Annotated in this window: 183 protein-coding genes and 5 pseudogenes; 70 read left to right on the top strand and 118 right to left on the bottom strand. The window is 55.0% G+C overall.

Annotated elements, in window-relative coordinates; all coding sequences use genetic code 11:
• Positions 1 to 360 precede the first annotated feature (360 nt).
• The 17 genes from ltrA (at position 361) to L9059_RS02175 (ending at position 23,089) form a co-directional block, all read left to right on the top strand.
• Positions 361 to 1,782, top strand: a complete 1,422-nt coding sequence (gene ltrA / locus L9059_RS02255; RefSeq protein ID WP_247286804.1) for a group II intron reverse transcriptase/maturase — start codon at positions 361 to 363, stop codon at positions 1,780 to 1,782.
• A gap of 383 nt (positions 1,783 to 2,165) precedes the next feature.
• Entirely contained in the window at positions 2,166 to 3,365 is a 1,200-nt protein-coding gene (locus tag L9059_RS02250) for a CaiB/BaiF CoA transferase family protein (RefSeq protein WP_247286802.1), read from the top strand.
• A 3-nt stretch (positions 3,366 to 3,368) separates the two neighbouring features.
• Positions 3,369 to 4,292 (top strand): hydroxymethylglutaryl-CoA lyase, encoded by a 924-nt coding sequence (locus tag L9059_RS02245; protein ID WP_247286800.1) that lies wholly within the window; start codon positions 3,369 to 3,371, stop codon positions 4,290 to 4,292.
• The gene (locus L9059_RS02240; RefSeq protein ID WP_247286799.1) at positions 4,285 to 5,268 is read left to right on the top strand and encodes a beta propeller repeat protein; all 984 of its coding nucleotides are present in this window, start codon (positions 4,285 to 4,287) and stop codon (positions 5,266 to 5,268) included. Before L9059_RS02245 ends, L9059_RS02240 begins: the two co-directional genes overlap by 8 nt.
• Positions 5,265 to 7,664 (top strand): efflux RND transporter permease subunit, encoded by a 2,400-nt coding sequence (locus tag L9059_RS02235; protein ID WP_247286797.1) that lies wholly within the window; start codon positions 5,265 to 5,267, stop codon positions 7,662 to 7,664. The genes L9059_RS02240 and L9059_RS02235 overlap by 4 nt, the downstream gene beginning before the upstream one ends.
• Entirely contained in the window at positions 7,615 to 9,357 is a 1,743-nt protein-coding gene (locus tag L9059_RS02230) for a DUF1302 family protein (RefSeq protein WP_345894246.1), read from the top strand. Before L9059_RS02235 ends, L9059_RS02230 begins: the two co-directional genes overlap by 50 nt.
• A gap of 17 nt (positions 9,358 to 9,374) precedes the next feature.
• Positions 9,375 to 10,631, top strand: coding sequence for a DUF1329 domain-containing protein (locus L9059_RS02225; RefSeq protein ID WP_247286794.1), 1,257 nt, complete (start codon positions 9,375 to 9,377; stop codon positions 10,629 to 10,631).
• A gap of 71 nt (positions 10,632 to 10,702) precedes the next feature.
• The gene (locus L9059_RS02220; protein ID WP_247286792.1) at positions 10,703 to 12,769 is read left to right on the top strand and encodes a hydantoinase/oxoprolinase family protein; all 2,067 of its coding nucleotides are present in this window, start codon (positions 10,703 to 10,705) and stop codon (positions 12,767 to 12,769) included.
• Between the two features lie 5 nt (positions 12,770 to 12,774).
• Positions 12,775 to 14,628: a hydantoinase B/oxoprolinase family protein gene (locus L9059_RS02215; RefSeq protein ID WP_247286789.1), complete on the top strand. Its 1,854-nt coding sequence runs from the start codon at positions 12,775 to 12,777 to the stop codon at positions 14,626 to 14,628.
• Between the two features lie 9 nt (positions 14,629 to 14,637).
• Positions 14,638 to 15,228 (top strand): isochorismatase family protein, encoded by a 591-nt coding sequence (locus L9059_RS02210; protein WP_247286787.1) that lies wholly within the window; start codon positions 14,638 to 14,640, stop codon positions 15,226 to 15,228.
• Positions 15,212 to 15,592 (top strand): hypothetical protein, encoded by a 381-nt coding sequence (locus L9059_RS02205; protein ID WP_247286785.1) that lies wholly within the window; start codon positions 15,212 to 15,214, stop codon positions 15,590 to 15,592. Before L9059_RS02210 ends, L9059_RS02205 begins: the two co-directional genes overlap by 17 nt.
• A 39-nt stretch (positions 15,593 to 15,631) precedes the next feature.
• Positions 15,632 to 17,047, top strand: coding sequence for a 3-isopropylmalate dehydratase large subunit (gene leuC / locus L9059_RS02200; RefSeq protein ID WP_247286777.1), 1,416 nt, complete (start codon positions 15,632 to 15,634; stop codon positions 17,045 to 17,047).
• A gap of 2 nt (positions 17,048 to 17,049) precedes the next feature.
• On the top strand, positions 17,050 to 17,688 hold the full coding sequence (leuD, locus tag L9059_RS02195; protein WP_247286776.1) for a 3-isopropylmalate dehydratase small subunit: 639 nt from the start codon (positions 17,050 to 17,052) through the stop codon (positions 17,686 to 17,688).
• 49 nt (positions 17,689 to 17,737) lie between these two features.
• The gene (locus tag L9059_RS02190; RefSeq protein WP_247286775.1) at positions 17,738 to 19,600 is read left to right on the top strand and encodes a sigma 54-interacting transcriptional regulator; all 1,863 of its coding nucleotides are present in this window, start codon (positions 17,738 to 17,740) and stop codon (positions 19,598 to 19,600) included.
• Entirely contained in the window at positions 19,597 to 20,616 is a 1,020-nt protein-coding gene (locus tag L9059_RS02185) for a zinc-dependent alcohol dehydrogenase family protein (RefSeq protein ID WP_247286774.1), read from the top strand. Before L9059_RS02190 ends, L9059_RS02185 begins: the two co-directional genes overlap by 4 nt.
• A gap of 221 nt (positions 20,617 to 20,837) precedes the next feature.
• Positions 20,838 to 21,263 (top strand): RidA family protein, encoded by a 426-nt coding sequence (locus L9059_RS02180; RefSeq protein ID WP_247286773.1) that lies wholly within the window; start codon positions 20,838 to 20,840, stop codon positions 21,261 to 21,263.
• Positions 21,264 to 21,316: 53 nt separating this feature from the next.
• Positions 21,317 to 23,089 carry an acyl-CoA dehydrogenase C-terminal domain-containing protein gene (locus tag L9059_RS02175; RefSeq protein WP_247286772.1) on the top strand — a complete coding sequence of 591 codons (1,773 nt, stop codon included), beginning with the start codon at positions 21,317 to 21,319 and terminating at the stop codon, positions 23,087 to 23,089.
• A gap of 819 nt (positions 23,090 to 23,908) precedes the next feature.
• Here the strand turns inward: L9059_RS02175 and L9059_RS02170 are convergent.
• The 7 genes and pseudogenes from L9059_RS02170 to L9059_RS02140 form a co-directional block, all read right to left on the bottom strand.
• On the bottom strand, positions 23,909 to 24,904 hold the full coding sequence (locus L9059_RS02170) for a GGDEF domain-containing protein (protein ID WP_247286771.1): 996 nt from the start codon (positions 24,902 to 24,904) through the stop codon (positions 23,909 to 23,911).
• A complete protein-coding gene (locus tag L9059_RS02165) occupies positions 24,891 to 25,721 on the bottom strand; it encodes an alpha/beta fold hydrolase (protein ID WP_247286770.1) in 831 nt (276 codons plus the stop codon). Before L9059_RS02165 ends, L9059_RS02170 begins: the two co-directional genes overlap by 14 nt.
• A 191-nt stretch (positions 25,722 to 25,912) precedes the next feature.
• Entirely contained in the window at positions 25,913 to 26,749 is an 837-nt protein-coding gene (locus tag L9059_RS02160; protein ID WP_247286839.1) for a putative bifunctional diguanylate cyclase/phosphodiesterase, read from the bottom strand.
• A gap of 30 nt (positions 26,750 to 26,779) precedes the next feature.
• Positions 26,780 to 27,070: pseudogene (locus L9059_RS02155) on the bottom strand (hypothetical protein); the annotation flags it as partial.
• The gene (locus tag L9059_RS02150) at positions 27,030 to 27,635 is read right to left on the bottom strand and encodes a hypothetical protein (protein WP_247286841.1); all 606 of its coding nucleotides are present in this window, start codon (positions 27,633 to 27,635) and stop codon (positions 27,030 to 27,032) included. The pseudogene L9059_RS02155 and the gene L9059_RS02150, both read right to left, overlap by 41 nt.
• Positions 27,636 to 27,841: 206 nt before the next feature.
• On the bottom strand, positions 27,842 to 28,153 hold the full coding sequence (locus L9059_RS02145; protein WP_247286768.1) for a hypothetical protein: 312 nt from the start codon (positions 28,151 to 28,153) through the stop codon (positions 27,842 to 27,844).
• 32 nt (positions 28,154 to 28,185) lie between these two features.
• Entirely contained in the window at positions 28,186 to 28,935 is a 750-nt protein-coding gene (locus L9059_RS02140) for a hypothetical protein (RefSeq protein ID WP_247286766.1), read from the bottom strand.
• Between the two features lie 342 nt (positions 28,936 to 29,277).
• On the opposite strand from L9059_RS02140, the gene L9059_RS02135 reads away from it, so the two are divergent.
• The 3 genes from L9059_RS02135 (at position 29,278) to L9059_RS02125 (ending at position 30,213) form a co-directional block, all read left to right on the top strand.
• A complete protein-coding gene (locus tag L9059_RS02135; protein ID WP_247286755.1) occupies positions 29,278 to 29,472 on the top strand; it encodes a hypothetical protein in 195 nt (64 codons plus the stop codon).
• Positions 29,473 to 29,723: 251 nt separating this feature from the next.
• Positions 29,724 to 29,969, top strand: a complete 246-nt coding sequence (locus tag L9059_RS02130; RefSeq protein ID WP_247286746.1) for a hypothetical protein — start codon at positions 29,724 to 29,726, stop codon at positions 29,967 to 29,969.
• 16 nt (positions 29,970 to 29,985) lie between these two features.
• Complete coding sequence (locus tag L9059_RS02125; protein ID WP_247286744.1) at positions 29,986 to 30,213, top strand: hypothetical protein; 228 nt, start codon at positions 29,986 to 29,988, stop codon at positions 30,211 to 30,213.
• Between the two features lie 190 nt (positions 30,214 to 30,403).
• Here L9059_RS02125 and L9059_RS02120 read toward each other — a convergent pair whose 3' ends face one another.
• The 5 genes from L9059_RS02120 to L9059_RS02105 all read right to left on the bottom strand — a co-directional run bounded on the left by L9059_RS02120 (position 30,404) and on the right by L9059_RS02105 (position 33,129).
• On the bottom strand, positions 30,404 to 30,640 hold the full coding sequence (locus tag L9059_RS02120; RefSeq protein WP_247286741.1) for a hypothetical protein: 237 nt from the start codon (positions 30,638 to 30,640) through the stop codon (positions 30,404 to 30,406).
• Positions 30,637 to 30,759 (bottom strand): hypothetical protein, encoded by a 123-nt coding sequence (locus L9059_RS30610; protein ID WP_282615289.1) that lies wholly within the window; start codon positions 30,757 to 30,759, stop codon positions 30,637 to 30,639. The genes L9059_RS02120 and L9059_RS30610 overlap by 4 nt, the downstream gene beginning before the upstream one ends.
• Before the next feature lie 276 nt (positions 30,760 to 31,035).
• A complete protein-coding gene (locus L9059_RS02115; RefSeq protein WP_247286732.1) occupies positions 31,036 to 31,353 on the bottom strand; it encodes a DUF5983 family protein in 318 nt (105 codons plus the stop codon).
• 391 nt (positions 31,354 to 31,744) lie between these two features.
• Positions 31,745 to 31,966 (bottom strand): YgdI/YgdR family lipoprotein, encoded by a 222-nt coding sequence (locus tag L9059_RS02110; protein ID WP_247286730.1) that lies wholly within the window; start codon positions 31,964 to 31,966, stop codon positions 31,745 to 31,747.
• A gap of 122 nt (positions 31,967 to 32,088) precedes the next feature.
• Positions 32,089 to 33,129, bottom strand: a complete 1,041-nt coding sequence (locus L9059_RS02105; protein WP_247286728.1) for a hypothetical protein — start codon at positions 33,127 to 33,129, stop codon at positions 32,089 to 32,091.
• Positions 33,130 to 33,320: 191 nt separating this feature from the next.
• On the opposite strand from L9059_RS02105, the gene L9059_RS02100 reads away from it, so the two are divergent.
• Positions 33,321 to 34,004, top strand: coding sequence for a GNAT family N-acetyltransferase (locus L9059_RS02100; protein WP_247286726.1), 684 nt, complete (start codon positions 33,321 to 33,323; stop codon positions 34,002 to 34,004).
• A gap of 148 nt (positions 34,005 to 34,152) precedes the next feature.
• On the opposite strand, the gene L9059_RS02095 is transcribed toward L9059_RS02100, so the two are convergent.
• Complete coding sequence (locus L9059_RS02095; RefSeq protein ID WP_247286723.1) at positions 34,153 to 34,587, bottom strand: hypothetical protein; 435 nt, start codon at positions 34,585 to 34,587, stop codon at positions 34,153 to 34,155.
• 590 nt (positions 34,588 to 35,177) lie between these two features.
• On the bottom strand, positions 35,178 to 36,479 hold the full coding sequence (locus L9059_RS02090) for a phospholipase D-like domain-containing protein (protein ID WP_247286721.1): 1,302 nt from the start codon (positions 36,477 to 36,479) through the stop codon (positions 35,178 to 35,180).
• Between the two features lie 269 nt (positions 36,480 to 36,748).
• Between L9059_RS02090 and L9059_RS02085 the strand changes: the two genes are divergently transcribed.
• Both L9059_RS02085 and L9059_RS02080 read left to right on the top strand, forming a co-directional pair.
• On the top strand, positions 36,749 to 37,258 hold the full coding sequence (locus tag L9059_RS02085; RefSeq protein ID WP_247286710.1) for a hypothetical protein: 510 nt from the start codon (positions 36,749 to 36,751) through the stop codon (positions 37,256 to 37,258).
• A gap of 87 nt (positions 37,259 to 37,345) precedes the next feature.
• Positions 37,346 to 37,618, top strand: coding sequence for a hypothetical protein (locus tag L9059_RS02080; protein WP_247286709.1), 273 nt, complete (start codon positions 37,346 to 37,348; stop codon positions 37,616 to 37,618).
• A 196-nt stretch (positions 37,619 to 37,814) separates the two neighbouring features.
• Here L9059_RS02080 and L9059_RS02075 read toward each other — a convergent pair whose 3' ends face one another.
• The gene (locus L9059_RS02075) at positions 37,815 to 39,110 is read right to left on the bottom strand and encodes a hypothetical protein (RefSeq protein WP_247286707.1); all 1,296 of its coding nucleotides are present in this window, start codon (positions 39,108 to 39,110) and stop codon (positions 37,815 to 37,817) included.
• A gap of 316 nt (positions 39,111 to 39,426) precedes the next feature.
• Here L9059_RS02075 and L9059_RS02070 point away from each other — a divergent pair, with 316 nt between their 5' ends.
• The 3 genes from L9059_RS02070 (at position 39,427) to L9059_RS02060 (ending at position 40,991) form a co-directional block, all read left to right on the top strand.
• Positions 39,427 to 39,747, top strand: coding sequence for a hypothetical protein (locus tag L9059_RS02070; protein ID WP_247286705.1), 321 nt, complete (start codon positions 39,427 to 39,429; stop codon positions 39,745 to 39,747).
• Positions 39,748 to 39,910: 163 nt separating this feature from the next.
• Positions 39,911 to 40,408, top strand: a complete 498-nt coding sequence (locus L9059_RS02065) for a hypothetical protein (RefSeq protein ID WP_247286703.1) — start codon at positions 39,911 to 39,913, stop codon at positions 40,406 to 40,408.
• 286 nt (positions 40,409 to 40,694) lie between these two features.
• Positions 40,695 to 40,991, top strand: a complete 297-nt coding sequence (locus L9059_RS02060; RefSeq protein ID WP_247286701.1) for a hypothetical protein — start codon at positions 40,695 to 40,697, stop codon at positions 40,989 to 40,991.
• Between the two features lie 297 nt (positions 40,992 to 41,288).
• On the opposite strand, the gene L9059_RS02055 is transcribed toward L9059_RS02060, so the two are convergent.
• The 8 genes from L9059_RS02055 to L9059_RS02020 all read right to left on the bottom strand — a co-directional run bounded on the left by L9059_RS02055 (position 41,289) and on the right by L9059_RS02020 (position 46,099).
• Complete coding sequence (locus L9059_RS02055) at positions 41,289 to 41,933, bottom strand: SOS response-associated peptidase (RefSeq protein ID WP_247286699.1); 645 nt, start codon at positions 41,931 to 41,933, stop codon at positions 41,289 to 41,291.
• Between the two features lie 597 nt (positions 41,934 to 42,530).
• Complete coding sequence (locus L9059_RS02050) at positions 42,531 to 42,803, bottom strand: hypothetical protein (RefSeq protein WP_247286697.1); 273 nt, start codon at positions 42,801 to 42,803, stop codon at positions 42,531 to 42,533.
• A gap of 131 nt (positions 42,804 to 42,934) precedes the next feature.
• Positions 42,935 to 43,237 (bottom strand): hypothetical protein, encoded by a 303-nt coding sequence (locus L9059_RS02045; RefSeq protein WP_247286696.1) that lies wholly within the window; start codon positions 43,235 to 43,237, stop codon positions 42,935 to 42,937.
• A gap of 165 nt (positions 43,238 to 43,402) precedes the next feature.
• The gene (locus L9059_RS02040; protein ID WP_247286687.1) at positions 43,403 to 43,777 is read right to left on the bottom strand and encodes a hypothetical protein; all 375 of its coding nucleotides are present in this window, start codon (positions 43,775 to 43,777) and stop codon (positions 43,403 to 43,405) included.
• Between the two features lie 440 nt (positions 43,778 to 44,217).
• Positions 44,218 to 44,499 (bottom strand): hypothetical protein, encoded by a 282-nt coding sequence (locus L9059_RS02035; RefSeq protein WP_247286685.1) that lies wholly within the window; start codon positions 44,497 to 44,499, stop codon positions 44,218 to 44,220.
• Between the two features lie 14 nt (positions 44,500 to 44,513).
• Positions 44,514 to 44,702: a hypothetical protein gene (locus L9059_RS02030; RefSeq protein ID WP_247286683.1), complete on the bottom strand. Its 189-nt coding sequence runs from the start codon at positions 44,700 to 44,702 to the stop codon at positions 44,514 to 44,516.
• A gap of 62 nt (positions 44,703 to 44,764) precedes the next feature.
• Complete coding sequence (locus tag L9059_RS02025) at positions 44,765 to 45,265, bottom strand: hypothetical protein (RefSeq protein WP_247286681.1); 501 nt, start codon at positions 45,263 to 45,265, stop codon at positions 44,765 to 44,767.
• Between the two features lie 318 nt (positions 45,266 to 45,583).
• Positions 45,584 to 46,099 (bottom strand): hypothetical protein, encoded by a 516-nt coding sequence (locus tag L9059_RS02020; RefSeq protein WP_247286679.1) that lies wholly within the window; start codon positions 46,097 to 46,099, stop codon positions 45,584 to 45,586.
• A 210-nt stretch (positions 46,100 to 46,309) separates the two neighbouring features.
• Here L9059_RS02020 and L9059_RS02015 point away from each other — a divergent pair, with 210 nt between their 5' ends.
• Positions 46,310 to 46,648, top strand: a complete 339-nt coding sequence (locus L9059_RS02015; RefSeq protein ID WP_247286677.1) for a hypothetical protein — start codon at positions 46,310 to 46,312, stop codon at positions 46,646 to 46,648.
• Between the two features lie 50 nt (positions 46,649 to 46,698).
• Here L9059_RS02015 and L9059_RS02010 read toward each other — a convergent pair whose 3' ends face one another.
• From L9059_RS02010 to L9059_RS01990, 5 genes are all read right to left on the bottom strand, one after another.
• Positions 46,699 to 46,914 carry a hypothetical protein gene (locus tag L9059_RS02010; RefSeq protein ID WP_247286675.1) on the bottom strand — a complete coding sequence of 72 codons (216 nt, stop codon included), beginning with the start codon at positions 46,912 to 46,914 and terminating at the stop codon, positions 46,699 to 46,701.
• A gap of 68 nt (positions 46,915 to 46,982) precedes the next feature.
• The gene (locus L9059_RS02005) at positions 46,983 to 47,279 is read right to left on the bottom strand and encodes a hypothetical protein (RefSeq protein ID WP_247286673.1); all 297 of its coding nucleotides are present in this window, start codon (positions 47,277 to 47,279) and stop codon (positions 46,983 to 46,985) included.
• 323 nt (positions 47,280 to 47,602) lie between these two features.
• Entirely contained in the window at positions 47,603 to 48,100 is a 498-nt protein-coding gene (locus tag L9059_RS02000; protein ID WP_247286671.1) for a hypothetical protein, read from the bottom strand.
• Positions 48,101 to 48,180: 80 nt separating this feature from the next.
• Positions 48,181 to 48,996, bottom strand: coding sequence for a hypothetical protein (locus tag L9059_RS01995; protein ID WP_247286669.1), 816 nt, complete (start codon positions 48,994 to 48,996; stop codon positions 48,181 to 48,183).
• A gap of 93 nt (positions 48,997 to 49,089) precedes the next feature.
• Positions 49,090 to 49,440, bottom strand: coding sequence for a hypothetical protein (locus L9059_RS01990; RefSeq protein WP_247286668.1), 351 nt, complete (start codon positions 49,438 to 49,440; stop codon positions 49,090 to 49,092).
• A gap of 364 nt (positions 49,441 to 49,804) precedes the next feature.
• Here L9059_RS01990 and L9059_RS01985 point away from each other — a divergent pair, with 364 nt between their 5' ends.
• Positions 49,805 to 50,575, top strand: a complete 771-nt coding sequence (locus L9059_RS01985; RefSeq protein ID WP_247286666.1) for a hypothetical protein — start codon at positions 49,805 to 49,807, stop codon at positions 50,573 to 50,575.
• Positions 50,559 to 50,699, top strand: coding sequence for a hypothetical protein (locus L9059_RS01980; RefSeq protein ID WP_247286664.1), 141 nt, complete (start codon positions 50,559 to 50,561; stop codon positions 50,697 to 50,699). The genes L9059_RS01985 and L9059_RS01980 overlap by 17 nt, the downstream gene beginning before the upstream one ends.
• A 486-nt stretch (positions 50,700 to 51,185) precedes the next feature.
• Here the strand turns inward: L9059_RS01980 and L9059_RS01975 are convergent, their stop codons facing one another.
• Positions 51,186 to 51,458: a hypothetical protein gene (locus L9059_RS01975; RefSeq protein WP_247286662.1), complete on the bottom strand. Its 273-nt coding sequence runs from the start codon at positions 51,456 to 51,458 to the stop codon at positions 51,186 to 51,188.
• 99 nt (positions 51,459 to 51,557) lie between these two features.
• The gene (locus L9059_RS01970; RefSeq protein ID WP_247286661.1) at positions 51,558 to 51,881 is read right to left on the bottom strand and encodes a hypothetical protein; all 324 of its coding nucleotides are present in this window, start codon (positions 51,879 to 51,881) and stop codon (positions 51,558 to 51,560) included.
• A 1,118-nt stretch (positions 51,882 to 52,999) separates the two neighbouring features.
• Between L9059_RS01970 and L9059_RS01965 the strand changes: the two genes are divergently transcribed.
• Positions 53,000 to 53,209, top strand: a complete 210-nt coding sequence (locus L9059_RS01965) for a hypothetical protein (protein ID WP_247286658.1) — start codon at positions 53,000 to 53,002, stop codon at positions 53,207 to 53,209.
• A 468-nt stretch (positions 53,210 to 53,677) separates the two neighbouring features.
• Here L9059_RS01965 and L9059_RS01960 read toward each other — a convergent pair whose 3' ends face one another.
• The 3 genes from L9059_RS01960 to L9059_RS01950 all read right to left on the bottom strand — a co-directional run bounded on the left by L9059_RS01960 (position 53,678) and on the right by L9059_RS01950 (position 56,715).
• Positions 53,678 to 54,619: a Bug family tripartite tricarboxylate transporter substrate binding protein gene (locus tag L9059_RS01960; RefSeq protein ID WP_247286648.1), complete on the bottom strand. Its 942-nt coding sequence runs from the start codon at positions 54,617 to 54,619 to the stop codon at positions 53,678 to 53,680.
• A gap of 84 nt (positions 54,620 to 54,703) precedes the next feature.
• Positions 54,704 to 56,230 (bottom strand): tripartite tricarboxylate transporter permease, encoded by a 1,527-nt coding sequence (locus L9059_RS01955; RefSeq protein ID WP_247286646.1) that lies wholly within the window; start codon positions 56,228 to 56,230, stop codon positions 54,704 to 54,706.
• A 14-nt stretch (positions 56,231 to 56,244) separates the two neighbouring features.
• Entirely contained in the window at positions 56,245 to 56,715 is a 471-nt protein-coding gene (locus tag L9059_RS01950; RefSeq protein ID WP_247286645.1) for a tripartite tricarboxylate transporter TctB family protein, read from the bottom strand.
• Positions 56,716 to 57,395: 680 nt separating this feature from the next.
• Between L9059_RS01950 and L9059_RS01945 the strand changes: the two genes are divergently transcribed.
• The 3 genes from L9059_RS01945 (at position 57,396) to rarD (ending at position 60,520) form a co-directional block, all read left to right on the top strand.
• On the top strand, positions 57,396 to 57,743 hold the full coding sequence (locus L9059_RS01945; RefSeq protein WP_247286643.1) for a RidA family protein: 348 nt from the start codon (positions 57,396 to 57,398) through the stop codon (positions 57,741 to 57,743).
• Between the two features lie 37 nt (positions 57,744 to 57,780).
• Positions 57,781 to 59,022, top strand: coding sequence for an NAD(P)/FAD-dependent oxidoreductase (locus tag L9059_RS01940; protein ID WP_247286632.1), 1,242 nt, complete (start codon positions 57,781 to 57,783; stop codon positions 59,020 to 59,022).
• A 550-nt stretch (positions 59,023 to 59,572) separates the two neighbouring features.
• A complete protein-coding gene (rarD, locus tag L9059_RS01935) occupies positions 59,573 to 60,520 on the top strand; it encodes an EamA family transporter RarD (protein ID WP_247286622.1) in 948 nt (315 codons plus the stop codon).
• Between the two features lie 41 nt (positions 60,521 to 60,561).
• Here the strand turns inward: rarD and L9059_RS01930 are convergent, their stop codons facing one another.
• Positions 60,562 to 61,494 (bottom strand): LysR family transcriptional regulator, encoded by a 933-nt coding sequence (locus L9059_RS01930; RefSeq protein WP_247286620.1) that lies wholly within the window; start codon positions 61,492 to 61,494, stop codon positions 60,562 to 60,564.
• A gap of 176 nt (positions 61,495 to 61,670) precedes the next feature.
• On the opposite strand from L9059_RS01930, the pseudogene L9059_RS01925 reads away from it, so the two are divergent.
• Positions 61,671 to 62,037: pseudogene (locus L9059_RS01925) on the top strand (DUF4113 domain-containing protein); the annotation flags it as partial.
• A 133-nt stretch (positions 62,038 to 62,170) separates the two neighbouring features.
• On the opposite strand, the gene L9059_RS01920 reads toward L9059_RS01925, so the two are convergent.
• The 3 genes from L9059_RS01920 to L9059_RS01910 form a co-directional block, all read right to left on the bottom strand.
• Positions 62,171 to 62,680, bottom strand: coding sequence for a DUF2513 domain-containing protein (locus L9059_RS01920; RefSeq protein ID WP_247286618.1), 510 nt, complete (start codon positions 62,678 to 62,680; stop codon positions 62,171 to 62,173).
• Between the two features lie 283 nt (positions 62,681 to 62,963).
• Positions 62,964 to 64,592, bottom strand: coding sequence for a BCCT family transporter (locus L9059_RS01915; protein ID WP_247286616.1), 1,629 nt, complete (start codon positions 64,590 to 64,592; stop codon positions 62,964 to 62,966).
• Between the two features lie 55 nt (positions 64,593 to 64,647).
• On the bottom strand, positions 64,648 to 66,294 hold the full coding sequence (locus tag L9059_RS01910; RefSeq protein ID WP_247286614.1) for an amidohydrolase: 1,647 nt from the start codon (positions 66,292 to 66,294) through the stop codon (positions 64,648 to 64,650).
• A gap of 907 nt (positions 66,295 to 67,201) precedes the next feature.
• Here L9059_RS01910 and L9059_RS01905 point away from each other — a divergent pair.
• The gene (locus L9059_RS01905) at positions 67,202 to 68,128 is read left to right on the top strand and encodes a LysR family transcriptional regulator (protein ID WP_247286613.1); all 927 of its coding nucleotides are present in this window, start codon (positions 67,202 to 67,204) and stop codon (positions 68,126 to 68,128) included.
• A gap of 399 nt (positions 68,129 to 68,527) precedes the next feature.
• Here L9059_RS01905 and L9059_RS01900 read toward each other — a convergent pair whose 3' ends face one another.
• The 5 genes from L9059_RS01900 to L9059_RS01880 form a co-directional block, all read right to left on the bottom strand.
• Positions 68,528 to 69,412, bottom strand: a complete 885-nt coding sequence (locus L9059_RS01900) for a hypothetical protein (protein WP_247286610.1) — start codon at positions 69,410 to 69,412, stop codon at positions 68,528 to 68,530.
• Positions 69,413 to 69,634: 222 nt separating this feature from the next.
• Positions 69,635 to 72,250, bottom strand: a complete 2,616-nt coding sequence (locus L9059_RS01895) for an AAA family ATPase (protein WP_247286608.1) — start codon at positions 72,248 to 72,250, stop codon at positions 69,635 to 69,637.
• A gap of 1,671 nt (positions 72,251 to 73,921) precedes the next feature.
• Positions 73,922 to 74,287: a YajD family HNH nuclease gene (locus L9059_RS01890; protein ID WP_247286606.1), complete on the bottom strand. Its 366-nt coding sequence runs from the start codon at positions 74,285 to 74,287 to the stop codon at positions 73,922 to 73,924.
• A 70-nt stretch (positions 74,288 to 74,357) separates the two neighbouring features.
• On the bottom strand, positions 74,358 to 75,092 hold the full coding sequence (locus L9059_RS01885) for a phosphoadenosine phosphosulfate reductase domain-containing protein (protein ID WP_247286595.1): 735 nt from the start codon (positions 75,090 to 75,092) through the stop codon (positions 74,358 to 74,360).
• A gap of 11 nt (positions 75,093 to 75,103) precedes the next feature.
• Positions 75,104 to 75,805 (bottom strand): hypothetical protein, encoded by a 702-nt coding sequence (locus L9059_RS01880; RefSeq protein ID WP_247286593.1) that lies wholly within the window; start codon positions 75,803 to 75,805, stop codon positions 75,104 to 75,106.
• 420 nt (positions 75,806 to 76,225) lie between these two features.
• Between L9059_RS01880 and L9059_RS01875 the strand changes: the two genes are divergently transcribed.
• From L9059_RS01875 to L9059_RS01865, 3 genes are all read left to right on the top strand, one after another.
• Entirely contained in the window at positions 76,226 to 76,576 is a 351-nt protein-coding gene (locus tag L9059_RS01875) for a hypothetical protein (RefSeq protein ID WP_247286591.1), read from the top strand.
• A 228-nt stretch (positions 76,577 to 76,804) separates the two neighbouring features.
• Entirely contained in the window at positions 76,805 to 77,275 is a 471-nt protein-coding gene (locus tag L9059_RS01870) for a hypothetical protein (protein WP_247286565.1), read from the top strand.
• 150 nt (positions 77,276 to 77,425) lie between these two features.
• A complete protein-coding gene (locus L9059_RS01865) occupies positions 77,426 to 78,112 on the top strand; it encodes a hypothetical protein (RefSeq protein ID WP_247286563.1) in 687 nt (228 codons plus the stop codon).
• A 104-nt stretch (positions 78,113 to 78,216) separates the two neighbouring features.
• Here L9059_RS01865 and L9059_RS01860 read toward each other — a convergent pair whose 3' ends face one another.
• The 13 genes from L9059_RS01860 to L9059_RS01800 all read right to left on the bottom strand — a co-directional run bounded on the left by L9059_RS01860 (position 78,217) and on the right by L9059_RS01800 (position 88,255).
• Positions 78,217 to 79,044 (bottom strand): hypothetical protein, encoded by an 828-nt coding sequence (locus tag L9059_RS01860; RefSeq protein WP_247286561.1) that lies wholly within the window; start codon positions 79,042 to 79,044, stop codon positions 78,217 to 78,219.
• Positions 79,045 to 79,248: 204 nt separating this feature from the next.
• A complete protein-coding gene (locus L9059_RS01855; RefSeq protein WP_247286550.1) occupies positions 79,249 to 80,172 on the bottom strand; it encodes a class I SAM-dependent methyltransferase in 924 nt (307 codons plus the stop codon).
• Positions 80,173 to 80,503: 331 nt separating this feature from the next.
• Positions 80,504 to 81,187, bottom strand: coding sequence for a DUF4262 domain-containing protein (locus L9059_RS01850; protein ID WP_247286549.1), 684 nt, complete (start codon positions 81,185 to 81,187; stop codon positions 80,504 to 80,506).
• A 23-nt stretch (positions 81,188 to 81,210) separates the two neighbouring features.
• Positions 81,211 to 81,486 carry a hypothetical protein gene (locus L9059_RS01845; protein ID WP_247286547.1) on the bottom strand — a complete coding sequence of 92 codons (276 nt, stop codon included), beginning with the start codon at positions 81,484 to 81,486 and terminating at the stop codon, positions 81,211 to 81,213.
• 82 nt (positions 81,487 to 81,568) lie between these two features.
• On the bottom strand, positions 81,569 to 81,994 hold the full coding sequence (locus L9059_RS01840; protein WP_247286545.1) for a hypothetical protein: 426 nt from the start codon (positions 81,992 to 81,994) through the stop codon (positions 81,569 to 81,571).
• Between the two features lie 153 nt (positions 81,995 to 82,147).
• Positions 82,148 to 82,414 carry a hypothetical protein gene (locus L9059_RS01835; protein ID WP_247286543.1) on the bottom strand — a complete coding sequence of 89 codons (267 nt, stop codon included), beginning with the start codon at positions 82,412 to 82,414 and terminating at the stop codon, positions 82,148 to 82,150.
• A gap of 17 nt (positions 82,415 to 82,431) precedes the next feature.
• Complete coding sequence (locus tag L9059_RS01830) at positions 82,432 to 82,677, bottom strand: hypothetical protein (protein WP_247286540.1); 246 nt, start codon at positions 82,675 to 82,677, stop codon at positions 82,432 to 82,434.
• Positions 82,678 to 83,004: 327 nt separating this feature from the next.
• Entirely contained in the window at positions 83,005 to 84,279 is a 1,275-nt protein-coding gene (locus L9059_RS01825) for an HNH endonuclease (RefSeq protein WP_247286529.1), read from the bottom strand.
• 159 nt (positions 84,280 to 84,438) lie between these two features.
• Positions 84,439 to 85,179 carry a hypothetical protein gene (locus L9059_RS01820; protein ID WP_247286527.1) on the bottom strand — a complete coding sequence of 247 codons (741 nt, stop codon included), beginning with the start codon at positions 85,177 to 85,179 and terminating at the stop codon, positions 84,439 to 84,441.
• A 69-nt stretch (positions 85,180 to 85,248) separates the two neighbouring features.
• Positions 85,249 to 85,911, bottom strand: coding sequence for an RES family NAD+ phosphorylase (locus L9059_RS01815; RefSeq protein WP_247286525.1), 663 nt, complete (start codon positions 85,909 to 85,911; stop codon positions 85,249 to 85,251).
• On the bottom strand, positions 85,904 to 86,575 hold the full coding sequence (locus L9059_RS01810) for an MbcA/ParS/Xre antitoxin family protein (protein WP_247286514.1): 672 nt from the start codon (positions 86,573 to 86,575) through the stop codon (positions 85,904 to 85,906). The genes L9059_RS01815 and L9059_RS01810 overlap by 8 nt, the downstream gene beginning before the upstream one ends.
• A gap of 407 nt (positions 86,576 to 86,982) precedes the next feature.
• Positions 86,983 to 87,528, bottom strand: coding sequence for a hypothetical protein (locus L9059_RS01805; protein ID WP_247286512.1), 546 nt, complete (start codon positions 87,526 to 87,528; stop codon positions 86,983 to 86,985).
• 130 nt (positions 87,529 to 87,658) lie between these two features.
• Entirely contained in the window at positions 87,659 to 88,255 is a 597-nt protein-coding gene (locus L9059_RS01800; RefSeq protein WP_247286511.1) for a hypothetical protein, read from the bottom strand.
• A 232-nt stretch (positions 88,256 to 88,487) separates the two neighbouring features.
• Here L9059_RS01800 and L9059_RS01795 point away from each other — a divergent pair, with 232 nt between their 5' ends.
• On the top strand, positions 88,488 to 88,922 hold the full coding sequence (locus L9059_RS01795; RefSeq protein WP_247286509.1) for a hypothetical protein: 435 nt from the start codon (positions 88,488 to 88,490) through the stop codon (positions 88,920 to 88,922).
• 381 nt (positions 88,923 to 89,303) lie between these two features.
• A complete protein-coding gene (locus tag L9059_RS01790; protein ID WP_247286507.1) occupies positions 89,304 to 89,738 on the top strand; it encodes a hypothetical protein in 435 nt (144 codons plus the stop codon).
• 219 nt (positions 89,739 to 89,957) lie between these two features.
• Here L9059_RS01790 and L9059_RS01785 read toward each other — a convergent pair whose 3' ends face one another.
• The 9 genes from L9059_RS01785 to L9059_RS01745 all read right to left on the bottom strand — a co-directional run bounded on the left by L9059_RS01785 (position 89,958) and on the right by L9059_RS01745 (position 100,682).
• A complete protein-coding gene (locus L9059_RS01785) occupies positions 89,958 to 90,926 on the bottom strand; it encodes an IS5 family transposase (protein ID WP_247286505.1) in 969 nt (322 codons plus the stop codon).
• Positions 90,927 to 91,858: 932 nt separating this feature from the next.
• A complete protein-coding gene (locus L9059_RS01780; RefSeq protein WP_247286495.1) occupies positions 91,859 to 92,560 on the bottom strand; it encodes a hypothetical protein in 702 nt (233 codons plus the stop codon).
• Positions 92,561 to 92,901: 341 nt separating this feature from the next.
• Entirely contained in the window at positions 92,902 to 93,957 is a 1,056-nt protein-coding gene (locus L9059_RS01775) for a hypothetical protein (protein WP_247286488.1), read from the bottom strand.
• Positions 93,958 to 94,160: 203 nt separating this feature from the next.
• Positions 94,161 to 94,631, bottom strand: a complete 471-nt coding sequence (locus L9059_RS01770) for a phage protein NinX family protein (protein WP_247286486.1) — start codon at positions 94,629 to 94,631, stop codon at positions 94,161 to 94,163.
• A complete protein-coding gene (locus L9059_RS01765) occupies positions 94,628 to 95,218 on the bottom strand; it encodes a hypothetical protein (protein ID WP_247286484.1) in 591 nt (196 codons plus the stop codon). Before L9059_RS01765 ends, L9059_RS01770 begins: the two co-directional genes overlap by 4 nt.
• A gap of 198 nt (positions 95,219 to 95,416) precedes the next feature.
• Complete coding sequence (locus tag L9059_RS01760) at positions 95,417 to 97,543, bottom strand: hypothetical protein (RefSeq protein WP_247286482.1); 2,127 nt, start codon at positions 97,541 to 97,543, stop codon at positions 95,417 to 95,419.
• Positions 97,544 to 97,855: 312 nt separating this feature from the next.
• Positions 97,856 to 98,398, bottom strand: a complete 543-nt coding sequence (locus L9059_RS01755) for a hypothetical protein (protein ID WP_247286480.1) — start codon at positions 98,396 to 98,398, stop codon at positions 97,856 to 97,858.
• 280 nt (positions 98,399 to 98,678) lie between these two features.
• Positions 98,679 to 99,212 carry a hypothetical protein gene (locus L9059_RS01750; protein WP_247286478.1) on the bottom strand — a complete coding sequence of 178 codons (534 nt, stop codon included), beginning with the start codon at positions 99,210 to 99,212 and terminating at the stop codon, positions 98,679 to 98,681.
• Between the two features lie 327 nt (positions 99,213 to 99,539).
• Positions 99,540 to 100,682, bottom strand: a complete 1,143-nt coding sequence (locus L9059_RS01745; RefSeq protein ID WP_247286476.1) for a hypothetical protein — start codon at positions 100,680 to 100,682, stop codon at positions 99,540 to 99,542.
• Positions 100,683 to 100,902: 220 nt separating this feature from the next.
• Here L9059_RS01745 and L9059_RS01740 point away from each other — a divergent pair, with 220 nt between their 5' ends.
• Entirely contained in the window at positions 100,903 to 102,459 is a 1,557-nt protein-coding gene (locus L9059_RS01740; RefSeq protein ID WP_247286468.1) for a GGDEF domain-containing protein, read from the top strand.
• 64 nt (positions 102,460 to 102,523) lie between these two features.
• Here the strand turns inward: L9059_RS01740 and L9059_RS01735 are convergent, their stop codons facing one another.
• From L9059_RS01735 to L9059_RS01720, 4 genes are all read right to left on the bottom strand, one after another.
• Positions 102,524 to 103,762, bottom strand: coding sequence for a hypothetical protein (locus L9059_RS01735; protein ID WP_247286467.1), 1,239 nt, complete (start codon positions 103,760 to 103,762; stop codon positions 102,524 to 102,526).
• Between the two features lie 12 nt (positions 103,763 to 103,774).
• Positions 103,775 to 104,464, bottom strand: coding sequence for a hypothetical protein (locus L9059_RS01730; protein WP_247286465.1), 690 nt, complete (start codon positions 104,462 to 104,464; stop codon positions 103,775 to 103,777).
• Positions 104,465 to 104,779: 315 nt separating this feature from the next.
• Complete coding sequence (locus tag L9059_RS01725; protein ID WP_247286463.1) at positions 104,780 to 105,916, bottom strand: toprim domain-containing protein; 1,137 nt, start codon at positions 105,914 to 105,916, stop codon at positions 104,780 to 104,782.
• Positions 105,917 to 106,161: 245 nt separating this feature from the next.
• Positions 106,162 to 106,893, bottom strand: a complete 732-nt coding sequence (locus tag L9059_RS01720; RefSeq protein WP_247286462.1) for a hypothetical protein — start codon at positions 106,891 to 106,893, stop codon at positions 106,162 to 106,164.
• A gap of 464 nt (positions 106,894 to 107,357) precedes the next feature.
• Here L9059_RS01720 and L9059_RS01715 point away from each other — a divergent pair, with 464 nt between their 5' ends.
• The 4 genes from L9059_RS01715 to L9059_RS01700 all read left to right on the top strand — a co-directional run bounded on the left by L9059_RS01715 (position 107,358) and on the right by L9059_RS01700 (position 112,880).
• The gene (locus L9059_RS01715; RefSeq protein ID WP_247286460.1) at positions 107,358 to 107,693 is read left to right on the top strand and encodes a hypothetical protein; all 336 of its coding nucleotides are present in this window, start codon (positions 107,358 to 107,360) and stop codon (positions 107,691 to 107,693) included.
• Between the two features lie 2,490 nt (positions 107,694 to 110,183).
• Positions 110,184 to 111,197 carry a hypothetical protein gene (locus L9059_RS01710; protein ID WP_247286458.1) on the top strand — a complete coding sequence of 338 codons (1,014 nt, stop codon included), beginning with the start codon at positions 110,184 to 110,186 and terminating at the stop codon, positions 111,195 to 111,197.
• A gap of 23 nt (positions 111,198 to 111,220) precedes the next feature.
• Positions 111,221 to 112,291 (top strand): ParM/StbA family protein, encoded by a 1,071-nt coding sequence (locus tag L9059_RS01705; protein WP_247286457.1) that lies wholly within the window; start codon positions 111,221 to 111,223, stop codon positions 112,289 to 112,291.
• A complete protein-coding gene (locus L9059_RS01700; protein ID WP_247286455.1) occupies positions 112,284 to 112,880 on the top strand; it encodes a hypothetical protein in 597 nt (198 codons plus the stop codon). The genes L9059_RS01705 and L9059_RS01700 overlap by 8 nt, the downstream gene beginning before the upstream one ends.
• 262 nt (positions 112,881 to 113,142) lie before the next feature.
• On the opposite strand, the gene L9059_RS01695 is transcribed toward L9059_RS01700, so the two are convergent.
• The 29 genes from L9059_RS01695 to L9059_RS01560 all read right to left on the bottom strand — a co-directional run bounded on the left by L9059_RS01695 (position 113,143) and on the right by L9059_RS01560 (position 141,404).
• On the bottom strand, positions 113,143 to 113,556 hold the full coding sequence (locus L9059_RS01695; RefSeq protein WP_247286453.1) for a hypothetical protein: 414 nt from the start codon (positions 113,554 to 113,556) through the stop codon (positions 113,143 to 113,145).
• A 71-nt stretch (positions 113,557 to 113,627) separates the two neighbouring features.
• Positions 113,628 to 114,176 (bottom strand): hypothetical protein, encoded by a 549-nt coding sequence (locus tag L9059_RS01690; RefSeq protein ID WP_247286452.1) that lies wholly within the window; start codon positions 114,174 to 114,176, stop codon positions 113,628 to 113,630.
• Positions 114,173 to 115,129: a hypothetical protein gene (locus L9059_RS01685; protein WP_247286450.1), complete on the bottom strand. Its 957-nt coding sequence runs from the start codon at positions 115,127 to 115,129 to the stop codon at positions 114,173 to 114,175. The genes L9059_RS01690 and L9059_RS01685 overlap by 4 nt, the downstream gene beginning before the upstream one ends.
• A 178-nt stretch (positions 115,130 to 115,307) precedes the next feature.
• Entirely contained in the window at positions 115,308 to 117,380 is a 2,073-nt protein-coding gene (locus L9059_RS01680; RefSeq protein ID WP_247286447.1) for a hypothetical protein, read from the bottom strand.
• The gene (locus L9059_RS01675) at positions 117,380 to 118,771 is read right to left on the bottom strand and encodes a hypothetical protein (protein WP_247286438.1); all 1,392 of its coding nucleotides are present in this window, start codon (positions 118,769 to 118,771) and stop codon (positions 117,380 to 117,382) included. The genes L9059_RS01680 and L9059_RS01675 overlap by 1 nt, the downstream gene beginning before the upstream one ends.
• A complete protein-coding gene (traF, locus tag L9059_RS01670; RefSeq protein WP_247286437.1) occupies positions 118,768 to 119,649 on the bottom strand; it encodes a conjugal transfer protein TraF in 882 nt (293 codons plus the stop codon). Before traF ends, L9059_RS01675 begins: the two co-directional genes overlap by 4 nt.
• A 7-nt stretch (positions 119,650 to 119,656) precedes the next feature.
• On the bottom strand, positions 119,657 to 120,355 hold the full coding sequence (locus tag L9059_RS01665; RefSeq protein WP_247286435.1) for a sel1 repeat family protein: 699 nt from the start codon (positions 120,353 to 120,355) through the stop codon (positions 119,657 to 119,659).
• 67 nt (positions 120,356 to 120,422) lie between these two features.
• Positions 120,423 to 121,112 (bottom strand): lysozyme family protein, encoded by a 690-nt coding sequence (locus tag L9059_RS01660; RefSeq protein ID WP_247286433.1) that lies wholly within the window; start codon positions 121,110 to 121,112, stop codon positions 120,423 to 120,425.
• On the bottom strand, positions 121,109 to 121,768 hold the full coding sequence (locus L9059_RS01655) for a hypothetical protein (RefSeq protein WP_247286431.1): 660 nt from the start codon (positions 121,766 to 121,768) through the stop codon (positions 121,109 to 121,111). The genes L9059_RS01660 and L9059_RS01655 overlap by 4 nt, the downstream gene beginning before the upstream one ends.
• A complete protein-coding gene (locus tag L9059_RS01650; RefSeq protein WP_247286430.1) occupies positions 121,749 to 123,056 on the bottom strand; it encodes a hypothetical protein in 1,308 nt (435 codons plus the stop codon). The genes L9059_RS01655 and L9059_RS01650 overlap by 20 nt, the downstream gene beginning before the upstream one ends.
• 362 nt (positions 123,057 to 123,418) lie before the next feature.
• A complete protein-coding gene (locus L9059_RS01645) occupies positions 123,419 to 126,298 on the bottom strand; it encodes a VirB4 family type IV secretion system protein (RefSeq protein WP_247286428.1) in 2,880 nt (959 codons plus the stop codon).
• Complete coding sequence (locus tag L9059_RS01640) at positions 126,291 to 126,767, bottom strand: hypothetical protein (RefSeq protein WP_247286426.1); 477 nt, start codon at positions 126,765 to 126,767, stop codon at positions 126,291 to 126,293. Before L9059_RS01640 ends, L9059_RS01645 begins: the two co-directional genes overlap by 8 nt.
• Positions 126,755 to 127,078, bottom strand: coding sequence for a TraV family lipoprotein (locus L9059_RS01635; protein WP_247286424.1), 324 nt, complete (start codon positions 127,076 to 127,078; stop codon positions 126,755 to 126,757). Before L9059_RS01635 ends, L9059_RS01640 begins: the two co-directional genes overlap by 13 nt.
• A 12-nt stretch (positions 127,079 to 127,090) precedes the next feature.
• A complete protein-coding gene (locus L9059_RS01630) occupies positions 127,091 to 128,650 on the bottom strand; it encodes a conjugal transfer protein TraB (protein ID WP_247286414.1) in 1,560 nt (519 codons plus the stop codon).
• The gene (locus L9059_RS01625; RefSeq protein ID WP_247286412.1) at positions 128,647 to 129,441 is read right to left on the bottom strand and encodes a hypothetical protein; all 795 of its coding nucleotides are present in this window, start codon (positions 129,439 to 129,441) and stop codon (positions 128,647 to 128,649) included. The genes L9059_RS01630 and L9059_RS01625 overlap by 4 nt, the downstream gene beginning before the upstream one ends.
• Positions 129,438 to 130,070 carry a hypothetical protein gene (locus L9059_RS01620; RefSeq protein ID WP_247286410.1) on the bottom strand — a complete coding sequence of 211 codons (633 nt, stop codon included), beginning with the start codon at positions 130,068 to 130,070 and terminating at the stop codon, positions 129,438 to 129,440. Before L9059_RS01620 ends, L9059_RS01625 begins: the two co-directional genes overlap by 4 nt.
• 2 nt (positions 130,071 to 130,072) lie before the next feature.
• Positions 130,073 to 130,456 carry a hypothetical protein gene (locus tag L9059_RS01615; RefSeq protein WP_247286408.1) on the bottom strand — a complete coding sequence of 128 codons (384 nt, stop codon included), beginning with the start codon at positions 130,454 to 130,456 and terminating at the stop codon, positions 130,073 to 130,075.
• A gap of 13 nt (positions 130,457 to 130,469) precedes the next feature.
• The gene (locus tag L9059_RS01610; RefSeq protein ID WP_247286406.1) at positions 130,470 to 130,850 is read right to left on the bottom strand and encodes a hypothetical protein; all 381 of its coding nucleotides are present in this window, start codon (positions 130,848 to 130,850) and stop codon (positions 130,470 to 130,472) included.
• A gap of 4 nt (positions 130,851 to 130,854) precedes the next feature.
• The gene (locus L9059_RS01605) at positions 130,855 to 131,205 is read right to left on the bottom strand and encodes a hypothetical protein (RefSeq protein WP_247286397.1); all 351 of its coding nucleotides are present in this window, start codon (positions 131,203 to 131,205) and stop codon (positions 130,855 to 130,857) included.
• Between the two features lie 89 nt (positions 131,206 to 131,294).
• Entirely contained in the window at positions 131,295 to 131,636 is a 342-nt protein-coding gene (locus L9059_RS01600; RefSeq protein ID WP_247286395.1) for a hypothetical protein, read from the bottom strand.
• Positions 131,637 to 131,676: 40 nt separating this feature from the next.
• Positions 131,677 to 133,479 (bottom strand): type IV secretory system conjugative DNA transfer family protein, encoded by a 1,803-nt coding sequence (locus L9059_RS01595; RefSeq protein ID WP_247286393.1) that lies wholly within the window; start codon positions 133,477 to 133,479, stop codon positions 131,677 to 131,679.
• Positions 133,454 to 135,670: an exodeoxyribonuclease gene (locus L9059_RS01590; protein WP_247286383.1), complete on the bottom strand. Its 2,217-nt coding sequence runs from the start codon at positions 135,668 to 135,670 to the stop codon at positions 133,454 to 133,456. Before L9059_RS01590 ends, L9059_RS01595 begins: the two co-directional genes overlap by 26 nt.
• Entirely contained in the window at positions 135,667 to 136,161 is a 495-nt protein-coding gene (locus L9059_RS01585; RefSeq protein WP_247286381.1) for a hypothetical protein, read from the bottom strand. Before L9059_RS01585 ends, L9059_RS01590 begins: the two co-directional genes overlap by 4 nt.
• A 134-nt stretch (positions 136,162 to 136,295) precedes the next feature.
• Positions 136,296 to 136,625, bottom strand: coding sequence for a hypothetical protein (locus L9059_RS01580; RefSeq protein ID WP_247286379.1), 330 nt, complete (start codon positions 136,623 to 136,625; stop codon positions 136,296 to 136,298).
• A gap of 11 nt (positions 136,626 to 136,636) precedes the next feature.
• Positions 136,637 to 137,014, bottom strand: a complete 378-nt coding sequence (locus L9059_RS01575; protein WP_247286377.1) for a hypothetical protein — start codon at positions 137,012 to 137,014, stop codon at positions 136,637 to 136,639.
• A 785-nt stretch (positions 137,015 to 137,799) separates the two neighbouring features.
• A complete protein-coding gene (locus tag L9059_RS30805; protein ID WP_428480238.1) occupies positions 137,800 to 138,432 on the bottom strand; it encodes a DUF6012 family protein in 633 nt (210 codons plus the stop codon).
• 246 nt (positions 138,433 to 138,678) lie between these two features.
• Entirely contained in the window at positions 138,679 to 139,515 is an 837-nt protein-coding gene (locus L9059_RS01570; protein WP_247286366.1) for a restriction endonuclease, read from the bottom strand.
• Between the two features lie 472 nt (positions 139,516 to 139,987).
• On the bottom strand, positions 139,988 to 140,359 hold the full coding sequence (locus L9059_RS01565) for a hypothetical protein (protein ID WP_247286364.1): 372 nt from the start codon (positions 140,357 to 140,359) through the stop codon (positions 139,988 to 139,990).
• Between the two features lie 109 nt (positions 140,360 to 140,468).
• Positions 140,469 to 141,404, bottom strand: coding sequence for a hypothetical protein (locus L9059_RS01560; RefSeq protein WP_247286362.1), 936 nt, complete (start codon positions 141,402 to 141,404; stop codon positions 140,469 to 140,471).
• A gap of 100 nt (positions 141,405 to 141,504) precedes the next feature.
• Here L9059_RS01560 and L9059_RS01555 point away from each other — a divergent pair, with 100 nt between their 5' ends.
• Complete coding sequence (locus L9059_RS01555) at positions 141,505 to 142,593, top strand: helix-turn-helix transcriptional regulator (protein WP_247286361.1); 1,089 nt, start codon at positions 141,505 to 141,507, stop codon at positions 142,591 to 142,593.
• A 20-nt stretch (positions 142,594 to 142,613) separates the two neighbouring features.
• Here L9059_RS01555 and L9059_RS01550 read toward each other — a convergent pair whose 3' ends face one another.
• Both L9059_RS01550 and L9059_RS01545 read right to left on the bottom strand, forming a co-directional pair.
• Positions 142,614 to 145,724, bottom strand: a complete 3,111-nt coding sequence (locus L9059_RS01550) for an error-prone DNA polymerase (protein ID WP_247286837.1) — start codon at positions 145,722 to 145,724, stop codon at positions 142,614 to 142,616.
• 717 nt (positions 145,725 to 146,441) lie between these two features.
• Positions 146,442 to 146,981: a hypothetical protein gene (locus L9059_RS01545; RefSeq protein ID WP_247286359.1), complete on the bottom strand. Its 540-nt coding sequence runs from the start codon at positions 146,979 to 146,981 to the stop codon at positions 146,442 to 146,444.
• 1,335 nt (positions 146,982 to 148,316) lie between these two features.
• Between L9059_RS01545 and L9059_RS01540 the strand changes: the two genes are divergently transcribed.
• The 8 genes from L9059_RS01540 to L9059_RS01505 all read left to right on the top strand — a co-directional run bounded on the left by L9059_RS01540 (position 148,317) and on the right by L9059_RS01505 (position 156,788).
• Positions 148,317 to 149,210 carry an amidohydrolase family protein gene (locus L9059_RS01540; protein WP_247286357.1) on the top strand — a complete coding sequence of 298 codons (894 nt, stop codon included), beginning with the start codon at positions 148,317 to 148,319 and terminating at the stop codon, positions 149,208 to 149,210.
• Positions 149,211 to 149,245: 35 nt separating this feature from the next.
• Positions 149,246 to 150,220 (top strand): alpha/beta hydrolase family protein, encoded by a 975-nt coding sequence (locus tag L9059_RS01535; RefSeq protein WP_247286355.1) that lies wholly within the window; start codon positions 149,246 to 149,248, stop codon positions 150,218 to 150,220.
• 249 nt (positions 150,221 to 150,469) lie between these two features.
• A complete protein-coding gene (locus tag L9059_RS01530; protein WP_247286353.1) occupies positions 150,470 to 151,465 on the top strand; it encodes a GlxA family transcriptional regulator in 996 nt (331 codons plus the stop codon).
• A 344-nt stretch (positions 151,466 to 151,809) separates the two neighbouring features.
• Positions 151,810 to 152,499 carry an ABC transporter permease gene (locus tag L9059_RS01525; RefSeq protein ID WP_247286351.1) on the top strand — a complete coding sequence of 230 codons (690 nt, stop codon included), beginning with the start codon at positions 151,810 to 151,812 and terminating at the stop codon, positions 152,497 to 152,499.
• The gene (locus L9059_RS01520; RefSeq protein WP_247286349.1) at positions 152,496 to 153,494 is read left to right on the top strand and encodes an ABC transporter ATP-binding protein; all 999 of its coding nucleotides are present in this window, start codon (positions 152,496 to 152,498) and stop codon (positions 153,492 to 153,494) included. The genes L9059_RS01525 and L9059_RS01520 overlap by 4 nt, the downstream gene beginning before the upstream one ends.
• A 2-nt stretch (positions 153,495 to 153,496) precedes the next feature.
• On the top strand, positions 153,497 to 154,165 hold the full coding sequence (locus L9059_RS01515; protein ID WP_247286340.1) for an ABC transporter permease: 669 nt from the start codon (positions 153,497 to 153,499) through the stop codon (positions 154,163 to 154,165).
• Entirely contained in the window at positions 154,162 to 155,100 is a 939-nt protein-coding gene (locus tag L9059_RS01510; protein ID WP_247286338.1) for a glycine betaine ABC transporter substrate-binding protein, read from the top strand. The genes L9059_RS01515 and L9059_RS01510 overlap by 4 nt, the downstream gene beginning before the upstream one ends.
• Before the next feature lie 143 nt (positions 155,101 to 155,243).
• Entirely contained in the window at positions 155,244 to 156,788 is a 1,545-nt protein-coding gene (locus L9059_RS01505; protein WP_247286336.1) for an amidase family protein, read from the top strand.
• Positions 156,789 to 156,805: 17 nt separating this feature from the next.
• On the opposite strand, the gene L9059_RS01500 is transcribed toward L9059_RS01505, so the two are convergent.
• Positions 156,806 to 157,690: a LysR substrate-binding domain-containing protein gene (locus L9059_RS01500; protein ID WP_247286333.1), complete on the bottom strand. Its 885-nt coding sequence runs from the start codon at positions 157,688 to 157,690 to the stop codon at positions 156,806 to 156,808.
• A 159-nt stretch (positions 157,691 to 157,849) separates the two neighbouring features.
• Between L9059_RS01500 and ydiJ the strand changes: the two genes are divergently transcribed.
• Together ydiJ and L9059_RS01490 are read left to right on the top strand one after the other, a co-directional pair.
• Complete coding sequence (gene ydiJ / locus L9059_RS01495) at positions 157,850 to 160,891, top strand: D-2-hydroxyglutarate dehydrogenase YdiJ (protein WP_247286323.1); 3,042 nt, start codon at positions 157,850 to 157,852, stop codon at positions 160,889 to 160,891.
• A 583-nt stretch (positions 160,892 to 161,474) separates the two neighbouring features.
• On the top strand, positions 161,475 to 162,275 hold the full coding sequence (locus L9059_RS01490; RefSeq protein ID WP_247286321.1) for a GntR family transcriptional regulator: 801 nt from the start codon (positions 161,475 to 161,477) through the stop codon (positions 162,273 to 162,275).
• Positions 162,276 to 162,338: 63 nt separating this feature from the next.
• Here the strand turns inward: L9059_RS01490 and L9059_RS01485 are convergent, their stop codons facing one another.
• The 3 genes from L9059_RS01485 to L9059_RS01475 all read right to left on the bottom strand — a co-directional run bounded on the left by L9059_RS01485 (position 162,339) and on the right by L9059_RS01475 (position 164,260).
• Positions 162,339 to 163,070: a hypothetical protein gene (locus tag L9059_RS01485; protein ID WP_247286320.1), complete on the bottom strand. Its 732-nt coding sequence runs from the start codon at positions 163,068 to 163,070 to the stop codon at positions 162,339 to 162,341.
• Positions 163,071 to 163,397: 327 nt separating this feature from the next.
• Positions 163,398 to 163,976 carry a LysR substrate-binding domain-containing protein gene (locus L9059_RS01480; protein ID WP_247286318.1) on the bottom strand — a complete coding sequence of 193 codons (579 nt, stop codon included), beginning with the start codon at positions 163,974 to 163,976 and terminating at the stop codon, positions 163,398 to 163,400.
• The gene (locus L9059_RS01475; RefSeq protein ID WP_247286309.1) at positions 163,973 to 164,260 is read right to left on the bottom strand and encodes a LysR family transcriptional regulator; all 288 of its coding nucleotides are present in this window, start codon (positions 164,258 to 164,260) and stop codon (positions 163,973 to 163,975) included. The genes L9059_RS01480 and L9059_RS01475 overlap by 4 nt, the downstream gene beginning before the upstream one ends.
• Before the next feature lie 154 nt (positions 164,261 to 164,414).
• Here L9059_RS01475 and L9059_RS01470 point away from each other — a divergent pair, with 154 nt between their 5' ends.
• Entirely contained in the window at positions 164,415 to 165,305 is an 891-nt protein-coding gene (locus tag L9059_RS01470) for a HalD/BesD family halogenase (RefSeq protein WP_247286307.1), read from the top strand.
• 263 nt (positions 165,306 to 165,568) lie between these two features.
• On the opposite strand, the gene L9059_RS01465 is transcribed toward L9059_RS01470, so the two are convergent.
• Together L9059_RS01465 and L9059_RS01460 are read right to left on the bottom strand one after the other, a co-directional pair.
• Complete coding sequence (locus L9059_RS01465; RefSeq protein WP_247286305.1) at positions 165,569 to 166,498, bottom strand: 2-hydroxyacid dehydrogenase; 930 nt, start codon at positions 166,496 to 166,498, stop codon at positions 165,569 to 165,571.
• Between the two features lie 29 nt (positions 166,499 to 166,527).
• The gene (locus L9059_RS01460) at positions 166,528 to 167,613 is read right to left on the bottom strand and encodes a mandelate racemase/muconate lactonizing enzyme family protein (protein ID WP_247286303.1); all 1,086 of its coding nucleotides are present in this window, start codon (positions 167,611 to 167,613) and stop codon (positions 166,528 to 166,530) included.
• Between the two features lie 240 nt (positions 167,614 to 167,853).
• Between L9059_RS01460 and L9059_RS01455 the strand changes: the two genes are divergently transcribed.
• From L9059_RS01455 to L9059_RS01435, 6 genes and pseudogenes are all read left to right on the top strand, one after another.
• On the top strand, positions 167,854 to 169,071 hold the full coding sequence (locus L9059_RS01455) for a mandelate racemase/muconate lactonizing enzyme family protein (RefSeq protein WP_247286301.1): 1,218 nt from the start codon (positions 167,854 to 167,856) through the stop codon (positions 169,069 to 169,071).
• 16 nt (positions 169,072 to 169,087) lie between these two features.
• A complete protein-coding gene (locus tag L9059_RS01450; protein WP_247286299.1) occupies positions 169,088 to 170,089 on the top strand; it encodes an ABC transporter substrate-binding protein in 1,002 nt (333 codons plus the stop codon).
• A 308-nt stretch (positions 170,090 to 170,397) separates the two neighbouring features.
• Positions 170,398 to 171,009, top strand: a pseudogene (locus L9059_RS01445) (ABC transporter permease); the annotation flags it as partial.
• A gap of 12 nt (positions 171,010 to 171,021) precedes the next feature.
• Positions 171,022 to 172,077 (top strand): quaternary amine ABC transporter ATP-binding protein, encoded by a 1,056-nt coding sequence (locus L9059_RS01440; RefSeq protein ID WP_282615287.1) that lies wholly within the window; start codon positions 171,022 to 171,024, stop codon positions 172,075 to 172,077.
• A 449-nt stretch (positions 172,078 to 172,526) separates the two neighbouring features.
• Positions 172,527 to 172,715 (top strand): annotated as a pseudogene (locus L9059_RS30800) (hypothetical protein); the annotation flags it as partial.
• Between the two features lie 28 nt (positions 172,716 to 172,743).
• Entirely contained in the window at positions 172,744 to 173,232 is a 489-nt protein-coding gene (locus L9059_RS01435; protein WP_282615286.1) for a glycine betaine ABC transporter substrate-binding protein, read from the top strand.
• Positions 173,233 to 173,607: 375 nt separating this feature from the next.
• Here L9059_RS01435 and L9059_RS01430 read toward each other — a convergent pair whose 3' ends face one another.
• The 9 genes and pseudogenes from L9059_RS01430 to L9059_RS01395 all read right to left on the bottom strand — a co-directional run bounded on the left by L9059_RS01430 (position 173,608) and on the right by L9059_RS01395 (position 182,131).
• Positions 173,608 to 174,882, bottom strand: a complete 1,275-nt coding sequence (locus L9059_RS01430) for an MFS transporter (RefSeq protein ID WP_247286296.1) — start codon at positions 174,880 to 174,882, stop codon at positions 173,608 to 173,610.
• 107 nt (positions 174,883 to 174,989) lie between these two features.
• A complete protein-coding gene (locus L9059_RS01425) occupies positions 174,990 to 175,874 on the bottom strand; it encodes an NAD(P)-dependent oxidoreductase (protein ID WP_247286285.1) in 885 nt (294 codons plus the stop codon).
• Between the two features lie 18 nt (positions 175,875 to 175,892).
• Positions 175,893 to 176,048: pseudogene (locus L9059_RS30605) on the bottom strand (SDR family NAD(P)-dependent oxidoreductase); the annotation flags it as partial.
• A 40-nt stretch (positions 176,049 to 176,088) separates the two neighbouring features.
• A complete protein-coding gene (locus L9059_RS30600) occupies positions 176,089 to 176,232 on the bottom strand; it encodes a hypothetical protein (RefSeq protein WP_282615285.1) in 144 nt (47 codons plus the stop codon).
• Positions 176,225 to 176,431 carry a Rossmann-fold NAD(P)-binding domain-containing protein gene (locus L9059_RS01415; protein WP_247286283.1) on the bottom strand — a complete coding sequence of 69 codons (207 nt, stop codon included), beginning with the start codon at positions 176,429 to 176,431 and terminating at the stop codon, positions 176,225 to 176,227. Before L9059_RS01415 ends, L9059_RS30600 begins: the two co-directional genes overlap by 8 nt.
• A 30-nt stretch (positions 176,432 to 176,461) precedes the next feature.
• Positions 176,462 to 177,217 carry a class II aldolase/adducin family protein gene (locus L9059_RS01410; RefSeq protein WP_247286281.1) on the bottom strand — a complete coding sequence of 252 codons (756 nt, stop codon included), beginning with the start codon at positions 177,215 to 177,217 and terminating at the stop codon, positions 176,462 to 176,464.
• Between the two features lie 576 nt (positions 177,218 to 177,793).
• Positions 177,794 to 179,146, bottom strand: a complete 1,353-nt coding sequence (locus L9059_RS01405; protein ID WP_247286270.1) for a transposase — start codon at positions 179,144 to 179,146, stop codon at positions 177,794 to 177,796.
• Positions 179,139 to 181,172, bottom strand: coding sequence for a transposase (locus L9059_RS01400; protein ID WP_247286268.1), 2,034 nt, complete (start codon positions 181,170 to 181,172; stop codon positions 179,139 to 179,141). Before L9059_RS01400 ends, L9059_RS01405 begins: the two co-directional genes overlap by 8 nt.
• On the bottom strand, positions 181,169 to 182,131 hold the full coding sequence (locus L9059_RS01395) for a PDDEXK family nuclease (RefSeq protein ID WP_247286266.1): 963 nt from the start codon (positions 182,129 to 182,131) through the stop codon (positions 181,169 to 181,171). Before L9059_RS01395 ends, L9059_RS01400 begins: the two co-directional genes overlap by 4 nt.
• Before the next feature lie 681 nt (positions 182,132 to 182,812).
• On the opposite strand from L9059_RS01395, the gene L9059_RS01390 reads away from it, so the two are divergent.
• The gene (locus tag L9059_RS01390; RefSeq protein ID WP_075947005.1) at positions 182,813 to 184,456 is read left to right on the top strand and encodes a TnsD family Tn7-like transposition protein; all 1,644 of its coding nucleotides are present in this window, start codon (positions 182,813 to 182,815) and stop codon (positions 184,454 to 184,456) included.
• A 228-nt stretch (positions 184,457 to 184,684) separates the two neighbouring features.
• Here the strand turns inward: L9059_RS01390 and istB are convergent, their stop codons facing one another.
• Positions 184,685 to 185,488, bottom strand: a complete 804-nt coding sequence (istB, locus tag L9059_RS01385) for an IS21-like element helper ATPase IstB (protein WP_010466203.1) — start codon at positions 185,486 to 185,488, stop codon at positions 184,685 to 184,687.
• Positions 185,481 to 186,980, bottom strand: coding sequence for an IS21-like element ISPpu27 family transposase (gene istA, locus L9059_RS01380; RefSeq protein WP_247286264.1), 1,500 nt, complete (start codon positions 186,978 to 186,980; stop codon positions 185,481 to 185,483). The genes istB and istA overlap by 8 nt, the downstream gene beginning before the upstream one ends.
• Before the next feature lie 499 nt (positions 186,981 to 187,479).
• Here istA and L9059_RS01375 point away from each other — a divergent pair, with 499 nt between their 5' ends.
• Complete coding sequence (locus tag L9059_RS01375) at positions 187,480 to 187,872, top strand: hypothetical protein (RefSeq protein WP_247286263.1); 393 nt, start codon at positions 187,480 to 187,482, stop codon at positions 187,870 to 187,872.
• 184 nt (positions 187,873 to 188,056) lie between these two features.
• Here L9059_RS01375 and L9059_RS01370 read toward each other — a convergent pair whose 3' ends face one another.
• Positions 188,057 to 189,163 (bottom strand): TniQ family protein, encoded by a 1,107-nt coding sequence (locus L9059_RS01370; RefSeq protein WP_247286261.1) that lies wholly within the window; start codon positions 189,161 to 189,163, stop codon positions 188,057 to 188,059.
• A 481-nt stretch (positions 189,164 to 189,644) separates the two neighbouring features.
• Here L9059_RS01370 and L9059_RS01365 point away from each other — a divergent pair, with 481 nt between their 5' ends.
• From L9059_RS01365 to L9059_RS01345, 5 genes are all read left to right on the top strand, one after another.
• A complete protein-coding gene (locus tag L9059_RS01365) occupies positions 189,645 to 190,544 on the top strand; it encodes a TnsA endonuclease N-terminal domain-containing protein (protein ID WP_247286258.1) in 900 nt (299 codons plus the stop codon).
• A complete protein-coding gene (locus tag L9059_RS01360; protein ID WP_247286247.1) occupies positions 190,537 to 192,153 on the top strand; it encodes a transposase in 1,617 nt (538 codons plus the stop codon). Before L9059_RS01365 ends, L9059_RS01360 begins: the two co-directional genes overlap by 8 nt.
• Before the next feature lie 180 nt (positions 192,154 to 192,333).
• The gene (locus L9059_RS01355) at positions 192,334 to 192,705 is read left to right on the top strand and encodes a hypothetical protein (RefSeq protein WP_247286240.1); all 372 of its coding nucleotides are present in this window, start codon (positions 192,334 to 192,336) and stop codon (positions 192,703 to 192,705) included.
• Positions 192,702 to 194,147, top strand: coding sequence for an ATP-binding protein (locus L9059_RS01350; RefSeq protein WP_247286237.1), 1,446 nt, complete (start codon positions 192,702 to 192,704; stop codon positions 194,145 to 194,147). The genes L9059_RS01355 and L9059_RS01350 overlap by 4 nt, the downstream gene beginning before the upstream one ends.
• Before the next feature lie 24 nt (positions 194,148 to 194,171).
• The gene (locus L9059_RS01345) at positions 194,172 to 195,644 is read left to right on the top strand and encodes a TnsD family Tn7-like transposition protein (protein WP_247286235.1); all 1,473 of its coding nucleotides are present in this window, start codon (positions 194,172 to 194,174) and stop codon (positions 195,642 to 195,644) included.
• Position 195,645: 1 nt separating this feature from the next.
• Here the strand turns inward: L9059_RS01345 and L9059_RS01340 are convergent, their stop codons facing one another.
• Positions 195,646 to 196,527, bottom strand: coding sequence for a DUF2321 domain-containing protein (locus L9059_RS01340; RefSeq protein WP_247286232.1), 882 nt, complete (start codon positions 196,525 to 196,527; stop codon positions 195,646 to 195,648).
• Between the last annotated feature and the right edge of the window lie 441 nt (positions 196,528 to 196,968).

The following is a 196,968-nucleotide window of genomic DNA, read 5'->3' as shown; positions in this document are numbered from 1 at the left end:
TTGGAGGTGAAAGTCCTCTACACACCCGGCAAGGGGAAGTGTTAGCCAGAGGCAAGGGTGTCGCGGGTGACCGCGAATCTGAAGGAAGCCCGAGGCAAAATGCTGGCCTGACGAACAGGAAGCGGATGAGGCGGTGCAGCGGGGTAAGGTAGCCAAAATTGCCAAAGCCCAATACTTGCACGGAACGCTACGACGTAGATCCGACAGGCATAAGCAGGAAGGTCGCGCGAATTACCCTGGGAGATCTGTGCGCTTGCCGGTGTGCTACCGAGCGTCGTGAGACGACGGAATGAGCGCGCAGAAGTCAGCCGAAGCCGTAGTAAGTGGCGGTTAACCGCGTCACCAAGGGCCGAACAGGTTATGCCGCCAGTAGGCGTCAGAGTCTCGTTGAATACCGAAATGCAGAAATTTCTCCCAGAGAAGACTGTTACTCCGAGTCCCGGACAGAATCCGAGGATGACGGCTGGCAGCGCACAGGTATCAGCGGCGTCTGTGACGTGGACGAACGCGGAGCCGGACACGCTGATGGAGCGGGTGCTTGCACCCGCCAACCTCAAGCGTGCGTATCAACGCGTGGTCAGCAACAAGGGCGCACCGGGTGCCGATGGCATGACGGTCGACGAGTTGGCGGATTACGTGAAACAGTATTGGCCGATCCTCAAGACTCGGTTGCTGGCCGGCGAGTATCACCCGCAAGGTGTACGCGCCGTCGACATCCCCAAACCCAAAGGCGGAACACGGCAACTGGGTATTCCCTGCGTCGTGGATCGCCTGATCCAGCAGGCTCTGCTGCAACAGCTCACGCCGATCTTCGACCCACTGTTCTCGGATTACAGCTACGGTTTTCGTCCGGGCAGAAGCGCTCACCAAGCCATCGAAACAGCCCGTGCCCACGTGGCAGCGGGTCATCGCTGGTGCGTGGAACTTGATCTGGAGATGTTCTTTGATCGGGTCAACCACGATGTATTGATGGCGTACATCGAGCGTCAAATCGAAGACAAGCGGGTGCTCACGCTGATCCGTCGCTATCTCGAAGCGGGAACGATGTCAGGTGGACTCGTCAGCCGACGGCAGGAAGGGACGCCGCAAGGCGGCCCCCTCTCGCCGTTGCTGTCGAACATCCTGCTCAACGAACTCGACCGCGAGCTGGAACGGCGGGGGCATCGCTTCGTGCGTTATGCCGATGATGCGAACATCTATGTGCGCAGTCGTCGCGCTGGCGAACGGGTGATGGCTGGTGTTAAACGTTTCCTGAGCCGGCGCCTGAAACTGACGTTGAACCGGGAAAAGAGCCGCGTGGCACGGCCTTGGGTCTGTGATTACTTGGGCTATGGGATGAGCTTGCATCGCCAGCCGAGGTTAAGAGTGGCGACGATGAGCCTGAGTCGCTTACGCGACCGACTCAGAGATCTGCTGCGTGGAGCGCGGGGTCGAAAGTTGTCGGATGTCATCGAGCAACTAAACCCTGTACTGCGCGGTTGGGCTGGCTACTTCAAGCTCAGTCAGAGCAAGCGCCCCCTTGAGGAGCTGGACGGCTGGGTGCGCCACACACTTCGCTGCATGCTCTGGCGCCAATGGAAGCAGCCCTCAACCAGGGCGCGTAACCTGATGCGTCTGGGGATCGACGAAGGACGCGCTCGTAGATCGGCGTCCAATGGGCAGGGCCCTTGGTGGAACTCGGGAGCGTCACATATGAATCAGGCGTTGCCGAAGAAGCTGTGGGATCGACTCGGTTTGGTCTCGATACTGGATACGATAAACCGGCTTAGCCGTGTAACCTGAACCGCCGTATACGGAACCGTACGTACGGTGGTGTGAGAGGACGGCGGATGTAAATCCGCCTCCTACTCGATCCTGCACACCTCGTTGTGCAGGGCAATAAAACGCGGGCGGTGACGCGCGACGATTTGACGCTAGGCGCACGCAGCGACGTGTTTGATCCGACTTATGCCATGCCAAGAGCGGCATAACGCTGAACTGCCATTTGTGCAGAATGGAATAGTTTTTTCAGGTTGCAATTAAATACTTTTTATAGGGCGCTTAGTTACGTCACTAATATTAGATAAAATCATATAAATCAATCACTTGTATTTTTTTTAAAGAGTTGGCAAGGCCCTTGCTATCTCTCTTGTGCGGGTAATTCTAATAAGTACAAGAGAGTGATCATGAGCAAACCTCTAGAGGGGATTCGCATCCTCGATCTGACCCATATGCTGTCCGGACCTTACGCCGGAATGATCCTGGCTGATCTTGGCGCGGAAACAATCAAGGTTGAGCCATTGACTGGCGAAGGGACCCGAGCCTTGTTAGCCAAGGATCCTCGGCATTCGTTCAAGGGCATGGGGGCTTATTTTCTTACCCTTAACCGCAATAAGCAAAGCGTCTGCATCGACCTGAAAACCGAGCAAGGTCTCGCTGTTTTCCACGACCTGGTTCGCAAAGCCGATGTGGTGCTGGATAACTTCAGTGCGGGCGTTCCGCAGAAGCTGAAAATCGACTACCCCCATCTCAAACTAATCAATCCCAAGATCATTACCTGTTCGGTGTCCGGCTTCGGCCAGGACGGCCCCAACTATATGCGCCCAGCATTTGATCAGGTGGTGCAGGGCATTGGTGGGGGTATGTCCATCACCGGCGATAACGCTGATACCCCGACCCGCGCCGGCATCCCGATTGGGGATTTGGGTGGCGGCATGTTCGCTGTGATGGGGATCCTTGCCGCGCTGCAAGCACGCCACAGCAAAGGGCATGGTCAACACGTCGACATCAGCATGCTCGACTGCCAGATCAGCATGCTTAATTACATGGCCACCATGTATTTCCTCAGCGGCGTAAATCCTGAGCCGCTGGGCAACAGCCACTTTGTGCATGTACCGTACAACACCTACCGCACCTCTGACGGTTTCATCATCGTGGCGGTGATCTTCGACAGCTTCTGGGACAACCTGATTAGCTTGTTCGATGTCGAGGCACTGAAAGACCCTAAATACAAAACCCAACCGGGTCGTTTGGCTGACAAGAAGCTGATTGACGACATCCTGAGTGAGTTGTTCGCCACGAACAACACCGCGTATTGGGTTGAGCAGTTGTCTTCGATGCGGGTGCCATGTGCCCCGGTCAACCGCTTCAGCGATGCACTGTCGGACCCGCAAGTGCGTCACCGCAAAATGGTCGTGGATATCCCTCATCCCGAAGGTGGCTCGATTGAGGCACCCGGCAACCCGATCAAACTTTCCGCAGACAGCGAAGAGAGCTTCAGTGCGCCACCTCTGTTGGGTGAGCACACCGAAGCCGTACTTAAGCGTGTGCTGGGTTACGGCCCAGGGCGCATTGCCGAGCTGAAGAATCAACGGATTGTGGGGTGAGCCATGAACGACTTTGTCACCGTTAATGAAGTAGGCCCGCGTGACGGGCTGCAAAGCCAAGGCAAAATCCTCAGCATTGAAGAACGCTTGTTGATGATCAATGCCCTGCTGGCCAGTGGTATTCGCAGCATTGAAGTGGGCAGTTTCGTCTCGCCCAAAGCCGTGCCGCAAATGGCCGGCACTGGCGAGCTGTTCGGTCAGTTACCGATGACTGAGGTGGTGGCTTACTCGGCACTGGTGCCGAACATGCGCGGTTACGAACTGGCCCTGGCGGCCGGGGCAAAATCGATTGCGGTGGTGCTCTCGGCCACCGAAACCATGAATCAGCGCAACATCAATATGAGTCTTGAGCAGTCCACTGCGGTGTGCGCCGAGTTGCTGCAACGAGCGCGTGAAGATGGCATCGAAGGTCGTGCCTATGTGGCCGTGGCGTTCGAATGTCCCTTTGAAGGGCTAACCCCAGCGCGGGTTGTTGAGTCCTTGACCCTACGCATGCTGGAAGCCGGTGCGCGCAAGGTGATCGTCGCCGATACCATTGGTGCGGCTAACCCAAAAAGTGTGCGCGATGTGCTCGGCAGCCTGATCGGACTGGATTCCGCGAGCATGCTCTCTTGCCATTTCCATGACACCCGCGGCATGGCGTTGGCCAACGTGCTGGCCGCGTTAGAGCTGGGGGTGCGCGAGTTCGACAGCTCCATCGGCGGCTTGGGTGGTTGCCCGTTCTCGCCGGGTGCGACCGGTAATCTGGCCACCGAAGATTTAGTCCTGATGCTCCACAGCATGGGCCTGCGCAGCGGCATTGAGCCACTGGCGCTGGTGGTTACCGTGCAGCGGATACAGGCCTTGGCCGGTGTGCCGTTGGGCGGGCATGCGTTCCGCTGGTTGCAGCGCCAAGCCAGCAAGCCGCAGGAGGCCGTCCATGTTTAGCCGCCTGCTGGAATGGGTCTTTCGTCTGGCGCCGTGGATTGTGATCGGCGGCCTGGCGTTTGCCGCTGTATTTATCAAGCCCTCGGTTAATCCGGTACCGCTGGATCAACCGTTGCTTGAGCACCGCGATGCCTTCTTTGATGGCGCGGCACTCGGCGAGCGCCTGTGGATTGTTGGCCAAAACGGTGCCTTGCTCTCCAGTAAGGATGCCGGCGGCCATTGGCTGCGTGAAGAATTACCCGGCCGCCGCAACCTGCAATCGATTGCCGTCTCTGATAAGGGCCGGCAGGTGGTGGTAGGCAACGAAGGTCGTGTGTGGACACGGCAAGATGCTGAGCCTTGGCAGAGTCAGCAGCTGTTGGTCTCGGACTTGGCGGGCAAGCTGAGCAGCGTGAGCTTTATCAATGGCTACTTCTGGGCTGTGGGTGAAATGGGCGCGCTGTTTCGTAGCGATGCCGACGCGGCTAAGTGGCAAGCCATGGGCTCTGGCGACGATGTGAACTTCAACAGTATCCGTGCTGGCGTTGACGGCGACCTGTGGATCACAGCGGAGTTCGGTCGCCTGCTGCGCAGCCGTGATGACGGGCGCACCTGGACCACCCAAGAGTTGGGCAGTGAAAGCCTGCGCGCCTTGGTGTTCGACGGGCGCACTGGCGTCGCTGTGGGCAACCAAGGCCAAGCCTTTATCACTCAGGACGGCGGCGACAGCTGGAAAACGTTGCCCTCATTCACCCGTGAGCATTTGTTCGACATCAGCGTGCACAACGGCCAGTGGATCACCACAGGCGACCGTGGCGCCTTGTTCCATACCCAAGACCCCACGGGTACTTGGCGTAGTTGGGCTCCGCAAGGGCTCGACAAGAGCTATCACAGCCGTCTGCTCGACACCGCTGATGGTGTGGTGCTGATCGGCCATCAACTCGGCTTGCTGCGCCAGGACGACCTGCAAATCTGGCCTCGGGAGCAACAACAATGAATGTCGCAAAGAATTTTGTTGCGCGCCTTTCACTGTGGGCGATCCGTAATCGCTTGCTGGTGTGCATGGTGGTTGGCCTGATCACCCTGGGCTTTGCTATCAGTCTGACCAATCTGGATATCCGCACCCGCTTCAGTGACATGGTTCCCCATGACCATCCGTATGTGAAGGTGCATCAGAAATACCAAGACAGCTTTGCCGCCAGTAATCGCGTGACCATTTTGGTCAAGGCTAAAGAGGGCGACATTTTCCGTGATGACGTGCTTGGTGAAGTGCGCCGGATCACCTACGACCTGCAACAGGTCGAAGGTGTTAACCCGATGCAGATCACCTCGCTGGCATCGAAGAAGCTCAAGCGGATTAACGCCTCCAGTGAAGGCATTGAAACCCGTCCGTTGATGTGGCCGAACCTGCCGCAAAACCCGCAAGAAATGCTGGAGTTGCGTAAGGCTGTGCTGAATAACCCGCTGGTTTACGGCCTGTACGTTGACCGTGAGTTAGGCTCAGCGCTGATCCAGGTCGACTTCTACGACCACCTGGTGGACTACGCGAAGATCTTCCCGCAGATCGAGGCCATCCTCGAAGCCTCGCCGGTTAAAGATGTCGTGAGCCTGCACCTGGTGGGCGAGCCGATTCTGTATGGCTGGGTGGCGCATTACCTCGGTGAAACCGTGGGTATTGCCCTGTTGTCGCTGGTCGCCATGTTGATTCTGCTGTTCGTGTTCACTCGCACTTGGCGCGGTACGTTGTTGCCGCTGATTGCAGGCAGTGTTTCGGCTATCTGGGCGCTGGGGTTAGGTAGCTTGCTGGGCTACAACTTCGATCCGCTGGTGATTGTGGTGGCGTTCATCATCACCGCCCGAGCGTTTTCTCACTCGGTGCAGTTGATAACTCGCTTCGATGACTTGGCGGTGGGTGAGTCCATCGAGCCGAGCAAGGCCGCTGAGCAAACCATGCGTGAGCTGTTCCGTCCGAGCATGCTGGGGCTGTACGCCGACGCTGGGGCGATTCTATGTGTCATTCTCACGCCGATTCCGCTAATGCACAAAGTGGCAATCATTGGTGCAATCTGGGTGATGACCATTGCTGTGTCGGCGGTCCTGCTGACGCCTGCGTTGCTGTCCTACGTGAAACGCCCCGAAGGCTATGTGCATCCGGTTAACCTCGACGGTTTCATGCAGTTCTTCCTCAATGGCGCGAAGTCGTTGGTACTTAGTCGTGCGCGCTACTGGGTCGCACCGATCACCTTGGTGCTGATGTGCGGCTTTATGTTCGAGGCCACCAAGATCAACGTCGGTGATGCCAGTGATGGTTCGCCAATCCTCTGGCAAGACTCGTCTTTTAACCTCGACAGCGAACTGATCAACCGCCTGTATCCCGGCTCCGAGCAAATGTTTGTTGTGCTCGAAGGTAAAGAGCTGGATGCGATGAAAACGCCTGAGGTGCTCGACTGGATGCTGCGCTTCTCGCGCTACATGGAACGCCAGCCAGAAGTCGGCGGCACCGTGTCGCTGGCCGACATCGTTATCGACATTCGCCGCAACCTCTATGAAGGCAATCCTCGCTACGGCGAGCTGGGTGCCAGCCGCATGGAGAACGGTGAGCTGATCAGCTTCTACATGCAGGGCGCTGACCCGGATGACCTGACTCAGTTCTCCGATGTGCTGTTCCGTAATGCTGCGGTAACGCTGTTCTTCCGCGATCACAAGGGTGACACGCTGCGCAAGGCCACCCATTACGCCAACGAGTTCATTCGCGATAACCCGCTGCAAAGCGCGGACGTGAAGCTGGTAGGTGGCGTACTCGGCATCATCGCGGCGGTCAACGAGATCCTGCTCGGTGATCAGATCGAAGCCACGGCGCTGGCGTTACTGGTGGTGATTCTGTGCTGCTTGGTGGTGTACCGCTCTTCAGTCAGTGGGGTATTTTTCATCATCCCGGTGGTGATCTCCAACGTGGTGACCTTTGCCTTTATGGCTTGGCACGACATCGGTATGAGCATCAGCACCTTGCCGGTGGTGGCGCTAGGGATCGGCTTGGGGGTGGATTATGCCTTCTACATCGTCGATTCGATGAAGGAATACCTGGAGAAGTACCCCGCTGCCGAGCCTATTGATGCGGTGCTGCAATCGCTCGATTCCGCCGGACGTGGCGTACTGCTAACGGCCTTCACCCTGGCTGCTGGGGTGCTGCTCTGGTCGTTCTCTTCCCTTCGTTTTCAAGCGGAGATGGGCATGCTGATTGGCCTCTGGCTGATGGTCTCGGCACTGACCTCACTCTTCGTCATGCCTTCGCTTGTGCTGGTGTTCAAGCCGAAATTTATCTTTGAACACCGCCCAACGAAAGATGCCCAGAGTTGTGGGTGTAACCACCAACCTGAACACATCAGGAACTAAAAAAATGAGCGCAAAAAATAATAATAGAAGCGTGTGGTCTGGGAAAACGCCGCTCGCTTGCGCCGTCATGCTGGCGGGTCTAGGCATGCAAGCGAATGCCCAAGCAGATGAGGATTTTTTTTCTGATTGGGAGGCAAGCGGTTATGTTCGCGAGCACTTGTCATGGAACCTGGAAAACCCTTACGTGATGGATACCAATGACCCTAATGGGCTGGTTGGTGCCAAACGCAAGGGCAACTATCGCTACGGCCTGTCGATGGCGCGTACCACTCTTAAACTTAACCTGTTCAAGAATTTTGGAACTTCGCAGTTCAATATCTCTGGGCGCGTAGCTCGCGAGGTTGAAACCAACTATCTGAAAGACTTGCAAGAGTCGATGGATGGTAACGCTGCGTCGGACCTCTTCAGTAATCGCAGCAAATCGTCGGTCAACCTGATGGATGACGTCTACAACACCGAAGAAATTCGCGAGTTGTGGTGGCAGACCGAGGTGACTCCAACCACCACGCTGAAACTGGGCAAGCAGCAAGTGGTCTGGGGTGAGACCGACTTCTTCCAGTCAATGGATGTGGTGCATGGCTACGACATGCGCATTCGTTCGTTCCTGGAGCCGGAAAACGAAGATGTGCGTAAGCCGCTGTGGATGGTCAACGTCATGGAGCGCTTCGACAGTGTCGATGGCACTATGCAAATGTTGTTCATCCCTGGCGCAATGAACCGCGCAAGCGATCGCGGCAACAGCTATGACTTGGATGGCGGTCGTTGGGCAAATAACCCGAACAAAGGTATTACCTTTGAATCGGCGCCCTTCGGCGCAGATGTACCTTATAACTACGACCATAAGTCAGCTGACATGGATGACGCGTCGTACGGTTTGCGCTGGAAAGGCATGCAAGGGGAGTGGGAGTACTCGTTGGGCTGGTTCCATGGTCCGTCGCTTAACCCCGTTATTAACTCCAACCCGAACAACCCCTTGGGTGTCGGTGACTCGGTAACCGGGCGCACGTACGTCGGTCCTTACAAAGGCCAGTACCGCTCGGATCCGAGCTCTACCGTAGGCGAGCTGATCTTCCCGTTTGTTGATGTGTTCGGCGTGACGGCCAATCGTTACGTCTCGTCGTTGGATGCGGTGTTCTCCACCGAGATTTCCTACATTCCGGATTCGACCTACAACATCGGGGTTAAGTCAGGTGAGGAGGGTGGCTGTTCGTTCTTCCCAGGCTTCTGCGGGATTATCGAAAAAGACGTGTTGAAGTCCATGGTCCGCTTGGACAAACAACTTGCCCTGCAGAACTACCTGGGCACCAGTCGCCCATCGTTCTTCTCGGCGCAGTTGTTTAACACCTGGATCACCAACTACGAGCGTGACGATGAGGTGGTCAACAGCGCAGGCTTTAGTGGCCGCACCAAAGAGTTTTCAACCATCGCCACCGCCATCCTGGCAACCAACTACGACAACGATCGTATCAATCCGAGCTTGGCACTCGGTACCGACCTGACCTACGGCGGCAGCTTCGTAGTGCCAAGCGTTGAGTTTGCCTATGGTAACAATTGGCGCGTGCGGGTTGAAGCTGACTTGTTCTTCAACGATGAGCGGCAGAAGCGGGCTCTTACCGGTTTCAACAACACCAACCTGTTTGGTTACTTCGACGGCAACGATCAGCTTGCTATCCGTACGACCTACCAGTTCTGATGCAGGAGATAAAAATAATGACATTCCTCAAAAATCACCTTGTCACATCACTGGCCCTGACCTTGTCGGTCACGCTGGCGGCCCAGGCCGCAGAGTTGAAGCCGGGTACGCGGATCGATGCCAAAAGTCTGTCTCAGCAAATGGGCGATACCTTTGAAGGTCACACCATCAAGGATTTGCTGACAGACCGCATGCAGATCCTGATCAAGGACGAAGGCCTGGCCATCATCCTTAAAGCCTCTACGCCGATCGTGTTAGGCCGTGATTACATGGCCGCAACTAAAGCCAACGAAGGCAAAGCGGTATACAACCATGACACCCGTCAGGTTGAGGGTTGGATTGCAGGTATTCCGTTTCCTAACGTCAGCCAGGACGATCCAGACGCTGCTGAAAAGCTGATGTGGAACCACCACTACGCTCAGCCGACCAAAAACCTGCAGGACTATCCACAGTTTGGCTACCTGTTCCTCAACGATAAAGTCGGTCTGGAGCGTCGTCAGGAGTGGGCGTTTAAGCGTTATTACATGAAGGGCCGTTTGGGCACCGATAAAGCCGTCGAAGGCGATGGCACTATCCTCACCAAAACCCTGTTGTACGCAAACTTTCCCAACGATATCCGTGGTCTGGGACTGTTTACCCTGCGTTACGACTCGCCAAAATTGGAAGACTCTTGGGCTTACGTGAAGTCGGTACGGCGTACTCGTCGTCTGTCTGGCGGCACCTGGATGGACCCGATTGGTGGTACTGACCAGCTCAGTGATGACATCGAAATCTTCAACGCCCACCCAACCTGGTACCCGAACTACAAACTGCTGGGTAAGCGCTGGGTACTCGCTGTGGCTAACACCGAAGGCGAAACCTGGAACCAAAAGGCTACCGGCAATGCTGAGTTTCCGGTTATCGACTTAGACAACGCACCGCACTGGAACCCCAAAGCCAATTGGGAACCTCGTGAAGTCTGGGTGATCGAGGCCACCACGCCACCTGAACACCCGTACAGCAAGAAGGTCATGTACATGGACACCCAGTTCCCGCGCTTCTATCAGGCTGAAGCCTATGACCGCAAAGGCCAGTTCTGGAAGTGGATGAACTACAACCTTAAAAGCATTAAGACCGAAGATGGTGATGTCGGGATCGTTTCAGCGGCGGGCTTCACCATCGACTACCAGCGCCGTCATGGCACGGTGTTTGTTCTAGGAGGGCCACGTCTGAATACCGCCGGTATTACGGCAGATGATGTAAACCTGCGCGAACTCGAAAAAGCCGCGCGCTAGGCTGAATAAACCGGGGTGCTCGCACCCCGGCCCAGATGCACAACAACACTAAGAAAGTGCTTGGAGGCAACATGAGTTTTCGTTTAGGTGCTGATGTGGGCGGTACGTTTACCGACCTGCTCCTGATTAACGACGTGACGGGTGACAGCTATACCGCCAAGGTGCCTTCCACCCCGCACAACCCCTCGATTGCCGTACTCAATGGCATTGAGAAAATCTGTCATACGTCGGGCGTTGATCCGTCCGAAATCCGTTCGGTAATGCACGGCACCACGGTGGCCACCAACGCCATCCTGACCCGTCGCGGCGCCAAGGTTGGCTTGGTCACCACCAAGGGCTACAAGCAGGTGCTGCACATTGCCCGTTCATTTGTGCCAGGCGGCCTGGGCGGCTGGGTGAGTTTCAATAAGGGCGAGTTGCTGGCCCCGCTGGAGATGACGGTTGAAGCCGATGAGCGCATGGATACCAATGGCGCCGTGGTGCGTGAACTGGACCGCGAAGCGATTCGTGGCGAGCTGATCAAGCTTAAAAACGCCGGCATTGAAGCCCTTACCATCAGCTTGATTAACGCCTACGCTAGTGGCGCACACGAACAGGCCATCCACGAGATTGCCCGCGAAGTGATGCCAGAAATCCCCGTGTCACTGTCTTCCGAAGTCGTCCCTGAGATGCAGGAATACGAGCGCACCGAAACCACCGTGGTGAACAGCTATGTGCGCCCACAAGTGGCTAACTATTTGGAACACCTGCAGGGTGAGCTGAGCAAGCGTCTGCATCCGGATGTGCAGTTGTCCATCTTGCGCTCCGACGGTGGCCTGGCCACCAGCCAATCGGCGGCCAGCACGCCGGTTAACCTATTGCTGTCTGGCCCGGCGGGTGGTGTAGCCGGGGCTATTTGGTTCTGCTCGCGTGGTGGCTTCAGCAAGGTACTGACCTTCGACGTAGGCGGTACGTCCACCGACGTGGCCTTGATCGATAACAACCAAGCGCGCATTCGCCGCGAAACCCGTGTGGGTGATGTGGCGGTACGTGCGCCGTCGGTTGACGTGCGCACCATCGGCGCTGGTGGCGGCTCCATGGCCTCGGTGCCGGAGCTGACCAAAGCCCTGCGTGTTGGTCCAGAAAGCGCTGGTGCGGTGCCGGGCCCTGCGGCCTATAACAAAGGCGGCACCGTGGCCACCGTAACCGATGCCAACGTGGTGCTCGGTTACCTGCCGGCCGAACAGAAGCTCGGTGGCGATTTCCAGGTGCGTAAAGACCTGGCAACTATTGCCGTCCAAGCCACAGCTGATGCCATGGGCGTGTCGTTGTTCGAAGCCGCTGAAGGCATCGTGCGCATCGCCAACGAACACATGTTCGGTGCGCTGCGCTTAATTAGCGTGGAGCAGGGTTACGACCCGCGCGACTTCGCCTTGTGCGGTTTTGGTGGTGCCGGTCCGTTGCATGCCAACGCCCTGGGTATCTTGATGAATGCGTGGCCGGTGATCATTCCGCCAGGCCCAGGTGTGTTGTGCGCCTACGGCGATGCCACCACCCGTATTAAAGATGAAGCCTCGCGTTCGCTTGTACGTCGCCTCAGCGACATGAGCGTGGAAGAAGTTGGGCAGATCCTGCAGCAGTTGGGTGACAGTGTGCGTAGCTCGCTGGCCTCGCAGAACATCCCGGCCGAGGTGCAGCAACTGACCTGGCAGGCTGATGTGCGTTATCAGGGCCAAGCCCTGCTGCTGAGCCTGGATATCGATCCAGAGCTGTTGGCCAAAGACGGCATGCGAGCTATCACTGCAGCGTTCGACGCCGAGCATGAGCAGCTGTTCACCTTTGCTCTGAACGAGGCCCATGAGCTGGTCAACCTGCGGGCCATCGCCCGTGCACCGCGCCCGGAAATTACCGAGCGTGCCTTCGAAGGTGCTGGTAGCAGTCTTGGCGAAGCGCAAGTGGGCGAGACCTCAGTGCATTACGCCGGTCAGAACTACCGCGCGGCGCTGTATGCGCGCGGCAAGCTGAGCCCAGGTTTGGTTGTGCCCGGCCCGGCCATTGTTATGGAAATGGACTCCACCACCCTCGTCCTTCCAGGTTACGAAGCGGCAGTAGACCGCGTCGGCAACTTGTTGATCCGCCCGCTGGGCCATCAGGAGTAAGCGTTATGGTTGCGCGAATCAAACAAGAAAATAGCAATCCATTCCAGCGGCTAGACGTCGATGGCATCACCATCGACATCGTAGAAAACGCCCTGGGTAACGCCCGTAATGAAATGGACGCTGTGCTCTTTCGCACCGCCATGAGTCCGGGTATCCGCGAGCAGGGCGATGCCTTCCCGATGATCGCCACCAGCGATGGCAAGATGATCGTTGGCCAGTTCGGCTCGTTCATCAGCGGCTTTCTGCGCAACTACGAGGGTGAGATCGAAGAGGGTGATGTGTTCCTCACCAACGACCCTTACCTGTGCGAAGGCGCCGTCAGCCACCTGCCGGACTGGCTGGTGCTAATGCCGATTTTCAAAGACGGCCGAGTGATTAACTACGCCGCAATGTTCGGTCACATGTCTGATGTGGGTGGCAAGGTGCCGGGCAGTTTGCCGACCAACGCCAGCTCCATTTGGGAAGAGGGCATCCGCATTCCGCCGGTGAAGTTGTATCGCCGTGGCGAAATGAACAGCGACATGCTCGACGTGATTTTGCACAACGTACGCATGCCGCGCTGGAACCGCTCCGACCTCAACGCCATCGTTGCCGCATGCCGCACGGCGAGCAAGCGCTGTATCGAACTGGCCGAACGCTTTGGCGATGATGTGTTCTTCAGCGCCCAGCAAGAAATGCTTGATCGCACTCACCGCGCGATGAAAGAAGTGATTGTCCGCGTGGTGCCTGAGCATCGCCAAGAGTTTGAAGATTACATCTGCGACGACGGCGCCGGTCTTGGCCCTTATACCTTGCGTTGCGCGCTGTGGCGTGAGGGCGACAAGGCCATCTTCGACTTCGAAGGCACCGACCCGCAGGCGCCTTCCTCGGTTAACTTTTACCTCAACGAGGAGATGTTCAAAATCTTCTTTGGCGCGTTGACCATCAGCCTGTTCGACCCGGCAATCTTGCTCAACGACGGTTTCTACGACCTGGTTGAAGTGCGTATTCCGCAGGGCTCGATTCTCAAGCCGAACTTCCCCGCGGCGCTGTCGTGCCGTACCCATTTGCTTGGGCGGATTTTCGACATGATGGGAGGTCTATTGGGCCAGGGCACACCGCAGGCGATGAACGCTGCCGGCTTCTCTGACTCACCGCACTTTATGTACTCAGGCTACGACCAGCAGGGCGAGTGGTTCCAGCTGTTCCAGATTGGCTTCGGTGGCATCCCCGGCCGACCAGCCGGCGATGGCCCGGATGGTCACTCGCTGTGGCCAGGCTTCACTAATGTGCCTAACGAGTTCGTGGAAGCATACTTTCCGCTGCGTATCGAAGCCTACGAAACTCTCACCGACTCCGGTGGCGCGGGTTTACATCGCGGTGGTAACGGCCTGCGTGTGGCTTACCGCCTGCTGGTGGATGGCGAAGTGTCGATCCACGATGACCGCTGGTTGACCTACCCATGGGGCGTTAACGGTGGTGCGCCGGGTGAGCGCAGCCGTAAAGAGCTGATCCGCGCCGATGGCAGCCGGCAAATGCTGCCGGCCAAGTGCGACAACGTTCAAGTTAAAGCCGGCGACCTGGTGCTATTCGACACCTGGGGTGGTGGTGGTTGGGGTGATCCGCTGCTGCGTGATACCGCGCATATCCTTAGCGATATTCGCAAAGGTCTGGTCAGCGAAGACGGTGCGCGCCGTTATGGCGTAGTGATTAACAACGGTGAGTTGGACCAGCACGCAACATTGGCCTTGCGCGAAAAAATGGCCAGCGAGCGCGGTGAAATTCAGCTGTTCGACCGCGGCGGTACGTTGGAAGAGCTCAAGGCCCGTTGTCTGGCTGAAACCGGCTTGCCAGCACCTACTACACCGTCCTGGACCTGAGGAGCTGCTATGTCTCTGGATTCTCGCACCCTGTCCCCGGCCCAGCGCTATGCGCTGGTGCTGGTTGACCTCTCCGTGGGGTTTACCGACCCCCTGAAAAGCCCCCTGGCCAGTGAGTGCATTGGGGTGGTTGAGGCCAATCGTAAGCTTCTAGCGGCGTTTCGCAGCCGCGGTTTGCCGGTAATTTTCACCACTGTAGCCTACGACAAGCCTTCGCAGGCACGGGTTTTTCGCGAAAAAATCCCGGCGCTGAACGTGCTGGTTGCGGGCTCTGAGCTGACTGAAATCGACTCGCGCGTAGCGCCCATGGACGGCGAGCCGGTGTTGGTGAAGTTCTGGGCCAGTGGTTTTTTCGGTACCGATCTGGCGCAGCGTCTGCGTGGCATGGGCGCTGATGGGGTGATGATCACCGGCCTGACCACCAGTGGGTGTGTGCGCGCCACGGTGCTCGATGCCTTGCAAAACGAGTTTCGCGTGATCGTACCGGAGCAGGCGGTGGGTGATCGTGATGCGCAAGCGCATCGTGCCAACCTGCGAGATCTGCAGATTAAATACGCCGATGTGCGTGATCTGGATGATTGCCTTGCGCTGCTGGGTTAGTGCGTTGTTGCTGCTTGCCGTCGCCGGTTGTTCGGCGACGGCACCCAGTAACCACCCGGCGCCAATCACACGGGTAATCAGTGGTGAGCGTTGTGACGTGTTCGTCGAGGCCTGGGTCGGTCATTTTCAGGCCAACGTAGCCAAACTCGACGGTCAGCAAACGGCGTCTCTCAGTCACGAACTCAAGCAAGCCCGTCAGGCGTTGAGCGCTTCCGGGCAGGATGAAGCGTCCTGTCAGTTACCGTTGTGCATCATTCAACCTAAAGAGGGTGGTCGTCTGGATAGCTACTGTGGCTATCGTGTGGCCGACCCTTCCGGCGACGAATTGTACCGCTGGGTGCCCTGGGTACCAGGCAGGCGTTAACAAAATCAAAATCATAAGCTAATTGCCGAGGTAATCACCGTGGGAGCACAAACGCTCTACGACAAGCTCTGGGATATTCACCGGGTTGAGGAGTTGCCCGATGGATCGACATTGCTTTATATCGACCGCCACCTGTTGCATGAAGTGACCTCGCCGCAGGCGTTTTCTAATCTGCGTTTGGCTCAGCGCAAGCCTTGGCGCGTTGACACCAGCCTGGCGACCCCTGATCACAACGTGCCGACCCTCAGCCGTGAGCAAGGCATTAACGGTATTACTGACCATATCGCCCGGCAGCAGATTGCCGTGCTGGAAAGCAACAGCCGCGAGTTCAATATTCCGCTGTTTGCGCTCGACGACATCCGCCAAGGTATCGTTCATGTGGTTGGCCCCGAACAGGGGTTGACCCTGCCAGGTATGACCTTGGTCTGCGGTGACTCGCACACTGCTACCCATGGCGCGTTCGCGGCTCTGGCTCATGGCATTGGCAGCAGCGAAGTCGAGCATGTGCTGGCTACGCAAACGCTGCGTAGCCGCAAGTTGAAGAACTTCCGCATTCGCGTTGAAGGTCGTCTGGTTCTGGGGGTGAGCGCCAAAGACGTCGCCCTTTACATCATCGGGACGATTGGCTCCGCGGGTGGCAGTGGCCATGCGCTCGAGTTTTGTGGCCCCACCATCGATGCGATGTCGATGGAGGCGCGCATGACGCTGTGCAACATGAGCATCGAGGCCGGCGCGCGTGTTGGTTTGATTGGCTATGACAGCGTTACCGAACAGTACGTGCGCGGTCGTCCATTAGCGCCGAATGCAGCGCAATGGGATGCTGCTGTCGACTACTGGCGTACCACTTTACATTCGGATGCTGATGCGCAGTTTGATCAAGAGTTAGTGATTCAGGCTGAAGACATCGCGCCACAAGTGACCTGGGGTACCTCGCCGGAAATGGTCATGCCGATCAATGGCCGGTTACCGACGCTGGGCATGGCCCGTGATGCCTTGCAACGCCAGGACTGGGAACGTGCGCTGGCCTATATGGACCTGCAGCCCGGCCAAGCCTTGGCAGGTTTGCCGCTGGACCGTATCTTTATTGGCTCGTGCACCAATGCCCGTATCGAAGATTTACGCGCTGCTGCGGAAGTGCTGCGTGGCCGGCGTGTGCACGACCGTATTAGTCAGGCGCTAGTGGTGCCAGGTTCCGGATTGGTGCGCATGCAGGCCGAACGAGAAGGGCTTGATCGCATCTTCAAAGATGCCGGTTTTGAATGGCGCTCCCCTGGTTGCTCGATGTGCTTGGGTATGAATGCCGACCGACTTAGCCCGGGCGAGCGCTGCGCCGCGACCTCTAACCGTAACTTTGAAGGGCGACAGGGCAAAGGTGGGCGCACCCATTTGGTATCTCCGGCCATGGCCGCCGCTGCTGCGGTAGCGGGTGAATTAACCGACCTTAGGAGCCTGTGACTATGCAGCCGCTGATTATCCACCGGGGCACAATTATTCCGCTAAATCGTGCCAACATCGACACCGATATCCTGTTGCCTAAGCAGTATTTGAAGAGCCTTGAGTCCACTGGCTTTAGCAATTTCTTGTTTGACGACGAGCGGTACCTTGATCCGGGCGAAATTGACACGCCCATCGCTACACGCCGTGAAAACCCTGCGTTCATTCTCAATCAGCCGGTTTATCGGGAAGGCAGCGTGGTGCTCGCGCAAGCTAACTTCGGTTGTGGCTCCAGTCGTGAACATGCGGTATGGGCGCTGCGCGATTTCGGCGTATGTGTGGTGATCGCTCCGAGCTTCGGGGATATCTTCCGCAATAACTGCTTCAACAACGGCGTATTGCCGCTGCAGATAGAGCAATCTTTAGTGGACGCCTTGTTCGAGCAGGCTGAGGCCCAGCCCGGCTTACAGGCCGAAGTGGATGTGGCGCAGCGGTTGCTTTCGGTAGGTTCAGGGGTATGGTGTTTTGACCTTGATGATGGGCGCTGCCAGCGCCTGCTCAAGGGGCTTGATGAGGTAGGAGAAAGCCTGCAATACGCAGCGAAAATAAACGCGTACGAAGAAAGCCGTCGGCTTACTGAGCCTTGGTTGTTTCGTAGCTGAGCTTTGCTCCCAGCCTGAACATAATAAAAATAAGTGGGGTTAATAAACCGTGGAATTCGCCAACGCGGAGCTCGAACGAGTCCGGATCTGCCTGATCGGCAACTCGAAATTAAGCCAAGTGGTACACAGCCTGATCCCTGAGTTCGAGGCGCTAGCTCACATCACCATTATTGATAACGTTTTCAATGATGCGGTCAAAGCCGCGCGTGATTTGATTGAGCGTCAGCAGGTTGATATTTTTATCAGCGCTGGCGCTAACGCCTTTTACTTACAAGACACTTTGCCGATACCGGTACTGGCCCTCAAGGTGGAGCAGGCTGACCTAATCCAGGCCGTCATCACGGCGCGACGTATTTCATCAAAAATTCTTTTACTGAACTACGAACGACAGGAAGTTAACGTCGAATTAATGAGTCTGTTCGACGGTGTTGAACTGACTCGCCACACCTACAGCACTGCGGAGCACGCCAAAGAAATTTTCCACAGATTGCGCAACGAAGGCTTTGGTGTGGTGATCGGCACCAGCTATGCCTGTGATCTAGCTGATCATGCGGGGTTACAGTCGGTATTGCTGTATTCGCGTGAGTCGTGCCGTAACTTGATACGCAAGGCCATCCGCCATGCGGGTCAACACAAACGTGATATGCAACAGAGCGCCATCAGTCAGTTTCTTTTGGAGCAAAGCCAGCAACCGCAGTTATTGACCAACCGCAGTGGTCGGTTGGTGGCATGGAACACGGCGGCTGCAGCGCTTATTCCCAGCATTGCGCGTCGGCGGCGGTTAGATGGTCTGCTTGATAACAAAATAATCGAAGCTCAGGTGCTGCATGCTGAAGGGTTGCTACTGGGCGAGCGTCTGTGCAGCCTGAACAAACAGCCTTTTGAACTCCAGGGCGAGTTGGTCGGCTTTCTTTACAGCTTTCAGCTCAGCCCGGTGGCGGTGCCTCAGGATGACGGTCGGCGTTTGGTATTCCAGTCCAGCCGCATGGCCGAAGTACAAAATCAGTTGATCGTTTATGGTGCCACGCCTGGTACGGTGCTTGTTCGCGGCGAAACAGGCACTGGTAAGGAACTGGCCGCACGCCAGGTGCATGTTTCCAGCGCGAACGCCCAAGGGCCGTTTGTGGCGATTAACTGCGCTGCTATCCCGGCAGAGCTGTTTGAGTCGGAGCTGTTCGGTTACGCCGACGGTGCCTTTACCAGCGCCAAAAGCGGCGGTAAATCCGGTCTGTTAGAAAGCGCTAACAATGGCACCTTCTTCATGGACGAAATCAATTCCCTGCCGCTTCCCCAGCAAGCAAAACTACTGCGTGTGCTGCAAGAGCGCGAGGTCAGCCCAGTGGGCGCACGCCGCTCGATTCCGTTGAATATTAAGTTTGTCGCGGCCTGTAACGTCGATCTGATGGAAGAAGTGCATGCCGGTCGTTTCCGCGAAGACCTCTACTACCGCATCAGCACCTTTGCCGTGCATATCCCGCCCCTGCGTGAGCGGGTTGAAGATATTCCGTTGTTGGTCAGTTACCTAATGCGCCGAGAAAGCCAGCGCTATGGCCTAGACGTTGAACCCGATGCCTTGATCAAAGGCGTGGGGACTGCATTCCGTCGTTACCACTGGCCTGGCAACGTACGACAGTTGGAAAACGTGGTAGAGCGTTTGATTGTTTCGCAGCGACTCTACGGCAGCTGTGAAGCGCTGCTGGAAGCCCTGCCACGAGTTATTCCAGAGCTTTACGCGCCGCCCAACGAAAGTGAGGGCGTTGGCCATTTGCATCACGTTGAGCAGGAAGAAATCGTCAAGGCGCTGCAATTATTTGGTGGTAACAAAAGTATGGCGGCCGAATACCTGGGTATCAGTCAGACCACGCTTTGGCGCCGTCTTAAACGCTTACGGAACAATGAGGTTCAGTCATGAAAGCCTGGCAAACCACCCCCCCCTTTGGTCTCGATGCACTCCGTTTGATCGAGCTGCCGCGACCGATCCCTGGCCCTCATCAAGTGTTGATAAACATGAAGGCGGTGGCGCTCAATTATCGTGACCTGGAAATGGCCAATGGCACCTACCAAGGTCAAGCGCAGCACGCCTTTATATTGGCTTCTGACGGCGCAGGCGAGGTGGTTGAAGTAGGCGCTGATGTTACTGGCTTTGCACCAGGCGATCGGGTAATCGGCTGCTTTTGGCAAGGTTGGGAGGCTGGCCGTTTGGGCGATAATCTTAGTGCATTGCCGTTGGGTGGGCCGCTCGACGGTATGCTCAGCGAGTACGTGGTGTTGGATGAGCGCGGTGTAGTGGCTTGCCCGGTACATCTGTCGTGGGAAGAGGCTGCCACACTACCCTGCGCAGCACTTACCGCTTGGCAGGCACTGGTGACAGAAGGCCAAGTAAAGGCCGGAGACTGGGTGTTGGTTCAGGGCTCGGGCGGGGTTTCGCTGTTTGCTTTGCAGTTTGCCCTGCTGCACGGCGCGCGTGTGATAGCGACCTCTAGCCAAGACGACAAGTTGCAGCGTTTGGCCGAGTTGGGTGCCACCGGATCGATCAATTACCGGCTCACGCCTAACTGGCACGAGCAGGTGATGGCGATTACCGCCGGCTACGGTGTCGACCATGTACTCGAAGTAGGCGGGCCAGGCAGCTTCGTGCAATCGCTGCAGTCTCTGCATTCAAGTGGGCAGGTCAATGCGATTGGCTACCTAGGCGGTCAACAGGGGGAGATCAACCCGTTGTTGATCTTGCAGCGTAATGCGCGCGTGCGCGGCATTGCAGTTGGCCCGAGGCAATCGTTTGAAGCCATGAACCGAGCCATCAGTGCCAGCACCATGCGTCCGTTGATTGACAGTGTGCATGATTGGCTGGATTTGCCCAAAGCGTTGGCTCATCTGCAATCAGGAAAGCATTTTGGCAAGGTGGCTTTACACATCAGCCCCGCCTGACTTTTATCCCATCCCTCCATTGCTCTCGAACATTAGTGCGTTTTGTATGACAGCTAAAAGCAGTTCAATGTATTTGCGCACACGTAAGTGCACTGCCCAATGTTGGTCCGCTCTGCGCAGCACGCAGCAGGTAGTTGTCAGCGATGTTTGCCGTTAGGAATAGGCGGCTTATCAGTGTTGACGAAACCTAAGTCAGATTCATGGTCTAGCAGGAGAAAGCTATGCAGCCTCGAATTGCAGGAATGCAGCGTGTGTATACCGAACCAGATCCATTTGAACCCTTCGCTATTTCCCAGGCGGTTGCAGTGGGTGGCTGGTTGTTTGTGTCTGGGCAGGCTGCTTTGGATCAAGAGGGGGCCGTAGTCGGGCAGGGCGATTTCCGGCAGCAGGCCGAGTGTGCTTTTGCCAGCCTTGAGCGGGTGCTCAAGGCTGGAGGATCAGGGCTGGAGGATGTCGTTAAGGTCACGCTGTTTCTAACTGACATGCGCCACTTGCCTGAAGTAGTGGAGCTGCGCCGTCGATTTTTTCGGCCGCCTTATCCGGCGGATAGCATTGTTGAGGTTAACGCGTTGGCTTTACCCGACTTGATGTTTGAAATCGAGGCCATTGCAGTAATTGGTGCTGGAGCTGGTAAATCAACTAGCTAAGGCCACCCCATACCACCCACTCGCCTGATGCGAGAAAATAATGAGCCGTATTTATGCCTGAATACAACGCCCCGCTGCGCGACCTGCGCTTCGTCCTCCATGAAGTGTTCGACGCCCCGAGCCTATGGGCTCGCCTGCCGGTACTGGCTGAAACCGTCGACGCCGATACTGCCGATGCCATTCTGGAAGAAGCCGCCAAGGTGACTGGCGGCCTGATCGCACCGCTCAACCGCAGCGGCGATGAAGAAGGCGCGCAATGGATTGCAGGCGATGTACGCACCCCGGCAGGCTTCAAAGAAGCCTATGCCACCTACATTGAAGGCGGCTGGGTCGGCCTGTCTGGCAACCCAACCTACGGCGGCATGGGCATGCCCAAGATGCTCGCCGTGGCATTTGAAGAGATGCTCTACGCCGCCGGCTCCAGCTTCGCTCTGTATTCGGCGCTGAGTTCCGGCGCGTGCCTGGCCATCGACGCGCACGCCAGCGAAGAGCTGAAAAATACCTACCTGCCGCCGATGTACGAAGGCCGCTGGGCCGGCTCAATGTGCCTGACCGAAGCCCATGCCGGCACCGACCTGGGCATCATCCGCACCAAGGCTGAACCGAAAGCCGACGGCAGCTACCAGATCAGCGGCAGCAAGATATTTATCACCGGCGGCGAGCAGGACCTCACCGAAAACATCATCCACCTGGTGCTGGCCAAACTGCCCGACGCCCCGGCGGGCGCACGCGGTATCTCACTGTTTCTGGTACCCAAGGTGCTGGTCAATGCCGACGGCAGCCTGGCCGCGCGCAACGCCTTGAGCTGCGGCTCGATCGAACACAAGATGGGCATCAAGGCCTCGGCCACCTGCGTGATGAACTTCGACGGCGCCACCGGTTACCTGATCGGCGAGCCGAACAAAGGCCTGGCGGCGATGTTCACCATGATGAACTACGAACGCCTGTCTATCGGTATCCAAGGCATTGGCTGCGCCGAAGCCTCCTACCAGGCGGCCCGCGACTACGCCCGCGAGCGCCTGCAAAGCCGCGCCGCCACTGGCCCAGAAGCCCAGGACAAAGCCGCCGACCCGATCATCGTGCACGCTGATGTGCGGCGCATGCTGCTGACCATGAAAGCCCTCACCGAAGGCGGCCGCGCGTTTGCCTGCTATGTCGGCCAGCAGCTCGACCTGAGCAAATTCAGCGACGACAACAGCGAACGCCAAACAGCCGAAACCCTGGTGGCCTTGCTCACGCCAGTGGCCAAGGCGTTCTTTACCGACACGGGATTGGACAGCTGCATCCATGGCCAACAGGTGTTCGGCGGCCACGGTTACATCCGCGAATGGGGCCAGGAGCAACTGGTGCGCGACGTGCGTATCGCACAGATCTACGAAGGCACCAACGGCATTCAGGCCCTCGACCTACTCGGGCGCAAGATCATCGGCAATGGCCGCGTCGCGCTGCGCCAGTTCACCCTGGAGATTCGCCGCTTCACCGAGCAGCCCGACGCGCCGTATGCCGCCGCTCTGCTGGATGCCGTTGAGCGCCTGGAACGCACCAGCAGCTGGCTGCAGGAACGTGCCGCGGGCAACCCACACGAAACCGGCGCAGCGTCGATGGAGTACCTGCACCTGTTCGGCTACACCGCCTACGCCTGGATGTGGGCGCGCATGGCCGCCGTGGCCCAGGCCAAGTGCAGCGAAGACGAAGTGTTTTACAGCGCCAAGCTGGCCACCGCCGAATTCTTCTTCGCCCGCCTGCTGCCGCGCATCCTGACCCTGGAAGCCAGCATTCGCGCAGGCAGCGACGCATTGTACGGCCTGCGCGCCGAGCAATTCTGACGCCAACCCGCCGCAGCCTGGCGGGAACTGCGAACACTGGTTGAGCGTTTGCGCGGCGTCCATTAAGGACGTTGCGTTTTTTATTTGAGTCGAGTCGTCAGTGATGCGGTACCACAAGCGAATCAACTCAAAGGTGCGCACCAGCAGTTTGCATAAAATCGTGCCATTAATCGCATTGCCGGTTGCTCTAGCTTGCCCGCTGTGTGCATTGAACTATGAGACCTCCCAGTTCGTGACTGGAGTGCCCTGGCGGCGGTTGTTCTGAATCACAAGGGATGGCCCGAGTATCTAACAAACTACTTATGGCAAGTCTTAGGTTGTCGAGCTCCGGACAGTGGTATTAATCCAATATACTGGCCGCCAAGATATTAGTGTTCTGGTCGATGCCAACGCTTTCCATATGCTGATCTCTCCGTTGGTTGCGTGAAGCACAGAAGATACCAATCTGGGTGTCCAGCATAACTGGCATTTAAGGCGTTACAATTAATTTATGCGTCGATCCGAGCGCGCAACTGAAACGTTTAACTGAGCTGTGCGATCACCTACACAAGCTGGCAGGCAGTGCTGATATCTTTGGCTCCAGTGAATTGAGGGTATGTTCGAGGTCGAGGACCTGGAAGTCTTCATTTTCCTTGGGTACGGTGAACGGCTGGTGAATACTCGAGTTTTTAAGAAAGGCGAAAAAGGGACTGTCCTGGGCAAGACACCGAGGATGCGCGTGCTTTCGTTTAAGAAGTCGAGGTCGAAGATGCCTTATACGTCCACATGTAGCGATTGCGGTATGGCGCTTAGTACCCGAAACCTCTTTCCAGGCTCGTCTTAGGCAGGTTGACTGTGTAGCCCTAATAAATCGTCAAAACAAACCGTGCGGTTGCGGCCCCGAGATTTAGCTTCGTACACGGCAGTGTCTGCTTCGATGAGCAAGCGTTCCAAGTATCTGTTGGTGCCTTGGTTCTGAAGTGTTAGGGTGCTTAGGCCGATGCTCACAGTAATCAGCTGGTCACTCACTTGAGCTTGCGCAATCTGGTCATGTAGCCTTTGAGCAGTAAGCTCTGCCCCCCGACGATCAGAGTAAGGCAGCCAAACTACAAACTCTTCACCGCCATAACGGACAACCGAGTCTTGTGCCCGCGCGCTCTTTTGGAGCTGAGACGAGACATGGCCTAACACGCGATCCCCCTCTGCATGCCCCAATCGATCATTCACCTGCTTGAAAAAGTCGATATCAATCAACAATAAGCTTCCAACATCTTGGTCGCTTGCCGTTTTTATCCAGCGGTCAACTTGTAGCAAAAGTGCACGGCGATTGCCGAGCCCTGTTAAATGGTCGGTATGACTCAAGTGAGCTAAGTGGTCTGCTTCAGTTTTTACCTCAGCCGTATATGCGGCGAGTTGATCATAAGCACGCACAAGCTCACGGTTGACCTCGGCCAGCTGGGACGCAGTATTCTGAGCCTGTTGGCGAGCTTGAAGTAGTTCGGACTCAAAACGTTGGCGTTCCTTGGCTACGAAGAATAGCCATATCACAACGCGCTTTCCTCTGACCTCGCTCACCCGAGCATTAGCCATAACTGGTATGCGCTGACCGTCTGCACTCAAAAGCTGCATGTAGAGTTCACTGAACTCACTATTTTTAAATAACAACGGCCATGCGTGTGTTTGAAGGAAAATGCAGCTCGCTGGCGGGAAATACCGATCCATTGTGCCGCTCTCGCTTGGCCCCACGAGATTTCTGAAATCGAGATTGGTATGCAGTACGAGGCCACTGCAATCTGTCACCAAAACAGGGCAAGGCAATCGTTCAAGGTAGAACACGACTGTTTCTTCCTGATAGGTATTTGCGCATGCTGTCCGCGACTAAGTCTGGATGGCTCATATGAGCACAGGGTCCGGAGACTTCAAGTATTTCCAAGGTGCTGCCGGTTAAATGCTGATGTAGATAGTCACCCACGGGTAGCGGTGCCAAGGCATCATTTTGGTGCTGTAAGATCAGGCAAGGCGTTGTGCAGTGCTGTAGCTGATCACGTATATCCGAAAAGAACGTGACCTCGGCGAACAGTCGCGCCATGACTGGATCGGTGGAGCAGAAGCTGTTTGAAAGTTTCGTTGCCAGCGGCTGGGTCCGCGTTGTACCGGCCACGACGGGCGCAAAGTACTGAGCCCAGCCAAGATAGTTTTGATCCATAAGCTCAAGCAGGCCTTCTGGATCCGCTCTTTCGAAGCCACCCATATAGTCTGGAGGAGCATTGAGAAAGCAGGGTGAGGGCCCGACCAGAATCATTTGGGAAAAGAGTTCTGGACGCTTTATGGACGCAAGGATTCCGATACTGCAACTGACCGAATGCCCAACAAAGATGATCTCACGCTTGAGAGACAGCGCTTCGCAAACATCAATTACATCTTGTACGTAACCTTGTAGCGAGTTGTAGCGGCACGGATCGAATGCATGAGCATCAGACTGACCGCTGCCAACGTAGTCGAATAGAACTTGTCGATGGCTTGCAGTAAATTCGGGGGTTAGGTGCCCCCACATTTCCTGATTGCAGCCAAACCCATGTGCATAAAGCAGGACAGGCGCCGCTTGATTCTCATGTGGTTTTTGCTGGACATGGTTACGCTGAATGGCGTCCATTTGGGTGAAGCCTCTTCCCTTAAATGCCACAGATGACGCCGTCTTAACGCACGCCAGGCTGAATTTTGGCGTCATTTTAACGTATTGCTTGGCATTTGAAGTCAGATTGCTATCACTGATAGAAAATGAATCCGCAGAGATTTTCCTGCGACTAAATATAGCCCGTTTTCTTAGCTACTTCTGCTTAATTATTATCTAGCGGCCGTAGCCTCGAAGGCCTCTGCTGCAACCGGTTTGCCAAAAAAATACCCTTGAAAGTGCTTGCAGCCACTATCACTTAGGGCGTCACGCTGAGCCTGGCTCTCTACTCCCTCGGCAATCACTTCAAGATCTAGGCTGAGCGCCATGGCTAGGATGGCGTGAACAATGGCTAGACTGCTTGTGTTTTGGGGTAAGTCACGCACAAATGACTGGTCGATCTTCAACTGATCAAGTGGTAGCTGTTGTAGGTAAGCCATTGACGAGTATCCGGTACCGAAATCGTCGATTGAAAAACGAATACCCATCTTGCGAAGTGACTGCATGCGTATCACTGCCTTGTTCTTGTCAGTGAGCAATAGGGATTCGGTTATTTCGAGCTTGAGAAGCTGCGGATTGGCTTGGGTTTCATCCAGTAGATGCCTGATCAGATCGATAAAGTCATCCCTGTAGAGCAGTCGGGCGCTGATGTTAACTGACAGGCTCAAAGCAGCGCTCTGCGGTTGCTCTGCCCAGCGGACAAGTAGTTCACAGCCCTGGCGCAGGGTTGCAAGATCCATCAGCTCAATAAGATCACTGCGTTCGACAACCTCTATGAATACGCCAGGCCCCAGCAAGCCACGCTGGGGATGCTGCCAGCGCACCAGGGCGTCAGCACCTTCTAGTTGCCCATGCATACCAGCCTGTGGCTGTAGATAAATGACAAACTCGCCAGAGGCCAAGCCACGGCGAATATCCTCTTCTAGATGCAGGCGTAAACTCACCACTGCCTGCATCTGTGGATCGTAGAAACTCAGAGCGTTCTTACCCAATGCCTTTGAGTTGTACATGGATAAATCCGCATGCTGCATAAGCTCATCTACCGTGTGATGAGCGTCATTGAACATCACAACGCCCAAGCTCGCACTGTTATGGAAATAATGCTCGCTGACCAAGTAGGGCTGACGCAACGCCTGCAACAAGTTGATGGCAATATGCTCAACCTGAGTGCCTGCTTCCTCAGCATCAGACTCCAGCTCGGAATGGTATGGACATGAGCATCTCCTGTGGAAGTGCTCATACCTTAGGACTCCGTTTCCAGTGCCAGAAGCGGGCGCGGCACATTCACTCTTACTCTGCTGGACTAGTTCCAGTCGGTTCAAAGCGGACATGAGGAGTTCGAGTGCGTGGAACTGAAATTAGGCGATCAGTGGTAAGGCCTGTCCACCGCTGGGCGAACGTTTTGCTGAGCCAAACCTTTACGTAAACCTGGCGTTCCTCAACAGTCAAATGGGGCTGTTCCCCTGGAGCGACGCTGTAGGTGCGTACGCATAGTCTGTTGTCTCTGGATACAGTCGCAACCCGGAGCTTCATTTTGGGTTGAAAGGCAGAGATCTTGTAGGCGAATGCCTGGTCGCCATGAACGTCATCGAGCAGCAATGACTGGATCTGGTTTGCAGCGTCTTTCGTCGCTTGGGTTTTTCGAAGGGCTGAGCGAACAGTCGACAGCGACCGCGCGAGGAGAACTGTGGAGAAGGCGATCGCCGCCCAAATCGAGGAACTTTGAAAATCTGGATGAAGGTTGACGGCTGTCGCGGTTGCAGTGCCGAGCATTAGCGCAAGGTGGAGGCGAGCTCGACGCCTGGCGTTCCGGGATTCAAATCTCCAGTCCAGACCTGAAACGATGTCCAACCCTTTGGCCAGCTCGATGCTTGTGAGTATGTCGGTCTTGCTCATTTATACGCTGGGTAGCTAAGCCCCCAGCCAATCCTTTTGGCCATGTTCTGATTAGATATAGCGAAAAGGTTGGCCTGGCGCTACCGCAAATTGAAGCTCGGTATCCCCTGGGTGCCCGGAAGGGGCATCAGGGGTAATGGATAGCCGCGAGGGATATGGGCGTGTGCCGCTCGTCAGGCGATACCTTCGATTAAAGCCGGCCACGTTTAGTGGGCAACCTGAAGCATCTCCAGTGCTTCGCGATTTGGGTGCCAGCCGGCGAGCTTGCAGGCTTGATCGAAAATGGCGATGTCTCCGGATTGCCGGAACCCGGCAGTGATGGTGCGGATCTGCTGGGCACGTTCTTCCATACCGCTGACGGTCTTGGCGATTGAGTTGCCGGAGATTTCAGAAACCGGCGAGTTGCGCAGCGTATCTGCAGACTCAACCATGTGAATAGCCAGTTCATCCATGCACGCCGCGATGGCGGCCAGGTTGGAGTGGACGGCTTTGGAGCTGATGTTTGGTGCCTGAATCATGGTCATTCCCTTCTGATCGTTGTTTCGAATGGTTAGTTGGTGGCAGCACGGGATGTGTTTGTGCAGTTCTGTGCCGTGTGTCTCGCCGCTTTAAGTTGGTCGGCGCAGCGAATGACCTCTTCGACCTGGGCGAGCTTGAGCGCGATGAGCCCTGTCCCGCGCAAGATATTGAGTCCGGACGCCAGGGACATTGCCTCGCCATAACTCAGCGTGCTGGTGACCGGTGTGAAGTCGCCATTGCCACTGAACTCAACAGCGACATCAAACGGGTCACGGTCCAGAACGGAGACGTCGAGGCGAGATGCTTGGGCCATTGCACTCTGTTCTTCGGAGATGAAGTCCAGTGGGGTCGCGCTATCGAGTCCACTAGCGGCGCTCGGGTAGACCGGGACACCGCTGTGCCAGTCGTTGAATCGCATTTGCATCATGTAGGTGGGCCACTCTCTGGCTGTCAGCTGCTTTGGCATTTTGGGGTGCTCGGCCTTGAAACGCTCAAACAAGGCCTTGTCCACCATCGAGCACATCAGATTGACCGCCCGGTTACAGACCAAGTGGTCTTGCATGTCATGCGTATGATCCAGCGTGGTACCGACATAGGCTTTCTCCAGCGCGGCCACAGGCAACAGCTGGCGAAGCAGTTCCATTGCATATTCGAGATAGAGAGGGTGGCGCGCCGGCTTGAATGCATCCCCCTGTATCTCTGCGGCGATGAAAGGCGCGCGAATGTCGCCGAGGTTGTTAACGATCTGCTCTGCGGTGAGTTTGTTGTGTTGCTGTTTCATAGACCTGCTCCTGGCTTAGTTCGGTTGCAACCAAGATTCAGGGAGCTTGGGCCGTGCCGGAAGCTGTTTAGTCAAATTTCCGGGGTTCGGTGATTCACACGCGCAATGGGCCATACCGGGTCTGCAGATGCCTCCATCACAGGGCCCGCATTGAAACCCGTGCACGGGACTCGGCACCTGCCAAGGGGTGCTGAATACCGATGTAAAGGGGGCGGCAATTGCTAAAGAGGCCAACCCAGTCTGCGCCAGGTTGAAAGTTATCGAATTCGGCTTCTGGCACGCTTTGACCGCCATGAAAATGTAGTCACATTCGAAACAACACTGGGTAAGAGGCTTAAGAATATGACATTCAACGTTGATGTGTTCCGTCGCGAGTTTCGCGACCTGCTGGAGCGCCATAACGTTTCGGTAGGGGTAAATCTAGAGGGGGATACTCATGGACTTGATCAGACGTTTGTCGTCATTGAATCCAACGGGAACGGCAAAGAGCACGAGTTGGGGCCTGGGCGCTACGTGGATCAACATGACCTGAAGTAACCGGCTATAGAAACACGCGAGCCCCCGACACCAATCGGGGGCTTTTGCATTACCTCATCCGGATGGCTCCGGTAGCGCCTGACAAAAAATACTGGAACTCCTGGTGGTGGCACGCGCCAGGTGGGTTGAAAATTTTAATCAGATTCCAGACATCTACGGGGGCGATGACCCCACCACTGAATTGATTGAAGGTAGACATCATGCCAACTTGCACACTAATGACACTCTCGTCCGGGGTAACAGTTCCACTGATGCAGTACAACTCTGTGCTGCGCGCCGAAGGGTTCCACATCAGCTTTAACGACCATGACACTGCCCCGTCCCTGTATGGGGATGTAACAACCGCTTTGGTCTTTGGCCAAATGCAGGCCTTCTACATCCTCAATGGCGACCATCGGCCTGGCTACGCTAGTTTGCTAGACCAAGGATTTGACGCTTGTCTCGAGTATTTCAAAGCGAACATCGCCTCCATCAACAAACGCAGCGATCGCCCCTGACCGGTGAGGTGACCCTATGAGCCAGAACGCAACTGAAAAGAACCAGCTCGACAATATAAAAGTCGAGTTGCACCGCATTACGGCCCAGCGCGATCTACTCACGCTGGCGCTGGAGTCACTGCTGGAGCACGAAGGAACCGTGGACTCTACAGGCATTGGCGATTTTCCATCAGAGGCGCTGCGTATTGCTCGCAATCAGGCCATCGCCGCCGTCGCAGAAGTGAAAGCAAGCATTTCGAAGTAAAGCGCGAGGCCGGTCCTAACGTCATTGCCTTCTAACCAATGAACTCCGGGTGATGTCCGGCCAGCGCCCTGTCGTAGATGCTGTATCACTCCAAATCGTCTGATCAGCGAATGCCGGCCGGCACGGGAGTTGTTTCTCGGACTGTGCTCTGATCCTCGTCGGTAATGGCTCTGGTTTCGCGGATCAGCAATCAAAAATGAAGACGCTGTTTGAGGTCGTTGTATTGGTCTGTGGTCAGCTTGTAGTTGGCGACGGCTTCGTTCACCAGCGTTCTTGCCGCGGCCAGGTGCCGGGGTGACCCTGACGTGACGAACCGCTCCACAAGCTGCTCAAGCTCCCCGCGCGTTCTGAACGTGAGCCCGTTCGATTCCCATGGGAACGCCCGGCTGGAACTGTTTTCGCCCGTAGCGCGCTCCTGGACCGTCACTCGAATGCTTCCTTGGCGTCGGCTAGGACGACCGCGGCGCGGATGGCTTCTTGTGCCGGCCGACGTTCGGCCCGCATCTCTTCGCAACTGTCCCGTAGGGGCATGTATCTGGCAGTCATTGCGGTTCCCTTTGATTCCCGAAAGTTGAGTTTTTACGCTGGCCAATCAGGTTACCCGCGCTGGCCAGTTTTGTTCTGAGTATCCTAACGGCACCGGTCTGGTTCACCCACCCAAAGTCGCCGTTAGAAATTCAGGGCGCTGCGCATTGGGCAGAGGATCGAGATCGCAGGGCGGGTGCCGGGGAGCACGTTGATTCGACCATCCCGATCCTCGAATAGCCCATGTTCGGTCAGCGGAAGTAGGGCGCGTTGGGACGCCCTAAGTTTAGCGCTGCCCTACCAGTCGTAGGATGGTAGGCCTTCAGCGACGTCGGCGTCCTGATCCAGACGCACCCAGTCGGTACGCATGCTCCGCACACCGTTCGTGCTGCGCAGATTCTGTGCACGCAGCCAATTGCGGATGTCGATCAGGCACTGAGGAATGGTGACGGTTTCAGACGAGCGCGCCTCCAGCTCGTCCAGGTGCAAGAAGAAACCGTGCTCCCACGATGCGCCCGGGCACCATGGGTTGTTGTTCCCTTCGTTAGTCAGACGTTCGGCGACTTCCTGTGTAACGTGGGCAGTGCTGATCACGGGTAAGCAAATGATTTCCACGGGGTCTTCCTAGATGATTGCTGGTCAGTGGAGGAATATTCCACGGGCAAATCATCCCTCGACCTTGCGCGTGCCAGCAGCCCTCGAGGGGCGGCTTGTCGGTGCTTCCTTTTTCCGCCTTCTAGAGCCGGGACATCAGTCCCAATGTCCGGTATTCAATTCGTGTCGGGGCGGTACGGCATGGAGGAGCGCCCCACGAGGAGAGCGTCCTTGCCCGTTTCAGGCTAATGAGCGCAGGTTGAATCGTGGAATCTCGCAGGAACTAACGATCTTAAGAGCTACGGCGAGGGCCCCATAGACATGCGGGCCTGTAACGAGAAAGCCCGCACAAGGCGGGCTTTCATCAGAAGCGCAGAGGTCGTCTGTGCGCCCCCCAGGCTGTACTGGCGCGTTATAGCGCTTTGACGGTCAGGACCTGATCTTTGTTGATCCGTGTTTCTTTGCCGTCCAATTGCTCGAACTCATAGAACCCTGATTTTTCGTCGTACTGCGGAGAGTCGACCGCCTGGATCTCGCGTCCGTCGTTCAGGGTGATCACCGAAGGCGAGGAGCAACCGGCGAGGGTGGCAAGGCCGGCTGCCAGGATAAGTGCAGTTAGAGTTCGCTGATTCATCTTGAGTCTCAGATAGGGTGGCGTCTGTTGTTGGAGCAATGGCATTTTCTAGATCATCGCTGCCGTCTGATGGAGCCTGTAACAGGCTCGATTTACCGGAAGGCGAATGGTCTAAAAGACGGTTACATGACTGGAGTCGCGATCGGCGCTTGGGCTGCCGCAGCTCGCGCTGCATGTTTGACCTCGGCCTCTTTGTACAGCCGGTTCAGCTCGGCTTTCCCCTTGTCGAGGAGGGCCAGGTGCAGCGGCTCTACTTTCCGCACCACGTACTGGTGCAAACCGACTAGGACGGCAAATAGAACGCCGATGGTTGTCACGTAAGCCGGGGGTGTTGCATTCATTTTCCACAGTACGCTGAAAGCAATAGGCATTAGGAGGAGGTAGATAATACCGCCGCCGTACGTCATCAGTGCTTCAACGCGGTGGCTACCTGGAACTACGGCTTTGGTCCAGATGCCGGCATTGCCCGCCATTTTTAAGTGCCCCGACCAAACGAGCGGGGACACAAGAGCGAACACTGGGAAAACAACCCACCCGAGTAGGATCAATCCGATCGCGATCACAGCGGACAAGATAATACTTTTTGTCAATGGCGTGACCAGATAAGTGTTGTTGGTCGAGAAGTTGATATCGAGGAAACTTCGGCCCTTATAGCTCATTGTCCCAACAATGTGTCCCGGCCGTGCTTTCAAGGTGCCGCTGCCTGAATAGTTGACATCAACATCGTTGGTCAGATCGTGGACCCAGGTGTTGTGAGTCACTACCACTTCGTGGGAGGTCTGGGTATCAAGTTGCCCGAAAGCATTCCGGGTTAGGCGGGTGTCGGAGAAGACGGCGCTGGAGGTTTGTGTGTCCAGAACGCGGCCAACCAGGAGATACATATCCGACATATCGTCACGACCAAACAGACCTGATTTCGGCCTGAGTTGACCCTTACTTTTGAAATACAGATACGAACCGCCACCCATCACAGCGGCGGCGACTGCAAGCGTCAGTGTGTAGCCAAGCACCGCGTTTAGGAGATTTTCAACCAGACTTCCATACGGCTCATAGTTCCACGCAAGCACCAGAAGCGCGCCAGTCCCCGCAAAGCCGAGGGGGGACCGACGCTTATACGCCTGGTAGGCTGCCACAGCGCACAAGATAAAGATGATAAAGCTCACTTGAAATCCTCAATGGAGTTTGGTTTTCGACAAGGTCAACCCTGACCTCGCGCCTAAGATAACGATCAAACGAGAATTCGGCCAACCAAAATGACAGCTTCGAAGGCTGACTAGCTGGTTCTGGGTTGGTTGTTATACTGGTTGCAATCAATTTCTGGTTGTTGCCCGTCATTTCCAAGCTAAGGAAGCCAATGCCAATCGTCCTCTTTCACGATTCGTCCCCATCCGGCGATATCACTGGTCAGGTCCTGCAATTGGTTGTGAGTTACCTCACCGACTTGAGCATGCTTGCGGTGCCCGCTAGCAATCCGCTGTATCGAGTTTATGAATGGGCCTTGCCGTGCGAGGTTGATTTGTACATCCAGCGTATTGGCCGGCAACCTGATGCCCCCGTTGAGTTGATCGTGGCGTTCGCCGAGGACAATCCTGCTGAGGTAGTTGGATTTTTGCTGTACCTGCCCGTTAAATCCCACCCAGAAGCCTGTGGCATTAACTACATGGCGGTGAAGAAGTCGCACCGACGCCGTGGTATTGGGCGGGAAATGATGGAGAGGGCGATCGCGCGGTATCCCCACGTGGAGCTGACCTGCTCCGTCGCGAAAGTGCCGTACTACGAGAAGATGGGCTTTCAAGTGCTGGACAGTCATCACTGCCAAATAGTGATGAATACTCGGTGTGAGAGTACGCCAGGCATGATGGGAATTTGCGACGTCGAAGCCATCTACCGTTCTCCGCAAGTGCAGCAAATCCAATCGCAGCTACTCCAGCGGTGGGGGCTGAAGGAGATTCAGAATGCCCAGAAGCAGCTCGAGCGGCACGCGGAGCAAATGACCCAGAAGGCAATGGCGTTTGCCCAGGGACGGTTGGCAAAATGAATCGCCTTCGGGCCGCAACCCAACATGCCGCTTCGTTCAACAGACCCATCTGCTATGTCGCAGCAGTCGAGCAAGTGCGGCCGCTTGTTCTGCCGTAGACAGCGTTCGGAGGTCCGCAACTGTCTACGGTGTAACGCTTGCGCGGGTTTTATTTCCCGTCCCAAATCCAGTCCGCAACGCTTGGTTGCTCGGGTCTGAAATTATGGTCTATGTTCGCCGCGACCTTATCAGGGGCCATCATGGGGGAGAACTCCGGGCTAGCCAGCCAGTTCCTGAGCCATGTACCGAACTGATCGAACTCATGCTCGCCTATCCCATCCCAGTCTTCGGGACGGAAGAGATTGCAGTCCGTGGAAAGCGGGTCAAGGTCAGGCGACTCGAATAGGTACAACTCACCGTTGAGTTCGCCCATGACAAGAGACGTGTCGCTGTCGAGCTTTGCAACGGTGCCTGGAGGCTTGATGCGCATAATTTCCGCTGCCTTGTACCAGTCCACTACTAGGGCCTGAAAGCAGGCTTCCTCCGCTTTGTCATAGCTCGAGTAGGAGAGAGGTGGCTGATGGTGCTCTAGGGTTACTGGCATATTTTTTCCTTCGGTTTTCAGGGTCCGCTTCGGGGCGAGCAAACCATTGATTGCGTCGGTATAGGATCAACGCAGGATCCCCGTGCCAGAACCCCCATTCTTCGGGCGGTGCCTAAGGCGGACGACCGCTAAAAACAAACAATAAGGATGGCAGGCGGCTCGCCCCACCTAGCCTGGAATTCGACCCACGCTCAGAACCAGGTCTGCGAACAAAGACCTAGACCCGCGCTGAGGAACGGAAATGGCTTCAACCCGCAAGAAAACGAAGAAGGACCAATTCGTCGACGACATGATCCGGCTCCGCGGGATTGAGTTCGCACAGGTGGGGATGAACGTGGAGGTCGACGGGGAGATGGGCACCATTGTTAGGGTGAACGCCGGCGCCAACCTAGACGTTAGATTCGCAAATCAATCGCATAAGTACCGGGCCAAGGCCCGTAATTACATCCGACGTGGAAGATCATGTATTTCAACCCGGAAGGGAACGTGATCGCCCAGTACGGAGAAGTTGAATGTGTGTTTCGCCCAGAAGCCGCTTCGGCATAGGAGGGGGTATTGAGAGCTGGCCGACGGGCCAGCTCTACTGCGTATCAGGGTTGAGTAGTCAGGATCAAAATCGGGTTCTTCCCCTTGAATGCTACGCCCATGTTGACCGTCGTGAGGTGCGGACCTACAAAGTCTTGAGCATCCCCTCCGTAGGTTTTACGGTGCCCAGGGGCGTCGTTGTTACTAGCGATGTGTTTGGAGATCGCTAGCTTAAATTTTCTCGGATTCTCCCTAAGCCATTTCAGAACTGCCTTTGTTTCTTTGGGTGGGGCGCGAACTTCATCCACAGCGCTGCGGCTGGGAGGAATTGCTGCTTTGACCTCCGGATTTGCTAACAAATATCTCATTGGAACTGTGCAAACGAGTTCATCGTCGATCAACAGAATCGCTACTAGATTCGTTCCGGGCGGTGCCTTCTCTCCCAACTCTCCCTGAGCCCAAAGTTCGACCTCAACCTTAGGAAGGCCTGGAATGATTCTGCCAAGGGTTATGTGCTGGGCAATCCTGGTTATCTGAGTTTTGGCGAGTCTTGCCCAGCCAAACTCCCGCTCATTCAGGATGCATAAGTATCTCTTCCTCGGATAGAGCTGCTCGATCGAACCGTCCTTGCGGGGCCAGTGCAGGAGGTCCTGGGCGGTGAATCGCAGGAAGGGGGTTCTATCGTCGTAGCAAGAAATCACGCCTTGGTGAACTGCGGTAGACGCGCTGGCTTTCCTGACCTTCTTCCGGATTTCTATCCAGTTCGATTCGTCCGCTCGCTGCCGCTCAGTCTGTCCAGCTTCGACCTCAGGCTCGCCAAGCAATGCATCTTCAGCGTCAGCTGCGTCTTGCTCTTTCTGGGCTTGGCCATTGAACTCTTCATAGGCCTCCCGTACGGCCTCGATACGCTTTTCCATCTGTTTGATGCGTTCACCGGTGATGAGTCTTGGCTTACCTTTAGCGATCCAAGATTCAACCTTGCTCCGCACCATGTCGCAGGTGATCTCGCGGCTAGTGCCGTCGAAGCAAACGTTCAATTCCAGATTTCCCCCGGCCCCGCGGTCGGTTAGATTCTGGCTGCCCAGAGTTACGAAGCTGTCTTCATCCATTACCACCTTCGCATGCAGCGTTTTCAGCTCGTAGACCTGGTGCTTAGCCTTCACCAGCGAGGTGAGGAATTTGATATCAGACGCACCTGATACGAAGTCCCGGACCTGGAATAGGGTATAGATCCTCGCGTCTTTGTCTTTCAGCAAAGGGAGCGTGTCGTTTGGGGTGATGTAGGGCGATAACACGGTGATCTGAGTCGTCGCACCCTCAAATTGGGATTGCCACGTCTTGGTGAGATTTTGTCTGATGCGGATCATGCGCCGTCCTTGGACTGCTGGTGGATTAGGGAACCGTCTGGCTCTCCGGTACCAGCCAGTATATCGACAGGGTTCAAGTTAGGCGGGCGGTAAGGTCATTAAACTGATGCTGGTGGCACGCGAACCTCCCAATGAAAATCCGGTGGCACTGAAACAGCCCCTAAACCAGATACTAGGCGTCAGATCCCTAGGCAAGCTGGGGGGTGGGACTGTGCTGAACAACGTGACCATATGGCGGTCATGCCCGACAATTTTAGAAGTGAGGCGGTATGAAGAAGGCAGATATTGGTGTGGGGCGCTTTTACACCGATGGCAAGAACGGCTTGCGCCAGGTGATCGCGGAGGGGGCTCAGTACAAACTCTATGACGCCGTCGCGGACTGTGACTGCCTGCGTTACAGATCTATCACGAGCAGCGGCGGGGTGGCCCCGGGCAATGAATCCAATAGCACCCGGGTGGCTTTCGCAGCCTGGGCGAAGAGCGAAGTTGCCGCAGATCAAACATCTCGCTGGCTGCTCACCCAACAGGCACGCTCCATTGAAAGAAAACTGACAGCGAGCCAGCGCGGATTCCTCAGCCTTTTTGACGATGACTTGAGCACGACCTCATCGGTTTCGTGCGAGCGGCAGGAATTCCGCCTGGCGAAGGTGTGCCGGGACAAGGGCCTTATCGCTGCCTTGCCTGAGGGGCTGTCGAGTGGAGTCGATAATTTCGATGTTGAGTTCAGCGAACTCGGCATCGCTGTCATCCAGCAGGTTCACGCGATCCGAGTAAAGTAATTGGCGCTACACGGTCCGCTTGCTCAAGAAGGTCCGAGTTTTTCTGAGAAATGAAAGGGTTTCAATCCCGAGAATTGGAGGTGAGATGTGACTTTGCTCAAAGCCGCCGGCGCCGTTAAGGCCGCTGCTGATACGCAGACGTGTCTGAACGACGAACTGCGTGCAAGCATGCGCACTGTGGCGCGCGCTGCGCATACGTTGGCGACAGACGAGGCCTATCGCGCTGAGACAGCCGGGCTAAAGGATCTGATCCACCATATGTGGATTCATTCCGGTTACGCAGACTGTGGCTCCGCCAAAATGAGCACAGAACAGCGTCTGCTTTACCGCGCCGTGGTCGAAGAGATGTGTGCTGAGTAGGCCTTGTGACGTGAGTAAGTGGGCTCTGTTCAGTCGGACGGCCCCCGGTAATCATGGCTCCGCTAGAAGTCTCTGATATTCGAGAATTAAAACTGTCGCGGTAAAGCGTCGTGTTCCGAAAAGCTTCGATACAGCGGACATTTGAAGTGCAAGGGGCAGCATTATTCACCAAACCGCGCAGCGAATAATTGCCCACTTATGGGTAATTTGGCCATTCAGGGTCTTCTACAAGAATACAGTCAACAAGTTTAGGGATCAGTCCGGAGAGTGAAGCCGACATCGGGAGTTCGACCAACTCCATTAACGCGATCATCGCTTCTTTCTGTATCTCGCAGACGCCAATATATGCACTGATCTTTTCTAGCCATTCATTTGAAACGCGAATGGTGGCTCGTTGTAAACAGTAGAGAGTGGTGACGCTGTTGTCCTGCGCCGTTATGAGGAAACGATATTGTTTAGAAGTCACCTCCCGCGAGGTCAATTCCGAGAAAGCAACTAGATCGCTGCCATCGTCTGTTACGATGTTAAGCGCGGCTACGAACTGCTCTATAGTAGTCGGGAACAATACATTTCCTTTCTTCATTGACTGGTGAATCGCACGGGCCATGTCGCCACTGATGTGGTCATCACCTTCAAGAAAATCCCGCAAGCCAAATTCAGGCAGTCGATCTTCAAAGGCCTCTGTTCGACCAAAAGGTAGGCACTTCAAAGCCTCGCGTAGGTTGTAGAGTGAGCCGAGGTATCGCTCTTCGTACCTTCGCTGCTCTGAACGCTCTGTGATGATTCTCTCGTACTCCCTGTCCTCCTCGGATATAGTAAATTCCTGACCGTAGGCAAGCAGATTAGTTGCTTGTTGGATCTCGCACCAACTGTGCCCATCCGTAAGTCCTTTTATTGAAGTAAAGACGGCTCCTACGTAGGGTTCTAGATCCACTAATAAACGCTTCCTGTTCGATTCACTAATGGCGAACCCCGGTTGGGCGGCGTCCTTCTTAATTCTCATTTCCTGAGTTATTCTCTCGCGCCGATTTATGACTTCAATAATTTCCTCGCCAGAAAAACTATCATCAACAGATCCTTCTGTTACTTCAAAACAATAAGTAGCAGCGTTCTCCTCGAACGCTGATGGAAGCGCGCGCGATAGGGCAACTATTTTCGTTTTCGGCGACAGAGTGCGCACTCTCCTGCGTAATTGTTTGCCCTGCGATGCGTATAGACCCGGCTGAACCCACAGAAGGTTTGGCGCCCCACCGAGACCGCCTATTCCCCAAGCCGTGGCGAGGAAGTTGTCTATCCGTGCCTTGGCGGGCAGTTTGTACTGATACAGCTCAAAATCAGTCGTACGCCTGAGCAACCCTAGAACGAGAAGCGGGAGCAGGCCACGGCTCTGAGACTCATCCAGTGAGAGCCCGCCCCAGAAAACGTTGATTCTTCCGGCGTTATCCAGGAAAGTCGTCGCGGACTGGGTAATGATCAAGTCGTCTTCAATCATCCCTCAACCCTCATGAGTGCATTAGTACTCATCGAATATAGTGCATGCGGGTGGATTAAGAACGCTGCAAAGACAGATGGTGGCCCATGCTGGTCGAGATGCGTTCTTGGCAAACGCGTGTCCAACGCTGTTACCCAGCCCCTCGCGGTTGAAGTACTCACTTCCGGCTTGGCAGCCAGCGCCACAGGTTCTATTCCGTTGCGTCAGTTTTAATTCTCTAAACCACAGTGGAAAAGGACAAAAAAACCTTTGACGGTTCCATTAAACGGAACTAGTATTGCGCTATCGAAGCCAATAGTAGCGGGCAGAAGCCATCATGATTAATAACAACGACCGAATCAAAGACTCGGAAGACGTAGGTGTTTTGTTTCATGCCTTGATTCGTTTTGTGGAAGCTAACGAGGAGCGTTTGGATATGTCCGTCGCGGCTATTGGCTACGGCAATCTGTTGGAACTGGCCGATACCGCCGCAGAGGTTATTGCCCTGCGTCATGTCGAAGAAGGCGATGCGTGGGATAACGTCCGCTGGTTCGAGCGTTTGGAACGCCTTGATGATGATAGCCTTGCTGCTGCGCTTTTGGAGCCGGATGTTGATGTCGAAACCGTCGTACAGGTTTGGCTAGATTCGCTGCATTGATACGGCGGCGGATCAGTTCGCTGACAGTGTCAAAAAATCGTCTTAGTCATGCCTTGGCCCTCGGTAGGCAAACGGATAACCCACGCTTACCAGAGGCAGCCTGCTGCGAACACCATCACTGAAAAAGACGTCATTTAGCTTCCCAGAAGCAAGGACTACGAGCATGGCTCAAGCGGGCAGACTCACCGGAAATGCGGACGCTCAACGAGTTGAAATCGCCGAGTTGCTGGCGGGCATACACCCGAAGAACTCAACCGCGTTTTCAGCAAACCTGCACAGATGGCTGAAGTCCCACGGCCGTTCTGGCGATATCGTCTACCAACTCAGGGACGGAACCAAGCTTGCTCGGGTATATGGGGCGGGTGCACTCTTCATTGGTCAACCCTACAGCGATTATGAGGGCGACACGGATTTTTCTGGGGCTCTCCTCATGCAGGTGTTGTGCATGGGCCCTCGCGTCATCAGAGCTTGCTTCGCGGGGGATGCGCCGGCCCTGATTGAGGTCGATGGTTTCTGGGACAGCTACGGTCGTATTGGGCGCTGCGCTATTGATCCCCTTCACAGTGTTACATTTCGCGACCATGAGCAGCGCTTCCACAATGTCGATGGACAGCTGGCATGCAAGTGGTGCTCCGCGCCGGTAGCGGAACTGGTCGCCTGAACTTGTGGAAAACTTGATTGCTCCTTTCCGGGCGCAGGCCCATTAAGCAGGAACCTTTGCAACTGCGAAGGGTGGCGACAGTTGGCGTCACCGTCCCTTGTGGGTTTACCTGCAGGTCGCGCTGCAAAGGGCCGTGAAGTAGTATCTGCTGCTGCTCACCCAAACCACCGTTACCAACCTGTAGGACGCCCCACCCATGCCGACAATACCGAGTAGTTCCCCTAACAGCCTGTGGGCCCAAACTGTGAGCTCCAGGACGGCATGTTTCTGGTTGGTGCTGGCGACGATGGCCACAACCCTGACGAGCTCTCTGGCAGACAGTCTTGTAATGGGCCTCGTCTCCACTGTGCTTTTGCTGATCGCTGTCTTCACGCCCTGGCGCTTTAAAATTCACGGCGACACGCCATGGGAGCTACTGCTGTTGTCGAAGCAGTTCCAGCCTGGTCTGTTCGCTCTGACGTTGCTTGCCGTTTTCGCATCGCTGGGAAGCGATAATGAGGCTTTGAGTGCAGTTTCATCCATGCTGCTCGTTTGCTCAGCAATGCTGCCGATCCGCAGAAAAATCGCCGCAGTGGTGGGCTGAGTCAACGGCAGGGTGACCCAACGGCGCCGCTCTCCTATTCCTGCCAAATCCCCTACCTGGAAATGGAAGAGCGCAAGCCGCCGAGGCTTGCGCTAGTAATCAATAATCTCCCCGAACCTTAGGCTTGTGCCCTTGCTTACAGGCGACTCCCTGGCTGTTCAAGCGTTAAACAGCCATACCTCAGCCGTGTTGTCGCTCTCCATCCCGACTTGTTCCTTCAACTCTTCGAACAGCCCGTTGCTGAAAGCCCAGGTTTGGGATGCATGGGATGCGCAGTCTCCAGCATCTGCGATTCGTCTATGAAGGCCGAGGTTCGGCTTTGAGTTTGTCGGCAGGATAGAGCCTGCAAAACTCCATGCTCTGTTCGGGTGTTGCGTGAAGCCAGTCCTTAATCAAACCGTTAGGCAGAATGACAACAGACCGCTTTTCGTCGTCAACTTTATGTAGGTTTTCGAATAATGGGTGTCCACCCGCCGCCACGGTGAGCATTGTGAAACTGGAGACCAGCTCACCCTCGGGCGATCGCCACTCATCGTAGAGCCCGGCGACGGCCATGACGCCGTTGTCGGTGCGAGTTATGCGGGTTGGTACTGCCTTTCCGCTCCGCCAGTCGGGCTCGAATAACGCGGCAGCTGGAATTATGCAATGGCGCGCTTTCTTCCAGGCATCCCTGAATGAGGGTTTGCTGTGAACGGTCTCCGAACGCGCGTTAAATGTGCGGCGACCCAGGTTCCGATCCTTTGCCCAGAAGGGTAGAAGGCCGAATTGACCGACCAGGGCCTCAAACTCAGGTTCGCCTTCCTCTGCGGACTCTACATCACGCAAGCGAATGAAGGGCCCGGAGTAGGTGGGCCACAGATCCTCATTGTAGGGGCGGTCGGGTGTCACACCGAATCCCGCGAGCAGGCGTTCGTGTGTTGGTGCCTCGTAATGGGAGCACATGGTCTGCCTCTTTTGGGATGTTCCGTAAGAAGAATAGACCGCAGACGACGTGATATGTCGCAATGCTGTGATAGGCAAGCCAGGAAGCGGCTGTTGACTACCGATAGAGGGTACGTCGGGCGCGTACCGGGTGAGCGGAGGGAGGTCCGGGAATTGACGATCAATGAAATCGGGGGTTAAATCTTCTGCAGGCCGCCCGGTGAGGCCGGCCTCTAGGTCCTGCCTTGTTACCTTTGGGTAATCTCGGACGGGGTAGCCAGAAAGCCTCTGCAGCCTCCCTGAATATCAAAGCCCGCGTCTAGACGCGGGCTTTTTCATTTTCTGTTCAAGGTTCTGCAGTTGATCTTCGGGTGATGCCGGCAATCATCAATCGTAAGGGCACCCGATTTACACCCAAGTCGCTGAGCCGCGCTATGTCCTCTCGTTTGAAGAACGCAGACCCTGAATGCACGATCCGCTTCGTCTTAGCCAGGAGCTGTAAGGCCCTGGGCCGCGAGAGCGTTGGCTGTGGGCGTCTAGGGAGTATCTTCGACGCGAGGCGCGTCTTAATTGAGTGCGTCGACTGCGGAGGGTGCTAGGCCCGGCCGACGCAGCCAATCACTCTGCCATACGTTCCTGGGCGGCGACCATGTAGGCTTGTATGCGGAAGTTGTTGGCAATTTTGCTCGCTGCGCAACTCAACAGACCAGTACCGATGAACACCCCCAGTGAGGTCCAGACGTCGGTACCAAACCACCGGGAAAAGATGGATGCTATCTCAAGACCGTTAAGGCTGAACGTGAGGAGTGCCATCAGGCAGGCCAGGCTCAGCAGCAAGGCGATAAGATCGAAAATGACGGCAGTCACTCTGCCGACTTTGCTTGAAAACATGGGTGCTCCTAAAAGATCAGTATTACCGGCCACCCCTGGCTCGGGGCTGGGCGTCGAAGGTAGAGCTATACATTCCCGGCAAGCTACATAACCCGTCATGCTTGGCGGGCAGAGGTAGCGGTCGGGGCGTGTCAGTTTGGTACCAGGTCCGCGCGCAGCTTCGCCAGTATCTGTTCTTCCTCTGTGGTCGATTTCTGCGTTCGGCGCCGATACTGGATCTTGAGCTCATAAAGCTCAATCAGGCCTGCGTGGGTACACACATAGTATTCCCCGGTTCCATCGCTTACAGCTTTTTCCAAATGCCCGGCTTCGACCAATTCCTCGACGATGCCAGCCAAGTCGCTAAAACACGCCGCCTCCTTTGGAGAGACATGCAGCTTTTTCGGCTGACTGGCGAACCACAATACTTTTTCCGTCGTGTACAACTTTGCCATATAGCATTCCTTGGCGTGTTGGAACTAGGCGGTTGGCGGTTAGGGGCAGGATCTGCGCACCTTTAGGCACCAGTTTTACTGCCGGCGAGCAGGTTCTGCCTTTGCTGTACTGGAAGCCAACCCGCGTGACGCCCCGGGTGGCGACTCCCGCAGTGCGTAGACCGCTCAAGCCTCGGCAGGGAATCGGATATGCAGGCGGCGGGCATAGCTGCCATCGACCTCTGCGTCAACCATGGCCGCGTGCTTAGCCAACCGAGCGTTCACCTCTTCGGTGCTCATTTCGCTGGTCAGGTCGAGCCAAGTGGTATTCAAAATATTGCGGCCCTCGCTTTGGTAATTGCCTACAACCTGAAACTTTCCAAAGTGCGGTTCCAGAGATGCAGTGGCGGTCTTGGTGCCCACCGCCGTCTCGTAGTCTTTCACCGCGACCAAGCAGCTGATTTCCTGATCGCGCTGGGAGGCGACCGTCCAACCCGCCGCCGCAAACGCATCGGCGAGCTTCTTTTTGGTGGCGGCGTATTCTGGAGTGAAGATGGTCATAGTGGGATTCCTGTCACTGGCGATTCGTTTCGATGTGACCATTCTCACCCTCCTAGTGCGTGCCAGAAGCCATCTTCAAACGAATCTACAAGCCCGATGTGTGGCCGCTGAACTGGCGGCCATTACCCAGGTTTGACGCTAAAGCATATGCGGGGCGGTTAGTTCTAACGCGGGATGTAGTTTCGAGTGCAAGAGCAGTTCCTCTCGTAGAATTCGACTGCTTCGGCATCTGGCATGCTTGTCCGGCAGGGCTGCAAGACTTTGGTCACGTTGATACAGGCGCAGCCCTCCTCAAAGTAGCTGCGATTCCATTTCAGGCGATCTGCCTCGTTCAGTTCATTGGGTTGCATGGCTGGGCCTCATCGGTCAGGTCAGTGGATTAGACCTCCGGTGTAGAAGCGAGGCAAGTGAGAACCTATGGTCGGAATTCAATTGCCCCATCACTGCACCAGGTGCACCGCCCAGGTCGGAAGATCATCGACGGCTATTAGCCCAAACGTCGCCGGACCATCGAATAGCTCGGCGTTGGCGTTAATCAGTGAGTCCTCCAGATCGGCGAACTCTTCGCGGGTTGCGGCGGTGTACACGTCCGCAGCGCGGTCGCGCTGTACGGTCGCCGCAACGAGTTGTTGCTGGTCTACGTCGAGAACGATCTGCGTCATCCGATCGCTACGGTCGTCGATGAAGCGGTGGGCCCACTCACCAGTGAGGAATTTCGGCACTGAATGTTCTCCAATCATTTTGGGTGGTAGGGCGTTTTGGCGTTGGGGGGCAGCCCGCGAGCGCGCCGGTATTGATCAGCCATGGTCTTGAGCCGGATTTCAGAGAGTGCAGCGAACGCAATCTCATAGCGGGGATTGGCCAGGCCGCCTTGTGCGTAAGCGTCCCTGACGGCCTGCTGTTGCAATGTCTCTGCGCTGTCCATCGGTTTAATTCCAGGCCTGTGCAATTAGGGGAGGGCAGGATGTGTTCCCGCCGGGCAGGAAGTCAGGCCTGTGTGCGCTGCCAGAGCGCTTCAGGTTTCATTTGAGGTACAACGTAGGTATCCGGGAAGTCGAGCGGGCGCGTGGGGATAGCGACATCAAGCCAGACCGCACCTGCCAGCCAATCGGCGAATACTTCTACGTCCTGCCCGCTGCACTCCTGAAGAATCTTGAGCATTCCGCCAAGTGTGGTTGCTTGAGCCCAGGTTCCGTCCTCGCTGGTGTCGAGATCGTAGGATTGATCAAATTGATCCTCGTCGCCCATGACCTTGGCCATATGGTCCCGGTAGTGCCAGGCCATGATCCCTTCACGCCAACCTTTGCGCAGTGTCAGAGCATCCTCCAGCCGGTTGGTGATGGTGTAGCAGTTCGGTGCGTTATGATCTGAGCCATCGGAGAAGGACCAGAAAAGAGCGCCTAAGATTGGGTGGGTGGCGCTGACCACCACGACCGGTTGCACACACTCGGAGACGAGGGTTGGCGCTGGGTGATTGGTGCGGTGCATGAGTTGGGCTCCTCGTTTGAGTTGATGAGCACATACTGCTTGCCGGTCGCTCGTGCCAGAAGCGTCAGCCGAGCAAACATTCCCCCGGGAATAATGTCCGTTCGCCTGACATCGCCGGTGGCCAGGTTCGCCAAATCCGCAAGGGTGCTCAACTCGTAGCTAGATGGATAATTCACCGGGACCCGTCTGCTGCTGCGCGGCCAGCACCGGTTTCCGAATGAGGCTTTGTATGGCGACCTTGGCGTCCTTTGCGGACTAGATGCCTGGGGGCCGGGAGAGCCTAGCTACACCGTCCGAAAAGTCCGCTGTTCCATGAACTCAAAGCCCGGCCAAACTCTTGCTTAAGTCAGGCTCGGGGCTGCTCAGTTCACCAGGACGCACCCACCGCTGGACACTGATCGCCTGAAACTGCCGGATCCCTACCGCACCGCGGACATTCCTGGCGATAGACCCTGGTCGGGTGAGCAGAATTTCCACAGCTTCCCTGGTAGCCTCGTACATCGCGAAGGCGTTGTAGTCGACATCGAGCAGCACCAGTAGGACGGTATCAAAGGGCTGCTTTAGGTCGATGGACCCTAACCGCCCGGTGCGCTTGCGTTGGTCTGGGAGATACCGGCCCTTGATCTGGATCCGGACAGTGGAGCCATCTTTGGTCTCGGTGGCATCGAATCCCGCCTGCCGCGCCAACTCGAGCTCCAGACCTAGGATTCGAGCTGCTTCGTACTCGGCCACCTCGCCGGTAATGCCCAGGGGTTTGCCTGTTAGACGGTGGTAGCGCCTGGCCAGAAGTTTCGCGTCGCGCAGGATCTCAAAGACCTCATCCGTGTCGCTCATGCATTGACCTCATATGAGATTGGAGGAGGGTAGGTTAGATATCGCCTGCCTAGCGCTGGGGATGCCGGCGCGCATCGCCAGGGCGCCTTGCAGGAGCTGCAGAGCGTGCATCCAGCATTATCCTGCCATAGAAAGGGACGCTTCTGGTCACCAACGCCATAGTGCCGCTATCCTGTCGCGCTACCCTATCAGTCGATGAAGGACCGCCGCGTGCCTAGCAGCCTGTTCAAATACCTCGCCCAGATTGACGCAGTACTGCTGGACGCTGGCGAGGCCCCTGTTCCCGCGAAGGATCGAATAGCCGTCAAGCTCGCTGAAGCGGTGAACCCAGCCGGCGGGCAGGGTTTCGACTGGCTGTTTCAAGAGGCCGCGACCACCGCCAAATACATCCACCGTGAGGAGCAGGCGAGCTTTACGTGCTTCATTTTTCGAGACCGGAGTGTGTTGGTCCTCCTGCAGAGCGGCCATCTCTACGCTGCCGGAAATGGCAGTCCAGAGAGTCTCTCAAAGATTCTCGCGTGGCTGGGCAGCCACCAAATTGTTGGCTGATCAATACCGCGTTAGCACTGGGCCCTTTCGAGCTGGCCAGGCCTTCGCCCTCAATCCTGCACTGAACCCATTGCGGCGGTGAAATCTCGCTGGTTGGCCGCCCAGGCGGTCAATTTGTCGAACTCGTAAAACATCAACGCGACCCGGCTACCGAAGCTCTCGCGACCGATCACGAATACGCCTTCGTCATCGTCACCTGAACGTTCAAACCAAAAGTGCTGTTCCGCCCATTTCACCTGATCTGTCGTCATACCGTTCGCTGTCATTGCGCTATCCGTTATTCCCAAAGGTCTGTGCGCCAGGTCGGAGCATCTTCCCGGCCGATTCATTTGCATCAGAACCAGGAGGTAAACTTCCTCCAAAGACTTTTTTCCTTCTTCTGTCGGATATGGGTCTTGGCGTACAGCTCACCGCGGTATGTCTTGCAGGTGCCTTTGAGCATCTTCCCGCTGGCAGTCTTCACGCTGACTCGATCACCAAGCCTGCGGTCTTCGCATGCAGCGAATGCTGCGCCAGAAGGCGCTGGGCCCCGATCGCGTGCAGCTTGGGCAGCAAAGGCGCCGGTACTCGTTGTCGCGATGGCCGCTAAGGCCAGGGTGATAAATGCTTGTTTGGCGGTCAGCCTTTTCATCTTGAGCTCTCGGCGACGATCTAGGTGGGCCTGGTGCTATTGCGCCCGCCCCTGAAGCCTGACTTCTGTGACTAAGCCGCGCAACTCAAAACATAGGCTCTAAATCCGGTGTGCGAAGGTGATGGCCTCAGTTCCAAAGTCATGGTTTCATTGGCTTCGCCGCCTGCGGGTGCAAGCTTGCGGTGGTGCCGTGCCGGATCTGCAGTGCGGGGGGGCTGAGGCGGGGGAGCAAATGGTCGGATGGGCCGAGCATCCCGGCTTGATGATAAGTCGAACGCGTGGAATCAAAGAACGAGCGGCATCCGCCGCCCGTTACTGCGGACTTAGGTCCGGGTGACGGTGACTTTCACCTGGGCGTTATGTGGCTTCGTCGAGCTGTTAACTTCAATCACCACGTCGTCACCAAGATCCACTGCAGAAGGATTGCCTGTTAGATCAACCAGCGTGTCAGTGAGCATATCCATGCTTCTTTTGCCTTGGTCTAAATGGGTGTAACCGGTGAACTCACGGTAGTAGCCTTTCACCATCACCAGAATCATGCCATTGGATAGGATGCGGGGAGTGATAGTGCCGTTAAAGCCCATTGGCACCTGTTTGTTATTCACGCGCACGTTCGGTTCGGCTTTGAAGTTGATGACATTATCTTTGACGCCATCCCCTGTGAAAGTGATGGTTTCGCCATTTTCGATCTCGCGGGTGTTCTGGACAACGACTTTGCCGTCGACCGTCACAGCGGTCACCACCTTGAGACGCTCCTCCGCCTGGGCAACGCCAGAAGTAAGAAGGGTCAGAGCCAGGGCGAGCAGGTAAGTCTTTTTCATGAGGATTCCGTAGTTGGGTAATGAAGAGGGGGGCCGCTTCTGCCACCCTCTTTGCTAATCGGTTCGCTTTGCAGATTTCTTTACTGTTTCACAGAAAGATTTTCCGTCATGGTGTTTTCCGGCGTCACCTCCCAGGGTTTCAACGGGTGTTTGTGTCGCGTTCTGAAAGGTAGCGGCCATTTCAGGAAATTCAGCAGCAGGCGACTTAACCAGGCCTTTCCGCTGATCCACCTGTCGATATCCTTCAGCTCAGCGAGGTTCTTCACCCCCTCCAGTCGCTCGTCCCCGAGTGCGTTTTCGAATGCTTGCCACGTCCGCAGCCGGTTTTGGTATCGGTCTGGGACGGTGAGACAGCCAACATTCACCGCGCCGAAGTGTCCGTCGACGACGTCAAGCCCCCTTTCCGAGGTGAAGGTGGTCCAGAGTGAAAAGCCAAACGCTGTATAGAACCTGTTGCGCTGCAGGCGCTCGCCCTCCGTAGTTGCGTCAACTCGTGAAAGGTCACCTGGCTCGATTGAGTAAGTCGGAATTTTCTTGCTGTGCAGCCATTTGATAACCGTGGCCATCAAGCTTGGACCGAGACCAATGCCTCGACGCCCCATGATCAATTGCCCACCCGGACCGAATTTCACCGTCTGAGTGACATGGCAGACGGTTACCGAAACTTGGTTGTGACAGATGTGAAAGTCAGCATTAAGAGCGTGCGCGTGCGTTGCTCGGGCGCGGAAGAATTCGTACTGCTCAGCCGGGCCATCGTCCAGCGCAGTATGGACATGCTCGGTGAGCACTGGAATCACAACTCGACCTACCCCGTTGTGGTGTTCGAACACGTTCAGGTGCTCGGCCTGGCAAAGTTGTTCTAACCGACGTGAGGCTTGCTTGAGAGTCAGTGTCACGCAGTGTTTCCTTAGCTCTGGAGGCGAGATTTTGTGCTGGTGTTTTGGCGAGTCTACATTCACTCGACTTGGTAGCCGATCAACAGGCACGGTTTAACAGATGGGCAATGACGGTGACTGACAGTGTTCAGCTTCCATCTCGGCCTTGAAGCCTTCAGCTTTGGCTTTGGTTACAAAGTGGTAGAGAACCGCGTCTTCACAGGGGTCGGATTGAGTGTCCTCAACTACCCAAGGCTTTTTGCGGCTCTCACTTTTGCGCAAGGTGAAGCGCTTTGGCTGCGCCATGTCCTTGTCGCCGGTGCCGACTACGCCGACTTCGCCATATTGTGAAGGTGATTTGCCGGCGTCCTGCTGCAACACCACTGAGCAGGCATTGCCTCGTGAGCCGCCGGCCGCCACATGGGAAGAGCTCAGTTGATCTTTGCTGCTGGTAAGTTGGGCCATGTTCGTGCTCCGCTTCGTGAGTAATGGGAGCGGATTCTGAGGCCGGTAATGGAAGTGCCAGAACCCCCAACGTGGATTGCGCGAAATCCGCTCAACAGGCGGTGCCTCCAACCTCTTGAGTATGGTTCCGTCGCCGAACCGTCGCCGCCCTACAAGCGTCACCGGGCCGTGAGTTGGGTTTGCACCCAGCACTCTCAGTCACTTGAAAAACGACGATAGGGTTTGAACTGGAGGTGGGTAGAACCCGGGTTATGCTGTCGATCGACTAGCAACGCGCACTATTGATAGCCCACCTCCAGCAGATGTTCTGAGTAGTGTTGCGGTGACGTAACGGCCCGGAGGCCAAAGAACAGGGAACGCACCGTTGAAATCCAGCCCCAGATTTTGGACGACCGTCGAAGAGAAGCAGCTCAGGTTGCTCTATCCGAATACCCCTATGGCAGAGCTCACCACACTATTGAATCGACCCGTGGGTGCGATCGCGGGCAAGGCCAAGACCCTTGGCTTGAAGCGCACCGAAGCGTTTCGCGCTGGAGAGCACGGTGGCCGGCTGCGTCCTGGTAATTCCCGCGGCGTTTCAACACGCTTTCAGAGCGGATGGAAAGAGAACTCCCCGGGCGAGAGGCGAATATCCAAGCGCGGATCTAAGCACAAGCTCCTCACAGAGATGGGCGCAAAATGGCTCCGCCAGAACGGGTTCGACGTAATTGCCACTGAGCACAGTTGTGAACAAAACCTCGAGCAACCAGGCGTTGTCGCCTTTCGTAGCAATTGCTCAGCTCTTATTGAAGTCATAGCCAATCGCGATTCCCTTGCCGATTGTAAAGATCACAGGGGAGGGATAGGGGTGTACCGCTTCTACCTCTGTCCGGAGGGGGTACTTACGCCCGATGACCTTCCACCGAGATGGGGTCTCCTTTATGCAAGGGGCCGGTCCGTTGTGGAGATAGTGAAGCCGCGTGGCAACCTCTGGCCGGGCCTTGGGCCGCATTCCCCTGATGCTGAGGTCACTTGTGTTGAGTGGCGTGCCTACCAGCACGTTCCTGATGATATTGCCGAGCGTGCGGCTCTGTTTTCCATCGCCTGCCGGCTGTCCGCCCCCACAAAGAAGGTCAGAAATGAACAAGCGCAATGAACACGTGATGACCTGGTTGGCCCATCTGAGGCTGGAGGGTATCTGTCCGGACTGTGCCACAGAGCGCCGCGCAGAGATCATGGCCACGCTGTTTCGCTACGCCTTTGGCACCGGCAGCGTCTGATCAAATAAGTCTCCCCGTTGAGACGCGATGCCCAGGTTGTCGTTGAGTTGAATCTGCAGCCGGGGACCGTGCCGTGGCTGGGGGGTGGAAACCTGGTTTGGTCATCCGCCCCACCCGGCAGGAAATCCGGCTTGCCCTTAGCTGAAAATCACTCTCCGTTCATCCTCCGAGCTAGCAAGCGGCGTCGACACGTTGGTTCCCCAGATCTCGAGCATTCATCCTCGTCGCTGCAGGCGACCGAATATTGAGCCTGGTATCCAGAACAACCGATCCCTGATGCCAGCCCGTCAGTCGCCGGCGTGAGCCTGACGCGACGATTGATCAGTGGGCAGAGAGTATTGTGGGAATTATTCATTAAGGGCTTCTCGTTTTGTGGTTTAGCCCTCAGCTTGGCGTCACGACACTGTCGAGCGGGGTGCGAATCAAGCACTTAGCAAGGAAAAAGTCCGCTCATTGGCGGACTTTGGAGGGGGCGAGCCGCAACGGCTAGTCGTTGGGTTGTCGTATGGGAGCGGCGGCCAGAAACTGGTGTCCTTTTGCAGACACCGCGAAGTGTGGAACCAGCGCAGGACCGTGAGGAACATTCTTCCTCTCCACCAACTCAAGTTTCTCCAGTTTCCGCATATCGACCAGCTTTCCCCAGAACTCACCCTCCATCTCAATGCCGCACATGGTTGGGTAAACATCCTTGCCTTGCTCTGCCAGTCGTTTCAGGCGACTGATGTCCGAAGGCTTCAAGCTATCAAGCGCTGTGTCCATGGTGTTGATGTCCTTGCTGAGGGATTGGCAGGGGGCGCTGGGGCGCCCGGTCGACTTAGCGCAGTCGAACATGCCATTAACCGCGGTTGCTGTTGCGGCCTACTTTTCGCAGTCGAAAACGATGGCGCTGATAGTCACGTGGGCGACGACTTCGCCCAGTGCGTCGATGCGCGAGAACGTCTTGTAATGCCGATCGACCTGCAGGCGATCACCGTCATCCAGCCCAAGCGACCAGTCTCCGCCATGGAGTTCACCGAAGCCGTAGTACTCGGGACTTTCTGCGAAGCGTCCGCACTCCGATACGGTTGGGTTCTGGATGTTGTCACCTTCAAATTCGAAACGAAGGGCAGCGACGTTGAAGTCGCAGAGGTTTGCAGGATCCAGTGCAACAAATTCAGGGCTGGTGACGGCCTTAAAGGTCACGGCTGCTCTTTCTTTGCTCCAGTCCCCGGTAGCGGCCACCAAAGAGTTTGGGTCCAACTCCATCGTGGCGCCAAGATCGACTTTACCTGCCCTCATCGGAGCAATTAGTAGTGTGCCTCCCCGCTGCACCGCGACGTGATCGGGGTTAATCCTCAGGGCCGTTCCACGGTACTCCTTAAGGAGGGCGGCGAAGGCAGCGCAGAGCGTACTGAGGTTCGGCTGTTGTCCTGAGATCATCATGGTCACCAATGGGCTGAGAGTTGATGATCAAATTCTGAGCGCCTGTGGCGCGTGCCGGAACCGACAGCCCACCAGCCCAGTGCTTCTTCGCATCAAGAGAATCGGTCCGGTTGGCCCGGGCTGTTGGCACCCCAGTGTCCGGGCGTAGAGAAGGGGGGAGGAATCTGGGGCCCGAGCTTAATTTCATCTCACTTGACCACCTAATTGCATCGCCACTGACCAGTCGTTTGCATCCGACTTGACCAGTCATTTGCATTCGCGCTGACCAGCTGTTTGCAGTTGATGGGTGTCAGCGGGTGCCACTCAGGGGGAGCGCGTCAGCCAAGCACTGAAGGACTGCAACCGGCCAAAAGCTGCCAGTGACAAAAGGCTGCTTTCGACCCGTAGCTGCCAGTCGCGTACTATCCGAGCGTCACACTGCCTACTTCGTCGTGCGCAGCTGAAATTACGCGGTTTGGCTCGGAGAAAAGGAGATCCTGAGGGCGCTTACCTCCAAGCCACCCGTTAGGAGAGATAAACCAAAATGAAATGCCCCAACCATCTTTCAAGGGACAGAGAATAGACAACACATCTCGAAGCTCAGGAGTTGGACTGGCTCCGCCTTGCAATGGGAACGCATAAACTGGAAAGGACCTGAAGCCATCGTGATCGATCGAAAAAATTCGGTGGTCGGCCTGCCACTCCTTAAGCGCGGTACTGAGGAGCTCAACGTGGACACCCAGATGGTTAGCCAAATCTTGAACCAGTAGGAAGTCGCCGCTCGTCAGAATATGAGCTCTGCCGAGTGAAAGCATTTCTCGTTCTCTTTCTTCGCTAGTTCGACGCTTCTTATCTGATCGTGTAAGCGCCGCCTCTGAAGATGAACACCGCGCTAGCTTATGGTCCAGCGCTGGTTTAAGGCGGTTGGTACCGCCCGCGACCCGCCCCATTATTTCGTGCTGTGCTATGAATTGCGATGGAGCATCGAGGAATCTGCTGGCTGCTTTCTTAGATCTGCATGTGATCATATGCTGAGCTTTGACCACCACCTCATGCTGTTGCTGATGATCGGTTTCGTTAAAGCGCTGGCCAAGGAGCCTCGCGACTGAGATTGCTTCGGGGCAAACCGGCCTGCCTCTTCGGAGGCAGGCCGTTGGCCAGTGTGGCAGGCGAATCGCTTTGCCTGGATCGACCAAAAGGGGAAGTTGAAGATGGCACCGCAAACGGACGATATGCAGAGTTTTGTCACAGAACTAAGGAAAGTTGTGCATGCGGCGGCGAATGAAACCGAACTGCTTTCGCACGTCGGACCTTTGGTCCAGCGCATGGTCCAGCAGCGTAGCTGGAAGGGCCGATATGTACGATGCCGATCCGGAACTGGGCTTTGGCACGACGCGGCTACGCTGGCCATCGACACACCAGGTTGCAGGCACTCCTGAACAATCTGTGCTTTAAAGGATTTGGGATAAGAGGTTCTTTGGCGCATAGCAATCCTGATGATAAGGGCGATAGTGCCCACGTATTTTTAAGTGGACAACATCGCCCTTATTACTGGGATCAGGTAGGTGGGGGGGGCGTTACTTCCTGGCCTTGTCAGCCTCGTCTTTCATCAAGCTGTACGTCCCTTTCATATCGGCAATCCAGTCCGGGCCATGGCGGAAATCCACGACGGTACCCATGTTATTGAATGCCTCGAGCACCTTGGGATCCTGCATGACCTTGGCGCTTGCCTCAACGAGCTTCTCGACGACCTCATCCGGCACACCCTTGGGGGCGAAGATAGCCGACCAAGCCTCGAAGTTGCCTTTGATGCCGTAGTCAGCAAAGGTCGGAACGCCGGGGAAAGTATCCATCTTCTGATTCATTACCAATACCCGCGCCCGATCGGCCTTTACATGCGGAGAAAATGCCGGAGGGAAGGCGATGGCGGAGTCGATGTGTCCACCCACAACGGAAACCATGGATTCAGCAGTACTCTGCCCATGCACGTATTTGGGCGCGTAGCCGGCCTGAGTGGCAATTATGTTCCCCAGTACGGTGCCCGAGGAGGACGCTCCCCAAGAACCCATGGTCAGGGTTTTGCTCTGCGCGCCGGCAACGAACTCATCGAAGGTCTTGTAAGGACTGTCCTTCGCAACCACGATGCCCAGCGGTGCAGAGGTGATCTTCAACACAGGAGTAAAGCTCTCGAGGTTATATGGAGTCTTGCTGAAGTTCGGTGTTACGAACATATTGCTCAGACCCGCGTTGATCAGCGTGTAGCCGTCACTTTTGGCCTTCGCTACGAACATCGTGCCGATGATGCCGTTGCCGCCGGTCTTGTTGATGACCACGAACGGAACACCCAACTCTTTCTCCATTGCATCAGCCCAGATCCGAGTGGTCAGGTCGGAGTCGCCACCTGCATCCCAGGGAACGATGACGTTGATAGGCTTCTCTGGGTACGCAGCAAGCACTGAGCCGGAAGCTACAGTCAGGGCTGCGGCAAGCGTTGCCAGGGTCTTCTTGAAGCTCTTCATGGGTTATTTACCTAGGTTTGTTTTTGTCATTGTCTTGCGCTAGTTTGGTTTTACTCAGCGCCCACGTGGTGCGGTAGGTTGTGCTCATATGTCAGCTGCTTTGCGTTGTAACTGCGCTGAGTTTTTTGCTGTTTTTCTTTTCATACGCATGCTCGAGAACACGAAGAACGCGGACAGTGCCATGAATACCCAGGAGATCGGTGAAGCGAAGAGCAGGCGGTATTCGCTGCCCACGATGGACAGCGCCTGATCCAGGTTCTGCTCCATGAACGGAGTCAGGATGAAGCCCATGATGAATACCGCCGGGTTCAATCCGATCATCCGCATCCCATAGCCCATGATCGTAAAGGCGATCAGCAGCAGAATGTCGTTCATGTTCTGAGCGGCAGTGTAGGCACCGAAGAAGGCGAACACAGTGACGCACGGGAAGATGTAGTACCGCGGCAACGAGGCGACCTTTATAAAGAATTTAAAGCCTGAGCGCGCGATACCCAGCAGGAACAGGTCTGTTACCAGGAAACCAGCGAAAATCGCGTAGATGATCTCGGTGCTTTCGAAGAAAATCATCGGCCCGGGCGTCAGACCATGAATCAGAAAGGCCCCCATCAGCAGCGCGGCCACATCGTCGCCAGGAATGCTCAGGGTCAGCATCGGAATCAGGCTGGAGCCACATACCGCGTTGTTTGCCGACTCCGCTGCCGCAATTCCTTCAATCGAGCCGTTGCCGAACTCTTCGGGCTTCTTGGAGGTGCGCTTGGCCTCGCCGTAGGCGATAAATGACGCGGCACTGGAGCCCAAGCCCGGCAGAGCGCCGATGAAGGTACCAATAGCGGAGGACTTGAGGATTGTGCCGAGTACGCTGCGGTACTCCTTGAAGCTGATGCGGTTGTCAGCCCGATTCGGGGAATTGGTGATCTTCAGCGCACTGTGCGGCACCTTGCGCTGGCGGATAGCGTTGATCACCTCCGGCATGACCAAAATACCGATCAGCATCGGCGTGAAAGTGAAGCCACCCATCAACTCCGGAATATCGAAGGTGAAGCGCGATGCACCGGTGATGGAGGACATACCCACCATCGCGAACAGCATGCCTAGGCAGCAGGACAACAGTCCGCGCGAGATGGACTCGCCGGCCATGGAGCCGATGACGGTGAAGGCGAACAGCAGCAGGAAGACCTTCTCGATTGGGCCCGCTTGCAAGGCGATCGTGGAGAAGGGCGCGGCGACCAGGATCAATACCAGGGTGGCGAGCATCTCGCCGGTTACCGAGGCGTACAGCGACATATCCAGCGCTTTGCCGGCCTTGCCGGCCCTAGTCAGTGCATGCCCGTCCTTCGCAGTCAGGAACGACGACGCCGCTCCGGGGGTATTGAGCAGCACAGCGGAAATCGATCCGCCGTAGATCCCTGCCTTGTAAACCGCCAACAGAATGATGATGCCGGTGATCGGGTCAAGGTAGAACGTCATCGGCAGCATGATGGCGATGGCCATGATGCAGGAAATACCGGGGATGGCGCCGAAGATGATACCGATGACTACACCGGCAATGATGCCCATGATCGGGGCGACGGCAAAGACCGAGGAGAAACCGCCAAGAATATGCTCAAGCATTTAATTATCTCCTCTTACATCGACCAAATCGGCAGATAGACCCGAAGAAACTCTCTGGATCCGTAATAGATGGCCACTGTCGTAATCACCGACACGGCAATGATGGGCACCCATTTGCGACCGCCCAGCAGCGAGGCGACGGCGATCATGACAAGCGGAGTCGCCACCAGGAAGCCGACATACGGAACAGTGAGCCAATAGGCAATGAATATGCCAACGTATATAAATATGCCGGAGAAGCCGTCGGCAGATATCAGCTCAACATCATCAGTCCTAGCACCTTTGGTTAACTTCAGAATAGCCTGAAGAGCAATGGTCGCGGAGAAGACAATCATCAGACCCGCAACGATACGGGGCAGGAACATCGAACCAAGATCGCTGTCTGCTCCCCCCTCTACCAAGTGGTCGTTGGTCAGGATGACTATCGACATGATGATTAAGAGTGTCGACAAGGCTATATCTATTTTTCTTCTGTCTATTGTCATTCCTAGGTACCTTTTATGTTTATTTTGCTGACCTTGGCTCGATTGCGAGGCCGCTGTAAGCACGGCTATCCGCAGTCGTGCAACAACTGGAACGCAGGTCTCTTGGGTGGCCTTCCCACAGGAGTTTAATCCTCCTGAACATAGATGCAATTCGAAAAAATGTTTGAAATCATAAATTAATCTTATGATCTGTGACGGAGAGCTCCGCGGATCAATGTAGGCGTGCGACACATAAAAACATAAGTAAATCTTATGATTTATTAACAATTTGGAATTTGCAATTATATTTATTGATATAAATAATGGACATCTCGCGGTGTGTTGTCTTGGACGACCGAGATTGACCGATTAGAAACAATAGGAGAGCTTGGATCTATGTGAAAGCTGTGATCGTAGCTGTGCATTCTTGGTTTCTACGGCAACGCGTAACTCGTATCCCCCCAATTCTCCTTTGTCTTAAATTCGAAAACTCTAGAAGAGTCTTCATCTTAATTAGTAGCACGGCAGCAGTCCGGATAGTAAAGAAGTTGCTCGTTAACTTGGCCTACTTAAAGGTTACGGTCATTGCTAGATGAGCTGTATTCGGGGTGTACAAAGAGACATACAGATAATCGGGAAATGAGTGCTCTGCAGTTGCTGCAGGCCATAGCACTCAACAGTGGATTACAGGAGAACAAAAGATGATCCAACGCCAATATTCCAACCAGCGAATGAGTCAACTGGTGAGTTTCGGCAATCTGGTCTGGACCGCAGGCCAAGTAGCGAAAGACCCTTCGCAAGATGTAGCCGGCCAGACCTGTCAGATTCTGGCTCAGATTGATGCGTTGCTCGCCGATACTGGCGTCCACAAAAGCAACCTGATCAGCGCCAATATCTGGCTATCGGACATCCGCCAGTTCGCCCAGATGAATGAAGTGTGGGATGCCTGGGTTGACCGCGAGAATGCGCCGGTTCGAGCCTGTGTGGAATCCCGTTTGGCACGACCTGAACTGTTGGTTGAAATCCAGATAATCGCAGCCAAAGCCTAAGATTTTCGAGGCGTGGTGACTTAACTAGGTAGAGAGTATGCCGAATTCACATATTGGAGTATTGGGGGCTGGTGTTGTAGGTCTCGCTACCGCGCTCAGCCTGCAGAAGGCGGGTTACAAGGTAACCCTGATCGACAAGGAGGCGCCGGGTATGGGCGCATCGTTTGGCAATGCCGGTCTATTCGCCGATTATGCCCGTGTACCGTTCACCAAATTTTCGATAATGCGCAAGCTGCCGGAGATGCTGCTTGACAAGACAAGTCCTTTATCCGTGAAGGGTAACTACCTCCCAAGCCTGATGCCTTATGGCTGGGAGTTCTTCAAGGCCTGCTTCCGCGACAGGTACGAATACGGCAAAGCTGCACTGAAGTCGCTTCAGAATATCAGTCCCCAGGCGGATCAGGAGCTCTTGTCACTGACCCAGACCCAGGATCTCGTCAGGTCCAAAGGTTGTCTGGGGCTCTTCGCCACGGAGGAAGGATTCGCTAGTGCGCGCAATGGCGATCTGCAGGAGCGTCGGGAACAAGGCACCAACCTTGAGCTTCTGAACCCCAGACAGATACGTGACTTAGAGCCGGACTTGGCGGACTTCTATGCCGGCGGGGTGTTCTATCCCGACACCCGCTTCACGGTCAGCCCGGTAGAACTGAGCCGTCGTTATGCACGGCATTTTACCGAGCACGGCGGGGTAATCCTTTGTGACAAGGTGCAGACCTTACTATCAGGCGCCCGCGAAGTGAAGGTGCGTCTGAGCGACAGCACGCTCAAGTTTGATCAGGTAGTGGTTTGCACCGGCGTCTTTTCCAAGGAGATCCTGCAGTTGCTAGGCGTGAGAATTCCCCTAGTCAGTGAGCGCGGTTACCACCTGATGCTGAATATAGGAACAAAATCACTAACTCGCCCGGTAGGCTGGCTGGATAAGGCGATCTTCCTTACGCCCATGGCAGGAGGTGTGCGCCTGGCGGGCAGCGCGGAATTTGCCTTCGCGGATGCCCCGCTCAATCAGGCGCATGCCAACACCATGCTGACCCATGCAACGACGATGCTCGGTCGCGCCCCGCAGATCCAGTCGACCTGGGTGGGCAGCCGCCCATCGACACCAGACTCGCTGCCAGTGATAGGTAAACTGCTTCGACACCCGCGGGTAAAGGTCGCGTTTGGCCATGGGCATCTGGGACTCACCTTCGCCGCTCTGACCGGGAAGCTGATCACAGAGTGTGTGCAGGACAAGGCAACTTCGGTCGACCTGCAGCCGTTCTCTGCTACCCGTTTCGATTGAGGGACGGACATATAATGCTCAAAGATAGCTGCAACTACTACAGGTTGGCCTTGGGGGAACTCTCTAGCGCGCTACTTGGGGATTCCACGCGCACTTGGACCACAGTCCTCTCCAGCCTGTTCCAGATGCCGCTAGTTTCCCATTTACTTAGGCGGGCGCAGTACATCGTCTTCAGTGACGCACTGATCGCGACCCGTCTCAACGACGTCGGTATCGCTGACGAGCCGGTGTAATTTCCAGCATGCAGCGCAGAAGCAGTTCGCCGAGGTGATCCTGCGAGGCGAATGCCACGATCTGGATATAGCACTGTTCAAAGACGAACTGCGGTCCGTGCCCTAGGAACTGCTGGCTGACTGCTGGCTGGAATCCGCAGGCGGGTGCAATCACTCTGGAGTGCACCGGCCCTTTCGCACTTTGTCCCTGAAGTTGCAGCAAAAATTCGGTCTGCCCATCTTCTATCTCAGCAGCCTTGCCTGAATGGTGGATGCGGCGGTCGACCGGAAGGTCGCCTGAACACCCATAATTTGAAACTACTCATCCGGATCGACACATGAATCTATCTCACCTGCTCAAGGGAGGCCTCTTCTTGACCACACTGGCCTATGTGATTTGGGGCCTGACGCCGCTGTTTTACCAGCACCTGAGAGATGTCGAAGCGATGGAAATTTTCTCCATCCGGGTACTTTTTTCTGTCCCGCTCATGGTTTTATTGCTGTTGCTGAGCGGCACACCGGTGCGTATTTTCAAGGTGCTGACACAACCAAGGACGTTCTTCTGGCTATTCCTTTCCACAGCCTGTATTTCCACAAGCTGGTACCTCAACACCTGGGGCTCCATCAACGGTCAAGTGCTGATGGTTAGCCTGGCGTACTTCCTTACCCCGCTGATTAGCATCCTGATCGGGGTACTTTATCTGCGTGAGCGACTCACGCTGCTGCAGTGGGTCGCACTGGTCTTCTGCGCTTCAGGTTTTCTCTATGCGTGCACCAGCCTGGATAGTTTTCCCTGGCTGGCCATCGGGATCGCCGTGGCTTTCGGCAGTTACGGGGTGATCAAAAAACAGGTGAGGATCGACCCGCTCAACGGTTTGTCAGCCGAGACGCTACTGATGGTGCCGTTTGCGCTGTTCTACTTGAACGGGTACATGACGGAGCAGTCGGCCTGGGCAGCGAAAGAGGGCGGCACACATATCCTGCTGGGATTGACCGCGCCGATCGTATTGCTGCCCCTTGGGTTGTTCACCGTTGGCGTGGCGCGCCTGCAGAACCTCTCGACCATCGCGGTCCTGCAGTACATCGAGCCCACGCTGTACTTCCTGCTGGCGGTCTTCGTGTTCGGTGAAGCGATCGACATGAATCGCATGACCACCTTCATGCTGGTCTGGATCGGTTTCATCGCCTTCTCCATCGATGCACTGCGCCGCGTGAAGCAGACCAGGCGCTCAGCCAGCCCCCCCCCTGAGCCTGCGGCGGGCGGAGCAAGGCGAACCGGAAGCTGAGCGTCCCGCAGATGCCTGCGGGCTACTCCTCTGTGCGAATCCTAGGTGCCCCAGTTCAGAAATACTTCGGGTTGTTTGATGACGTTCTCAATCCTGTCGCGCAGGAGATTGGCAAACTCCAGGATGATCATGGAGGGAGGGATGTCCGCCGGGAACACCATCCCGACCCGCAGGTACAGCGACGGCTCAAAACGTCGGAACACCACTTTGCCCTGTTGTGCGTAGGAGGTGTAGCTGTTGGCCGAGACTGCGTCGACGATGCAAACCCCGAGTCCCCGCTCGACGAACTTGAGCGCTGGGAGAAAGAAGCGGCACTGCAGGCGCACGTTCATGCGATGTCCGCTCGCCTCGAATAGCTTCATGAGGTCGTGGAAAACCATGTGATCCGGATGGAGGGTGATCATAGGTGCCGAGTCGAGTAACTCCGGGGTGATAACCTCCTGCTGCGCCAGCGGATGCTCCGCCGGCAGGGCGCAGACGCAGGGCAGTTCGAACATCAGGTTACGCCCCGTTTTCGACTGGTGCGTGGAAATCTCCGCTAGGCCCAAGTCGTATTGGTTGGAGGCAACCCACTCGATAACCGCATCGGACGTACGCGTCTGCAGGGAGGCCTGGACCTTCGGGTGTTCCTCCAAGAAGTCCGCCAGGATATCGGGCACGAAGAAAATCGACGGCCCCGGCATGCAGCCGATCCGCAGGAAGCCGTATTGCTTGTTCTGAATATCCTGAACGGTCTGGCTCAAGTCCTGGATACGAGAAAAGATCGCCTCCACCTCCGTGTACAGGTAGCGTGCTTCTGGGGTCGGGTAGAGGCGTTTCTTGCGCCGCTCAAACAGCTCGAAGCCGATATCCTTCTCCAGCGAGTTGATCATCATGCTCACCGCCGGTTGGGTACGAAACAGCTGGGTGGCAGCCTGCGAAACCGAGCCGGTCAGTATGACCGCTCGGAAGACTTCCATCTGCTTTAGATTCATAGCCTTACTCTTTTTATAAATTGTAGTGATGCAGGCTACCAAAATCAGGTCGATCATTTATGTATTGCGCAGTATAACGCATCAGGGCGTCATGCTTGATCGGTCCCGTACGGGCTCCCGGCTGAGCCTGGGATGGCGTAGGGCAAGTACTTTGTATAGAAATGACAAGGCGGCGGCAGTATGCGAATAGTGTCATCGTTGATCTTCCCTACCCTACCGACGATGTTCGGATGCTTACCAAGGCAGCGACCGAAGCCGTTGAACGGGTGTATCGGGCAAGGCTACCGGTATAGCAAAGCCGAAGTGATGCTGCTGAATCTATGTCAGCCAGGTGAATTCACTGATGATCTTTTCGCAAGCACCCAGCTAACCGACTCGACAAATGTTATGTCCGTACTCGATGAAATAAACAATCGCTGGGGTCGCGGTACGCTCAGGGTGGCAAGTGTTCCATCAAGTCCAGAGTGGGCCATGCGCCGCGAGCTGATGAGCCAGAGCTACACGACTAAACTCGATGAGTTGTGGCGTATCAGTTGCTCGTAGCACCTCCGCCCTTCGGTTAACACTTTTCGACAGGCAAACATCCAACCAACCAGGCTTGTGCGTTTAGATCCTATGCCATCGCGTGTCCGATTGCGGGTCATGCGCCGTGATCGAGGACGACTGCATTAGCCCGTCATGGCAGCTCAATCCCTAGCTTCTCCTTAAGCACTTCTTTGCCATAGGCCTTCTCTTGCTCAAGCAGAATGCCTAGGCCAGCTACACCAGCCTTTTCGGCCCCTGCTTTAGTCCGCCGCCAGACCTCACCGTCGCGGACGGTGTCGAGAAACTCGTGGCCTTTGTAGGTCAGGCGCTTGGGAAGCCACTCAAGACCATCATCCGAACTGAGATCCTCTCCCACGATAAACCCTGCTTCGTGCAGCAGCATCACATGATAGGAGACATCCAATGGCTCCCGTCCCTTCAGATGGAGAGGTGTCCATCCCAACGGATCCTGTTGGCTGTCCTCGACAGCAACAGGATCTCGCGCACCAGGTGTTTGTCGAGCTTCATCCAAGTGCATCCTTTTTATAGGTGATAAAGGACTGTTGCCGCTGACCGAAAACTGACCCATCCTGCCGATTGAAAAATGCCCCAGCTGATTTGTTATCAGCAGTTGTGGAATAGCGTAGCTGCGTAATTGCATGGACTTGACCATCCTTTTGCACTCGACTTGACCAGTCGCATGCATCGAATTTGACCAGCGCACGGGTACGCCTTGACCGGCAGAAAGCGACCCATTGCCGACGGTCAGGAGCGGGCAACGAATCTAGCGTCTTTTCTTACCCAAGAGACCTTACGGCACATAGCTTGCGAGCACTTTAAGGCTCATGCGATCAAGCAACATTCCTGTACCGCATTGGCCTCCGAAGGGAAATATAGTAAGGGACTGCATAAGCAGTCCCTATTTGCAGAGTTAGTGCAGGTCATCACTCCGTTGTTTTATACGCAATTCCCTCTAAGGCAACGAAATCATCTGTTTTATCTTCGGGCTGGCTCTCCTTATGTATCACTTCGTTAACTTCCTTCGAATGTTCTTTAGCGTACTCAAATTTCAACGAACGCAGCAGTGACCAAACCATAAAGCCGATACCGATGGCGAAGGGGCTCCCCGCCACGATGGAAGCCGTCTGCACCGCTTTCAACCCGCCGCTCAGCAACAGTACGATGGCTAGTAATCCGGTAAATAGTCCCCAGGTCATTTTCATGCCAAGGGTGGGTTCATAGACGCCTTTAGACATCTGCATCGCGACGAAGAAGCAGGCAGAGTCGGCAGAGGTTATGAGAAATATCACCATACTGCAGAACACCACCAGGCTGAGGAAGCCACTCATCGGGAAGCTTTCCAGCAACACGTAGATACCCGCACCAACGTTGGCCTGTACCGCGTCAAAGATCTTCACTTCGCCCGCTGCTTCTATGCCGATGGCAGATCCGCCTATCACCGAGAACCACAGCATGGAGCAGACAGTGGGAACTAGGACCGCAAATATAATGAATTCACGTAGGGTACGACCACGAGAAATTCGTGCGACAAAACCACCAACAAAGGGGGACCAAGAGATAACAATCAGCCAGTAGAAAATCGTCCACCAGTTGATCCAATCCGTCTTTTGCAGCGGATCGGCCCAGAAAGTCATTGGCAATAAGTTACCAAGGTAATTGCCAATGCCGGTGACAAAATAGCGCATCAGGGTATTGGTTTCGCCCGTCACCAGGATAAAGACACAGAAGGCGATAACGACGACAACATTCAGGGTACTCAGGAAGGCCACCCCGCGCTTCAGGCCGGATACTGCCGACAGGGTGTACGCCACCGCCAGGAGGGCAATGATGATGATCTTGCCGACATTCCCGGTCTCAATGCCGAAGATGTGGCCGACACCATAGTCGATGGAGATGACGCCCAAGCCCAACACGGTGGCGATACCGCCGATCGTGGCAACCGCACCTACCAAGTCCAGCAGACGCGCCCAGATACTATTTTCAGTGCGCTCACCCAACAGTCCATAGAGGGCAATGCCGATATTCATCGGTTTTCCGTAACGGAAAGCTGGAAATGCGATGCTCAGGCCGACAATGCAGTACCCCATCCAAGTGTGCAGACCCCAGTGTAGGTACGTGATCTGAAGCGCTACTGGAATGGCTTCCGGTGTAGCAGGTTTCGCCATATAGGGTGTCTGCATGTAGTGGTACAACGGCTCGGCCACGCCCCATAGCAAGAAGCCGACACCTATACCGCAGCTGAACAGCATGGCTACCCAAGTAAAGGTGGAGAACTCCGGCGTATCCTGAGCCTTGCCCAGTTTCAGGTTGCCATAGCGACTAAAGCCGATCCACAGGCCGACTCCCACGTAGACTGCCAGGGCTAGAACGTAAGCCCAGCCAAACTGGCTACTCAGATAGCCCTGTGCATCACTGGCGTAAGTTTTCAGGGTTTCTGGACTGATCACACCCAGCGCCACAATCAGCAACGTGATGATCGCTGTGGACCAAAACAATGGTTTGTCGTAGTCCCCGAGAAACCCATATCTTTGGGATTGCATTGAGTTATTCATAACAAATCTCCTACTTGTATTTATTTTAAGAGCTTTTTGATTGACCAATGAATAACTACTTCTGGTAAACGATCTCCCCATCGGAAACAGTCATTAGCACCTTCTGATTGGCAATTTCATCCAGGGGCACAGATAGGAAATCCGCATCGATAATAACCAGATCCGCCAGTTTCCCAACCTCGATAGAACCTTTTCGATTTTCGTGATAGACGGAATAGGCGGCGTTCCAGGTATAGGCGCGGATCGCTTCCAGCACGCTGACGCGCTGCTCTTGACCCATATCGTAGCCAGTTAAACTCAGTCGGTTGACCGCCGCGCTGATGGCATCGAATGGTTTGTAGGATTGTACGAATGCATCGGTACTGATTACCGCTGGTATACCTTCGTCTAGCATGTCACGTAGCGGACAGAAACGTTTGGCACGGCGTTCGCCGTAAATTTCGACCAGATCGTCACCGGACTCTTCGATCTGTCCGGGCTGAGTAACTGGAATCACACCGAGGCGCTTGATCCGTGCGACCTGTTCCCGAGAGGGGCCGTGACAATGTTCGATACGATGACGGGTATCAGAGCGCGGAAACCGGCGATGGGCTTCTTCGATGGCATCCAGCACGATATCCATGGCCATATCTCCCTGGGTGTGGACACCGAATTGCATGCCACGACTGTGGGTATCGATCAGGGCTTCTTTAAATGCATCAATATCCCGCCAGTAGGTGTATCCACGACCAGCACTCTTATTACATTTGCAGCCATGATCTCCCTGCGGTTCCTCGGCGTAGAACAATGCAGTTCCGCCTATTAGGGCGCCATCGCAATAATATTTCATCGGTCCAATGGACAGCAGGTCATTCCCAATATGATCGGTAATACCCAGTTCGTTGATCGCATTTTGATGATTAGATAGATACATGCAGGTGGTCTTGATTGTGAGTTTTCCCTGCTTGCGGGCCTCCATATAACCGGGCATTTCTCTGGTGGTCACCTGAGGGTCTACCACAGAAGTAATACCCACTTTTAGATAAGCCTTGCAGGCACGATCAATATCACCCACCAACTCTTCCAGCGGCAGGTCATAACCGATATCCGGCCCGTGGTGACCGACATTTACACTGGTGGGAGTCACGAGTTGTTGTGCGCTGTCATAAGCATACCCAGTAATACGCCCCTGATCATCGCGGACAAACATGCCACCATCAGGGTCTGGCGTATTGTCATCCACACCGGCAAGCCTCAGCGCGACGCTGTTTACCAATACGTTATGACCGCTGACATGCACGATGCACACCGGGTTATCGGGAGAGATATCATCTAAGTCCCAGCGAGTGGGAATTCTTCCATCGCCGTACTTCTCGTAGTTCATGCCCCAGCCGCGAACCCACTTACCGGGCACACAATTTTCAACGGCATGGCTAACGGCGTCGCGTAACGCAGCAATTGAAGAGACGGCAGGGTAACCGAAATCGACGGTGGCAAAGGCAGCCCCCTGGTGAGTAAGGTGATTATGGGCGTCGATAAAACCGGGCATCAAAGTCCGCCCCTTTAGGTCGATCACCACAAACCTGTCGTCGGCCAGCGTCATTATTTCGTCGGTAGTGCCAACAGCTTTAATATGCTGTCCTTCTACCAGAACCGCCTCACAAATACGGTCATCTATATCTACGGTGATAATCTGACCATTAATAAATGCGTAATTTGCCATATGAGTCTCTCTTTATTGACAATCATGCCAGCCAAATACGTTCTCGCACTAAATTTCCGCACGAATATTTACACTCTAGTAAATAGCCAGCCCTCATGAATTGATTACATCTTCTTAGACAGGCATGCCTAGTCACCCCGGAGCTAGCAGATTAAGAAAGGCATAGACTGGGTAAAATCACAAATTACAGAATATTACTTTAGGAATCACCGAAGTAACCTAAGCTATTGAAAAATCTCTTTAACCGCCTCACGAAAACACAAGCTAAAATTGCCATAAAGATAAGGAATTCGTGCACAGCCTGTCGTTCAGGTATTGCCAAAAATATTGCTACCGATGCCGAATGGCACTGCTAAGATGGGTTTTTACAATAGTAGAGTATACGCGGCGTGGACCTGATGGATGCCGAACCCAAGCGACCGCAGTCAATATGACGAGGCACCGTTTCTCACCCAGCATGATTTCATGCTTGAATCCAAAGAGTAACTTCATTTTCACTATGCATGAGGGTTCGACTACCACAGTGATGCCCAGGATTTCTTCAACCTATTGATTATCGGAGCCACAGATCCTGTTTCACCTTGTCGACCGTCACCTACCTCATAGGTGGATCTCGTGAAGCAATATTTCAACAGCCTTCAGGGAAAATTGAGCCACTCGTCCTGCCATCCTATTCGCCGCAGCTAAACCTAATTAATAGGCCTGGAGCCAGCGGTCTGTTAGAAGCAAAAGACGAAACTAAAATATTGGCAACGAGGCCATTGCGACGCAACCAAAAACAGCGGAAACTAGTAACGTTTTCCTTCCGACAATTAGAGCACTAGAAAATTAATAAACCGATCACTTTGAGAATCTCGACGGCACACACCGGATATCTGTTAAAAACTTAAACGACGAGGCTATAAAAATGCCTTTACATAGCAAACATGATTACTCCATTAGCAAAGCCAGCAATACGGACATTCGACTCCTAAGCGTATTTATTGCGGTCGTCGAGAGCGGAGGCCTTACACAGGCGCAAGAGCCGTTGAACATCGCACTATCGAGTATCAGCACCTATATACAGGATTTGGAAACGCGACTTGGACTAAAATTATGTAACCGTGGACGGGGTGGATTTTCCCTGACCGAAAACGGTCGAGAGGTCTATCGCGAGGCTCAGCAACTATTTTCTGCAGTGCAACAATTTAACGCTAATGTTGCCACTCTGAAAGGGCGACTAGCGGGGGAACTCCAAATAGGCATACTGGATAACTCCACAATGTCCCCCAAGACCCGAGTGCCGGAAGTAATCCACCGCTTTTCCGAGCAACATCCTGATGTGCATATTAGCATCAAGGTGCTATCCTCCGATGAGATTGAAGAAGAACTGATAAGTGGCAGCCTTCACTTGGGTATAGGATTGTTTCCCGATACTAAGCAAGCTCTACGTGCACTGGTGAGTTTCCCGGTGACCATAGACCTCTACTGCGGCAGTCAGAGCCCTCTTTTTAAAAAAGAAGTAATCACTGCTGATGATCTGCAAAGCACTGCTTATGCCAAAGGTTGTTATTCGCCTGATATCAAGAGCAAATTGTTTCACCAGTTGCCGGCACCGACCGCTTCCTCCCACCTTTCTGAAGGCCTGGCATTTCTGATTATGTCCGGACGTTACATTGGCTATCTACCGCGACGCTACTCAGCTAACTGGGTCAACAACGATGAAATGCGAGCCCTTCCAGAGGAGCAGTTTAGTCATGAACTGGAGCTATCACTGATGGTGCGACGTGGCGAAGCGGTAGGGCCGATGATGCGGGCTTTTCTAGAAAGTTTTTCTGCATTCACTGATAAATAAAAAATCCACCTCTTCTGCGTATGTCACCACATGCTGTGATAACGCTTTGCGGGTTTAGTGGAAAACACTACTTGTCCTCACATCTATCGCTATCTCGGCGGTGAGTGGGTAATCCCCCTGAAATCAGTAGTGCCCAGAAGTAGAGCTTAGCCGCGAGGGACAATTTCCATTTTTTGGGGCGACTCCTCCCGGTGAATCGCCCTTGGTTTTGTAGGCGCCCAAGGACAGCTTTTGGCCGGTTTCAGCCCTTCGCGACTGGCAGAAACCGGCCAAAAGCCGCCAGTCGAAAAACGTGCTCTGAAAGGCGCGGTGGTGGTACGCAGCAACGCCGTTTCCAGACACGTCTACCAGGGACGATCTCCTAGTGTAGAACGAGGGTGCTCACCAGAAGCCTTCAGATCAACGATATGTAAGCCACGAAGGCAATGTGCTTAGGTTGATCACCGTCGGCGCCCGCGGTACGTCCTCCGCTTTTGCAAACAAGCGCCGGCCGGTATCACCGGGAATATCGATAATTAAATTGAAATTGACACGACCTGGGAGAATTTTCTCCGCCCTTCTCAGAACGCCATCTATATCTAAAATCATGTCCTCTCCTTCGGGCCTCAGCTTCATCAAAATGTTGACGCATTGCCCTACTATCCCTACATCAAACAAAGGAAGGTTGGTATGCGGTTGTAATATGTCCAGTTGATACTTCAGGTTTTGCTCATCCCGAAGAGAAAGACCACCCTCCCCAAAACCGCGCGCGACGATGATGGCAATTTTTGCCATTGCTATTTGGCATGCACGCGATAGCGGAAGGATTGCGTTGCCGTGCCTATCAACACCATTGAACTCGCCAGATGACTGATCAACTGACGCGGTACGGTGAGTTAGGCAATGACGATGCTCGACTGTGGCAGCGTATACCGAGCAAATACAACGCCATATGCCTCTCGACCGAGTCAAGCCCTCAAAGCGCACCTCTCCATTGAGAGCTTTTTGCTTCTTCTCACTGATCTGCCAAGAGCTACGAGGGGTTAATTTGTTCAAGCAAAGCTCTATCGACAGATCGAGAATTTTCCAAGCAGTACCGAATAGCATCGGAGCTAAATCATCCTTCAGCGTTGCCACCGAACTGGCTCCCACATGATCGGTGATACCTATCGATATCACAGCGCCGTCACAATCTCGGAGATCTAGCTCTTCAGAATAGCCTTGATCGAAAATCGGGCAAACTTTCTCAAGGACGTACAACTCGAACGCCGTTGCATCTATGAAATCACAGTTGCTCAATAACATTTTTCACCAACTCGCATAACGCTCGATCCTCCAACCCTCAAAAGGGAGAGATTTATTTTTCCTATTTTTCTTTCGATTTTTGGAGAATAAATCCGCCCCCCTTTTTATTAAGGGTCGCAATCGACCCCGAGCATCCGGTCGGCGCAACTCCCTTCGTACTCGTACCATTGGCTGAGACCTACTAGGAGCGGATTTTCAACCACCGATCCTTTGCATACTGGCTTAGCCTCTGCGCCTACGTATGCCTTGGAACAAGGTGTTAACCGCCTCGATATCTCGCAGCAGCTCGTCAGGTTGCGTAACAGCACGCTGCTGGCCGGCCGCATGTGAATGCGCACGCACATTGCGGCAGCACTTGTCATGCAAACGCTGCACTTCGCGGAATTCAACTTCCTGCACGACCATCACGCCATCAAGCCGACCGACCGAGACACCGTCGCGGAACCGCACTACGGTTCCGTTGAGTATTGTGTCCTCGATTCCAACTTCTATCGTAACGCGAAGGTCATCGTACGCATTGCGGACCGCAATCCGCTCGTCATCCCCAGGGGGGTTGTTGAACATAGCTGCAATACGCTGCTGGTCGGCACGATGTAGTCCAATGCGTTCATTATGCCTTCGCATGTCATAAGGCAGTCCGGTATCAATGTAGCCAGGACCTTCTGCGCGATAGCTGATCGACCTCACCTCAGGGACCAACTGGGCATCTTGGCTCAGAGCAATCAACTCCCCGAAGAACACCGCATCGTGTGTGAACACAATTGCTTGCCGGTTGGCGGACTCCTCAACGATCCTCCGCGCGACAGCGGTTCGATGATTGTGGTCAAGGCTCGAAACCGGATCGTCGAATACGATTCCTGAGTTGGACCCTGACTGATGGAGTTCCGCGAAGAAATAGGCGAGAGCACACATGCGCTGCTCCGCCTCGCTCAGAACAAGATGCGGATCTAGCCGGCATTCGTGAAGTTGGACTCCGAGGCGAACTGAGCCTGCGTCACCGGTGGAACTAACCCCCGCCCTAATGTGGTAGAGATCAAGCCCACCAAGTTCATCGTTCATCCGCCCAGCCAACGCCTCACTGACGTAAGTCTTCGAGAGCTGACCTGCAAGCACGCTAATCGAGCGCGTATTACCGATGTCATCAAGACAGTTCTGGAGCTTTGCCCTGTGGGCAAGATTCTCGATAACCTGGGCGATACCTTCGATATGCTCGGAAAGTAGCCGCCGTGCGTCCAACTCTATTAGGCGAAGCCGCTTGGCCGTTAGGGCTTCTGCATCGAGGTTCTCGCGCATTCCGGCCGCTTCGGCGCGAAGGCTCTCCGCAATTTGGCGGAGCGACGCAGTCGGGTTTGCGCCGCGATACGCTGGCCGGTCCAGCCACTCCGCGTTGGCAACGCCAGTTCTGAGCCACCGAAGTCGAGCAATCAGGTCTTCTTGGAAGATCCGGATCTCATCAGGCAGCGTTGCTATGCGGCCACGCAAGCTTTCCAACATGACAGGGGGGACGATGAAGGTGACAATCGCCAAGCCGGCATCGCGTACGGTCTGCTGCCAGGCATTGCGCGCAACTTGTGCGGCTTCGGCCGCCTTGTCCCGAATATAGCGATCAAAGCGCTGCAAGCGATCCTGCGCCGCAGGAGTCAGCTCCTGCTGGCAAAGCACGCATACTGCACCCTCGTCTGTCACCGGGAAGGCTTGTTCCGGATATGCAGTAGTGGTCGAGTACTCGCGTGCGGCTTTGAATAGGAACGACCACGGACCCTGCCCCGTTCCGGGCAGCAACGGCGTGGCATCTTCCGTCTGTAGCAGGGCAGACGCGGCGCGCTCGGCCGCCTCAGCTTCAACCAATAGCCTATGCAATACCTGCACGGCATCGATCGCATCATCAGACACGACGCCGGCGGTGGTGGCGATGCTGTTGCACAACTCATCAATCCTCGTCGCGGCATTGTCGAGGTTCATCGCCTTGGCGCTAGGGTCCGCCTCGCTAATCTCCTGAGGAAGGCGAACGTGTTCTGCTTGCTCATCCTGAGTGAACATGGCCAAGACACGCGCGCGTGTCAGATCTGTGGCCGGTCCGATCGGATGCACTGCTTGGCCGGCTTCCGTATTACCAGGGATGACATTGAACGGCGCTACATCTGTGGCGAGACCTGCGATTTCTGCCTGAAGCCCTGGGCGTAGGGCCTGATTAAGACCATTGGCCAGTTGCTGGAGGTAGGTTAGGGCGGACGGTTGAAAAGCGGCTGCCTCTTTCGACTGGAGGTAATGGCGCGCGCAGTCGCCGTCGAACACCGAGATGCCTCTGAGCTCAGTCCGGGGGACATCACCGCGTCGACCGCTCCAGATAGCCTGCTCGGGAGCGCCGTCTAACTCAAAGTCGATAGTGGCGCTCGGTGTGAGCTGCTGGAAGTTCGGGGCATAGGCGTTCGCGTAGACGGTGCCCGGGCTTCTAGCTCGGCACGCCTGCTTCAACACGCGCGCATAGCCCGACTTACCGGTGCCGTTGCCACCGTATACGACGGTGAGCCCTCGCGATTGGAATTCCAGAGCTTGGTCGCTCGGAATTTTCCCAACATTAGTCATCGTGTGTAGGGACGTAAGAACAACAGCGCTGTCCCGGCTCGCCTCGGCGGGAAAATGGTCCGCGGCGAACCCGATCGGCTGCGGCGTAGGCTCTATTGCACTTTGGAGTCCGTGATGCCGCTTGGCGAGATCGAGAATTTCTATAAGGTCCGCTTCGCTCCAGCTTCCCTGAATACACAGACGCCTCAAGGCGTCCTGCCTCCAGAGTGGCAACCTATCCGCCCATGCCAGCACTTCCTCGTAAATAGCCATCTCGACACTCCATATCGGCAAGGGGATACGCACAGGAGCATCATTATGCCATCAGTCGAAGGATGCCACGTGGCGATCTCACTATCGTTGCGGCTAGCTCAGGATTTAGCTCCGTGATTTTTCATACCAATCAAATTTGGCGAAGCTTCCAGAGTATTGATTACCCTCCAACGACTACTTTTGGCCGTTTTCTGCCTGTCGAGACCGGTTGAATCCACAACCCTTAGCTGTCGTTCGGAGAAGGCAGGTTACGAATAAAAACAGGCAATATAGATCATTGGCCGTCTTGTTTTTTCAATTCGAACAGTCGAGCTTACCTTCTGATCAGTTCGGTGTTCGAAGGACCAGAAATTGAACCAGTACGATCACCCAATAAAGGAAGGTACTGGCACCCAAAAACATCAAGATTCGCGCGATGTTGATTTTCAGGGGGGAAGTATATCGAAACCAAGAAAGCCTAACGTTCTGAGCGGTACATTCTGCACACCGGACCACAAGGAGGGCCGGTAAGTCTGCGTTGATGCACATTATCTCTATAACAATTTCCTCCTTGGGGGATAGGTTATCGAAAATCAAAATGTGGCGAGAGTCCTGGTCCGTTTTATGCTCGTAATGTCGGACAGGCCAGATGTTTATGTATTGGGGCTTCCAGTTGAACACTAACTCAATTTTGTTAGCGGTCTCTCTACCAGAATTAATTACCCTGATTGACGCAGTGCATACACGCTGGGTTGTACTAAGAATCTGGCCGTCGGGATCCTTAAGAGGCTCTTGGACTAAAAAATGGAATGAGTGAGGACTAGTCCACACCAGCTTTGCCTTCGCCTTGAGTCCCGAATTGAGAAGCCAAGTTAGCAATGGCACGATAAGCGAAACGATTTCCTTACCATAAGCACTTAGAAAATTCATTTTTCCCCCTAATCGAATCAATAATCCTATACCAATTATATTCCAGTGAGACTGAGGCTTGGTTCGCTTAAGCCATCATTTGATCTGAGCAACATTTCGTGAAATTAAGTATCCAGCCACAGGCAGACATTTGAAGTAGAGAAAAACGATTTACCGTCCGTGATGCGGCGTAGTGGCGTGGTTCTTTAACCCTCTTGAATTCCAAGTGCCATAAGTAGTTTCCTTGGAGAGGCCACCACCTGCGTCCCAAATCGCTTGGGGATCAGCGGCTGCACGACACTGCACATGTATCTGTCAGCTCTGAAATATGAGACGTAAGGAACGTAGAGAGCATGAATTATATCCACGAAATCGCTAGCTTTAATGACCCGTGGGCTTTCTGTAAAAGAGTTCTGAAGCGAGTTGTAAAGGGTGTTGATGCAAACGTGAACTCCAGGGCAAAAATCTTCGATATCCTGCGCGTTATTGGTTTCTAGATGAATTTTAGATTGGTGTGCTGCTTGGTTGCGATGGCTTACCATGTATGGCTGAAGCTAGAGGTGAGGATTAAGTATAGTTGGAAATTAAATTCTTGCTGAGTTTCTCGATTAGGAGAAGGCAATGGTGCCGTAATTAGGTATTGTTATTCGATTAGGGAGAGCGCGACATGCGTCGTCGGTTTCGCTAATAGCTCCTGTATCTTTGGAAAAGAAGGCCTCGCATTATTGGGTGATTAAATATTCATCGAGGCCTATTTTCTGCTGTTGTTTAAGTGTTTCTGAGTCACTTCTTCATAAGTTCAGCCAGTGCTGCGAATGGGTTATGTGTTGCGGTTGAGGACTTTGGTGAACTCAAAGATGATTCGGAAAAATACTGCTGATCAGTGTAACGTGAATGTTCATTATCATGGCAGAACAAGCAGAGAAGTTCCCAGTTCGATCCATCTTGAGGGTTGTTGTCGTGGTTGTGGTCGCGGTGGTGCACCGTCAGCTCGCTCAGGCGTTTGCCGGAGAACTCGCGGGCGCAGCGGCCGCACACGTGAGGATACATTTTCAGGGCCTTGTCACGGTAGCCCATTTCCTTGTCGCGCTTTGCATCAGCGAGAATACGATCCAGTTTAGAGGTATTGGGATTAGCTTGACTGGTCATCTGAGTGTCCGGGGGGCTTAACTGAAGGAAAAATTCTTGTTAGGACGTTGTCTGGTCGATGAGGCAGAGCTCACATAGCATGAAAAGATGGTATGCATCGTTGACGCCCTTTACTGGTCATTGTCGGATACCGTGTTCCTAACAGATTCAGGCAACTTAATCTGTCATTCCCCAACGCGTAGGCGTAGTGGGGCTCTTGACCGGCAGCCTCAATAGCTGCGAAAACCTCAGTGGTGCGCATGTCATGAATCGGCAACCACTCGTACCACGTCGACACCGAGTTGCTGATGCCCATACGACTGAAGACAGCGCGCTTTGCTCGCCCCGGCGACTCTTGAGCGCGCAATCCAAGACAGTTGACGATGGTTTTGAAGCCATTGGCCTTGGCGTAACGCCTGATTTCACGCTGAATCGGGCCTCGTTTCAAGTCACTGGTGCATTGACGTGTAGAAGCGGAGGGCCAACTCGGAACTTCGGGACGACTCTCAAACCGGCGCTCCACCATTTCCAGAAAGGTCTTTGCAGCTTTGGCGACGATGAATGGCAACCCGGCAGCGGAAGCTTGATCGCGGGCCAACTCCATCGCTCCAGGCCACTCCATCGGACCGAGTGAGGCATGGACAACGACCAACTGGCTGATTGGCACTCGTTCAAGAATACGAATCAACTGTATTTGCGAATCTTTCCCGCCTGAGTGGTTTGCTACGAATAGCGCCCCGCCTGCAATGAGTTGATCAAGTTCAGATTCCCAAGAGGCGCGGGAATCGACCTCATCGCTGAAAATCATGCGCTGCTGATAGTCCATTTTCTGCAACCTCACTTATGGGTAGGGGCCAGTTCCTGCTGGGCGGCGAGTTGCCCCCAGAAGGTGCTCACAGCTTCAGGTTCGACTGTGACCTCACGGTGCTCGCCGGCAAACTCAGCAGCGTGACCCTGGTATGGGCTGCTGATCACCAAGCCACTGTTTTCTTGGTTCAGGTGCGCAAACGAGCTGTCCATCACCAGCACACTCGCGCTGCGGTCGGCGCAGGCGAACTGCAACAGTCCACCCTCTAAGCCAATCACCACTCGAGCTGGCGCCAGTAGGGCCTGTAGCGCCCGGCAGGTTGCGTCGGCTGCTTCCCGGTGATCGCTGGTCGCCAGCTGGTAGGGCTCGTTTGGGAAACCCTCGTCATAGGCAACGACGCGCCAAGATTCACCGGCGAACTTGCCCGAGCTGATCTCGCACGTCGGGTCGCCGCCGGCGTCGGCTGCCAGGTAGATATCGCCATCGCAGTGGTCTACCAGTGCGTGCTCAACGCCGTTGGCATCTACGGTGGTGATCAGCGAAAGGCTAGGGTGATCGTCCAGACCGATCTCGTTCCAGACAGGTTCAAGAACCGCGTCGACCTGGCGTGGGTCGAGGGGGAGGTGGACCTTGTCGTGGCCGAACAGAACCTGGATGCAGCGCTGTACCTCGAAACGGATGAAGTTCATTTTCGATGGTTGGGTTTGATCGCTTTGCGAGGGGAGGTTCATTGGTATGGCTCCGGGCCGTGATTTGAGGAGCACATCATTGCCGAGTCGGCCCCGTGCCAGAACCAGCTGCAACGGGCTAGAGTTGGTGCGGGCTGCAGAGTGCCGCCCGCGGTAATAGTTCGCTTACTGATGAAGCGAAGAATTGGCACCGATCATGAATAGGCGCATATGGCGAGTCATCTTGTTCTCGAGTGAAGCAGGGAAGGGGTCTTGAGTTGCAGCGTTCCAGATAGCGCCCCTCGCTTGGTTTTCGAAGGTAGCCGTATAAAAACCCGCTGGGGAGGTGAGGAAAGGTGGCTGAAGAACCGTCCCTGGTATTCCTCACGGGGTCTTACGATAAACACAAAAATAAACAGAAATTGATCGACGGAGACTCGCGCCGGCCTTACAGTTCCGTTTATCGGTACTCGTGGAGTGTGTATGTCAGAGGTTCAATTGAATGATAACGGCGTCCCCCAGTATCCCAAGGGGCACGCTGGCCGGCTGCTGGTGACTCTGGCAGCTATCGACCGCCTGGAGCGAGCAACAGCATCCAGCGTGGCGGCGCTGACCGGGCTCAGCAAGGGAAAAATCGATGATTACGTTCAGGCGTTAAACAACGAGTTTGGCACCGTGATTATCAAGGAAGGTCCCGAATTTCGTATCGAGTCCTGGGGGGATATTCTGAAGCAAGCCGGTGTGAAAAAGGTTTTGACAGTTCCGATTAACGGAACTACGATCACGCTTGCCGAATCGCTAGTTCGGTCCCATATGCGGAAGCAAGCCGAATGAACCACTATCAGCAACTGATCGCAGACGAAATTCTCAGTGCTCAAGCGCAGAAAAAATACTGTCAGACCAAGCTGGCTGGGGGTGGGCTCCAAATGTGGGAATCAAAGGAGTACAGCGCTTTGGTCGCGCAATACGCGAGACGCTTCGTCAACTCAACAATCGACTGCCATTGGCAAGTTAAAAACTGCACCAACCTCAAATTATCATGGATAGATGGAGATTCAATCGATGCCAACTCAACACCGAACATCGAAGTCGAAAAGCGTCGTGGGCACCTTTGTTTTAGTCGCGGTCATTGGGCTCGCCATTGCTGCCCTGGCAGACTGGTTTCTGGTCCTTTTCAATCTTGGTCTTGAGCTCAGTGGCCTTACAAAAAACGCGCTGCTGTATTACCTCGCCTGCCTGGTGATGTCGATTGGGCTTATGACGATGTCCCAGGCCGTGCGGAGGGTGGGCGTTTTTCTGGCTCTGTATCCGTTTGGGATCATACTGATTTTTCTGATCGGCTTTGAGAGCCTAGTCGCCGACCCTGCGCCTGCCGGTAGCGATCTTGCGAAGGCTGGTGATCAGCTTGCGCTGTTTAATGTTGCATTGGTTCAGGGGTTTATCTGGCTGACGCCGGTTGTAGTGACTGGCTACTACTTCCTCAAAGCCTATCGTGAGGCTCAGGCCAAAGTCTCCCCCCACAAACCAAGCTAAAAGTGTGGCGGACGCCGCATCTGAATTTCGTACTGGCGTTTTGACTTGCTAGGTATCCGAACGTAGGCATCATAGTTTCAGCCCACTAGCTGTGTGGGTTGGAACAGTTTCCTGCCCGGCCATCTCCTACAAGTTAGAGGTTCGACCACGATGAATTCACCGCAGGGGCGTGAGCTCACTGAAGAAACGACGGCCCTCCCAGATCCGCACACGTCGGTGGGTGGTCAGCTGCAGCCACTGGCGTGGTATGACTCGACTTGCAGTGGAAACGTCCGATGGCGCTTAGGTGCGGGCCAGGTAGGCGTTGCTGAGGGCGAAGGGCTCATCCCGCTCTCCCACCACCAGCAGAGCCGAGTGGCTGATGCAGCAAGGATTGCTGAGCTTGAGGCCGAGCGTAGCGCGATCTACGAGGCTTTCGGGATTGGTGAGCAGTCCAGGGTGCTTCCGACGCTTACGAACAACCTGAGCAACCTCAGGCACTTCTCTGAGTTGTTGCAGGCGATAGAGCGCGAGTTCTTCATGGTGCCCGGTGAACCAAATGATGAGCGCGGGGACGCTGGCCTTGAGCCGGATGATCAGTGCCTGGTAAACCGCTGGGGCTCAACCCGGGGGGAGTACATTGATCAGTTCCGCGCCGCCCTGGCGCCAATTGCTGCCAAGGAATTGAGCCAGAGCGCAGGCAAGCATGGCGCCTACCTGGTCGTTGACCCGATGGACAATCATCACATCTGCTACAGCACCACCGATTTTGACCAAGCCCAGCAATGGACGGTCGATGGGCTGCAGCTTTATTCCCCGTTTGGTCCGGCAGCTCTCAGGCGTTCCGGTAACCCGTAGAGCCCTGTGCTATCCCCGGGCCGAATAGGCCGGGGACGCTAGATTCCATACCCACCCCTAGGTCTTTCCCCTAACCTCAGCCGGGCCGATCACCCCCGCAATACCTACGACGGGTTGCGATCGGGGTACGAGCCAGGTAGGGGTCCAAACGCAGGCTTTGACTGCTGCTTTTTCCTGATTCGATCTATCACCTCGGGCTGATTAATTCGGTCGAGCTCGATCTCGCCCGCCTGGTGCATGTCCATACCGTGCGCGAGGCATAGCGCCGCTAGAGTGACCATTACGCCCCCGACTTCCTGCACTCGCTCCTCCAAGGCGCGGCCGAATACGTAATCAACGAGCTCGTGTGCTTCCCCGGCGCTCGCGCCGCAGGCCTGCACTAGCTCGAGCGCCTCTTCTAGAAACCGAGCGTTGCGCTCTTGTTCATCACTCGCGATATCGGCGCCGAAGCACTCCAGCATCCATGGTGCTACCCGGATTTGGAATGCTGGTCGTTGCGGAGCTGGCCACGCGTATAGCGGCCCCTGGTGTTTAAGCCATGCCTGCACCTCGCCTCCAGACCACATTTTTCGGAGCATGGTCGGAAACACCAGGTTGGCCACCCCCTCATCTCGGAACCGAGTTGCTGATGGCTCCGCGTACAGCGAAACCTCCGTACCTGGCGCCAGACGGTCGTAGTAGTGGGCGAAGTCCGGACTGAAGGCCACCAGAGGTTCCTGACCTTCACCGCTTCGATAAACGACCGTCAACTTCACGGATGGCTTCGCCACCTGAATAGCCTTGAGGGCAGCCAGCGCGGCGTCACGCTCAAGTTCCAGCCGGGCACAGGCGGCGTTCATCATGCCCTTCAAAGCCTCGGAACCCTCGCGCTCGGCGATCAGGCGCCTTTCCAGCTGCTCCACTCTCTGTTCGATTTCTGCAGGTGAGTACATGCCTTGCTCCATTGGTAAAAGGTGAGGCTTGCGGTCTGGTGGGTTGGCGATTGCGCCAGAACCAGCGAACCGGTGATGAGGACAGGCTGACGCGGGATGGTGGATGGGCCAGTCAAAACCGGCATTGGGAATTGGCTTAGGGCCGGGCAACCCGCTGCGGGGCATCCTTCACTGGGATGCGCCAGCAGAGATTGCTCGAGTTGCCTACGCCGCGTCGAAGAGGCTGAGTTGAAGTACCTGAACGGTCGGCTTAGCGACGGTCCTTTTTATCGCGGGGGCCTTCCTGGCCTCAGTTTGTACATGAACTGCGGCTGGCTTTTGAATCACTGTAGGGATGTGAACTTTGGCGGGTGTGGGGATTTCCGCCGGCGCCGGGATTGTGGACTGTACCTGCACAGCCGACTCGGCAACCTCAGAATAGTCACACACGACAACCTCACACACAGGACTGACTCCATGCCATTCATCCTTGTAGAGTGCCGTGTCGATGCCACAGTTATTGCCCATCACGATGCCAGTTTGGGAAACAAACTTTTCACACTCCCTGTCCATCTCCGCCCGGTAGCCTCTAACCCCCGAGTAGCGGAATGGCGCTGAGGACTGGGGAATAATAAACGCGCCGTTGTCAGCGATCTGGCTTGCCAGTTCGATCAGCTTGTATTCAAAGCGTGCGCCGGTGTAGGCACCTTTGAACGAAGAGCCCGTTTTGATCGCGCCAAACGGCGGGTTGGAGATCGCCCAGTCGAAATGGCCGATTTCGTCGATCGCGAACACATCGCCCACGATCCACTCAGCGTCTGGCATTACACGCATCCCGACGGCAGCATACTCAGGGTTCTGTTCCACACAGACGATGCGCTGCGCGCTCTCGCGGCAGGCAAACGCGAGGCGGCCGATCCCAGCGCAAAGATCAATCATCGACTTGCAGCGCCCAACCTCTATTGAAAAATCTCGAGCCAGGCCTTCGGGAGTGAAGAACGCGCCGGCCAAACCGTTCAAATTTGTAGCGGCTTCGTGGAAGTTTTCCAGGATGTAGAAGCGATCATCGAGCGTGAGGTGCTTGTCACTGTGAACGAGATCAAGTGCACGCTTGTGCCGATTCGCTGCATCTTTCGAAATCTTGGCCATCTGGTTTCCTCACCCACCTCACGGCAGGGTTTCAATAGGGCGTTGTAAATTGATCTGATGTGGAGATTTTGAGATCGGCAGACGCGTGCCACCATCTGCTCCTTGAAAAAATCTCTAGGTGAGGAGAGGCGCTATTGCGTGTGGGGAGGGGGGAGGAGTGAGGAAACCAATGTCATTCCCAAGGTTCGGGCGCGGCCATCGAAGGTAGCCGCCAGACCTCAAGGGACAGCACGTCCTAGGTTACAGGGCACGCTCGGTTGGGTTCCGGACGAAGGCCCTGAAACACCTGGAGGCCGAGAGGTGACGTAATCACCTCAGATTCGCGAGTGTTCTAGTCCAGTGGGCGCGGGAGCCTCGGTTGTGGCCAAGTTTTGCTGTAACCCTGTTCGCCGGGAAACAGGTTGTTCTTGTCCGCTATGAGGATTTGGTAAACGCGCACGACGTCGCCCCGGGTTTGCTTCACGAAGTCTGCGGTGGCCACTCGTGCCTCGATTGGAATGCATTTGGTACGCACGCCGTAACCGGGTGTCGCAGCCATCTCATTTACGTCGTTGCGCTCCTGCTCGATGTGTTCGTGCGCTTTCGCCAGATCAGCATAGGAACCTACCACGTGGGCGAGTAGTAAATGGTCGTAGCCCGCAAGAGCCATCAATTCGAATCCTACCTCCTCGGAGAGGCCTATGGTGTATGCGAATGCCGGCTTATCGTCCTGTGCAAAGACAGACTGGACCGCGTAACCATGTTGTTCGATAGCGCGGTCTACGGCGGCATCCATGCGCGGGCGCAGCTGTGTCATTCGGACTGTGCGAACGATTTTTACCAGTTCGTCAGCGCTGGCGGTGCCCGAGCTGACGAGGAGGTGCAGGTACTGGCGGACAGTCACGTCCGGAGTAAGCAAAAAGTCCAGATTGGAAGCAATGGTGTCCAACTGGAATGCATTGATGCGCTGATCGATCTGCGGCACGAGCAGTTTGACTTCGGCCAGTTGCGCTGGGGTGGCGGTGAGTTCCAACATAATGCCTCCTGGGGCTCTCCGTGTTATTGGGTCTTGGTCAATGCAGGGTTGGCCGCTTGGGCCTGGTGCACTGCAGCTTGAGTTGAAAGCCAAGCTTCCAGCGACAGTTTCAGGTTACCCAGCCATTTCGCGCCGGATTTACTGCTCTCGCCGTGGTAGACGTTAAAGAGCTCGCCCTTGCGAATGTCCAGTGGCACGCAGGCACGACGCAGGGCGGGGTGGCCGACCACATCGTAATCGTGGAAGCCATGGTCGCTGGTTACAAGCTCAAGGTTGAGTGCGGCATCTGCGTTGTTCATTTATCAGACCTGTTTTGATCGTTTTGGAGTGTGGTGTTTGGGCCGTCCCACGGTTCCGTGGCCGGCGCCGACTGGATGTGGGTTAGGTAGCCGAGATTTCGCCGGTACCGCCGCATTTCTGGCAGTCCACATCGGGGATCACTTGGCGACCGTTATTGACCACTTTCCGCTTGTAGTCCTGCTGATAGGCGATGGTCCAAATCCGAAAGCGGGCTTCCTCACTGGGCCAAATATCAATCAGCGCGCACCCACACAGCCTATCGAACCTGTCAGCAGGTGGATTGATCTTGGCGACCGGTAGAAATCCATCACCCGCGCAGGTCTGGCACTGCGGCTCGTTGCGCCATGGTGCGCGACCGTCACAAGCCGGGCAGCCGCCGAACGGGGAGGCATCGACCCAGGCCCGCAATACTTGCGCCAGTTGCGTCTGCTCGCTGGCCTCGGCCTTCACGCAGGCCGCCAGGGTGGCCCGGTAAACGTCAATTTCGGTGATCGGTTCAATCTGCATGGTTGATGGTTCCTACATTTTGCTGACTGGGGGTCGGGCTCGCTGCCGGGTGAATCGAACTCATCGCCCCGGCTGTTTCGTTGGAGTGACTATCGCCGTGGCTAGTGCGTGCCGGAAGCCATTGGCAAAGAGAACTGCCAGCAGATCTACGGTTCATTTCTTCTTGCGGAGCCTGAACCCTGACGCGTCCAATGCTTCGAGCTCCGCTGTTGAGATTCCAATGGCAAGGTTCCAGAGCGCGGCGACACGGCGCGCAATCTCTGCCTTTGTTTCGGCACACTGCGCATGGTTGTAAGTAGCGGTCACGAGGCCGATTTTTCCTTCCGCTACCCGCACCGTACTTGCCTTGTAGCCGCCGTTTACGGCTGCGCGCTGTCCGATCAGCTTTTCAGCAGATTGGTTGGGGTCGGTTTGTCCCATCGATACTCTCCTTTTCTTCAGTGCGCCTTCGCGCCGTAACCACTAAGGGTGTAGATCGTTTCCCACTTCGTCTCGCAGTCATCGCAAGAAGTAGCCTGCGCAATGAAGTCGCCCCCAAAGGTGATGTCCACACCTGAGAAGGTAACGTTTTGGGAGCTGCACCAAGGGCAGATAAACCCGTTCGAGTGATTGATGTAGGCGTGATCGGTGATCGGTTTCACGCCTCGAATTTTGGTGGCTGCCTTGATTTGGGGGTGGTTCATTCGCTTGGACCTATCAATGGTATTTGGCTGAAACGGGCTGTTGGTTACCCACCGCTTGAACAGCCGCTGAGCCTGGATTCGAAGCATTTGGGCATTTGGTGTGGCGCTCCAATGCTCACGCCGGCAACGCCCCATCAAGCGTGCTCGGGGTGCATTGCAGCAACGATGGGGGATAGATTGAGGCCTGACAGGCAGTGCCAGAACCACGCGCAAGGAATAATCCGGATAGCTTGCAGTGATGAGCCGGAGGGGCGTTCTCCCATGCGCGGCATTGATTCGGGTAGCGATCCGAACATTTGGCCCGGGGAATATGTCCGGTTCACTTCCTCACTTCTGAGGGGATACCCCAGTTCCCCGCTGGGCATTGAACGCCGAGAAGTGGGTCTCAAGGAATAGAATCCTAGGTTTGGGACTGAATGCGAACAGGCGTTTTCCGTGGTACGCCTGGTACCCAGCGTCTTCCAGTGCCGTGGCCACCTCAACGGTGAGCGTGGTGGGGTGGATCGACACCAGGTGCGCATCGAAGAGCCGGTGGAGGTCCACTCGCAGGAGCAGGCCGTTGGTTGGATCATCCGACTGGTCACCGCGATAGGGGATGATGTGCGCGGCCTCGAGCAGAGTGTCGATCCGGCATCCGGTGATACAGCACTCTCCGCCGTACCGTTCCAGCACTGCGGCTCTGAAATTTCCCTGCCCAGGGCGAATCACTGATACCTGAGTGCGTACTGTCCGGCGATCAGCGCGTAGCAGTTCAAGCTCAATGCTCGGTGATGGCGCTGCGGCCTGCAGTTCCGAGGGCAGGGAATCTTCCAGGTCTTGAACGAGTTGGTGCTGCATCATGTGCCTGAAACTTGGGCGCGCTGGATCTGCCGAGTTGAGGGATCGAAGAATGGCCAATGTCTCGGCGGCGGCCTCCAGGGAGGCGAAGCTCTCCGGCCGGTTAGCCCAAGCAGCCTTCAACCCCTCCATGTTCAACTCTCGCACGTAGGCCAGACTCAGCCCCGCACTCGGTACCGGATCAGTCTCCACAGAGGCCACTGCATCGTGCGGCGCGCCCGGAAGTGAGTAGTCCACCTGAACAGTCTGCTCTTCGCCCTCCAGCTCGGCGAAGATGGCCATGACTTCAGGATGACCCAGATAGGTGGTGGCGCCGGCATAGAACTCGTCGTCGCCATTCAGAACCCGATACAGGGCGTAGAGCTCGGCAGCGACTTCATTCGATCCGCAACAGTGGCGGCGAAACGCCCAAGCGGCGCGAATATCATCGCTCGTGAATTCGAGTAGATCTTCGACATCGAGGGCGAACAGGTGCCGTGGCGGTTCTTCTCCCTCAGCGTCCCGGGCGCGCTGCTCCCTATAGGCCTTTAGATCGAGGTTAATCAAGTATGGGAGGTCGCCCGCTGGGCGGTTCTCAAATCCCGCCCACTCCAACAGCGCGGCGTCACGCTGCTGGTCTAGGTCTTCCTCGACATATCGTTGAAAAGCGACGACGTGCTCGGACCAGGTTCGGTACCCGGTGAACTTTATGACGTGGCGGGGCTTGAAGGGCGTCCGCCCTGATTTGGCCCGGGTGCTGCTGGCCAGTGCTTTCATGTGCTCCATCACTCAAGAAATCCCAACACGTTGAGCGCTGCGGTGCGGGGAGTATCAGTGATTGGGTAGGGGTTAGAAAGCCGTTGGCAAATCGTCAGGGGGGTTCTGGCGCCCAGGAATGCACAAAGCCCCAGTAAACGGGGCTTTGGTCAGTTAGGGGGGGGATTTTTACGCACGGTTCGCACGGGTGTACTCGAAGAAATAGTGCTCGAGGTGTTCGGCGTTGGCCGCGACTTCACCAGGCTCGACGTTGCACGCGTTGTACCCCTGCATCCACAACGCCACTGGTTCTTCATTCGGCGTTCGGTAGCCGTTGTCGCTCTGTGACTCATCGATGTCATCCTCGTCGGTGCTGAGGAATACGATGTCGACCGGCTGAGTGGCGTAGACCTCGTGGATGGCGCCACGTGTGATGTCGACAACGACCCGCACCGTGCCTTGTGTCGTCTCGGCGGCTTGTTGGTTGCAGACCTCCAGCATCGACTGGAATGCACCCCCGATCGCCCGTACGGCAGCTTCGTCGTCACCGATGTTCAGTTGCACTCCCGTTTCCGGATTGGCGGAGACGAACCCCAGCACCCTCCACGAAATACCGGCATACGAGTCGGGGCTGAAAAAGCAGCTGTAGTCGTCTGCTGCGGCTTCCGAGGCTTGTTTGTAGAGCTCGCCGGTGGATGCGGCCATCACCGCGTACTGGACACCGTCCTTTTCAGTTTGGATCAGGTGGGCATTGAACAGTGGAGGGAGGATTGTGACGCTCTTGATCGGCTCCAGAGTGGACTCGTCCTGGCGAGCATCGATCGGCAGCAGGTATTCACCATCTTGGTTGACGATGCGGATACAACGCTGAACCTCGAACCGGGTGAAGTGTGTGGCGGCGCCGGTAGGGCTCAGGGTAAATGGAATCATGGTGACCTCGTATGTGCTCGGTTTTGATGAGCACATTTTTGAGGTAAAAAGCGCGTGCCAGAACCTTGGTCAGCCCTTGCTAGGAACGATCCGCACACCAATAACCTCTGCTAGGACCAGCAGCTGGTTGTAGGCTTCCTCGTCTTCTGTCAGATCCAAGCTTCGGCCCTGGGCCACAAGGGCTTGCGGCCCGATCCTGTCTCCGAACAGCACAACAGCTTCTGCCGTGTCGTCCTGCCGCGAGATCCAGCGCAAGCCCTGTGCGCCAGGCACCGCTGCGTGAATGGCCTCGGCCCACCCCCGCGTTATCGGGTACATGTTCTTATCGGTGTCGATAAGCTCATTGCGGGTGATGTCCATTGAACGCAGGGCTTTGGTGGACAGGTCGACAACAGACAGCTCCTCGGTAACGAGCACGTTGGAATATTTGTGCCCGATGAGCTTTGTCTTCTGGAAATATTTAGGTCCTGGCTCGTAGGTCACGTCGTGGAAGACGGTCTCCATCGCAGCGCAGTCGAATGAGCTGCCAGCGTACACGGTGGGGATAATGTCGCCCTTCGAATTCCGGATCGGGCTGAACCGTGCATTCCCATTCTCGGTACCGTTGAAAGCCGTCGATTGGAATCGACCCAAGTGAACGCGATGCAGCACCCGGCCGGCTTCGATCTTTATCAGGCGAGCCTGAATTCGTTCACCGGGACCGGGCGGGTGCTTTGGAGGCCGCTCAACCATGAGTTACCCCTGCCACTTCGTCCTCAGCCGCCGCCAGCACATCTTGCGGCTTGGTTTGGAGCAGGTCCTTCGGACGCTTCCCACCCAAGTAGCTGTTAGGCGATGCGAACCAAAAGGCCATTCCCCAGCCATCCTTCATGTCTGCCAAGGTCGAAACGATATCTCCAAGGCCTGCGACAGGACGGAAGGCGTTCGCCGGGTCCAACCCGTAGATAGGGAAGTAATCGACACCTTCATGGCGTAGGGCAAAAATCTTACCGCTGTGCTTCCATTTGTTCGGCTGGGAACTGGGGTTGCTCGACTTGAACTGAGCCAGCTCGGCGATTTCCGACGCGGTGATCCAGTCGTTGCTCTGAAGGATCTCGGTCTTCGCCTGGACCAGCATCTTCGCCTCGCGAAGAAGTGTGGAGGTGACCGGCTTCTTCGGCAGGCACATGTCGACTATTGTCGTGATGGTCTCGTCTCGGACACTGCGCTGCTGGCTCCAGAATGCTTGAGACACCATTTCCAGGGAGTTGACGTATGCCTTGAAAGTCTCCTGGGATGGCTGTTGCGCCGACCGCTTGATGGTGATGACTACCTTCTCGCTTTCCGGCTGGACTTCGATAGCACCAGAAGAATGGGGCTCCTGACGGATCTCTATCGATTCGACGATACTGAGCATGACGACCTCCTAAGGTTATGGGCGCGATAGCTCTTCGCACATACCCAATCTAACTCTGACTCACAGGCTTGGCAAGCAGGTGCCGCTGAACGGTGTAGCAGGTTTATTGGGAGCCCCGACTGGATGCCGGTACCGCGCTTGACCGCCGCTGCGGGGGTAGTGTGCCGTCCTTTGTCAGCCAAACTCACCAGCCATCTAGGTTAGGCTAGGAAAAAAGGGGGTAGCTCGGGACCGTCGGGGATTCAGTTGAAACGATCTACTAGGGGTGAGTAGCGTAGGAGTTTCAAGTGCGGCAGCACGGGGTTTGGGGGGGCAGACACGCTGTTGACCATTATCGTGACAAATGCCGTAGCTGTTTTCGTAGGGAAGGCTACCTTTGGGGTAGCCCTGTGAACGTGTTTAATTCGTCACCAAATCATACCACTTTCGCTAGCGGACTTTAGTCGATCGCCATACGGGCTTTTATTGAACTGCTCGACTTTTTTATAAGTAAAAAGCTTATTCGATTTTGAGTAGTCGCCTGGACTTGTGAATGCCTGGAAGGTATTGTCGTCAATTACACGAATGTGCAGTTGCAGCTCGGGTGAATCGTATCCATAAAGCTCAACAAATCCAGAAATCTCACTCTGGCGCGCAATCATAATCTCTTCTTTACTCACGTCTTGGTAGGTGTAAAAGATAGCCTTTACCATAATGGCGCCGCCCGATTCGGTGTCATTTTTTCCAAAGTTAGGGTTGTCGTGAGCCTCAAATATCACGCCACCATTCATGGCCTCGGTTTGGCCAAGCCACTTATAACCTTCGATAACCTTAGCTACAGATTTAATAGGGCCAGCGTATTGAACGCTAGTGCGATTTCGATCAAGGTCTTTCCGTTCAAAGGTTTCAGCAGTTGCTGTGAGGGGCGATGCTGCAATTAACGATGCAAACACGAGACTATAAAATCTATCCATTTTTCCTTATCCATTTAATTCAGTTGCGGTGGTGAGATCTGCGTTTTAGGCTATCACAAGGAAACAGACTAGCGAAACGCCATTATTCCGGTGTGATCGGGGTGGTTGGCTGCAACGTGTACATGAGCCATCAGGAGGGCGAAGTTTGAGCGATGGTGTTGGACTTTCCCAAGACCTGGCTTTTGTAGTCGATCTCGTCGAAGTAGTGTTCGACCTCTTGGTGGTCGCCGTAGCCCGTGGCGCTCATTGTGGAGAGCGCGACTGGCTCTTCTTCTAGCGTTACGTAGCCATGTTGGCAGTCGGCGACGTCGGCCTCGTCACGACGCAGGATCACGATGTCCAAAGGGTGGTTGGCGATAGCGGTGTGAATCGTACCGCCCGTGTTGTCGATCACCAGCCGCACGCGGGCTTGTGGCCCCGTGCTGCGCGATACAATGGCCTGTACGTCCATGGGCTGGAACAAACCGGCGTCCGAAAGCGCTGCCATGGTCTCCCCGCCACGCGCTTTGTATTCCTCCGCGTCCATGGCGTCAGTGCCTTCGTTTGCCGTGGCCAGCAGTCCCTCAAGCGTATTGAGGCGAGCTTGCAGCGCAGTTAGGGCTTCGAGCAGAGCCGCTTCCCGGACGTTAATGAACACCTCGACCGAGTGGGCCAGTTCGCTCGCCTGGCCGCCGGTGACATAGCCGGTTGAGCGAAGTGTCTTTTCGAGATCGTTGTAAAGCGACATACGTGGTGTCCTCAGGTGCAGATGGCGAAGTAGACCCATCGTGAGCCGAGAGGGAGCGTGCCGGAACCCCGCGATCAAAGAAGTGCCCAACGGCCCGTTCGTTTCTCTCGAAACTGTCTATGCTGGAAAAACTACCGCATTGAATCCTGCGATGAGGAATCAATTCAAGATGTTCCAGGGGTATGCCGGAGTGAACTGACCTAGAGAATGGAAATATTATCTGGAGATAGATATGGCGTTTTGGAATAACAAAACTGAAACGACACCTAAACCTTCAATTGAACAACAAACCCACAATGCGATAGGCATAGCGGCTCATATCATTGACGTACAATTAGTTCGAGCAAAAAATATGCCTGGTTTTGGCGAATTGTTTGTTTGTCCATTTGTTCGCGGTTACTTGATGGGCGCTTTTACTGCCGCAATGCAGGTTTATAAAGTCCCCGGCTTCAAGGACGACATGAAGATGATGGAATTCTTGGTGGATGGCCATGTTTACATGATGGGAGAGAAAAGCGGCCGCGCTTATGCGATGGCATCATTACAATGCCGAGGCGATCGTAACTATGACTTTGGCAACCGCGTTGGCGGTACGGAGTTGATTGATTTCCTTAATGACGAAGTCCCTGTGCCTACCCAACTGTTTAATTATTGTAAGGGTATTTAAGGTGGGTGCACTTAGAAGATTGGGGACTGGCTATTCCGTCGCTGAGGGTCCGAATGCGAAACCAGCAAATCGCGGAAACAAAAAAACCCGGTCGGCGCCGGGTCATTTGTATGGATAACGGCCTGAGCTTATCAGCCTAGCAAGCTTAGCTGCTCAATGCGGGCCGAGGCCGGGGTAGGGCGAGGGTCGGGCGGGGCGATAATCCATTGCTAGCTCCCGGGAGGTTAGTTACCGAGTAGAGCAAGCCGTCGCAAACTTTGTCTATGCTGAGGAAACCTGCCGCTCTGATTTCTGCGATAGGGGATCAAACAAGGATGTTCAAGGCTGTTGGAGTGGCCTGATACCAAGGATGCGGGGGGTTGTTCACTGGAGAGAATCGATATGGCATTCTGGAACAGAAAAGCGGAACCGAATGCTCGGCCTGCGATAGACAAAAAAACGCTACATGCGATTGAGGTTGCAGCAAATTTCATTGACCTGCAGTTATTGCGTGCCCGCGACGTGCCAGGTCTCAATGAGTTGTTTTTCTGTCCATTTGTTCGCGGGTATTTGAGTGGCGCCTTTATGGGCTCAATGCAGGCGTTCAAAATCCCCGGGTACGGAGATTCCATTAAGACTATGGCGTTCTTAGTCGGCGGACATATCCACATAATGGGTGAGGAAAAAGGATTCACGTATGCGATGGACGCACTGCGCTACAAAGGCGACCATAACTTTGACTTCGGTAACCGAACGGGCGGTAAAGAGTTGATCGATTGGCTGAATAGGGATGTGATTATGCCAACCCAACTTTACGATTATTTAAGGGGTATTTAAGCAAATTGATTCAGTTTAATTTGATTAGCCAAAACTCAGTTCCTCTTGCCAGGGATAACCCAAGGATGGTCTGAAATAGACCGATATTTTTCAGCTATTTCCCCAGTCGCCGCTTCAAAAATAGCGACTGCTCAAAATATGATCAAAAACACTGCTAAATACGCATTTTTTGCCGACGAAAGCACATCGCAGACGCCATTTCGCGCCTTGTAGGCGCACTTATCCTGCACTCGCCATCAAATGTCGGCGAACCATCCACAGGTTTGACAGGGCAAACAGGGTGATCATCTGTGCCGTGTTCTTCGCCAGTCCACGGAAACGCACTTTCGTATAACCAAACTGACGCTTGATCACCCGGAAAGGATGTTCAACCTTCGCACGCACCTGCGCCTTGGCCTTTTCGATCTTGCGGATCGCGGTGTAAATCGCGCTGCGCTTACCGTGTTTCTTATAAGTGCTGCGCCGTGCCGCAACCTGCCAGATCACGTGGCGGCCAGCATGCTCTTCGCGCTTCTCGACCCCGGTGTAACCCGCATCGGCGCACACCACGTTCTCCTCGCCGTGCAGCAGTTTGTCGACTTGGGTGACGTCTGCAACATTCGCCGCCGTGACCACCACGCTGTGCACCAGTCCCGACTCGTCATCGACGCCAATGTGCGCCTTGGCACCGAAATAATACTGGTTGCCCTTTTTTGTCTGGTGCATTTCCGGATCGCGTTTACCGTCCTTGTTCTTGGTCGAACTGGGCGCGCTGATCAACGTGGCATCGACGATGGTGCCTTGGCGCAGCGACAGGCCACGGTCGCCCAGGTAACCATTGATGACCCCCAGAATCCCAGCCGCCATTTCATGTTTTTCCAGCAGCCGACGGAAGTTGAGGATCGTGGTTTCGTCAGGGATACGCTCCAGACTCAGGCCGGAAAACTGGCGCAGGATCGTGGTCTCATAAAGCGCTTCTTCCATCGCCGGATCGCTGTAGCCGAACCAGTTCTGCATCAGATGGACACGCAGCATCGCCATCAACGGATACGCCGGACGGCCACCTTCACCCTTTGGATAGTGGGGCTCGATCAAGGCAATCAACCCTTTCCACGGAACAACCCGATCCATCTCAATCAGGAACAGTTCCTTGCGGGTTTGCTTGCGTTTACCGGCGTACTCGGCGTCGGCGAAGGTCATTTGCTTCATCGGAAAGCTCGGCTGCGATGGGGGTGCGGGGATTTTGCCAAATCAGGAAGTCTTTTTCAGGATTTCCCCAAAGGTTCGGCTAACTACCACGCAGGAGTTGGTCTGAAAATTTTCTGATGACTGCATGACTTTCCAGACTCCACCCTCAGCTGCGAGGGTTCGCGAACCTGTTAGCGGGGCAAGAGCCAACTCTCCAACCGTTTTTGACCTGGATGGCATCTGTGAGCTTCTCAATCGGGTTTTGCCTCGGGATGGGCAAACAGAGGCTAGCGTCGTCGCACCGACTGGTTATCAGTAGACTGGTCCCGCTTTATCAACGATATCGGAGGCTCTATGACAGCAGGGATGGCTTTCGGTCTGTTTATGATTGCAATTATCTTGATAGGGGGGCTGCTTTCGGGGCTGGCAGTCAAAGCAGTTATGGCCTTCCTGCCTGAGCGGATTCACCAACCTCGCTATCGACGATGGGCAGCTCTGCTAGCGCTTATTGGCTGTTTCGCTTGGTATCCATTGCACGGTCACCCGTTATTCGTGGGTTTCTTCACTTCTTTCGTGTTTGCGATGGGGATGTGTACAGTCATTCTGCTTTGACCTCCAGCACGTGCAACACCGCAGCCAGGGCATGTGCACGGCCTCAATTCCGGTGATGACTGGGGATTGCAGTCGCTACCCGTGGGAGCGGGGTTGTATTACTCACCTTGAGAATCAAACCCCAGCTTGGGGAGTGGTGCGCCGGGCTCTCAAGGCGAAAGCGTTTCCCGGCCCAGGCATCGGATTCAGTAACCACACCGAGTTTGCGACACACAGTGCACCAGCCGGGTCAGGCTTGCTTCGGTCCTACGGCGGTGTCCTCTAAGCACTACCGCCATTCCTTGTCGCCGTAAAACTCGCTCAAGCACGAACAGTCCGCCCTTGCCATGCCACCGGAGGTCTTAGGCCGTGACGGTGAACCGTTTTGCCGCTTTTGCGAAGAACAGTTCCATCTCAGGCTCGCCGCCGTCGCGGTGCTGCCAGATGGCTGCGGGCAGTCCTGCGCTTTGCTTGACCTCGAGGGCCTCCTGGCTGACATCCTCTTCGTCGTCAAAGCTGACCGTAATGATTTCCACCGCCTGATGGCTGTAGACGCCCTGCAGCGCACCGTCGGTGAGGTCCATGACAATGCGTGCCGGGGCTGTTGCCGAACGCTGGCCGGCGGTCAGAAGGGTTTGGAAAGCACCCAGAATTGCTCTCACTCCCTCCTCGTCGTTACCGCTGCTAAGCTCCAGGGCGTTATCCGGGCTGTCTGAGAGGTAGCCCAACACCCTCCAGACCACGCCGCCGTAGCAGGAAGAATCGAATGAGGAGCAATTACCGGAATCGGCGTTTTGTGCCAATCCGTAAAGCTCGCCCTCGACAGTGTCCAGGGCCGCGTAGGTCACGCCTGCAACCTCTGTCTTGATGAGGGTGAGACGCGCATGGTCAGAGCTGTTTAGGCAGGCATTCATGGCTATCGGTTCTAGGAGCTCTTCGCGCTGGCGGGCATCCACGGGCAGACATTGTTCACCGTTCCCAGTCACCACTCGGATGCAACGCTCCATGGCGAAGTTGACGAATTGCAGGCCTGCGGCCGGGATCAGTGCTGGTGTAGTGGTCATTGGGTGGCCCTCGTTGGCGTTTTGAATTGATGAGCACATTGTTGGTCGCCGATTCGCGTGCCAGAACCCCAGGCATTTCATAATCCGTTTGGCGCAGACCCACTGATTCGATTTCCGCACTAAGGCTCCAGCGTTGGCTTCCGTGATAGGCGAACGCAGGGTTCAAAGCCGTCCAAACTCCGGCTTGCATGAGGCGGCGAGCTGCTGGTGCTACCGCCCGAGACTCGGACTTTAGCGATTACGGTCCATTCCCTAACTGAGGGTCCGAACGTGAGCCCACCGAATCCCGGACACAAAAAACCCGGTCGGTGCCGGGTTTCTGGTTGACGCGCGGAGTGGGGTTAGCAGGCCAGCAGGCTCAGTTGCTCCATTGGGGCTGGGCCCGGAGTAGGGCGGGGGGCGTCCAGGGTCAGAACCCACTTCGTACTAGCTACGGGGAGGCTGGTCACCGAGTAAAGCAAGTCGTCGCTCTCAGGAACGCTGAAGTGCACCTCGCTGCCCACCCGGGTACCGGTCACCTTGGCCAACAAGCTCTCCATGCTGCTCTGCGCGTATCCCTCCACGGGCACTGCGGTGTCCACGATAACCTTCACGCCGCTGCTTGGCAGCAGTGCCGCGCCCTCGACCGCATCGCGGAAGGACTTGATGCGATTGCGGAAACTGCCGGGCTCGCGCATTTCCGCTTTCCAAAGGTTGGTAACAAACTCGCCAATGATGCTGTACGCCCACCCTTCACAGCGCCAGCTGCCATCGGCGCTTTGCTTGAGGATGTTTTCGTTCTTCTGGCTGACTCGCATGAAGCGCGGTGCAGTTACGTCGTACGTTTTTGCCTTTTCCGGTTTGAACCCGAGCGATGCGTCACGGATACCGTTAACCGGGATGTCGTAGGACTGGATGATGCGCCACGCGCCCATTGTCTTGCCGTCGTACAGTGCACTCAGGAGCTGGCTGTCCTTATGCAGGGAGGCAGACACTTTGTCGCCAGCCTCAAGGGCCGCTACCTGCACCTGATACCCCAGCGCCAGCAATGTTGGTTTGAGGGTGGTGAGGTGCTTTTGGGTGAGCGTCGCTGACCAGCTTTCGCTAACCTTCAGCCCGACCTCCAAGTCGCGCATCGAGACAGGATTCGCCATCTCCTTTAGCCAACCGGCGATGTAGGTTTCAGGGTTAGTGATTCGGCCGCCTGGTCCTTGCAGCATCCCCCCTTCACAGGCGGATGCGGTGGCAAAAATAGCCTGCAGCATGGTTTCAACGCCGCCGATTGCCCGGGCGCTCCAACTTGGCGTGTGGGGATGGCAGTTCTTCTCGTAGGTTTGTTCGAACATGACGTAGCACGGCTGACCGTCATTACGGCGGAATGCACCAATCAGCTTGCCGGTAGATACTGTAGAGCCCATGTCTGATACCCCTGAAGTCATTGAGATGTCTTGTTTCGATGGGTCCACTATCAGGTGGGATAGACCGTGCCAGAATCACCCTCTGCGAAGTTTTTCGTGCAGTTGGTGGCATCTGAAAACCGCGCTTTGGAGTTGAATGGCTAACCCGCGACAGGCAGCAAAAAGCCCGGAACATGCCGGGCTGTGGGTCTGCTTAAGGATTCTTAGTTGGACGCGCATGTCCGGGCGAGTTCGGCTGGAACATTCAAGGTGTCGCCGAATTTGGTAACGGCGATGGCGCGACAGGCCGCCACCAGCTCGTCTCTGGCTGGCTCAGTGGTGTAGTGGTCACCACCGTCGTAGTAGATGTCTGCAATCCAGCGGTCGGACATCTCGGTCCCTTCAGCCCCGTAATGGGATTCTGGAGTGAGAGCCATCTGGAATTGACGGATCAGCGGCCCGGCGTCAGACCAGTCGGCACTTGGGCGGAAGGGTACCAGCCCATGGGGGTAAACTTGCCAAACCATGGTCACGTGCTGGTGCTGGTGCTGATCTGGGTCGAACTGGACGGGTATCCCCGCCGCTTGTGCGACAGCCCAGTCTAGCCCTGGGCCGTCTAGATCATTGAGGTCCACCCTGACAAACGCTGCGGGGTCCGAGAGTTGGGATTTAAAAGATTCGGTCTGGGTGCTCATAGGAGATCTCGGCACTGAAATTCGATGTGGGTAATTTGTGATGTGTCCTGGTGTGCCAGGCGGGGGTGATGCTCAACAGGCTCTGAGATGTAGGCTGCATGAACCAAGTCTGCTGCGTGGCCAGGGGTCTCGCCCTCAGTCCAAGATCTGAGAAGGGTCAGAGCTTGGCCCTGTATCGCGTCTTCGGACCGTAGACCTGATTCACTACAGAGCAAGGCAAGACGCCCTGTTACCTCTACCGACCACTCGCTGTACGGCAGCGCAATTGGCTCTGCCGGTTCAAGCCAGTCCGGACCGCTCCCGCCGAGCTCGCCGGCGTGATAGTTCCTGTGGTACAGCTCCGCATAGAGCTCATAGGCCAAGTTGTACTGCTCCGCCAACTCCGGTACGTCCAGCAGCAACAGGGGCGCTCTCGGGCCATAGTGCCGGTGCTTCAACACGTCATTGGAGGCAAGTTCGTGCACGGCGTCGTAGGCGGCTTGCAGTGCCAATTCCAATGCCGGTTCAGAACGCTCCATGCCATCCAGGACGATGACACTGGTCCACTGTAGGCGGGCGGCGAGCGCTTCTTGGAAGGCTGGATTCATGATGGAGGCTCCGGGCGGTTGTTATGTGTTGCAGCCATCATCACTCGCTGAATGTCGTGCCGGAACCACCGCCCGCGATGCCTGTGGGAGCGAAGCCATTCATTTGCCCACGTCGGGTTTGACTCTGCCACCCTGGGAGTGTGCCGCCCGCTGCCTAGAGTGCGAATGGTCTGGTGGAGATGTAGGATCGATGAGCGCTTATGGCCACTCCTGACCATCCTTCTCCACCTTCTCCACCTTCTCCACCTTCTCCACCTTCGCTGCCTGGGCCTGCCACGCCACCTTTGCTGATTCCTTCGCCCACTCTTCCAAGGCAGTGGCATTCGGCGTGTCCATCCCTCGCTCCCGGCGATATGCCTTGAACGCCTGGTAGTTCAACGGCAGACGGAAGCGTAGCGCGAGCCCGTCCCACGGGTTGCTGATGCGGCTAAGGGGGTCCAGACGGCTCAGGGTGTGATTGCCGGTGTAGATGTTCAATCCTCGGGAGTGAAGCTCGGGTGGAATGTCGCTAAGCGGTAGTCCGGTGAGCACCATGATGTCGTGGATGGTTTCTGTGCTAACAGTGACGAACGTATTGGCCTGCACATGCTCGCCGGGCTGCAGGTAGCAATCCCATTGGTAGTCCCGTTTGTTGGCCAGCGCCAGCAGGTGCTCCAGGCGCAGCTTGTCCCTCGGGTCAGGAGTGTGCTGCTTACTGTAGGGCTCGTAGTAGATCCCCACCGATCGGGTGTTTGTCCTGGTACCACCAAATACAGGATTGCCATCCTCTCTACGCGGCAGATGGAACTTTGTGTGGTTCAAGGACAACAGGTCCTCGAGAATCTTTGGCAGGTTTTTCTTCACCGCTTTGTAGAACCACGACTGCATCTCTATTTCGCGCCGCGTGTAGTCGGCGGCGGCAAGCCCCCTAATGATCTCAACCTGGTTATGGCGAGCGATATAGTGAGCGTCGGCAACGATGCGATCCGGGGTGGCCAGGTTATTCACCGGAATCGACTTCAAGTCCGGCACGAACAGTCCCTTAGTCGTTTCACCGTGGGTCAACATGAGTGCACCGCGCGCGTCGCACGTAATCAGGATCTGGCCAGCATCCATCACCGCCGCCGGGATATACAGGCACTCATCTGGGACCTGATCTGCATAGCGGGCTTCCATCCAGAGATTAGGATTCCTCATGCTGGCCCAGTCAGGATGACCCAGGTGAAAGAACTCTGCAGTCAGATGCTTGCTCGAGCGGGGCATCATCTCCACTTGCCGGCCTGCCACAATGGGGTACTGGTCGCCGTCACCCGCAAGCTTGTGCGCGATATGCAGCATTGAACCTGTGGCTAGCGGCGGTTCCGTCAGCTGCTGGTCGAAGTAGCGGTGTTTGCACTGGTCGATGAACAGCTGCAACCAGAGCAACTCCCGGTCTCCGAGTTCACCGATGGTCGCCAGCACAGGAAGGCCGGTACCGACAGGCGCTACCGCAGTCCGGGGAACACGCTCCCGTGCCGTTCGCTCGCGGTCCAGCCACTGGATATTCAAAAGCGAATAGGGGAAATGACTCCCTTCGATCCGCCACGAATTAAAGCGGTCGTTTCGAGATTGCATTCTTTGCTCTTGGAGGGGGTGTTCAAAAGTCCCTTTGTCCGTCAGGGCAATAATCCTCGAACCGGTCCGCACCACCATCACGAAGTAGCTGCTGGCGATGCTCTGTCCGCGAATGACACACAGCGAAAAGCCTGTGGGGATCAGCTTGGCGTGCACCAGCAGTTCTTCAATACGCTCAATCACGTAGATGTCGCGCCCCAGCTTTGCTTCCGAAGCCGGTACCGGGGTGCCGTCGCAAATCATGAGCCGGGTCAGTCGATCAACGCCATGGAGCGCGTCTAGGCCAACATTCCCACTCTCCGCCACCACGAACGCCCGCGTGCCCTGGGACAGCTGCGCCCGGGTCTGTTCGCGGTAGAACGCCAACGAGGCTTCTGCATAGGCGAAGAACTCGTCGTGCAGATGACTCACTGCAGAATCATCGAACAACGCATCAAGATGTCCTAGCGTCACCAAAAGCCTTGAGATGCGCTCAGAGCCTTTGTGGTACTCAGCGAGAGGAAAGCTCAGGGCTTCCGTGAAACGAGGCACCATCGAACGCACGATAAGGCTAACGATGGCTTCATCCCCGGTCTTGAGGGCCTCTTTGATTCTCTTGTTGGCGTCGTAGAGGCTGAAGGTCTGGTCGGGCCGATATGGGTAGGAGGGCGAGTCCAACGACGCGCCTGTGAGCGCTTCCCACAAAGTCACCGCCTGACTACCTGGACGCTGATCCTTATTCTCGATACTCATTGCTATTGCGCCCCGGGCGGTTTATTGCGGATAACCCGTGTAGAGACGGATCGTGATGAGTGAATAATCAGTCCGCTTCGCCCGTGCCAGAACCCCGACACAACGCCTGGCCGCGGGACTTGAGTGACTGTGACCAGCCCATGTCCGCGCCACCGATTACATAGAGCCTATGGACACCGCCCGATTACATGACAGCCCATTGACGTACACAGGAGAAAGCTGGCGTCCTGCCGCATCGGAATGACACGAGATAACAGCCCTAGCGGGTGTCGGGCCTAGGAGGGAGGGTGGCATTTCCTCAGTGCACATCGGTTATTCCGTCGGTGTCAGCAGACGGTCACACAGGTCGTGGATTTCTTCTGCTGAGAGGCCGCTATGAGCTCCGCCGTTAGTAAGGATTTCCCCAATGTCGCCATCATCCACACTTACGGCTCCTGTCTCCACGCCGGCTGCGAGCATTCGCAAGCCTGCAATAACGGCGTCGTACTCAGCCTTGCTCACCGATAGCTTTTCAACCCTGTGCGTTGCGACAACATCCCCAAAAAATGCAACCAGGCTTGGGTAGTCGGCCAGAACATTCTGGGTGGGGATGGATGGTTTGTAGGGGACGGCAGGGGCATCAGCCTGATTGAGGTACAGGGCGTTATTGACGGCGCTCTGATGAACATCTGCAAGCGCAGCCTCGGCCGTATCAGCCTGGGAGAATGCCGAATGGTTGCCAAAGTTCACCTGCCACTTGCGACCGTGGTTAACGAGGCGTACCGCCGATGCTTCCCTGAGGAACTCAGCCTTGGTCAATTCATGTGGAGCAACATGGTGGATGGTGGCTTGGGTGGAGGAGTTATCGGTTTGCATGGGGAGGCCTCGGGCTCTGTAATTGATGCGCTCAGCTTCCGTTACTCCGGCGCGCGCCAGAACCCCAGTTTTAGACGTCGAGCGGCTTTATTGTTTCGTTCCCCCAAGTGGACGCAGGACGGCACCTCTACAAAACCCAGTCTTGGGAATGAATCTCGCGGCGCGGTCCGGCCGCTCCCGTGCTCGTAAGCCACGGTAAGAAAAAGGCCCAGCGTATGCCGGGCCTTGGTATGGATGCCTGGGTTAGCCCGGGCGGGGTAAGCAAAGGGTAATTGGCTGGTTAGATGCCAGACAGCTCCAGTAAGGCGTTGTAGTCCGCGCCGTCAGGTGCTGTTTCCTCCCTGTTGATCTTGTCGTTGTAGGCACGAATAGCAGTAGGCAAACGGACCAGCGCCTGCAGGCCCATGCACGTCGAGCGAATGCTTGCCTCGAAGTCGCCGACCACTAACTGCATCGCGTCCCGAAGGCTATCGCTACCGTCGACAAAGCCCAACACGCGCCAATACACGCCTTCAAACGTCCCACTGCTCAGGTAGATACCGTGTTCGCAGGATCCGTGGGCGATATTGAAGAACTCGCCATCTTCCTGATCAATGAGCACCTGCTCGTCCCCGTCGATCTCTACGGTGATCAGCTCCAGGTTGACCGCCGGCGTGCGCAGGCTGGTCTGACCGGTCAACATTTGCAGGATTGCTTCGTTCTGCTGGGCGTGAATGGGGCGATAAACCACGTCGGTTTCGTATTTGATGCGGATGCAGCGCTGAACAGAGAAGCTGGTGAAGTGGAAAGGTTGCGTAAGGGCGGCGGTTGTCATGGTGGCGTCCTTCAAAGCTGGTCAGTTGATGCCGCAATGTTGAGTGCGAGCCGCCCGCGCCAGAACCCGTCTGCCCATATTTTATTGCACTCGAGTCCAGAGCAAGGCATCGAGTGTGCTGGCGCCAGCGGCTCAAACTGGTACTAGCCCCTCAGATCGGACGCGAGGGTGAGCCGAGACGCGGCCCAACCTCATCAAATGGCTGCCGGGATGGAAAGCAGATAATTCCTTCGGCTGGTGCTGGTCCCGACCTGAGGGAGTGAGTGCGCCCCCGGTCGCGCAAAACGCAAAAACCGCCAAGACGGCGGTTTGGGTTAGCAGTTTGGATCAGGCTGCGGCGGTGTCGAAGTCGTCCGCTCGTCGCCTCTGAGGGTGGGTGCTCACCGTCTGATCTGGCTCGGCCAAGTCTTTGATCCGCCGGTAAGCGCGATCACAGGCATCCAGATAGGCAAGGAACGTTGCCGCCGTGGTTTCGATCTCGTCTGCAAGCGCCAAGCAGTAGTTCACCAGCATGAAAGGTGATTCGAGCTTCACTGATTGCCCTAAGCAGAATTGATGCCGAACCTCGACAATCAATTCATTTCGGTTCGTCCCCGAACGCTGGAGACGGAAGGCACCATTTGACTCCAGCCTCAACCGTCGAGTTAGCGATGCTTGATGGTAGCTGGTGACACCGTCGAGCATTGCCGCCAGCCGCCGGATCAACCGATAATTTTCGGTCCATTGTGCTTTGGCTTCTTCCTCCCTGCGCTGAATTTCGGCGCCCCACCGTTTTTCGTAATCGATAACGGACAGACTCCGGTACCGAACCTCGTCGAGCAGCTTTCTTTCGAATCGGTCAAGGCAGCGGTTCCGGGTAGTCGAGATGAAAGCGTGCAGCAGATCGAGACAGTCGTGAGCCTTTAGCTGGGCGACTTGCAGTCTTAGTGGGTAATTGGCGTCCCACATCCACGGCGGGGACAGGCACTCTATGCGGTTCCGAATGTAGGCCGCTTGTGCTTGGGTGTCGTGAAGGATCTGAACCCAAAACTCGAGTGTGAGCTCGCCGGCGCTATGGTCAAGCGGCAGTCTGGTGAGCCTTGTGCGCGCTGCCAGGGCGTCAGCCTCCAGGTTTGGCAGCCGCTCAACGCCGAAGGCTGGCCCATTGTTTGGCTTCAGAGCGGCGCGCATGGCCTCGAACGCGGTGGCATCGGCAAGCAGGTCATGTAACCACGGGGCGCGCTCAGTGAGTCGAGTCAGTGCACCATGTTGGGTTTTGCTGTACGTGAGCTTTGGGCCCCTTGGCACGGCGAACCATCCTCCGGCAATGGCCGATGTGATCGCCGCCAAGTCAGCCTGGACCTCGCAGGGGACGCAACGCGCGGTCAAAGCCTGGTCCAAGCTAATCCCTTTCTCCAAATCCGTGCAGATCCTGCGCGCATACCGCATCGCAACGTGGTTCGTCAGCGCGCCAGTGTTGATGATATCCATGGTGCCTCCTCCAGTTATTGCCCCATGCTCGTGCAGCCAGCCGCGTGCCACCAGCCAATCGCAATCAGCCTGAATCGTCCGCTCTTAGGCAGGCGGACATTCCACCGAGACAATATGTCCGGTTGGCTTGCCGGAGGAAAATGCGGAATCTTTTATTTTTTCGAAACCTTCGAAAATAGGGCAGTCGAGGACCACTATTACCAGTGGAGGCCTCGTGCAAATGAATCATGTAACCATCAACCTTGTCCTGCAGTCGGCCTGGCGATCCCAGGTACTGCCCCGGCCAAGTGACTACTCGCTTGAGGCATTCAAAGCAGTCGTCTTCAAAGCCCGCAGAAATAGGCACCAGATCCCTGAAGCGGAATTCGTTGACGAACTGGATACGCTTACGGCTTTGGTCAGCAGCAACCAATCACTGACACCGCGGTTACTAGAAGGTATTAACCAGCAGATGGATACGCTACAGGTGGCAAGCCGGCGGGCAAGCGATGCTCGGGCCGGTGCTCAGGGGCCTTCGGCCATTTACATCCCCGGGTTCGGAGATCGTGCGTCCCTCTTTTCCGAAGGGTTGGTTTCAATGGGTTTGCAGATGCTCACATTGGACCTGCACTCAAACCTGGACTTGGTATCCGCGCTGGGGGAGCGAATGCCAGTATTAGGTCTGGTCCTCGTCGGCGGACAGGTCGTCGAGAATCCCGCGGCATGCAAGGCGTTGCAGGAATTGGCCAGCCATCACGACTCCGATCTCCTGGTAGTGGTTGCTGTTGATGAACCCCTATCGTTTCAGCAGCGCCTGGTGGCTGCCTCCTTTGGGGCCGTTCGGTTGCTTGGCGTCGACGCAGACGTGAGATCCCTGCGGACGTTGATTCGAAGCCGAGCGCGGGATTCGCAGATCAACGGCTATAGGGTTTTGCTCCTCGACGACTCGAAGACGGATGCCTACAAGGCCCGCAAGTACATGCTCGAGGAGGGCATCGAGGTGATGCATATCCTTTCCCCGGCGCAGGTCCTGGATGCGATCGAGAGTTTTCACCCTGACGTCGTGGTGACTGATTTCCACATGCCGGAAGCCAACGGCGACCAGGTCGCGAGCGTGATTCGCCAGGACAGCGATTCGACGATGCCTATTGTGTTTCTCAGCAGTGAGCGCAACGCAGAGACTCAACTGATGGCGCTTTCCAAAGGGGCGGACGCGTTTGTGCAGAAGCCGTTGCACCGTGGGGCCTTCATCAAGGCATTGAAGGCACTGATTTCACGTTCGAAAGCGTTCGATTCGCGCATGCGCCGAGATACCCTGACAGGGCTCCTGAATCATGGCCAGCTACTCGCCTCCGCGGCTCGTGTTAGCGCTTCCGAGAAGGATGCAGCGAATGCGATCGTCATGATCGACATCGACCACTTCAAGTCGGTCAATGACACCTTCGGCCACCCGGTAGGGGATAAGGTGCTTGTTGGGTTAGCCGAGATTCTCTCCGACAACCTGCGGTCCACTGATTTCATAGGGCGTATGGGCGGGGAGGAATTTGCGGTGGTAATGGTCGGGGCGAAGATCGCGGACGCCAAACTTGTCATTGACCGTATACGCGACCTCTTTAGCTCCCTGCAATTCGAGTCGGGACTAGAAGGGAGCGGGGAGCGCGGGAAATGGTTCGGCAGCACGTTCAGTGCCGGCGTTGCGCCTCTGGAAGGTGGGGTGCCTGCAGCGCTTAAAGCGGCTGACGAGGCCCTCTACCGGGCTAAACATGGGGGCAGGAACCGCGTGGAAGTGGAGACCTAATTCCAGACCCGAAAAATGGACGTAAAAAAGCCCCGGTTTATCGGGGCTTTTTCATTTCCGCAGGTCAGGCGCGAAATTGGTGAGCTTGGCTCGATTCCGATTTGAGAGGGTGTACGTTGTTGCGTGGTGGTTCTGTGAATTCGCCGTCGGCAATATCGCTTTCATCTGCAACACCTGGGATGTCTTCTGGTTCATCGAAGGTCAGCTGCATTAAGACCCGTTCCATCGCTTCGGCGGAATCGAACTCCGCTGCCGGGAAGTCTGCTGGCATGTCTACACGATCGAGGATGTGTTTCAGGTCGTGGTACAACAGGGTAGGGCGCACGCGCATCAACTTTACCAACTCGAGAAGTAGCTTCTCGTTCTGGGCGACTGCGGCAGAACACCGCTGGCTTACGTTGCTGCGGATCAGCATCAGGCGGTTGGCCTTCATCAGCGCTTCGTCGTTGGACGCCGGCTTGAAGAAATTACCCTTGTTGGTGAGTTGTAAGTACCGAAGAGCCAAATCGTCGAAGTTTTGAAGATCGTCCATTGCGGCGTCAGAAGCGGTTTTCATAAGCAGCTGCTCAGCAGCGCTGCCGATCATGAGCATGTGCATACGCCAGAAAATCATGTCGGCGGTGGACAGGAGGTTCAGGTCTGTAAAGATCTTGGCCGTTCGCGCATTGAGGTTCAGTTGGGCATTGAACGACTCAGCAATGAGGCAGTTGCTGCCCTTGTAGGCAATGATTCGAGCGGCCTGGTGGACCATCAGCCGATTCTGATCAGCCATGGTCACCTGAAAAGCCGGCCGTTGCTCTGCAGTTGGGGTGAATGCAGCAGGTAGCGCGAGCGAGGTACTGGCCACGCCGCCTAAGACGTCCTTCGACGGTGTGGTTTTAGGTCGAAGGCCGGATGCCATATAACCAACAGCCAACAATATGGCCACGCCGACGGATGTGGCCGTGTAGAACGTATTCTCTGTGACCAAGCGATATGCCGGACCGGCGCAAAGGTAAGCCCCCAGGCAGACAGAAGCGGTGACCCAAACGAAGGTGAGGCCGCGCTGGAAGCCTTCGCCTACGGCGGCGACAACGTTGCCGGACTTTGCCTTCGCGATAGAACTGACCATGAAGCCAAAGCCAATCAGGAGGGACAGGACAATGGCTGAGAGCGTTGCGAAGCCTACGAGTTCTGCTGGCTTATCAACCGTGACGTAGCGCGCAGCTACGTAAAGGCCGACGGTAGCTCCCGAAAGGACAAACGGGAAGAACCAGGCCGGGAGCATCCGGCCTGCATCTTTCAAATTATTCCAACTGCTCATTGTCCCGCTCCGTTACAAAGTGACTGTGGCGACAGCTTGCGGCTGCTGAGATTTATGTTGTTGGGGTGTAGCACCCGACTTCTTAGGCCCTTTTCCTTTGCCACCGCTGTTTTGCTTGTTGCCGGCAGAATTTGCCTGGCCATTCGCTTGCCCTGATTTAGGCTGCGGGGACTGTTGAACTGGTTGTGGTTTTTGCTGCGGTTTTGCCTGAGGCTTTTCCGCTGCTTTAGGCTGTTCAGGCGCGGGCGCTGCTGTGGCGGCGATAGGAGTCTGGGGGACGGCCGCGACAACAGTCGCCTTGGTTTCCGCAGGCTGGCTTGTTTGTTGAGGCGCTGGGGCTGGCTTGCCGCTTATGGCACCGGCGTTCGTTTGCTGTTGGCGCTGTGGAGCGCCCCGGCGCTGCTGTGCATTACTGTTCGTTCGGCCGCCACGACGTGAGTTCACATCCGCGTCCTTCTCGACCTCGGCGAGGCCGTCTTCGAACTGAGCGATATGCTTCTGGAAGCCTTCGGTGGCTTGGCGGTATTGCTTGCGGCCTTCGACGGTTGAAACACCGGCGAGATCTCGCAGGCGCTGGTCCAAGCGGGAGACACGGATGGCGAGGCTGTACATCGCTGCAGTCCTTTCACCATCGATGCGGAGTACCCTCTCCGGAACCGAGGGAGCTGTGCTTTGGCGAGGAGGATTCGTTTCGTTAGCCATGGGCTGTTTCCTTACTGGTGAGGGCCATATGTTCTCAGCCAATCCCAACCAGCAGCGCGTTGGGTGCATGAGATGAAAAATTCGTTCACGTCATTTGCATGACTTAGGTAGCTGGCGCTGTCGTCCGGGACGAACAAACCCCAAGCGTCTATCCAAGCGAGTTGGAATATTTTGTGAGGGAAGTAGCAGACTTCGATGTAGCGGTACTCGGGGGCCCGCAAGTACACCTTCGAAACGAAGAGAACTAGGAATACTAGGGCAACAATTTGTAGGGATTTAACGATCGGACCGGACGACGACCCCTGCGAACTCGATTCAGCCATGAATGGCATCCTTGGTAATGGTGAATAGAAGCCCGGTCCGACGCTGCACCAGCGGGATGGCTTGGGCGACCGGCATCCCGGCGGAAACCAAGCTGCCAAGAATCCTGACCGCTTCGGTTTCCTCGTCGACGGCAATGCCCAAGCTTGAGCTGAAGTCCAACCAGCGCCGGGCCGAAACTGGAGTGAGCCCTTTTGCGATTGACCTGACCCTGGCGATCGCACGGAGGTCTGGTACCCGCTGCTCCATTAACGATGCGCAGTAGCGGGCCAGGTACTCACCAGCATTGACCCTGCTTTCGATCAGCTGGCGAAGTTCGTCCTCTCTGCCGCTCGTTCGCATGGCATCTGCGTCATCCATTCCCTGACCGAGGGTGATGATGCTGAGGGTGATTCCTACAGCTTCAGTTTCGCGAATGGACGATAAGGCGCCTTGGTACCCAGCGTGGTCGCCGTCAACCATTTGGGCTGCTTCGGTCACGCCTTGGCTTGACAGATAAAGAGCCTGTGCACTGTTGATCGACGATTGGCCAATAGCTGCGCCCCAGAAGCCGATGAGTTGTAAGGCCCACGCATCCAGGGTTCCTTCGACGCAGATCAGAATCGTTTTCTGACGTTTCTTGAATAGATAGGGGATGTCTTTCGACGACATCGGGGAGAACCGATATTTCGGATTGGATCTAGGCACGCCAGCGCCAACAGGCAATCGACCCCAAATCCTGACTTCGCCGTCTGGATGTGGCCAGTATCCAATGACCCGGCCTTCCATTCCGGACCAGATCTCGTCAGGTGTGGCGTCGTTGAAACACACAATTCCACAAGCGCGAGCTTCCTCTTTGCTCACGCCGAACGAGTGCAGAAGGGAAAGCACCTCATCGTTGGTCGTAAACACGCCAAGCTTCATCTCAACCATTACCGCGTCTGAGTAGCCGCGTGCTTTTTGAAACGCATCGAGGATGGGCTTGTTGCGGGAAGCGAGGAGTTGGGTTGCGTGGACGATCGCCTTCCCTGTCGTGAGGGGAGGGCGGCCAGACGGTTGGTTGGATGTTGGGCGTTGCTCGTTTTGGCGACTGTCTGGCGGTTCCACGCCTACAGCCTCGCAGAGCGCGCGCAGGATGTCCTTTTGTGACATGTTGGTTTCTGCGAGCGCATCCCATATGGATGTATACGGGCTTGTGCAGTTATCCTTTCGGTTGCACTGAATCCCGTTTCGGTGCGGGTAGTAATACGCGCGGTCCTTCTTACATATAGGGCAGTCGAGAACGTACGAACCATTCGCTGAAATGGGCTTGGGGCGTAGGTGGTTCAACAAACCGCGGTCGACCGCGTCTAGTTGGGGGTACACCTTAGTTTTAATAAAGTCGCCAATCGAAAGGGTCATTCGCTCGCGGCCGCCATTTCTTTCCCTGTCAGTGCCTGCAGAACCTGCGGACTGATGCCTTGGTCGATTGCGATCTCGCAGAGTTTGCGATTCAACTCGCGACGAACCTTCCATACCTGTCTTTCGCAGAGCCCAAGCATTGAGCACATGTCCACAGAACAGTGCTGTTCGAGAACGGCGAGACGCAAGATCTGGTATTGGCGATGGGTAAGAAAACGGCGAAGTTTTTCGACGTGTTGGTGTCGCAGCTGCAAGCCCTCGTCGCTCAGAACGATGCCGTCAGACAGGAACTGGGGAAGTGCCGACAGACTGTCGGTGTAGTTTGAAGCGGTGTTTTGGTAATCCGGCTGCAGGCCGTGAGCGCGGGGTGCGTAATCGAGAGCGTCCAAGTCGGCAAAATTGTACGTTCCAGTTCCTGGAACCTCATCGATGATCAGTGCGCATCCATATTTGCGGATATAGGAAAGCGCATAGCCGATCAAGCACCGACCACGACCCTCGGGAGAGCCGTCTTGGTAATTCTTAATGGCGCTTTTCGTTGCGTCAAAGAGCCCAGGGTAGAGAATCTGCAGAAGCTCCTCGTCATCAAGACGAAGGGTTATCTTCGAGCGGATTTCTGCTACCCACTGCTGTTGGGATTCGGCGTGTATGACGAATGCCCACGGGTCTAGATTCAAGAACTGCTGGCAGGACATGCCCGCCAACCAATTGTTCCTAACGAGGCGCATGCCTCCCTCCTCCGATCAGACGATCGGCTCCTAAGCGCAGATCCAGTCCCCTGGACTCTGCTTTGCTCGGCAGCCACGACAGCTACCGACCCCCTTCTACATACGGTGAGCACTGCTCTCCCGCTTGGCTCTTCGGTCACCCCGTAGGTGTGATCCAAAGTAATTGCGGCGATTCTATTGGCGCCTGATGTCCCAAGCAACCCAAAACAGGGTCACATTTTTCGAGCAAAAGGGTCCTAACGCGTTGAATTTGGTACATCAGGTACTCAAATGTGCGCGTTAGCGTTCAGTGCGAAACGCGCTAGAGGCCCCGCCCTGTAGGAAGATTGACGCTATTTATCTGACGCTAATGGCACAACACTGGCCACCGGACGGGCGTGATGGCACCGTACTACCGTTCGTCGTCACCCTGGAAAATAAAGCAGTCGCCGTTATGTTGAGCGCTAACACAGCGAGGAGCGGTCATGATCAACGTTTGTAAGCAGGCAATCTCAGCAGCCCGCGAGTCGGAAGCTGCAATCCAAAACCACTTGCGTGGTTGGGCGGTTATTAAATCTGGCGACCTCTGCTCATTGGTTGTTTTGACCTACAGTGACGGCGGCAGCGTCAGCGCCCACGTTGTCTGGGCGGGTGCCGACCCGCTCGGCTCCATCCAACTCGTCGCCGACCATTTAAATGAAAAGATCGGGGCGGCACCGGAACTCCTTGGTGCTCTGCTCAACGTCTATCACAAGGGGGCACCAACGCAGGGCCTGTTGACGCATGCGGTCACTACTGTCTCAGTACAAACGCTTCAGTGAGGCCGGTTCGCTACGAGAGGTGCTCGCAGCCATTCTTGACTGAGGGGCACCGGATCGCCTTAAGGGTGTGGACGGATGCACCCATCGGTGCCCCCCACTGAGCCGCGGCGTAATTGGTGCCTCTATTCCCCTTGCTGAAAGCGCCTTCTTATATAGAGGGCAAGCATTCACTGTATCTGGAAGGTTGCGAGCTCTATAAGAGCCAGTCGCGAGCCGGTTGCTCTGTGCCTGGCGGTTAAAGCACACCCAGGCAGATCTGCGATCAACAAGCCGCCCATAGAACCCGTTCAATTGTCACGCCCTGTCGGGGGGCGGGCGCCTTTACCAGCTTGAACTGGCTGATTCGGTGTTGGTGACAATTTCGCCCTGCGGCCAGCTGGCAGGACACGGAACACTTAATCGAAACCGAGCAGAGCGCGGCATCGATAGCCCGATCTTCTTTTGCTGAAGCGTTGGCGCCGCGCCAAAACTGCGTATTGGATCGGCGCGGACAACCGCGAATCGATTTTAAACGACCGACGACGGAGTCTTTCCATGCGGCCACTTGCGCTGGGGCACACAACCAGATTGCTCGGCAGATCGCATCATGACCGTTAGTGCGCACAGCTGAGCAATTAACTCGTGATTGGCAACGCGTACATTCCGCGGGGAGGGTAGGGGGTCAACTTATGCCCCGAGTGTCTGCGCATTTCCCCTCACCCCAAAGGCTCAACGGATGGCTCCATGAGGGCATGTCTGATCGTTGAACCCTTCGTGAAATAACCTGCCAGGGCGTACAGAAGAGAGGGGCAACGCTGTTCTCACAAGGTGGGTTAAAGCGAAATGTTGGGACGATGCCACCTGCTGCTTGAGCAGGATCGACCCCAACCTGGCTTCATCGAGATGTGATGGGAAGTGTTCCAGTTCATAGATAGCCGGAGTCGATCGCATGACCACAAATGAGAGAACCAAAAAAAGCGACCAGGTTGTCGGTCACGGTTGGACGCAACCCGAAGGCGTTGGTAGTTCGTAGAGGCGCAGCGTTGGTGTCCGGGTCCGGAAGCAAATGTTGCTCAAGGCGACACCGCATTAGTCTCGGCTGGAAGATTGGTTGCGCGGGAACATGCGTTAGTCCATAGGAGTGCCACGTCTGAAACAGTTGGGAATATGCGGACATGCTTTCTGTTTGGGGAATAAGTCAGTTTCCATCTACACGCCGTGCAGCGTTGGAATGTGGTCGGCCGCCAGTCCAAGTTCTAGGAGTCGCATGCACCTCGCCCGGATCGCACTTGCCGAAGGCGCCAGGCGCGAGCCTGGCCAGCGGTGTCCGTGTCGCCTGCAAACTAGCGCTAAACGCTCCCCGCCAGTTGATTCGGAGCATCACTCAAAGAGGCTCACGACCACCGCGCTTTTAATGCGCGGAGGTGGAGGTTCGTCTCGCGGAAGCTAGAAGAGTTGACCGTGGAGACTCATCGTTTGTGCAGTAGGTTGGTTCGTTACTGCTGAGCTCCGGGATGGAGGATGACCGGAATAGCGAATTGGCGGCACGCGTCGACAACGGTCTGATGAATGTAGTGGGTGTGCGTATGCGCAGGTAAGGCCAGTGCGGTGGTCTTGTTCTCTGCTAAAACTAATAGAAGGGATGTGAGGGCTGCAGCTTTGGTGTTGCCCTGCAGAGGAATGCTTATGACACCCTGCCCAAGTATCCGGTATCCATGCGGGACGGGTAAGGAGAGTTCAGGAAGCAACAAGGAGGTGACGTGGGATACCGTTGCGGTGGTCATGGTTCCTAGACGGTAGGCGTCAACGTTGCTGCGGAGCCAAAACTTCCGATGACCGCCTGTCTCCCCATCAGGAATTAGAACCCCACCTGATGCTAATCGAAGGAGGGTGCTCCGGTGGATCCCCAGCAGTGAACACACCTCGACGCCATTTAGCTGATCCAGCGGACTGATTACGGATTCAAAACTCTGACCACGTTTTGGCATTCGGTATCTCTTGTAGCTGCTCGCTGCAGCGAAAAACAAAAATCGCAATTCCATCGCCACAACAAGTCCATTTAGGTCCACGGCATAGAATTACATTAGACGGCGGTTTAACGAAAAACGCGCCCGGCTTGATGAGTTCTGCATCCCTACTCAATCAACAAATAGTACTCCTGTATGGGCGCTTTCAGGACGCATTTGCGCCTAAAAACATCGTATAGCGGCGACGGAATTCCGTGCGGGGGTTTTGGGGTGCGGTTGTAGGAAATTGCAGGATAATGCTCGGTGTGTCGTGGACCTTGATCGGCGTGATGTCGGGTTGTTGTGGTGCATACGCCAAAATCATCGAGCGTAATGAAAACCTGTTTTCGGTCATGTGAAGGTGGGTTGTCGGTACGGGTCTAGGATGTTGCGAGATGGTTGTGGGGCAGCTGCGAGTCATTGCGGTGGTGTAAAGGAAATTGGGGGGCGGTCAGACGTCCAGTCTGCATCCAAAACATCGGAAACGTGGATTTAGGATAAAGAATTGCGTAAGAACATCCGGGACGCGGATTTGTCAGGGCCATTCATCGAAAGGCAGACCGAGCTGACAACGAGGCGCCAGCAAACCCTTCTTCAACTCATCGATCGAATGGCATTCATCAAGGAGGTATTGGTAGCGACATCTCGAAAGGTTCTGGGGTACCAAGACAGTGAACGAGTCCGTCGCCATGCTGCTGGCTGGCAACTGATGTGGATGTGGAGGAGCAGTAGGACCCCTAACAAGGTATCGGGAATCGAGGTCTATCTTTCGAAGGGAAGCAGGGGCAAGGACTTCCAACAGGTGTCATTGCGAAGTAGGGAGGAGCGGCTTCGACATATGGAGCCATTCCTTGGGAGAAAGGCGGCGAAAAATTTCTCACGCGATCTCGATCGTTTTTTTGAGGTGGCAGGGCGGGCCGTCGGCTGGATCAATGCGTTTCGATCCGAGGATCTGGGGGAGTTAATTCCCCGTTCTAAATCTTACGGATTAGACCGTTGGATTGCGGCAGTAGGTGAAGCATGTGAAATCAGGAGCAGTCTCGCCTCAGGCGTTGTTGAGAAATTCTTCATGCTCGACGAGGAGTTAAATCAGGCCGTTTTTGAGTTCAATGAGGCGCGACAACCGGTAAGATTCCGTTCGATTATTTGTAGGCGTGAATGTCCCAAGCTTGACCCGCTTTCACCGGCCGAACCACGTTACAGGGTCGTCGAGTATTTCGATCGGCGGACCGGTAAACGACGGAGCCGAGATGTCAGATCCTATAAGAAGCGGCTTCAAATTCAGAAGGTCCGTGAAAAGCTGAAGCACGATTTAGGAAGAGACCCGACACAGGAAGAGGTTGATTGGATCGTAGCTTCGCAACGAAAAAGGATGCCTTCTCCTTGGTTGACCGGAGACCTGATTTCTCACTGTCATTTGGGGAAGCATTCAGGAAGTATCGTGAGACACCAAAAAAAACTGGCTTCGATTTTGGATGAGTGGGATTCGTGCAGAACCCTGATCCGGTCGTTGCTGTAGGTAGAACGTAGAAGGAAGAGATAATGTCGCAGACCATTGATCAGCTGATCGCTATCGACCTAGGTAATGGAACCACCAGCTACATTGCAGGGGCTGGCGAAATCAGAGGCTCGTTTGCCTCGCTCGTCGCGCCCGCTCAGTCGAACCAAGGCCTGGGCAGCGGTTTCAGTCGGGAAATGTTTAAGCCCAAGCTTGGTAATTTTTATGTCGGTGATGACTGCAGAGAGGACGGGGCAAGCACTCGGAGCACCGATTCCAGTTACTACAGTTCCGATACCATCCGGGTACTCTTTCTTAAGGTACTTAAGGATGTGGGGCAGGCGCGCCCTATTATTGTCACCGGACTCCCGACGGAGTTTTTCTACGCGTTAAGGTCTGACTTTGCTGCCGACTTGAAGAAATGGGCTATCGAGGAGGGGTATCAACCAGTCAGCGTGACCGTACTTCCACAATACGTCGGTCCCTGGTTCGATCCGGATCTGCTGGATTCACAGGGCGAGCGAATCAACCCACGGGTAGTTATGGAAGGAAAGGTCGGGATCATTGATATCGGCCAAGGCACCATCGACGCAGGGCAGTTCTCAGACGGCAAAGTGAGCACCGACACAAAGCTCCGCTTCGGCGAATCGAAGGGTGTTTCAGACATCCATAAGCGTCTGTTCACCCAGCTCCAGGATATTGACTCCCTGAACGCACTACTGCCTGCCAAAGCTCGGTTACCGAAAGAGTTCGAACTCGACAGTCAGACGAATGAATACACCATGGATATCTGGCTTCGTAAGGGGTATATCCCATGGCGCGGCAATCGGATCGATATCGAACCGATTAGTCTCCCTGCTCGCCAGGAGTTCGCGGACAATACGTTGCAGCGTTGCATCGGTGCGGTCTGGAAGAAGACAGATTTCCTTGCCGGTATGGTAACTGCAGGTGGCGGGGCAATCGTCCTTGGAACGAAGCTGCTTGAGAAGTACATCAACACGAAGATCTATATGGCCAAGGACCCGGAAAACTCGATCGTCCGTGGATTTCACCGCTTCTACGTGACTCAAAATTTCAAGGATCACGCAAAAGTGAAGGTGGCGGCCAGTGACTGAGATGCCAAGCATATCAATCCGGGATAAGCTCGTGCCTGGTTCACACGACACGCTGATTGAGGTGTTAGGCAAATACCCACGCCAAGCTGGAAACCAGGTTGTGCTCGCCATGTCTGAGGCATGCCTTGACCTTTGGCCGGTTACCGAAGCGGATTACAATGTCGCGGAAGAAGTTGAGTTTCAGCGGGTAAAGATTACGCTTCAGGAAGACAAATATCCCAAGCTTTACGCTCTCTACCGCTCCTTACCCAAAGGGGTGAAGGGCGTGGCAATAATCAACCTGCTAAACCGCCATCAGATGCTCCGGCAGGTGAACCCTGGTCTTGTGACAGAGGCGCTTAATAAGGCCTTGGCGCTGAAGCAGGGTGGGCGCATGGCGGTAACCACTGGTGGGGAGATCGCTGAGAAGAAGGAACCGCCGGCAGCCGATGTAACGCTGATGGTTACTAGAGAGGCAGGATTAGCTCCACGATCTCTGAGTGAAACCGCGACAGAACAGGTTCACAAAATGGTTGCGTCCGATACGCCTATCATGACGCAGGAGGTCGATGACCCTTTAGCCGATCTTCCCCCTATGAATTTCGCCTAAGTTCACTCGATCCAAACGTCTAGCAGCCCTTCTTGCAAAAGGGCTGCAATCCTCACTGCCCCGTCCCATGTAGAAAAGCATCCCACCATTTTCTCTAATTCATTTTTGTCAGCCGAGCACGTAAGTAGGGGAGGGGTCACACGACCGTGTCCGATCAGACTGGTGGTCCCGCGGTTCAGACTGAAAACGTGACATCCATCCCCGACGCGCTCCACTTCTAGAAGCATCTGCTGCACGGCAGACTTTGTTGTTGTGCCCATCACTATTGCCCCTGCACCCAAAACACCCCATCAGTTACGAAGAGCCGGATTTTCGGCCTATGGTTCGCAAACCACTGTAGGGCATAACGCACGAACCCTGGATTGTCAGCTTCGATTGGAGGGTCAATATTCGCTACTCGCTGCCCGACGGTGTACTCAACCTGATAGTCCGTACCGTCGTGAGTTAAATGCAGGTCGACAGCAACCCCGTCGAAAGCAGGTAGCGCAAGAGCCAACTCACCAAGCCATTGAGCAAAGTCTTCAAGCGCAAGGCTGCCGTGTGCGCCGGTCTGCGCATTGCCCCCCGAACGTTTCAAAAACGGATTGGCTGCTGAGGGCCAGTTCTGCACCAACTGGTTGGCAGAGAAGGCGTCTTCTTCCTGAAGATATGCAACGTCGACGTTATAGGTTTGCATGACTGGTCTGCTCCGAAACGGAATCAAAATTTACACTTCGCTGGTGGTGGCACGGATCAAAGAGCAGCACATTAGGCAGAACGAACCAATGACCTACGGTACACCTTCATGCTCGACATCCAACCAGCGGTCAGACATTTGATGGGTGGAATGCACATACCTTCCCCCGCAGCCTCGTGTATCTCAGCGCAGAAGGTAGCCGTCTTGGGGATCGGGAAAATCCCGTTTGCCCCCAGCTGCTCCAGGATGGCGAGCGAGTCGTCCCCGGACAGGCTTGGAAAGATCTCAATGGCCTGGAGAATGAGCGCCTCGTCCTCGATCACTGGCAAGTGCGGCACGAAAGGGAATTTGGCTTGGGCAAGTTGCAGACCTGGATACGCTTCGAGTGTGTCGCCGCGTGCTGGGGCAACAAACGCAATTCGCTCCAGCACCTTCGCGGGGGTGAGCGTCCATGGATTAGGGCTTGCCACCTCTGAGGCTGAGGAAACCAATTCGATACCGAAGGGTACCAAGCCACCACTGGGACCTGACCCGTCGCAACGGATCAGGTTACCCAGGGCGTCAAGCTGGTAGGCAGGGTAGGTGCGTCCATCTTGCTGAAACATCAGTTCGCCAATCATTTAGAATTTTGGATCTCTTGAAATGTTTCGATAACAGCTTGAACGCCTGTCTCGATAAAATACTGCCCGTAGTAGGAGTAGCGCGACGGACCTGGAGAATAGGCATCCTCTGGAATAGGTAGATCCCGATACTCTCCGCCCACGTCCGCCACAATTGCGCCTTGGACACGCTGAACACTCGCAGCGTCGTTCTTCTGAGGCAGCCACGCACGAGTAACTTTACCTTCGGGGTTGACCAAGAAAACCATTGTCGGCCAGTAGTCGAAGAAAGGGCTTCTCTCATCAGACATACCACCTTGTGATGCAATGACATCCTTTTGGCCGGCCGCTTTCAAATCCGTTCCAAAGACCAGGTAGGGCGAGATCCATTCCTTGAACGAGAGACTTGTGCCCCCGGCAAGCCGAGCCGCCGGCGACACAAAGTAATTGTTCACACACAGCCGGAAAGCTCTCTCGCACGGCTGATTGTTATACGTCAGCCAATAGCCTTTATAGGCATCGTTCACCGGCTTAAGTGATCCCGGAATACTGTCGTAACCCAGAAAATTCAACTCAACGTTGACGTTGTTCGCCTTAAGCCACTTGCTGATTCCCCCAATGAAATTGCTGTCTTGTTTCGCCCGCTCGTGGGCGGCATCTGCTCGGGCAAACCCCTTACGCAGATACTCAAGATCATTCCGCGGGGTTTTGTAGTCCGAATAGACATTGGAAGCGACCCAGAGGGACCAGCCCTTGGGCTTCCACTGTGCCTTTTCAAAAAACCAAGCCTTTCCAGACTGAGCAGATTGGTCTTGAGCGCTCTTCAACGCTTGAACTGGGCCTGGCAGCATAAAGGTCGGTGCGCCTACAACCTCGCCCCCGATCCACCCGGCAAACGTCGGTATTTCAGGCTTGTCATCACCGCAGCCGGCCACTGCAACCGCCAGCAGTGCCACAAGCATCAATTTTTTCATTTTCCATCTCCGTGGTTTGGATATGAGCCGGTATAACGGCCCGCACCAGAATTCCAAGCCCAATCCTCGCATTTTATTGCTAAACCAGGGTCGACTCCATGCCGACCTGTCGCCCGGCATTGTGCGGATATACCACCGAAATAAAAAAAGCCCGCGTTTTCGGCGGGCTTTAGGCTAGCTATTTTGTTGAGTACGGGCCTTTGGGTCCGCCGTACTGTCCTGAGTTCGTTGGAGGAGAGGTGGTCGAAGTGCCACCTCCACTTGGAGTACTGGTCTTGGGCAAAGCCAAATTACGCGCGGCTCCTGCAGTAGAAGATGGTTGTGCTTTGGGAATGTTCAAATTGACGTTCAAATTTGCAGGCCCGTAGCCTCCACCTAGTCCTCCGCCTCCACCACCGCCACCGCCACCGCCACCGCCCACAGCTTTTCCGGCAGAGGCCGCTGCACCGCCAGCACCTTTGGCTAGTGAGCCGGCCATTTTGGCAGGTCCTCCCACGACGCTCATCGCCGCACCTCCAATTTTAAGTCCCGCCGCTACGACCGCTGCCCCAGTGGCGGCCATACCCGTCGCGGCACCCGCTGGATTGAAGCCTGAGAGACCTTTTACATCATCCCAGATCAGCATCTTGGCTATGATTATTTCTACTGCAGTTAGCGCCATAAAAATTACATATTGCGCCGATCCTGCAGAAATGAGGAGAGGATAGTTCTCTGAGAAATTGCCGGCTTGCAGTCCGCTCATTAACTCGCCATTCATCGCTAGGGTAGTAGAGGCCATAGTAAGGCAGAGGTTATTTATGAACGGGACCATATATGAAAAGGCCAGTAGTTTTATATAGCTAACTAGCATGCTCGGATTAAAAAAAACAGCGAACACACAGATTACTGGAAAGAGAACTACAAGCATCCCGGCCAGCATTGCACAGCCGTTTATCATCGTAGGAATTTTAAACTTAAGCATCCACTGGCGGAATTCCATTCCAAGGTCTTGCATAGCTGTCATGACTTCGTTGGTCAGGTTTTCGACCCCGAAATTAGTTTTCTGGGTGTCGAACGTCACAGAACCATTAATTGGAATTCCTGTGCCCTTGTTGGCCTGCTCCTGCTCAACCCGATTATTAACATCGTTAATCAATTTAGCTTGTGCTGATTGAAAGTCGCGCATGTATGCGGTTTGCTCTCCCGCAGGCACTACCTGTTTTATTGCCGCCGTCCAGTTTGCGACCGCCTTTGTCACAAGCCCGTACATTTGCAGACAGTCCTTTGGGTAAAAACGCGCTTGCCGGTCCTCAGGAATCGCGCTGCCCTCGACATAGTCAGAATTGGCGTAAAGACTGTTGTCCGCGGAGTCAGTGATTTTCTCAAACTCATGGACCCCTTCAGTAGCTTTTTTAGGGTTTATCTGCCGGACGTAAAACTCTTTAGAAGGCATTAAATATCCACCCTGGGAGTTTTGCTCGCTGAAAAAATTTTCGTCTTCTGGTATAGCCGCTAGCAAAGCACGTCCCTTATCTACCCCTTCGGCCACGAATGACTCGCTAGCAATGGCCCCTAGGTTGGGGTTGTCATCCCCGAAGATTATCGGTTGAGCCTTAAGGCTACTGGAGGATACTTTGTTCTTTAATGCATCATATGACTGTTGAGTTAGCCCAATAATCTCAACCTGGTTAACGCCGGATGATCCGAATAGCCCGACCGCCCGGCCGGCCGTCCGTGTGTCCGGAGTCGAGCCTGCTGATGCGGTAAGGGCGGCTTGGCATTTACTGATGTAGTCTTGATACAATTGCTTTGCAGGACTGTTGTTAAATTTTGCCATCGTCGATTCGTCAGTGACGTGGTAGGCATTAGCGAACGCCAACTCCATAGCCGATTCGTCGTTAACGTTATCTAGGGCCGATTTCATAAGTTGGTAAACGTTACCCACCAGTTTCAAAGACCATCCAGCACCAGCCGATAATCCAACCGGGCCCCCTGAAGGCCCTACCTTGTAAGTCCCTGGTTGGAGCAACATTGCCACCAGCATCACAATGCCAAAAGCGCTGGCCGCTGTTTTCAAGCGGTCTACCGGCGCTTTCATTGTCAGTACACCGACCCATGCTAATCCGCCATATAGGCAAAGGTTCATGGCTGCAGCCGTCAGCGTCTGATTGTACGCCTGCCACATGTTTATGTAGTGAGCCACTAGGTCCGCAAAGTTGGAGTTTACGAATTGTAGTAGTCCGTAATCCGGTACCTCGGTTTCGAGGGCCATTACTGAGTCGCCTGCTGGGTATTTACGAAGACCTTATTCCTCTCCTGATCATGTTTTATCCGAGCTTGTAGTGCTTGATATTGCTGGCGCAACGCGGCGGCGGACAATCTGGTCTTTTCCACTACCATTGGGCTCAGGGTGTTGTCCGGTTGGTTTGCAATACCGCTAGAAACTCCGATCTCAATCTTCGAGATTACGTCATCTAGTTCCTTCATCATGGCTAACGTAGCGAGTTGGCGTTCAGTCGACAGGAATAGGGCCGGTGCACTACGAGCAAGGCCACGCATGTACTTATGCTCACCTTCGCTGATGGTGATATCTGCACGGGCGACTAGATCTTTGTGCGCTTGAGTTGTTTTAAAGCTAGCGTTGTCAGCGGCGTACACCTTCTGGTAAAGGCCCATGTACTCAGTTGTCATCGATTTGGAGAGGCTTTCGAGCGTAACTGACCGCGGAATTACTGTCGTAGCGTCTTCCTTTGATCCATACGAAGGAATCAACCCCGAATATTTTTTTATGTCTTCGCACCCTAACTCGGAGGCCGCAAAAACCAACCCAGCGGTGCCTTCCGGTGCGGTATTAGCGCAACCCTTACCTGCAATTCTGGATGGGCTAAGACCCCCTGTGATAAGTCCCGTGCCATTTCCTGAACCCGTACCCGCACCAGGGTTGGCGCCTCCTACAGAAGCGTTCCAGCCAATCAGTCCGCCGGTAGCGCCTGTGACCTTGCCCATCAGGCTATTCGCCCGCTCGACGCCTTTCTGTTTGTAATCACCCATCTGGCGGACTAAAGAGCCTGTTAAGCCTTCACCAGCCATGCACTTGGTGCTTTTGAAGCCTTCGTCGACGGTGCAGTCCGCTTCTGCGAGCTCCTGCTTTTTTTCTTCGTACGCTTTATCAGCTTTCCCGCGAACGCCTGAACACGTCAAATTGCTCATATCAAGGCCAAATTGGCCCACTGAGTTCAACTGGTCGATGACCGACTTCACGGTTGGTTGGCTATATGCTAAGTACATAATTGCCAAACTCGGGGCGTTTGAGATGAACTGTTCAACCATTTGGGCGTACTGGCCCATATTTCCGTCTAAGACAGTTCCCAAGTTTAGACCGTTGCAACCTACTCCGACTTCAGTCGCACCATAGCCATCCACAACTCCAGTTCTTTGATCTTGAAACGGAGTAAATGTATCGAAACTAAATGATCCCCCCTTGTTGGCGTCCATTACGGCTGAGCCTTTGATGGACTCTCCAAATAACCCGGTTACATCAGTCATTTTTCGAGTCCACGGGGTATCCATGGACGCCCCAGTGTCATCTGCAGCGAAGGATGCAGTAGAAATGATCATGAACAGACTTAGGATAGCTTTGGTAGTGAAGTTCATGTTTTTCATTGTACTTTCTTCTCTTCCTGGATATATGTCATGGCTTGGAACTGATCTTCCAGCTGCGCGAGTGTTCTGTGGCCAATCAGGCTCTTTCGTCGCTCCACCTTGGTGTTGTCAATCCAAGATATTGGCCAGGACGTCAGCCCCATTTTTTGGAGGCCCATGCGTTCGTCCCGGGACAGCACGCGCCCAGACAAACCCCGTTGCGTGACATGCTTGAGGAACGCATCACGATCACCATCGAGCTGAAAGACTTTTATCTTAAGCTTGGGATACTTCTGCTGTACCGTCGAAAGCGTTTGCAACTGCTTTTCACAGACCGGGCAGGTGGACTCGACGAATACAGACATACTCACGTTGTCGGTGTCTATATATTTGACGGCGGACGCTTTTTCAGCGGCAGCGTCTAGCCCCTTGATGTTCTGCAGATCTCCGGTCTTCCACATCGCCATTTTGTATAGATTTGCAGATTTGTGGTATTCACCCCAAGTCCTGTCCATGTAACTCACGAGCGCGGCAGCTGCTTCTGGCGATTGCTCTAATTGAAGTCTGATGACTGCACTGGGTGTCCCAGGTTGAAAGTTGAACTCAATATCATTCTTTCCCAGCATGCGCATGGGCGCTTGCGGGTTTTTCTTGGCATTGCGATTGAGCTCAGTGCAGTTCTTCATCCACTGCATGTTCTGACATTCTAAAATGTTTGGAAGCTTGTCCAGTTCCGCGTTCTCGCGATCCTCATTGAACTTGCCTACTTTAGCCAAGGCCACAGCCATGGCGTTTGAAAGTAGTTCGTTGGCGTCAGTGGCCTCCGACATTACAAACGGTGCGTTGAAGGCTAAGCCTCCGGCGATGAACGCCAAAGCAAATTTTAGTGAGCTTTTCATAAGTTCCTTACCGGAGGACGGCAGATAGTTCGGTGATGATTGTTTGCGCGTTGCTCAGAATCTTGGGCCTGCCCTGTTGGGATACCATGACAATGGCTGGTGTCGAGCGGACGCCATATTTGCGTGCCTCTTCGCCGTTCAGGTCTGGTTGGAACCCCGTTAGTGGAAGGTTGGCGATCGCCGGTGTGAAAACGCGCCGAGGGTCCCAAGTTGCCTGGTCAATCAATACGAAGTATTCGAAGGCGACTTTGTCGCCGAAACGAGCCTTCGCCTGATTGGCTATTTCCACGAGATCGGCGGCCGAGGTGGCGTTTTCAGTGATGAACATCTTGATCGTGGCCAGCGGTGTGGTGGTTTGCTGTTGGCCAACAAATCTGCCGACCTGGGCTTGCATGCGCGCGTATGCCTGCTTTGCGCCCTCTACGTCTTTGGGTATTGGCAATCCGGTGGTGCCTGCGATCGAGGGGACACCCCCTTGTCTATCAATCATGCCCTGAACTTGAGCGAGCATCGCTGCGCTGCCTTTGTGCCCGCGGTCTGCAGCTGCCTTGAAGAATCTTGCAGCCTTGTTCAGATTGTCCGGGTACTCCGGCGACTTAAGCATCAACCCTCCAAGGTGGTACATGGCGATGACATTTCCGGCCTTAGCCTCGGGGAGCAGAATGTCCCAGGCCTTTTGCTTTTCGCCCTTCAGCATCAACATCATGCCCTCACCTACGCGTTGATCCGCGTTGGTTTGGGGAGGTGCTGCATGGGTGTATGGCGAAATAAGGCTAGCGAGCAGTAGCCAAAGATACGGACGATGCAAGCCGTTTCTCCTCGTTGTATTTGGGCATGAAGTTAGCGAGATAGCGCTGGCGGTATTTCGGTGTCGCTGAGTGGTAATAACCCGCAGCAGCGATATCGCTTCCGTGAGCTTTTTTCAGTTCCGCCAAGTGGGCGGCTGCGTAGTTCAGGTTGTAGGACGGGTCGAACCACATCTGAACGGTCGCAATTCCCTGGCCATGCCATCGGTAGTTGACCTGTGCAATGCCAATGTCGGTATTGATTAGCCTAAGAGGCCGAATTCGGATCTCGCCCTTGCTGACCTCGCGGCTGTCGTCGGACCGCAGGCGCAGGGATCCGGCAGATTGCGCTGAGTAGGCATAAGCCCTTGCGGATGACTCAGTGGTAAAGAATCGGCGCGATCGTTGGCCGCTGTTCAGGATTGCCTTAACCATCCAAGGGGCTTGGGTCAAAGACCATAGGACGCGGACTGCAGATTCCTTATCCTTGAATTGGAAGGGTTCTCCATCTGCGTTGAAGGTCCATGGATTCTTGCGCGACTCCTGAGCTGTGATAGCCCTCAACACGATGGGGTCCACGCCGTGGCTGCGTGCTGCGTAATCAATGAGCGGGTCGTATGGTGAACCGAACACGGGGCTGGCAATGCCGAGCATGGTGGCCAGCAAAATCCGGATCAAAGTCGGCCTCCCTCAATTGTCGAGAAACTGTTTTTCTGCAGCCAAGCGACTGCACGCGCGCGCTCCGGGAAACTTTTGTCTAGGCGACGGAAGAGTAGGGGGTGTGGGTCTTCCGGAATCGTGCCGAGGTGCTCGTGGAGTATTTCGTGATGTACGACATAACGGACGACGCAACGCGGAGCGTCGTGCCCAAGTGATTTACTCAACCCCTGATGGATCAAGATCACTTTTTCACCGTCAATCACCTCAGTGCTGCCGGCAGGCACAAACAATGTGTCTGTGCTGACACGGTTAATGCGTTGTGCGATCAGGTCCCAACCTGGAACCCGAAGTTTCTGCAGCACTTTGATGTAAAGCTTCGACGCTTCTTCGTGGTTGATGGAAACGAAGGGTTCGAGTGCAGTCCGCGCTAGTTCGTATTCTTGTTTCATGAACAGGAGGACTGCAGCTTCGAGTTGGATTAGCTGCGTCTGGGTTAGCTCGCCTGGCGCCAGTTTTGGCTCGTCGGCTTCGCTAGCGCTGGGAATGCCCCAGCGTACTGTGATGAGATTTGGGGAGCGAAAATGGCACTCCGAGACTTCAGCAGCGGTTTGGGACAGGAACAGCTCATCCGCGCTGCTGATCTTCTCGTGAATGTTATATCGTTGAACACCCATTTTGCTGACTCCAGAACTTGTGCACTACTTGGCCATCCGAGTTCTGTAAGTCGAGGCGATCACCGGCGATCGAAATGCGGTAGCCGTCAAGGAAATCTCCTTGTCCAACCATGTTTTCCCCACCTGCGTCGACGACAAAGGCGTGGGCAACGCACGAGGGGCAGTTACGTGCTGGTGGGGCTACCGCTTTCACACACAGTTTCGGCCTCGGATAAACCTTCGCTGCGGCCACGGTGGCTTTCGGCTTGGCTCGTTGCTCAACAGTCGCCGAGCGTTTCGGGATGGAAGCTACGCTAGCCTTCGGTTTCGCGTGAGTTCGCGAAGGTTTCGGGGCCTGCTTGGCTGCCAGCTGTTCTGTGAGAGACTTAATTTCTAAGTCTTTCGCATTCAGCTGCGCTTTCATCTCTGACACATCGACCGCACTGCTTTGCTGACTCGGCTGTGGACTACTATCCGGGTTTTGAAGGGGAGTGCTACCCAAAACAGGGTCGTGTTTTTCGGCCCCAGTAATTGTCGGAATTGGTGTCGGCTTTGCGGGGGAAGGGATACCTGCAAACACATTTGGTGAGTCGTTGGGCGCCGGTGCGGTTACTAGGTGCTCTGTGGCACCGAATGGGCTGCTCGCTTGTTGAGGAACCACCGGCGCGCTCGGCGCCACAGTTGCAACAGGTTGTGGGGTGGACGGGGTGGAATCAGATGCCGAGGGAAATCCGAAGCCGTCACCAGCTGGAGGGATTTGTGCCGAAACTACTGGAACTGTCTCTGCGTCGAGTGGTTTCTGAAACGGACCTTCTAGGCGTAGGTCGCTAAGGGTCTGGCCAACCGCTGGATCATCCGCAGTTTGGTCACCCAGTGGCGCTTTAAGATCGCTCTCAACCTCGTTGTACGCCTGCTGCGAGCCAAGTGGGGAGTCAGTTGGTTTTGATGCGCTAGAGGCAGCTTTGACATCGCCTGGCTCTTGGGTTGGAGCGCCAGGGGTCAGCACCCCATTTTTTGCCAGAATAATCGCACAGACGACCACGGCGCCGAGGGCAACCTTCTTGCCGATGGTCATCTTCGCCTTGGCCTTTTTGTCCGGCTGTGGATGATCCTGTGGGTCGATCAACAAGGGGTCGCTTAGGTCATCAATGACAGGCTTGCCCAGTTGCTCAGATTCATGGTCGCCTACTGTAGGCTCCGCCGCAGCACTTCCTTCTGGATTTTTTGCCTTAGAGTTAAGGCTGGAAGCACCGTTCCTGATCCGTTCGATGATGTCGCCTAGGCCACCAGTTTTCTTTTCGTTGCTCATGTTAGTTACCTCCAAGGACTGGCAGAAATGTAGGTGCCTCTTCGGACCATCGGCCCGGGGCGATTTGGACGCATTCTTCGTGCTCCGGAATTAGCATTCCGTTCACGACGCGACCCGGAATTCTCACGCCGCATTGGACCTGGGGGGCATCCCATGTGAAGCGATCTCGCGCTCGCATCTTGCCCTTCATATCGGTAAGGACCTGGCTGACACCCTCGGAATACGCTCTGCGTTCGAGTTCGGTTTTAGGGGCGTAGAGTTCCTTCACAGGTTTGCTTTGCTCGGTATCGACGATTGTTTCGCGGGGCTCATATCTAGCTGAACATCCAGCGGTAAAAGCGATGCAAATGAATGCAAAGGCCTTAAACAAGTTGGCCATAACGGGCTCCGTAGGGGTGTGTTTTGGAGAGAGCAATAATTGCCTGCTGCCGAGCTAGCGATTCGTCCAGTTGGGTCTCACGAACAATTTCGGCTGTCTTAATCTCACGCAGGTTGTAGTCGTCTGGGTGTGAGCTCGCGATCCAGAGCGTCATCGGTGCTGAGAACAAACGGAACACGCCGGAGTAGTACAGGCTTTGGCTCGTGCGCATCCGGTAGAAAACTTCGGAGTACATTGGCGGTAGCGAAGCGAGGGATCTCCACAGGTCAATCTCCTCATCGGTGAACGCAAGTTCTTCCTTGGCCACTCGGTAGTCGGACTCCGAGCAGGCGAGGAAGAAGTAGTGGCTTGTGTTCTCCAGGACGCCGTCCTGAGAGTCTCCGCCTCCGCTCGTTTCCGCTTTGATCAAGTTCACGAAGTCCTTAACGGTCTGGCTAATCAGCAGGCACCCAGCGCCGTAACGGCGAAGCTCACGATAGAAGCTGGAGAGCGCTTTTGCGGCATTAGGGTCGGAGAGGGTCGCCCAGGCTTCATCGACTGCTACGATTTTTTTGCGGCTGCGCTGCAACTTGAATTTGCAGTACAAATCGATCTGGCGGAACAGAGCCAAAGTCACCACCCCGAGCGCAGGGGATTTTGACATCCGCTGCGTTTCGAGGACCGTGAAGTCGTTTTCCCAGTCAACCTGGAGGTAGCCGTCAAAGATTGCTGCGAACGGCCCGTTCCCCCAGTAGAGCGTCAAGTTCTCGGCCAGCGTTTGACCCTTCTGCTCTTGGAAATTAGTCTTGATTAGATACGGGATAAAATCGCGGAAGCGCGGCTCGTCCTTCGGGCGGGTTTCAACCCAATCTTCGTAGAAAAGGTCCAGTGCGTTGTAGAGCAGCGACGAGGTCACTTTGGTTAGGTTGGACTTGGTACTGCCCGAACCGTCGCCGGCCTCCATCATCATAATGAGCATACGCGCGACGAAGAATTTTTCGTCGAGCTCAGGCGCTTCGTGATTTCCGTCGTCGTTTTTCTTCAGTGCAAATGGGTTGATGCAGATCGGATTAATGGTGCGTTGGGTGACTGGCTCTATGAAGGGCTCAGTTGTCAAACGAACATAGTTGCCATTCAGAACCAGGCACAGACTCTCGTAGGAATCGCCTTTGTCGATAATCCAGACCTTCGGACGGTATTTGACACGCAAGGCCATTAGCAGGTTGTTAAAAGTGAAGGATTTACCAGAACCTGTGGTACCGCAGATCAGTGAATGAGCGGTGTTAACGCTATCGCCCCAAAGGTCCAGGAAGATCGGCTGACCAGCCCGGTTGTTCATGAGGATCGCTGGGTCCGCTACGCCTTGGTACTCAATGAAAAGTGGCGCCATGTGGGACACGCTTTGTGTCAGGTGCGGAATGCTACGCTTGAGCAGCTTCATGCTGGTCTGACGGAAGTTGAAGGGTAAGCTGTTACGTACAACCGCATCGCCCCGCAGAACTTCCTTGTGACCAATTCGCCATAAGCGGCGTTCGAGCGACATGGCTTGGTCTTCGATGATGCTCTTTGAAAAACCCATCAGATTGATGTGTACGGCGAGATCGAAGAACTGCTCGCGATTGCTCGCGTTCTCCGAAGTGATCTTGTTACGCACGGAATCCAGGTCAGAGCGCTGTTGGTCGCGCGTTTCTCGGTCTCCTATGCGCATCGATTCCTTGGCTGCAATCATCCGACCGCGGACCGCAAGCCGGCTCATTACGACCAGAGGACGCGGAACCAGCCAGTTCATCGTGATGAGGCTTTCGGACTCAATGCCTGCCATCGCAGCTTGCAACATGCCAGGGGCACTGCGAATCGGTTTGCCCATGACGGAAACGGGGCGAATGTAGTATTCGACTCCACGGTCATGGATGGTCCAACCCTCAGGTTCAGTCTCTACGTGGGCGAACGTAGCGGTTGCCGCTAGGTTGTCTCGGTTGGAAACGATGTTTGGGTTTTGTAGCGCTTCAAGGATTGGGATATCAGCCCGGTACTTTGGCGGCTCGATCTCGAAGCTTCGAACAGGGTTCATCAGAGCGTAGTGAAGGTTTAAATAACCCTGGCCAGTCAGTACCTCGGGATGGAAATTGTACGTGGCGAGCGCCTGCTCGATCTCAGTGCAGTACTGACCGAATATCTTTGCGTGTTTGGTGTAGGCGCGGTGAGTCATCTTGTTCGCATCCGCCAAGCCTACAGCCGCTAATCCCGCCTTGACGGTGGATTCGAAGAATTTCCCGAAGACGTACTCGGGCTCCCACATGATGACAAGGTAGAAATCGCTGATAAACGGGAAACGCCCTTCGCGAACTTCCCTTCTGATTGCTTCCGAAGCAGTTGCACGGACGTCTTCATCTTCTTCGTCATTAATTGCAGCGAGAGCATCGTCTTGCATCTGTTTCAGGGTCAGGTCAGACATTTGGCCGAAGAAGCCGTTTGCAGATGTTGCTGCTTGATACTGCCGGTCCATGATCGAGTGCGCGATCGCAGTGGCGAACTCGCCCGCGTCTGGGTCAATCTGGTCGTGGTAAAGCCCCATTATTCCCCGGATGTCGCGGTGTGTATGGCGGATGAACTGACCAGTGCTACCTGGTGGAAACTTGTTCATCACGTCAGCAAAGCACCCGGTAACCTCGAACAGGGCGTCGTTGTTCAGCATCGACGAATCGACGCCTGACATCTTCCAGATCCTGGCGAACCGACCGTCCTGGGTGTGGAAGTACCGACCATGCGATTCATAGAGGAACGCATCGGACAGCAGCTGAATTGGCATCCCCCCTTGGTAACCTCGCCGGGCGAGGCCCTCGAGTTCGGAGTCATGCAGGTGCAGCGCGAGTTTCTCAGCCATTGGTCGATACCTTCCGTGTTGCGGTGATCAGTCGTGATTCTGGATATACCGTGACTTGAGTAGCGCTTACGCGTGACAGGTATTCCGCGATATCACGCAGGGAGTTCGGCGCCGTGTTGATCTTCACAATCTCGTTTTGGTCGATGCTCGGATCAAACTCGGTCTCATACCCGCTGGCTGCTGACGCCAGCCGCAGAATCTCGCCAAGAGTCACGTTTTGTTTTTTGAAAATCTGCGGCCACGGGATTTCATCCGGCGGTGGCAGAGAACGGGTATCCATAACGTTTGGCTTGGTGAAGTACTTGCGGTAGAGAACAACGTCGGGCTGGCGGACCGTTAGGTCTTTACCGCTCCCGAGAATTTGCTTCTCGTAGTACTCGCGGATCGCGTCCTTGTGGCCCTGCGAAATGCCCTCGGCGTGCGCCAAGGGCGCTATCAGCACCGCTAAGGCAAGAATTAATTTGCCCAATCCGCGTCCTCCATAATTACGTAGTCCCAACGGCCGCCATGTTTCACCCCAGTTTTCTTGTCGGCATAGGGCACAACCCAAACCGGGGCTACCACGTCAGGATTACGAATCGGATAGTAGGGGTCGCTTGCGCCAAGCTCTGGTCGGGCCCGCAGACCTTCGCGCAGGAGTCGCACGGTGTCTTGGCTACCATTGGAATTTACGGTGTCGTAGATCTGGTCCATCGTTGCGCCGCGGCGAAACGGTTCGTCGTCACTGGCGCAACCGGAAAGCGCTAAGGCAAAAACAGAAACTGGGAAAAGTTTGTGCATGGTTGAACGCTCTTAAATCAGGGTGTCGTACATCGAGGCATCGATGTCGAACGGTTCGAGAGGCTTCACGACGCGGATAGGCTGATCGGTTACGAAGCGCAGCCGGATGCCTGGTTCAACGAGGATCGTGTCGATTGCAGCGTCTGCTTCCGCCTTGAATCGCTCACTGATCTTTTGGAACATCGAACCGATGCCCTGCGATACGGCTGCTTTGGTTGCATCGCCGGTGAGTTGGCTAGTGGCGCTGGTGGTGCCGTTCTGCGAGGCGCTGGTGTTAGTGAACTCTGCGGAGCTCAATGTCGTTGCGTAAGCGGCAGCTGCTGCGGCAGCAGCCTGGAGTGCCAACGTTCGGCCAGACGCCTTATCGAGCTTGCCGTACACGTCCGCTTCGTTATCGCGGGTATCAACGATGTAGCCGGTGGCAGCGACCATTTGCGGGCCGCCTAGGGCATCCCAGTAGCTCAGTTGCTCAACGCGTATGTTTGCCCGGCCGGTGCTTGAGGACGAAGTCCTAAGACCGGAGCAGAGACCCATCAGGTGAATGGTTCCGAGGTCACGCTCTACACCGTTTGGCCCCTTAAAAATGCCATGAACTGGAAGGACAATCGGCCGCGCAGGGATCTTCGCTGAGTCGGAAGCACCAGGGGAGTTGGCGCCGATCGGGCAGGCCACACCATGCAATGTGGTCACTTCCACGAACGAGAACGCGTTGATCTCGTAGGTATCGGCCGCCATTTTCTTCACGCGTGCTTCGTCGGCAGTCATTGCCGTTGGTTGGGCGGCAACTGCAGTATTTGCGTTTTGGCTAGCTGGGTTTCCCTGGCTGTTTCCCTGCGTGCCATACACATCATTGAATTGTTGGTCGAGGCTTCCACCGTTCTTGCTGTTCTGCCCTGTACCGCTAGGCGAGGACATGTCATTGAACAGCGACGCCTCGGAAGGGGAGACCTGTCCACCACCGCTCTTGCCTTGGAAGGTGGTCTGAGCCTGGGTCTCTGGCTTTAGTACAAAGTAGTTGGGGCCAAAAGGGTGCTTAGGAACTGGTGCCGCGCTTGGCCCGATTGGCGGCCCAAGGTCCAAGTCACCGTCAAACGAAAGCCCGCCCGACGGAATATTGAGATTGTTTGCACCCGTGATTCCCGAGAGGTTGTTAGCGCTTTTGTCCTTCTGGTTTATCGCGTTGTACAGGTCCTCAACGCCCTTCTTCTGCATCTCGGCAATTTTTTCACTCAAGGCGCGGCTTTGTGCATTGTTCTGCTGCTGCATTTCCCGCATCTGCTGATCGCGCGCCTTATCAGCCTTGATACGCTCCACTACAGTTCGGTTGGTTTCGGCCTGCATGGCCTCCAATTGCTTGCGGAACTGGGTAAGTGCAGCGTCTTTGTCCTGCCCGGTGATTTGATTGATGCCCGCCGGGCCTGCCTCGATGGCTACAGGGCGTTGTTGATTCGGGGCCTCTGCCTCGGTTTTCCTGTCGGTGTATTTACCAAACAGGAACATCGCCACGCCTACAGCCGCGATGATCCAGAGCAGCTTTTTGTTAGGACCTTGATTCGCGCTTGAGTCACTCATTTGCTCTTCTCCGATACGATGAAGAGCAGCCCGCGGTGCGAGTCCCCGTAAACCTCGGTGATGAATTCGGGAGAAGGGCCGAGTACCCGCGAGGAAGGCAGCATGGCTACTTGGCGCGCGGTGCCTATGGACTCTTTCACTGCTTTGTTGGAGTAATCGATCTGGTCGATCGCCACCTTAAATGAGGTGCGCCCACGGTTGACGATCTGATAGGTAGTGCCAACGTAACTCGGCCCTATGAGTTGTGACTGCAGAGAGAACTCGACAGAGCCTTGACGGAAAACGACACGTTGATCTTTGGTCAGCTTTGAAAAATCGTTTTTGCGGTACCCATTTGGTACAGTGCCATCAAACAGGTAGTTCATAAGACCCTTTACGTGGCCTTTACCGTCGCGGGCCAGTTGTGAGCGATCAACTGGTGCTTGATGGGTAATCGAGACTTGGCTGTCTGCGCACCCAGGCCGGGTAATCAGGTTGACCAGATAGGATTGGCGCGAAGAACCGTCAACTGTCACGATTCCGGTATATAGGGGATCGTGGCTTTGAAATGCCAGCTTGTTGGGGATAGGAGTGGGATAAAAGTCCAAGCCTTCCCTATTTTCAACGTTGATACCCTGAAGAAATGACTCTGGAAAAATAACCTCTGCCCGCTGAGTGTCATTCGATATGAACACATCAACGGGGGAGTTTTGATACATGACACTTCGCGGGGAACGGTTGCATTCCTCTTCAGCAAATACGGGTGTAGCAAGGACTGCGGCAACCATCGCAGCCAGAATAGTCTTTTTCACTTAATTATCTCCTGAGTCTGCAAATCGTCTGCAACGATCGCCCACTCGAAGTGTTTGGACGGCTTCACTGGTTTAAGCAAAAGCTTCACATCGAATTTGCTCTTGGCGAATACGGTGTTCAAAGTCGCACGGTAGCGGAACGCCTGGAATGAAACGATATAGCCCTGTGGCGTGGTTTCAATTTTATAAGGAGAAGTTCGTACAAAGACCTGTGTGATCTGTTGCTCAGCCGATTGCTTGGCTACAATTTTCAATGTGTCTTCTTGTACAGCTCGAAGACGAGAAGACATAAGTCTCATCGCTTCGTTGGCATTCGTGAACGATGACTCTGGAGTAAAGTTATAAAAGTTGTCCAGAAATACAGACACGAAAGAGATTAGATGGCGTTCAGGGATTGCGTTCTCGCTCACGAACACGCCGTCGGCGTTCGGATAGCCGTACATTACGCGTTGCCCTTGTAGCTCGAGATTAGTGCGTTGTAGCTCTGTATTCATGCTTACCAAATAAGCAATTACCCCTCCCAGGATTACGGAGACGGCAATAAACGCAACACTGATGCGATTGGCTTTTAACTCACCACGACCGAGCAGATTAAAGTAACGGAGGGGTGCGCCGTATTCATCACTCATAATTAAGGCTCGTATCGGTTGCAATAGGTTGGCGAGGGCAGGAGACCTACTTCGAGCCAAAGGTTGTTTAGAAAATTGTTCAGGAAGCGAATTACTTTTTTTGCGGCTGGAAACTGGTTGGCGAAGTCGCTGTGTTCAAAACGGCCCATTCCCACACTTAGGCGGAGAACCATGTGCCCAGGTGGGGTCCCGGCTGTGAGCCGCTTGTAGAGCCACAAACAGAAGCAACCCACCGCGAATGCGTAGAAGGGATCGTCCATAAACTGGTTCGCAATCGCCATCGGGACCATCCACGTCAGGAGGTCTTCCTTCTCAACACCGCCGAAATTCAAAGGCGAAGTTGCATAGACGAATGTGTCGCTATCTGTTGTGGTTCTAAGGCGCATTACCGGTTCCTGTTTAAGTCAATGCCGCGAAACCGGCCCAAGCGCCGACTTGGGTGATAGTTTTTTCGCCGAACAGGCAAATCAGGAATACGCAAACCGGAATCCACCACCATTTACCACCCAAGAAAAAGATGGAGAACAGCAGGCATCCGATAGAGATCCACAAACTCCAGCTTGCAGCTGTCTGCCACCAGCCCTTCAAGCTTGCGTTGGTATTGTTGGTTATGGTGGCGTCAGGACCGAACTGTCCGTTCCATTGCGCTCCGTCTGCGGCGTGTGCCATCGAAGGAAGTAAGAACAGCGCGGACACGGCGATCAGCATCAGCATAAAGACCATGAACCGCCTCAGTTCCTCCAGGCGTATGGTTTTGTTGGGGTATCCGTAGACGGTCATCGTCTCAATCTCCATGTCGTAGGGGGGTAGTGAAAAACTGACCATCTGGTGTGAGCTCCTGGTATTTGAGCCGCTTTTGCTCAGGGCGCAGGATCACGTTGATGGTTTCTTCCACAGGCCTGACCTGGCTCAACATGCGAACCAAATCAAGTCCCGGAAGGGGGTGGGAAGCCTCGGCCTTTTTCAATTCGTCTTGCGCAAGACGAAGCGACCGGCCGGCGTTCGACAGGTGCTCGAGTGCGATCTGATACTTGGGGTCGCGCTGATCGATGACATACGCATCAACCGCATAGTCAGAAGCTACTGCGCTAAACGCGACACTGGATATGCAGAGGAATTGAAGGACGGCTTTCATTGGGGATCTCCTTTCCTTAAATAGTGGAAAGCGACTGCCCCAAATCCGCAGCTTTGGCGTAAAAAAACCCGGATTGCCCGGGTTTATTTTCAGTCCCGACGGGTGCGCCCGATCAGGTCAACTACCCACCGTCTCGTTCGGTGGAACAGCGCGAGTAAAATCTGACCGACAAATTTGATTAGGTCTGCGGTAAGAAGAGTGAGGAGGTTCTGAATGAATGTGAAAAACATCCGGAAAACACCACTCACGATGAGACTCGTGACGCCACGTGTGGCAGGGAAGGCTAGGCCCAAGCCTACAATGAAAACCACGATCCCCAAGTAGCCCAGAATCCCGGCCCGCTGGATGTGGAACTCCATCAGGTTCAGTATCCACGCGATGATGCCATCGAGGCCGTAATCCCAATTGCGCAGCTGCTGTAGCCAAGTCATACAAAATTCCCTAAAAGTTTCTGCATGCGAAATGTTTTGCTCACAGGTCGTCCAACAGCCTGCGGTTAGTCTCGGTGAAGTCCTTCCACGCGTTGATACCCGCTCGGCCGCGTGAATGCCGCCGCGTGAGCTTCATGTCGCGGAAGTGAGTCGAAGGGAACGTGTTGCGGACCATCGGCATCCGTACGCGGTAGGTGCCGGATTTCGCAATGATGATTCCGTCACCTTGATCCAGGGTTTGGAAGTCATCCGGCTGTAGGAGGTCTTCACGGGTGGCTTTGGCGCCAGTACTCGAGCTCGTGCCAGTATTTTCGTTGGATATAATTCCTGACTGCTCCGAGCTATGGCTGGCGCCGGCACTGGTTCCCGTTGTCTCCTGCTCGAATTTGCGGAGCACGGTGCCTGCCAGCTTGCAAGCAAACGCCCGCGTCTCGGTGTCTCGGATATCGCAGTACAAATGGGTCCAGCAGTTCCCAAGAACCTGTTCGACAAAGGGGGCCGACTTCGCCTGAAGGAAACCAACCCCCTGGAAGGCGATGATGATTGGCACGTTCGCGCTTCGGGCAAGTTGGAAAAGGACAACTTGACCTTCTTCAGCAAAGGAGCCGTATTCGTCAAAAATCGCCGGGCAAATCATCAGCGGTTTCAGTTTTTGAAGCTGAATCTCACCGACAGCCCTTGCAAGGTCTGAAATAAAGAGCTTACCCATCAACTCAACACCATCCTTGTCGGCGAGGGCAGACATCGACAGTACTACCACCTCACCGTTCAGGATCGACTCCTTAAGGTCAACGTCGGGCGTGTAAGTGTTAACAATGCTTGAATATTCGGAGTGCGCAAATGCGGAGAGCTTTGAGATCGCACCCTGGAGCATGTTTTTAAATAGCTTGCGGTTCCATTCCCCCTTGTCTTCGTCGTACCAATATCGCAGATAGGAAAAAAGGAATTCCTTGCCGTCCTTATGGGAACTGGAATCCGTCTCGCGGATGCGTTTTACGAATTTCAGTAGAAGGTTGAAATCAGACAGAACTGCGATGAGGTCCTTGATGTGGAAGGCGAGATCCCCTGGCTGAAGTTTCATGCAAAGAATTACAGCCGATAGGGAGTATCGGTTTACGTCTGTCCAGAACTCTTCCTTAGAGTTCGCCTGCATTTTCATCGCTGTCGACAGCGTGGCACGAACTCCGCCGGAGAAGAACGGATTGTAGGTGTGGCTTTGCTCGGGGAATTCGAAGTTGATCAGTTTGAATTGATCAAGGCGCCCCGCAGCTTTCATCATGCCGTAGATTGCACCCGCAAAATCTGAGTCACTTTTTGCTTCGACTAGCAGCAGGCCTGCGCCCTTTTTTATTTGTTGTTGGATGATGCTCAGAATCAGCTCGGTCTTACCGGTACCTGTCGCGGCCAGCAGCGCAACGTGGCGCGTCATAATGTCGTCGGAAAGCATGAAAGGGATCATGCCAGGGTAAGCTTCAATCAGGGATCGGCGGCAGTCGTCGGCGCTGGTAACACCCTTCAGGTTCGCGACAGCATCGGTTCGCTCTTTCCACTCTACCCATGGCATCGCCCTGCCAAAGAACGTCGACCGTTGAAAGTCGCAGTCGGGTAATTCGCTTTGTGTGTAGCTGCGGTCCCAAACAAGTGGGGTCTCTTGCTCCTGGTCCTTTCTATCGAGGAACAGTGTCCAGAATGCACATCCGACGGCTACAGCCAAGGCAATAGGCAGCGGCACAAAGGGAATGGCCGCTCCAATGAGCGGTAGGCTCAGGGCGACATTACGAGCCTGCTGAATTTTTAACTTGTGGGCTTCCTGAGCCTCAAGTCGGGCAGATCTGATCGCCATTACGAGCCATCCATTTTGGGAGTAGAGAGCGAACCCTTGTGGGTTCGTTACCAGGGAAACTTGCCGCAACGTCGTCCAGTTCGCCCACAAGAATCAGGGAACGTTTGGTGCTGTTTAAGAGAGTGGAGAGTAATTCTGCGTTGAGCAGGCCCATGTGCTCTTTGAGCACAATGAGAATGACAAACTCGTAGACGCGGCCGCGGATGAACTTCGGCGTTAGTACTGCCCCATGGAACAGGTTTAAGTTTCGCTTGAGGTTGAGCACGACCGGGGAACCATCTCGTGGCGTTGCGACCATCTTTTCGCTCGTCAACTCTGTAGCATCAAAGATCGAAAACGCGGGGTGCTCGAGGGAAAGCGCTTGGCGCACGAGCGCCGGCATTCCTTTGTAGAGGGGTTTTCCTTGGAATTCGATTGGTTCTGCGCCGCCAATGAACTCCGCAGCGATCGACCGCGTGAGCCATGCGATCGCGTCGGAGCCTGGTACGTCCGCGTGTTGTCTGGCTATCACAGCCTTGATGTCGTGAAGGGGGGAGATCTCGCATGAATCAGATAGTTCGCGGAGCAGGAAATTCACGACTGCCGCGATATCATCACGGGGCGTATTTAGCCAGCTGACTGGGCGACTTGGGTCGAAGCTGTCATCAGGCTTGATAGAGCCGGACCATACGTCCTTAGCTGCGATCCTGTGTTCTGTTCTTGCGGATAGCCAAAAGCTGGCGATGAAGGTTCGAATCTCGGGAACCTTGGCCAACTCGTCGAAGGGTTGGCCAACTGTCTGCGATGGCAAATCCTTGGGGGCACCCAACATGAAAATCCTTCCTGTTTTAGGCATAGCCTCCAGAAGGAAATGGATTTCTTCGACCCCGAGCGCGTCCGTTCCAACGAACACAACCACATCAGCCTGAATAGGGCTTTGCTGGTGTTGCAGAGGAACTCCGGACACCGGGTCTAAGCCAATGAGTTCGGCGTAGCCAACGACCTGCGCATCGTCGCCCAGCGTTTTCGACAGTTCCGCGACCATTTCGCGGCTCGCAGCGGAAACGACAACGTCGCTGCCGTAGGCGTTTAGGAATAACTGAATTCCTTGGACGATTGTCAGCTGGTCGTGCAGCGTTTCGCACTGCACCAGCGCGAGGCGCTCTGCCATCAGGCAGCAGAGACCTGCTCCGAGTGTGCGTGCCGCCGGCGCGCCAAGCTTGAGGGGGCGCAGCAGCTTTTGGGCTATTGCTTCTGAAGGCACCAGGTCCTCCAGGTCATCAGCATTTAGCTTCGTCCAACTCGCTGCCTTTTCAACGAGTGATTTCTCGATCTCGTAGAGGTTGTAAAGTTGGAGCTTCTTGTCTTCCGCAAGCGCAACCTTCGCGAGGCAGAGTTGGGTCACCGCTTCTTTAATCAGGTCGAAGAGTACAGTTCGATCAAGGTTGAGTAATTTCCCTACCCCTTCCATCAAAGGGTGGCCTTCGATGTAACTATGGCCGAGCCAGGCCTCACGACGCAGTATGGCGACGATGGCACCCTTAACAGCTGAAACGGTGTCGTTGGTTACCCTGAAGCGCTTGGCGAGGCTCTGAGCGGTACTGAAGAGCATATCGTCGAAATGGACGTAAAGGAGGTAGGGGTCCTGACGCAGGGCGGTATTCAGATCGGTCATGTAACCGAGGCGCCGCTGCAGGGTTCCCAGTCTCTGGGGTGGAATACCTTCCAAGTCTATCTGGGCAAGGGCCAGTTGGTTTGAGCGTTCGGTCGCCCAGGTATTGCCGAGCACTTCAGCGTCATTCGTTGATACCCCAGCCTCCACTAGTCGGCCAGGGGCGCGCTCCAGGATATCGATCAGGTTTTCGCCGAAGTGCTGTACGGCCTTGCTTGTAGCCGAGATTTGGACCCGATTCTGCGTGAGACTGGACAGGTACCGGGGGAGGGTCTCCAATGCTTTGGGGGGCATAGACGAAAACGAGGCCGTGTCGAAGTCCCCGCCAGGTATGTCCGGACTCCATTTGCCATAGAGTATGAATTCTTCGTACAGAATTGACTGGCCAAAGCTGCCAGTCGCGGTAAATGTCGTACCGTCATCGCGCCGAAATATACAGAGTGCCCACGGACCGTGAGGGTCGTGATACTGAATAGAGCTCAGGATTGCTTGTTCTCTAAGCAGCCCATCAACTGCCGCTGGTACACGTTCCATATTCATCCCTGTTCAAAAGCCCGGCCGCTGTTGACGATGCGCGTAGCTCGCTTGACTCTGAGAAGTGGCCTCATAGTTACGATCAAAGTGGCTTTTCGCAGCTCCTTGGGCGAGACGTCGAGATGACTGGGGTATTTGTACGTAAGGGCAACCAACTGGTCGTACATAGCGACCAGCCTCACAGCCTTTAAAAGAGCTTCCCAATAGATCATGTCCTCGGGGTGCGCTGGCTCTGGCTCATAACCATCGAAGAGCCCTTCGACTGACAGGCCGGCGTACCGATCGAGTTCCGCTTGGACCTTTCTTGTGGCGGCGTCCACGCCGCTGGTGAACAAGGTCGAAGCTGACCGACGCTGACGGGTAGATTTGCACCCGAAGATCGCGCTTGATCCGTCGTGAAGAAATTTGCGAAGTGTCCCGCGCTCAAGCGTCCCGTAAACGACGGGATACGACTCGGCGAGCAGTGATTTAGCTTCGGGCGTAAAAATTAATTGCATTGAATACCTCGGGGTCACTATGAATAGTGTCTAGCGACTGACCTATATTCTTCCGTTCTCTTAGCGTTAGCCAAAAAAAATGCCCCGGGCGGGCCGGGGCATTCATCGTCGGTACTCAAACGCACCGTCAAAATCTAGGAAGTGACGAACGTTCTGGCAGCGGCTCCCAATAAGAAACCCAGGCCAACTCCAATGCACGACAATGCAGAATCGCCGTGCCCTGCACGTTTTAAGATGTAGGCCCCTGACGCCGCGATTGGGAGGAGGAGATACGCCCAGATCATTTGCCACGTACCAGCCCGCTCAAACCAACTCATGCCAACGGTGGACTTGACGCCAAACCAGTGCGCGATAACAAAGGCGATCGCCCCAAGACATGCCAGCAGGATAAGGAAATGGTTGTGGCTATAGCTGAAACTCCCGATGTGGACGTCGGCTGGTTGGGATTTTTCAATAGCGGTCATTTGCTACCCCTTCATGCTGAAAGCAAGGAGGAATTTGGCCGTACCAGCTTTTGCGCCGCTTCTGCTGCACGTACGAGGCTAGCGCTCAACTGAGTCTGTTCCTCATCATCATCTTCCTCTTCAACAAACGCCTCGCACGCTCGCATGGCGGCTTTCGCAAAGGTTTCCGCTGGATCGACTGCATCGTAAGCACCCTGAACAGCTTGGTCTTCAGCGACCGGCAGCAGTACTACCAGGCCGGAGGTATGCATTGCCGTAGTCCACTCCGTAGGTTCGGTGCCGGCCTGTCGCGCATACAGGAACGAAAGGAGGTCGCGCATCGCCTTGGCAGCAGCGCCGTAGGTTTTTTCGAAGTGCTTGGTACCGGTGGAGTGTGGTGTGAAAGTCATTGGATTCTCCTTTTTGACTCACAAGAACATAACGCCTGCCTGGTGGTGTACAAGGCGAAGCGAGAGACTCCAGGCCTAGCCTCAGCCGAAAGATCGACTTGCTGAGCGTAGTAACAGCGACCTTGCGCCTAGGCCAGTCGGTATCTATTGCCGAGCAAACAGCCAGACGCGCCATGCACACGAGCCCGCACGCCTAGGCGTCCAGTCAGATTAGTGGTTCGGTCCTTCGGGCTGCCCACTAGACACTGGGTGGACGCTTTTATGGGGCTGGAGTACCGGGCTGTCCTCTGGCATTGCTACTAATCGTCTATCCACCAGACGACAGGACCCATTTACTTCTTCACCCCACGCCGACGTTATGGCCACGGGATCGCCGGCGTTTAGGCCCTCGCAGACTAGATAGGCGGCGGCTGCCAGGGGAGGGCGCATTGATTTCTCGTTACCCGCGTGAGCCGTGGAGATAATGCAAATGAGGGTGAATGCCGCTCCTGCGCTTCTGAGTGGGGTCATGAAAATGTACCTTATTCGAATACTTAAACGAGTTCATGTCGAGGGTGTCCGCTGGACGCTACCTTCGCCCGTAGGGTGTATAGGTGAACTGGTTGTGCCCATAACGTCGAACACCTCTGCACATCGGCGCCCGCATCGGCGAATCTCACAGGACTGAAAGTTTCGCATGCGGAATCTTTTCCACGGGGCGTGCGGCGGCGAGGTGCTGATTGTGGTGTGCATGTGTTCAAAGTTTGAGGTAGTGCTTGAGCGGTCCAAGGCCTTAGGCATCCTCCTCAAGTTTCCAGCGTCGGCGAGATGAATGCATGTGCCAAGCTGGGAAATCGCTCTGTCACTCTGGTCTTTTCGAGGATCCGTTCCTTCTCCACGGTGGGGAGTGGGAATCGCTCGATCCGCTCAATGATTGCTCCGGCGCTGTCGAGGCAATCGGTCACCGGATTTCCTCGAGGCGAACCACCATACTGGGATGAGTGAGCGTCCATGCGTGGTTGGCAAGCCATCGGTTCCCAAGACATCGACTCCTGAGGCCAGCGGTTTGGCCAATCCGTTCCAATTCCTGGCGAACGGCCCCACAGGGCCATTCGATCTGTGGCCGCATCTAGTTCGGTGTCTACCAGGTAATAGGTCACACGGTGAGTGGCTATACGCTGGGCATCAAGCGCCCAGGTACTGATCACGGTGAACTCAAGCAGGCTGCAAGGAGCCGCGAAGGCCATTCCAATCTGGGCTCTACGCGGTCCGCGGCGCCCGGCTATGGCGAGGGACTTATTCGGATAGGGGGTCCGTGTAACAACGTCCGCACGATTTCTCAGCTCGATTTCCATTTCAGGGATTGTCAGCCGAATTAACTCACAGGCTTTGACCTTGTCTGTGAGTCGAAATGTTGGTGTGATGTGGAATAGGCGCATACTGATCTCGCATCCATAGTTGAGCAAAGGATACGGGGCTGCGTTTAAAACGCACGCCAAACCATGTACTCCGAATCCAGGCTCGAGGTTGCGCTCCACTTGACCACTCGTCTGCACTCGACCTGACCAGTCACATGCTTTGTTCTGAACAGCGATTGCACCAGATTTGCCCAACACGCGTTGTAATCATGATCGGCAGAGAAGGCCCAAAGCGGACTGTGACTCAGCGGTGTAGGAAATTCTTCGTTAGGGGGTACACCTTTGCTTAATAAGCGACTCAAGCTGAGGGAGATCGTTATCATTTAACAAAAACGTACCAGTTTCTCTAGCGATCTCTCGAGCTCCTGGTGTGTAACTTGAACTTGTGACGACTACGGAGAAATTGCCTTTTACGAACTGCATCCCTGCAAATGCTTCCTGTACAGCCTTATTGCCTACAGGCTTTGAAAGCCTTTTACACTGAATTGCCACCGTTATATTATTTTTTATCGCAAGGAGATCCACTCCTTGATCACCACTTCCCTTCGTGAGATTGGTCGTCCAACCACTATCTCTCAGGATATTGGCGCAATGCCTTTCATACTCAACCCCTTCCATATCGATGGGAATCTTTTTTATAGGAATGGCACTGCTAAACTCCGACCTAATAATGGAGTCGATAGCTGAGGATAATTTCTCTTTATCTAATTTCGCAAAAATACGGCTTTGGATAGTGCGTCCGATCACCCCATTTACAAAATATTCAATTTCCGAGATCCAGCCACTCTCGTTGACCAGGATTGTTTGTCCGTAGTCATCTAGCCGAAAACATTGCCGATATTTGAGTAGAAGCGTTTCTTTGTGTTTCTCTATTAGTTTTTCTGCTTCCCGATATCCCTTAGTCACTGCTAGAGTATTCGTTCGCTTTTCAGTAGCAGCGTTCCTGGCATTTAACTTATCAAAATGCTGACCACTTTTTGCTTGGTGCACCTGTTGTTTTAGTTTTGCGTGTCGAAGCTCAGCGTCTTTAATAGCACGCTGTTCCGCTTCTGCTTTTCGTTGACGTATTGCAATGATTTTTTCATGCGGTTGCGTGTCTGGCATCGCTAGCCCTCCCTTGGTTGAGTGTTTAGATGGGCAAAGTTCTGAAGATCGGATTTGACCAAATTAATTTTAGACTAGCAGGATGCCATCATCGCATCCACCGTCGGCTTAGGGTCGTTCTCTGCCGGTCGTATTCACGAATCGTGCTGGTCAAACTCGGTGCAAATGACTCGTAAGGTCGAATGCCAATGGGGGGGCGAGTCCGAGCATTTAACCCATCCAGACTACCTTAACTGTAGCTGTATCCCCGGCGGGTAGTTCACCGCGTCTTTGAGACTGCTTAGCTCCTGGCAAGCCGGCTGGTATCCGTCGTACAGGAGCGCGCCGGCCTCCTCGTGGTCTTCATCGTGCTGCGTTTCTGCAGGTCTTGACCGGCGCCCGTGCACCACTTGGTAGACGACCGTTCTGGTACCGGGGATAGGGAGCGCTAGAGTGGCAAGGGTGGTCTTGGGGCCACGCGTTCAGGCGGATGCTAGTCAGATCGCTTACGTTTGCGGGCCTGTGCTTTTTTAATCATTGCGTCTAACTCTGCGATCATTTCGTCCGGGTCTATTTTCTGCCAATTGCCACACTCAGCCGCTGTAATCATTTCCGCAAACTGTGGGCTGTATTCGGGTTTGCTGCTCTCAATATCTTCCTCCGCTACCGCAGTGAAGACCCAGACGCCGGTAACCTCGGCCCCAATGAGGCGATGCTGATCTTGGAGCGCCAGCAGCGTAGACAAGTACTTGCTGTCAGTCAGGTGAGGGTGTTGGAGCATGACCTCTCGCCGTAGGCCTGCCGCGGCAATCCCTCCCTTGGCGAGGCGCAAGACCAGGGTTTGCAAGTCGCTCAATTGGGTCATGGAAATCTCGGATTCAGTGGGTTGGATAGTAGACAATGTGGTCCGACGGCGATGGTGACCTCAGATTGCCGCATGGCCTGGCGGATCCATGGCCATGTAGCAATTCTCGTCATGCCGTCAGGGCGTTCTCACGCTGGCCTAGGTGATCGTTGCTGCCGGTTGTGTCGTTAGCTGCCGGCCCTGCGTGGCCGAGATCGTACCCCCACATGAAAAGCGATTGCTCCAAACGGCGAAGGGCGTCAGCTGGATTCCCTGCCGCATGGAAGGGGCTCTCCGCCGCGGCCTCATGAGCAAGAACCTGGCTTAGAATCCAGCTGGCGCGGAGGTTCCAGAGAGCATGGTGCGCGCCCGCACGCAGCCGCTTAAAGACCAACGTTCCTTCGCTGGGGTTCCGGCGTTTGGGGTGGCCGGCATTCGAGGCTTCTTTCGCTGCAGCCCAAGGGAAGCAAAGTGATTCCGGTACCGTTGTGAGACCCTGCGCCTTACAGAACTTGACCACCAGCATGCCGAGGGCCGCTGCGACACGGCTGTCGTAGATGACAAAGTTTGGACACAGCAGAGAGTAGATTTTCGTCATTCCAGAGTTAAAGCGCAGTGATTTCGAGCGCAGAACCGGCGCATCGGGATTCTGCTGGATCAACGCGATCTTTACGTCTTGAATCATGCGTCCCAAACCCGCCTCGTTTGTCGTCAGCCATAGAGCGTTGCGAGCGGTCACGCCACCCCAGGCCATGACATCTTTCGCACCTCGCAGAATAAGTGCGTCGTTGCTGCCGGCGGCGATGAGGTCACGGCGCAGAGCATCAAGAGCTTTCGCGTTACATTGGGGGGAGGAGCCTGGGTTGTATCCCAAGCGCGCATTGCCTGGGAAGTTCCAGCTGTAGGCCTTGAAAGCGCCAAACAGGGTTTCGCACGACCACTTGGCGCCGCTGCGGCGATCCAGGTATTCATGATTGAATAAGGTTTTGGAATGAAGCTCCATCGCGAGCCAATCAATAAACGATTGGACGTGTGGCATTTCGGCGTAGGGTGGTTTTGGCTTCATCGGTACTCCAGTAGGTTGGCGCTGATGATCGCAGGATTGCTTGCCAACGAGGAAATGGTAACGCTTGGTAGAACCACTTTTTGTCCGTGAGGAAAAATCTTTGGCCGTCAGCAAATACAACGCCCCAGATCGTGATCGACGCCGCAAAACTTTGCGGGATTTACTGAAGAAAGCAGGAGGGGCGATCTCCACTGAAGCCCTTCATGTCGACATGGTAAAGGCGTTTGGTGGATTCTCCGTCAGAACCACCCGGCGTGATCTAGAGTTTCTCGCGGGCAAACCTCAGTTTGCAGTAAGGGTGGAGCTCCCCGACCGTAGAAGACGCTATTGGAAGCTTGGGCGTGGAAGCCTTGATCTTGCATTGACCCCTCCGGATGCAATGACGCTGACTGCAATCCTCCAGCACGCCGACCGGTTCGGCTTCCGGATTGAATCAGACCAACTGGTCAAACTGAGGAATTATGCTGCGACGGAGGTTTGGTCACGATCCGAACGCAACATGATTGCTGAGGGCCGGATCACCAGCGGTACCCGGTTCATGGTTCTCAAGCCTGGAGACTACAACGCAGATCACCTGATCACCATACAGAGCGCGATGGAGGACGATCAAAGCTTGAAGATCGTGTACCGCCCACGTGATTCAGGCGGCGCCGAGACCTGCCTGTATTATTTAAAGCCCCTGGCACTTTCGTATCAGGACTCTAACGTGTATCTGTCAGCCTATGTCGCTGAAGAGACGTGGCCTGAAGGGCAATCGCCAGCGCATGGTTCACCGCGCGGCAAATACAGCAGCAATGGCCCGGGTCAAACGTGTGTTCTCATGCTGCACCGGATTGAGGATGTACAGACTCACCTGGCCGAGATTCCGGACCCGCCTGGGTACGATGTGCACTCCATTGAGGTCCAGAAAGACCTGATGACGATCCATGGAGAAAAGGACATCAGTCTAGAGCTCCGACTAAGCGATAACCTACAGAATCGTTTGAGCGAGAACCCCCTAACTGATGAGCAGGTCCTGATCAAAACCGCGCAAGGCTGGTCCCTTAAATGCCAAGTACGCGATTCGCAGGGGCTTCGGTTGTTCTTACTTAGCAATGCGGCAGACATTCAGGTGGTGGCGCCTGCTTCACTGCGGAATTACATCTACGGTGTCTTGAAAGAGGCGATCGCGAAGTACAGTCAAGATTGAGGGCGAACGTAGCCGAGGGCTCAATGATAGTCCCTGCTCCTGACGTCCAACTCGCCGAGCAGTGACGTTACATCCTCAAGGTGACCCGCAATGACGTGGCGCACTCCCTTTTGGTTTTCGAATCGCCCTTTGACCTGAAGGAGCTGCGAGCCCCTGAGTTCCTTACGCTGGCGCTCGCCGAGATCCTTCCATACAACCACATTGATCGTCCCGTACTCGTCTTCCAGGGTCACGAAGGTCACACCGTTGGCGGTACCAGGGCGCTGTCGCCCGGTCACGAGTCCGGCGACCACTACATGCTTTCCATGCTCCCAGTCCAGCAGGTCACGTGAAGACTTGCACCTGCGTTCGATTAACGCCTGGCGCAGCAAGCGAAGTGGGTGAGGGCCCAGCGTCGTACCAAGCGTTGCATAGTCTGCGAAGAGGTCCTGAGCGAGCGAGGGCTGGGGCAGGGGAGTGGCCTGCTCCTCGATGCTATCGAACAGAGGCATTGGCTTCTCAACGCCAGCCACTGCCCACCGGGACTGGTGCCTGTTGCCGGCCAACTCTTTCAGTGCGCCGGAGTCAGACAGCAGATCTCGCGCGCGCTTGTCCAAGCCCACGCGATGACAAAGATCTGAAACGTCCAGGAATAGGCCGTGCTGCCTAGCGGCGGCGATGCGATGGGCAACGTCATCCTGCAGGCCGCGCACCAGGCGAAGGCCGAGTCTGATTGCCGGCTGTTGTTGTGGATCCGCCCCTAATTCTAGAGTGCAGTCCCAGTCGCTAATATTTACGTCGATGGGACGCGTGTCGACACCCCGTCGCCTAACGTCCTGCAAGAGCTGGTCGGGGGTGTAGAAACCCATTGGATGACTGTTGATCAGGGCCGCTGCAAACGCGGCGGCAAAATGGCAGCGGAGAAAGGCAGACACATAGCAAATTATTGAAAAGCTAGAACTGTGGCTTTCAGGAAATCCGTAATGGCCGAACGCGAGTATCTGCGTAAAAATCTTAGCGGCGAACTCTTCCGAGTAGCCCCGGGACAGCATGCCTTCCATCAATCGTTTCTGGTGGGGCTCGAGTCCTCCCTGGCGCTTCCAAGCGGCCATAGACTTGCGCAATTGATCTGCTTCGCCAGGCGTGTATCCCGCAGCGACGATAGCAATTTGCATGACCTGTTCCTGGAAAAGAGGAACACCCAAGGTGCGTTCTAAAACCTCTTTCAATTCCTCAGATGCGTATTCTACCTTCTCCTCGCCATTGCGCCGCCTGATGTATGGATGAACCATATCGCCAGCAATAGGCCCCGGCCGTACGATCGCGATCTGAATGACCAGGTCGTAGAAAGTCTTAGGGCGGAGACGTGGAAGCATCGATTGCTGCGCGCGGGACTCTATCTGGAACACACCGACGGTATCGGCGCTGCTGATCATCTCGTAGGTGGCAGGGTCTTCCTTGGGTACGGTTGCCATTGTCAGGTCTGCCAGGTCATAGCGACGCAGCATATCCAGGGTTCGCCTGATTGCCGTGAGCATTCCCAACGCGAGAATGTCGACCTTGAGCAGGCCCAGGGCATCAAGATCATCCTTGTCCCACTGAATGATGGTCCGGTCGGGCATGGCGGCATTCTCAACCGGTACCAAGGTGGATAATGGAGCATCAGAAATCACGAAGCCGCCGGGGTGCTGGGAAAGGTGGCGGGGGAAACCGATGAGCTCTGCTGTCAGCACCATCACCCGGTGCAGCGCCGGCTCCTGGGGATCGAATCCAGCCTCCTCCAATTGCTCCGCACTTGGCACTTCATCTCCACGTCCGACACTCTTAGCCAGCCGTTCGATTTCGTCGGCAGGCATATCCAACGCCTTCGCCACGTCTCTGACAGCGCTCGCGTAATGGTAGGTCGTCGCAACCGCAGTTAGTGCCGCCCGGTCACGGCCGTAGCGCTGATAAATGTACTGAATCACCTCTTCTCGCCGCTCATGCTCGAAGTCAATGTCGATGTCAGGCGGCTCGTTCCTCTCCCGGGAAATAAAGCGCTCAAATAGAAGTTTGCTGCGGGAGGGGTCGAGTTCGGTGATCCCCAGAACAAAGCACACGGCGCTGTTCGCCGCCGAACCTCTGCCCTGGCACAGAATCTTCTGCTGTCTGGCAAACCGAACTATGTCGTGAACACACAGAAAATAGCAGTCGAAGCCCAGTTCAGATATCAAGGCGAGTTCATGCTCGATCTGAGCGATGGCCTTGCCCGGTGGACCGTCTGGCCAGCGCCACGGGACGCCTTCCTTAACCAGCTGACGCAGACACTGGCTGGCGGTCATGCCGGTGGGCACAAGCTCGTGCGGGTATTGGTACCGAATCTGGTCGAGTGTGAAGGTGCAGCGTTCGGCAATGCGTACGCTTTCGTCCATCAACTCGGGCGCATAAATGCTCTCGAGCACGGCCTTGCTACGCAGGTGCCGCTCACCGTTCTGAAACAGATGTTGGCCAGCGTTGAAAACTGTCTTGTGGTTGCGTATGGCAGTCAGAGTGTCTTGCAGTGCGCGCCGCCCGCGGGAGTGCATGTGAACGTCGCCGGCCGCGACCAGAGGCAATCGCAGTGCCTCCCCGAGTTGCTTCAAATACTGGAGCTTAGAGGCATTATCAGTGTCAAAATGCAGCCCGACTGCGATCCATAAGCAATCTGGGAACAGTCCCGCGAGCCATCGCCCGTCGGAGAGTGTGGTGTCCTGTATGCCGGAACTGACAGGTGGAACCCAAAGAGCCAGAACGCCACTGAGGTTTCGATCAAAATCCCCGCGTGTCAGGCGATAGGTGCCCTTAGTAGAGTTCCGTCTCCCGGTGCTGATAATCCCGCAGATCGCCTGATAGCCGGCCAGCGATTCAGCTAGTAGCACTAGCTTTGGCCCCTGCTCGATCTGCAGCTCGGTACCGCAGATGAATCGTAGACCCACCTCTTTCGAAACCTGCCAAGCCCGAACGGCGCCGGCCATTGTGCACTCGTCTGTGATGGCCAGTGCCTGGTAACCAAGAGCGTGCGCTCGCTCAAATAACTGGCGCAGGGTCGAAGCACCACGCTGGAACGTGAAATTAGACAGGCAATGGAGCTCAGCGAAAGACGATGCGTTAGAGGGAGAGGAGGGTGGCTGCATGTTCTTTAAGTAGGCTGTATGGGTATACAGTACGCTGCACCCTTTTTTTCCGTCGGTCAATCATTCCTCTGTCAATCAGACAAGCGTCGATCTGGATACCACCAGCTGGGGCGTCTTACGGCGTGCATCAGTACTTGCCCATCCCTACACCTCGAATGGGCCTAACCGGAAGAAAACGATCCGACGCGGCCCTTCGTGGAGGGCCGTTCGCGGCTACTTCGGTGCTGCTCATGGATTGGTTGTTACTAATGGGTTAGTAACTTGGCCTGTAACCAATTTACGCGGTGTTTGCGAATTGTTGTTATTTTTAACCAGTGGTCGTTATTACTAGCTTTGGTTTGATTTCATAACAATCGTTTAGTTACTGATGGCATTTGGTTTGTTTTCTTAACCAGTGGTTAGTTATTGATAGTAGTTGGTTTGCTTTGATAACCGATTGCCAGCTACTAATGGGTTTCTGGCTTTAAGCCACAACAAGCCATTTTTTTGAAAATGCTTGATTTGTCAAAAATCATTAGGTAGCGTTTATGTCCTGTTATCAGTAGACAGCTGTGAAGTGTGAGTTTCGGAGTTTATGTTATCAGCCGTCGTGCAGTACACGGCCTACGGCTGCCCCATTTATGAAGGGCACTCGGCGACATGCCGGGTTGCCTTTTTTTTGCTTGGAGGTGATACAGGTTCTGATCGGCATCCAGGATCGCAAGAACACTGCTGCTGTTAGATAACCAAGAGAAAAACAGCGACCAGGGCCAGTAACAAAGCACCGACCGCCCAGATCAAAACGTTAATCTTGGCTCCCAAGCTGTCAGTCTTGTTTAACAACCTGTGAAGATGGACGCTTGCGTCTGGACCGGTGATGAGGGCAGGCGCCGGGTCAGCGTCAGTCGAACTCTTGTCGCCATGTACCGCGATGATGCTGCCACCAGCGCCAGAGCATGCGAACAAAATGCCGTCTCCCAAAATCGATAAATAGCTTGCGAGGGGTGATGTATCCGGCAAGCTCTCTTGGAAAATGAATGTGTACAAAAACTTGTAAAACAGTCCGAAGAATATCAGCGCAACACCTTTCATCACGCGCTCGGCTTTCATCTCAAGCAAAATGTAAAACAGGAAAACGCCTGGGAGGTAGTAGGACACTGCGGCCCAGACAAAATATTTGAAAGCTATAAGCGTGACCGGACCTATGACAATCAGTAGGGTGGAGATGATGAGAATGCACCAACGACGTTTGGTGAAGAGGTGTTCGTTTTTGCTCATTGAGTATTTTTCACTTAAGTGGAATTGGATAGCCCAGCATTGAACAGGCTGGCCCTTTTATTGGGTGGAGTGCTGCACAAACTGGTGACCTCTGCACATAGACTCCCGCAAAACCCGTTGCTGCAGTTGCCCTTTATTTTTCAGAATCTAATGACTCTATTTAATTTCTATTGCGTGCCGTGATCCTACTGAATAAAGTCTGTCGGATCGAGCCAGCAATTACGGGGGCTAGCCGATGGGTTTATCAGAAATAAAGTCTGTCGCAACACCATTTTTATGAGGTGTTGTCGTTAGACCTACTAAATAAAGTCTGTCGGAAGCATGCAAATTATTGATTTCAGATAGTTTTTTTATCTAAAACAGCAAATTCGCCGAGCGCAAGCACAATGGAGCTCCGACGATCGAGAATCCGTCGCGGCGTCGGATGTCCGATGGAAAAACCACTCCTTCCGAAAGTAACGCACCTTTATAAAGCGCACAGCCAACGATCACGGCCTCGTTGAGGCAGTGCCTGTAGACAAGAAAACCGCAGATCGCTTGAAGCTCCTGGGGCGCTAAGCCCGAATCTCCACCACTCAGCTAAGGCGTCGCTTGACTCGAAGGAAATCCTCGATCTATGAAGTCCAGCGAATAGATCGTCACCAAGAACCCGTGATTGGTCTTCAGCTCAAAGGCATGGTACAGACGATGGATTATGCCAGGCAGCTTCACGAATATGACTCTGGAATCATTCACGATCAGATACTGAAAATTGTCCGCAAATAGCTTGGTGGTTTTTTCGTCCCCATCTCCTGCAGGCCACCATTTGGCCTTCTCAACTCTAGATTTTCGGGCGATAAGGCTGTTCTGCCGACTGAAAACTGACCCTCCCTCCAACCGGCACAAATCCAGTACAGAAAATCCAGTACAGACAATGGTTCGCAAGGAATCAGACTGGGTCAGTGACATCTCGGCAACTGGGTCAATTCGGCGTCAGCGGCTCAGGCACTCTCCCAGCAACGGTCTGTCACCCCGCTGGGTTCTCAGGCTTATCGCTAGCTAACCCCCTACAGTTTCCTCAACTGTCACGACAACAAAATTTCGCCATTACCCGTACGAACCGCTAACCAATCGGTTGGCCGAAGCATCAGTTCGGCGACTTCAAAATCCAGCAGATGCTGCAGCAGAGCTACCCAAGAGCCTACTCGGCGATTCAAATCCGAGCGATTACTCCCGAATCTTCCTTGCTCATAAAAGCGTACATGGCGAAATTTTGATACTACACGTCGAGTTGGCGGGAGCGATTAAGCGCTGACGAAGATTATTGTTTTCGCACAAAAGCAGGAAACGATAATCATGCTGCCGCTGATCAAAAGAATAGACAGTCACGTTCATTTTTATACTTCGGAAGATCTGCGCCGGGTGGCCGGTTCGCTCCCTTATACGTTGCCCCAGCCGCATCCGCTGACGGCTTATCTGGATACATTGATCGACGCCGGCATTACCCCGACGCTCATCAATAATGTCCATCTCAGTATCCTGCCGGATTCAGAAAACGTGTTCGCTTCCTTTGAGGAGCTCAAGAGCCTCCAGACAACAGACCCGCTGCGCTATGGGTGCGTCAAACTGGTGGGGACGATCAAGGCAGAACCGGCTTACGCCACCCAGGAACGTCTCTCGCACCCGCAGGTGATAGGCGCTCGAATCGTCCTGCACGATGCAAGGCCTGAAACGGTTGCCGATACGCAGTTCTGTGATGGGCAATGGTCGGCATTTTATAGTCGCCTCCTGCCGCACCAGCATCTGCACATTTACGCGAAAGAAGCCGAGACGAATCTTTGTGTATTGCGCCAGATCCCACGTGATGTGCGGGTCATCATCGATCATCTGGGCACCTGTCACCGCAAGCGAGACATTACAGAGCCGGCTTACATCGCGCTACTGGCTGAAGCGAGAGACCGAGGCAATGTGTGGTTCAAAGGCCCTGGCTATCGCACCTCTGTTCATCCCGAGGAAACTGCCCGTTTCGTGACGCAGATCGTTTGCGCGGTCGGCGCGGACAAAATCCTTCTGGAGGCCACCGATGCACCTCATGTCGGCACTGACAACCAGGGTGCGCCGTACTCCGATCTGTTTGATTTGAGTAAGGCCTTCAACTTTGTTGATGCCGTTGCAAACAATGTTTCCAAAGAAACCCTAATTCCTGTTGGCCAACTTCTCCGAGGAGCATCTGGCCAATTGGTAAGTTGATCTACGCCCACGCTCCCACTTCGAGATAACCAGCAATGACGTCTATTACAACAAAAGAAATCAACTTCACCGTCAAGTACGGCGATGAAACCCTGAGCCTTAAAGGCACGGTATTTCAGCCAGAACAACTCGACGCTGCGTCAAAAAAATTGCCACCGGTCATTTTCAACTCCGGTTTCACCGGCGGGGTGACAATGTACGGCCAGCTGTTCGGTCGCGCATTGGCAGCTCGTGGTTATCGCGTCATGACCTACGACGTAGCAGGCTTTTTCTCCAACAAGTACATCCGCAACACCATTGAGTCCGGCGACCTGGTCATCACTAACGTCATTCTGGAAGACCAGAAGGATGAAGTGCTCGGTGCCGTTGAATGGGCGCGGGAGAATTTCGGTGAGATGCCGGTGGTTGCATCGTGGGCGATGGGCTCGGTGGCAAGCCTCGGTGCAGTGGCGGAACTTGCCGCGGCCGGCGGTGAACAGATCCGTTTCTGGGTGCCGATGAGCTACACCAACATCCGCAAGCTGCAAGCCTTGCGTGCAGACAAGGATGCGGCTGATGCAGCCATTCAGAAACTCGCGGATGACGCACCGATCCCTCCGTTCGATACCGGGACTGATGCGACCCGTCTCGGCTACTATCCTCTGGATCCTGAAACACAGGCTTATGTTGATCAGCAACTGGGCGGCTACACTGAAGCTGGCGGCGCGGACCGTTGGCCAGGCTGCACCAACGTGACGGCGAAGTCCTACAAGTCGTATGTGGCGTATGACCCGGAGCAGTCCATCGAAGGTGCAAAAGGCTTCCCGCCTGCGCTGATCATCCATGGCGCCGACAACACCCTGCATATGCCGTCAGAGTCTGTTCGTCTGCACCAGAACTATCCGGGTGATGCAGGCCCGAGCGCGCTGATCATCTCGCACATGCAACACGGCCAACAGAATCAGGTCGACAGCCCAGTGTTCAAGTCGATGATCCAGAGCATCGATGACGCCATCCGCGCGCGCGGCTGATCCACTCGTCATCATCCTGCGCGACCTCGGGCACCGAGGTCTCGCAGCGATTTTCAAGTGTCGCGGGGGTACATCCCTCCGTCATTTAGATTTGTCGCAACGCTTCGGCCTGTCGCGTTCGCTATCTCAACGATTCAATCTGGCTGAATGCGTGCCCAACCCCTAACATGGTGTACCTAAAGCCACTCCCTCGGGCTGGCCTAAGCTGTTCAATTGAACGGCTGCAACCACCCATGAAAGGATCTGGCGATGGCTGCCCCCAGCGAATCAGCGACGTCTGTGAATAGCTACCCAACCAAGCGAATCGGGCTGCTCATTCTCCCTCAGTTCTCCATGATGGCCTTGGCGGGTGCCAGCGAGCCTCTGCGTGCGGCCAATCGGCTGTCCGGCAAGACGCTTTATGAGTGGACCCTGCTCACGGAAGCGGGTGGACCGGTCAGTTCCAGCAGTGGCATCGAGATCCAGACCGTGCCAATTGATCAGGCTCCGGAACTGGATCGCGTTTTTGTCGTGGCGAGCCTGGACATCGAACATCAGAAACCACCGAAAATACTGCGTTTCCTGCAGCGCGCAGCGTCCCGAGGGATAACCGTCGGCGCATTGAGCACTGGGACGTTCATTCTTGCGCGCGCCGGATTGCTGGAGGGGAAGCGCTGCACCTTGCATTGGGAGTCGATCGGTCAATTTTCGGAGGAATTCCCCACGATCGAAGTCACCAAGGAACTGTACGTCAACCATGGCAACCGCTGGACGTGTGCCGGAGGGACTGCGGCCATCGACCTCATGCTGGCGCAAATCGCCCTTGATTTCGGTAATCAACTTGCCGCGAGCATCGCCGAGCAATTCCTGCACGCCAGGATAAGGGCGCCGGAGGAACATCAGCGGATGTCTATTCAGTGGCGATTCGGTATTCACGATCGCAGGCTGACGGCGGCCATAGCCTTCATGGAGGACAATCTGGAGAACATCGTCAGCATCGAAAAAATCGCCGATCGGTGCAATCTGTCCCATCGTCAACTCGAGAGGCTGTGGCATCAGCATTTCGGAATGACGCCGAAGAAATTTTATCTGGAACTTAGGCTTAACGAAGCACGCCGACTGCTGCGTGAGAGCACCCAACCCATTGCTTCCATTGCCTATAGCTGCGGGTTCGTCTCTGCGTCTCATCTGGGCGCCGCTTACCGTCGGGTCTGGGGATGCACTCCTGGAGAAGAGCGGCGGAAATTTGATGATGCTCACTCCTAAATGCAATCACTGGGCGCATTGGCGATTAGACGCAAATCCGCCGGCAATCCCCTGAGCTAATCCCGCTCGGCAAACCGCATAGTAAGCTAATGACTTGGATCGAGGGCAGGTGCGCACTTGCAGGCCCTGATAAATTGGCGATCCTGTATTTTTCCTTATTCACTTGAGCCTTGACCCGGCAGCGCATGCTGGCTGTTTTCGTGACGTCGATTTTTTGATAGATATCGTCGAACTCAATGCTCAGGCTCCGCTCTGGAGAGAGGTAAGGTTAATTACAAATCCGGCGTCCACTCCAGATGCACAGCCGGCAAAAAAAACAATGACGTACAGAAGGCATAACAACCATGGAAACCTTGAGTTTCATTCTGGAAAACGGCGGGCTGATCAGCCTGCTACTCGGACAGCACCTTCTCATCGTGTCGGTTGCGGTGGGTTTAGCGATTCTGACCGGCGTGCCTGTCGGGATCGCGATATCCCAGCACCCTAGAGCGCGCCGTTGGGTCCTGGCCTTCGCCGCTGTGCTGATGACCATACCCTCTGCCGCCCTGTTCGGGCTCATGATCCCGGCCCTGTCCTTGATTGGCTATGGGATCGGTTTCGTGCCAGCGGTCATTGCGCTGTTTCTCTACTCCCAACTGCCCATTATCCGCAACACCACCACCGCGATCTCCAATATCGATCCTGCCTTGCGCGAAGCGGCGATCGGGATGGGCATGTCGACCTGGCAACGGCTGCGCAAGGTTGAGCTGCCGATCGCGGTCCCGCTGATCATGGCAGGTGTCAGGATGGCGACCGTCATCAACATCGGCATCGCGGCCATCGCGGCCTACATCGGCGCCGGCGGCCTAGGCAGTCTGATCATTCGCGGCATCGCTCAATCGGATACCCGGCAGCTGTTAGCCGGCGCGATCGTCATCAGTGTTATCGCCATTGCAGCCGATTATGCATTGTACGGTTTGCAGCGCCTCCTGACGCCAAAAGGCCTGAACAAGAACAAAGTGGCCACTGGCCGAATGAAGGAAGCTACGACGTGATCCAGATCGAAAACTTAAACAAGAAATTTGGCTCAATCACTGCAGTAGAAGATGTCTCATTCAACGTTGAAGAGGGACAAATCTGCGTACTGCTTGGGCCGTCGGGCTGCGGTAAAACTACGACGCTGAAAATGATCAACCGACTGATAACTCCCACGTCAGGAACTATCAGAATTGGTGGTCGCGATACGTCCGAATTGGACAGCGTCACCCTCAAACGCTCCATCGGTTACGTGATCCAGCAAGTCGGTTTGTTCCCGAATATGACCGTCGAGGAAAACATTTGCGTCGTCCCTAATCTTCTCGGATGGGACAAAACCAAGAGCCGCAAGCGCGCCGCTGAGTTGCTGGAAGTGGTCGCGTTGGATCCGTCCAAATTCCTCAAGCGTTACCCGTGCGAACTGTCGGGTGGCCAACAGCAGCGAGTAGGGGTGGCTCGGGCCCTGGCAGCGGATCCGCCGGTGATGTTGATGGACGAGCCCTTTGGTGCGATCGACCCGATCAACCGGGAAGTGATCCAAGACGAGTTCATGCGCATCCAGCGCCTCGTCAACAAGACCGTGCTGTTTGTCAGTCACGACATTGATGAAGCGGTGAAGATGGCGGATTGTGTCGCGCTGTTCCACAACGGGAAAATTCAGCAGTTCGGTAGCTCGGATGATCTGCTGGCCCGGCCCAATAGCGAGTTCGTGGCGAACTTCATGGGGGGCGACCGGATCATGAAACGCTTGCGTCTGCTGCGTGCGGCGGACGTCGCCAGCAAGGTCCCGCCACGGGAACATATGCAGATCGTTGGCGGCAACAGCGGCGTGATTTCGCACACACACCTGATCGTCAAGCCTGGCGATGACCTGCGCCAGGTGCTCTCGCAACTGCTGGGGCGCGGCCAGGACTGGGCGTTATGCAACGACAACGACGGACGCTTTATTGGCTATGTCCACCAGGCCGACATCCTGGCGCGACTTGTTGAAAACATTACGCCGGTGGTGCACTAACGATGTCTGACTTACTGAGCAGATTTTGGGAGGGGCTCCAGTTCTATTGGAGCGACATCAGCTACCTGACGGTCCAACATATGCAGATCGTGGCGGTCAGCGGGGTCCTGGCCCTGGTCATCGCGTTGCCGTTGGGCGTCTGGATGAGCCGTCCGGCAAACCAGCGTTACGCCATGGCCAGCATGCAGGTCCTCAATGTCGGGCAGGCGATCCCCAAGCTGGCGTTGTTGGCGTTGGCCATGAGCTTCATTGGCGTCGGCAGCGGCGCGGCCATCATCGGTTTGTTTGTCGCGACGTTGTTACCCGTGGCGGTCAACACCTATGAAGGCTTGCGCGCGGTGCCGCAGCACTTGGTCGAAGCTGCTGAGGCCATGGGCATGACGCCTCACGAAACGCTGTGGAAAGTCGAAATTCCGAATGCGATGAACGTGATTTTCGCGGGCATCCGCACGGCACTGGCGATCAACGTCGGTACCGCGCCTCTGGCTTTCCTGGTCGGTGGCGGCGGGCTGGGCGAGTTGATCTTTACCGGGATCGACTTGAATGACTTCGGCATGATGCTGGCCGGTGCAGCAGCGACCGCGCTGTTGGCGATCGCAGTCGATCTGGGCTGCGGTTTGATTCAAAACATTGCAGTGTCACGGGGCTTGAGGTTGGCCGGGCGTGAATGAATCTGAAGTCCATAGACAAAACCAATAATATGAGGTGCACGATGATTTATCGAATCCTAGCCAGTCTGATCTTTAGCCTGAGTCTTCTTTCAGGTGTCGTGGGCAGTGCTTCTGCCAACAGCACGATTGTGGTTGGCGGCAAGAAGTTCACTGAACAGCAACTGGTTGCCGAGATGACCGCTCAACTGCTGCGCGCCAATGGCTACAGTGTCGATAAACGCCCGGACCTGGGTTCGTCTGTATTGCGCGCGGCGCAAGAGAACGGTCAGGTCGATGTGTATTGGGAATACACCGGTACTTCTCTGATTACTTACAATAAAGTCACGGAAAAGCTGGACGCTGACGAAACGTACAAGAAGATCAGCGAGCTTGACGCGCAGAAGGGCATCACCTGGTTGAACCCTTCCAAGGCCAATAACACCTACGCATTTGCTATGCGCAAGGAAGAGGCCGAGAAGGATGGCATTGTCTCGATAAGCGATCTTGCAAAGAAGATTGAAACAGGAAAATCCTATAAATTCGCCTCGAACGCTGAATTCTTTTCCCGACCTGATGGCCTGCGTCCTCTTCAAGAGACGTACAAGTTTGAATTCGAGCGCAAGAACATCGTTCGTATGGACGGCGGGCTGACCTACCAGGCGCTGAGAGACAGCCAGGTCGATCTGGCCCTGGTGCTGTCGACGGATGGACGGATTCCGGCATTCGGATTTGTCGTGCTCAAAGACGATAAAGGCTTCTTCCCCAGCTACGCGCTGACGCCTGTGATCCGGACCGACGTTTACAAAGAGAATCCGAAGATTGGTGAGTTGCTCAACGCACTGTCATCGACGCTGGACGACGACACCATTGCGGCCCTCAATTCCCGGGTCGATGTCGGCCGTGAGTCCATCGAGAGCGTGTCGAAGGAATTTTTGCAGAAGAACAAGTTGCTGTAAGCGCTGCCCAGGGCGGCGATAACCTTCTAGGGCCGGCAGCATAACACCGGCCTTTTTTTCAACGCTTTCTTCGACCTGTTCCCTTGCACTCACATGAGGTGCGAGCTTATTCCGTTCGCCTGTACTCACTCGGAGAATTACCCATGCAGTTGAATAAAAAGTTCGTGGCGTGTTCGCTTTTGCTACTGGCGGGAAGTGCACAGGCGGATGACGGTATCGAGCGCATGACCCTCGCCGATATGCGTCATGCATTGAACAACGGTACCCTCAGTTCCGAGCAATTGGTGCAGCACTATCTGGATAATGTTCAGGCTAATAATCACCAGGGCCAACACATCAATGCACTGGTGACCCTCAATGAACAGGCGCTCGATCAGGCGCGCAAGTGGGACGCTGAACGGGCGAAGAACCCAGCGGCCAGGTACCCGGCGCTGGCCGGCATTCCGTTCGTGGTGAAGGATAATTTTGATACCGCCGGCATGGTCACCTCCGGCGGGTCCTACGTGTTGCGCTCATCCGTGCCGAGCCAGGATGCCTTCGCCGTCAAGAAGCTGATCGACGGGCAAGCGATTCTCCTTGGCAAGGCCAACCTGTCAGAGCTGGCCGCGTCCTTTGGCTGGTTTGGCTACAGCTCGTTTGGCGGCCAGACGCTGAATCCGAAAAATACCAAGCGTGATGCCTCGGGCTCCAGCAGCGGTTCTGCCGCCTCGGTGGCGGCTGCGTTTGCACCCTTTGCGCTTGGCTCGGATACCAGCGGATCGATCCGCGCGCCGGCCAGCGTGACCGGCACAGTGGGTTTTCGACCGTCGCTGGGGTTGATCAGTCGCAGCGGCATCATTCCGCTGTCGCTCACGTTCGACACCGGCGGCGTCATCACCAACAGCGTACTGGATCAGGCCATCGTGCTGGATGCAATCAAGGGCCAGGACAGCCGTGACCCGGCGACCCTGAACCTGGCCACAGACAACATACAGTTCGAGCTAGCGTTGAACCGCTCCTCGCTACAGGGCAAAACCATTGGGGTGATCAGCAACTTCAAAGGCGCCAACCCGGAGGTGGATGCGGTGTTCAAATCGGCGCAGGAAACCCTCGGCAAACGCGGTGCGCATGTAGTCGCCATCGAGCTGCCAAAAGCCTTTGAAACCCTGTGGAGCGATGTGCTCGGCCCAGTGGGAGAGAGCGAATTCAAACCGCAATTCGAACGCTACCTCGCCACCCTTAACCCAAGCCAGCCGCGAACGCTTGAGCAGTTTCTCGACCTGGCCAGGAAAAATCAGGCTGAAAACGCCCCGCACGGGATGAACCCGGCACGCCTGGCCGGACTGGAAAGCGTCGCAAATACCGGCAGCACCGATTCGCCGCTGTATATCTCCATCCTCTCCAGGAAGATCCCGCAGTTACGCGCGCAACTGATGGACGTCATGAAGAACAACAAAGTGGACAGCCTGTTCTTCGCGACCATCAACTGTCCGGCCTCGGTGGTTCACGGCGTGACCGATGACAGTTATGTCTGCACAGCCGGTGATACCTACGTGTCGTCTTACATTGCCTCCGCCACAGGGTTTCCCGAGATCACGGTTCCGGCAGGCACCATCAAGGGCAACCTGCCGGTCGGTGTTTCGTTTTTGGGCGGCTACGGCGAAGACGCCAAGGTGGTCGGTTTTGGCTACGCGTTCCTCGGTCACTGATTCTGTCTGCGGGCCATTCAAATCTGTTTTAGCAACCAGGTTCTGAACGCGACAAGCGAGGGCAGCTTTTCGTTGCGCGGCGGGTAGGCCAAGTAGTAACTGCGCTGACTGGCAAAGGGCAGGTCGAGACTGATCAGCTCTGCGTTGGTCAACTCGTCGGCCACCAGAATGCGCGGCACCAGCCCTATGCCAATTCCGGCCCTTACCGCTTGGATCAAGTGCGAAGTGAGTTCGAAACTCGGCCCCAGCCGCATCATTCGATGGGGCAGGCCATGGTGGCTGAACCACTCGCCCCAGACGTTGGCGTTGCTCGCGACGTTGAGCAGCGTCTGGCTGCCAATGCACTCCGGGCTCCAGGCGTCATGAAGCTCGGCCGCTTGCGGAGAAATGATCACCATCAGTTCTTCGGTGTGCAGGCGATGGCTGATCAGCCCCGGCAAGTCGGCGTTGCCGACGACGATCGCGGCATCGATGCCGCTGGTTTCGAAGTCGATGCTGTCGATCCGGGAATTGATGTGCACCAGCATGCCGGGATGGGTCTTGTAAAAGTCATGCAGGCGCGGCAACAACCACTTCGAGCCGAAGGTCGGCAAGGTGGCCAGGCGCAAGGTACCGCTGCCGGATTGATAAGCCATGGCTTGCAGCGAGGCGCTCCGGATGCGCCCGAGCGCTTCGCTCATTTCCCGCTGATACAGCCGACCGACATCGGTCAGTTGCACGTGCCGGCCTTCACGGCGGAATAGGGTCAGGCCCAGTTGCTGTTCCAGCGCCTGGACTTGCCGGCTCACGGCGCTTTGGGTCAGTGAGAGCTCCACCGCGGCGCGGGTGTAGCTTTCATGCCGGGCGGCGGCTTCGAAGGCCAGCAGCAACGACATCGAAGGGGTGAGGTGACGGTAATTCATTCGTAAAAGTCATCGATAGCGGCAGGATTATCCGTTTGTCCGGGGCCAGAGCCTGCAGGATCATTGGCGTAGCCGATGACCTGATGCTTACTCATTAATGCTCAGGCGACAAGCGTTTTGATTTTTTCCGTGATTAGACCGACAAGAGAACAGCCTGCAATGATCGCTCAGTTGCCCACCGTTGCACTCGCGACACAGTACCCGGAATTTCTCCAAGCCCTGGGTGCCAGCGGTTTTCGTGGTCAGCTCAGCGCCGACTACGCCACCCGCACCGTACTGGCGACCGACAACTCGATTTACCAGCGTTTGCCGCAGGCAGCGGTGTTTCCCCAGGATGCAGACGATATCGTGCGCATCGCCACATTGATGGCCGAACCGCGCTTTCGCCAGATCAAGCTGACCCCGAGGGGCGGTGGCACCGGCACCAACGGCCAATCCTTGACCGATGGCATCGTGGTCGACCTGTCGCGGCACATGAACACCATTCTCGAAATCAACGTCGCCGAGGGTTGGGTGCGGGTGCAGGCGGGCGTGGTCAAGGACCAGCTCAATGCCGCGCTCAAGCCCCATGGACTGTTCTTCGCCCCGGAGCTGTCGACGTCCAACCGTGCCACCGTTGGCGGCATGATCAACACCGACGCCAGCGGCCAAGGCAGCTGCACCTATGGCAAGACCCGCGATCATGTCCTGGAACTTCATAGCGTACTGCTGGGCGGTGAGCGCCTGCACAGCCTGCCGCTGTCCGATACGGAACTGGACGTAGCGTGCACGCAGCCTGGCCGTGTTGGCGAGGTCTACCGCGTGGCGCGGCACATTCAGGAAACCCGGGGGGACTTGATCGAGGCGATATTCCCCAAACTCAACCGCTGCCTGACCGGTTACGACCTGGCGCACCTGCGCGACGAACTCGGACGTTTCAATCTCAACAGCGTGCTGTGCGGCGCGGAAGGTTCATTGGGCTACATCGTCGAAGCCAAGCTCAACGTGCTGCCGATTCCGAAATATTCTGTGCTGGTGAACGTGCGCTACGGCAGCTTCATGGATGCGCTGCGCGACGGCAATGCCTTGTTGGCGCAAAAGCCGTTGTCGATTGAAACCGTGGACTCCAGGGTGTTGCTGCTGGCGATGAAAGACATCGTCTGGCACAGCGTTGCCGAGTATTTTCCAGCGGATGCCGGACGCGCGACGCTGGGCATTAATCTGGTGGAATTCAGTGGCGATGATGTGGCGCATGTGAATGCCCGGGTGGCGGCATTTGTGCAGCATCTGCAGGCCGACACGACCATTGAGCGCCTGGGTCATACGCTCGCCGAAGGTGCTGAAGCCGTGAGCCGTGTCTACACCATGCGCAAACGTTCGGTTGGACTGTTGGGCAATGTCGACGGCGAGGTTCGTCCGCAGCCTTTCGTCGAAGACACCGCCGTGCCACCGGAGAAACTGGCCGACTACATCGCTGAATTCCGCGCATTGCTCGATGGATACAACCTGGTGTACGGCATGTTCGGTCATGTCGATGCCGGTGTCCTGCACGTACGCCCGGCGCTGGACATGAAGGACCCGGCACAGGCCGCGCTGGTCAAGCCGATTTCCGATGCCGTGGCCGAGCTGACCCGGCGCTACGGTGGCCTGCTATGGGGCGAGCACGGCAAGGGTTTGCGCTCCGAATACGTCCCCGAGTTTTTTGGCGAGCTGTACCCGGCTCTGCAATCGCTCAAGGGCGCGTTCGACCCACATAACCAGTTCAATCCCGGCAAGATCTGCACCCCGCCGGATGCCGCCCAAGGTTTGCTGAAGGTTAACGAGGTCACACTGCGTGGCGATTTGGACCGGCAGATCGACGAGCGCGTCTGGCAAAGTTTCGGCGCCGCAATGCACTGCAACGGTAACGGCGCTTGCTACAACTACGATCCTGACGATGCGATGTGCCCGTCGTGGAAAGCCACCCTTGAACGCCAGCATTCGCCAAAGGGCAGGGCGTCGTTGATTCGCGAGTGGTTGCGCCTGCAAGGCGCGGCCAATATCGATGTGCTGCAAGCAGCCCGGGGCAAGCTGTCGTGGCTGAGCGGGATGCCGACGCGGTTGCGCAATAACCTGGCGCGTTCACGCGGCGAGGCGGACTTCTCCCATGAAGTCTACGACGCGATGGCGGGCTGTCTGGCCTGTAAATCCTGTGCGGGACAATGTCCGGTCAAGGTCAACGTCCCGGAATTCCGCTCGCGTTTCCTCGAGCTGTACCACGGTCGTTATCAGCGCCCGTTACGTGACTATCTGATCGGCTCGCTGGAGTTCAGCATTCCTTACATGGCCTACGCGCCAGGTTTGTACAACGCAGTCATGGGCTCGAAATGGGCGAGCCGCCTGCTGGAGCGACAGGTCGGCATGCTCTACAGTCCGCTGATCCATCGCCATGACTTGCAGGCCACGTTGACCCGCTGCAAGGTCGCCGTCGCCAGCGTCCCAGCCCTGCGCGAACTGACCGCTGCACAGCGTGAACGCAGCGTGGTGCTGGTACAGGACGCCTTCACTCGTTACTTCGAAACGCCATTGCTGGCGAGCTTTATCCAGTTGGCGCATCAGTTGGGCTATCGGGTGTTTCTGGCGCCCTATAGCGCTAACGGCAAGCCTTTGCATGTGCAGGGTTTCCTCGGCGCCTTCGCCAAGGCCGCGATTCGCAACGGCACTCAGCTCAAGTCGCTCGCCGACTATGGAGTGCCGCTGGTGGGCCTGGATCCAGCGATGACGCTGGTCTACCGCCAGGAATATCAGAAAGTACCGGGGCTCAATGATTGCCCGACAGTCTTGTTGCCGCAGGAATGGCTCATTGATGCGCTGCCTGAAAACCCGCGCCCCGCGACCGAGACATTCCGTTTGCTGGCGCACTGCACCGAGAAGACCAATGTCCCTGCCAGCACCGCGCAATGGGAGTCCGTGTTCGCCCGGCTTGGGCTCAAGCTGATAACAGAGGCGACCGGCTGTTGCGGCATGTCCGGCACCTACGGCCATGAGGCGCGTAACCAGAATACCTCGCTGACCATTTTCGAGCAGTCATGGGCTGGCAAGCTGGATAAAAAGGGTGAGGCGCTGGCGACGGGCTATTCCTGCCGCAGCCAGGTGAAGCGCTTAACCGACAGGCAATTGCGTCATCCGCTGGAAGTGGTGTTGGATTATACGCGTGAGGTAATGGGAGGACTCCGGCAATAACCAGCTTATGGTCGGGGCATCCAAGGATGGTCTGAAATAGCCACGTCTTTTTGGCTGACCGCAGCTCGTGGCTATTTAAAAAATGGCGCTTGATCGAAAAAACGATCAAATCAGTCACTTATTCCCGTTTCTCGGCCCTCAAGCGAACTATTCCTATCCATTTTCCACATTACAGGCGCACCTCTCCTGCACCCGTCAGTAAATGTCGGCGAGCCATCCACAGATTCGACAAGGCAAACAGCGTCACCATCTGCGCTGTGTTGTTATCGCCACAGCAGGATTGACCCAGTTACCGAAACTTCACTGACCCAGGCTCCTACCTCGTGAACCATTACCAGTGCGGGATTTTTGCCGATTGGTGTTGGGTCAGTGTGGCATCGGCCACGGTCAATTCGGCATCAGCGCCAACAGGACAGACGCTTACGGCGCGGCCGCATCCAAGCTATTTCCAGCAAAGACGTCAGCAATGGACATCAATCCACAAACTGACAATTGTTAACAATTGTCAATTGATATGCTACATTCCCCAAATACTCTGAGTATGGATGCTATTGAGCATTATCCAACCGCAGTGACAAGGTAGATGTCATTGGTAGCAAAGCGTTTCTGCGTGGTGCTTTTTCAACCGTCTAGAATCTGCCCGGTCATTCAGCTTAAGACTTCGTGGATGATTCCACTTAACAACGTATTTAGTGATTGGAGCTACAACATGCCTGCAACTAGTACGATTTCAAAGCAAAGCTTTGACGTGCAAACAGCCAACATCCTTCGCGAGATGATCGTCACGGGCAGTCTGGAGGCAGGCTCACGCTTGACGGAAGCAAAGTTAACCGAGCAGTTCCATGTATCCCGCGGCACCATCCGCTCAGCCTTGCAGAAGTTGCACACCGAGGGCCTAGTTTCCCAGGTGCCCTACACCGGTTGGCATGTCATCGCTATTGACGCCCAGGACGCCTGGGAGCTGCATAATTTGCGGCGCGTCCTTGATGGCTTGGCCGCGCGCTTGGCGGCGGAATGCATTGACCCTGAAGGGGCCAAGCGGCTCGAGGCGGCTTATCAGTATCTCTGCCAAACCTGCGAAGGCGGCGACCCCAAGGACATCGCCAACGCCGACTTCGAACTGCACAAGCTAATCGTACTGCTGTCCGGCCATCGGCGGCTGCAAGAGCACTACAAACTGACCGAGCAACAGATCCGCGTGTTTATCGCCTCTTGTGACTCCGAGTTCTCTGACCATAAGAACATCGGCCAACGCCATGCGGCCTTGGTTCAGGCAATCCTGTCCGGTGACGCTGATGCTGCCGAACGCTTGGCCAAAGAGCACAATGCCACCCAAGGTGATGCGCTGATCAGTAGCCTGCGGCAGACAAAAACCCAGAAGTAATCCATCTAGACAGCCTTTAGTATCACTCGCCATCGGCGTTGGCGAATGAGGATCCGTACCGAATCAGTCGGTCAAGCGGTCGGGACGTTTGGCCTCGCGCTCATAGTGAATGGGCATGGGCATGGCGTATCCATAGAACTGCTTGGCCCTCTCCGGTCGGTGACGGTTTCGGGATCCAGAACATAGGTCGGTAATGCGGTGATCCACGCGTCCTTGCCTTCTACCTGTGTCACTCGGTGTAGCGAATAGCGCCCCTTCAACAGTTGCAGCGCGCCCGGCCCCAGACAGCCTGTGCACCCGACTGCGATCGCCGTCCAGCACACGCCTGACTCCCTCGAAACTCTCATCGTCGAGCGAGCGCATTTTCGGCACATACTCGAACTCTCCGCCCTGCTCTGGCTGCTCGACCGACACCCTGATGGTGAACTCATTGCCGTCGAAGTGCCAGGGAATGTAATCCCCATCCTCCATGATCGCGTAGGGACAGCGGGCCAACGGATCGGCCCATAGGTAGTAGATCGACCAGCCCCCAACACAGACGCCGACGAAGCGGGTCATGGCATCCCAGTCGTAGAGCGCCCTCAGGTCGGACTGGGCTTCGAGGATGTCCGAGTTGATGAAACCGCTGGTGCGTCGTTCGAAGAAGCGTTTTGGATGATCCACCGGCAGCGAGGGGTCTTCCGCAGTCATGTAAGGGTTGTGGCTCTGCTTCGACCAGAAGGTCCGCTCACGCACACGGTAAGCCTCTACCCGCATCCGCGCCACAGCCTCGGGTTGGATAAAATAGGGCTCCACGCTGCAACCGGTCTCATCCAGTTGCGCCCGACACTGGGCAATCAGGGCCTGGGGTTGTCAAGGTCGTGAATCGGGTAACGCTGCAGGTCGATGATGCCGGCAAGCGACCGGATGGATTGCTCGGTAGGGGACACAAGTGCTGAAATCATGAGGCCTCCAAAAAGCCAATAGAATGGGTTGCACATCGGCCCGCATGATCACGACCCCTCTTACACCAAGCAAACGAATAAAATTTAGACAATCCATCGATTTTTCGAACTCAACTGCGTTCTGCGGAACGAAGTACTTGCGCCCAGCGGCTGGCGGCACAAGACCGTCTCACTGGTCCTACTTGCGCTCCTGCCGCATGTCGATGGCCACCACGTCCTTCAGCGTACTTTTTGCCAGGTTCAGCAGCTCGGCATTAATGGGCTCCTTGGGATGGAGGAGATAGACCGGCCGCTGGAAGGTCGGCGCCTTCTCGATCAGGTGCAGCCGCCCCGCCTCGAGCAACGGCTCGACAGTGCGCTCGGAGAAGTAGCCCGAACCGCCATGTTTCAGGATGTAGTCAAGGCCGATCATGCTCAGCCCCACCGACAGTCGCGGCGCCCTGGTTTCCGGGTAAGCCAAATAGTGTGACGCGCGGAACTCGGCGCCCCAGTCGACAAACACATATTCCGGCTGCCAGTGCCTAGTTACTTTGCGTGGGGTTGTAGAGACCAGCACTAGGGAGTCCTCCATCAGTAGCTCGCAGGCCAGGCCGGGCTGCTGACGCGGAATATAGGTCATCGCCAGGTCGATCAGTCCCGCGCTAAGGTCAGCTAGGAGGTTCTCTGAATAGTCGGCCACCACTCGCGTTCCGACGTCAGCCGCACGCACCTGCATAGTCTCGACCCAGTCCGGGGCAATCCGCTCCCAGTGGTTCATCTGCACACCTGCACACCCAGGGTCACCACCGCACTGAGCTCTTCTGGCAGTGCCACCTCCTGACGGGCCTGTTCCCAGGCCCGCACCGCTACGTCGGCGAAGCGGTGGAAATGCCGCCCAGCCACGGTTAACTCACAGCCGTCGCGTTTGCGCACGAACAGCTGCCGACACAGCTGCGTCTCCAACACTTTGATACGCGCGCTCACCGTCGACTGGGTGATGTGCAGGCAATCCGCAGCTAGCTGAAAGCCGCCGCTTTTGGCGACCTCCAAGAATGCTTTCATATGATTGATATTCAAAGCTTTACTCTACTCAAATCGGTTTTTTGAATGGTGAGCAGCGAATAAAATCGTTTTTCTAATATAAGCGTTTTGTAGATGATCCGGCCATGCGCCAAATGCGGCGCAACACAAATGATTTTCGCCCGGAGATATCGTCATGCCTCAAGCCGCACACGCCCTCGCCCTCGCCGAACCCAATATAAGCCCTGAGCTGGACGCTATCATTGACCTCGATCGCTATCCAATCCACCAGCCGGAAAATCCACAGACTTTGGCGATGGTCGAGCAATACCGCGCCGAACTCGATGCGGTGGGTTGCTGCTGCGTGCGCGGTTTTATCCGTCCCGAGTCGATCGCCCGCATGCTTGCCGAGGCCGAGCGGCTCAAGCCGCAGACCTACTGGTCCGAAAACGCCAACAACCCCTATATGACCAAGGACGACCCGTCACTACCCGAGGACCACCCCAAGCGCATCTTCAACAAGCGCACCAACGGTTTCATCAACTCCGACATCCTCGAGGCCGACTCTGACCTGCGTGGCGCCTACGATTCCGACGAGATGCTGCGCTTTGTCTCCGAGTGTCTGGGCGTGGCGCCGATCTACCGCTGGGCCGACCCGCTGGGGCGCAACCCCTACAGCGTAATGGACCCGGGCCACGAGTTCGCCTGGCACTTCGACGGCAACGAATTCACCGTGAGCATCCTGGTTCAGGGTGCCGAGAAGGGTGGAATGTTCGAGTATTGCCCAGACCTGCGCAGCTCGGAAAACGAGAACCTTGAGGCCGTCACCAAGGTGCTGCGTGGTGACCGCGGTCCGGTTCACGAACTGGACCTGCAACCGGGCGACCTGCAAATTTTCAAGGGCCGCTTTTCCATGCACCGAGTGACCCGGATCGAAGGCAATCGCACCCGCTACATCGCCTTGCCGACCTACGTGCTGGACCCGCACAGCGTCAACCGCCCCGAACGGGCCAAGCAATTCTATGGCCGCGCCGAGCCGATCCACTACGAGCGTGAAGGCCAACGCCCGGATCGCCTGATCGACTGAGTCCTATCGCTCCTATAGGCGTCTGCCGAGCCATCGGCCGGCGCCTTTTTTCCTCTGCATGACGGCCACGCCATTGACCTTATTTGGAGTCTCCGAACGAACAATGTCGATATGGTTCGCCTGGCCATACCTCGGTCATGCGCCTGACCGAGATCGAAGCGCAGACTGATATGCGCCGCCTGCGCGCCTACTGCCCTTCCGATGTTCATAGTCAGCACCCTCAGTAGCGATGGATTCAGCCAGCCTTCTGCCTGCAATCTATGTCAGTAACCGCGGACTGGGTCGTAAATGGGAAACGGTTGCTCGCCCGCCCGTACTCGCTTGATGTTGTCGGCCATCAGTTTGGCCGCCGAATGGGCGTAGTTGATGCCCGCGATATGCGGCGTGACGAACACCTTGGGGTGGTTCCACAGCGGGCTGTTGTGAACCAGTGGCTCGCTGCGAAACACGTCCAGCGCCGCCGCCCCCAGGTGGCTACTGTCCAGGGCCGCTACCAGGTCCTCTTCGACCAGAATCGGCCCGCGACTGATGTTGATCACGCAGGCGCCGGCGGGTAGCTGGGCGAAGCGTGCCGCATTCAACAGGTTTTCAGTGGCCGGAGTCAGCGGCAGCACGTTGATCAGGATGTCTGTGCGTTGGAGAAACTCGGTGAGTCGCTCGTCGCCCTGGTAGAACTCGACACCCTCGACGTTAACCGGATCGCGACCCCAGCCAGAAACGGAGAAACCCAGGTCGCGCACGAACTTGGCCGCTACCGCGCCCATGGCACCCATGCCGAGAAAGCCGACCCGACGCTGAGCGGGATCGCGATGGGGATGACGGCGCCAAAGTTTCTTCGGCTGGTCCTGCTGATAGAGGTGGTAGTTGCGGTGGAAATGGATCACCCAATGCACCGCGTGCATGGCCATGTCTCTGACCACCAGGTCATCCACCAGCCGCACGATCGGCACTCCGGCCGGTAAATCCGGGTCGCGAATGATGTGCTCGACGCCAGCGCCGAATGACAGAATCGCCTTGAGGTTCGGGTAGTTGCGCAGATCGCCCAGTGGATGCATCCACAGCGCGACATACTCGATGTCCTGGGGGTCGCCGACCTCCGGAAAGACCCGGAACTCCAGGTCGGGAATATGCTTGGCGAACTCCTGGCGCCAGGACTCGGGGTCGGCGCCTGCATAACTGAACAGCAGTGCCATAAGGCCTCCGCTACGATAGTGAAGTGAGATCAGAGGATGCGATAGCGGTCCACTGCGTCTGCGTCGAAGCTAAAGCCCAGCCCCGGACGCTGGGGGATAATTATCTTGCCGTCGACGATTTCCATCTTCTCCCGGTACAGCGGCGAGAACCAGGACACATGTTCCACCGAGATGCAGTTAGGCGCGGAACCGGCAATACTCAAGCTCTGCTCGGTGAAAATATGCGTGGAAATCGGTACGTTGTGGGCGGCGGCAAGGCCTGCCGCGTGGCGGAATTCAGTGAGCCCACCAATGCGCTGCAGGTCGGGCATCAAAATGTCCGCAGCCTTAGCCTCAAGCATGGCGCGCATGCCACGGCGGGTGTACTCGGTTTCACCCGAGGCAATCGGTACATCCAGCGCCGCGGCCACTGCGGCATGGCCCTGGTGATCGTAAGAGGCCACAGGTTCCTCGAACCAGCCTAGATTGAAAGGCTCAAGCATTCGGCCCAGACGTATTGCCTGATGCGGGGTGAACGCCTGATTGCCGTCGGCCAGCAATTCCATATCTGGGCCGATTGCCTCGCGCACCGCCGCCACGCGGGCCACGTCTTCCTCCATGCGCGACTTGCCTAGACGAATCTTCATAGAGCGGAAGCCCTGAGCCAGAAAGCCCCTGGCCTCCTCCACCAGTTCATCGACTGTTTGCGACAACCACAAGCCGCTGCTGGCGTAGGCCTTGACTGAATCGCGATAGGCGCCAAACAGTTTATATACGGGCTGCCCGGCCGCCTTACCGATCAGGTCCCAGCAGGCCGTGTCCAGTGCCGACATGGCAGAGATGGTGATGCCTTCATGGCCGATGGGGTTGATCTCGCTCCACATGCCGTCCCACATCCGCTCCACATAATGCGGATCCTGGCCCACCACATGGTGAGCCAGGCTCTTGATCATGGTGTCGAAGACGCTAAGGCGAGCGGTATTCAGGGTAAAGATGTAATTCTCGCCAATATGTCCGCTATCCGTATCCAGATAGACCAGCACACAACCCACCGAACGCGTCTCGTGAATCGCCGTGATCAACGGCTTCTCCAGGGGCACCTCCACTAGTACGGTACGCAGATTCGTAATCTTCATTTGCACAATTCCTAAATCGCTTGATTTGAGCGCCTACTGAGGCTCAGCACTGACTCAATCGGCATTAAGGCACTCGTCATGTCTCACCCACTACCATGGCCAGCGGCTTGCCGGGACCAGCATAGTTCTGTTGATGATGGTTGACAATCATCAATTAACGATTTAAAAAGATAGCCAGCTGCAACACTAATTGGCCCGCACCGAGTGCATCGCCGACTACCCCTGGCTTCGGAGCAGACAGTGAATATCACGCGCATGTCGATCTACCGAAAGAACCTTAGCTATGCGAGCGGTGCCTTCGCCTGGGGACGTGGCAACGTGATCGAGTCGAGTTCGTCCACAGTGGTGGTGATCGACACAGATACCGGCATGAGTGGTGTTGGCGAGTTCTGCCCCTGCGGGGAGAACTACATGGTGGCGCACAGTGAGGAAACGGAGGCCGCGGCACGTTTGCTGGCCCCGCGCTTGTTGGGCGAAGACACCCGCCAGCTGTTGCGCATCGAACGCCTAATGGAACACACCATTATTGGCCATGGCTATGCCAAGGCAGCCTTCGATAGCGCCTGCTGGGACCTACTTGGCAAGGCCACCAACCAGCCCATATGGATGCTGCTCGGTGGCAAGTTGACCGATGGCGCACCGATGTACCGCTCGGCGCCCCAGGGAGCAGCTCAACAGATGGCGGCTGATCTAGAGCGCCTGCGCGGCAACGGTTATCGCCAGTCCCAGATCAAGGTGGGTAATGACTGGAGGGACAACGTGGAACGCTTCCGCCCAGTTGTGCAGATGCTCGAAGAGACCGAAAAGGCTATCGCCGACGCCAACCAGGACTGGCACATGGATGAGGCCATTCAGGTAGCACGCGCGATCCGCGGCTTGGACTACATCATCGAGCAACCCTGTCATAGCTACGAGGAATGCCTACAGGTCCGACGCTACTTCGGCCAGCCGATGAAGCTGGATGAATGCATCACCGACCTACGCATGGCCGACCAGGCCTTTGAAACTGCAGGGCGGTTTGTCCAAAGCCAAACGCATGCACGACTACCTGATCGAACACCGCATCAGGGTGGTAGGCGAGGACACCTAGGGCAGCGAAATTATTCCTCAACACCACCGACCTGCACAGCTACAACAAAGAGCGGACCGGGCTTCAGGCTCCCCGAACGACCGATGGCAAGCTGTGTGCCAGTGACGCCCCCGGTCTGGGCGTGGAAGCCGATATTGATTCGCTCGGTGCTCCGGTCGCTGTGTACGGACGGCAAGCATGATCGCCAACAAGGAATTTCCCACTCACGGGTTGCTGCATGGATGGCACAGGTTACGACGGCGAACGAGGCGCTGACCAAGCAACGTCAGTTCCAGCGCTCACAAATTACCCGCTATTCCCAAGCATCCATGGGTTCATTCCGCACCAGCGAAACCGGCCCAGCTATCGTCAATTGCACACAACAATAAGTACAAGAGGTGAACCATGAGCAAATCAGTCAGAACCGTCACTACGCTGGCAGCCTGTATTCTTTCGGTTGGCGCACTCACGGCCCAGGCCAGCTGCGAACTCGACGAGACCATCCAGATTGCTGACATGAGCTGGGCCTCGGCTTCGACGATTGCCCATGTGGAGTCGAAGATTCTCGAGCACGGCTTCGGCTGCAAGACCCAGTTCGTCCCTGGCGATACCGTCACCACGGCTACCACTATGGTTAAGAAGGGGCGCCCGCATATCGCACCGGAGCTATGGAGCAGCAACGCCAAGAATCTGATCGCGGAAGGTAAGGAAAAAGGAACCGCATACGTTGCTGGCAACGTTTATAGCGGAGGGGGCATCGATGCCTGGTGGGTGCCCAAGTACGTGATCGAGCAGCACCCCGACATCAAGTCGGTGGAAGACTTGGCCCGCTACAGCGAGCTGTTCAAGACCCCGGGCACGGACAAAGGCCGCTTCTACAACAGCATCCCCGGCTGGGCCACTGAGACACGCAGCACCAACCTCATGCACGCTTATGGCTTGGATAAGAACTTTAATGTGGTCTCAGCCGGTTCGGGCGCGGCCCTGGATGCGGCCATAGTTTCGAACTACAAACGCAGGATTCCGATCTTTTTCTACTACTGGGGTCCCTCGGCCCTTCTCGGCAAGTACGACATGGTCAAGCTGGACATGAAGTCCTATGACCCGGCCAACGACTCGTGCAACGCAGAGCCCAACTGCAAAAATCCGGTGACCAGCGGCTTCCCGGTGGCCGCCGTAAATACCCTGGTGGTCAGTAAGATCAAAGACCAGGCGCCCTCAATCTATCAGTTCCTGAGTAAGGTGCAGTTTGAGAACGACACGGTGAACAAGTTGCTCGCCTGGGGGGAAGACAACAGTGCAGATCCAGAGCAAACGGCCGAGTATTTCCTGAAGAGTCAGCAGGATATCTGGACAGCCTGGGTGCCGAAGGATGTCGCCGACAAAGTGATCGCTCAGCTCAAGTAACTACTAGATAGCAGGCACGATTTAGTCGCGCCTGCTTGATGCGAGGTATTTTCTCTATGTTTCCAGAATTGATAGATCCCCGTTATTTCAGGGGGGCCGTCGACAACTTCCTCGAGCAGTTCGTCATCCAATGGGCGACTTTTCTCGAGCAGGCATTCAACCCCTTCCTGCACCTGCTGAACTCCTTCGAGTCGCTGTTGATTGGCAGCCCTTGGTGGCTAATCGTCGGCCTCGTTTCCCTCGCCGCTTACGTCAGTTCCCGCAAGCTGTCACTGGCACTGTGGCTAGCGCTGGCTATGCTCGGCATCGGTTTCCTCGGGCTCTGGGAGGACGGCATGCGCACCCTAGCTCTGATGCTGGTCTGCACCGTCATAGCCACCGTCATCGGCATCCCACTGGGCATTCTGATGTCCTGGTCAAACCGTTTCCGAGCGCTAATGTTACCTACGCTGGACATTATGCAAACCATGCCCAGTTTTGTGTATCTGATCCCGGCGATCATGCTGTTCGGTCCGGGCAAGATTCCCGCTGTGCTGGCCACTGTCGTGTACGCAGTGCCACCGCTGATTCGCCTGACCGACCTGGGCATTCGTCAGGTTGACGGAGAGATCGTCGAGGCGGCCCAGTCCTTCGGTGCCAACCGCATGCAGAAGCTGTTCTGGGTGCAGATTCCGCTGGCGCTGCCCAGCATCATGGCCGGCATCAACCAGGCGACGATGATGGCACTCTCGATGGTAGTGATCGCCTCGATGATCGGTGCTCAAGGCCTCGGCTTCCAGGTGTTGCAGGGTATAACCCGATTGGAGGTTGGCCGCGGCCTGTTGGCTGGCCTCGCCATCGTCATCCTGGCAGTGGTCTTCGACCGCATCACCCAGGCCTTCGGCAAGCGCGCCCAGGCGCACCTGCACACCAACAGTTGATTGGGTAGGACTATGAGCAGCAACTACAAGATCGAAATCAAGAACATCTACAAGGTTTTCGGCGCAGATCCAACAACTGCAATGGCGAAGATCAAGGCCGGCGTGAGCAAGAGCGATATCCTCAAGCAGACTAGCTGCGTGGTTGGCCTCAGCGATGTCTCGATGGCCATAGAAACCGGACATATCCATGTGATCATGGGTCTATCTGGCTCAGGCAAGTCGACCTTGATCCGCCACTTCAACCGCCTGATCGAACCGACCAGTGGTCAGGTCATCGTCGATGGCCAGAACGTGCTGGAGTTTAGCAAGAAGGAGCTCGAGCACTATCGACGCCATAAGGTCAGCATGGTGTTCCAGCGTTTCGGTCTGTGCCCTCATGAGACCGTACTAGCGAATGCAGCGTTCGGACTAAAGATACAAGGCGTTGGCCGCGCCGAGCGCGAGAAGAAAGCCCGTTACTGGCTAGAGCAGGTTGGCCTCGCAAGTGTCGAGAAACACTACCCGCACCAGCTCTCTGGTGGCATGCAGCAGCGGGTTGGTCTGGCCCGCGCCTTGGTCAACGATCCGGACATCCTACTGATGGACGAGGCCTTCAGCGCCCTCGACCCGCTGATCAAGAGCGAGATGCAGGATCAGTTGCTGCAGCTGCAGAAAAAACTCAACAAGACCATCGTGTTTATCACCCACGACCTCGACGAAGCGTTGAAGATTGGTGATCGAATCGCCCTGCTCAAGGATGGTGAGCTAGTTCAGCAGGGCACCCCGGCGCAGATCCTTATGCAGCCCGAGGGTGACTATGTCAAGTCGTTCATCGGCGGGGTCAACCGCTACAAGGCGATCCGCGTCGGCCACTTGATGCGCAAGGTACCGCTAGCCATGGTCAAGGGCGGCGAGTCCTTCAGCCAAGCCCGTCCAGCCACGGCCGGAACGGTGCGCGCGAACCAGCCGCTGGAAGAAATAATGTCACTGCTTATGGGAACCGAAAGTAGTCTGGCGGTGCACAACGACGAAGGCAGCCTGATCGGCTATCTGGATAAGGCCGAAGTAATGACCGCACTTTATCACTAAGCATGGCCTGTGCTGCCAAGCTTAGACCTATGAATGCGTGCGGAAAGACTGCCACAAGCTCCAAACAGTCGGCAGCCACCGCCAGGTGGTTGCCACAGGTTCATGCCGCAACACCGCAACATTCGTGAATCCAACTACAACAAAAACAATAGGTGAAACATAAATACACTTGTAACAAAACTCCCAGCTCTGGCCGCCTTCCTTTTTCTCAGCCAGCGCGCTGAGCGCTCAGGCCAACTGCCCGGTCAAAAGTGCGATTCAAATTGCCGACATGAGCTGGGCCTCGGCCATCGCGCAAATCGAGTCGACGATTATCGTGAAAGGCTAGGGTTGCAAAACTATAACCCCCGGCGAGACAGACACCACGGCCACGACCATGTTCACGAAGGTGCGCCCACAAATCGCACCTAAAGTGTGGAGCAACAACATCGCCGAGCTGCTGGTCGAAGGTGAAAAAGTGGCGCAGTGAGCATCGCCGGCAAGGTGTTTGCCTCGGGCGGTATCGATGCCTGTGGGTGCCCAGGTATGTCGTCGAGCAATACCCCGATATCAAATCCGTTCAAGACATGGCCTGCCACAGTGAGTTGTTCAAGGCTCCTGGCTCGAACAAGGGGCGTTTCTATAACAACCTACCTGGCTGGTCCAACGAGACCCACAGCGCCAACCATGTTCCATGGCTACGTACTGGACCAACATTACAGGCTCTATTCCGCGGGCTCCGGGGCCGCCCTGGACTCCGCAATCGTATCGAACGACAAACAGAAGAAGCCGGTCTTCTACTACTACTGGGGACCCTCGGCCATTCTCGGCAAGTACGACATGGTCCAGCTGAAAATGAACGACTACGACCCGGCCAATAACGTCTGCTATGCCGAGGCACGCTGCCAGACGTCTATCGCCGGCGGTTATCCGGAGGGAGAGGTCAAGACACTGGTCGCCGGCAAGTTCAAGCAACAGGCGCCGGCCATCTACGAGTTCCTGCCCAAGGTCAGCTTCGAAAATGACACAGTGAACAAGCTGCTGGCTTGGAGGGGCGAGGACAACAAGGCCGAGCCCAAGGAGGTTGCTGAGCACTTCCTAAAGAACAACCAAGATATCTGGAAAATCTGGGTTCCCAAGGACGTCGCAGACACCGTGATCTCCCGCCTCAACTAATCCCGACAGGTCAGCGCGACGCCGTCGCGCCGGCCTGTAGATCTTCTGCGCATAGAATTATTTCAGCACACGCGTGACGTGCTTGGCACTCACAACCTGTCCGCCCCCTCCCTCTGCCCCCGAGCTGAAGCAAAACTCGCAGGATTGTGCGTGACTTCCAGCACGGCCTAACAAGCCCTACAGCCATCGACTCGACATGGTTACCTGGCACCTGTCTGTATCCACCCGCCCAACAGGGATAAGCCTGCCACGCGTCTTGCACTTCGCGCCAGGAACATCTGCCAAGGGTTAATGCCTCTGCGACAAGCGTGCCGCAGTACTACCTGTTGGGAGCAGCCGGTTGCGCTTAGCGCCGTATTCAGCCCTTTGCACGACTTAGGTTTCAGCGCGCGGGGACGGCGTCAACACATCATCCGCTTGGCCCACCGTCGTTTCCTGAACCATGGCCATGGCGACCTGGGAGGCGGCAGTCCCGATAGGTACACAGAGCCCCTGCTCGTCCAACGGTACGGCACTGCGCCGGGTCATGCGGTACAGAGCGAAGAGGCCGATGGCAGTATGCACGCCTCCCAGATACCAGAAGAATCCATCAGGTCCCATACCACCCATGATAGCGGCGGCCAAGCTCGGGCCTATGGCCGCGCCAATACCAAATGCCATCACCAGATTGCTACTGGCCGCAACCATCTGCCGAGGCTCGAGGGCATCGTTGGTGTGGGCTACACAGAGTGAATACATAGGAAAGGCCAGGCCACCGAAGAGGAATGCCACGACCAACTGACCAGTCGCCGAAACCCCGGCTAATGCCACCGCTGCCAGCGAGGTAACTGCTGCCAGACATGTCACCACGAAGATGACACTGCGCCTGTCATGCTTGTCGGAAAGCCTGCCGATGGGCCACTGCAGCGCCACGCCACCGATAAATACTAGGCCCATGAACACGGAAATCTGGCTAAGTGGCAAACCCATCTGTTGGGCATAGATCACCCCCATCCCCAGCATCGCGCCAATCGACATGCCGGTACCCATACAACCAATAATCCCCAGGGGCGAGCTGCGATACAGCTGGAGCAGGCTCATGTACTCGGGCGCGGCAAAGCTTGGTGCCGGCGTAGCACTCAACAGGATCGGCAATAGCGCCAGAGAGACCAGTACTGAAATCAAAACGAACAGTTCAAAACTGTGAGGGTCCGCCAGGTTCAGTAGCAGCTGGCTGCAGGCCATTGCGCCTGTGGTGATCACCATATAAAGCGACAGCAGCTGACCACGCGTTGCGTTGCTGGCGCTGTCGTTGAGCCAGCTCTCGGCGACGATGAACAAACCGGCGACACAGAAACCGCTGACTAGACGCATGCCGAACCACAGCCAAGGATCGATGAACACCGAATGAATTAACACAATACTGGACGCAAGCGAGGCCAGCGCAGCGAACACGCGAATATGCCCGACCTGCGCCATAATTCTGGGGGTCAACGTCGAGCCGGCGAGAAAACCGATGAAGTAGCCGGTCATCAGCAGGCCGGTGACCTGAGTGGAAAAGCCCTCCAACGAGGCCCGCAAACCAATCAGCGAGCCCTGCAAGCCGTTACCCAACATCAGCAGGCCCATGCTCAACAGCAGCGCACCCGTAGTCTTGAGCATTACATTCATCACTAGCCTCTTGGTGTTTGAACCTTTAGCGTCAGACAAAAAAAACCCCGGAAAACCAGGGCAAACAGCACCGAAGCGCCACCATGAAACTTTTAGAATATCCTGTGCTAGCTACGCAAAGGCATATCGTTGGCCTGTTCCAGCAACTTAACCGCCATCAGGTGCGGCGCCTTGTCACCGAACTGTTCGACAGCCTGCTCGTAGATCTTCTCGACGTGCGCACACATTGGCAGCTCGGCTGAGACCTGACCCGCCAACTCCAGAGTCAGGCGCATGTCCTTAAGTGCCAGGCCTAACTCGAATGTCGGGTCGTAGTCACCGCTGAGGATGCTCGGTCCGTAGCGGTCGGCGACATAGCTGCGCCCGGTGCTGTTCTGAATGATCGCCAACATCTTATCTGCGGGCACGCCACCCTTGACGCCTAGCATCAGGGCCTCGGACAGCGCCACAGAGTGCAGGTAACAGAGCACCACCTGAGCGATCTTGGCAACATAACCCGCACCGGACTCGCCCAAGTAATCGATGCGTTTTCCGATGGCCGAGAATATCGGCTGGCACAGCTCGAACGTCTTCTCGTCACCGCCCACCAGCACGGTCAGGGTGCCAGCGGCCGCGCCTTCGGCACCGCCGGAGATCGGCGCATCGAGGGTACGTATCTGCTTCGCGTCGGCCAGGGCGCGAACTTCGCGCCAGACCTCCAAGTTGTTGGTGCTCAGCTCGATCCAGATCGCGCCCTGACGCATATAGGCAATCAGTCCGTCGGCCGCGCTGGCCACCTGCTTGATGATGGCCGGCGATGGCAGAGAAGTCATCACGACGTCGGCCTCGCTAACGGCCGCCTGAACGCTGTCAGCCCAATGCGCGCCTGCCTGAACAAGACCCTCGGCCTTATTGCGATCGACGTCATGGATGTTCAGATCGAAGCCGGCCTTGACCAGATTGGCGGCCATCGGCGCGCCCATATTTCCCAGACCAATAAAAGCGATTTTCATTTGATGCACTCTCCCGTATCAGACAGCCGATGTATTGATTAACTTGCGTGCCTGACCCAGCTCCATAGCCAGCGTTTTGGTGAAACCGGTAACCGCCCCTTTAGCCACCACATAGGGGCTACGGTTAGGGAAACCGAGGATGCTGGCTGCCGACACTAAATTGATGATCACCCCCGCTCCTCTGCTTGCGGAAGGTCAGCACAGCGCGGCGCGTTCAATAGAACTGCGAGTCGATGCAAACACTAATGCAGGCTCGCCACTTCTCGTTGGTCACGTCCTCGACCGACTGGGTCGGCCCGCCAATGCCGGCATTGTTGACCAAGATGTAGAGACAACCCGGAAGGATCTCGTCAAACATGGCATCGACCGCATTCGGGTTCGAAACGTCGGAGACCGATGGTTGTAATACCATCAGGAAACGTCGAAAGCGCCTTTTCGTCGACATCGCAGGTGAATTCCTTGGCGCCAAGCTTGTTCAGAGTCAGGGCAGTGGCGCGTCGCATTCCGGCACCGCCTGCGGTGATGAAAACGCGTTGGCCTTCCAAAGTAATTTGCATGCCGAACTCCTACTGTTGCCTGATCGTTTATTAGTACTTGTAGGATGGGTCGATGCGGTCTACTTGGCGCAGCAGGGCCGGCCACTCGTACTTGCCTGGGACGAAGGCGGCGTACTGCTGCGCAGCTTTCTCCCACATCTCTGGTGAAGTCTCAGCAAGCGGTAAACCAGTGGCACAGACCTGCAGCATGTTGGAGCAGGCACGCACCAGATAGTGCATGTTCATGAAGGCCTCGCCGGCGGTTTCGCCCACGGTCAGGAAACCGTGATTGCGCATGATCAGGCACTTATTGTTACCCATGTTCTCGGCGATGCGCAGGCTCTCGTCTGTGTCCACCGACAGGCCTTCCCATTCGTGGTAGCCGATTTTGCCGTAGAGCATTGAGGAGTCCTGCACAAGGTGCACAACGTCACGAATTGCCGTGGCGGCCAGGCCAGCGGGGGCATGGGAGTGAAATACGAACTTGGCGTTCGGAATGTTCAGATGGATGCCACGGTGGATAACGAAACCGGCGGTGTTCACCTCGGGTGGACCATCCAGTACGTTGCCATGCTCGTCGATCTTGATCAGGTTGGAGGCGGTAATCTCGGTATTGTGCAGACCGAAATGGTTCATCAAGAAGTTGTGGTCGGTACCCGGCACCCGTGCGGTGATATGGTTCCAGACAATATCGTCGTAACCGTACAAATTCGCCAGGCGATGCATCGCCGCCAAATCGACCCGAACATTCCACTCGTCTAGGGTGAAGCGCGGCTTGGCCGAAGTGGCCCCCTCGAACTCTGCCATCGTGTAATCCTCCGCTAGTTTTCACTGCACATAAAATCCGCACTCGCTCGGCGGGATGAGTAAAAATTACCATCATGGTTAATGGTTGACAATCATTTATTAACAAAAGGCAGAAGACCTAATTTCTGACACAGACCTGATAGGTCCAAACATGGTCAAGGGTGCGGATTTTCGCTCGGGAAATGACTTCTATCGGGCGAGTCCGCCGCGCCATTTCCTTCCTAGAACAAATTGTATTTGTTGACGCCGAATTGCCCCATTGCCGAGGCAAAAGTGACCCATCTCCAAAACCTGCACAAATTCAGCACAGACAATGATTCACGAGACGTCAGACTGGGTCAGTGAAATCTCGGCAACTGGTCAATTCGGCGTCGGTGCCAACATGCATGGCAACACCCTTGATCCGCATCGTGCTGGGGCCTGGGCTCGCTAACGCCAGGAAAGCACTACTCCTGTCCTCGGTCGCAAACGTAGTAGTTTTGAACCGGTCCGCCAACACAAGCTAAGTATGGGGCAGCCGAAGTCAGCAGCTAGGCCAAAGTCGTATCAGCGCCAACACGACTGCTTTCATAACGCTTACTTTGCGGGCCCTCGTGGCTTAGTCGACGGCTTGGATTCGAATAGCAACCGGCTGTACGCATCCTCCAAGCCCTCCCGAGTTTGCTTGGGTAAGGCCGGTTTCTTCTCACGCTCGGGCTTCGACGAAGGATTGGAAGCTGAACCTGGTGGATGGATCTGCTCGAAGTTTTTGCGCTCCTCGGCCGTCAACGCTGCGACGAAAACCTTCTCGCTGACCCGTGCGGCACGATCTTGCTTAGTGAAGGCCAAGACGTTCGATTGGACCGGCACGGGGAACGGACAACGAAGGTCAGGCCTGGCTCCGGTTTTATTCTTATGAACGCTGATGCGAATTAGCTCCTCGACGTCGTTCCTACTGCTGGAGTACGAGGCTGAAAGGTATGCATTGTTGACGTCCTCCAAAGCAATCGTGTGGCGACGGGCTGCCCGGGCTTCAAGATACGCCACCTTGATCAGTTGAACTGCCAGACGCTTTATACCAAACGTCCAGCGATACAGCTCATGCACAAGAGCGGCTGGATCTGCAGACACGCGCCGTCCGCTCACCCGAATACATTCACGAACATATTCCTCCCAAGCCTTCGAGTTAGGATGGTCCGGCAGCATGACACGGGGATCGGAGAGAAGCCGTTGCTTGTCCTCACTGTTCCTCGTCAGCAATTTGTGACCCAAGCTGTAGTTCGCCACATAGATCATCGGGACTCCAAGTCCGGCCATGGTGAGGAGGATATCCGTGATCCGGGCTACGCCTTGACCAGTGCTCTGATGCTGCATCTCTTCGAGCATCATTAGTGATACAGCGTCACGATTGACCCTGCGCCGACACTCCGTCAGCAGCTTTGATGTGTTCGCTCTAACTCCTGTTGCGTCGCCGCCGAGGAAGTCTTCTAACAACTGCCTGCCGCCAGCTTTCCCTCTTGCGCTGGCGTACCAGTACGAGATTAAGGTATGCGGTTCATGGTAATGGGCGGATGCATAAGATGCAGGTCCAGGCATCACTTTCATCAGCGCACTACTAGTTTGGCTCTTCCCAACGCCAGCAAGACCGGTGAGGCATATAGGAAACGCCTCATCCTCAGGAGGGTGATACAGCCGGCGCTGATATTGCTGGTCAGTGGAAAAACTCTCGGCCGAAAAGCTGCGCGCACGATCAACGCTGTCTTTGATGAAGTCCAAAGAAAACTGGTTGGGAAGGAAAATCGTCTTCAGGGCCTCTGATAAACGCTCAGCGGCCAATGCGGGGCTCAACTCCTCAAGACCGGTTACCGGATCAGGATGCACTGTAACCAACCGCCGGATATCAGCCAGCGTGTCCGGTCCGTCAAAGCGCATAGAAAAGATGTTAGTCATGGCCTTTACCCATCAACCGCTTCTGGTCAGCGGCATCACGCTCGGCCGCTCCGCCCTTCGCAGGACGCCCCAGCTTGCGAGTACCACTGTCCCAGGCTTTGCCTGTTGCGTGAACAAACTGGGCATTGCGATCCTGGAGGATCGCGGGTTGTTCTTCACGAAGCTGCGCCTTGCCGCGCAGCCGATTCTCATTGAGCACTTGAAGATCCGACAGCGAAATGTCGACACTGCTGGGGTGAACGCTCGCCGGCTTTACAAAGTCGAGTTCGTACAAGACGCCTTCTAACTCGATCCAGATATGTCTGACACACATGGTCATCACATACGCTGTGATAGATATCTGGCCATTGAGCGCGATCCTGTCAAAAACTTCGGTATCAATCAGCTTTGTAGAGTTGTACTTGCGGCCGTAAAAATAAACCCCACTCCTTTTGATGTGCGCCGGATGAGGAGTCAGGAATTCGCGCACGGCGTAGTTAAAACTAACCTCCGTTCCCGCATCGTAGCCAAGATCACTATAGAACTTGTAAATATTATGTGGGGTTGGACTAAAGCCCACCTCAAACATCTCAGGCGTCATCTTCCCCTCAGCATCTGAAGCATGGTTATCGTAAATAGCTTGAAGAATATGCCGCTTGGACATTTCAACAAAGTTGAGCGAGCTATGAAAATGTGTTGGCTGATCATTGTCAGACTTGGTCCGAGGGTGTGACGATTCAACCGTAGCTTTCGACTGACCCGAGTGGGTGGGAGTCAGCTCAAGCCTAGATAACCAACTCATCATTTCGCCACGAGCGACTGTTTCTGAACGGGTCGGTACACCCATGGTAGAACCGGGCCCACGGTCGAAGACGATGTTTTGTGGCAGACCGTAAGTTGGCCATTCCTCTTCTCTGATAGTCAATCCGAACAACGAGGCAAATTTGACCTTACTAATGGCCATCGAAAACAGGGCCATGCGGTAAGCGTCCATGTTCTCTTTGTTTTCGGAGAATCCCAAGGCGACGACGGCTCCAGACTGGCCACATACTCCTCGAACCACACAGGCCGAATCTATAGCGGATCCTTCGAGCAAGCCAGATATCTTGCCTTTTGGGTTATAACCGTCAAACTCAACAAGTTGGTTTACATTAACCAAGTCATGAGAAAAACTTCCAACAAAACCGGACTTCGCTCGAGCCCCGCTCGGCCCTCTGCGTGCTTTCCTATACGCCTTGGTGCTTATTACCTGACCGAGATAGTAATCGTACTGTCCTTTTGTGGGAAATGGTTTACCTTCGGGTTGATAGAACTTCTTTTGTCCTTTCGATGTTGTTAATGGAACACAACCGAATCCACGCACCAGCACGTCACCAAAGATCTCAGCGTCAGGTTTGGTTTTATCATTATATTTAATGAATCCATTTACGATAGAAGCTTGCATTTCGGGCGTAGCAGGGAATCGGGATTTCAGTCCTGACTTAGGCGGCCTTCCCAATATTTTCCCGTCTGCTGCTTGTACCCGTTTGCCTTTCCCGCATCGGTCGAAATTGGGCATAAGCGCCCATTTCGAGCGGCCGAACACCAGATAGGTAAAAAACCAAAACCTCAACCTAGCTCCAACCAGTTTGGGGGACTGCTGATCGGCATAGGCGTTGATAATCGATTCAGGCTTGTCGCTCGAGAGAATATGCTCCGCATCTTCTACTAAATTAGCTATGGCGAGGTAACGCTTGTTAACCATTTCATCGTAGCTTTTCTTTGGCCTAACTCGATCTTTTTCCAATTGATCTACTGAAATACCGCTGATGGCCTTCAACCAGGGAGGTGTGGCTTCACTGCCACATTCCACAATATCACCATTGGTCAACGCCAGATCAAATTCAGGCCTGGAAAACGTTAGCAAGCTCGCAGTGGTGCCTTTTTCATCAAAAAATACAAGGCGCGCCCTGTTTGCCTTGCCGTCACTTGCAAGGAAATAATATTCGACATCCTTCGTCAGCCCTTTGAATCCCTCAGGTGCTTTCAGCTTGGAGCCAGTGATCATTTGGGCAGTCCGGCGAAAAGTGAGCCATAGACTTGCAGGACATCCGGCGCATCCGTCACCAATGGATGATCGATAAGAATCGGGTCGAACAAACTGACCTGTAGCTTACGCTCCCATATGTCTTTGTAGATCTTCGTCAGAAACAGATCACGCCGGCCCCACCGCTGTCCGTACGTTAAGGCAACAGACGCTACTGGCCTCCCAGTAGCGACACAGTCACCGACATCTTGCGAGAAGTCCTCAAGAAGATTATCTTCGAGGCTGATTTCGCGATCATGATAGCCATATAGAAGGTCCAAATTGGCCACCAAGACTGGGTCCAGCAGGTCCCTAGAAACCCGCACAGTCCTGATACCTGCACTATGGTAGTACGCGTCTTCCAAGGCATGCCGCAAGCGAGCTTTCTCGCGGTCTTCTTTCTGTTTCGCTAGGCTCTTCAAGCTTCCACGAGCGACCTCATCAAAATCCATCGCACTCAACTTCACTGTCCAATTCACAGCGTAGGGGACTGAGCCTTGCGGTTGAATATAGAGAAGCAGATCGCCCAGGTAGGGGTGGGGAACCCTCTGGCGTTCACCATCACCGTATGTCACGACTACGGTCGCGTGTTTAAGCCCGATTTCCTCTGCTATTAATGATGTTCCCTTGACTGGCAGAAGTTCCAGTCCGGCAGCTAAGGGGTGCCCTTGAAGTGGATGAACGTATGGAATTGGGTTGAGCATTTTCTGCTCGTGTAACTCAAATACATCGGGATTATAAAGAGCTAGTTGAGCAAAGATCCTTTCAGGTGTAGAAAGAAGATGCAGTGCCCGGACAAGCTTCCTGCTATTAAGGCGGCAAATACGAGAGCCCTTGGGAGCTTCACTAGGAACTGCGTAAATTCCGGCTAAGTAGTTATCTCCCCACTTGAAGCGGCCTTGTCGACCTATAATGCGAAATAACGATTTTTTAAGATTCACTAATTTTATCCATCGTCCATTCAATCGTTAGCAGGCAACGTATAACAGTCCACCTGTATCGGATGAATAAGCAGTCCAATAGCGCATTGGCACGCCGAGGGCTACACCACGCGCAATTTACTTTTCTCGGGATGAGCGGAGCCGTGCAGGGCTTGACGCCCTACGCTAGTGAATGGACAATGGATTCGTCAGGAGTCGAAAGCTGACTTATCCTCAGAGGCCCAAGGTCACACTTGGGCCTTTGTCTATCTGGCTCCTGGGTTTTCTATCCAGTTTCCATGTTGTTTTCCTCAGGCCTGATTAATAGGCCGGCAACTATCTAATTTCAGCTGGCTGCACCTTGGCAGCTACCTCTACGCTAATTAGGCAGAACTTGCGCCTTTCGTAACCGTTACTTAACGCAGCATGGTACCGCCGAAAAATGGCAACTGACAACTGGAATAAATAAGCTAAGTTCCGCCGCCGCCGGCGGATTTATGCTGAAACTCCAGTATTTTCGGTGCTTGGAGAGCCAAAAACCAGTCTGTCTAGATGATAAAGAAATAAAAAACAGGTGGTAGATTCCATCAGTTATGGGACCTCTGATTCGCGCATAACCATCCGCCGTTAAGGCGGAATGGATGCGAAGCATCAGTTGCCGGCCGCTATACTAATTTCCTCGGACCCCGACTAGGAGGCCGCATGAGCGCCGCTTCAGATCAGGAAAGGGTAGAAGGCCCATTCCCTCGGCTGGACTGGCTACCCGACGAAACACTGTTCAGCTTATGCAGTCGACAGCATCTGGTGATGGGTAACTTAAGCCCTGCAACGACATCCATCGCTGTGTTGGGCCTGCGCCAACAATTTATAAAACATGATATTCCCTGTGGAATTGCAGCGTTAGAAACAACGGGGTTCGGGTACTGGGGCACTGCGGAATCTATTCTTCTTAATCACACAATATTTTCTTTATTCGTTCCATTTCAAAATGAAGTTAAAATTGAAGACGCGATAATAACTGCAAAAAGCGATCGCATTGACTCAATTAAATATCGACTTGGCCTGGTATCGAGTGGCTTTGGCGCTGAACACCCATTGAAAGCATGTCCGTACTGTATGCGCGAGGATGTGCACGTCCATGGCATAGCGTACTGGCACCTCACACACCAATATCCAGGTGTGCTGATCTGTCCACGCCATCAAGCTTGGCTCATGGCGTCCACCAAAAGTAGACGGTGGTCGGGTCGGTTTGAATGGTCGCTACCTGCCGAGAAATTCTTGATCGAACAGGCCTCATCCCAGAAACTCTGGTCACGTCCAGTTTTTTTGGCCTTGGCGGACAATGTCATCGACCTTGCGGCCATCGGACGAGCGACGTTTTTCGAACCTTACGCCGTCGCCGCAGCCTATCGAACAGCTGTACTTCAAGGGAGCAGAGCTGCGTCACTGTTCGAGCGAACAGAGCCGCTTCGCCGCTTTCATCTTTTTGAATCATTGCCGGCAGACAAAAAAGGCTCGGAGTCTTTTGTAAACCAGCTCGTCCGTTCCCCCCGCAGAAGCATTCATCCTCTGAAACATCTGGTTCTGATTGATTGGCTATTTGATGATCTGCGCTCGTTCCTAGAGGCCTATAAGGTTGAAGTGGCCAGATCAGCCCAGAAAGTGGAAAGCACTCCATCGCGGGCTCCTGACAGGCGAGTCTCGCTATCAAGCTCTGGGGCTCCTGCCAAAAACGCTCTCAGGCCCAAACGACTAAAAGGCCAGCTCAGAGAGGATCTGCTGTCAAAACTGGCTGAGGGCGTATCGAAACAGGTGCTTTGTGAAGAGTTTCAAATCACAGTCTCCACGATCAATAAGCTGCTACGTGCCCATCCAGCGACCTATGCCGCAGCACTTAAAGCTAGGCATCGCCGCGAGATTGATGAGCACAGAAGTCAGTGGCAAAACCTGCACGGTTTGTATCCTGAGCTGGGAGTCCAGGCTTTGAGGAACACAATGCCCCCTCTCTACGCCTGGCTTTACCGAAACGACAAAGACTGGCTGATAGCTGAAGCGCAAACCTTCTCCAAACCTGCGCACGTGAACAAGCCCCATGTTGACTGGGAGGCCCGGGATTATCGGCTACTGAGCATGTTACGAACGGCGTTCGAGTCGATCGCTTTACCGCAGCGCGGTGCGGTCACAATGGCCCAGCTGTGCGCCATGATCCCCATGCTCTCGACTTGCCTGGAAAATCGGGACCAATACCACGAATCCAGAGCATACTTGTCTACGGTGTTGGGCCGCTCCAAGCCGAAAGATTTCCTCGACTACATAGAGGCCATCAACGCATCCAAGCGTAGATAGCTAAAGGTTGTCCAAACTAGAAGTCTACGACCTCTGCCTCCAGCGTCATTCCACAGCCTGTCGGCGCTGATTGAAAACTGACCCACCCTGCCGATTGAAAATTGACCCAGGGCGGATTGCTGATTTTGGCATCAACAATTGTGGATAAGCTTAGCAGTCGTGTCCCGGTGGAAGAGGCATTAAAGCCCCACCGCATGTGGGCATGCGGCAGGGTATTTTCGGTGCGGATCAAAACAGCTCATCGTCCTCGGCACCATCATTGTCTTTGCGCTTTCGTTCACGTGATTTGATCTTGGTCTGGGCGACCAAGCTGCTGTGTTGCAGGCGGTAGGACTCGTTGCCCGTTTCGACGATGTGGCAGTGGTGTGTCAGCCGATCCAGCAACGCTGTTGTCATCTTGGCGTCACCAAACACGCTCGACCATTCCGAGAAGCTGAGGTTGGTGGTGATCACCACGCTGGTGTGCTCGTACAGCTTGGACAGCAAATGAAATAACAGGGCACCACCGCTCTGGCTAAAGGGCAAATACCCCAGTTCATCGAGTATCACCAGGTCTGTTCGTAGCAGCCCTTGAGCGATGCGGCCCGTCTTGCCGTCGTACTTTTCGCGCTCCAGCAGATTGACCAGATCCACCGTGGAGTAGAAGCGCACGCGTTTGTGATGCGTCGTGATCCCGGAAACGGCCAAGGCGGTGGCGAGGTGTGTTTTGCCTGTTCCAGGCCCGCCGATGAACACGACATTCTGCGCGGTATCGGTGAACTCCAGGTTGGACAGATCCCTGATCAGGCGGGCATCTGCGCTGGAAGCGCTGAAGTCGAAGCCGGCCAAATCACGATGCATGGGCAGTTTGGCCATGTTCATCTGATGATTCACTGAGCGCACCGCTCGATCTGCATGTTCTTGTTGAAGCAGATGTTCGAGCAGCCATTTCGAGGATGCCGTCGAAGCTTCTCCTTGCGAGGCTAGTTCTTCCCAGGCGCTGGCCATGCCATGCAGACGCAGTTCTTTGAGTTCCGCCATAAGATCACGCATTGCGAGTCTCCTCATCGGTGGTACGGAGCCGGTCGTAGCGTGCTGTATTGGCGACAGGCGCTATCTTGAGTTGAAGGCTGGTTTCGGCGGACGGAGGGGCTGCTGTCGATGTCAGTCGAGCCAGGACATTCAGGATGTGGTCAGCACTCAAGCTGCCGGATTCAAGTACCAACTCCACAGCCACCAATACGGCGTCGAGCCCGGCGATGGGAACAGCCGCCAGTACTTGAGTCATGACTCGATCACCATTGGTGTGCCGCCTCAGACTGCGTTTTAGCAGTTGCAACGGCTTCGGCAGATCGGCAAACGGAGCGCCATTGCGCAGCGCACCGGGCTTGCGTTCGATGAGCGGGATGTAATGCTGCCAGTCAAAACTGACCTGATCTCGATCAAACAGGCGCTCGTGACTGGCAATCATCGTTTCATCGGCGATGACCACCACCCGTGTGGGATACAAACGGCTGCTGACCCACTGACCGACCCGCTCACACGGCACCGAGTAGCGATTTCGCGCCACGCTGATCAGGCAGGTGCTGGAGACCCGTACGGTGCGCTCGACGTAGCCATCAAAGGCAGTTGGCATCGGCATCAATTCGGCGCGTTCCAGCTCCAGGACGTCCGCCACTGTCAGCCCGTTGTACTGCGGGTGCACCAGTTCGTCCCAGAGCGCACGGCAGCGTTGGCCGAGCCAGGCATTCAATTCCTCGAAGGTATGGAACATGCAGTTTTGAGCATCGAGCCAGATGCGCCGTCGGCTGTCTTGAACGTTCTTTTCAACGATGCCTTTTTCCCAGCCGGAGGCCACGTTGCAGAAGTCCGGATCGAATAGGTAGTGGGCACACATGACGGCAAACCGGGCATTGACTGTGCGGCCTTTGCCTTTATTGACCTTGTCGACAGCCGTTTTCATATTGTCGTAGATGCCGCGACGCGGCACCCCACCTAACGCGCCAAACGAGCGGGTATGGGCATCGAACAACATCTCGTGGCCTTGGCTGGGATACGCAACCAACCAAAATGCGCGACTGGCGCACAGCTTCATATGGGAGACCTGGATGCGTCGGAACAGGCCGCCGATCAGCAGACCTTCTTCGCTCCAGTCGAATTGAAAGGCCTCCCCGAGTGCAAAGGTCAGCGGCACAAAGGCCCGTAAAGACTTGCCTTGCTCGCCGCGCCACGCGCGTATGAAGGCGGTGAGCTGGCTGTAGCCGCCGTCGTAGCCCTCGGCCTTGATCTGTTCGAAGAGTGCTTTGGCACTCCTGCGGTTGTGCTTTGCCCGAAACGAATCGGCCTTGAGCGCCTGCTCCAGCGTCTCGTGAAATGGACTGAGTTTGTTGAAGGTTGCGCACCGTTGGTACGCCGGCTGGGTGGCTTCGGGTGCTCTGACCCATTTTCGAATGGTGTTTCTCGACAGTCCGGTACGCTTGGCTATCTGATGCAGCGAGAGCTTGTCGCGGAAGTACATCCGCCGGATTTTTCCCAACATTTCCATGCTGATCACCCTGTGTTCTCCTGCTCGAAAAGTGAGCAGAAGCAGTTGAACACCTGGGTCAGTTTTCAGTCGGCAGAACAGCCTTTACTGGGTCAGTTTTCGGTCAGCGGCAACATACGATAGGCTGAAAACAACTCTCGATGCCCATAGTGACAGACGGAAATCGGCCGATTGCGTTGAAAAAAGTAGGCCTGCCCAAACTGCTAATCGTTAACTTGTGGAAACGCCTTTTTTGCTGATACGAAAAAACGATTCCGATATCGACAGCGTACTTTTAAGATGCGCAAACCGTGGCGACTTTTTTTCAACAGAATCGGCTGATTTCTCAGGCTGAGGAGCGCTGACGCACGTAACCGCAGGTTTTGCATTCTGATCTGACGATGGGTAGGCAGTTAGGGATTTGCTTACTTCTGTTGGAGCTAGACTAAAGGAAGGCGCTGGGTACAAGGACATTGCAGTGATGAGAGACTCGAATAGAATTTTCACAGCAGAGCGAGAGATGCTGATTCGTGGTCAGAAACATATCCTCGAATCCGGCTTCTTCCTCGATGTTCGTGAGCTTGCTGAGCGATTCTGCGTTCAAGCCGAGTGGCTCGCGCCGGCGCTATCGGTATGGGTCGGAGAGAGCAGGATTTTTAAGATCGAGTACGACGGCTGCAGCTTGTTTCCCAGCTACGCATTCTCGACTAAGGCAAGCATCACCCCTCAAGCGGGGTTGCAAGAAGTAGTTACCATTCTTTCTCAAATGAAAGGGGGATGGGCAATGGCATTCTGGTTTATTTCCCTGAACAGCTTTCTAGGCGGTAGACGGCCCCAGGATCTTCTCGCGCAGATGCCACATCAGGTCGTTCTGGCCGCGCAGGATGAGGTCGAGGGAAATACCCACGGCTGATCAGGATGATTCGCCAAGTCGGTAGGCATGGTAGACATCCTCAAATGACCGAGGCATGCTCGCTTACTCCTTGATCAGTCGAGCTCAGGCAGGGCGTCCCGTTAACTGGTCACCATGCGTAGTTTTACGTTTAGCTTGCTGTGTCGTGAATCTTGCAAAGATCGGCATGCTTGATCTCGTAAAACTAGTACCGCATGTAGATACCCGGCGGTGCATTTTCAACGAGTACAGGTTGCGGTTGAGGACCTTTTCTCTTTGGCCGCTCAAAGTTACAGCAGGGATAATAAACAGGCCGCCAATCCCACACGCCCCAATTTCGTTTAGCAGGGAAAGGGCAGCTCCAAACCCCCACACCATATTTATAGTTCTCTTCGACGAAATGCGGTGATTCCTGATCCCCTGCTTTATAAGTCGACCACAAAGACTCGATCGGTCGAATTTCGTCCCCGTAAGCTTTCACATCCCAGACGAAGTCAGCAAAACTTTCGTAGGTTTCGACTATAGCTTGAATAATAAGATCAGTGGATTGATCAGGTGGGAGGCTGTTTTCAGACCTACAGTTCTTAACAATTCCCAAGCGCCTCTCAATTTCAGTTCCCCAGTGTCTGTCGGGTTCAGAGTTCCAGATTTTTTGTTCGAATACTGCGTCTTTATGGATTTTTTTTTCATTCAAGACCGCTAGTACCGCCTCCTCAGAAAGGTGATGTGTGAATGACAGAATATCCGTAAAAAGCTGAGCTTTCTTCAACTCAAATGGATCTGTGTTCACAGTCACAGGGCTATCTTTTAAATGTCGGCCCTTACAGGTCCTCCACATCACTCCCAGATCATGACCCCCATGGGAAAACTGCTTGTCACAAGCAGGGCATCGTTTGACTAGCTCTACATTGTGCTCCGCACAGACGTTCAGCTTTAAACAGTGAGCACGCCGCCAGAAAGAAAATCCCAAGCGTTCAATATCTTCTGCGACACAAACAGGACAAAAACCTGATGGATTTCTATTGTAATCATACCAACGTGAATAACTCAGATACTCGCCCCGAGAGTAAGAGACATCTTGAATATTTTTAAAAACTGCCGTTAGAGGATAATTAGTATGCCTATGCAGTATTTTGTTTAAGCCGTGACAGCCAAACCATCCAAGTGTATCGGCAATTTTCAAAACATCTACTCGGGTGGCCCATCTTGGGAACTTGCGAAAAACTTCCTCGGAAGAATGTTTTCCTTTAATTAAAAGAGTTCTTTCAACAAAGGAGCGCAGAGTCTCCTCTGGCTGTATCGCTAGCATCATTTTGGGCTTTCATACCTTGAGCTACGCTCAGAAGAGCGAGTAGCGGAGGAAAGCGTCGCTAGCTACCAAACCGGGGGGTAGGCGCCAGCGACAGACTTTATTCAATTCCGACAGACTTTATTTCGTACTTTCAGCCGAAAACAGCCCAGCAAGCCAAAACAGCATCATACATTTATAACAACATCGCAGGTTAAGAACTCATTGTTATCGTTCCCCCTTTAACCCTCCAAACGCTCTTGTTTACGAACAATAAAGGTTGTCACAAAACAATAAAGGTTGTCACAAGTTAATAAAGGTTGTCACAAGCCTCTGCCCCGACCGCATATCGGGGCGGAAGCAGGTCCTGAAATTAAGGATCACAATCCCTTATGCACCGCTGTGACTGTTGTCCAGGCAGAACCCGCTCCTGACATTCCCCACGCCACGTACCTTCTGTGCCGTTCCGATCGAGTGGGTCGCCCAATGATGAGCGACTTGTAAAATGACATCTGTCCCCGCTGCATTGGCTAAGCCTGCTTCCTCCAAGCTGATGACCCAGCAGAAAATTGATAGAAGAATCAAATCGGGCCGCGGAAAAGGGGTGAGAGAATCCTATGAGCCCTGGATTAAGGTTTGGGATATCAAATCTAAGGGTGTGTCTCATCTCGTGCCAGGAGTGAAATTCCAACGTACCCATCATCTGTTGTCCAATGCTGAGCGCGACTACCACATGATCCTTGAGCAGGATCCTTCCATTATTGATATTCGGGAGCAGTTTCCACTTTTCACACAAGCGGAGACCCAGGCTATAGCTTCGAGCCTGAATATTCTTCACCCTGTGTATCCGGGCACTCAAATTCCAGTCGTTATGACAACTGACTTTCTAATAACTTTCGTAGACCCGAAAGGCGAAGAGCGGCTGGCTGCGCGATCTGTTAAATATCGGAAAGAGTTTGAAGAAGCTGACATCGATGAGCAAAATCGGATTGTGGAAAAGCTCGCTATCGAAGAAAAATATTGGGCAATGAGGAAGGTAGAGTGGAAGCTAGTTCTTCACGAAAATTTGCCACTAAACAAGATAGCAAATCTTGTCATCCTTAGAACTTATGCGATTATCCATCCCTCTTTGCCAACGGACAAAAACATAGATAAATTGCTCGATTTTATAGCTGGATGTAAAACTGATCAAATCCCACTCAAGGCACTATTAGAAAAAGCGTCCAGAGTCATCTTTATTGATTATTTGGGCGTTAAACGTCTTTTTCACCATCTTCTATGGATAGGCCGGTTGGAGACGGACCTAACCTCTAGGGTGATTAGATTATCTGAACCTTTGCATGTGTGGGTTAGTGAATCATCCTTGGTCGTTACAGCACCAGTCGAGGTACCTCATCATGCTTAACCTAAGAGTTAACTGTATCGTTTCTCCAGTTGAAGGCTCTGAACTATTGGAGAAACCTGTCAGGATTTTGGGCGTAAGAGATGATTTTGTCGTAGTCATTGAACTTGGCACAAATCCGACTAAGCCATGGAGGCTAGAGAAGTCTTTATTGGCCGAAGAAATCGATTCCGGTGCGGCGGTGATCAGTCCGGAAATGGTGCCCGTTCACCTGCTTCGAAGTGACGATGAGTTGAGCGATAATGAAAAAAATAGCCGAGACAAAAATTGGAACCTTGTACGTAGTTTGGTAGAGAATCAGGATGCCCTAGACATATTGACTTCAAATTTTGGCGCTCTAGTTGCGAATCACGCGATGGAGATGGGAGTTGATCGGAAGCAAATTTATCGACTTCTTTACCGATATTGGAGCATGGGGCAGACTCGTAACGCGTTTTTGTGGAATACCAGCGCATGTGGCGGCCGAGGAAAGGAAAAAAGCCGTGCTTCTGGAGTTATTCCCGGTCGGCCAGCTAAATATCTTGGCGTCATTGTTAGCGACGATGGCGCAATTATGCTCGAAAAGCGTCACATGGCCCATATTCGCTTGGCTTACGGGCGTGTTGCCAGCGGCAAGTGCGGCAAGCTAAAGGACGCTCATAAATGGATGCTGAATAAATTCTACAGGGAAACCAAGCCTGATGGTTCAAAGGGGAACGTTGCACGAGGCAGTTACCCGTCTATTTACCAGCTGAGACATAATGGGAAATTATTTTTCGATGACCTCTATAAGCTAAAGAAGCGTGGCGGTGCTATTCGCTACAACAAAGACCATCGTGCGCTAGTCGGGTCTGCATCTCAAGGGTTAGTCGGTGCGGGCCATAGGTACGAAATAGATTCGACTATTGCGGATGTCTATCTGGTACATCGTGTTAACAGGCTATGGTTGATCGGGCGGCCAGTACTGTACGTTGTGGTGGACACGTTCACCAGAATGATTGTGGGCATTCATGTTGGCCTTGAAGGGCCAAGTTGGAATGGTGCTAGGCACGCTATCTATAACGCCTATACACCCAAAAAAGATTTCTGCAAGCGCTATAACATTGATATTGATGAGGCTGACTGGCCATGCTCTCATCTCCCGGTCGAGCTAGTTGCAGATCGCGCCGAACTTCTCAGCGAGGCTGGTGAGACGATGACAAACACTCTGGGTACCGTCGTGAAGATTTTGCCACCTTTTCGGCCAGACTGGAAAAGCATCATTGAGAGCCGCTTTCGTCTGATCAATGAAAACCTGGATTTGAAATTTGTTCCAGGCGGGGTGGACGCTCGAAAAATGGAACGTGGAGATCGTGACTATCAGCTTGATGCGATCCTCGATATCGATGAATTTACCGAAATGGTGATTGTGGGAGTTCTGGCTCACAACAAAAGCCTCCGAGTACCTCATCTTCTGAATCGCGAGATGATTGCCGCAGCAGTAGAACCAACTCCGCTAGGCATTTGGAACTGGTCTATGGAGAACAACCTACTGAATACCAAGATTGTATCTCCCGCAGAACTAAAAATTGCCTTGCTGCCCTCGCAGGAATGCCGTATCAGCCGAGGTGGAATTAACTTTCAAGGTGTATAGTATACCTGTCAAACAGCAGTTCGCGGGGAGTGGTTGGAGCGTTCTCATAGTCTTCAAACAAAGTATGTTAGAGTCTTCTACGATCCGAACTCTATAGAGAATTGCTGGATAAAATCTGATGCGGGATTCGAGCCTCTTACCATAGTACCGCAACAACGGCATAAATATGGTGGACTTCGCATGGAGGAGGTCCTCGATATTATCAAGATCTTGAATCAAGTTTCGCCTGACGCTCGATATGAAAATGACAACACTGCAGCGTTACTCAAAGGCCGCCAAGAGGACATCCTTGATCGGGCAAAAACCAAACGCGCGAACCAAGGTGACCCGAAATCGAACGCTGAATTCAAACGGGACAAGCGCTCAAAGCGTGCTACAGAAGCTCAGAATGAGCGCGACCAGCATACCGCTGATCTAAATCAGCTCCGCGTTGTGGATAACCGGCCAGTTGCGGTGGAAACTCAAAAACCAACCACCCAGAAATCCGGTTCTGCAAGAAGCTCTGCCTTCCTGAAACTGGTAGTCAACGCGGGTAACGAGACCAATCCATGAGTGACTTCAGCTTTGCTCCTGCTGATTACATCCCGACCGGGATGCCTCAATACGATGGCAATCCCCTGATCGAGTGCCTCCCCAAAATTCTGTCGGACGTTGATATTGTCAGGCGCATTGGAAACCTTCCAACAAGGCCCGACGAGGCGGAGCGGGCCTTGGATCCTAAGCTTCGTGGACATGGTATCAACAGGCTGAAGGACGTCGTTGTACCCTTTGAAATCCACCTGCGGCTTGAGGATGTGTTCAGCCAACTGGTCCGATATGGATATACCGGACGCAATCCGTTGCTTGCGTCATCCGTCAGGCACCGCCTGCCTTCCTCTGCTGAGATTAAGGGCCTGGGGTTCATGTCCACAGCTGAGACGATGACGTTGATAGGGTTAAGTGGTATGGGCAAAACAACCGCACTGAACTCCATCGCAAAGCTTTATCCACAGGTCATCAGCCATAGTAAGTACAAGCAGCAGATCTTCATCGAGACGCAGGTGGTCTGGCTCAAGATCGAGTGCCCGCACGACGGTTCCCTACGAGGGTTTTGCGCGGCGTTCTTCTCGGCATTGGATGCTGCGTTAGGTATCGAGAAGTATTCGGGTAGAGGCGCTACGGGCCGCAGCATCAGTGTCATGCTTCAACACATCAGTCAGTTGTGCAAAACCTACTTCATTGGCGCCCTCATCATTGATGAGATGCAACATCTTTGCTCGTCCCGAGGTGGGCAAGACCGCGAAAAACTGCTCAATTTTTTCGTGACGCTATCAAATGACGCCGGCGTCCCACTGGTCTATGTCGGCACAAATGCAATGCTTCCGCTGTTTTCTGGTGTTTTGCGAAATGCCCGGCGAGCGGCGGGAATGGGACCGATAACCTTTGACAGGTTCACCGAGGATGATCCGTTTTGGGCGCATCTGGTGTCACAGCTTTGGGCCTATGACTGGACAAGGTCCCGTGCTCCGTTAACGGACGAACTCCTTTCCAAAATCTACGATCTCACCCAAGGCAACACAGATTTCCTGGCCAAGCTTCTAATGCTTGCTCAAAGACACGCGATTTGGGAAGGCATGGACTCGGTCACGCCTGAGGTTCTGCAGCAGGTGTATGACAATCAGATGAGGCTTCTGCACAAGCCCATTGAGGCTCTACGAAGCGGTGATCCGCTGCAGATAGCCGACTTTGAGGACATGATGCCTACAAAGGATCAGATCGCTCAGATGATGAATTACGATTTGGCGCGTCGAGCCGATCGGACACACCTTTCACTGATTGCTCAGGCTGCGATCGCGTCTGCTGTACCTACCGATAAGCCAGCCACGAAGACTGTTAGTAGGCCGGTGATTCCGGTCGCCGGCGAGTCTGCACCTAGTGTCCATTTTTCCAAGGGCGAGGACGTGCAGACTCAACTCGAACAGCGTGGTTGGGTCGATAAGGACTCTGCCTGGTGACATGGTTCGCGGGAGCCCAAGTCAATGGAGCGCTTGCTTGTTTTTCCCCGGTCATTTCCCGATGAATCGCTATACAGTTTGGCCGTCCGTTACCACAGGCTGACGGCGAACGACAGTTATCGCCAGACAAGCCAGGAGCTTTTTGGCACGTATTCGAGAACTTGTGGCTCGATCTTGCCCTGCTGTTTGCACGGACTTTCCAAGCGATTAGCAGGGTTTTATTCGCTAGCAGAGCTGATCGACTGCTTCACGCTTTTGCCCCTCTATCAGCCCTTTCTCGATGATGCGGCGTATGAAGGGGCCAAAGCCGCCATGGCTGGCAATCGTGGCACGGGCTTAAAGATGAGCTTGGGAATTACTGCCTCGCGGTTCCTCAAACACGCGTCTTTCAGGTACTGCGAGAGCTGTGTTCAAGACGATACCCAGAGGTATGGAGTCGCTTACTGGCATCGTATTCATCTGTCACCAGGCACTTGCGTCTGTCCACACCACGGAGAGGTTCTTCGCTCTCTGACCTTCCCACATAGTTCAGACTGGCGCTGTATGTTGCTACCGGGTGAGTCGGTTGGAACTCCTGTGATGGATTCTTATGGTGCAACGGCTGCTGGCACCGTCGCAGAAATGCAGCTCTGGGGACTCGAACACCCTTCGAGCGTAGGGGAGCTTTTAAACGGGGGCCTCTTGAAACACCGTATGGCGGAACTAGGTTTTTTTAAATCAGGTCGAATCAGAGAGAAAATATTCAGGCCCTTTTTGATGGAGAGGCTCAAACACGGCCCAAGCACCAATGAGTTTCAGGAGATCACTTACTCATGCGATTGGGTGTTGCGGATGTTGCATCCGCGCGGATCAATCGTGCAACCGTTGAAATTTTACCTCCTTTGTTGGCTGCTTGAGTTGGGATTATGCGAGCTCCAGTCCTTCCGTCCACTGGCTAAAGCTGGCAACGAATATGTGCCAAGGCGCAACAATACGAACAAGACTCTCGATGATGCTGAGCTTGAGTCGCACCGATCAGCATTTTTAAGCTGTTCGAACTCCAAATGCCACGATAAGCTTGGTTATCAATGGCTGTACCGTCATGATAGAGAATGGTTAAATGAATATGTCACTTCCCACCCTTTTTTGAGGGCACGCGAAAGCCTGATCGACTGGGAAGCTAGAGACACTGCTCTTGCTCGCGACTTGCTAATTGCAAATGAGCAGATAATGTCCATGAGTGGTAAGCCCAAAAAGATCACGCGATCTTCGTTAGTCAGGCAGATAGGCCAAACCCATGATTTCCTTAGAAGACCTTATAAGTTCCCCAAAAGTATTCTCTTGATGAACGGCCTACTCGAATCTGATCATGATCATCAGATTCGTAAAGTTAGGTGGGCGGTTAAGCATTTTTTGCTATCTGAACGATGTGCTACAAGTGTCGTATTTAGGCATGCCGGAATCAGAAAGTCTCATATGACTGAAGCCGAAATACTCAACATTTTGTCCACTGTCTAAGCTAGTTACTAGGAACGTATCGCTGTAATTGATAACGGCGTAATGAGTTTACTTCAGTACTTAACAGATCGATGGATTCTTTGTTCGTCATTAGATCAAGATATCTTTCCGCAGTCTCGCAGGCTAAGAAGGCAAGTATGGCGAACGTATCATCGGATAAAGTTTGATAAGTTGTGCTTTTTACTCGTATCCCCAGTTCACGTCTTATGATCTCAATTAAGTTTTCTTCTTGTATGTATGCGTTTCTATATTTAACAATTAAGCTGCCATGTACGAGTCCGTCAACGAGATGCCGTTTGAGTGTGATACCATTGTAGTTCAAAAGTTCAGCGATAAATTTTGAATACAGACGGTTTGATGAGTTTGGCTGATATGTCGGGTTTTTATATTTTTGACTGCATAGACCAAATTTAGTTATGTCATGCCTGGCGATAGGTACTGAGCAGGTTGGACATACATCGATCAGCTCTGATCCATGAACGCTGCAAAGCCGCACAGAGAATTGTACATTTCTACGATGTATGTATGCGGTTCCATGAGTGTCAAAATCTTCGAATACGCAATCAGTACAAATTTTTTTCCATCTTGTAGGGGTGACTATGGTATTAGAGCGAGACCTTCCTAGTGCCGCGGTGAGGGGATATAAAGTATGTTTATTAAGAATTTCTTCAGAAATATTTTGCTCGATAAAAAAAGGAGGAAACTCAAATTTTGCATAATCTCTAAATTCCGCCTTATGCCCAAAACTGAACCCGAACCCTTCTCTGGGTATTGGCTTTATCAAGAAGTCCTCGAGTTTAAGGGACTTAATGCCGAGCAATTCGTTACCTCTTTTTAATGCCGATGCGACATATTCTCCTGGCAAAGGAGTGAAGATCTTCATGTGTTATTTCCGCGTTTAGAGACTTGTCAAATATTACGGTGAATGAATTCGCCGCAATCTTACTTGATTACTGGCAGAACCATCATTCACTAATTTTTCAACAGTAAGCACACCTCACAGCTGATAGGTATGTCAAAAGTAAATCAAAAGTACCCGGCACGACATGTGATGGTGAAGGCGATGAGTTGTTCATTTGGGGAGTGGTGAAGTACAGCGTATGTTGGCGCTGACGCCGAATTGACCCCGTTGCCGAGATGTCACTCACCCAGTAGCTGATTCCTTGCTAACCATTGCCTGTGCTGGGTTTGTGTCGATCTGGAGCTGGCTCAGTCTTGCGTCGGCACGTGGGTCAACTTGGCATCGCCCGCAACAGGGCAGAGCGGTTTCGAGGCAACTCAAGTCGAACACGGAAGCAAGTGGTCTCCCGTGAAGGTGCATCAC

Source organism: Pseudomonas violetae, assembly GCF_023072615.1.
GTDB classification, from domain to species: Bacteria; Pseudomonadota; Gammaproteobacteria; order Pseudomonadales; family Pseudomonadaceae; genus Aquipseudomonas; species Aquipseudomonas violetae.
Note: the sequence above shows the minus strand (reverse complement) of the source record. Positions and strands in the feature narration are given on the sequence as shown.

Excerpts from the sequence above, each read along its gene's own strand:
- L9059_RS01755 (WP_247286480.1), bottom strand. The coding sequence starts at position 98,398 with ATGCAAACCGATAACTCCTCCACCCAAGCCACCATCCACCATGTTGCT.
- L9059_RS01480 (WP_247286318.1), bottom strand. The coding sequence starts at position 163,976 with ATGAACCACTGGGAGCGGATTGCCCCGGACTGGGTCGAGACTATGCAG.
- L9059_RS02065 (WP_247286703.1), top strand. The coding sequence starts at position 39,911 with ATGGCTCAAGCGGGCAGACTCACCGGAAATGCGGACGCTCAACGAGTT.
- L9059_RS01790 (WP_247286507.1), top strand. The coding sequence starts at position 89,304 with ATGGCATTCTGGAACAGAAAAGCGGAACCGAATGCTCGGCCTGCGATA.
- L9059_RS30805 (WP_428480238.1), bottom strand. The coding sequence starts at position 138,432 with ATGCGCCTATTCCACATCACACCAACATTTCGACTCACAGACAAGGTC.
- L9059_RS01635 (WP_247286424.1), bottom strand. The coding sequence starts at position 127,078 with ATGCACAAACTTTTCCCAGTTTCTGTTTTTGCCTTAGCGCTTTCCGGT.
- L9059_RS01910 (WP_247286614.1), bottom strand. The coding sequence starts at position 66,294 with ATGGCAAATTACGCATTTATTAATGGTCAGATTATCACCGTAGATATA.
- L9059_RS01940 (WP_247286632.1), top strand. The coding sequence starts at position 57,781 with ATGCCGAATTCACATATTGGAGTATTGGGGGCTGGTGTTGTAGGTCTC.
- L9059_RS02100 (WP_247286726.1), top strand. The coding sequence starts at position 33,321 with ATGCCAATCGTCCTCTTTCACGATTCGTCCCCATCCGGCGATATCACT.
- L9059_RS02125 (WP_247286744.1), top strand. The coding sequence starts at position 29,986 with ATGAGCCAGAACGCAACTGAAAAGAACCAGCTCGACAATATAAAAGTC.
- L9059_RS01930 (WP_247286620.1), bottom strand. The coding sequence starts at position 61,494 with ATGAATCTAAAGCAGATGGAAGTCTTCCGAGCGGTCATACTGACCGGC.
- L9059_RS02150 (WP_247286841.1), bottom strand. The coding sequence starts at position 27,635 with ATGAGCAAGACCGACATACTCACAAGCATCGAGCTGGCCAAAGGGTTG.
- L9059_RS01530 (WP_247286353.1), top strand. The coding sequence starts at position 150,470 with ATGGCTGCCCCCAGCGAATCAGCGACGTCTGTGAATAGCTACCCAACC.
- L9059_RS01920 (WP_247286618.1), bottom strand. The coding sequence starts at position 62,680 with ATGCAATTACGCAGCTACGCTATTCCACAACTGCTGATAACAAATCAG.
- L9059_RS01525 (WP_247286351.1), top strand. The coding sequence starts at position 151,810 with ATGGAAACCTTGAGTTTCATTCTGGAAAACGGCGGGCTGATCAGCCTG.
- L9059_RS01390 (WP_075947005.1), top strand. The coding sequence starts at position 182,813 with ATGAGCGCCGCTTCAGATCAGGAAAGGGTAGAAGGCCCATTCCCTCGG.
- L9059_RS01645 (WP_247286428.1), bottom strand. The coding sequence starts at position 126,298 with ATGGCTGAGAAACTCGCGCTGCACCTGCATGACTCCGAACTCGAGGGC.
- L9059_RS01630 (WP_247286414.1), bottom strand. The coding sequence starts at position 128,650 with ATGAGTGACTCAAGCGCGAATCAAGGTCCTAACAAAAAGCTGCTCTGG.
- L9059_RS01500 (WP_247286333.1), bottom strand. The coding sequence starts at position 157,690 with ATGAATTACCGTCACCTCACCCCTTCGATGTCGTTGCTGCTGGCCTTC.
- L9059_RS01580 (WP_247286379.1), bottom strand. The coding sequence starts at position 136,625 with ATGACCGCTATTGAAAAATCCCAACCAGCCGACGTCCACATCGGGAGT.
- L9059_RS01850 (WP_247286549.1), bottom strand. The coding sequence starts at position 81,187 with ATGTTGGAACTCACCGCCACCCCAGCGCAACTGGCCGAAGTCAAACTG.
- L9059_RS01680 (WP_247286447.1), bottom strand. The coding sequence starts at position 117,380 with ATGGCCCTCGAAACCGAGGTACCGGATTACGGACTACTACAATTCGTA.
- L9059_RS01980 (WP_247286664.1), top strand. The coding sequence starts at position 50,559 with ATGAACAAGCGCAATGAACACGTGATGACCTGGTTGGCCCATCTGAGG.
- L9059_RS02235 (WP_247286797.1), top strand. The coding sequence starts at position 5,265 with ATGAATGTCGCAAAGAATTTTGTTGCGCGCCTTTCACTGTGGGCGATC.
- L9059_RS01540 (WP_247286357.1), top strand. The coding sequence starts at position 148,317 with ATGCTGCCGCTGATCAAAAGAATAGACAGTCACGTTCATTTTTATACT.
- L9059_RS01565 (WP_247286364.1), bottom strand. The coding sequence starts at position 140,359 with ATGACCCAATTGAGCGACTTGCAAACCCTGGTCTTGCGCCTCGCCAAG.
- L9059_RS01470 (WP_247286307.1), top strand. The coding sequence starts at position 164,415 with ATGCCTCAAGCCGCACACGCCCTCGCCCTCGCCGAACCCAATATAAGC.
- L9059_RS01400 (WP_247286268.1), bottom strand. The coding sequence starts at position 181,172 with ATGATCACTGGCTCCAAGCTGAAAGCACCTGAGGGATTCAAAGGGCTG.
- L9059_RS01815 (WP_247286525.1), bottom strand. The coding sequence starts at position 85,911 with ATGGTTGAGCGGCCTCCAAAGCACCCGCCCGGTCCCGGTGAACGAATT.
- L9059_RS01605 (WP_247286397.1), bottom strand. The coding sequence starts at position 131,205 with ATGAAAGCCGTCCTTCAATTCCTCTGCATATCCAGTGTCGCGTTTAGC.
- L9059_RS01365 (WP_247286258.1), top strand. The coding sequence starts at position 189,645 with ATGACATCTGTCCCCGCTGCATTGGCTAAGCCTGCTTCCTCCAAGCTG.
- L9059_RS02025 (WP_247286681.1), bottom strand. The coding sequence starts at position 45,265 with ATGCACCGCACCAATCACCCAGCGCCAACCCTCGTCTCCGAGTGTGTG.
- L9059_RS01600 (WP_247286395.1), bottom strand. The coding sequence starts at position 131,636 with ATGACTTGGCTACAGCAGCTGCGCAATTGGGATTACGGCCTCGATGGC.
- L9059_RS02005 (WP_247286673.1), bottom strand. The coding sequence starts at position 47,279 with ATGAAAAGGCTGACCGCCAAACAAGCATTTATCACCCTGGCCTTAGCG.
- L9059_RS01340 (WP_247286232.1), bottom strand. The coding sequence starts at position 196,527 with ATGAAGATCTTCACTCCTTTGCCAGGAGAATATGTCGCATCGGCATTA.
- L9059_RS01460 (WP_247286303.1), bottom strand. The coding sequence starts at position 167,613 with ATGAAGATTACGAATCTGCGTACCGTACTAGTGGAGGTGCCCCTGGAG.
- L9059_RS01875 (WP_247286591.1), top strand. The coding sequence starts at position 76,226 with ATGTCAGAGGTTCAATTGAATGATAACGGCGTCCCCCAGTATCCCAAG.
- L9059_RS01905 (WP_247286613.1), top strand. The coding sequence starts at position 67,202 with ATGCCTTTACATAGCAAACATGATTACTCCATTAGCAAAGCCAGCAAT.
- L9059_RS02225 (WP_247286794.1), top strand. The coding sequence starts at position 9,375 with ATGACATTCCTCAAAAATCACCTTGTCACATCACTGGCCCTGACCTTG.
- L9059_RS02060 (WP_247286701.1), top strand. The coding sequence starts at position 40,695 with ATGGCCACAACCCTGACGAGCTCTCTGGCAGACAGTCTTGTAATGGGC.
- L9059_RS01545 (WP_247286359.1), bottom strand. The coding sequence starts at position 146,981 with ATGAGCAAAAACGAACACCTCTTCACCAAACGTCGTTGGTGCATTCTC.
- L9059_RS02135 (WP_247286755.1), top strand. The coding sequence starts at position 29,278 with ATGACATTCAACGTTGATGTGTTCCGTCGCGAGTTTCGCGACCTGCTG.
- L9059_RS02000 (WP_247286671.1), bottom strand. The coding sequence starts at position 48,100 with ATGAAAAAGACTTACCTGCTCGCCCTGGCTCTGACCCTTCTTACTTCT.
- L9059_RS01810 (WP_247286514.1), bottom strand. The coding sequence starts at position 86,575 with ATGCTCAGTATCGTCGAATCGATAGAGATCCGTCAGGAGCCCCATTCT.
- L9059_RS01785 (WP_247286505.1), bottom strand. The coding sequence starts at position 90,926 with ATGAAGCAAATGACCTTCGCCGACGCCGAGTACGCCGGTAAACGCAAG.
- leuD (WP_247286776.1), top strand. The coding sequence starts at position 17,050 with ATGCAGCCGCTGATTATCCACCGGGGCACAATTATTCCGCTAAATCGT.
- L9059_RS01915 (WP_247286616.1), bottom strand. The coding sequence starts at position 64,592 with ATGAATAACTCAATGCAATCCCAAAGATATGGGTTTCTCGGGGACTAC.
- L9059_RS01465 (WP_247286305.1), bottom strand. The coding sequence starts at position 166,498 with ATGGCACTGCTGTTCAGTTATGCAGGCGCCGACCCCGAGTCCTGGCGC.
- ydiJ (WP_247286323.1), top strand. The coding sequence starts at position 157,850 with ATGATCGCTCAGTTGCCCACCGTTGCACTCGCGACACAGTACCCGGAA.
- L9059_RS01720 (WP_247286462.1), bottom strand. The coding sequence starts at position 106,893 with ATGCGCCTCGTTAGGAACAATTGGTTGGCGGGCATGTCCTGCCAGCAG.
- L9059_RS01570 (WP_247286366.1), bottom strand. The coding sequence starts at position 139,515 with ATGCCAGACACGCAACCGCATGAAAAAATCATTGCAATACGTCAACGA.
- L9059_RS01550 (WP_247286837.1), bottom strand. The coding sequence starts at position 145,724 with ATGCAGCCACCCTCCTCTCCCTCTAACGCATCGTCTTTCGCTGAGCTC.
- L9059_RS02040 (WP_247286687.1), bottom strand. The coding sequence starts at position 43,777 with ATGACCATCTTCACTCCAGAATACGCCGCCACCAAAAAGAAGCTCGCC.
- L9059_RS01860 (WP_247286561.1), bottom strand. The coding sequence starts at position 79,044 with ATGTACTCACCTGCAGAAATCGAACAGAGAGTGGAGCAGCTGGAAAGG.
- L9059_RS01655 (WP_247286431.1), bottom strand. The coding sequence starts at position 121,768 with ATGGGTGTTCAACGATATAACATTCACGAGAAGATCAGCAGCGCGGAT.
- L9059_RS01765 (WP_247286484.1), bottom strand. The coding sequence starts at position 95,218 with ATGAATCCAGCCTTCCAAGAAGCGCTCGCCGCCCGCCTACAGTGGACC.
- L9059_RS01990 (WP_247286668.1), bottom strand. The coding sequence starts at position 49,440 with ATGGCCCAACTTACCAGCAGCAAAGATCAACTGAGCTCTTCCCATGTG.
- L9059_RS01615 (WP_247286408.1), bottom strand. The coding sequence starts at position 130,456 with ATGCGCCTTAGAACCACAACAGATAGCGACACATTCGTCTATGCAACT.
- traF (WP_247286437.1), bottom strand. The coding sequence starts at position 119,649 with ATGAAAAGCTCACTAAAATTTGCTTTGGCGTTCATCGCCGGAGGCTTA.
- L9059_RS02245 (WP_247286800.1), top strand. The coding sequence starts at position 3,369 with ATGAACGACTTTGTCACCGTTAATGAAGTAGGCCCGCGTGACGGGCTG.
- L9059_RS02085 (WP_247286710.1), top strand. The coding sequence starts at position 36,749 with ATGAAGAAGGCAGATATTGGTGTGGGGCGCTTTTACACCGATGGCAAG.
- L9059_RS30600 (WP_282615285.1), bottom strand. The coding sequence starts at position 176,232 with ATGTTTGACGAGATCCTTCCGGGTTGTCTCTACATCTTGGTCAACAAT.
- L9059_RS01895 (WP_247286608.1), bottom strand. The coding sequence starts at position 72,250 with ATGGCTATTTACGAGGAAGTGCTGGCATGGGCGGATAGGTTGCCACTC.
- L9059_RS01795 (WP_247286509.1), top strand. The coding sequence starts at position 88,488 with ATGGCGTTTTGGAATAACAAAACTGAAACGACACCTAAACCTTCAATT.
- L9059_RS01650 (WP_247286430.1), bottom strand. The coding sequence starts at position 123,056 with ATGAGCAACGAAAAGAAAACTGGTGGCCTAGGCGACATCATCGAACGG.
- L9059_RS02090 (WP_247286721.1), bottom strand. The coding sequence starts at position 36,479 with ATGATCCGCATCAGACAAAATCTCACCAAGACGTGGCAATCCCAATTT.
- L9059_RS01490 (WP_247286321.1), top strand. The coding sequence starts at position 161,475 with ATGTCATTGGTAGCAAAGCGTTTCTGCGTGGTGCTTTTTCAACCGTCT.
- L9059_RS01820 (WP_247286527.1), bottom strand. The coding sequence starts at position 85,179 with ATGATTCCATTTACCCTGAGCCCTACCGGCGCCGCCACACACTTCACC.
- L9059_RS01870 (WP_247286565.1), top strand. The coding sequence starts at position 76,805 with ATGCCAACTCAACACCGAACATCGAAGTCGAAAAGCGTCGTGGGCACC.
- L9059_RS01745 (WP_247286476.1), bottom strand. The coding sequence starts at position 100,682 with ATGGATATCATCAACACTGGCGCGCTGACGAACCACGTTGCGATGCGG.
- L9059_RS01760 (WP_247286482.1), bottom strand. The coding sequence starts at position 97,543 with ATGAGTATCGAGAATAAGGATCAGCGTCCAGGTAGTCAGGCGGTGACT.
- L9059_RS02095 (WP_247286723.1), bottom strand. The coding sequence starts at position 34,587 with ATGCCAGTAACCCTAGAGCACCATCAGCCACCTCTCTCCTACTCGAGC.
- L9059_RS02210 (WP_247286787.1), top strand. The coding sequence starts at position 14,638 with ATGTCTCTGGATTCTCGCACCCTGTCCCCGGCCCAGCGCTATGCGCTG.
- L9059_RS01780 (WP_247286495.1), bottom strand. The coding sequence starts at position 92,560 with ATGACCACTACACCAGCACTGATCCCGGCCGCAGGCCTGCAATTCGTC.
- L9059_RS01435 (WP_282615286.1), top strand. The coding sequence starts at position 172,744 with ATGTTCCATGGCTACGTACTGGACCAACATTACAGGCTCTATTCCGCG.
- L9059_RS01975 (WP_247286662.1), bottom strand. The coding sequence starts at position 51,458 with ATGGACACAGCGCTTGATAGCTTGAAGCCTTCGGACATCAGTCGCCTG.
- L9059_RS01685 (WP_247286450.1), bottom strand. The coding sequence starts at position 115,129 with ATGAAAAAATTGATGCTTGTGGCACTGCTGGCGGTTGCAGTGGCCGGC.
- L9059_RS01410 (WP_247286281.1), bottom strand. The coding sequence starts at position 177,217 with ATGGCAGAGTTCGAGGGGGCCACTTCGGCCAAGCCGCGCTTCACCCTA.
- L9059_RS01830 (WP_247286540.1), bottom strand. The coding sequence starts at position 82,677 with ATGAACCACCCCCAAATCAAGGCAGCCACCAAAATTCGAGGCGTGAAA.
- L9059_RS02075 (WP_247286707.1), bottom strand. The coding sequence starts at position 39,110 with ATGATTGAAGACGACTTGATCATTACCCAGTCCGCGACGACTTTCCTG.
- L9059_RS02160 (WP_247286839.1), bottom strand. The coding sequence starts at position 26,749 with ATGTACAACTCAAAGGCATTGGGTAAGAACGCTCTGAGTTTCTACGAT.
- L9059_RS01690 (WP_247286452.1), bottom strand. The coding sequence starts at position 114,176 with ATGATTGGCGAACTGATGTTTCAGCAAGATGGACGCACCTACCCTGCC.
- L9059_RS01845 (WP_247286547.1), bottom strand. The coding sequence starts at position 81,486 with ATGAACAACGCAGATGCCGCACTCAACCTTGAGCTTGTAACCAGCGAC.
- L9059_RS01890 (WP_247286606.1), bottom strand. The coding sequence starts at position 74,287 with ATGACCAGTCAAGCTAATCCCAATACCTCTAAACTGGATCGTATTCTC.
- L9059_RS01350 (WP_247286237.1), top strand. The coding sequence starts at position 192,702 with ATGAGTGACTTCAGCTTTGCTCCTGCTGATTACATCCCGACCGGGATG.
- L9059_RS01425 (WP_247286285.1), bottom strand. The coding sequence starts at position 175,874 with ATGAAAATCGCTTTTATTGGTCTGGGAAATATGGGCGCGCCGATGGCC.
- L9059_RS01595 (WP_247286393.1), bottom strand. The coding sequence starts at position 133,479 with ATGGCGATCAGATCTGCCCGACTTGAGGCTCAGGAAGCCCACAAGTTA.
- L9059_RS01695 (WP_247286453.1), bottom strand. The coding sequence starts at position 113,556 with ATGCAAACCTATAACGTCGACGTTGCATATCTTCAGGAAGAAGACGCC.
- L9059_RS01945 (WP_247286643.1), top strand. The coding sequence starts at position 57,396 with ATGATCCAACGCCAATATTCCAACCAGCGAATGAGTCAACTGGTGAGT.
- L9059_RS01805 (WP_247286512.1), bottom strand. The coding sequence starts at position 87,528 with ATGGATAGATTTTATAGTCTCGTGTTTGCATCGTTAATTGCAGCATCG.
- L9059_RS01585 (WP_247286381.1), bottom strand. The coding sequence starts at position 136,161 with ATGCAATTAATTTTTACGCCCGAAGCTAAATCACTGCTCGCCGAGTCG.
- L9059_RS02020 (WP_247286679.1), bottom strand. The coding sequence starts at position 46,099 with ATGAGCGACACGGATGAGGTCTTTGAGATCCTGCGCGACGCGAAACTT.
- L9059_RS02175 (WP_247286772.1), top strand. The coding sequence starts at position 21,317 with ATGCCTGAATACAACGCCCCGCTGCGCGACCTGCGCTTCGTCCTCCAT.
- L9059_RS01965 (WP_247286658.1), top strand. The coding sequence starts at position 53,000 with ATGGTCCAGCGCTGGTTTAAGGCGGTTGGTACCGCCCGCGACCCGCCC.
- L9059_RS01560 (WP_247286362.1), bottom strand. The coding sequence starts at position 141,404 with ATGAAGCCAAAACCACCCTACGCCGAAATGCCACACGTCCAATCGTTT.
- L9059_RS02050 (WP_247286697.1), bottom strand. The coding sequence starts at position 42,803 with ATGTTTTCAAGCAAAGTCGGCAGAGTGACTGCCGTCATTTTCGATCTT.
- L9059_RS01960 (WP_247286648.1), bottom strand. The coding sequence starts at position 54,619 with ATGAAGAGCTTCAAGAAGACCCTGGCAACGCTTGCCGCAGCCCTGACT.
- L9059_RS02185 (WP_247286774.1), top strand. The coding sequence starts at position 19,597 with ATGAAAGCCTGGCAAACCACCCCCCCCTTTGGTCTCGATGCACTCCGT.
- L9059_RS02145 (WP_247286768.1), bottom strand. The coding sequence starts at position 28,153 with ATGATTCAGGCACCAAACATCAGCTCCAAAGCCGTCCACTCCAACCTG.
- L9059_RS02230 (WP_345894246.1), top strand. The coding sequence starts at position 7,615 with ATGCCCAGAGTTGTGGGTGTAACCACCAACCTGAACACATCAGGAACT.
- L9059_RS01590 (WP_247286383.1), bottom strand. The coding sequence starts at position 135,670 with ATGAATATGGAACGTGTACCAGCGGCAGTTGATGGGCTGCTTAGAGAA.
- L9059_RS01725 (WP_247286463.1), bottom strand. The coding sequence starts at position 105,916 with ATGTCACAAAAGGACATCCTGCGCGCGCTCTGCGAGGCTGTAGGCGTG.
- L9059_RS01775 (WP_247286488.1), bottom strand. The coding sequence starts at position 93,957 with ATGGGCTCTACAGTATCTACCGGCAAGCTGATTGGTGCATTCCGCCGT.
- L9059_RS01515 (WP_247286340.1), top strand. The coding sequence starts at position 153,497 with ATGTCTGACTTACTGAGCAGATTTTGGGAGGGGCTCCAGTTCTATTGG.
- L9059_RS01900 (WP_247286610.1), bottom strand. The coding sequence starts at position 69,412 with ATGTTATTGAGCAACTGTGATTTCATAGATGCAACGGCGTTCGAGTTG.
- L9059_RS01440 (WP_282615287.1), top strand. The coding sequence starts at position 171,022 with ATGAGCAGCAACTACAAGATCGAAATCAAGAACATCTACAAGGTTTTC.
- istA (WP_247286264.1), bottom strand. The coding sequence starts at position 186,980 with ATGGAAATGTTGGGAAAAATCCGGCGGATGTACTTCCGCGACAAGCTC.
- L9059_RS01885 (WP_247286595.1), bottom strand. The coding sequence starts at position 75,092 with ATGGACTATCAGCAGCGCATGATTTTCAGCGATGAGGTCGATTCCCGC.
- istB (WP_010466203.1), bottom strand. The coding sequence starts at position 185,488 with ATGCGTGATCTTATGGCGGAACTCAAAGAACTGCGTCTGCATGGCATG.
- L9059_RS01450 (WP_247286299.1), top strand. The coding sequence starts at position 169,088 with ATGAGCAAATCAGTCAGAACCGTCACTACGCTGGCAGCCTGTATTCTT.
- L9059_RS01620 (WP_247286410.1), bottom strand. The coding sequence starts at position 130,070 with ATGAGTGATGAATACGGCGCACCCCTCCGTTACTTTAATCTGCTCGGT.
- L9059_RS01955 (WP_247286646.1), bottom strand. The coding sequence starts at position 56,230 with ATGCTTGAGCATATTCTTGGCGGTTTCTCCTCGGTCTTTGCCGTCGCC.
- L9059_RS01825 (WP_247286529.1), bottom strand. The coding sequence starts at position 84,279 with ATGGAGCACATGAAAGCACTGGCCAGCAGCACCCGGGCCAAATCAGGG.
- L9059_RS01415 (WP_247286283.1), bottom strand. The coding sequence starts at position 176,431 with ATGCAAATTACTTTGGAAGGCCAACGCGTTTTCATCACCGCAGGCGGT.
- L9059_RS01750 (WP_247286478.1), bottom strand. The coding sequence starts at position 99,212 with ATGACAACCGCCGCCCTTACGCAACCTTTCCACTTCACCAGCTTCTCT.
- L9059_RS01405 (WP_247286270.1), bottom strand. The coding sequence starts at position 179,146 with ATGACTAACATCTTTTCTATGCGCTTTGACGGACCGGACACGCTGGCT.
- L9059_RS01730 (WP_247286465.1), bottom strand. The coding sequence starts at position 104,464 with ATGGCTAACGAAACGAATCCTCCTCGCCAAAGCACAGCTCCCTCGGTT.
- L9059_RS01355 (WP_247286240.1), top strand. The coding sequence starts at position 192,334 with ATGGAGGAGGTCCTCGATATTATCAAGATCTTGAATCAAGTTTCGCCT.
- L9059_RS02045 (WP_247286696.1), bottom strand. The coding sequence starts at position 43,237 with ATGGCAAAGTTGTACACGACGGAAAAAGTATTGTGGTTCGCCAGTCAG.
- L9059_RS01835 (WP_247286543.1), bottom strand. The coding sequence starts at position 82,414 with ATGGGACAAACCGACCCCAACCAATCTGCTGAAAAGCTGATCGGACAG.
- L9059_RS01770 (WP_247286486.1), bottom strand. The coding sequence starts at position 94,631 with ATGAGCACCCAGACCGAATCTTTTAAATCCCAACTCTCGGACCCCGCA.
- L9059_RS01665 (WP_247286435.1), bottom strand. The coding sequence starts at position 120,355 with ATGATGTTGATGCTGAAGGGCGAAAAGCAAAAGGCCTGGGACATTCTG.
- L9059_RS01705 (WP_247286457.1), top strand. The coding sequence starts at position 111,221 with ATGTCGCAGACCATTGATCAGCTGATCGCTATCGACCTAGGTAATGGA.
- L9059_RS01855 (WP_247286550.1), bottom strand. The coding sequence starts at position 80,172 with ATGGCCAAGATTTCGAAAGATGCAGCGAATCGGCACAAGCGTGCACTT.
- L9059_RS01880 (WP_247286593.1), bottom strand. The coding sequence starts at position 75,805 with ATGAACCTCCCCTCGCAAAGCGATCAAACCCAACCATCGAAAATGAAC.
- L9059_RS02110 (WP_247286730.1), bottom strand. The coding sequence starts at position 31,966 with ATGAATCAGCGAACTCTAACTGCACTTATCCTGGCAGCCGGCCTTGCC.
- rarD (WP_247286622.1), top strand. The coding sequence starts at position 59,573 with ATGAATCTATCTCACCTGCTCAAGGGAGGCCTCTTCTTGACCACACTG.
- ltrA (WP_247286804.1), top strand. The coding sequence starts at position 361 with ATGCCGCCAGTAGGCGTCAGAGTCTCGTTGAATACCGAAATGCAGAAA.
- L9059_RS02215 (WP_247286789.1), top strand. The coding sequence starts at position 12,775 with ATGGTTGCGCGAATCAAACAAGAAAATAGCAATCCATTCCAGCGGCTA.
- L9059_RS01345 (WP_247286235.1), top strand. The coding sequence starts at position 194,172 with ATGGAGCGCTTGCTTGTTTTTCCCCGGTCATTTCCCGATGAATCGCTA.
- L9059_RS02070 (WP_247286705.1), top strand. The coding sequence starts at position 39,427 with ATGATTAATAACAACGACCGAATCAAAGACTCGGAAGACGTAGGTGTT.
- L9059_RS01475 (WP_247286309.1), bottom strand. The coding sequence starts at position 164,260 with ATGAAAGCATTCTTGGAGGTCGCCAAAAGCGGCGGCTTTCAGCTAGCT.
- L9059_RS01430 (WP_247286296.1), bottom strand. The coding sequence starts at position 174,882 with ATGAATGTAATGCTCAAGACTACGGGTGCGCTGCTGTTGAGCATGGGC.
- L9059_RS01505 (WP_247286336.1), top strand. The coding sequence starts at position 155,244 with ATGCAGTTGAATAAAAAGTTCGTGGCGTGTTCGCTTTTGCTACTGGCG.
- L9059_RS01675 (WP_247286438.1), bottom strand. The coding sequence starts at position 118,771 with ATGAAAAACATGAACTTCACTACCAAAGCTATCCTAAGTCTGTTCATG.
- L9059_RS01375 (WP_247286263.1), top strand. The coding sequence starts at position 187,480 with ATGCTGATTCGTGGTCAGAAACATATCCTCGAATCCGGCTTCTTCCTC.
- L9059_RS01610 (WP_247286406.1), bottom strand. The coding sequence starts at position 130,850 with ATGACCGTCTACGGATACCCCAACAAAACCATACGCCTGGAGGAACTG.
- L9059_RS01735 (WP_247286467.1), bottom strand. The coding sequence starts at position 103,762 with ATGAGCAGTTGGAATAATTTGAAAGATGCAGGCCGGATGCTCCCGGCC.
- L9059_RS30610 (WP_282615289.1), bottom strand. The coding sequence starts at position 30,759 with ATGACTGCCAGATACATGCCCCTACGGGACAGTTGCGAAGAGATGCGG.
- L9059_RS01865 (WP_247286563.1), top strand. The coding sequence starts at position 77,426 with ATGAATTCACCGCAGGGGCGTGAGCTCACTGAAGAAACGACGGCCCTC.
- L9059_RS02010 (WP_247286675.1), bottom strand. The coding sequence starts at position 46,914 with ATGACAGCGAACGGTATGACGACAGATCAGGTGAAATGGGCGGAACAG.
- L9059_RS02055 (WP_247286699.1), bottom strand. The coding sequence starts at position 41,933 with ATGTGCTCCCATTACGAGGCACCAACACACGAACGCCTGCTCGCGGGA.
- L9059_RS01800 (WP_247286511.1), bottom strand. The coding sequence starts at position 88,255 with ATGTCGCTTTACAACGATCTCGAAAAGACACTTCGCTCAACCGGCTAT.
- L9059_RS01740 (WP_247286468.1), top strand. The coding sequence starts at position 100,903 with ATGAATCATGTAACCATCAACCTTGTCCTGCAGTCGGCCTGGCGATCC.
- L9059_RS02240 (WP_247286799.1), top strand. The coding sequence starts at position 4,285 with ATGTTTAGCCGCCTGCTGGAATGGGTCTTTCGTCTGGCGCCGTGGATT.
- L9059_RS02140 (WP_247286766.1), bottom strand. The coding sequence starts at position 28,935 with ATGAAACAGCAACACAACAAACTCACCGCAGAGCAGATCGTTAACAAC.
- L9059_RS01950 (WP_247286645.1), bottom strand. The coding sequence starts at position 56,715 with ATGACAATAGACAGAAGAAAAATAGATATAGCCTTGTCGACACTCTTA.
- L9059_RS02180 (WP_247286773.1), top strand. The coding sequence starts at position 20,838 with ATGCAGCCTCGAATTGCAGGAATGCAGCGTGTGTATACCGAACCAGAT.
- L9059_RS01575 (WP_247286377.1), bottom strand. The coding sequence starts at position 137,014 with ATGACTTTCACACCACACTCCACCGGTACCAAGCACTTCGAAAAAACC.
- L9059_RS02250 (WP_247286802.1), top strand. The coding sequence starts at position 2,166 with ATGAGCAAACCTCTAGAGGGGATTCGCATCCTCGATCTGACCCATATG.
- L9059_RS02130 (WP_247286746.1), top strand. The coding sequence starts at position 29,724 with ATGCAGTACAACTCTGTGCTGCGCGCCGAAGGGTTCCACATCAGCTTT.
- L9059_RS01535 (WP_247286355.1), top strand. The coding sequence starts at position 149,246 with ATGACGTCTATTACAACAAAAGAAATCAACTTCACCGTCAAGTACGGC.
- L9059_RS01370 (WP_247286261.1), bottom strand. The coding sequence starts at position 189,163 with ATGATGCTAGCGATACAGCCAGAGGAGACTCTGCGCTCCTTTGTTGAA.
- L9059_RS02220 (WP_247286792.1), top strand. The coding sequence starts at position 10,703 with ATGAGTTTTCGTTTAGGTGCTGATGTGGGCGGTACGTTTACCGACCTG.
- L9059_RS01360 (WP_247286247.1), top strand. The coding sequence starts at position 190,537 with ATGCTTAACCTAAGAGTTAACTGTATCGTTTCTCCAGTTGAAGGCTCT.
- L9059_RS01510 (WP_247286338.1), top strand. The coding sequence starts at position 154,162 with ATGAATCTGAAGTCCATAGACAAAACCAATAATATGAGGTGCACGATG.
- L9059_RS01715 (WP_247286460.1), top strand. The coding sequence starts at position 107,358 with ATGATCAACGTTTGTAAGCAGGCAATCTCAGCAGCCCGCGAGTCGGAA.
- L9059_RS02165 (WP_247286770.1), bottom strand. The coding sequence starts at position 25,721 with ATGGACGCCATTCAGCGTAACCATGTCCAGCAAAAACCACATGAGAAT.
- L9059_RS01840 (WP_247286545.1), bottom strand. The coding sequence starts at position 81,994 with ATGCAGATTGAACCGATCACCGAAATTGACGTTTACCGGGCCACCCTG.
- L9059_RS02030 (WP_247286683.1), bottom strand. The coding sequence starts at position 44,702 with ATGGACAGCGCAGAGACATTGCAACAGCAGGCCGTCAGGGACGCTTAC.